This window comes from Nisaea denitrificans DSM 18348, from assembly GCF_000426505.1.
In the GTDB taxonomy this organism is placed as follows: Bacteria; Pseudomonadota; Alphaproteobacteria; order Thalassobaculales; family Thalassobaculaceae; genus Nisaea; species Nisaea denitrificans.
The window spans coordinates 346029-574570 of record NZ_AUFM01000011.1 but is presented as its reverse complement, the minus strand read 5'-3'; the positions used below and the strand labels follow the sequence as shown (position 1 = coordinate 574570).

At 59.5% G+C, this 228542-nt stretch carries 227 protein-coding genes and 1 riboswitch (2 of these 228 cut by a window edge); of the genes, 103 read left to right on the top strand and 124 right to left on the bottom strand.

Annotated features, from left to right (window positions below; all coding sequences use genetic code 11):
• The 8 genes from ccoO to K328_RS0103460 form a co-directional block, all read left to right on the top strand.
• Positions 1-236, top strand: the final stretch of a protein-coding gene (ccoO, locus tag K328_RS0103495; RefSeq protein WP_028464783.1) for a cytochrome-c oxidase, cbb3-type subunit II. It extends 499 nt beyond the left edge of the window; 236 of the gene's 735 nt are visible here — the last part of the coding sequence; its start codon lies off the left edge, out of view; its stop codon occupies positions 234-236.
• A 12-nt stretch (positions 237-248) separates the two neighbouring features.
• Positions 249-398, top strand: a complete 150-nt coding sequence (locus K328_RS0103490) for a cbb3-type cytochrome c oxidase subunit 3 (RefSeq protein ID WP_028464782.1) — start codon at positions 249-251, stop codon at positions 396-398.
• Positions 399-400: 2 nt separating this feature from the next.
• Positions 401-1270 (top strand): cytochrome-c oxidase, cbb3-type subunit III, encoded by an 870-nt coding sequence (ccoP, locus tag K328_RS0103485; RefSeq protein ID WP_036553105.1) that lies wholly within the window; start codon positions 401-403, stop codon positions 1268-1270.
• Positions 1271-1373: 103 nt separating this feature from the next.
• A complete protein-coding gene (gene ccoG / locus K328_RS0103480) occupies positions 1374-2864 on the top strand; it encodes a cytochrome c oxidase accessory protein CcoG (protein ID WP_051284410.1) in 1491 nt (496 codons plus the stop codon).
• A complete protein-coding gene (locus tag K328_RS25560; RefSeq protein WP_084608070.1) occupies positions 2861-3376 on the top strand; it encodes a FixH family protein in 516 nt (171 codons plus the stop codon). Before ccoG ends, K328_RS25560 begins: the two co-directional genes overlap by 4 nt.
• A gap of 8 nt (positions 3377-3384) precedes the next feature.
• Positions 3385-5688, top strand: a complete 2304-nt coding sequence (locus K328_RS22405) for a heavy metal translocating P-type ATPase (RefSeq protein WP_084608069.1) — start codon at positions 3385-3387, stop codon at positions 5686-5688.
• On the top strand, positions 5675-5812 hold the full coding sequence (gene ccoS, locus K328_RS26265) for a cbb3-type cytochrome oxidase assembly protein CcoS (protein ID WP_084608068.1): 138 nt from the start codon (positions 5675-5677) through the stop codon (positions 5810-5812). The genes K328_RS22405 and ccoS overlap by 14 nt, the downstream gene beginning before the upstream one ends.
• Before the next feature lie 73 nt (positions 5813-5885).
• Positions 5886-6740, top strand: a complete 855-nt coding sequence (locus K328_RS0103460; RefSeq protein ID WP_156901164.1) for a CE1 family esterase — start codon at positions 5886-5888, stop codon at positions 6738-6740.
• Here the strand turns inward: K328_RS0103460 and K328_RS0103455 are convergent.
• Positions 6737-7519 carry a DUF2189 domain-containing protein gene (locus K328_RS0103455; protein ID WP_156901163.1) on the bottom strand — a complete coding sequence of 261 codons (783 nt, stop codon included), beginning with the start codon at positions 7517-7519 and terminating at the stop codon, positions 6737-6739. The two genes, K328_RS0103460 and K328_RS0103455, sit on opposite strands and share 4 nt — an antisense overlap.
• 203 nt (positions 7520-7722) lie before the next feature.
• On the opposite strand from K328_RS0103455, the gene K328_RS25555 reads away from it, so the two are divergent.
• From K328_RS25555 to K328_RS22395, 5 genes are all read left to right on the top strand, one after another.
• Complete coding sequence (locus K328_RS25555) at positions 7723-8028, top strand: hypothetical protein (RefSeq protein ID WP_051284405.1); 306 nt, start codon at positions 7723-7725, stop codon at positions 8026-8028.
• Between the two features lie 117 nt (positions 8029-8145).
• Positions 8146-9621 (top strand): ABC transporter substrate-binding protein, encoded by a 1476-nt coding sequence (locus tag K328_RS0103445; protein ID WP_028464777.1) that lies wholly within the window; start codon positions 8146-8148, stop codon positions 9619-9621.
• 24 nt (positions 9622-9645) lie between these two features.
• Complete coding sequence (locus tag K328_RS0103440; RefSeq protein ID WP_028464776.1) at positions 9646-10602, top strand: ABC transporter permease; 957 nt, start codon at positions 9646-9648, stop codon at positions 10600-10602.
• Positions 10595-11482, top strand: coding sequence for an ABC transporter permease (locus tag K328_RS0103435; RefSeq protein WP_028464775.1), 888 nt, complete (start codon positions 10595-10597; stop codon positions 11480-11482). Before K328_RS0103440 ends, K328_RS0103435 begins: the two co-directional genes overlap by 8 nt.
• Before the next feature lie 125 nt (positions 11483-11607).
• Positions 11608-12237 (top strand): class I SAM-dependent methyltransferase, encoded by a 630-nt coding sequence (locus K328_RS22395; protein ID WP_156901162.1) that lies wholly within the window; start codon positions 11608-11610, stop codon positions 12235-12237.
• 71 nt (positions 12238-12308) lie between these two features.
• Here the strand turns inward: K328_RS22395 and hspQ are convergent, their stop codons facing one another.
• A complete protein-coding gene (gene hspQ / locus K328_RS0103425; RefSeq protein WP_028464773.1) occupies positions 12309-12638 on the bottom strand; it encodes a heat shock protein HspQ in 330 nt (109 codons plus the stop codon).
• 214 nt (positions 12639-12852) lie between these two features.
• On the opposite strand from hspQ, the gene K328_RS0103415 reads away from it, so the two are divergent.
• Positions 12853-14145 carry an MFS transporter gene (locus K328_RS0103415; protein ID WP_156901161.1) on the top strand — a complete coding sequence of 431 codons (1293 nt, stop codon included), beginning with the start codon at positions 12853-12855 and terminating at the stop codon, positions 14143-14145.
• 20 nt (positions 14146-14165) lie between these two features.
• Here the strand turns inward: K328_RS0103415 and K328_RS25550 are convergent, their stop codons facing one another.
• A complete protein-coding gene (locus K328_RS25550; RefSeq protein WP_051284400.1) occupies positions 14166-15734 on the bottom strand; it encodes an ATP-binding protein in 1569 nt (522 codons plus the stop codon).
• 169 nt (positions 15735-15903) lie between these two features.
• On the bottom strand, positions 15904-16668 hold the full coding sequence (locus tag K328_RS22385; protein WP_051284398.1) for an ATP-binding response regulator: 765 nt from the start codon (positions 16666-16668) through the stop codon (positions 15904-15906).
• A 215-nt stretch (positions 16669-16883) separates the two neighbouring features.
• Between K328_RS22385 and K328_RS0103400 the strand changes: the two genes are divergently transcribed.
• Positions 16884-17264 (top strand): response regulator, encoded by a 381-nt coding sequence (locus tag K328_RS0103400; RefSeq protein WP_028464770.1) that lies wholly within the window; start codon positions 16884-16886, stop codon positions 17262-17264.
• A gap of 20 nt (positions 17265-17284) precedes the next feature.
• On the opposite strand, the gene K328_RS0103395 is transcribed toward K328_RS0103400, so the two are convergent.
• Entirely contained in the window at positions 17285-17662 is a 378-nt protein-coding gene (locus K328_RS0103395) for an Hpt domain-containing protein (protein WP_028464769.1), read from the bottom strand.
• A gap of 337 nt (positions 17663-17999) precedes the next feature.
• On the opposite strand from K328_RS0103395, the gene K328_RS0103390 reads away from it, so the two are divergent.
• The gene (locus K328_RS0103390) at positions 18000-20273 is read left to right on the top strand and encodes a PAS domain S-box protein (RefSeq protein ID WP_028464768.1); all 2274 of its coding nucleotides are present in this window, start codon (positions 18000-18002) and stop codon (positions 20271-20273) included.
• Between the two features lie 46 nt (positions 20274-20319).
• Here K328_RS0103390 and spbR read toward each other — a convergent pair whose 3' ends face one another.
• Positions 20320-21486, bottom strand: coding sequence for a SpbR family protein (gene spbR, locus K328_RS22380; RefSeq protein WP_036553104.1), 1167 nt, complete (start codon positions 21484-21486; stop codon positions 20320-20322).
• A 194-nt stretch (positions 21487-21680) separates the two neighbouring features.
• Positions 21681-22667: an MBL fold metallo-hydrolase gene (locus K328_RS0103380; protein WP_028464767.1), complete on the bottom strand. Its 987-nt coding sequence runs from the start codon at positions 22665-22667 to the stop codon at positions 21681-21683.
• A gap of 226 nt (positions 22668-22893) precedes the next feature.
• On the opposite strand from K328_RS0103380, the gene pcaD reads away from it, so the two are divergent.
• Positions 22894-23688: a 3-oxoadipate enol-lactonase gene (gene pcaD, locus K328_RS0103375; protein ID WP_028464766.1), complete on the top strand. Its 795-nt coding sequence runs from the start codon at positions 22894-22896 to the stop codon at positions 23686-23688.
• Between the two features lie 14 nt (positions 23689-23702).
• Here the strand turns inward: pcaD and K328_RS25545 are convergent, their stop codons facing one another.
• Complete coding sequence (locus K328_RS25545) at positions 23703-24719, bottom strand: FG-GAP repeat domain-containing protein (protein WP_051284396.1); 1017 nt, start codon at positions 24717-24719, stop codon at positions 23703-23705.
• A gap of 161 nt (positions 24720-24880) precedes the next feature.
• On the opposite strand from K328_RS25545, the gene K328_RS0103365 reads away from it, so the two are divergent.
• The gene (locus tag K328_RS0103365; protein ID WP_028464765.1) at positions 24881-25567 is read left to right on the top strand and encodes a fumarylacetoacetate hydrolase family protein; all 687 of its coding nucleotides are present in this window, start codon (positions 24881-24883) and stop codon (positions 25565-25567) included.
• Positions 25568-25647: 80 nt separating this feature from the next.
• Here K328_RS0103365 and K328_RS0103360 read toward each other — a convergent pair whose 3' ends face one another.
• The 3 genes from K328_RS0103360 to K328_RS22370 all read right to left on the bottom strand — a co-directional run bounded on the left by K328_RS0103360 (position 25648) and on the right by K328_RS22370 (position 28769).
• Positions 25648-27165 carry a tripartite tricarboxylate transporter permease gene (locus tag K328_RS0103360; RefSeq protein ID WP_028464764.1) on the bottom strand — a complete coding sequence of 506 codons (1518 nt, stop codon included), beginning with the start codon at positions 27163-27165 and terminating at the stop codon, positions 25648-25650.
• A gap of 25 nt (positions 27166-27190) precedes the next feature.
• A complete protein-coding gene (locus K328_RS0103355) occupies positions 27191-27688 on the bottom strand; it encodes a tripartite tricarboxylate transporter TctB family protein (RefSeq protein ID WP_028464763.1) in 498 nt (165 codons plus the stop codon).
• Between the two features lie 109 nt (positions 27689-27797).
• Positions 27798-28769: a Bug family tripartite tricarboxylate transporter substrate binding protein gene (locus K328_RS22370; RefSeq protein ID WP_036553102.1), complete on the bottom strand. Its 972-nt coding sequence runs from the start codon at positions 28767-28769 to the stop codon at positions 27798-27800.
• A gap of 608 nt (positions 28770-29377) precedes the next feature.
• On the opposite strand from K328_RS22370, the gene K328_RS0103345 reads away from it, so the two are divergent.
• From K328_RS0103345 to ppdK, 4 genes are all read left to right on the top strand, one after another.
• Positions 29378-31075 carry an NAD(P)H-dependent oxidoreductase subunit E gene (locus K328_RS0103345; protein WP_036553101.1) on the top strand — a complete coding sequence of 566 codons (1698 nt, stop codon included), beginning with the start codon at positions 29378-29380 and terminating at the stop codon, positions 31073-31075.
• A complete protein-coding gene (gene fdhF / locus K328_RS0103340; protein ID WP_028464761.1) occupies positions 31072-33852 on the top strand; it encodes a formate dehydrogenase subunit alpha in 2781 nt (926 codons plus the stop codon). The genes K328_RS0103345 and fdhF overlap by 4 nt, the downstream gene beginning before the upstream one ends.
• Before the next feature lie 19 nt (positions 33853-33871).
• On the top strand, positions 33872-34693 hold the full coding sequence (locus tag K328_RS0103335) for a universal stress protein (RefSeq protein WP_028464760.1): 822 nt from the start codon (positions 33872-33874) through the stop codon (positions 34691-34693).
• 197 nt (positions 34694-34890) lie between these two features.
• Positions 34891-37575 carry a pyruvate, phosphate dikinase gene (gene ppdK, locus K328_RS0103330; RefSeq protein WP_028464759.1) on the top strand — a complete coding sequence of 895 codons (2685 nt, stop codon included), beginning with the start codon at positions 34891-34893 and terminating at the stop codon, positions 37573-37575.
• A 60-nt stretch (positions 37576-37635) separates the two neighbouring features.
• On the opposite strand, the gene K328_RS26910 is transcribed toward ppdK, so the two are convergent.
• A complete protein-coding gene (locus K328_RS26910) occupies positions 37636-37998 on the bottom strand; it encodes a hypothetical protein (protein WP_156901160.1) in 363 nt (120 codons plus the stop codon).
• 483 nt (positions 37999-38481) lie between these two features.
• Between K328_RS26910 and K328_RS0103325 the strand changes: the two genes are divergently transcribed.
• On the top strand, positions 38482-40086 hold the full coding sequence (locus K328_RS0103325; RefSeq protein WP_036553099.1) for a gamma-glutamyltransferase family protein: 1605 nt from the start codon (positions 38482-38484) through the stop codon (positions 40084-40086).
• A 75-nt stretch (positions 40087-40161) separates the two neighbouring features.
• Here K328_RS0103325 and K328_RS0103320 read toward each other — a convergent pair whose 3' ends face one another.
• Positions 40162-40611 carry a GNAT family N-acetyltransferase gene (locus K328_RS0103320; RefSeq protein WP_028464757.1) on the bottom strand — a complete coding sequence of 150 codons (450 nt, stop codon included), beginning with the start codon at positions 40609-40611 and terminating at the stop codon, positions 40162-40164.
• A gap of 21 nt (positions 40612-40632) precedes the next feature.
• Positions 40633-41715, bottom strand: a complete 1083-nt coding sequence (locus tag K328_RS25540) for a divergent polysaccharide deacetylase family protein (protein WP_051284394.1) — start codon at positions 41713-41715, stop codon at positions 40633-40635.
• Positions 41716-41845: 130 nt separating this feature from the next.
• On the opposite strand from K328_RS25540, the gene K328_RS0103310 reads away from it, so the two are divergent.
• From K328_RS0103310 to lexA, 6 genes are all read left to right on the top strand, one after another.
• The gene (locus tag K328_RS0103310) at positions 41846-42478 is read left to right on the top strand and encodes an anthranilate synthase component II (RefSeq protein WP_028464756.1); all 633 of its coding nucleotides are present in this window, start codon (positions 41846-41848) and stop codon (positions 42476-42478) included.
• The gene (gene trpD, locus K328_RS0103305) at positions 42475-43524 is read left to right on the top strand and encodes an anthranilate phosphoribosyltransferase (protein ID WP_028464755.1); all 1050 of its coding nucleotides are present in this window, start codon (positions 42475-42477) and stop codon (positions 43522-43524) included. Before K328_RS0103310 ends, trpD begins: the two co-directional genes overlap by 4 nt.
• The gene (gene trpC, locus K328_RS0103300) at positions 43517-44323 is read left to right on the top strand and encodes an indole-3-glycerol phosphate synthase TrpC (protein ID WP_028464754.1); all 807 of its coding nucleotides are present in this window, start codon (positions 43517-43519) and stop codon (positions 44321-44323) included. The genes trpD and trpC overlap by 8 nt, the downstream gene beginning before the upstream one ends.
• Before the next feature lie 34 nt (positions 44324-44357).
• On the top strand, positions 44358-44834 hold the full coding sequence (moaC, locus tag K328_RS0103295; protein WP_028464753.1) for a cyclic pyranopterin monophosphate synthase MoaC: 477 nt from the start codon (positions 44358-44360) through the stop codon (positions 44832-44834).
• Positions 44824-46077 carry a molybdopterin molybdotransferase MoeA gene (locus tag K328_RS0103290; RefSeq protein WP_028464752.1) on the top strand — a complete coding sequence of 418 codons (1254 nt, stop codon included), beginning with the start codon at positions 44824-44826 and terminating at the stop codon, positions 46075-46077. The genes moaC and K328_RS0103290 overlap by 11 nt, the downstream gene beginning before the upstream one ends.
• Positions 46078-46177: 100 nt before the next feature.
• Positions 46178-46945 carry a transcriptional repressor LexA gene (gene lexA, locus K328_RS0103285; protein ID WP_028464751.1) on the top strand — a complete coding sequence of 256 codons (768 nt, stop codon included), beginning with the start codon at positions 46178-46180 and terminating at the stop codon, positions 46943-46945.
• A gap of 9 nt (positions 46946-46954) precedes the next feature.
• Here lexA and K328_RS0103280 read toward each other — a convergent pair whose 3' ends face one another.
• A complete protein-coding gene (locus K328_RS0103280; RefSeq protein WP_028464750.1) occupies positions 46955-47269 on the bottom strand; it encodes a hypothetical protein in 315 nt (104 codons plus the stop codon).
• A gap of 85 nt (positions 47270-47354) precedes the next feature.
• On the bottom strand, positions 47355-49442 hold the full coding sequence (locus tag K328_RS22360; protein WP_051284392.1) for a ComEC/Rec2 family competence protein: 2088 nt from the start codon (positions 49440-49442) through the stop codon (positions 47355-47357).
• 122 nt (positions 49443-49564) lie between these two features.
• Here K328_RS22360 and gltX point away from each other — a divergent pair, with 122 nt between their 5' ends.
• Both gltX and K328_RS0103265 read left to right on the top strand, forming a co-directional pair.
• Positions 49565-50959 (top strand): glutamate--tRNA ligase, encoded by a 1395-nt coding sequence (gene gltX, locus K328_RS0103270; RefSeq protein WP_028464749.1) that lies wholly within the window; start codon positions 49565-49567, stop codon positions 50957-50959.
• Between the two features lie 97 nt (positions 50960-51056).
• The gene (locus tag K328_RS0103265) at positions 51057-52358 is read left to right on the top strand and encodes a citrate synthase (RefSeq protein ID WP_028464748.1); all 1302 of its coding nucleotides are present in this window, start codon (positions 51057-51059) and stop codon (positions 52356-52358) included.
• Positions 52359-52464: 106 nt separating this feature from the next.
• Here the strand turns inward: K328_RS0103265 and lpxB are convergent, their stop codons facing one another.
• The 29 genes from lpxB to K328_RS0103120 form a co-directional block, all read right to left on the bottom strand.
• A complete protein-coding gene (gene lpxB / locus K328_RS22355; RefSeq protein WP_036553097.1) occupies positions 52465-53673 on the bottom strand; it encodes a lipid-A-disaccharide synthase in 1209 nt (402 codons plus the stop codon).
• Positions 53670-54503, bottom strand: coding sequence for an LpxI family protein (locus K328_RS0103255; RefSeq protein ID WP_036553095.1), 834 nt, complete (start codon positions 54501-54503; stop codon positions 53670-53672). Before K328_RS0103255 ends, lpxB begins: the two co-directional genes overlap by 4 nt.
• An 8-nt stretch (positions 54504-54511) precedes the next feature.
• Positions 54512-55318 carry an acyl-ACP--UDP-N-acetylglucosamine O-acyltransferase gene (gene lpxA, locus K328_RS0103250; RefSeq protein WP_028464746.1) on the bottom strand — a complete coding sequence of 269 codons (807 nt, stop codon included), beginning with the start codon at positions 55316-55318 and terminating at the stop codon, positions 54512-54514.
• A 3-nt stretch (positions 55319-55321) separates the two neighbouring features.
• Entirely contained in the window at positions 55322-55798 is a 477-nt protein-coding gene (gene fabZ / locus K328_RS0103245; RefSeq protein ID WP_036553093.1) for a 3-hydroxyacyl-ACP dehydratase FabZ, read from the bottom strand.
• A complete protein-coding gene (gene lpxD, locus K328_RS0103240) occupies positions 55798-56829 on the bottom strand; it encodes a UDP-3-O-(3-hydroxymyristoyl)glucosamine N-acyltransferase (protein WP_028464744.1) in 1032 nt (343 codons plus the stop codon). Before lpxD ends, fabZ begins: the two co-directional genes overlap by 1 nt.
• 18 nt (positions 56830-56847) lie before the next feature.
• On the bottom strand, positions 56848-57450 hold the full coding sequence (locus K328_RS22350) for an OmpH/Skp family outer membrane protein (RefSeq protein ID WP_169721164.1): 603 nt from the start codon (positions 57448-57450) through the stop codon (positions 56848-56850).
• Positions 57407-59710 carry an outer membrane protein assembly factor BamA gene (bamA, locus tag K328_RS0103230; protein ID WP_245577388.1) on the bottom strand — a complete coding sequence of 768 codons (2304 nt, stop codon included), beginning with the start codon at positions 59708-59710 and terminating at the stop codon, positions 57407-57409. Before bamA ends, K328_RS22350 begins: the two co-directional genes overlap by 44 nt.
• A gap of 140 nt (positions 59711-59850) precedes the next feature.
• On the bottom strand, positions 59851-60984 hold the full coding sequence (rseP, locus tag K328_RS0103225) for an RIP metalloprotease RseP (protein WP_028464742.1): 1134 nt from the start codon (positions 60982-60984) through the stop codon (positions 59851-59853).
• Between the two features lie 43 nt (positions 60985-61027).
• Positions 61028-62278, bottom strand: a complete 1251-nt coding sequence (locus K328_RS22345) for a 1-deoxy-D-xylulose-5-phosphate reductoisomerase (protein WP_245577385.1) — start codon at positions 62276-62278, stop codon at positions 61028-61030.
• Positions 62279-62284: 6 nt separating this feature from the next.
• A complete protein-coding gene (locus K328_RS0103215; protein ID WP_051284388.1) occupies positions 62285-63172 on the bottom strand; it encodes a phosphatidate cytidylyltransferase in 888 nt (295 codons plus the stop codon).
• A 7-nt stretch (positions 63173-63179) separates the two neighbouring features.
• Positions 63180-63911 (bottom strand): isoprenyl transferase, encoded by a 732-nt coding sequence (locus K328_RS0103210; RefSeq protein ID WP_028464740.1) that lies wholly within the window; start codon positions 63909-63911, stop codon positions 63180-63182.
• Between the two features lie 3 nt (positions 63912-63914).
• Positions 63915-64475 carry a ribosome recycling factor gene (frr, locus tag K328_RS0103205; protein WP_028464739.1) on the bottom strand — a complete coding sequence of 187 codons (561 nt, stop codon included), beginning with the start codon at positions 64473-64475 and terminating at the stop codon, positions 63915-63917.
• A 3-nt stretch (positions 64476-64478) separates the two neighbouring features.
• The gene (pyrH, locus tag K328_RS0103200) at positions 64479-65222 is read right to left on the bottom strand and encodes a UMP kinase (protein WP_028464738.1); all 744 of its coding nucleotides are present in this window, start codon (positions 65220-65222) and stop codon (positions 64479-64481) included.
• Positions 65223-65271: 49 nt separating this feature from the next.
• Positions 65272-66219 (bottom strand): translation elongation factor Ts, encoded by a 948-nt coding sequence (gene tsf, locus K328_RS0103195; protein ID WP_425411507.1) that lies wholly within the window; start codon positions 66217-66219, stop codon positions 65272-65274.
• A gap of 131 nt (positions 66220-66350) precedes the next feature.
• Positions 66351-67214, bottom strand: coding sequence for a 30S ribosomal protein S2 (gene rpsB, locus K328_RS0103190; protein ID WP_028464736.1), 864 nt, complete (start codon positions 67212-67214; stop codon positions 66351-66353).
• 170 nt (positions 67215-67384) lie between these two features.
• The gene (nthA, locus tag K328_RS0103185; protein ID WP_028464735.1) at positions 67385-68077 is read right to left on the bottom strand and encodes a nitrile hydratase subunit alpha; all 693 of its coding nucleotides are present in this window, start codon (positions 68075-68077) and stop codon (positions 67385-67387) included.
• Complete coding sequence (locus tag K328_RS27070) at positions 68074-68388, bottom strand: SH3-like domain-containing protein (protein ID WP_028464734.1); 315 nt, start codon at positions 68386-68388, stop codon at positions 68074-68076. Before K328_RS27070 ends, nthA begins: the two co-directional genes overlap by 4 nt.
• The gene (locus tag K328_RS27065; RefSeq protein WP_028464733.1) at positions 68388-68747 is read right to left on the bottom strand and encodes an SH3-like domain-containing protein; all 360 of its coding nucleotides are present in this window, start codon (positions 68745-68747) and stop codon (positions 68388-68390) included. Before K328_RS27065 ends, K328_RS27070 begins: the two co-directional genes overlap by 1 nt.
• Positions 68748-68818: 71 nt before the next feature.
• Positions 68819-69487: an O-methyltransferase gene (locus K328_RS0103170; RefSeq protein WP_028464732.1), complete on the bottom strand. Its 669-nt coding sequence runs from the start codon at positions 69485-69487 to the stop codon at positions 68819-68821.
• The gene (locus K328_RS0103165; protein ID WP_028464731.1) at positions 69484-71025 is read right to left on the bottom strand and encodes a M81 family metallopeptidase; all 1542 of its coding nucleotides are present in this window, start codon (positions 71023-71025) and stop codon (positions 69484-69486) included. Before K328_RS0103165 ends, K328_RS0103170 begins: the two co-directional genes overlap by 4 nt.
• 70 nt (positions 71026-71095) lie before the next feature.
• Positions 71096-71404 (bottom strand): hypothetical protein, encoded by a 309-nt coding sequence (locus K328_RS0103160; RefSeq protein WP_028464730.1) that lies wholly within the window; start codon positions 71402-71404, stop codon positions 71096-71098.
• A gap of 14 nt (positions 71405-71418) precedes the next feature.
• Positions 71419-74916, bottom strand: coding sequence for a DNA polymerase III subunit alpha (gene dnaE, locus K328_RS0103155; RefSeq protein ID WP_028464729.1), 3498 nt, complete (start codon positions 74914-74916; stop codon positions 71419-71421).
• Positions 74917-75022: 106 nt separating this feature from the next.
• Positions 75023-75772 carry an ABC transporter ATP-binding protein gene (locus tag K328_RS0103150; protein ID WP_084608064.1) on the bottom strand — a complete coding sequence of 250 codons (750 nt, stop codon included), beginning with the start codon at positions 75770-75772 and terminating at the stop codon, positions 75023-75025.
• Positions 75765-77009, bottom strand: a complete 1245-nt coding sequence (locus K328_RS0103145) for a lipoprotein-releasing ABC transporter permease subunit (protein ID WP_028464727.1) — start codon at positions 77007-77009, stop codon at positions 75765-75767. Before K328_RS0103145 ends, K328_RS0103150 begins: the two co-directional genes overlap by 8 nt.
• A 26-nt stretch (positions 77010-77035) precedes the next feature.
• A complete protein-coding gene (proS, locus tag K328_RS0103140; protein WP_028464726.1) occupies positions 77036-78355 on the bottom strand; it encodes a proline--tRNA ligase in 1320 nt (439 codons plus the stop codon).
• A gap of 182 nt (positions 78356-78537) precedes the next feature.
• The gene (locus K328_RS0103135) at positions 78538-79059 is read right to left on the bottom strand and encodes a MarR family winged helix-turn-helix transcriptional regulator (protein WP_323795849.1); all 522 of its coding nucleotides are present in this window, start codon (positions 79057-79059) and stop codon (positions 78538-78540) included.
• Between the two features lie 82 nt (positions 79060-79141).
• Positions 79142-80023 carry a 3-hydroxyisobutyrate dehydrogenase gene (gene mmsB, locus K328_RS0103130; protein WP_028464724.1) on the bottom strand — a complete coding sequence of 294 codons (882 nt, stop codon included), beginning with the start codon at positions 80021-80023 and terminating at the stop codon, positions 79142-79144.
• A 35-nt stretch (positions 80024-80058) separates the two neighbouring features.
• The gene (locus tag K328_RS0103125) at positions 80059-81126 is read right to left on the bottom strand and encodes an enoyl-CoA hydratase/isomerase family protein (RefSeq protein WP_036553088.1); all 1068 of its coding nucleotides are present in this window, start codon (positions 81124-81126) and stop codon (positions 80059-80061) included.
• Positions 81123-82274 carry an acyl-CoA dehydrogenase family protein gene (locus tag K328_RS0103120; RefSeq protein ID WP_028464722.1) on the bottom strand — a complete coding sequence of 384 codons (1152 nt, stop codon included), beginning with the start codon at positions 82272-82274 and terminating at the stop codon, positions 81123-81125. Before K328_RS0103120 ends, K328_RS0103125 begins: the two co-directional genes overlap by 4 nt.
• Positions 82275-82498: 224 nt before the next feature.
• On the opposite strand from K328_RS0103120, the gene hemB reads away from it, so the two are divergent.
• A complete protein-coding gene (gene hemB, locus K328_RS0103115) occupies positions 82499-83548 on the top strand; it encodes a porphobilinogen synthase (RefSeq protein WP_245577381.1) in 1050 nt (349 codons plus the stop codon).
• A gap of 5 nt (positions 83549-83553) precedes the next feature.
• Here the strand turns inward: hemB and K328_RS0103110 are convergent, their stop codons facing one another.
• From K328_RS0103110 to K328_RS0103100, 3 genes are all read right to left on the bottom strand, one after another.
• Positions 83554-84567 (bottom strand): hypothetical protein, encoded by a 1014-nt coding sequence (locus K328_RS0103110; RefSeq protein WP_156901159.1) that lies wholly within the window; start codon positions 84565-84567, stop codon positions 83554-83556.
• Positions 84564-85406: a YheT family hydrolase gene (locus K328_RS0103105; protein ID WP_051284386.1), complete on the bottom strand. Its 843-nt coding sequence runs from the start codon at positions 85404-85406 to the stop codon at positions 84564-84566. Before K328_RS0103105 ends, K328_RS0103110 begins: the two co-directional genes overlap by 4 nt.
• 130 nt (positions 85407-85536) lie before the next feature.
• Complete coding sequence (locus tag K328_RS0103100) at positions 85537-86469, bottom strand: alpha/beta fold hydrolase (protein WP_028464718.1); 933 nt, start codon at positions 86467-86469, stop codon at positions 85537-85539.
• A 148-nt stretch (positions 86470-86617) separates the two neighbouring features.
• Between K328_RS0103100 and K328_RS0103095 the strand changes: the two genes are divergently transcribed.
• The 5 genes from K328_RS0103095 (at position 86618) to K328_RS22340 (ending at position 92810) form a co-directional block, all read left to right on the top strand.
• Positions 86618-87076: a GNAT family N-acetyltransferase gene (locus K328_RS0103095; RefSeq protein ID WP_156901158.1), complete on the top strand. Its 459-nt coding sequence runs from the start codon at positions 86618-86620 to the stop codon at positions 87074-87076.
• A gap of 36 nt (positions 87077-87112) precedes the next feature.
• The gene (locus K328_RS0103090) at positions 87113-87583 is read left to right on the top strand and encodes a CopD family protein (protein ID WP_205620575.1); all 471 of its coding nucleotides are present in this window, start codon (positions 87113-87115) and stop codon (positions 87581-87583) included.
• Positions 87584-87675: 92 nt separating this feature from the next.
• Positions 87676-88830: a CaiB/BaiF CoA transferase family protein gene (locus tag K328_RS0103085; RefSeq protein ID WP_028464715.1), complete on the top strand. Its 1155-nt coding sequence runs from the start codon at positions 87676-87678 to the stop codon at positions 88828-88830.
• Positions 88827-90356, top strand: a complete 1530-nt coding sequence (locus K328_RS0103080; protein ID WP_028464714.1) for an aldehyde dehydrogenase family protein — start codon at positions 88827-88829, stop codon at positions 90354-90356. The genes K328_RS0103085 and K328_RS0103080 overlap by 4 nt, the downstream gene beginning before the upstream one ends.
• A 36-nt stretch (positions 90357-90392) precedes the next feature.
• Positions 90393-92810: a penicillin acylase family protein gene (locus K328_RS22340; RefSeq protein ID WP_051284384.1), complete on the top strand. Its 2418-nt coding sequence runs from the start codon at positions 90393-90395 to the stop codon at positions 92808-92810.
• Positions 92811-92816: 6 nt separating this feature from the next.
• Here K328_RS22340 and K328_RS0103070 read toward each other — a convergent pair whose 3' ends face one another.
• Positions 92817-93353 (bottom strand): outer membrane protein, encoded by a 537-nt coding sequence (locus tag K328_RS0103070; protein ID WP_028464713.1) that lies wholly within the window; start codon positions 93351-93353, stop codon positions 92817-92819.
• A gap of 265 nt (positions 93354-93618) precedes the next feature.
• On the opposite strand from K328_RS0103070, the gene K328_RS0103065 reads away from it, so the two are divergent.
• A complete protein-coding gene (locus tag K328_RS0103065; protein ID WP_028464712.1) occupies positions 93619-94866 on the top strand; it encodes a threonine ammonia-lyase in 1248 nt (415 codons plus the stop codon).
• A gap of 57 nt (positions 94867-94923) precedes the next feature.
• Here the strand turns inward: K328_RS0103065 and K328_RS0103060 are convergent, their stop codons facing one another.
• Positions 94924-95400 (bottom strand): flavin reductase family protein, encoded by a 477-nt coding sequence (locus K328_RS0103060; RefSeq protein ID WP_028464711.1) that lies wholly within the window; start codon positions 95398-95400, stop codon positions 94924-94926.
• Between the two features lie 207 nt (positions 95401-95607).
• Here K328_RS0103060 and motA point away from each other — a divergent pair, with 207 nt between their 5' ends.
• From motA to K328_RS0103045, 3 genes are all read left to right on the top strand, one after another.
• Positions 95608-96468, top strand: coding sequence for a flagellar motor stator protein MotA (gene motA / locus K328_RS0103055; protein ID WP_028464710.1), 861 nt, complete (start codon positions 95608-95610; stop codon positions 96466-96468).
• Positions 96469-96549: 81 nt separating this feature from the next.
• Entirely contained in the window at positions 96550-97605 is a 1056-nt protein-coding gene (locus K328_RS0103050; protein WP_028464709.1) for a flagellar motor protein MotB, read from the top strand.
• Between the two features lie 9 nt (positions 97606-97614).
• Positions 97615-98343 carry an arginyltransferase gene (locus K328_RS0103045; protein WP_028464708.1) on the top strand — a complete coding sequence of 243 codons (729 nt, stop codon included), beginning with the start codon at positions 97615-97617 and terminating at the stop codon, positions 98341-98343.
• Here the strand turns inward: K328_RS0103045 and K328_RS0103040 are convergent.
• From K328_RS0103040 to folK, 13 genes are all read right to left on the bottom strand, one after another.
• The gene (locus K328_RS0103040; protein WP_051284382.1) at positions 98340-98789 is read right to left on the bottom strand and encodes a GNAT family N-acetyltransferase; all 450 of its coding nucleotides are present in this window, start codon (positions 98787-98789) and stop codon (positions 98340-98342) included. The genes K328_RS0103045 and K328_RS0103040 overlap by 4 nt on opposite strands.
• Positions 98790-98816: 27 nt before the next feature.
• Positions 98817-101027, bottom strand: coding sequence for a DNA topoisomerase IV subunit A (gene parC / locus K328_RS0103035; protein ID WP_028464706.1), 2211 nt, complete (start codon positions 101025-101027; stop codon positions 98817-98819).
• Between the two features lie 102 nt (positions 101028-101129).
• Positions 101130-101879: a DNA repair protein RecO gene (gene recO, locus K328_RS0103030; protein ID WP_028464705.1), complete on the bottom strand. Its 750-nt coding sequence runs from the start codon at positions 101877-101879 to the stop codon at positions 101130-101132.
• Positions 101866-102639: an ion transporter gene (locus tag K328_RS22335; protein ID WP_051284380.1), complete on the bottom strand. Its 774-nt coding sequence runs from the start codon at positions 102637-102639 to the stop codon at positions 101866-101868. The genes recO and K328_RS22335 overlap by 14 nt, the downstream gene beginning before the upstream one ends.
• A gap of 136 nt (positions 102640-102775) precedes the next feature.
• Positions 102776-103702, bottom strand: coding sequence for a GTPase Era (gene era / locus K328_RS0103020; RefSeq protein WP_028464704.1), 927 nt, complete (start codon positions 103700-103702; stop codon positions 102776-102778).
• Positions 103695-104369: a ribonuclease III gene (gene rnc, locus K328_RS0103015; protein WP_028464703.1), complete on the bottom strand. Its 675-nt coding sequence runs from the start codon at positions 104367-104369 to the stop codon at positions 103695-103697. The genes era and rnc overlap by 8 nt, the downstream gene beginning before the upstream one ends.
• Before the next feature lie 7 nt (positions 104370-104376).
• Positions 104377-105093 (bottom strand): signal peptidase I, encoded by a 717-nt coding sequence (gene lepB, locus K328_RS0103010; protein WP_028464702.1) that lies wholly within the window; start codon positions 105091-105093, stop codon positions 104377-104379.
• A gap of 131 nt (positions 105094-105224) precedes the next feature.
• Positions 105225-105647: a holo-ACP synthase gene (acpS, locus tag K328_RS0103005; protein WP_028464701.1), complete on the bottom strand. Its 423-nt coding sequence runs from the start codon at positions 105645-105647 to the stop codon at positions 105225-105227.
• A 9-nt stretch (positions 105648-105656) separates the two neighbouring features.
• A complete protein-coding gene (locus tag K328_RS0103000) occupies positions 105657-106412 on the bottom strand; it encodes a pyridoxine 5'-phosphate synthase (protein ID WP_028464700.1) in 756 nt (251 codons plus the stop codon).
• Positions 106409-106966, bottom strand: coding sequence for a DUF2062 domain-containing protein (locus K328_RS22330; RefSeq protein WP_051284378.1), 558 nt, complete (start codon positions 106964-106966; stop codon positions 106409-106411). Before K328_RS22330 ends, K328_RS0103000 begins: the two co-directional genes overlap by 4 nt.
• A gap of 150 nt (positions 106967-107116) precedes the next feature.
• Positions 107117-109264 carry a RelA/SpoT family protein gene (locus K328_RS0102990; RefSeq protein ID WP_028464699.1) on the bottom strand — a complete coding sequence of 716 codons (2148 nt, stop codon included), beginning with the start codon at positions 109262-109264 and terminating at the stop codon, positions 107117-107119.
• Between the two features lie 108 nt (positions 109265-109372).
• Positions 109373-109765 (bottom strand): DNA-directed RNA polymerase subunit omega, encoded by a 393-nt coding sequence (gene rpoZ, locus K328_RS27120; protein ID WP_028464698.1) that lies wholly within the window; start codon positions 109763-109765, stop codon positions 109373-109375.
• A 93-nt stretch (positions 109766-109858) separates the two neighbouring features.
• The gene (gene folK, locus K328_RS0102980; protein ID WP_028464697.1) at positions 109859-110362 is read right to left on the bottom strand and encodes a 2-amino-4-hydroxy-6-hydroxymethyldihydropteridine diphosphokinase; all 504 of its coding nucleotides are present in this window, start codon (positions 110360-110362) and stop codon (positions 109859-109861) included.
• 202 nt (positions 110363-110564) lie between these two features.
• Between folK and K328_RS0102975 the strand changes: the two genes are divergently transcribed.
• Positions 110565-111221 carry a LabA-like NYN domain-containing protein gene (locus K328_RS0102975; RefSeq protein ID WP_028464696.1) on the top strand — a complete coding sequence of 219 codons (657 nt, stop codon included), beginning with the start codon at positions 110565-110567 and terminating at the stop codon, positions 111219-111221.
• A gap of 20 nt (positions 111222-111241) precedes the next feature.
• The gene (locus K328_RS0102970; RefSeq protein WP_028464695.1) at positions 111242-111892 is read left to right on the top strand and encodes a uracil-DNA glycosylase; all 651 of its coding nucleotides are present in this window, start codon (positions 111242-111244) and stop codon (positions 111890-111892) included.
• 4 nt (positions 111893-111896) lie between these two features.
• On the opposite strand, the gene smpB is transcribed toward K328_RS0102970, so the two are convergent.
• Both smpB and dapA read right to left on the bottom strand, forming a co-directional pair.
• A complete protein-coding gene (gene smpB / locus K328_RS0102965) occupies positions 111897-112367 on the bottom strand; it encodes an SsrA-binding protein SmpB (RefSeq protein ID WP_028464694.1) in 471 nt (156 codons plus the stop codon).
• A gap of 41 nt (positions 112368-112408) precedes the next feature.
• Positions 112409-113284: a 4-hydroxy-tetrahydrodipicolinate synthase gene (dapA, locus tag K328_RS0102960; RefSeq protein WP_028464693.1), complete on the bottom strand. Its 876-nt coding sequence runs from the start codon at positions 113282-113284 to the stop codon at positions 112409-112411.
• Between the two features lie 295 nt (positions 113285-113579).
• Between dapA and K328_RS22325 the strand changes: the two genes are divergently transcribed.
• From K328_RS22325 to K328_RS0102945, 3 genes are all read left to right on the top strand, one after another.
• A complete protein-coding gene (locus tag K328_RS22325; protein WP_051284376.1) occupies positions 113580-115700 on the top strand; it encodes a lytic transglycosylase domain-containing protein in 2121 nt (706 codons plus the stop codon).
• Between the two features lie 6 nt (positions 115701-115706).
• Positions 115707-116405 (top strand): haloacid dehalogenase type II, encoded by a 699-nt coding sequence (locus K328_RS0102950; RefSeq protein ID WP_028464692.1) that lies wholly within the window; start codon positions 115707-115709, stop codon positions 116403-116405.
• A gap of 150 nt (positions 116406-116555) precedes the next feature.
• Positions 116556-117557, top strand: coding sequence for a threonine ammonia-lyase (locus K328_RS0102945; RefSeq protein WP_028464691.1), 1002 nt, complete (start codon positions 116556-116558; stop codon positions 117555-117557).
• A 48-nt stretch (positions 117558-117605) separates the two neighbouring features.
• On the opposite strand, the gene K328_RS22320 is transcribed toward K328_RS0102945, so the two are convergent.
• Positions 117606-118112 carry a bactofilin family protein gene (locus K328_RS22320; RefSeq protein ID WP_051284374.1) on the bottom strand — a complete coding sequence of 169 codons (507 nt, stop codon included), beginning with the start codon at positions 118110-118112 and terminating at the stop codon, positions 117606-117608.
• Entirely contained in the window at positions 118093-119559 is a 1467-nt protein-coding gene (locus K328_RS26970) for a M23 family metallopeptidase (protein ID WP_028464690.1), read from the bottom strand. Before K328_RS26970 ends, K328_RS22320 begins: the two co-directional genes overlap by 20 nt.
• 186 nt (positions 119560-119745) lie before the next feature.
• On the opposite strand from K328_RS26970, the gene K328_RS0102930 reads away from it, so the two are divergent.
• The 18 genes from K328_RS0102930 to K328_RS22300 all read left to right on the top strand — a co-directional run bounded on the left by K328_RS0102930 (position 119746) and on the right by K328_RS22300 (position 136204).
• Positions 119746-120375 (top strand): hypothetical protein, encoded by a 630-nt coding sequence (locus K328_RS0102930; protein ID WP_028464689.1) that lies wholly within the window; start codon positions 119746-119748, stop codon positions 120373-120375.
• A 118-nt stretch (positions 120376-120493) separates the two neighbouring features.
• The gene (locus K328_RS0102925; protein ID WP_028464688.1) at positions 120494-121750 is read left to right on the top strand and encodes a sarcosine oxidase subunit beta family protein; all 1257 of its coding nucleotides are present in this window, start codon (positions 120494-120496) and stop codon (positions 121748-121750) included.
• Positions 121751-121762: 12 nt separating this feature from the next.
• Complete coding sequence (locus tag K328_RS0102920) at positions 121763-122053, top strand: sarcosine oxidase subunit delta (RefSeq protein WP_028464687.1); 291 nt, start codon at positions 121763-121765, stop codon at positions 122051-122053.
• Positions 122050-125082: a sarcosine oxidase subunit alpha family protein gene (locus K328_RS0102915; protein WP_028464686.1), complete on the top strand. Its 3033-nt coding sequence runs from the start codon at positions 122050-122052 to the stop codon at positions 125080-125082. The genes K328_RS0102920 and K328_RS0102915 overlap by 4 nt, the downstream gene beginning before the upstream one ends.
• Positions 125075-125683, top strand: a complete 609-nt coding sequence (locus tag K328_RS25530) for a sarcosine oxidase subunit gamma (RefSeq protein ID WP_051284372.1) — start codon at positions 125075-125077, stop codon at positions 125681-125683. Before K328_RS0102915 ends, K328_RS25530 begins: the two co-directional genes overlap by 8 nt.
• Positions 125684-125737: 54 nt before the next feature.
• A riboswitch (cobalamin riboswitch) is annotated at positions 125738-125960 on the top strand.
• A 145-nt stretch (positions 125961-126105) separates the two neighbouring features.
• Positions 126106-126285: a CbtB domain-containing protein gene (locus K328_RS0102905; RefSeq protein WP_028464685.1), complete on the top strand. Its 180-nt coding sequence runs from the start codon at positions 126106-126108 to the stop codon at positions 126283-126285.
• Positions 126286-126315: 30 nt separating this feature from the next.
• Complete coding sequence (locus tag K328_RS0102900; protein ID WP_205620574.1) at positions 126316-127056, top strand: CbtA family protein; 741 nt, start codon at positions 126316-126318, stop codon at positions 127054-127056.
• On the top strand, positions 127053-127487 hold the full coding sequence (locus tag K328_RS22305; protein WP_156901157.1) for a DUF1636 domain-containing protein: 435 nt from the start codon (positions 127053-127055) through the stop codon (positions 127485-127487). The genes K328_RS0102900 and K328_RS22305 overlap by 4 nt, the downstream gene beginning before the upstream one ends.
• A 36-nt stretch (positions 127488-127523) precedes the next feature.
• A complete protein-coding gene (locus K328_RS0102890; RefSeq protein ID WP_028464683.1) occupies positions 127524-128225 on the top strand; it encodes a hypothetical protein in 702 nt (233 codons plus the stop codon).
• A 105-nt stretch (positions 128226-128330) separates the two neighbouring features.
• Positions 128331-128951 carry a LysE family translocator gene (locus K328_RS0102885; RefSeq protein ID WP_028464682.1) on the top strand — a complete coding sequence of 207 codons (621 nt, stop codon included), beginning with the start codon at positions 128331-128333 and terminating at the stop codon, positions 128949-128951.
• Between the two features lie 5 nt (positions 128952-128956).
• Positions 128957-129451: an acyl-CoA thioesterase gene (locus K328_RS0102880; RefSeq protein ID WP_028464681.1), complete on the top strand. Its 495-nt coding sequence runs from the start codon at positions 128957-128959 to the stop codon at positions 129449-129451.
• Between the two features lie 8 nt (positions 129452-129459).
• Entirely contained in the window at positions 129460-130218 is a 759-nt protein-coding gene (locus tag K328_RS0102875; RefSeq protein WP_028464680.1) for an SDR family NAD(P)-dependent oxidoreductase, read from the top strand.
• 139 nt (positions 130219-130357) lie between these two features.
• Entirely contained in the window at positions 130358-131965 is a 1608-nt protein-coding gene (locus K328_RS0102870; protein WP_028464679.1) for an ABC transporter substrate-binding protein, read from the top strand.
• Positions 131966-132026: 61 nt separating this feature from the next.
• Positions 132027-133049: an ABC transporter permease gene (locus K328_RS0102865; RefSeq protein ID WP_205620573.1), complete on the top strand. Its 1023-nt coding sequence runs from the start codon at positions 132027-132029 to the stop codon at positions 133047-133049.
• A gap of 15 nt (positions 133050-133064) precedes the next feature.
• Complete coding sequence (gene nikC, locus K328_RS0102860; RefSeq protein ID WP_028464677.1) at positions 133065-133994, top strand: nickel transporter permease; 930 nt, start codon at positions 133065-133067, stop codon at positions 133992-133994.
• A complete protein-coding gene (locus K328_RS0102855; RefSeq protein WP_028464676.1) occupies positions 133991-134875 on the top strand; it encodes an ABC transporter ATP-binding protein in 885 nt (294 codons plus the stop codon). Before nikC ends, K328_RS0102855 begins: the two co-directional genes overlap by 4 nt.
• A complete protein-coding gene (locus K328_RS0102850) occupies positions 134859-135668 on the top strand; it encodes an ABC transporter ATP-binding protein (protein WP_245577378.1) in 810 nt (269 codons plus the stop codon). The genes K328_RS0102855 and K328_RS0102850 overlap by 17 nt, the downstream gene beginning before the upstream one ends.
• A 47-nt stretch (positions 135669-135715) precedes the next feature.
• On the top strand, positions 135716-136204 hold the full coding sequence (locus tag K328_RS22300) for a phosphatase domain-containing protein (protein ID WP_051284368.1): 489 nt from the start codon (positions 135716-135718) through the stop codon (positions 136202-136204).
• Between the two features lies 1 nt (position 136205).
• Here K328_RS22300 and K328_RS0102840 read toward each other — a convergent pair whose 3' ends face one another.
• The gene (locus K328_RS0102840) at positions 136206-136559 is read right to left on the bottom strand and encodes a RidA family protein (protein ID WP_028464674.1); all 354 of its coding nucleotides are present in this window, start codon (positions 136557-136559) and stop codon (positions 136206-136208) included.
• A gap of 230 nt (positions 136560-136789) precedes the next feature.
• Here K328_RS0102840 and K328_RS0102835 point away from each other — a divergent pair, with 230 nt between their 5' ends.
• Together K328_RS0102835 and K328_RS0102830 are read left to right on the top strand one after the other, a co-directional pair.
• Complete coding sequence (locus tag K328_RS0102835; RefSeq protein ID WP_205620572.1) at positions 136790-137812, top strand: phosphotransferase family protein; 1023 nt, start codon at positions 136790-136792, stop codon at positions 137810-137812.
• Positions 137805-138224 carry a DUF6285 domain-containing protein gene (locus K328_RS0102830; RefSeq protein ID WP_028464672.1) on the top strand — a complete coding sequence of 140 codons (420 nt, stop codon included), beginning with the start codon at positions 137805-137807 and terminating at the stop codon, positions 138222-138224. The genes K328_RS0102835 and K328_RS0102830 overlap by 8 nt, the downstream gene beginning before the upstream one ends.
• A gap of 188 nt (positions 138225-138412) precedes the next feature.
• Here the strand turns inward: K328_RS0102830 and K328_RS0102825 are convergent, their stop codons facing one another.
• Positions 138413-138850 carry a methylglyoxal synthase gene (locus K328_RS0102825; RefSeq protein WP_028464671.1) on the bottom strand — a complete coding sequence of 146 codons (438 nt, stop codon included), beginning with the start codon at positions 138848-138850 and terminating at the stop codon, positions 138413-138415.
• A 118-nt stretch (positions 138851-138968) separates the two neighbouring features.
• Between K328_RS0102825 and K328_RS0102820 the strand changes: the two genes are divergently transcribed.
• The 5 genes from K328_RS0102820 to K328_RS22295 all read left to right on the top strand — a co-directional run bounded on the left by K328_RS0102820 (position 138969) and on the right by K328_RS22295 (position 145021).
• Positions 138969-139661: an RraA family protein gene (locus K328_RS0102820; RefSeq protein ID WP_051284366.1), complete on the top strand. Its 693-nt coding sequence runs from the start codon at positions 138969-138971 to the stop codon at positions 139659-139661.
• Between the two features lie 24 nt (positions 139662-139685).
• Complete coding sequence (locus tag K328_RS0102815; RefSeq protein WP_036553081.1) at positions 139686-140654, top strand: hydroxyacid dehydrogenase; 969 nt, start codon at positions 139686-139688, stop codon at positions 140652-140654.
• A 13-nt stretch (positions 140655-140667) separates the two neighbouring features.
• Complete coding sequence (locus K328_RS0102810; RefSeq protein WP_028464668.1) at positions 140668-141423, top strand: HpcH/HpaI aldolase family protein; 756 nt, start codon at positions 140668-140670, stop codon at positions 141421-141423.
• Positions 141423-142541 carry a malate/lactate/ureidoglycolate dehydrogenase gene (locus K328_RS0102805; RefSeq protein ID WP_051284364.1) on the top strand — a complete coding sequence of 373 codons (1119 nt, stop codon included), beginning with the start codon at positions 141423-141425 and terminating at the stop codon, positions 142539-142541. The genes K328_RS0102810 and K328_RS0102805 overlap by 1 nt, the downstream gene beginning before the upstream one ends.
• 143 nt (positions 142542-142684) lie before the next feature.
• Positions 142685-145021, top strand: coding sequence for a molybdopterin-containing oxidoreductase family protein (locus K328_RS22295; RefSeq protein ID WP_051284362.1), 2337 nt, complete (start codon positions 142685-142687; stop codon positions 145019-145021).
• A gap of 1 nt (position 145022) precedes the next feature.
• On the opposite strand, the gene K328_RS0102795 is transcribed toward K328_RS22295, so the two are convergent.
• The 6 genes from K328_RS0102795 to K328_RS0102770 all read right to left on the bottom strand — a co-directional run bounded on the left by K328_RS0102795 (position 145023) and on the right by K328_RS0102770 (position 150723).
• Positions 145023-145901: an isocitrate lyase/PEP mutase family protein gene (locus tag K328_RS0102795; RefSeq protein ID WP_028464666.1), complete on the bottom strand. Its 879-nt coding sequence runs from the start codon at positions 145899-145901 to the stop codon at positions 145023-145025.
• A 106-nt stretch (positions 145902-146007) separates the two neighbouring features.
• Positions 146008-146193 carry a 50S ribosomal protein L32 gene (gene rpmF / locus K328_RS0102790; protein WP_028464665.1) on the bottom strand — a complete coding sequence of 62 codons (186 nt, stop codon included), beginning with the start codon at positions 146191-146193 and terminating at the stop codon, positions 146008-146010.
• Positions 146194-146319: 126 nt separating this feature from the next.
• Positions 146320-148308, bottom strand: a complete 1989-nt coding sequence (locus K328_RS0102785; protein WP_028464664.1) for an acetyl-CoA carboxylase biotin carboxylase subunit — start codon at positions 148306-148308, stop codon at positions 146320-146322.
• Between the two features lie 50 nt (positions 148309-148358).
• On the bottom strand, positions 148359-149159 hold the full coding sequence (locus K328_RS22290) for a carbon-nitrogen hydrolase family protein (protein WP_036553078.1): 801 nt from the start codon (positions 149157-149159) through the stop codon (positions 148359-148361).
• A 27-nt stretch (positions 149160-149186) separates the two neighbouring features.
• Positions 149187-149471, bottom strand: a complete 285-nt coding sequence (locus K328_RS0102775) for a hypothetical protein (protein WP_156901156.1) — start codon at positions 149469-149471, stop codon at positions 149187-149189.
• A 64-nt stretch (positions 149472-149535) separates the two neighbouring features.
• Positions 149536-150723, bottom strand: coding sequence for a pyridoxal phosphate-dependent aminotransferase (locus K328_RS0102770; RefSeq protein WP_205620571.1), 1188 nt, complete (start codon positions 150721-150723; stop codon positions 149536-149538).
• 152 nt (positions 150724-150875) lie between these two features.
• Between K328_RS0102770 and K328_RS0102765 the strand changes: the two genes are divergently transcribed.
• A complete protein-coding gene (locus K328_RS0102765) occupies positions 150876-151487 on the top strand; it encodes a histidine phosphatase family protein (RefSeq protein ID WP_028464661.1) in 612 nt (203 codons plus the stop codon).
• Positions 151488-151629: 142 nt separating this feature from the next.
• Positions 151630-152007, top strand: coding sequence for a glyoxalase superfamily protein (locus K328_RS0102760; RefSeq protein WP_028464660.1), 378 nt, complete (start codon positions 151630-151632; stop codon positions 152005-152007).
• A gap of 42 nt (positions 152008-152049) precedes the next feature.
• Here the strand turns inward: K328_RS0102760 and K328_RS0102755 are convergent, their stop codons facing one another.
• The 4 genes from K328_RS0102755 to K328_RS0102740 are packed head-to-tail and all read right to left on the bottom strand — an operon-like array spanning position 152050 to position 155617.
• Positions 152050-152931, bottom strand: coding sequence for a C40 family peptidase (locus K328_RS0102755; RefSeq protein WP_028464659.1), 882 nt, complete (start codon positions 152929-152931; stop codon positions 152050-152052).
• Positions 152928-154106 (bottom strand): vWA domain-containing protein, encoded by a 1179-nt coding sequence (locus tag K328_RS0102750; RefSeq protein ID WP_028464658.1) that lies wholly within the window; start codon positions 154104-154106, stop codon positions 152928-152930. Before K328_RS0102750 ends, K328_RS0102755 begins: the two co-directional genes overlap by 4 nt.
• 57 nt (positions 154107-154163) lie before the next feature.
• Positions 154164-154766 carry a metallophosphoesterase family protein gene (locus K328_RS0102745; protein ID WP_028464657.1) on the bottom strand — a complete coding sequence of 201 codons (603 nt, stop codon included), beginning with the start codon at positions 154764-154766 and terminating at the stop codon, positions 154164-154166.
• A 2-nt stretch (positions 154767-154768) separates the two neighbouring features.
• Entirely contained in the window at positions 154769-155617 is an 849-nt protein-coding gene (locus K328_RS0102740) for a DMT family transporter (protein WP_028464656.1), read from the bottom strand.
• Positions 155618-155962: 345 nt separating this feature from the next.
• Here K328_RS0102740 and K328_RS0102735 point away from each other — a divergent pair, with 345 nt between their 5' ends.
• Positions 155963-156391 carry a GNAT family N-acetyltransferase gene (locus K328_RS0102735; RefSeq protein ID WP_036553373.1) on the top strand — a complete coding sequence of 143 codons (429 nt, stop codon included), beginning with the start codon at positions 155963-155965 and terminating at the stop codon, positions 156389-156391.
• A gap of 68 nt (positions 156392-156459) precedes the next feature.
• Here K328_RS0102735 and K328_RS0102730 read toward each other — a convergent pair whose 3' ends face one another.
• From K328_RS0102730 to flgB, 11 genes are all read right to left on the bottom strand, one after another.
• A complete protein-coding gene (locus K328_RS0102730) occupies positions 156460-156828 on the bottom strand; it encodes a hypothetical protein (protein WP_028464654.1) in 369 nt (122 codons plus the stop codon).
• Positions 156828-157688 (bottom strand): AAA family ATPase, encoded by an 861-nt coding sequence (locus tag K328_RS0102725; RefSeq protein ID WP_028464653.1) that lies wholly within the window; start codon positions 157686-157688, stop codon positions 156828-156830. The genes K328_RS0102730 and K328_RS0102725 overlap by 1 nt, the downstream gene beginning before the upstream one ends.
• Positions 157689-157826: 138 nt before the next feature.
• A complete protein-coding gene (gene alaS / locus K328_RS0102720; protein WP_028464652.1) occupies positions 157827-160487 on the bottom strand; it encodes an alanine--tRNA ligase in 2661 nt (886 codons plus the stop codon).
• A 312-nt stretch (positions 160488-160799) separates the two neighbouring features.
• A complete protein-coding gene (gene recA, locus K328_RS0102715; protein ID WP_028464651.1) occupies positions 160800-161876 on the bottom strand; it encodes a recombinase RecA in 1077 nt (358 codons plus the stop codon).
• A 272-nt stretch (positions 161877-162148) separates the two neighbouring features.
• The gene (locus K328_RS25525) at positions 162149-164176 is read right to left on the bottom strand and encodes a hybrid sensor histidine kinase/response regulator (RefSeq protein ID WP_051284360.1); all 2028 of its coding nucleotides are present in this window, start codon (positions 164174-164176) and stop codon (positions 162149-162151) included.
• Positions 164177-164248: 72 nt separating this feature from the next.
• On the bottom strand, positions 164249-165328 hold the full coding sequence (gene flhB / locus K328_RS0102705; protein ID WP_028464650.1) for a flagellar biosynthesis protein FlhB: 1080 nt from the start codon (positions 165326-165328) through the stop codon (positions 164249-164251).
• A gap of 57 nt (positions 165329-165385) precedes the next feature.
• Entirely contained in the window at positions 165386-166150 is a 765-nt protein-coding gene (gene fliR / locus K328_RS0102700) for a flagellar biosynthetic protein FliR (protein WP_028464649.1), read from the bottom strand.
• Positions 166151-166165: 15 nt separating this feature from the next.
• Positions 166166-166432 (bottom strand): flagellar biosynthesis protein FliQ, encoded by a 267-nt coding sequence (fliQ, locus tag K328_RS0102695; protein WP_028464648.1) that lies wholly within the window; start codon positions 166430-166432, stop codon positions 166166-166168.
• A gap of 110 nt (positions 166433-166542) precedes the next feature.
• A complete protein-coding gene (fliE, locus tag K328_RS0102690; protein ID WP_028464647.1) occupies positions 166543-166848 on the bottom strand; it encodes a flagellar hook-basal body complex protein FliE in 306 nt (101 codons plus the stop codon).
• Between the two features lie 68 nt (positions 166849-166916).
• Entirely contained in the window at positions 166917-167327 is a 411-nt protein-coding gene (flgC, locus tag K328_RS0102685; protein ID WP_028464646.1) for a flagellar basal body rod protein FlgC, read from the bottom strand.
• Positions 167328-167373: 46 nt separating this feature from the next.
• Positions 167374-167787 (bottom strand): flagellar basal body rod protein FlgB, encoded by a 414-nt coding sequence (gene flgB / locus K328_RS0102680; RefSeq protein WP_028464645.1) that lies wholly within the window; start codon positions 167785-167787, stop codon positions 167374-167376.
• A 128-nt stretch (positions 167788-167915) separates the two neighbouring features.
• On the opposite strand from flgB, the gene K328_RS0102670 reads away from it, so the two are divergent.
• The 4 genes from K328_RS0102670 to fliP all read left to right on the top strand — a co-directional run bounded on the left by K328_RS0102670 (position 167916) and on the right by fliP (position 169882).
• Entirely contained in the window at positions 167916-168320 is a 405-nt protein-coding gene (locus K328_RS0102670; protein ID WP_084608060.1) for an EscU/YscU/HrcU family type III secretion system export apparatus switch protein, read from the top strand.
• Positions 168317-168649, top strand: a complete 333-nt coding sequence (locus K328_RS0102665) for a hypothetical protein (protein ID WP_028464643.1) — start codon at positions 168317-168319, stop codon at positions 168647-168649. Before K328_RS0102670 ends, K328_RS0102665 begins: the two co-directional genes overlap by 4 nt.
• Before the next feature lie 127 nt (positions 168650-168776).
• Positions 168777-169109, top strand: a complete 333-nt coding sequence (locus K328_RS0102660) for a FliO/MopB family protein (RefSeq protein ID WP_028464642.1) — start codon at positions 168777-168779, stop codon at positions 169107-169109.
• On the top strand, positions 169106-169882 hold the full coding sequence (gene fliP, locus K328_RS0102655) for a flagellar type III secretion system pore protein FliP (protein ID WP_028464641.1): 777 nt from the start codon (positions 169106-169108) through the stop codon (positions 169880-169882). The genes K328_RS0102660 and fliP overlap by 4 nt, the downstream gene beginning before the upstream one ends.
• Before the next feature lie 41 nt (positions 169883-169923).
• On the opposite strand, the gene K328_RS0102650 is transcribed toward fliP, so the two are convergent.
• The gene (locus K328_RS0102650; protein WP_156901155.1) at positions 169924-173124 is read right to left on the bottom strand and encodes a hypothetical protein; all 3201 of its coding nucleotides are present in this window, start codon (positions 173122-173124) and stop codon (positions 169924-169926) included.
• 5 nt (positions 173125-173129) lie between these two features.
• Here K328_RS0102650 and K328_RS26570 point away from each other — a divergent pair, with 5 nt between their 5' ends.
• Positions 173130-173348: a hypothetical protein gene (locus K328_RS26570; RefSeq protein ID WP_036553075.1), complete on the top strand. Its 219-nt coding sequence runs from the start codon at positions 173130-173132 to the stop codon at positions 173346-173348.
• Between the two features lie 348 nt (positions 173349-173696).
• On the opposite strand, the gene K328_RS0102640 is transcribed toward K328_RS26570, so the two are convergent.
• The 8 genes from K328_RS0102640 to K328_RS0102605 all read right to left on the bottom strand — a co-directional run bounded on the left by K328_RS0102640 (position 173697) and on the right by K328_RS0102605 (position 179172).
• A complete protein-coding gene (locus K328_RS0102640; protein WP_169721162.1) occupies positions 173697-174407 on the bottom strand; it encodes an OmpA/MotB family protein in 711 nt (236 codons plus the stop codon).
• An 8-nt stretch (positions 174408-174415) separates the two neighbouring features.
• Complete coding sequence (locus K328_RS0102635) at positions 174416-175060, bottom strand: hypothetical protein (protein WP_028464637.1); 645 nt, start codon at positions 175058-175060, stop codon at positions 174416-174418.
• 3 nt (positions 175061-175063) lie between these two features.
• Complete coding sequence (locus K328_RS22280; RefSeq protein ID WP_051284356.1) at positions 175064-175534, bottom strand: protein phosphatase CheZ; 471 nt, start codon at positions 175532-175534, stop codon at positions 175064-175066.
• A 45-nt stretch (positions 175535-175579) separates the two neighbouring features.
• On the bottom strand, positions 175580-175969 hold the full coding sequence (locus tag K328_RS0102625) for a response regulator (RefSeq protein WP_028464636.1): 390 nt from the start codon (positions 175967-175969) through the stop codon (positions 175580-175582).
• A gap of 189 nt (positions 175970-176158) precedes the next feature.
• On the bottom strand, positions 176159-177022 hold the full coding sequence (locus K328_RS0102620; protein WP_051284355.1) for a MotE family protein: 864 nt from the start codon (positions 177020-177022) through the stop codon (positions 176159-176161).
• On the bottom strand, positions 177022-177573 hold the full coding sequence (locus K328_RS25520; RefSeq protein WP_051284353.1) for a DUF6468 domain-containing protein: 552 nt from the start codon (positions 177571-177573) through the stop codon (positions 177022-177024). Before K328_RS25520 ends, K328_RS0102620 begins: the two co-directional genes overlap by 1 nt.
• A gap of 9 nt (positions 177574-177582) precedes the next feature.
• Positions 177583-178623, bottom strand: coding sequence for a flagellar motor switch protein FliM (gene fliM, locus K328_RS0102610; RefSeq protein WP_028464634.1), 1041 nt, complete (start codon positions 178621-178623; stop codon positions 177583-177585).
• A 9-nt stretch (positions 178624-178632) separates the two neighbouring features.
• Positions 178633-179172, bottom strand: coding sequence for a flagellar basal body-associated FliL family protein (locus tag K328_RS0102605; protein WP_028464633.1), 540 nt, complete (start codon positions 179170-179172; stop codon positions 178633-178635).
• 449 nt (positions 179173-179621) lie between these two features.
• Between K328_RS0102605 and flgF the strand changes: the two genes are divergently transcribed.
• Genes flgF through flgH form a run of 4 tightly spaced genes read left to right on the top strand, consistent with a single transcriptional unit; the run spans position 179622 to position 182968 of the window.
• Positions 179622-180347, top strand: coding sequence for a flagellar basal-body rod protein FlgF (gene flgF, locus K328_RS0102600; protein WP_028464632.1), 726 nt, complete (start codon positions 179622-179624; stop codon positions 180345-180347).
• A gap of 24 nt (positions 180348-180371) precedes the next feature.
• Positions 180372-181157, top strand: a complete 786-nt coding sequence (gene flgG, locus K328_RS0102595) for a flagellar basal-body rod protein FlgG (RefSeq protein ID WP_028464631.1) — start codon at positions 180372-180374, stop codon at positions 181155-181157.
• 34 nt (positions 181158-181191) lie between these two features.
• Positions 181192-182178, top strand: a complete 987-nt coding sequence (flgA, locus tag K328_RS0102590; protein ID WP_028464630.1) for a flagellar basal body P-ring formation chaperone FlgA — start codon at positions 181192-181194, stop codon at positions 182176-182178.
• A gap of 25 nt (positions 182179-182203) precedes the next feature.
• Entirely contained in the window at positions 182204-182968 is a 765-nt protein-coding gene (flgH, locus tag K328_RS0102585) for a flagellar basal body L-ring protein FlgH (RefSeq protein ID WP_036553073.1), read from the top strand.
• A 152-nt stretch (positions 182969-183120) separates the two neighbouring features.
• Here flgH and dksA read toward each other — a convergent pair whose 3' ends face one another.
• Entirely contained in the window at positions 183121-183537 is a 417-nt protein-coding gene (dksA, locus tag K328_RS0102580) for an RNA polymerase-binding protein DksA (RefSeq protein ID WP_028464628.1), read from the bottom strand.
• 176 nt (positions 183538-183713) lie between these two features.
• Entirely contained in the window at positions 183714-184136 is a 423-nt protein-coding gene (locus K328_RS0102575) for a flagellar assembly protein FliX (RefSeq protein WP_028464627.1), read from the bottom strand.
• Positions 184137-184359: 223 nt separating this feature from the next.
• On the opposite strand from K328_RS0102575, the gene K328_RS0102570 reads away from it, so the two are divergent.
• From K328_RS0102570 to K328_RS0102560, 3 genes are read left to right on the top strand one after another with little or no spacing between them, the layout of a single operon-like run.
• On the top strand, positions 184360-185517 hold the full coding sequence (locus tag K328_RS0102570; RefSeq protein ID WP_028464626.1) for a flagellar basal body P-ring protein FlgI: 1158 nt from the start codon (positions 184360-184362) through the stop codon (positions 185515-185517).
• Between the two features lie 9 nt (positions 185518-185526).
• On the top strand, positions 185527-185865 hold the full coding sequence (locus K328_RS0102565) for a rod-binding protein (protein WP_028464625.1): 339 nt from the start codon (positions 185527-185529) through the stop codon (positions 185863-185865).
• A 1-nt stretch (position 185866) separates the two neighbouring features.
• A complete protein-coding gene (locus tag K328_RS0102560) occupies positions 185867-186313 on the top strand; it encodes a flagellar protein FlgN (RefSeq protein ID WP_028464624.1) in 447 nt (148 codons plus the stop codon).
• A gap of 55 nt (positions 186314-186368) precedes the next feature.
• Here K328_RS0102560 and K328_RS0102555 read toward each other — a convergent pair whose 3' ends face one another.
• The 4 genes from K328_RS0102555 to flgK all read right to left on the bottom strand — a co-directional run bounded on the left by K328_RS0102555 (position 186369) and on the right by flgK (position 190595).
• Positions 186369-187298, bottom strand: coding sequence for a tetratricopeptide repeat protein (locus K328_RS0102555; protein WP_169721161.1), 930 nt, complete (start codon positions 187296-187298; stop codon positions 186369-186371).
• A gap of 239 nt (positions 187299-187537) precedes the next feature.
• Positions 187538-187927, bottom strand: a complete 390-nt coding sequence (locus K328_RS0102550) for a hypothetical protein (RefSeq protein ID WP_028464622.1) — start codon at positions 187925-187927, stop codon at positions 187538-187540.
• A gap of 176 nt (positions 187928-188103) precedes the next feature.
• Complete coding sequence (locus K328_RS0102545; protein ID WP_028464621.1) at positions 188104-189108, bottom strand: flagellin N-terminal helical domain-containing protein; 1005 nt, start codon at positions 189106-189108, stop codon at positions 188104-188106.
• A gap of 14 nt (positions 189109-189122) precedes the next feature.
• A complete protein-coding gene (flgK, locus tag K328_RS0102540; protein ID WP_028464620.1) occupies positions 189123-190595 on the bottom strand; it encodes a flagellar hook-associated protein FlgK in 1473 nt (490 codons plus the stop codon).
• A gap of 132 nt (positions 190596-190727) precedes the next feature.
• Between flgK and K328_RS0102530 the strand changes: the two genes are divergently transcribed.
• Positions 190728-192467 (top strand): tetratricopeptide repeat protein, encoded by a 1740-nt coding sequence (locus K328_RS0102530; RefSeq protein ID WP_084608056.1) that lies wholly within the window; start codon positions 190728-190730, stop codon positions 192465-192467.
• A 29-nt stretch (positions 192468-192496) separates the two neighbouring features.
• Here K328_RS0102530 and flaF (K328_RS0102525) read toward each other — a convergent pair whose 3' ends face one another.
• From flaF (K328_RS0102525) to K328_RS0102500, 7 genes are all read right to left on the bottom strand, one after another.
• A complete protein-coding gene (gene flaF / locus K328_RS0102525; RefSeq protein ID WP_036553071.1) occupies positions 192497-192871 on the bottom strand; it encodes a flagellar biosynthesis regulator FlaF in 375 nt (124 codons plus the stop codon).
• Between the two features lie 33 nt (positions 192872-192904).
• Entirely contained in the window at positions 192905-193837 is a 933-nt protein-coding gene (locus tag K328_RS0102520) for a flagellin (RefSeq protein WP_205620569.1), read from the bottom strand.
• Between the two features lie 233 nt (positions 193838-194070).
• Positions 194071-194346, bottom strand: coding sequence for a glycosyltransferase family protein (locus K328_RS26565; protein ID WP_156901153.1), 276 nt, complete (start codon positions 194344-194346; stop codon positions 194071-194073).
• Between the two features lie 302 nt (positions 194347-194648).
• Positions 194649-195086: a flagellar biosynthesis regulator FlaF gene (flaF, locus tag K328_RS22270; RefSeq protein ID WP_051284347.1), complete on the bottom strand. Its 438-nt coding sequence runs from the start codon at positions 195084-195086 to the stop codon at positions 194649-194651.
• The gene (locus K328_RS0102510) at positions 195086-195502 is read right to left on the bottom strand and encodes a flagellar biosynthesis repressor FlbT (RefSeq protein WP_028464615.1); all 417 of its coding nucleotides are present in this window, start codon (positions 195500-195502) and stop codon (positions 195086-195088) included. The genes flaF (K328_RS22270) and K328_RS0102510 overlap by 1 nt, the downstream gene beginning before the upstream one ends.
• A 217-nt stretch (positions 195503-195719) precedes the next feature.
• Complete coding sequence (locus tag K328_RS0102505) at positions 195720-196547, bottom strand: flagellin (RefSeq protein WP_028464614.1); 828 nt, start codon at positions 196545-196547, stop codon at positions 195720-195722.
• A 345-nt stretch (positions 196548-196892) separates the two neighbouring features.
• Complete coding sequence (locus tag K328_RS0102500; RefSeq protein ID WP_028464613.1) at positions 196893-197720, bottom strand: flagellin; 828 nt, start codon at positions 197718-197720, stop codon at positions 196893-196895.
• A gap of 420 nt (positions 197721-198140) precedes the next feature.
• On the opposite strand from K328_RS0102500, the gene K328_RS26255 reads away from it, so the two are divergent.
• The 4 genes from K328_RS26255 to sciP all read left to right on the top strand — a co-directional run bounded on the left by K328_RS26255 (position 198141) and on the right by sciP (position 202859).
• Positions 198141-200279: a flagellar hook-length control protein FliK gene (locus K328_RS26255; protein WP_084608055.1), complete on the top strand. Its 2139-nt coding sequence runs from the start codon at positions 198141-198143 to the stop codon at positions 200277-200279.
• Between the two features lie 12 nt (positions 200280-200291).
• Positions 200292-200957, top strand: a complete 666-nt coding sequence (locus tag K328_RS22265; RefSeq protein WP_051284345.1) for a flagellar hook assembly protein FlgD — start codon at positions 200292-200294, stop codon at positions 200955-200957.
• 111 nt (positions 200958-201068) lie between these two features.
• A complete protein-coding gene (locus tag K328_RS0102485) occupies positions 201069-202379 on the top strand; it encodes a flagellar hook protein FlgE (RefSeq protein ID WP_028464611.1) in 1311 nt (436 codons plus the stop codon).
• Positions 202380-202544: 165 nt separating this feature from the next.
• A complete protein-coding gene (sciP, locus tag K328_RS0102480) occupies positions 202545-202859 on the top strand; it encodes a CtrA inhibitor SciP (RefSeq protein ID WP_028464610.1) in 315 nt (104 codons plus the stop codon).
• Here the strand turns inward: sciP and K328_RS25515 are convergent.
• Entirely contained in the window at positions 202848-204422 is a 1575-nt protein-coding gene (locus tag K328_RS25515; protein WP_051284343.1) for a tetratricopeptide repeat protein, read from the bottom strand. The genes sciP and K328_RS25515 overlap by 12 nt on opposite strands.
• Before the next feature lie 264 nt (positions 204423-204686).
• Between K328_RS25515 and fliF the strand changes: the two genes are divergently transcribed.
• The 8 genes from fliF (at position 204687) to K328_RS0102435 (ending at position 214239) form a co-directional block, all read left to right on the top strand.
• Complete coding sequence (gene fliF, locus K328_RS0102470) at positions 204687-206378, top strand: flagellar basal-body MS-ring/collar protein FliF (RefSeq protein ID WP_028464609.1); 1692 nt, start codon at positions 204687-204689, stop codon at positions 206376-206378.
• Between the two features lie 49 nt (positions 206379-206427).
• Positions 206428-207354 (top strand): FliH/SctL family protein, encoded by a 927-nt coding sequence (locus tag K328_RS0102465; RefSeq protein ID WP_028464608.1) that lies wholly within the window; start codon positions 206428-206430, stop codon positions 207352-207354.
• Between the two features lie 28 nt (positions 207355-207382).
• Complete coding sequence (gene fliN / locus K328_RS0102460; RefSeq protein WP_028464607.1) at positions 207383-207757, top strand: flagellar motor switch protein FliN; 375 nt, start codon at positions 207383-207385, stop codon at positions 207755-207757.
• Between the two features lie 22 nt (positions 207758-207779).
• A complete protein-coding gene (locus K328_RS0102455) occupies positions 207780-208637 on the top strand; it encodes a motility protein A (protein ID WP_028464606.1) in 858 nt (285 codons plus the stop codon).
• 48 nt (positions 208638-208685) lie between these two features.
• The gene (locus K328_RS0102450; protein WP_028464605.1) at positions 208686-210164 is read left to right on the top strand and encodes a sigma-54 interaction domain-containing protein; all 1479 of its coding nucleotides are present in this window, start codon (positions 208686-208688) and stop codon (positions 210162-210164) included.
• A 68-nt stretch (positions 210165-210232) separates the two neighbouring features.
• Positions 210233-212368 (top strand): flagellar biosynthesis protein FlhA, encoded by a 2136-nt coding sequence (gene flhA / locus K328_RS0102445; RefSeq protein WP_028464604.1) that lies wholly within the window; start codon positions 210233-210235, stop codon positions 212366-212368.
• Between the two features lie 47 nt (positions 212369-212415).
• A complete protein-coding gene (locus K328_RS22255) occupies positions 212416-213411 on the top strand; it encodes a flagellar biosynthesis protein FlhF (protein ID WP_051284341.1) in 996 nt (331 codons plus the stop codon).
• A gap of 36 nt (positions 213412-213447) precedes the next feature.
• On the top strand, positions 213448-214239 hold the full coding sequence (locus tag K328_RS0102435; RefSeq protein WP_156901152.1) for a MinD/ParA family protein: 792 nt from the start codon (positions 213448-213450) through the stop codon (positions 214237-214239).
• A 1195-nt stretch (positions 214240-215434) separates the two neighbouring features.
• Here the strand turns inward: K328_RS0102435 and K328_RS26560 are convergent.
• Positions 215435-215656, bottom strand: coding sequence for a hypothetical protein (locus K328_RS26560; protein WP_156901151.1), 222 nt, complete (start codon positions 215654-215656; stop codon positions 215435-215437).
• A gap of 184 nt (positions 215657-215840) precedes the next feature.
• Between K328_RS26560 and K328_RS0102420 the strand changes: the two genes are divergently transcribed.
• Positions 215841-216797 (top strand): hypothetical protein, encoded by a 957-nt coding sequence (locus K328_RS0102420; RefSeq protein ID WP_028464600.1) that lies wholly within the window; start codon positions 215841-215843, stop codon positions 216795-216797.
• Between the two features lie 12 nt (positions 216798-216809).
• On the opposite strand, the gene K328_RS0102415 is transcribed toward K328_RS0102420, so the two are convergent.
• Entirely contained in the window at positions 216810-217226 is a 417-nt protein-coding gene (locus K328_RS0102415; protein WP_028464599.1) for a flagellar FliJ family protein, read from the bottom strand.
• Positions 217223-218587: a flagellar protein export ATPase FliI gene (gene fliI, locus K328_RS22250; RefSeq protein WP_036553069.1), complete on the bottom strand. Its 1365-nt coding sequence runs from the start codon at positions 218585-218587 to the stop codon at positions 217223-217225. The genes K328_RS0102415 and fliI overlap by 4 nt, the downstream gene beginning before the upstream one ends.
• A gap of 176 nt (positions 218588-218763) precedes the next feature.
• Here fliI and ctrA point away from each other — a divergent pair, with 176 nt between their 5' ends.
• Positions 218764-219492, top strand: coding sequence for a response regulator transcription factor CtrA (gene ctrA / locus K328_RS0102405; RefSeq protein WP_028464598.1), 729 nt, complete (start codon positions 218764-218766; stop codon positions 219490-219492).
• Between the two features lie 115 nt (positions 219493-219607).
• Here the strand turns inward: ctrA and K328_RS0102400 are convergent, their stop codons facing one another.
• The 6 genes from K328_RS0102400 to K328_RS25510 all read right to left on the bottom strand — a co-directional run bounded on the left by K328_RS0102400 (position 219608) and on the right by K328_RS25510 (position 226105).
• On the bottom strand, positions 219608-220444 hold the full coding sequence (locus tag K328_RS0102400) for a CheR family methyltransferase (protein WP_028464597.1): 837 nt from the start codon (positions 220442-220444) through the stop codon (positions 219608-219610).
• A 6-nt stretch (positions 220445-220450) separates the two neighbouring features.
• A complete protein-coding gene (locus tag K328_RS0102395; protein WP_028464596.1) occupies positions 220451-221644 on the bottom strand; it encodes a protein-glutamate methylesterase/protein-glutamine glutaminase in 1194 nt (397 codons plus the stop codon).
• Entirely contained in the window at positions 221645-222010 is a 366-nt protein-coding gene (locus K328_RS0102390; RefSeq protein ID WP_028464595.1) for a response regulator, read from the bottom strand.
• A gap of 57 nt (positions 222011-222067) precedes the next feature.
• The gene (locus tag K328_RS0102385) at positions 222068-222559 is read right to left on the bottom strand and encodes a chemotaxis protein CheW (RefSeq protein ID WP_028464594.1); all 492 of its coding nucleotides are present in this window, start codon (positions 222557-222559) and stop codon (positions 222068-222070) included.
• Between the two features lie 7 nt (positions 222560-222566).
• A complete protein-coding gene (locus tag K328_RS0102380) occupies positions 222567-225281 on the bottom strand; it encodes a hybrid sensor histidine kinase/response regulator (RefSeq protein WP_028464593.1) in 2715 nt (904 codons plus the stop codon).
• Positions 225282-225463: 182 nt separating this feature from the next.
• Positions 225464-226105: a histidine phosphotransferase family protein gene (locus K328_RS25510; protein ID WP_028464592.1), complete on the bottom strand. Its 642-nt coding sequence runs from the start codon at positions 226103-226105 to the stop codon at positions 225464-225466.
• A 192-nt stretch (positions 226106-226297) separates the two neighbouring features.
• On the opposite strand from K328_RS25510, the gene K328_RS0102370 reads away from it, so the two are divergent.
• Together K328_RS0102370 and K328_RS25505 are read left to right on the top strand one after the other, a co-directional pair.
• Complete coding sequence (locus K328_RS0102370) at positions 226298-226501, top strand: DUF3553 domain-containing protein (RefSeq protein WP_028464591.1); 204 nt, start codon at positions 226298-226300, stop codon at positions 226499-226501.
• 392 nt (positions 226502-226893) lie between these two features.
• Positions 226894-227598: a Rossmann-like domain-containing protein gene (locus K328_RS25505; RefSeq protein ID WP_169721160.1), complete on the top strand. Its 705-nt coding sequence runs from the start codon at positions 226894-226896 to the stop codon at positions 227596-227598.
• A 34-nt stretch (positions 227599-227632) separates the two neighbouring features.
• Here the strand turns inward: K328_RS25505 and K328_RS0102360 are convergent, their stop codons facing one another.
• The gene (locus K328_RS0102360; RefSeq protein WP_156901150.1) at positions 227633-227950 is read right to left on the bottom strand and encodes a hypothetical protein; all 318 of its coding nucleotides are present in this window, start codon (positions 227948-227950) and stop codon (positions 227633-227635) included.
• 124 nt (positions 227951-228074) lie between these two features.
• Positions 228075-228542 carry the 3' portion of a molybdenum cofactor guanylyltransferase MobA gene (mobA, locus tag K328_RS0102355; RefSeq protein WP_245577375.1) on the bottom strand. It continues 204 nt past the right edge of the window, so 468 of the gene's 672 nt are visible here — the last part of the coding sequence; the start codon falls outside the window, past its right edge — the gene reads right to left on this strand; it ends in the stop codon at positions 228075-228077.

Sequence of the window (228542 nt, the reverse complement as noted above, 5' to 3'; positions counted from 1 at the left end):
GCGTCCCCTATTCCGACGAAATGATCGAGAAGGCCGTCGAGGACGCTCGCACCCAGGTCAACCCGGATGCGGACGATTTCGATGCCTTCATGGAGCGCTATCCGAAGGCTCAGGTCCGGGACTTCGACGGCAATCCGGAAAAACTGTCCGAGCTTGATGCTCTGATCGCCTATCTCCAGATGCTCGGCACCCTGGTCGATTTCGACCTCTACGCCAAAGACCCGGCGCTCAGGTAGGAGGAGGAACCCATGACATATCAGACTGTTTCCGCCTTCGCGCAATCCTGGGGCCTGGTGTTCCTGGTCGTGATGTTCAGCACTGCCGTCGTCTACGCGCTTTGGCCCGGCAACAAGAACAAGTTCAAGAAAGCCGCGCATTTGCCGCTTGAGGAGGATTGACCGTGGCTCACAATGTTGAAAAAGACGATGTGACCGGCATCGAGACAACCGGTCATGAGTGGGACGGGATCAAGGAGCTCAACAATCCGCTCCCACGCTGGTGGCTCTGGACTTTCTATGCCTGCATTATCTGGGCTGTGGGGTATTGGGTTGTCTATCCGACCTGGCCTCTGATCAGCAGCCATACAAAGGGCATGATCGGCTATTCCTCCCGTCAGGACGTGGTGGACAAGATTGCCGAAGCAAAGGCAGCCCAGGCACAGTATCTCGATCGGATCGAGGTCGCATCGCTGGCAGATATCCGTGCGGATACCGAGTTGCTGAACTTCTCCCTCGCCGGCGGCAAGTCGGCCTTCGCGGTTAATTGCTCCCAGTGCCACGGTCAGGGTGCCCAGGGCTTCGTTGGCTACCCGAACCTGAACGACGATGACTGGATCTGGGGCGGCACGCCGGAAGAGATTTCGGCAACGATCCATTACGGTATCCGCTCCGCTCATGACGACACCCGCTACAGCGTGATGCCTGCCTTCGGCAAGGACGGGCTGCTTGAGCGGCAGCAGATCAATCAGGTGGTTGAATATGTCCTGAAGATCTCGGGGCAGGAGCATGACGAGGCGACCGCATCTGAAGGCCAAACCGTCTTCGCCGAGCAGTGTTCATCCTGCCATGGTGACACAGGTCAGGGTCTGCACGACTTGGGTGCTCCCCGGCTCTCCGATGCGATCTGGCTCTATGGCGGTGATCGCCAGGCCCTGCGCGAGACGGTTACCAATGCCCGCTTCGGCGTGATGCCGGACTGGACCAACCGCCTCGACGAGGCGACCATCAAGCAGCTCGCCATCTATGTCCACTCGCTCGGCGGCGGCGAATAAACCTCGGTTCTCCCGCCGGTTTGCCGGCGGGAGAACATCTCGTACGTGATCCGGGTCCGGCCTTTCCGGTCCCCGTCAGTCAACCGACATACAGGTCACCCCAATGGACCAGGCCAGCCAAGCAGCCAGCCAAGCCAACGTGTCATCGGCAAATGTCGAGACGATCGATGTCGATGCCGTCAACAAGAAAGAGGAACGCTCCCTCTACAAGGCGCGCGTCAAGATCTACCCGAAGCGCGCCAAGGGTGTATTCCGAAAGCTGAAATGGTTGGTCATGGCCGCGACACTGGCGGTCTATTACCTCGCCCCGTGGATCCGCTGGGATCGCGGCCCGAACGCACCCGACCAAGCCATCCTGATCGATTTCCCGGCCCGGCGATTCTATTTCTTCTTCATCGAGATCTGGCCTGAAGAGGTGTATTATCTGACCGGCTTGCTGATCATAGCCGCTCTCGGCCTGTTTCTTGTCACCAGCCTCGCTGGCAGAGTCTGGTGTGGTTATACCTGCCCGCAGACGGTCTGGACCGACCTCTTTATCTGGGTTGAGCGTCTGGTCGAGGGCGACCGCAGTGCCCGCATCCGGCTCGACAAAGCCCCCCTATCCGTTAACAAGATCGCGCGTAAAACCACGAAGCACGTGCTGTGGATCCTGATTGGCATGGCGACCGGTGGCGCCTGGATCTTCTATTTCGCCGACGCGCCGACGCTGCTTGTCGATCTCTTCACCTTTCAGGCCCCGATCGTCGCCTACAGCACCGTCGCGATCCTCGCCGGCTGCACTTATGTTTTCGGCGGCATGATGCGCGAACAGGTTTGCACATACATGTGTCCGTGGCCCCGCATTCAGGGTGCGCTGGTCGACGAGGAATCACTGATCGTCTCCTACAAAGACGACCGTGGCGAGCAGCGCGCGCCATTCCGGAAGAACATGGATTGGGATACACGGGGCGACTGCATCGACTGCAACCAGTGCGTCGCGGTCTGTCCGATGGGCATTGATATCCGTGACGGCCAGCAACTGGAATGCATCCATTGTGCGCTCTGCATCGATGCCTGCGATGAGGTGATGACCCGGATCAACCGGCCACTAAACCTGATTTCCTACGATACCTACGTCAATCACGAGCGGCGCGCGGCGGGGCAGCCGGAGCAGAAACCACGCATCTTCCGCGCCCGGACCGTCATCTATGCGGCCCTGATCGCGATCGTCGGGTTGATCATGCTGGCGGCCCTGATCACCCGGTCTACACTCGACATCAATATCCTGCATGATCGGAACCCGCTGTTTGTGAAACTGTCCGATGGCGGCATCCGGAATGGCTATACGATCAAGATCCTGAACAAGCAGCACGAGATACGACGCTTCGAGATCGCGATTGAGGGACTGGAGAATGCTCTGATCAGCGTTGTCGGTCAGGAAGGTACCAGCGGCCTCACGGTTCCGGCCGATCGTCTCGCCCAGTTCCGGGTTTTCGTTTCCGTCCCGGCGGCCAATGCACCGGACGGCCGGGAAGACTTCAACTTCGTCGTCACCGACCTCGCAGACGGCAACCGCGCCATCAACGACACGGTATTCAGAGGCCCAGAACAATGAGTGACACCCATATGAGCACGCCCATGAAGATCAAAGGCAAACATGTCCTGCTGATGCTGCTCGGCTTCTTCGGCATCGTGATCGCGGTGAACGTCACCTTCGTCATCGTCGCCCTCGATACATGGACTGGGCTGACCAGCCACAAATCCTACCAGGAGGGCCTGACCTACAACGCAGCGATCCGCGGCGCGGAAGCACAGCGGGCGCGTGGCTGGCAGGTGGAGATCGCCTTCGAGCGGGACCAGACGCCCCCCGGGATCATCACCATGTCCGTGTCGGCACGCCTTGCGGACAGCGCGGGCAAGGTGTTGATGCCCACCAGTATCACGCTCGCCTTCCGCCACCCGATCAATGAGAGTTATGACCAACTCGTCACACTCTCCGTGATGGCCGACGGACTTTATGTCGGACAGGCCACCCTTCCCGTTGTGGGCAACTGGGACACACGACTGACCGCCCACATGGCTGACGGAACACCGTTCCGCCAGGACGGAACGCTCTGGATCGAATAGGCACGAGCATGAACGCCACCTCCGACAGCCCAAACGGCACGCAAAGCATCAAGACAGCCCCGCTTGCGAGTTGCTGCGAGATCGCGGCAGCAATGGATCTGGCGGATGACGTCATCCGGCCAGCGGATGTCGGCTCTTATGTCGTTGCCGGTGAAGACGGTATCTCGGACCTGCATCTGATTGTTCGGAACATGCATTGCCCGTCCTGCGTCCGTCAGATCGAGGGCGGCCTCAACGGAAAGCCCGGCGTCCTGGCAGCCAGGCTCAACGCAACGACACGCCGCCTGCATTTGCGTTGGAACGAAGCACAGACAGATGCAGCCTCTCTAGTCGAGGTGCTGGCCGACCTTGGCTATGAAGTAAGCCCCTATGATCCGGTGAAACTCGCCGCCTCGGCCAACACGGACGACAAGGACCTCTTGAAGGCCATGTCGGTCTCCGGATTCGCCGCCGCCAATGTGATGCTGATTTCCGTCGCCGTGTGGGCCGGTCTCGCGCAGGACATGGGCGAAGCGACGCGGGCCCTGATGCACTGGCTGTCCGCACTGATTGCCCTGCCCGCAGTCGCCTATGCCGGACGCCCGTTCTTCCGCTCGGCCCTGTCAGCTGTCTCGCACGGCCGCACCAACATGGATGTGCCGATCTCGCTCGCCGTTCTGCTCGCGTGCGGCATGAGCCTGTTCGAGACCACGCGCGGCGGCGAGCATGTCTATTTCGACGCCGCAGTCAGCCTGCTTTTCTTCCTGCTGATTGGCCGGTTTCTTGATCGCTCACTGCGGCGCAAAGTCGAGTCTGCCGCCCAGAACCTTCTGGCCCTGAGAGCAGTCTCTGCGACCGTCATCAACGCAGACGGCAGCTATATCTCAATGCCGATAGACAGCATCCGCCCCGGGATGAGCGTTGCCGTTGCCGCCGGTGAGCGACTCCCTGTCGACGGCGTGCTGGCCAGCGGTCAGACAGAAATCGACACCTCAATGGTGACAGGCGAAAGCCTGCCGCGACCGACACGGATCGGCGATAAGGTCTTCGCCGGGACAGTCAATGTCGGAGCGCCGGTCACCGTGACCGTGACGGCCACTGACGAAGGCACGCTGCTTTCCGAGATCGTCGGCCTGATGGAAGCCGCCGAGCAGGGCCGAGCCCGCTATGTGCGTCTGGCCGACCGGATGGCGCGCTGGTATGCCCCGGTCGTGCACGGTGTCTCCCTGGCCACCTTCCTCGGCTGGTTCCTGATCGGTGGGATGAGCTGGCAGGGCGCTCTGATGATAGCCATCACAGTTCTCATTGTTACCTGCCCTTGCGCCCTTGGGCTCGCCGTTCCGGCGGTCCAGGCCGGAGCGGTCGGCCGCCTGCTGAAGGCCGGAATCCTGGCGAAGTCCGGGGACGGTCTCGAACGGCTCGCAACCGTCGACACCATAGTTTTCGACAAGACCGGCACCCTCACCCTCGGTCAGCCCGAACTGGTTGACCGGCACGACATCGCGCTCGCTGATCTGAAACGTGCCGCCGCACTGGCCGCCGCCAGCCGCCACCCGCTCTCCCTCGCCCTGCGCCGGGTCGCCGGTCCGGTCGCCGCGCTCCAGTCAGTCGAGGAAATCCCGGGACAGGGCCTCAAGGCCATGGACGGTCAAAGCGAGATCCGTCTTGGCAGGAGGGAATTCGCCGGCATCTCAGGCAATGAGGGCCTCGCCCATGATGGCCCCGAGCTTTGGCTTTCCGAGAATGGACGCCACGTCCAGTTCCGGTTCAACGACACGGTCCGTTCCGACGCGTCAGCCGTGGTTTCCACCCTGCAGCAGGACGGCTATGCAGTGGAACTCCTGTCCGGAGACCGGCAAGACGCGGTGGCCCGGATTGCGAAGGAACTCGGGATTACAACCTGGCGCCATGGCTGCACACCGCAGGACAAGATCGCCCGGCTGGACACTCTCACCGCTCAGGGGCGCCGGGTCTGCATGGTCGGCGACGGACTGAACGATGCTCCCGCGCTCGCCGCCGCCTTTGCCTCGATCTCGCCCGGCACCGCTGCCGACGCAAGCCAGACAGCGGCGGATTTCATCTTTCAGGGCCATCACCTCGCACCGGTTATGGAAAGCCTGAAGACCGCCCGGATCTCCAGAGCGCTGGTGATACAGAATTTCACCCTCGCCCTCGCCTACAATCTGATCGCGGTTCCGGTTGCCGCCGCCGGCTTCGCCACGCCGCTGGTCGCCGCCATCGCCATGTCCTCCTCGTCACTGGTGGTGACGCTGAATGCCCTGCGCATTAAACTCGGCCAGGTCCTGCCGGAGTGTCACAATGACCGCCCTTAGCTTCCTCATCCCTGCCGCCCTGTTTCTCGGACTTATCGGTCTGATTGCCTTTCTCTGGGCCCTCAAGAGCGGCCAGTTCGAGGATCTCGACGGCGCCGCGCACCGCATGCTGGACGACGACTGAGCTATCGTCACAACGTCGTTATTGCGGGATTTCCCGAGTTACAATCTCCTGCAGCCGGGTGACTCTTCCATCCATGAGATGGTCTCAAACCTTTGCTGCATTGATTGCCGCGCTGTTCGTCTTCGCTGGCGTCCCGACCACAATGGCCAACGGTGCTGAGCAGGCGTGCGGACCCGAGGACGCCTGCATTCTTGACGGCGGCAGTTACCACGCGAGGGCGCCTGTCGGCTGGGACGGAGAAAGTCCCCTTCCCGTCCTGATCTATTTCCACGGATACAGACAGACCGGCCGCTTCATCATGGGGATGAAAGCGCTGGCAAAGGCGGCGGATGATGCAGGAGCACTGGTCGTGGCACCGAACGGTATTGACGGGGGCTGGTCCGTGAGGGGCGCTCCCTCCAACAATCGGGATGAAATCGCGTTCGCTGCAGCCATGATCGATGATGTAGCCAGACGCTGGCCCATCGACCGGTCACGTCTCTGGGTTTCCGGCTTCTCTCTCGGCGCATCCATGGCATGGGATATCGCCTGCCTGGCCGGGGATCGCTATGCCGGTTTCTTCCCCGTTTCCGGGGCGTTCTGGCGCCCGCATCCCGTGACCTGCCCGGCAGGGCCGGTCACGATGATCCATGTCCACGGACGCGGGGACAAGATCATGCCGCTAGAGGGCCGAACCATTCGCGGACAATGGCGTCAGGGTGACGTGTTTCAGAGCTTCGAGGTCTTGCGTGCGCATAACCACTGCAAGCTGCCGGACGTCGAACGCACCGGACCGAAGGGCCTGCTTTGCAAGGAATGGAACCACTGCGACGGCGGATCGCGCCTCGCGCTCTGCCTCTATGATGGCGGACACGCCGCTCCGAAGGACTGGTATCCGCGCGCATTTGAATGGCTCAACGGCGCGGCCAAGGCAAAGTCAGCCGGTTAGTCAGGCCTGATCCCGTCAAAAGCACGCCTGTAAGCATGCCATGTCGCATGTCCAATCAGCGGGAAGGTAATCGCCAGTCCGACGAAACAGGTCACAATCCCGACCGCTGTCAGCATCACGATGAGCCAGGCCCATACCAGCATCGGCCAGAGATTCTCCCGTATCATCTTCACGCTTTCCAGAATGGCCGTCACGGCATCCACGTCGCGCACCATTAGAATCGGCACGGAGAACGCCGTAAGCGCAAAGACAGCAGCCGCCAGCACGCCGCCGAAAGCGGTGCCGACAACAAGCAGACCAAGGCCGTCGAACGTGAAGAACAGCATGCTGATGGACTCTTCCAGCCCCGGAAAAGGCTGGGTGCCGAAGAATAGCGCGTAAAGCAGCGTGGCAATGCGAATCCAGATCAAATGCGCCGCCATCAGGATCACCCCCAACGAGGCAAGCTGCGTCGGATTGCGCACCGGCACGAATAGCGCCGTTCTGAGTGATACAGGCTCTCCCGCCTGACGCCGCCGGCTGGTCTCGTAGAGTCCGACTGCCAGCATCGGGCCCATCAACATGAAACCGGCCGAAAGCGGCAGTAGAAGGTGCGGGATATCGAAATAGAAAAGCGCGCCGGCGAGCCCCAGGCTGATGATGGAGAATGCGATCCCGTAGGTCAGGCTGATCGCCGGGCCGGCCAGGATGTCACGCCATCCTGCCGCCAGCCATTCCCAAGGTTCGTCAGGCTCCATCCGGCTGCCATGCGCCTGGATGGTATCCATCGGCACCATCATAATCCTCCGATTTTTCGTGCCCGCTCTCTTTGCATCCCGGCAAAACCGGGTCGTCGTCGCGGCTATATATTCAGCTTCAGTGTCACTCTCAACAATATCGTGAAACAAGACAAAAACATTGATTTGGATCAATGTTTTCTCGTCGCGAACCACGCAAATACATAACCGGCGCCTGTTCCCGGGCCAATGGATTGGCGTTGTTCATGCGCAAACCGATAACAGATGCGGCCGAGGTCTCCATCGAGTTTCCCGACAAGGCGTATCTCGGCTATTTCCATCGAGACGGTACATATGAAGTTGAACGTGAACGCGATGCCATTGCCGTGAAGCTTGTGCATCCGGGGGACGACAAGCGTGTCGCCTCCTTCCATCTTCACGACTACCTCCTGGCGGATGTCCTGTCCGCGACCGCCGACTGCCTCGATAATGCCGAGATAGCGGCGCCGCAGCGGGCCGCACTCGCCGAAGCAGCGGCAAAACTTTCAGCCATTTTGCGAGACCATAGCTAGCCTGACTGGCAGTCCGCCAAAGCATTCCGCATTCCTATTCCTGCTATTGCAGCGCAACAGAGGGCATGTAAGGCTTGCCCCCTTTCGAGCGGTCCGCTTTGAGCAGGGAGACAAACAATGAAAACCAAGCTGTTCGCAGCAGCGTTTCTGGCTGCCGGTCTCGGTATGTCCGGACAGGTCGCCGCCAAGGATAGTCTTACACTCGGCATTGGACTTGAGCCGCCGCATCTGGACCCGACCGCCGGCGCCGCCGCCGCGATTGACGAGGTCGTCTATCAGAACGTGTTCGAGGGCCTGACCCGGATTGGTCCGGATGGCGCTGTACTGCCCGGACTGGCGAAAGAGTGGACCGTCTCCAATGACGGCCTGACCTACAGCTTCGCGCTCCGCGACGGTGTGAAATTCCACGATGGCACGGCATTCGATTCCGCCGACGTTCTGTTCTCGATCAACCGCGCCATGGCGGAAGACAGCACCAACGCCCAGAAAGGCCTTTTTGAGCCGATCGCCAAGGTCGAGGCTCCGAATGCCCAGACCGTGACCATCACCCTGAAGCGTCCGACTGGACATTTCCTGTTCAACCTCGGTTGGGGTGACGTGGTCATGGTCGCGTCCGAGAGCGCGGATACGAACAAGACCAAGCCGGTCGGTACCGGCCCATTCACTTTTGATCGCTGGTCCAAGGGCTCCGAGATCCGCCTGAAGCGGAACGATGCCTATTGGGGCAATGCCGCGAAACTGGTCAAAGTCAGCTTCAAGGTCATGCCGGATGCCGCTTCATCCGCCGCCGCGCTGATGTCCGGCGACATCGACGTCTTCCCGAATTTCGGCGCGCCGGAGCTGCTGGAGCAGTTCCGCGCCGATCCGCGCTTCGAGGTCGTCGTCGGCACCACGGAAGGGGAAACCATCCTTTCCATGAATAATACGAACAAGGCCCTGAGCGACATTCGTGTCCGCCGCGCCATCGCCCATGCCATTAACCGGCAGGCGATCATCGACGGCGCCATGTTCGGCTCCGGCACGCCCATCGGCAGTCATTTCGCCCCGCATCACCCGGCATATGTCGATCTGACCAGTATGTATCCGCACGATCAGGCGAAAGCGAAGGCCCTGCTGGCGGAAGCCGGTTACGCCTCCGGCCTGAAACTGCGCCTGACCCTACCGCCGCCAAGCTATGCCCGCCGTGGCGGTGAAGTGATCGCCGCCCAGCTCGCTGCCGTCGGTATCGAAACGGAGATCATCCCGGTTGAGTGGGCGCAATGGCTGAAGCAGGTGTTCAAGACGACGGATTATGATCTCACCATCGTCTCCCACACCGAGCCGTTCGATATCGGCATCTATGCGCGTGACAGCTACTACTTCAATTACAAGAGCGACCGCTTCAACAAGGTCTATGCAGACCTGACGGAAGCTGTCGATCCGGCCAAGCGGAAAGCGCTGATAGGCGAGGCCCAGAAAGTTCTGGCGGAAGACAGCGTCAACGGCTTCCTGTTCGAGCTGGCCCAGAATGGCGTCTGGAAAAAAGGCATCAAGGGGCTCTGGGCGAACCGTCCAATCCAGGCCAACGACGTGACCGCCGCTTACTGGGAATAACCTGAACCCGCCGGACTTCGTTCCATGCTCGAATTTACCGTGCGGCGCCTGACGGCACTGGCGGCGACCCTCGTGGTCGCCGCCATGATTGTATTCCTCGTCATGGAAGTGCTTCCGGGCGATCCGGCGGAGGTCATGCTTGGCCTGAATGCGCAGCCGGATACGCTCGCAGCCTTGCGGGCACAGATGGGGCTGGACCGCCCGGCTCCCGAACGGTTCGTCTCCTGGATCCTCGCCTTCCTCTCCGGCGATCTGGGCATCAGTTACACCTATGACGTTCCGGTATCCGAGCTCATTGGCGAGCGCATGGTTGTCACCTTGCCGTTGGCCCTGATGGCCATCCTGATCTCGACGCTCATCGCGCTTCCAAGCGGTGTGCTGTCCGCCATGTTCCGGGGCCGTCCGGCCGACACCATCATCATGGGGATCGCCCAGCTTGGCGTCGCGGTGCCGAATTTCTGGTTTGCCATCCTGCTGATCCTGCTTTTCGCCGTTACCCTCGGCTGGACCAGCGCGGGTGGCTTTCCCGGCTTCGAGGACGGCATCCTGCCCGCCCTAGGCTCCCTCCTCCTGCCGGCCATTGCCCTGGCGCTGCCGCAGGCCGCCATTCTGGCCCGCGTCACGCGCTCGTCTGTCATCGACGTACTCGGCGAGGACTACATCCGGACGGCCCGCGCAAAGGGTTTGCCTGGAGGGACTGTTATCTGGCGGCACGCCGTGCGCAACGCGCTCGCCGCCCCGCTGACCATCATGGGCCTGCAATTCAGCTTCCTGCTCGCCGGGACCGTGATCATCGAGAATGTTTTCTACCTGCCAGGTTTGGGCCGCCTGATGTTCCAGGCTATCGCCCAGCGGGACCTGATCGTGGTGAAGGATATCGTCGTTCTCCTTGTCGCCATCGTCATCACTGTGAATTTCATCGTCGACATCCTCTACGCTTGGGCGGATCCGCGTCTCCGGCAGGGTGGCGGCAATGTCTGATATCGCCACCATCGGCTCTATACGCCAACGGACCGGTTTCTGGCGCCGGGCGATTCGTCACCCCGGTTTCCTGATCGGCGGTGCGATCTCCCTGTCAGTCCTACTGATAGCGGCCCTGGCGCTAATCTGGACGCCGTACCCTGTCACCGTGCTGAATATTGCTGAAAAGCTCAGCGCTGCATCGATCGCTCACCCGCTCGGCACGGACCATTTCGGCCGGGACATCCTCTCCATGCTGATGGTCGGCGCAGGTAATTCCGTGGCAGTCGGCCTGGTCGCGGTCGGCCTTGGCATCGGTCTCGGCGGCCCACTCGGCCTCCTCTCGGCAATGCGGCCCGGATTGATCAGCGAAGCCGTGATGCGGGCAAGCGACCTTGCCTTCGCCTTTCCCGCCCTGCTGACAGCCGTGATGATCACAGCGATCTACGGGCCCGGAACCATGAACTCGATCATTGCCATCGGTATCTTCAATGTCCCGGTCTTCGCCCGCCTTACCCGCGGCGTCTCGCTCTCGGTCTGGGAGATGGAATATGTCACAGCCGCGCGCGCTGTTGGCGTGCCTCCCCTGCAGATCGCCCTGCGCCACATGCTGCCCAACATCGCCAGCCCGCTGATCGTGCAAGCGACGATCCAGTTCGCCCTCGCCATCCTGGCCGAGGCCGGTCTCAGCTATCTCGGCCTCGGTACCCAGCCGCCGCAGCCAAGCTGGGGCAAAATGCTGCACGAAGCGCAAACCATGCTCTATTTCGCGCCCATGCTGGCGATTCTCCCCGGAATCTGCATCGCAGTTACCGTGCTGGGCCTGAACCTGCTTGGCGACGGGCTTCGCGATCTGCTCGATCCGAAACTTCGGCGTGCAGCAAAACTGCCAAAGACTTAGAATATCGGGAGGTGTACGGGGGATCAGTCACCGGACGCCGATTTTTCTGCTTTTGGTGCAAGATCGTTGCGCCTATCTATGAATGCTCAAGGTCGATATTCTGGCCTGATTTCAGGGAGTGCTTCATGGGTCTTCGAACAGCCAGAGAGGAAATCTTCTTCCTCTCAAGATGGCTTCGTGCCCCACTCAAGACAGGGTCTGTCCGTCCCAGTGGACGGGACCTGACTCGATTGATCGCCGGCACGGTCGCCGACCTGGCACCTGACGAATGGATCGTCGAGCTCGGCGGCGGAACAGGAGCGGTAACCCGTGCCCTGATTGAGAACGGTATCGCTCCAGACCGCATGGTCGTTCTGGAACGGGATCGGGCTTTGTCCGACTGGCTGCGAAGCGCTTTCCCGGAAGTAACGGTCGTGACCGGGGATGCAGAGCATCTTCGGCGTCATCTTGCATCGAACAATGCGGGCCCAGTTCGGCGGATCGTTTCCAGCCTGCCACTGCTGTCGCTCCCTCGCAGCCAACGCAATGTCATCCTCGCCGAAGCGTTCGCGGTATTGGGGGAAAACGGCTCCCTCATCCAATACAGCTATGGCCCGAGCTGCCCGGTGTCACGGACATTGCGGGATGGCCTCGGGATCAATGCAAAGCATGTCGGCACGGCCTGGCGCAATCTACCGCCTGCCCGGGTGTGGGAATTCAAAAAGCAGGACTCGGAACAAGCAGCCCGCCCGGGGCAACGTCAAAGCGCCGCCTGAACGCCCGCGAGGAAATCCCGCCAATCGCACAAGGATCGGCGGGACCGCCATCAACAAAGTGTGAGATAGATTCAGGCTTCGTGGTGACGAACGAGATAACGGCCGTCATCGAAACCCGTGAATTGCTCTGAAATAGAAGGATGGTTCACCGGACCATTGTCGCTGTCGTCGACCAGATTTTGCTCCGAGACATACGCGACGTAGTAGGTTTCCGGATTCTCGGCAAACAGGTGATAAAACGGCTGATCGCGCCTCGGGCGGCGATCTTCCGGAATGGCGAGATACCAATCTTCGGTGTTGGCAAATTCGGGATCGACATCAAACACAACGCCCCGGAAATCGAACATCTTGTGCCGAACAACCGCGCCGATTCCAAACCTGGCTTCGACTATTTTTACCACGGGCTACCCATTCCATTGTTTTTATTCGCTCTTACGGAACTTGTCCGGAATGTCGAGCAGCGTCAACCGTTGCCGCACGGCAATTGCCCGTTCGGCAGGATAGAGCAATTCCACCAGGAGACGAATATCTGTCTTGTTCTGTGATGTTTTTACCGACAATCTTTGGATAATCGAGCAGATCAGTTCGAAAATAAGAATCATCAGGGAGGTGGAGATGTCCGTCGCGGCAATTCGCGATCAGCTATTCGGCTACCTGAACGATCGCATCTTTTACGGATGGGTCATTCTCTCCGTCGCCGGGCTCGGCATTTTTGTCAGCGGTCCAGGTCAGTCCCACACCTTCAGCGTGTTCATTGACCCGATCAGTAAAGATCTAGGCATCTCAAGTACCGAGATCGCTTCGGCCTACGGGACAGCCACTCTGCTCGCCGCATTCTGCCTGCCATTTACCGGGCGTCTCGTCGACCGTTTCGGTCCCCGCATAATGGCCAGCGTAATCGTCATCCTGCTCGGCTTTGCCTGCCTGTTCTTCGGGGCAGCAGCCAATATGCTGTGGCTCGGGATCGGCTTCGCTTTGTTGCGTTTTTTCGGCCAGGGCTCGCTCATGCTGAGCTGTGCCAACATGACCTCCCAATGGTTCAGCAAGAAACGCGGCTATGCCATGGGCCTCATGGCACTTGGCTTCGCCGCCTCGATGGCGATCCACCCGCGGCTCGGGCAATACCTGATTGACACTGTTGGCTGGCGCCAGGCCTGGACTGTGCTCGGGCTCACGACCTGGATACTGATGCTTCCGGTCATCTGGCTGCTTGTGCACGACAAGCCGGAGCAGAAGGGCCTTTATCCTGACGGCATAGCTCCGGAAAAACAGGCTGGCGATGCAACAGCGCAGACTGAAGCCATACCGGGCCTGTCCCTCAGCGAAGCGCTACGGACACCGACTTTTCACCTGCTGTGGGTCGGAATGGTATCCATCGCCATGCTGGTCACCAGCCTGCATTTCTATCAGGTGAAGATCTTCAGCGCGCAAGGACTGGAAGAACAGGTCGCCGCCTGGATGTTCCCGATCTCTGCCTGCACAATGGTCGCGATGATGCCCTTGGTAGGACGCACGCTCGACAGGATCAAGTCTCGCTACGCTTTCTCCATTGCCTTGATGATCCAGGCCGCAGCCCTGCTCATGGTGACGCAGGTGACCAATGTTCCGACAGCTGTCGCCTATGCCGCCCTGTTCGGCCTTCTGAATGCCTGCAGCATGACGCTCTTCGGCTACGTCTGGCCGCGCTTCTTCGGCCGGGCACATCTCGGGAGCATTCAGGGTGTCGGACAGATGATCGGGGTCGTCGGTGCGTCTATCGGACCGCTACCGATCGGCTATGCGTTCGATCATTTCGGCTCGCCCACCCTGATGATCCAGGGTCTCGCCCTATACCCCGCGGCCTGCGCCGTGCTCGCACTCTTTATCCGCACGCCGGCCGGCGTTCCGGTCGAACCGCATCTGGAGTAGCGGAACAGGAACGGACCGTATCAGGTGAGCGGCTCGATCCGGCTGGCTGGCAGGGTTACGGTAACAGTCGTCCCGACGCCCAGCTGGCTGCTGATCTTCAAGTCGCCACCATGGGATTGGGCAATCGCCTGGGTGAGGTAAAGACCTAGCCCGGCCCCCTCTATCGAACGGCTGTAGGTTTCGTCCGTCGCCTGCTCAAACGGGTTCAGAACACGATCAAGATCACTCTCGCGAATGCCCATTCCGTTGTCTTTCACCTGAAGCACCGCGCCTGCTTCCGGATCAACAGTGAGCCGCAGGGTGATCATGCCGTCCGTATCCGTGAACTTCACGGCGTTGGTCAGCAAATTCATCAGAACCTGACGGATCTGCCGCTCGTCACCGGTAAATCCGACCGACCTCTCCGGAAGCTCCGCCGTAAAGTTTTGCGACTTCTCAGCAAGTTTCGGGCGGATCATGGCGATAGTGGCGGAGACCGAACGGCCAAGGTCAAATAGATCTTCCTTCAGCCCCATCTCTCCCAGCTCTATCCGGGAAACATCGAGAATGTCGTTGATCAATTCAAGGAGATGGGCTCCAGCTGAATGAATATGCTGGACGAACTCGGTATAGCGCTCACTGCCGATCGGCCCGAACATCTCCTTTTGCAGAAGATCTGAAAATCCGATGATGCTGTTTAGCGGAGTCCGCAATTCGTGGCTCATATTGGCAAGAAACTGTGTCTTTGCCAGGCTGGCCAGATCGGCGCGATGCAAAGCCTCTTCAAGCTGCTGCGTTTTATCCGCGACCTTGGTCTGCAGATCACGCGCCTGACGCCGCCGGACAGAAATATCGCGGAACCAGATAATCCGCGCCGCGCACCCTTCAAACTCCAGGGGCCTTCCGGACAATAGTACCCAATGCGTCTCGCCATCGGCCGCCGTGCACTGAACCTCATGATCCGCCAGCCGGGCGCTGAATTCCGGGTCTGTCAGCACAGCTTCAAGATTTTCCGTATTCTCACCAACCGGTTGCGGGCCGGTCTGGGTAAGAGTCTTGATGAAGTCTTCGCCGAGCCAAGTCACAAGGGCCGCGTTAGCGATCAGGCGCCGGTTGTCGTCACAACTCAGGACCAATGCCCCAATAGGACAATCCTCGATCGTCTTACGCAAAACTGCGGCCTTTTCTTCAGCCGCGTCCCGGTTAAATTTTTCAGAGACGTCTGCAACAACTGTTGCCAGCCCTCCTTGCCTCAGCGGTCGGGTGTCGATACGAACAACCCGGCCGGACCGGAGAACTGCCTGCCAATGATCGCTTCCGGAACCAACGGTCATGGAACCGGTCAGTTGTTCGGGGCTAAAACCATTGAGAAATCGCACATCGCCATGGGACGCCTGCAGGGTGTGAACGTCACGCTCTCCCATGCCAAGTGACAACGCATCATCCGGCAAATCGAGCAAAGTGACGATCGAGCGATTGTAAGCACTCAAACGGCCGTCGGAGTTCCATACGACAATACCGTCCCGCGAGGGGTCAGGCGTCACATCGAAGGTGCCATCGATAACCTCTTCAACGGCAACGGCAAGGCTGCTGGTCCAAGTTTGCGTCATTGTCACTCGTTATCGAGAGAAACCTAATTACAGGCGATAGTTTAAAATTTTCGCACTTTCATTAAAACAAGATTGGCAAATATTCCAGCAAAGATGAATCCACCATCCATTAAGTTTTCTTAACTTTTTTTATTTAATTTTTACAATCCGATCGTCCCCTAAGAGGACGTTAGATTAATCCAAGTTTTTGCAAAGCTTCAGCCAGATCATCCCCAAACTCTTTACCTTTACGGACGATAGGAACCGATTCCGGGAGTGCTTGCAGCAATGGGTTGTCTCTGGTGAAGGATGTCAGCAGAGCGCAGGGAATATCTTTCGTCGCCTTCATTGCTTTCAGGGCGCAGATAAGATCCACACCATCCATACCAGGCATGTTGGCCGAAACAAAAACGCAGTCCGGGCGGGTCTGATAAACGTACCCGATACCCTGGATCGACGATTGCACGCCTGTAACGCGATACCCGCAGGCCTCAAGCTCTTTCGTCACAAGCCGTGCTTGCGCGCCGGGCTCCATGATCAGACCAACTTCGACTTCCGTGGCCGTGACATCCGAGACATTGAACCTGGACCGCATCGGAAGGGAGCGGACAACGGTATCGATGGGGCCATCGTTGGAGATCCGGCCATCAATTACATCACCAAGCCGGTCAACGAAAATCCGAACATCAGCAATATTGAGCGGCGCTCCGGAATCCGATGCGGAAATATAATCTTCACAGCGGTGCGCAAGGATTGTCAGGTTCGTGAACCCGAAGGTACCGCCCGATCCTTTCAGCGAATGCACGATACGGGCGAGGTCGACCATTTCGGACGGTTCCAGCTCGCCACGTTCGGCAGCACCATCAAGCATCTTATCGAGCTGGCCTATGCTGTCATTTGCATAGTCCAAAAACTCCTGATGCAACCGCGCCAGATGCTTCTCAAAATCTTCCATCAGCTATCGAGCCTTCCTTTTGCCGTCAAACTGCAGCCTTCCGGGCCGCTCAAATTCATATGGCATGCTTTGCCACTCGTTGGCGAGATGCCAATGCGCTAGAGATTGATCTATAATTTCTAGCCGAATCAATGGCGCCATTGACGCTACGAACTTCACCGCACACAGTCCTTCTGCTCTCCCACGGGCCATGGGAAAAATGGAAAGTAGCGCGCATGATAAAAATTCTGCATGTGGACGATGAAGCCGACATCCGGTCGATCGCCAAATTGACTCTGGAATCCATCGGAGGATTTGACGTTATCTCCTGCGCATCGGGCAAGGACGCCATAGCTGCCGTCGCGGATACCGCGCCAGATCTGATTGTAATGGATGTCATGATGCCTGAGATGGATGGTCCGACTACATTTCTCGCGATTCAGAAAATCCCGGCCGCAAGCCATATACCGGTCATCTTCATGACTGCGAAGACTCAGAAAGACGAGATTGAAGGCCTGATGGAAATTGGGGCTATCGGCGTTATAGCCAAGCCATTCGACCCCATGCAACTGAGCAAAGAGGTCGAGCGTATCTGGAATAGCCGCCCCACCGGATGATTGATTGACGCTCACCATCATCAGAACGGAACAGTACCGATTTCCGGGTCTGCGAACATACGAGTGCTTTCCTCGAAGACAAGAGTCACTGCCGCCGCGAGCTCCTCTTGTCGTGTCGTATCCATATCGTTCACACCTTCGTCCATCAACTGAGCGCAAAGAACTTCGAGCTCTCTCGCTGATTTCGAGACATCGGCATATCCATACGTACCCGAAGAACCTGCGATCGTATGAGCTTCACGCTTGATGAACTCCAGTGCCTCGATAATGTTTTTATCTTCTGACCCGGAGCTGATTTCCGACCAGTTCCGCTCGATCACACCGACACGGCCGCGACAGATTTCGAGAAATTCTTCACGCAGAGACAAGAACGCCTCTCGAAGGTCGCTATCCGTCATTTCCGGTGCGCCATTTTCGTCATTGCAGCCTCTCCATCCGGCGATTCATCGGGTTAGCGTCTTCACCCTTGCCCAACAAACCGCGCGCTGCCTGTATTGTCTTCTTGGGCAACATATTTGACAGCGGTTTAAATCAGGTTAAGGCCGCGCAAAAACACGAGACCATATCGATATCCCGCAGAGTGCCCAACCAAAACGATAACAACGAAGTATTAACTCTCCTATGTCACCGTTCCTCGCTGGCAATTTCCCGGACCATCAGATTTCAAGCGGGATTGAGTACCAAGGCCAGCGATGAAAGCGACGCTTTGTCGCTTGTGCCTGAGATGAGGGCCAGATGGCAGAGTCAGAAACCACCAGCGATGCCCCCTGCAGCGATAGCGACAACATGCTGAAAACGCTCCAGAAACTCGCGAAAGTGCTTTATTGGGAGTGGGATTCAGAGCGGAAAAAGTTCCGGCTTCATGGTGCTGAAACGCTGTCCATTTGGAAGCCCGAAGTACTGCCTGGCGGTGAAATCAACGTATCACTGGTAGCATTGTCCGATCAGGCACTGCTGCGCCGTACGTTCGAGACGATCTTCAATAACGCCGTTCCGGATCCGATTACCTTTGAGGCGCGGGCCGACCAAGAAGCTTCAAGCGTGACCTACATGCTGCGGGCCGAACCGGTGCATGGGAAAACGCGAGCGATTATCCGCGGCATCATCAAGGACGCTTCAGACAACAGGCTTCTGGTAGAACGCGCCCGGTCAGCAGAAGAAAAACTGTTCGACGCGGTCGAAGCTTTGCGAGACGGTTTTGTCATTTTCGATTCAGACGACCGCCTTGTCGTCTGCAACCAGAGATACCGTGATCTTTACAGCAAGTCCGCTCACGTCATCAAACCCGGCGTCACATTTACCGAGATTGTCCGGACAGGACTTGAGGCTGGTGAATATGCCGAGGCCATCGGCCGCGAAGAGGAGTGGTTCGAGGAGCGCCTGGCGATACATCGGGCGTCCGACAAGGACGTCGAACAACAACTGGCGGACGGTCGTTGGCTCCGTATTGCCGAGCGCAAAACTGCGGACGGCGTGCGCATCGGTCTCAGGATCGATATTACCCGACTGAAGGAAAACGAAACCCAACTCAAAGCCACGCTGGCGCGATTACAGAAAAGCGAGCTTGAAGCCCGCCGGTTATCGGTTGTCGTGGACAGAACCAGATCCATGGTCATGATTCTCGATAAGGACGGTCGCCTGGAATGGGTGAATCCCGCTTTCACGGAAATCACCGGGTACAGAATTGAAGAAATTGCCGGCAAAGACCCCCGATCCATCTTGCGCGGGGCTGACACTGACCAAGCGATCATGCAATCCGTCGACACCGAGATTGAGCAGGGAAAGTCGGTCAGCGGCACGATACAGCTTTACAAGAAGAACGGCGTTCCGATCTGGGTGGAATTCGAGCGCCAGCCTATCCGGGACACCGATGGCACAGTCATTCAACAAATGGTCGTCGCGCATGATGTGAGTGAACACGTCACGACCGCCGAAGTCCTCGCCGAACGCGCGGAGTCCATCCGCGCGATCCTCGATACAGTGGTGGATGCCATCATCACGATCGACAGCGATGGCGTTATCCTCACCTTCAACCCGGCAGCCGAACGCATGTTCGGCATCAGGCGCAAAGATGCTCTTGGGAAAAACGTCAGTATCCTCATGTCCGGGCAGCACCACACAAATCACCCGCGCTATATCGCTAGCTATTTGACCGGCCATACAAAGAACGTGATTGGAAAGAACAGGGAGTTCACCGCGATAAAATCGGACGGAACCGTTTTTCCGATCGAACTCGCGGTCGGTGAAATGTTCGTCGGCACCAGCCTCCGGTTTGTCGGCATTATTCGAGACATTTCGGAGCGCAAAGAGCTTGAACGCATCAAGCGAGAGTTCATTTCCACCGTCAGTCACGAATTGAAAACACCGCTGACCTCGATCACAGGCGCCCTCGGGCTTACACGCAGCGGCGTTATAGGCCCGCTGACCGAGAAGATGCAGGAAGTCATCGATATCGCGTACCGTAATAGTGAGCGTCTCGGCGTGCTGGTGACTGATATTCTGGACGTCGAGAAAATTGATGCCGGCCAGATGTCTTACGATATACAGCAGACCAATATCGAGCAGTTGATTTCTGACTGCGTTGTCAGCATGCAGGCCTACTCCATAAAGTTCGGCGTCAGTCTCAAGATCTGTAAAACAGCCGAAGATCCGCTTTTCAAAGGTGACGCAAACCGCATCACTCAGGTCATTACAAACCTGATATCAAACGGGATCAAATTCTCCAAATCCGGCCAACAGGTCGAAATCAGATCCGAAAGCACGGCAGACACCCTAACCTTTTCGGTCACGGATCACGGGGAAGGTATTCCCGAGGAATTGCAGGAACGGATATTCACACGATTTTTCCGGGTGGACAGTGCCGATGACAGGCACAGCAGCGGCACCGGCCTGGGGCTGAGCATCTGCCAGCCAATTATAGAGGCTCATGGCGGCACGATATCTGTCGAAAGCAGCCCCGGTGCAGGATCGACCTTCACAGTCCGCATTTCACGAAACGCGGATACCTGAGAAAGCTAATTTCCAGAGGTGGCTACTGACGCCACATCAACCGGCTTCAGTGCAGGTGCTCGCGTGCCTCGGCCGTGCTTGAGGTCAAGGCAGTCAGCCGCTTCAGCAGATAATCGACATCTTCCTCAGTAAGACCGAAATCATCCGTCTCGAACGCGGTCAGCAGACGTTCCAGCACCTTGAGGCTGAACCGCTCCCTGTCGCTCTCCAGTCCGTCATAATCGGTATCGCGCATCACATCGATTGCCTTGCGCAGCACCGGGAAAGAGCGTTTCGGCAGCCCGGATCGCTCGAACAGCGCCTTCAATCCGCGATTACCTTCATCGTCGAACAGCTTCTGTGCATTTAACAACGGCACAGATGCCAGTTCAGCTAGTGCTGCCTGGGCAAAGGAAAGGTCACCGAGGCAAGCAGCGCGGACAACAATTGACTCCGTAAGGCGGCCATTGCGATGCAATTCGGCGACGAGGTCTTCGACCTTCTGCGCGCCTGCCCCGTTTGAAACAAGACTCAGCGTCGCGTTCTCACGCGCTTCCAGAAGCAAGTCGGTCGCAATGTTTGCCGGCAGATCGTGATGCTTCACGAGATGCTCACGCAAGCGATCCGATACGATAGATACCAAGCGCTCCGAAATTCCCACCGGCAGTGTCGAACGGTTCACCAACCCGTCCTGGATATTCTCATCGTCACCGAACCGGTCGATCGCCTTCTTGAAACCACTTTCGGAAATCGTAGCCCCTTCATTGCGCACGAGTGTTTCAACGACCGTCTGGTTTCCTTTGTCGATCAAGGTCTCGGCAACAGCCTCCGGAACGTTCTCACGCCGGGCAATTGCCGATTGCTTCATTTCATCCGTCGCGGATGCGATCTCGATCAGATCTTCCTCGCGCAGCACCTCGGAAAATTCGAGGACCGGCATTGCGACCGATTCCACGTCTTTTGCCAGAAGCAGCGCTACATCATGCGGCAGGTCTTTCGCAGACTTGGCCTCACGGGCAAGTGCTTCACGAACCCTTCGTTCCGCATCGCGCGCCATGACCCGGAGAATCTCCTGGGCCATCGGCAATTCCGTGGCGGAAAAGCTGGATGCAGAAAGTTGCCCCGCGACCTTGGCTACCGTCGCAGCGCGATTATCGGCCGAAGGATCTTTCAGCAGAGATTGCACATCAGCCGCTGAGAGTGCCCCACCGCCATTGTCACCAGAGCTCACCATGCGCTTCCTCACATCTCGCTGCATTTATAGCGGATGAGTGTTCCGCAACAATGGTTAACGTTTCATTATCAAACGGAAACTTGATGCGTCACTCTTGTTGAAGTGTAGCAGATTTCATGACGGGTCGCGCAAGTATAAGAAGCGGCGCCCCTAAAGAACGCGCCGCTCCTTACCACCCACAGCCTTTGGAGTGCCTATAGATTGAGCTGGTAGCTTGCCGGCACCCAGCGATAAGCAACTCCGTGCCTTTCCACATACCCCACCGCCGGGAACGGCATGTGATATCCCGTGGCAGGAATTTTCTCGGCCGCCGCCATATCCAGCAAGCGCTTCCGGGTCGCCGCAGCAGCTTCCTTGTCCATGTCAAACCGCACATGCCAGTCCGGCCGCTGCAATGATGCAACGTAATGGTTCGTTGTATCGGCCCAGGCGAGCAATCTACGGCCCTCGCTTTCGAAGTGATACGCCATATGTCCCGGCGTGTGCCCTGCTGCACCGACCGCCTGAATTCCGGACACGACGTCCTCGCCGGGCTTCAGGAACGTCATCTTCTCCGCGAACGGGACAACGTTGCTCTGCACCAGCTTGCCTACCCGGGCGAGCTGGCCCTCGGCCATTTCCGGTGGAGACCAGAAGTCGTATTCCGCCGCGCCCGTCACGTAACGCGCGTTGGGGAACAACGCGCCGCCGCCTTCCATGAGACCGCCGATATGGTCCGGATGGAAATGCGTCAGGACGACAATGTCGATCTGGTCTGCGGTAAATCCGGCCCGGCCAAGAGCCTCTGCGAGGTGTCCGGCATTCGGCCGACGGCCATTGCCGTTTCCGGAGTCGAACATGATCACTTCAGTGCCGGTATTCACGATAACCGGCGTGAAGGAGATCTCCATACGGTTTCCCGGCAGATGATTTTCCTCCGCGAGCCGGACCACGTCTTCCTGCGTCTGATTTTGCCCGAAAATCGGGTGTGGACCATCAAGTTGAATGGCCCCATCCGAGATCGTGGTCACCTCGAACTTGCCGAGCTTGAAGCGATAGTGGGACGGGTGTGACGCCCCTTGCATTGGAGCCGCTGCCTCAACGACAGACGGCAGGCTGGAAAGCACGGCCGGAGCGGCCAACGTTCCAGCGGCAGCGAATATTGCTTCCCGCCTGGTCAGTGCTTTAAATCGGTTCGTCATCTGGATCCTCCCTCGACCGAACGAAATCTAATGCCTTGGAAGTAGCGCAGCAGGGGATGCAGAAAAGATGGGCATTGTCAGAAAAACAGACCGCTCACCTAGCTTCTCCTCGCCCGTCCCACGCCAATTGCAGGACGGCTTGCCGCGCAGAACTTAATTAGGATGGAATTTCCGCAAGTTAAGGGTACAAAACCCGTGCAGAAGAGAACCTGGGCGAGGACATAAAATGGCATTCTTCAAAGCTGGATCACGAACATTTCACTATTCCGACCGGACAATCGGGACCGGCCCAACACTGGTTCTCGCCAATTCTCTCGGTACAGATTTCCGGATCTGGGACCCGCTGCTGCCAAAGCTGGAAGGGATCGGACGGATTGTCCGGTACGACAAGCGCGGTCATGGTCTGACGGACATGTCCGAGCCGCCCTATTCCATTCAGGATCTGAGCTCCGACCTGAAAGCCATCGTGGATCATGTAGGGCTTGATCATTTTCTGCTCGGTGGCGTCTCCATCGGCGGCATGATCGCCCAAGACTTCGCGGCCCGTTATCCTAAGCAGGTCGATGTCCTCGTTTGCATGGATACCGCTCCGAAAATCGGCGAAGCCGCTCTTTGGCAGGAGCGCATCGATGCGATCACGACAAACGGCCTCGAGAGTATTGCCGATGGCGTCATGGAGCGCTGGTTCTCGGCCGATTTCCGGAAAAACAATCCGGCCGCTACGGCAGGATGGCGCAATTTGCTCGCCCGAACCACACAGGCTGGCTATCTCGGCTGCTGCGCGGCAATCCGTGACGCGGACCTGACCGAAGCCACTCTCTCGTTGACCGTTCCGACTTTGGTGCTCTGCGGTGCGGAAGACGGTGCGACGCCGCCTGCACTCGTCAAGGCTATGGCCGATGCCATGAAAAACGCGTCCTACGTCGAAGTTCCCGACGCGGGCCACATCCCAAGCCTTGAGCAACCGGATTTTCTGGCCGATGCCATGAACCGTTTCTTCAAGGAGAACGGGTTTACCTGACCCGGCAGGCTTAATTAGGGCGCCCAGCGCATTTCGTGAAGCGTGCCGTCTCTGTCGAGATAGACTGCGCTCTGCGTACTCGTCGCGATGATGCGGGACCGGGGTGCTGATGGAAGCACCACCTCGGCGATCCTGCGCACCCCATCTGGCGTGAGCGCTACGGCGGCAATCGCGCCATATCCTCGCACGGGCAGGATAAGATCGGGAGTGCCGTCACCGTCTACATCGGCGACTTCCGAAAGGTCCTGAACCGTCGAGCCGCCATGATGGTTGGCATAACCGCCTTCCCGCGCCTGCTCTCTGAGGCGGCCAACGCGCCATTCCGAAAAAACCAGCTCGCCGCGGATATGCGGGCGGTCGACATAGGCGATCTCGGTAAAACCGTCGCCATCGAAATCCGCAATGCCCGCGATATTCAGCCAGCGATACGGCGCACCAATCCTTGCGGAGTTGGCCAGCCGCAGCAGTGCGGGATCGCCGTCGCTGTTCCTGCCAAGACCGAACACCGCAATCCCGGCGCCACCGGTCGATGATGCCGTGATGGCCACGATTTCCGGCCTCCCGGACAGTGCGCGATCGAGATCGACAATCCGGGGCTCAAGATCCTCGAACACTTCGTCCTCTATCACCGTAAAAATCGCGGGCTTGCCGCCCTTCTCCTGCACCACCAGGCTCAGCGCTTCCACCGGATCGCCTAGAGCGCCATGGCCATAACTTTCCGTTTCACCTGTGTACCAGGCCCTGATCAGGCCATCCGGACTGATCGCAACCCGGCCGTCCTTCACGAGGGGATACGGCAGCGGCTCGGGCTCTGGCAGCCGCACCGGACCAGATCTCTCGATAACCTGCCCGTCACCGGTCACTTCAAACATCGCTCCATTCTCGGCCAGCGCGAGAACGCGACCAGCCACATTCATGAGCCTGCCGCCGGGCGCTGTCAGATCCAGTTTGCGGAACGACAGTTCCGCTGCCGATACGGACATCGCCGCCATTGCCATGACAGACGTAATCAGAATAGTTGCAAGCCGCATGCACTTAACCTCTCCGGAGACCCCGTCGAAATGACGAAGAAAGCTGGTCGAATATAGGACTGGACGCGCCCATTTCCCTGTCCGATATGTATCGCTGTTGTTCACAGGCACGCGAGCGCGGACGACGCGACGTGCCCCAACCTCCCATCAAGGAGTCCGACATGAGCTATGTTTTCACGCCGCCCCCGGCAGTCTCCCTGCCCGTCCGCGGCCAGGACGATCGCTTCCCCGTGCATCGGGTTTATTGCGTCGGGCGCAATTATGCCGAACATGCCATCGAAATGGGCCACGATCCGGACAAGGAGCCGCCGTTCTTCTTCCAGAAGAATCCAGACAACCTGATCGTCCCGGACCTGAAGTTCCCCTATCCGCCCCAGTCCAACGACGTGCACCATGAAATCGAAATGGTCGTCGCGCTGAAGAAGGGCGGAACCGACATTCCGGTCGAAGACGCACTTGAGTGTGTCTATGGCTACGCAGTGTCTCTCGACATGACCCGGCGCGATCTGCAGGGCCAGATGAAGAAGCTCGGTCGGCCGTGGGAAATCGGCAAGGCGTTCGAGATGTCCGCCCCGTGCGGCGAGATTGTCCCCGCCTCCGACATCGGTCACCCGGAAAACGGTGCCGTCTGGCTCAAGGTCAATGGCGAGTTGCGCCAGGAAGGCGATCTGAACCAGATGCTCTGGAAAGTCCCGGAAATGATCTCCTACCTTTCCGGCCTTTTCACACTTGTCCCGGGTGACATCATCATGTCCGGCACGCCCGCCGGCGTTGGCCCCGTCGTGCGCGGCGATGTCATGCATGGCCATGTCGAAGGCGTTGGTGATCTGGTCGTGAACGTGGTCTGAGACAGACCTCTCTGCTGAATGAAAAAGGGCGGCCTCAACGGCCGCCCTTTCTTGTTTCGACGATGAGCGTTTTCGCGAAGTCAGACCTCGGCGTTTTTCGCCTGCTTGCGTTTTTTCCGGTAAACCTGCACCAGCGGCAACAGCAACAGAACAATCGCGATCATCGTGATCGGCCCTGCAATCGGCCGGGTGAAGAACACCGTCGCATCTCCGCCGGAAATGATCAGGCTCTGGCGAAGGGCCGGCTCGGCGATCGGGCCAAGCACGATGGCAAGCACTGCCGGCGCCAGCGGATAATCCAGCTTGCGGAGCGCATAGGCTCCGAAACCGAAGATTACCATGAGCCAGACATCGTGCATGTCCTCGGTCGGCGCGTAGCCGCCAACAAGGCAGAGCACGAAAATGATCGGCGCCAGCACGGTGAACGGCATCTTCAGTACATAGAGGAAGACCGGGATGAAGAGAATGTTGATGATCACCGCGAAGAAATTCGCGGCATAGAGACTTGCGGTCAGGCCCCAGACGAAATCCGACTGTTCAATGAACATCATCGGGCCGGGCACAAGCCCCCAGATCACCATCCCGCCGAGCAGGATCGCAGTGGTTGGAGAGCCCGGAATTCCAAGCGTCAGCATGGGCAGCATCGCGCCTGTCGAAGCGGCATTGTTCGCCGCCTCCGGCGCAATCACGCCGCCAACATCCCCCTTGCCGTAATTCTCCGGGGTCTTCGAGGTCATCTTCGAGATGCCATAGGCCATCAGCGCGCCCGGTGTCGCGCCCGCTGCCGGCAGGATGCCGACAAAGAAACCGAGTAGCGAGCCGATCCAGGCCGGCTTCCACTCCTTCAAGACATCTTTCAGGTGAGAAACCGTTCGGGAAGCCGAAACCTCCACCTTGGACATCATCGGGTTCCCGCGCGTGGAATCGATGGTCCAGAGCATCTCGCCAATACCGTAGACGCCAATCGCCAGCACCAGGAAGTTGATGCCGTGCAGGAAGCCGATAATGTCGAAGAAAACCAGTCGCGGCGTCCCGCTGATGATGTCCATGCCAACCGCACTGAACACCAGGCCGATACAGATAGAGAAGACGGTCTTGGCGATATCATCACCACCAAGTCCGACAAAGGTCGCGAATGCCAGCAACATAAGCGCGAAGATTTCCTGATCACCGAAATCAAGCGCCACACTGGCCAGCGCCGGCGCAAAACCGGTGAACAGAATGATGGAGATGGTGCCGCCGAAGAAGGATGCCACCGCCGCCGCGATCAGGGCCTTGTCGGCAAGCCCCTTCAGAGCAAGCGGTCGCCCGTCGAAGGTTGTCGCAACCGCTGTCGATGCCCCCGGAATTCCGAGCATGATCGAACTGATAGCCCCGCCGTACATGGCGCCGTAATAGATCGCGGCCAAAAAGATGATGGCTGAGGTCGGCGGCACAAGAAAGGTCAGCGGCAAGAGGATCGCTACGCCGTTGACCGATCCCAGGCCCGGCATCGCACCGATAAACAGTCCGACAGTCACACCGACGACGACCAGCCCGAGATTAAGCGGCTCGAAGGCGATCAGAAAGCCGCCCAGAAGATGCTGAATGATATCCATAACCTAATTTCCCCAGGCCGGTCGTCTAAAGGAAGATGTCGTAGAGCGGATAAAACAGCGGCTCCAAGTATCCCTTGGGCAGCACGATCCGCATGGCGACGTCGAAGAAAAAGAAAATCACAACCGGCGCAGTCCCGGAGATCACCAGCGTCGGCACCCAGCCATGTCGTCCGAGGACTCTCAGATAGAACAGCATGAATATGGGCACGGCCCCGTAGACACCGATTACATGAACCATTGCCACCAGAGCGACCACACTGCCTCCAACCAGCAGCAACATCCGGATCGCGTGAGCATCCATGAATTGATCCTGGGAACGGGACTGAGGAGTCGCCCGGCGAACCCAGTTCACGATTGTCCAGATGTTACAGATCAACATGATGGCGGCCAGCCAGAACGGCCAAGCACCGCCTCCGGGACCCTCATGTTTCACCCAGCCGATATTCAGCTCGGCACTCTTCCACATCAGGTAGATGGAAAATGCTGCCAACAAGACAGCCGTGACCAGTTCCGCGCGGCGCATGTGCGGCGACCTTCCTCATTCGATCATGAATAGAAAAAGAGACGGGATTCAAAACCCCTCAAATCACACCCCCGGAGCGCTCAGGCTCCGGGAGTGCTGAGATTTGCAATCAGGAAGCGCCGGCCTTGGCCAGCATCTTGCGATGCGTCTCGTTGTTGACCTTCCAGTAAGCCTGAAGCTCGGCTCCAGACAGGAAGTCGCCATAGAGGCTCTTGCTCGCGCGATAATCCTGCCATTCCTTGCTGTCGAAGACCTTCTTGAACAGCGAGGTATAGTAGGCCTGTGCGTCCGCGGACATGCCCGGCGCACCGACGACGCTCCGCTGCATGTAGTAGGCAAAGTCCTGGCCTTTTTCGATCATGGTCGGGGCGTTCGGGAACTTATCCAGACGCTCCTTGGTGAAGGCCACCAGCGGGATAGCAACGCCGGCATTGTAGAAGCCTTCGATTTCCGACGGGTTGTTCACCGAGGAATTGATGTGCTTGCCGGCAACCTGCTTGGCCACCGTGCCGCCGCCCTTGTAAGGCACGTACTTCATCTTGAGGTCGAAATTGGAGTTCAGGAAATCCGTGATGAGCTGGTCTTCCTGCAACTTGCCGGTACCGCCCATGACCCACTGATCGCCGACGCTCTTCACATGGTCGACCCACTGTTCAAAGCTGGTGAGGCCTGAATCCTTGTGGACCCAGAGAAGGAAGGTGTCTTCCGCCATCCGCGCAACCGGTGCGAATTTCATGGAGTCGACGCCAAGACCCGGCTGACGCATCGGAGTCGTGTAGAAGCTGTTCAGGGTCACCATGATGGTGTGGTCCTGATCCTTGGCATTCTGTACATGCACAAGGGCTTCAGCGCCCGAGCCACCCGGCTTATTAATCGGAATCAATGGCTTGGAGGCCATTTTATGCTTTTCAACAATGGTCTGCATCAGACGGGCCATCTTATCGGCGCCACCGCCCTTACCAGCCATGATAATGAAATCGACCGGTTTTACCGGTTCGAATGCCTGTGCCGACGCATTTACGGCGAGTCCCAGACCGGCAAAAACAGCCAAGCCCATAAGACAGCGTCTTGAGATTTTCATTGAATTCCTCCCTTGTTGTTTCCGGACAAATTAATTTTTTTATTTTTGTCCGTCGCCAAAGCGTAGTCCGGCTTTTCAGCAAGGACCAACAACTTTTCATGGCATGAAAATGGTATACCAAGCCCAAGTATCTTGTATACCAGTTTCTCTTGCGCCCGGAGTCAGCCGGGCACGCTATGCGGTAAAGCACTTGTAAAACGCCGCAGATTTATTGAATGTTTTCGGCGACATGCCACTCTCTGGCACTCGACAGCCAGACGCCACGGGACTATGGTATACAAGATGCCAATACATAATGAGCTGCCTGTACGAGCGAAACGAAAGCACACTAAAGGGTAAGGTTATTCGATTGTTTGGCGATTTCCGGCTCAAGACCGGATCGACGAGAATGAAAATACCGCCTCTGGGGCGGCCCAAGGCGAACAAGACGTGCGAAAAGCACGCAACGAATAAAAGGCGACGCACAGAAGCGAAATGATGACGCGCACGGGCGAAGCAGAACAAGAACTGGCCGATAGCGTTCAACAGGACGCGATTGGGAGAGACTCAGGATTCTGTCAAAAGGGTCCGGGATATGCCGAGGAAGCAACAAGAAGGCCGCAAAGACCATGAATCAGATGAAAGTCGGGAAAAAGATCCATCCCGGTTCGGGCCGACGTAAAGCCCCGTCACTGCCTAAAGGGCGGTTCCTCGAAGAAGACGACCGGGACCGTGTCCGGGCAATCCTCGGCGACCTTCCACGCCGTCGTGATCTGCTGATCGAGCATCTGCATCTGATACAAGACAGTGAGGGATGCCTGCCCGCCGGCCTGCTGCACGCACTGGCCGCAGAGATGCGCATTCCCATGTCGGAGATCTACGAAGTCGCGTCCTTCTATGCGCATTTCGATATCGTCCGCGACGGCGAGGAGCGCCCTGCCCCTGTTACCATCCGGGTCTGTGAGTCCCTGAGCTGTGCCCTTGCAGGCGCTGAGCAACTCATCTCAGAACTTGAAGCTAACGCTGATGCCGACATTCGCGTGCTGCGCGCGCCCTGCATGGGCCGCTGCGATCTCGCACCGGTTGCCGAAGTCGGGCACCGGCATGTCGATAACTGCACGACCGAAAAAGCATTTGAAGTCGCCAAAAGCGGTGACCTGCACCCGCACATCCCGGAATTCAAGGCTTTCGACGCCTATCGCCAGGATGGCGGTTATGCCGCGCTGGAGACCTGCACATCCGGCAGGCGAACTGTCGAAGATGTGATCGGGACTCTTTCCGACGGTGGGCTGCGTGGCCTGGGCGGCGCCGGTTTCCCGACCGGGCGGAAATGGAGTTTCGTGCGCGCCGAAGAAGGTCCTCGCCTGATGGCCGTCAACGGTGACGAGGGCGAGCCCGGCACCTTCAAGGACAGGATGTTTCTTGAAAGCAACCCGCATCAGTTCCTCGAAGGCATGCTGATCGGCGCCTGGGTGGTCGAGGCTGAAGAGGTCTTTATATATCTTCGCGACGAGTATCCGGCTGCCCGCGAAATCCTTCTGAAGGAGATCGCCGCGGTCGAGGCGGCGGGCCTCGCCAAACACACCAAGATCACTCTGCGACGCGGCGCAGGCGCCTATATCTGCGGCGAAGAGTCCGCAATGATCGAATCCATCGAGGGCAAACGCGGCTTGCCACGCCACCGCCCGCCTTATGTCTCGGTCAACGGCATTTTCGGCCGACCGACGCTGGTAAATAATATCGAGACGCTCTACTGGGTGCCCGAGATCCTGAAGAACGGCGCCAAGTGGTTCGCGGACCAGGGAAAGAACGACTGCAAGGGGCTACGCAGCTATTCCGTTTCCGGCCGGGTGAAGAACCCGGGCGTGAAGCTGGTTCCGGCCGGCACCACCGCACGCGAGCTGATCGAGGACCATTCCGGCGGCATGGCCGACGGACACAGCTTCAAGGGCTACCTGCCCGGCGGCCCGTCCGGCGGCATCCTGCCGAAAGATATGGCCGACATCCCGCTAGATTTCGGCCAACTGGAGAAACACGGTTCCTTCGTCGGCTCCCATGCAGTCGTCATCCTTTCCGACAAGGACGACATGAAGGACGTGGCGCTCAACCTCCTGAAATTCTTCGAGGATGAAAGCTGCGGCCAGTGCACGCCCTGCCGCAACGGCACCGAGAAGGCCGTCCAGCTGATGCAACAGCCGAGCTGGGACACGGACCTCCTTGAAGAACTCAGCGCGGTCATGGCGGACGCCTCCATTTGCGGCCTCGGCCAGGCAGCACCCAATCCGATCCGATCAGTGATGAAATTTTTCCCGGGAGACCTGAAATGAGCGATCGCATCTCTTTCGAGTTGAACGGCGAAACTGTCGAAGCGCTGTCCGGTGAAACCATCTGGCAGGTCGCGGACCGTCTCGGCACCGAGATCCCGCACCTGTGCTGGCAGCCCGAGAAAGACTACCGGGCCGATGGCAACTGCCGGGCCTGCATGGTCGAGGTAGAGGGCGAACGTACCCTCACCGCCTCCTGCGTCCGCACACCGACGCCGGGCATGAAAGTGCAGACGGCAAGCGAGCGAGCGAAGAAATCCCGCGACATGGTCTTCGAGCTGCTGATCGCCGATCAGCCGGAACGCGAAACCAGTCATGACCCGGATTCCAAATTCTGGAACTGGGTCGACCAGATGGAAATAGGAGACTCCAGCCGGTTTCCCGGAATCGACAGACCGAAAGCGGATCTCAGCCACTCCGCGATCACGGTCAATCTGGACGCCTGCATCAACTGCAATCTCTGCGTCCGGGCCTGTCGCGAAGTCCAGGTGAATGACGTCATCGGCATGGCCTATCGCGGGCACGGCTCCAAGGTCGTCTTCGATTTCGACGAGGGCATGGGCGAGTCTACCTGCGTTGCCTGCGGCGAATGCGTTCAGGCCTGCCCGACCGGCGCGCTGATGGAAGCCAACCTGCTCGACAAAGCAGGAACCCGGACAGAGTACGCCGACCGCGTGGTCGACACGCTCTGCCCCTATTGCGGTGTCGGCTGCCAGACCCGCGTGCATGTGAAGGACGACAAGATCCTTCAGATCGACGGCCGCGATGGCCCCGCCAACAACAACCGGCTTTGCGTAAAGGGCCGCTTCGGGTTCGATTACATCCACCACCCGGACCGGCTGACCGTGCCGCTGATCCGGCGCGACGATGCGCCGAAGGCCGGCGACGTGGAAATCGATCGCGGCGATGTCTCCAAATATTTCCGCGAGGCGACCTGGGAAGAAGCCCTGGAACGCGCTGCCTCCGGCCTGAAAAAGGTGATCGACCGCGATGGCGGCGATGCGCTTGCCGGTTTTGGCTCGGCGAAATGCTCGAATGAGGAAGCCTATGTCTTCCAGAAGCTGATCCGTCAGGGTTTCGGCACCAACAATGTCGATCACTGCACCCGGCTCTGCCACGCCTCCTCGGTCGCCGCCCTGATGGAAGGACTGAATTCCGGTGCCGTGACGGCTCCCTTCACCGCCGCCGAGGACAGCGACTGCATTATCGTCATCGGTGCGCGCCCGGCAGAAAATCATCCAGTCGCCGCGACGTTCCTGAAGGCTGCTGCCAAGAAGGGCGCGGAGCTGATCATCATGGACCCGCGCGGCCAGAATAACGGTCTCGCCCGCCATGCAACCAAGGTTCTGCAGTTCAAGCCCGGCTCCGACGTCGCCCTGCTGAACGGCATGCTGCACACCATCGTCGAGGAAAACCTCTACGACGTTCAATATGTAGCCGCGAACACCGAGGGCTTCGAGGCTTTGAAATCCAGCATCAAGGATTTTGCACCGGAGAAGATGGAAGAGATCTGCGGTATTCCCGCCGAGACCATCCGCTCCGTCGCCCGGCTCTACGCCACATCAACGGCGTCGCTGATCTTCTGGGGCATGGGTGTCTCCCAGCATATCCACGGCACGGACAATGCCCGTTGCCTGATCGCGCTGGCCCTGACCACCGGCCAGATCGGCCGCCCCGGCAGCGGCCTACATCCGCTGCGCGGCCAGAACAATGTGCAGGGCGCCTCCGATGCCGGCATGATCCCGATGGTCTTCCCGGACTACAAGTCCGTCGAGGATCCCAGCATCCGCTCTGCCTATGAGGAGTTCTGGAAAACGGACCTGCCGCCGGTCAAGGGGCTCACTGTGGTCGAGATCATCGACGCCATCCTGCGCGACGAGATCAAGTCGATGTATATCCTCGGTGAAAACCCGGCCATGTCGGACCCCGACCAGAGCCACGCCCGCGCAGCCCTCGCCCGGCTAGAGCATCTCGTGGTTCAGGATATCTTCCTGACCGAGACCGCCTGGCATGCCGACGTGGTGCTGCCCGCATCCGCCCATGCGGAGAAGTGGGGCACCTTCACCAATACCAACCGTCAGGTGCAAATCGCCCGTCCCGTGGTTCCAGCACCGGGTCAGGCCCGGCAGGACTGGGAGTTGGTGCAGGAACTGGCGCAGCGCATCGGGCTGGACTGGGACTACAAGCACCCCTCCGACATTTTCGCCGAGATGACGGAGATCATGCCATCCCTGAAGAACATCACCTGGGAACGGCTGGAACGCGAGGAAGCGGTTACTTATCCCTGTGACGCGCCGGACAAGCCCGGAAACGCGATCATCTTCGGCGACCGGTTCCCGACGGCATCCGGACGCGCGAAGATCGTCCCGGCCCAGGTCACGGCACCGGCGGAGTTGCCGGATGCGGAATATCCGATGATCCTCACCACTGGGCGCCTATTGGAGCACTGGCACACCGGGAGCATGACCCGGCGTTCAGCGACACTCGATGCTCTGGAGCCTGAAGCCATTGCCGGCCTCAATCGCTGGGACATGAAGCGGATGAACGTACAGGCCGGCGATTATGTTCGGGTCACCACCCGGCGCGGCACGGTTGCCCTGAAAGCCCGGCAAGATGTGGACGTTCCCGAAGGGATGATCTTCATCCCGTTCTGCTTCGCGGAGGCGGCCGCCAACCTGCTGACCAATCCGCAGCTCGATCCGATGGGCAAGATTCCGGAGTTCAAATTCTGCGCCGCCAAGATCGAGGCCGTGCAGGAAAGTGTGGAAGCCGCGGAATAAGCGGCCATGGGAGGAACGAATGGCAATCAAGGATCTGGCCGTTGCCTACAACGGCACGGCCAACAGTAATGCTGCGCTCCGGCTGGCGGTGCGTATGGCCGCCAAATACGGTGCGTCCATCACCGGGCTGCATGTAAACCCGCCGCTCCATCTGGATAACCAGACGCGCCAGTGGATACCGGACAGCATCCTGGAAACCCTGCAAAAGGCGGAACAGGACAGCGTCTCCGGCATCGAGGCGCAATTCCGGAAAGAACTGGTAGACCTCGGCTATACCAGCAAAGGGGACTGGATCGCGGAACAGGGTGAGCCGAACCGGGTTCTGGCGAAAGGCTCCCGATATTTCGATATCCTGCTTGTCGGTCAATTCACCGCGTCAAACGGGGTGAAGGCGGAAATCCGGCCCGAGGATATCGTGCTGCTCTCCGGCAAACCCGTGATCGTCGTACCGAAAAAGTATGAAGACCGGCCCTTCAACGAATTCGCCGTGGTCGCCTGGGACGGCAGCCGCCCGGCCGCCCGCGCCCTTACGGATGCGATGCAGATCCTGGAAACGAAGAGCCGGATCGATATCGTTACTGTTGTTCCGAAAGACACACCGCCCGATGGCGGCCATGACATTCTCCGCCATCTCCGGCGGCACGGAATCGACGCCCGGCAGGTCGTTCTTCCCGATAATGGCGGCATCGCGAATACGATCCTGACCCATTGCGCCAGCACAAATCCCGACATTCTGGTTATGGGTGCCTATAGCCGGACCCGTATCCGCGAGGATATTTTCGGGGGAACCACCCGCGATGTTCTGGAAAATCTGACCGTTCCGGTCCTGATGGCACACTGATTCACAGAATCAGCGTCACGAAAGAGTCAAATTCCGCTCCGGACTGCGACTCTTTCCTTCCAACGACGCATTTCTTTGAGTAAACACCATCCGACCCCGTTGGACCTTTCGCAGGTGCAACAATCAAACGGTGCCTATATCCCCGGGTGCGAGTGCCCGGGCGCTAGGCACTGGAACCATGACTCGGAGAGCGGATCTTGGCTAAGTGGGTGTACAATTTCGGAGCAGGCAAGGCCGACGGGTCGGCCAAATTGCGGGAGCTTCTGGGTGGCAAGGGCGCCAATCTGGCGGAGATGGCCAATCTCGACCTGCCTGTCCCCCCAGGCTTTACGATCTCAACCGAGGTCTGCACGTACTATTATGCCAATGGCCGGACCTACCCAAGCGATCTTGCCGACCAGGTTGAAGCCGGCCTGAAAGCGGTTGAAACGGCCCTCGGACGAGGCTTCGGCTCCGATCAGAAGCCGCTTCTGGTTTCCGTCCGCTCCGGTGCCCGCGCCTCCATGCCAGGCATGATGGACACGGTGCTCAATCTCGGCCTGAACGATACCACCGTTACTGCCCTAGCCCGCGAGACCAACGACGAGCGTTTCGCCTATGACAGTTTCCGCCGCTTCATCCAGATGTACAGCGACGTCGTGCTCGAGGTGGAGCACTACAATTTCGAGGAAATCCTCGAAGAGTACAAAGAGCTGAAAGACTACAGCCTCGACACGGAAATGTCGGCGGACGACTGGAAGACCATCGTCTCTGAGTACAAGGCGCGGGTGAAGGAGGTTCTGGGCCGGGACTTCCCGGAAGATCCGAAGGAACAGCTCTGGGGCGCGATCAGCGCCGTGTTCGGCTCCTGGAAGAACCAGCGCGCGAATACATACCGCCGCCTGCATGACATTCCGGAATCCTGGGGCACCGCCGTTTCCGTGCAGAGCATGGTGTTCGGCAATATGGGTGAGGATTGCTCGACCGGCGTCTGCTTCTCCCGCAATCCCTCGACCGGCGACAACCGCTTCTATGGCGAGTTTCTGGTCAACGCTCAGGGCGAGGACGTGGTCGCCGGTATTCGCACGCCGCAGCCGCTCACCATCGCAGAGCGCGAGGAAGGCGGCGGGGATCTTGCTTCCATGGAAGAGGTCCAGCCGGACGTCTACAAGGAACTGGTGGCGATCCGCGACAAGCTTGAATCCCATTATCTTGACATGCAGGACATGGAGTTCACGGTTCAACAGAACCGACTCTGGATCCTGCAGACCCGGAACGGCAAACGGACTGCAGCGGCGGCCCTGAAAATCGCCTGTGATTTGGTGCGTGAAGGCCTTATCGACAAGCGCGAAGCCGTGCGCCGTATCGACCCGGCCCAGCTCGACCAGATGCTGCACCCGACCCTCGACCCCAATGCCACGCGCGATGTTGTCGGCCGCGGCCTGCCCGCCTCTCCCGGTGCCGCCAGTGGCCAGATCGTGTTCACCGCCGAAGAGGCAGAAGAATGGGTCAAGGCCGGTAAGAAGGTCGTCCTGGTCCGCAACGAGACCAGCCCCGAGGATATCGGTGGCATGCACGTGGCCGAAGGTATCCTGACCACGCGTGGCGGCATGACATCCCACGCGGCCGTCGTGGCACGCGGCATGGGCACACCCTGCGTCTCCGGCGCGGGCGAGATCAAGGTCGATGGCAAGAACAAGGTGATGCTGGCAGGCGGGCGCGAGTTCGTCGAAGGTGACATCATCACCCTGGACGGCACCACCGGTGAAGTGATGAAGGGCGAAGTCGCCACCATCAAGCCGGAGTTGACTGGCGATTTCGGTGAGCTGATGGGCTGGGTGGACGAGTTCCGCACCCTCGGAGTCCGGGCCAATGCGGAAACCCCGCTGGATGCCCAGACCGCCGTCGATTTCGGCGCCGAAGGTATCGGCCTGTCACGGACAGAGCACATGTTCTTCGATCCGGAGCGGATCGTGCACATGCGCGAGATGATCCTGGCCCGCGATCCCGAAGCGCGCCGTGCGGCCATCACGAAGCTGCTGCCGTACCAGCGCGAGGACTTCACAGCCCTCTTCCGCATCATGAACGGCCTGCCGGCAACCATTCGCCTGCTGGACCCGCCACTGAACGAATTCCTGCCGCACACGGACGAGGAAATGCAGGCTGTGGCCGATGCCGCCGGTGTCTCGCTACGTGCCCTGCAGATCAGAAAAGCGGAACTCGACGAAGCCAATCCGATGCTGGGTCATCGCGGCTGCCGCCTCGGCGTGACCTATCCGGAACTCTGTGAAATGCAGGCCCGGGCCATTTTCGAAGCCGTCGTTGCGGTTAAGAAGGAAGGCATCAAGGCCATTCCGGAAGTGATGATCCCGCTGGTCGGCACCAAGGCTGAAATGGACGATCAGGCCGTGATCGTCCGCCGCATCGCGGACGCTGTAAAAAAGGAAACCGGCGAAGACTTCGAATACATGGTCGGCACCATGATCGAGTTGCCGCGCGCCTGTCTGGTGGCTGACGAGATCGCCGAGACGGCCGAATTCTTCAGCTTCGGAACAAACGATCTGACCCAGACCACATTCGGCTTCTCCCGTGACGATGCTGGCTCCTTCATCGAGGAATACCTGCATCGCGGTCTGCTGCCGGCCGATCCGTTCATTACCATTGACCGGGACGGCGTCGGCGCCCTCGTGCGCATGGGCGCCGAAAAAGGCAAGAAGACCCGCCCGGACCTGAAGATGGGGATCTGCGGCGAACATGGCGGTGACCCGGCGTCGGTCCGGTTCTGCCACGAAGTCGGCCTGACTTACGTCTCCTGCTCTCCCTACCGGGTCCCGATCGCCCGCCTCGCGGCGGCGCAGGCGGCGATCGACGAGTCTGATGACGTGCGTAAACAGGACGCTTGATCAACGCTTTCCCGGAAACAGAAACGCCGCCCTATTGGGCGGCGTTTTGTTTGGTGAACTCTAATAGGTAGAACACTGACGGGTTACACCATTCGCGTCTTGCATTGTGTAATTGAACACATGGTAAGTGCGTTTGTAATTATTGCCAGACGTATAGGTCTTTACCGTGATGTGGTTTGTTCCGGAGTTGGTTCCGCATCCGTCTCCGCCGGTATGCAAATCGAGAGTTATTTCACAGCGATCTTCTGCATAAGCGTTTCTGAGCGCTTCGTGATAGGCATTTCCCGGCCACGCCTTCTGAGTATTTGTAACGTTTTGACCGGCTGCGACTGTACAAGCAGCCTTCGCATCAGCCGTAGCGACGAAACTAGCGACAAGCGCTAGAGCGAGCCCTCCAGCATAGTTTTTCAATTCGAACATCATGTTTCCAATCTTCGAGTGATATCGCGCATTAATCCGGATTACAGAATCAATAATTTCTATTATTGATTGCATTTGAGTATCAAATTACTCACCTCGAGACAAATAAAAATTAGGTCATGTGGATTTTTTTGATCCTGCGCCGTGCCCCAAAGATGCGCTCCATTCCCGTGCACTTAAGGAATATGCCCGTCTTAATTGTAAACCGAGATATCGCTTAAAACTGTCTCTCACCGCTCATGAAGCTCTTAAAGGACCAATAAGAAACGGAGCAAACCATCGCCGTCCTTCAGCTCTCACAATGCATGATATTGTCCCCATCAAAGGGTCCACAAAACGCTATTACCGGCCTCCTTCACTCGCAGAACCGCATTTTGGATTGATCCACGCTTTCCTCACCTGCATCCTCACTCCAGTCGTGTTCTGCGGCTCACGCAAGATGCGGGTGTCCTGCTCGCCTCTCTTCAATTCAATGGGGGAATTTCGATGGGTGTCGCCGCCTATTCACACGGCCGACCGACAGTGCGTGCGGTTGGCGGAATGGTCTCTTCCGCCCACCCGCTGGCCTCGGCGGCAGGTGCCAAGATGCTGGAGGCCGGCGGCAATGCATTCGATGCCATCGTCGCCACCGCCGCAGTACTCAACGTTGCCGAACCTTTCATGTCCGGCCTTGCCGGACTCGGTTGCGCAACCGTGTTCTCGGCCAAGGAACGGAAAGTCCGCGTTCTCGATTTCCACCCGCCGGTGCCGTCCGCATTCGATGCCGGTAAACTGGACAGCCTCGACATCCGGGACGGGGCAAATGCAAGTGGAACACCGGGCAATCTCGCCGGCTGGTGCACGTTGGCCTCGGAACTCGGCACACTTCCGTTGAGCACCCTCCTGGCGCCGGCGATCAGGCATGCGCGGCAGGGCATCCCGGTCTCGCCATTCTTCGTCGAAATGGTGCGCGTCAGCCGTCCGAGAGCGATGCAGCCGGAATGGCTCTCGACCTATATCGATCCTACCGACAACGCCACCCTCAATGCCGTCCTGAAGCAACCGGACCTCGCGGAAACGCTGGAAGCCATCGCCTCAGAGGGACCTTCCTATCTCTATGACGGCCCCCTAGGCCGAAAGATGATCGCGCATCTTAAATCGCTCGGCGGCTGCATGTCGGAGGGTGACCTCGCCGCCGTCGCGCCGGTCTGGGAAGAGCCGGTGGTCACGAATTATCGGGGGCTCGACGTTCACGTGCCGCCGCCGCCTGCCGAATCCTTTCAATTCCTGCTGACCCTGAAATTGCTCGACGGCTTCGATATCGGTGCCAAGGAGCATCTTTCGGCGGACCATCTGGATATGGTTTTCCGGGCCGTCCGTTTGGCGGCAGAAACCCGTATCCGCAACAATAAATGCACGCCGGAGCGTGTCGCGGAACTGCTGAGCGAGCGCTATATCGCCGCTCTGCGCGAGCGCCTCCTCGACCCAGCACCGATCATCGGACGCACGGAACAATTCGCCGACGGCGCTCTGCCCGGGGGCGTGGAGCTGCGCGAACACACGACATCCTTTTCCGCCATGGACCGCGACGGAAACGCGGTATGCCTGACCCAAAGCCTTGGATCCATGTTCGGCTCTGGTGTCGTCATTCCGGGGACGGGCGTGACCATGAACAACTTCATGAACTGGGGCGACCTTCACCCGGACTCACCGAACCGCCTTGTCGGTGGGCAGCGTTTCGGGATGTGCCTCGCTCCCTCCATCTCGCTCAAGGATGGCGACGCCGTCCTCGCGCTCGGCACTCCCGGAAGCTACGGCATCCTGCAAACCCAGGCGCAGGCCATGGTCCATCATCTCGATTTCGGCCTCGACCTTCAGGCCGCCATTGATGCCCCTCGCGCCCGGCTTTGGGACGGTGCCAAGGTCGCCCTCGAAGCACGCGTGGAGGAGCCGGTAATCGAGGAGTTGAAACGGCGCGGTCATGAGATTGAGATGACGACACCCTTCTCGATGCAGTGCGGCGGCATGCATGCGATCCGCCGCGATCCGAAAAGCGGCGCCCTCTCAGGTGCCGCGGATTCCCGCCGGGACGGAGCGGCCATTGCAATCTGAAGATCTGTCTCGACAAGACTGTCCGGCTGCGCCGTTGCCGTGCCAGCAAAATCGGAATCTATTCCCGAAAAACTCTCAGGCCGCTTTCAGCATCTCGTAATGCGGGATGCCGTCCTCGTCATAGGGACCGCGGATGATTTCGTATCCGACGCTCAGGTAAAAATCCTTGAGGTATGCCTGCGCGTTGAGCCGGATCGGGACATCGCCGTATAGCGCCTGGGCGCGGGCGTGGCCCTCGTCCATCAGTTTGCGCGCCAAGCCCCTGCCGCGAGCCTCTGGCGTTACCAGGACACGGCCCAGCGCCGGCTCATCATAATAGTCCCCCGGGCCGAGAATGCGCAGATAGGCGAGGAAGGTTCCGTCCTCGGCGCGCCCGATCAGGTGCCGGGCCAGATGGTCCTTGCCGTCGATATCCGGATAGAAGCATCTCTGCTCAAGGACGAAAATATCCTGGCGCTGCCTCAAAATGTCATAGAGATCGGCGCATGAAAGGCTTTCAAAGCCCTCGAATGTCCAATCGACCATGATCGGCCCCTTTTCAATGGGTCAAGAACGTCCCGCCTGTTCCCATAGCGCCGGATAGCGCCTGCGGACAAGAGCGGAAACCGGAACGATTGCAAAACCGCGGGTGATTGCATCCGGAATCCAGTCCCGGAGTACGGTGATCGTCGCATCGTGCGGATGCCCGATAGCGATAGCGGTACCGGTCCGAAGCGCAATTTTCTCTACCTGCTCCAGACGATACCGGACTTCCTCTGGCGTGTCCTCGTTATCCAGGAAGACGTCGCGGGTCAGCACCGGCACTCCGGCCGCGCGCGCCGTGCTTACCCCGGCACTATCCGGTGCGGTCACCGAATCGAGAAAGAACAGACCTCGGCTACCCAGGGCCGCCATCACGGCCTGCATACCGGCCCGGTCCGAGGTGAAACGGCTGCCCATGTGGTTATTGACGCCGACATATCCGTTGAATCTCGCAAGCCCCCATTCGAGCTTTTCGGCGAGTTGCAGCTGTGTGTCCCGCACCCGGAGCACTTTCGGGCCGGGATCTGCGTCCGCGCTCTTCGGCTGCATCGGCACATGCACCATGAGCTCGTGCCCCCGGGCCCGGGCCGATGAGGTTTGACTGTCCAGATCCTGGCCATAGGTCAGGAAGGACAGCGTCAACGGCGCCGGCAGGGCGACCACAGCATCCGAGCGCCGCCGGTCGATCCCGACATCGTCGATCACCAGCGCGATCATCGGCTTACCGGCCTCTGCCTTGTAAGCAACCGCGTTCCGGACCCAGGCGGGTGTCTTTGCGGGCATCAGGTCCGGAACTGGCAAGTCCACTTCGGGAGGGATAATCGCGGGCGCGGGTTTCGCAGCCTCTTCCGGCACTGGTTCCGCGACTTTGGCAATCAGCCGGTCGAGCGCGGCCTGTTCCAGCGGTTTGGGTCCGGCAGGCGCCGGGAGTGCCACCATCTTACGTGCCGGCGCCGCACCGTCAGACGGCATTTGAATGGCCGGCTCGGCACCGAACTGCATGCCAGCCCAGAGACCGACGCCGAACACGGCCAGCACGAAGGCCCCTCCGCCAGCCGCGAGAACCAGTCTGTTGATCCTGATTTTGTCTTTGCGTTTCCGCGCCATAAACCGGTCCCAAAAGGGTTTGCCAAGCCACGCCTGCCGGGGCAGTCTCTATTCGCTCGTGCGGAGGCTTGCTATAAACACTAGAAGAGCCTCCGATCTTACTTCAACACAATTCGATAAAAGTCTGAAAATGTTCATACTTATCGACAATTACGACAGCTTTACCTACAACCTCTGGCACTTCCTCGGGTCGCTGGGCGTGGAGGTAGTTGTACACCGTAACGACCAGATCAGCACCGACGAGGTGATGGCACTGAACCCGCAAGGCATTGTGCTGTCGCCGGGCCCGCGCGATCCGGACAGTGCAGGCATCTGCCTGGAGCTGATCGAGCGCGCCGCCGGAAAGGTTCCCGTGTTCGGTGTTTGCCTCGGGCTACAGTCTATCGGACAGGCCTTTGGCGGCAAGATCACCCGCGGTCCGGTACCGATGCACGGCAAGATCAGCGCTGTCACCCATACGAATAAAGGCGTTTTCCAGGACCTGCCAAGTCCGTTCGATGCGACCCGCTATCACTCGCTGGTCGTCGACCGGGCGACCTTGCCGGACTGTCTCGAAATTACCGCCGAGACCGAGGACGGCATGATCATGGGGCTGCAGCATCGCGAGTTGCCGATCCATGGCGTCCAGTTCCATCCGGAAAGCATCGCCTCTGAGCATGGACACAAACTCCTGCAGAACTTCTTGCGGATCTCCGGCGTCAATGTCGAGCCGCTGAAGCCGCTGGAACAGCTTGAATCAGAATTGCGGAAAACCGGGACATGACCGGCGACATCCAGGACATGAAGTCGCTCATCGGGCACGTGGCGACTGGCGCTTCGCTGTCGGAAGCACAGGCACAGGCAGCCTTCGATATCATCATGTCGGGCAACGCCACACCGGCTCAAATGGGTGGCTTTCTGATGGCGCTCCGTGTCCGGGGCGAAACCGTCGAGGAAATCACCGGCGCCGCGAAGGCGATGCGAGCGAAGGCACTTCGCATCAGCGCGCCTGCCAACGCCATGGATACGGTCGGCACCGGCGGCGACGGCGCGAAGACCTACAACATCTCCTCCGCCAGTGCCTTCGTGCTGGCCGGTACGGGTCAGCCAGTCGCGAAGCACGGCAACCGCGCCCTTTCCTCCCGCACCGGAGCTGCCGACGTGCTGAGCGCGCTCGGGATCAACAACGAGTGCGACATGAGCCTGGTGCAGAAGGCCATCAACGAAACAGGTATCTGCTTCCTGATGGCTCCCCGTCATCATTCCTCCATGCGCCATGTCGGCGGCACCCGCGTCGAACTGGGCACGCGGACGATCTTCAACCTGCTCGGCCCGCTCTCCAATCCGGCCTTCGTGAAGCGCCAGCTTGTCGGTGTCTTTGCCCGCGAATGGGTGGAGCCGGTGGCGCAAGTGCTCGGCAAACTTGGCTCCGAACGGGCCTGGGTCGTGCACGGCTCCGACGGTCTCGATGAGATCACCACGACCGGCCCGACTTATGTCTCTGCGCTGGAAGACGGCGAGGTCCGCTCCTTCGAGATCTCGCCCGAAGATGCCGGCCTGCCGCTGGCCAAGCCGGAAGATCTCAAGGGCGGTGCCCCGGAAGAAAACGCGAAGGCTCTGCGCGCCCTTCTGGAAGGTCAGCCCGGCGCCTATCGCGACGTTGTGCTGTTCAATACCGCAGCCGCTCTGATGGTATCCGAGAGGGTCTCCAATCTGAAAGACGGTGTCGCCCTGGCTGCCGAGTCCATCGACAGCGGCAAGGCACTGGCCAAACTCGAGGCACTCATCAAAGTCACAAATTCCCTCAACGAGGCGGTAGCCCATGACTGACATCCTCGCAAAGATCTGCGCGGACAAGCGCGCGTACGTCGCGACCTGCAAGGCCGGGAGACCGGTAGGAAAGCTGAAGGCACGCGTCGACGAGGCTTCGGCGCCCCGCGGTTTCGGCTCTGCCCTGAAGAGGGCTTCCCGGGTCGGCTACGGACTGATCGCGGAGGTCAAGAAAGCCTCTCCCAGCAAAGGACTGATCCGCGCCGATTTCGATCCCCCGCGCCTCGCGGAAGCCTATGCAGGTGGCGGCGCCACCTGTCTCTCCGTGCTGACCGATATGCCCTATTTCCAGGGCCATGACGACTATCTGATCGCTGCCCGGAACACGGTCACACTTCCGGTCCTGCGCAAGGACTTCATGCTCGACCCTTACCAGATCTGGGAGTCCCGCGCGCTGGGTGCCGATTGCATCCTGCTGATCATGGCTGCGCTGGAAGACGCGCAGGCGGCGGACCTTGAGGCGCTGGCAATGGAGCTCGGCATGGACGTGCTGATCGAGGTGCATGACGGCGCCGAGCTCGACCGGGCGCTGGCGCTGAAGTCACCGCTGATCGGAATCAACAACCGGAACCTGAAGACCATGGTGACGGACATCGCGACGACCGAAGAACTGGCCGCGCGGGTACCCTCGGACCGGCTTTTGATATCAGAAAGCGGTCTCAATGAGCCGGCCGACCTAGCCCGCATGGCTGCAGTTGGCGCCCGCTGCTTTCTGGTCGGCGAAAGCCTGATGCGGCAGGAGGATGTTCGGCGCGCCACTGCAATCCTGCTGAACGATCCAGTGCCGGCAGTTGCCTGAGCGCCCGGCCCCCTAAAGGCATACGGAACAGAAGATGAGCGAATTGACCCATTTCGACGAGCGCGGCAATGCCGCCATGGTCGATGTCGGCGACAAGGAAATCACGGAGCGCACCGCCACGGCGGCCGGTACGGTGACCATGGATCCGGCGACGATGAAACTGATCGTCGATGGCGGCGTGAAAAAGGGCGACGTGCTCTCCGTCGCCCGCCTTGCCGGGATCATGGGCGCCAAGAAGACCCCGGACCTGATCCCGCTCTGCCATCCACTCGCCCTCACTTCGGTCAAGGTCGAGCTGTCCTGCGATACGGACCGCAATGCGGTCGATATCAGCGCGACCTGCAAGCTGAAGGGCCGCACCGGTGTCGAGATGGAGGCACTCACCGCCGTCAGCATTGCCGCCCTCACCGTCTATGACATGTGCAAGGCTGTGGACCGGGGCATGAAGCTCGAAAACATCCGGCTCATTCACAAGGCCGGCGGCAAATCCGGAGACTGGCATGGCAAGTGACCTGTTGCCGGTCGAGGAGGCGCTGAGCCGCATCCTCTCCGCGATGCCGCTCATGCCGGCCGAGGAAGTCCCTCTGACGGACGCACACGGGCGTACCGCTGCTGCCAATATCGCCGCGCGCCGCACCCAGCCGCCGGAAGCGGTCTCCGCTATGGACGGCTACGCCGTGCGCGGTGCGGATGTCGCCGAAGCGGGCGCCAAATTGAAACGGATCGGGACGGCCCCCGCCGGTCATATCTTCGACGGCACTGTCGGCCCTGGCGAGGCGGTCCGCATCTTCACCGGCGGCGCGATACCTGACGGTGCCGATACCATCGTCATCCAGGAAGACGTGAAGGCCAGCGCGGAAGAAGACGGCGCCACTCTCGAGATCACCGAAGCGACGAAAACCGGCGCCTATGTGCGCCCGGCCGGTCTCGACTTCCGCGAGGGCGATGTCCGGATCAAGACCGGACGCGTGCTGACCGCGCGGGATATCGGCATGGCCGCCGCAATGAACGTACCCTGGATCGAAGTGCGCCGGAAACCGCGCGTTGCCATCCTGCCAACCGGCGACGAGATCATCCGGCCGGGGGATCCGACAGGGCCGAACAAGATCGTCAGCTCGAACAGCTATGCGCTCGCCGCACTGGTCCGGGCCTGCGGCGGCGAGCCAACCATCCTCGGTATTGCGCCCGACACGGTGGAAGGCATTCAAGCCATGGTGCGCGGCGCCAAAGGCGCCGACATTCTGATCACGACCGGCGGCGCCTCCGTCGGCGAGCACGATCTCGTCCGACATGCACTGGGCAGCGACAGTTTCGGACCCGGCGGGCTCGAGCTTGATTTCTGGAAGATCGCCATGCGGCCCGGCAAACCGCTGATCTTCGGCCATATCGGCGATACACCGATGCTGGGCCTGCCGGGCAACCCGGTTTCCACAATCGTCTGCGGCACGGTATTCCTGCGACCAGCTATCTCCGCCATGCTTGGCAGGACCGAACAGGACAACCGCACCCTGAAGGCACGTCTTGCCATGCCGCTCAAGGAAAACGACCGGCGTCAGGACTATCTGCGCGCGACGTATCATCTGGACGAAAACGGCGAGGCCGTGGTCGAGATCTTCGAGCGCCAGGACAGCTCCATGCTGGCCCTGCTGGCCGATGCGAACTGTCTGCTGATCCGCCCGCCGCACGGCGCAGCGCTTCCAGCCGGCACCAAAGTCGACGTTCTCCCCCTCGGCATCGGTACCGTTTCAATCTGATCTCCCCGCTTGATCAGAGGCTTGACGCCAGACAAGAACCAAAGTAGAACATTTAAATGTTTATCTTTTGTTCTTTACGGAACCAGTGCGGGAGTCCCTGATGCTCACGAAAAAGCAGCACCAACTGTTGCTCTTCATCCAGAAACGGCTGGAAGAGGACGGTGTCTCCCCCTCCTTCGATGAAATGAAGGATGCACTCGACCTGAAATCAAAGTCCGGCATCCATCGGCTGATCACAGCGCTGGAGGAACGCGGTTTCATCCGCCGCCTGCCGCATCGGGCCCGGGCGCTTGAAATACTGCGCACGCCCGATTCAAGCGCGACGGTTCTGGCTCAGCCGAGCGTAACGCATCCGGCCGCACTGGACCGTCCTGCCAGCCGCGGGTTTACCCCGAATGTCATTCCGGGGAATTTTACTCGGGCCTCGCGCGATGATGAGGAAACGGCCCCCCCTGCTCCGGAGGAGGCCACTCATTCGGATGAGGAAATGATCGACCTTCCCATGCTGGGACGGATCGCCGCCGGCACACCGATAGAAGCGCTGCGGGACAATAGTGCCCGCGTTGGCATTCCGGGTTCCATGATCAGGGCGGGAGATCATTACGCTCTTGAAGTGTCGGGCGATTCCATGGTCGATGCCGGCATTCTCGACGGCGATACCGTGATCATCAAGCGTGGCGATACCGCCGATAATGGCAGTATCGTTGTCGCCCTTGTCGATGAGCACGAAGTGACACTGAAACGTCTGCGTCGACGCGGACATGCAATCGCTCTGGAGCCTGCCAACCCGAATTACGAGACGCGCATATTCGGCCCGGACCAGGTACGGATCCAGGGCAGTCTTGTCGGCTTGATGCGGAAATATTAAGTCCGGCGACTAGCCGGCGTTCGCGCCCCAGATCACACCGAGATCGGCAATTTTCACTTCTGCCTTCGGCTTGTTGCGTGCCCGGACGGAAAGAACGTGACGACGTTCTTCCTGTGCCTTGTTGATCGCTACGCTCTTGATCTCGCGACGATTGGTCAGCGGAATCTGATCGAATACTGACGTTGCCCATTCCTGACGGGCATCGTTGCCTTCTTCGTCGGAAGCTTTCTTGATTGCGATATAGGCAAGGTTCTTGGTGCCAACAACATCAGATACCGAATCAGCCAGAATGTTCAGGGCTCGTTTTTTCAAAGTATCCGACACCAGCGCTTCACCCTTCTGTAAATCGCAGTCTACGAAACAGGCTCATTGAATTTATGTAAAGTTATCGCTTTTTTCGCACTAAAATTCAATTTGTTTTATTGCGGCTACGCGCCATCCCGCGCGACCAGGGCCTGTTTCCCTGTATGTGCCTTGAGTATACAACTTTTGGCACCGGTTTATCCAGCCAGATCGCAATAGAGCCACCAGCCCTGATTTGCTTTGGCCCAAGGATCAGGCGCGGCATCGGGCAGATATCCGGCACTCTGACCCGGGTCACAAGAATGTCCGCCCGCCGGCAATCCTCCGCAAGAGATTGCGCATCGGAAGACCAGGCAACAGAACCGATCCGTGGCGCGTCCACCGCGCAGCCCAGGCTGTCGCAATGGAACCGGAATGGCCCGGCCGGCTCATCTCCCTGCGCGTCCAGTACTCCCGCACGACGACGCCAGACGCCGACAGCAAACCCCGAATGCCTCGACGTCGAGACTATCCCCGCCCCGGAAAACACACCGACCATCTTGGCCCGGTCCGCTATGACCAATGTCGGCGGAACCCAGGGAGACGCCACAAGAACGCCCAGGCAAACAACAAGAACCGGAACGGCACCAAACCGTATACGGCCACGCAACAGGCACAACCAAAGCCCCGAGAAGGCCGTGAGGCCGATGACCCACCCTGGAGCCGCCGCAACAGCGTGTGTCGCATACGGCCAGCCCTGCACGATCCTGGCGAGATGCAGCACGCTGTCTATCCCCCAGCCCATCGGCACCAGCGCCAGCCCCTCCAGTCCGAATGGCATCAGGATCAGCGCCGCCGCACCGAACGGCATAATCCAGAGGCTGGCGGCCGGAACAGCAAGCAAGTTGGTCACAACGCCGTAAAGAGCGGCTTTCTGAAAGTGATAGAGCGCCAGCGGCAATGTGGCGCTTGAGGCAACAAAGGAACTCAGGGCAAGCAACCCGACATGCCGGGTAAAACCGCCAAACAGATGGCCACGCGCCGGATACCTGCTCCACGTTCCGGTCTCGTAGATGGCAACGAGGCAAATTACTGCGGCGAACGACAACTGGAAGCTGGCGCCCAGGACATATTCGGGACGCGCCGCCATGATGATCGCGGCGGCGGAGGCAATCAGGCGCATGGAAATTGCCCGCCGGCCGATCACAACCCCGATCAGCACGACCACTGTCATGACATAGGCGCGCTGCGTCGGCACGGACGCGCCGGACAACAACAGATAGACCGTCGCGAACAGGATCGCGCCCGTCGCTGCCATTCGTCTTGTTGGCCAGCGCAGCGCTATCGCTGGGTGGAGGCTCAACAGCAGGCGGATGAAGAAGAACACGCACCCTGCAACCAGCCCCATATGCAACCCGGAGATGGCGAGCAGATGGGCGATCCCCGCATCGCGCATGGCCTCTGTCGCATTCTCGGAGATCCAGTCCCGGTCCCCAACAAGAAGCGCGGCGGCAAGCGCACCGGTATCTCCCGGAAGCCGGGATCTGATTCGCTCCGAAAGATTACTGCGAAGAGCCGATAGCCGGCCAGACAGGGGTACCTCCCCCGCCGCCTCCACGGTCACCGGCCCAAGGGCAAAGCCGACAGCGCCGATTCCTCCAAAATAGAGTGCCCTCTGAAAATCGTAGGCATGGGGAGCGACCGGCGGAGGCGGCGGTCTGAAACGCCCAAAGACCGTGATCCGCGAGCCAGCCGGCGGCGCGCTGTCCCGTTTCAGCAAAAGCAGCCTCACCCGGCCAGGCCGGTCTTCCAGCCCGATCCGGCCAAACTGCTCCACACGGACGATCAACCGCTCCCCCCGTGAGGTGACCCGGACTTCCTCCACCATCCCGGTGAGAGAAACCGCGGTTTCCCGCTTCAGTACCGGGGCGGCGACCTGCCATGTCCTTAATTGCGCTGCCGAAAATCCGGCGACAGCAGCCAGCAAGGGTATCAGACAAAAGACGAAAACCATGGAGCGCCTTGTGATCGCCAGCAGCAGCACAAGGAAACCAAACAGCGCCGGGCCCACATAGAGAGGCGGCTCAGTGAGCAGCTCGAAATAGCTGAAAATACCGGCGCCGAACGCAACGGGCAGCCATAGCCCGGCACGCGGCCGGTTTTCCGCCACGACGCCTGCCAGCCAGTCCTGCGCGCCCCGAAGCCCCCGACGCAAGACAGCTCCCGTCGCTGTCCAATCTCGCACTGCACCGGTCAATGTGCTACATAGCCCCGCGCCCACAGGCCGAGATGGCGGGGGCTCACCCTTTGCCCAACAAAATCACGAGAAACAGCTCCATGTCCGTCGTAACGCGTTTTGCCCCGTCGCCAACCGGTTTCCTGCATATCGGTGGCGCAAGGACCGCGCTCTATAACTGGCTCTATGCGCGGCACACGGGCGGAAAATATCTGGTCCGGATCGAGGATACAGACAAGGCACGCTCCACACCCGAAGCGGTGCAGGCGATCTTCGACGGTCTCGCGTGGCTAGGCCTGCTTGGCGACGAGGAGCCGGTCTATCAGTCAGCCCAACTGGAGCGTCATGCGGAAGTGGCCAAGGAATTGGTCGCCAAGGGCCGGGCCTATTACTGCTACTGCACCCCGGAAGAACTCCAGACCATGCGCGAAGAGGCGAAGGCGGCCGGAAAACCGATGCGGTACAACGGCATGTGGCGCGACCGCGATCCGTCTGAAGCCCCCAAGGGCGTCGATCCGGTCGTACGCCTGAAGGCGCCGCTCGAGGGCGAAACCACGCTGGCCGACCATATCCAGGGCGAAGTCACAGTTCAGAACCAGCAACTTGACGATTTCGTGCTGCTGCGCGGCGACGGCACCCCGACCTATATGCTTTCAGTCGTCGTCGACGATCACGATATGGGAATCACCCACGTGCTGCGAGGCGACGATCACCTGAACAACGCGTTCCGCCAGGCCGCGCTTTACCGCGCGATGGATTGGGACGTGCCTGAATTCGGCCATATCCCGCTGATTCACGGTGCTGACGGCGGCAAGCTGTCAAAGCGTCACGGCGCGCTCGGCGTGGATGCCTACCGGGAGATGGGCTATCTGCCGGAAACCGTGAACAATTATCTGCTTCGCCTTGGCTGGGGTCACGGCGACGATGAGATCATCTCCTCCGCGCAGGCCATTGAATGGTTCACGCTGGAAGCCGTCGGCCGCTCTCCATCCCGTTTCGATCTTGCCAAACTGGAAAATCTGAATGGCCATTATATCCGCGAAGCCGATGACAAACGGCTGACCGGACTCGTCATCGCCGGTCTCGGCGACGTCGACGAGGTAGGCCGCAGCCGGATTCTCAAAGGCATGAACGGCCTTAAACAACGCGCTAAAACCACGGTTGAGCTGACCGAGAATGCCGCGTTCTATACTGCGGCCGTGCCATTGACTTTCACGGGAAAGGCCAGAAATCTTCTAACGGAAGAAGCTCTTAGCCACCTTGCAGCTCTCACCGCCGATCTCGAAGCGATTCCGGAGTGGAACGAGGAAGCCATTGAGCAAGCCGTCCGCACCGTCGCCGAAAAAGCCGATATCAAACTCGGAAAACTTGCCCAACCGCTGCGCGCTGCGCTAACGGGATCAACTGTTTCGCCGGGCATCTTCGAGGTTGCCGCCGTTCTGGAACGCGCAGAAACCTTGGCCCGGCTCAAGGCGGTTTGCGGCACTGCACAATAGAGACTAATATCCGCCGCGATTAAGCGGCACGTTGCCCCAAATGTGCCCCAGGGGGAATGCGGGGCAGCCGCCCAACAAGAACTAAGGGAAGCTCAGGATGACTAAATCAAACACCGGCAGCTTTACACTCACCGATAATCAGACCGGCAAGAGCTACGACCTTCCAGTCCTGCACGCATCGGTCGGCCCGAACGTGGTCGATGTCCGTAAATTCTACGCCCAGACGGATCACTTCACCTATGATCCCGGTTTCACCTCGACCGGCTCTTGTGAGTCCGGCCTGACCTATATCGATGGTGACAAGGGCATTCTGCTGCATCGCGGCTATCGGATCGAAGATCTGGCTGCCAACTGCTCCTTTCTCGAGGTTGCCCATCTGCTGCTGAACGGCGATCTGCCGAACAAGGAACAGAAGGCCAAGTTCGATCACGACGTGACCTATCATACGATGGTGCACGAGCAGCTCAGCAACTTCTATCGCGGCTTCCGCCGGGATGCGCACCCGATGGCCATCCTTTGCGGTGTGGTCGGCGCACTGTCCGCCTTCTATCACGATTCCACGGACATCAATGACGAGCACGCCCGCATGGTGGCGTCCTTCCGTCTGATCGCGAAGATGCCGACCCTGGCTGCCATGGCGTACAAATACTCCATCGGCCAACCGTTCAATTATCCGAAAAACAACCTCGGCTACGCCGAGAACTTCCTGCACATGATGTTCTCGGTCCCGGCCGAGGAATACGAGATGAACCCGGTCCTGGCCAAGGCAATGGACCGCCTGTTCATCCTGCATGCCGATCATGAGCAGAACGCGTCGACCTCGACCGTCCGTCTGGCCGGTTCCTCCGGCGCCAACCCGTTTGCCTGCATCGCAGCCGGTATCGCCTCTCTCTGGGGCCCGGCACATGGCGGCGCGAACGAAGCCGTGCTGACGATGCTCAACGAGATTGGCCACAAGGACAATATCAAGGAGTACATCGCAAAGGCGAAGGACAAGGACGATCCGTTCCGTCTGATGGGCTTCGGTCACCGGGTCTACAAGAACTACGACCCGCGCGCCAAGGTCATGCAGGAGAGCTGTCACGAGGTGCTGGAAATCCTCGGCGTCGACGATCCCCTGCTGGAACTGGCGATGGAGCTCGAGAAAATCGCGCTGGAAGACCCGTATTTCGTGGACCGCAAGCTGTTCCCGAACGTCGACTTCTATTCCGGCATCGTGCTGAAAGCGATGGGCTTCCCGACTTCCATGTTCACCGTGCTGTTCGCCGTTGCCCGGACCACGGGCTGGGTCGCGCAGTGGAAGGAAAGCATCGAGGATCCGCAGGCAAAAATCGGCCGCCCGCGCCAGCTTTATACTGGCCCGACCGAGCGTCCGTTTGTCCCGCTCGACAAACGCTGATTAAAATCCAGGTTTTCGGATCTGAAGCGGCGGCGCGAAAGCGCCGCCGTTCTCTTTTAGCGGTCGCGAGGCGTAACGCCCCGCTTATCAATTCAACTGAAGTAACTCAGGCCGGCTGAGGAAACTCAGGAACCGCAATGCCAGCCGCTTTCGCCACAGCCAGGGCCGCCCTGTCAGACGGCGCAATGTCACCTGTCCCGAGAACCTCGCGCAGCGCCTGTCCGGCGGCGATGCTGTCCCCCCGCGCCTTGCTGTCATCGAACAGCCGAGCGACGGCGACGGTCAGCGCCTCCGGCGTGCAGTTATTCTGCATGAAAAACGGCTGGACCGGCCGCTTCAAAATCCAGTTCGCCAGTACCACCGCGTCCATGTTGACAAGCATCCGTCCAATCGGCACGGAGAGCGGATTGACCTTGTAGCCGACAACAGTCGGAACGCCCGCAAGCGCCAACTCAAGAGTGACCGTTCCGGAGGCTGCCAACGCCGCATTCATGGCAGAGAACGCGTCATATTTATCTTCGGGATCTTCCAGAATGACCGGCTGCAAGGGCCAGGATTTCACCCCTTCCCGAACCATGTCCGCGACGCCGGGAACGGTTGGAATCACGACACGCAGATTAGGATAACGCGGAGCCAGGCGCCTTACGGTCTCGCCGAAACTGGGGAGCAACCGGCGCACTTCACCCGCGCGGCTGCCCGGCAGAACACCAAGAACCGGCACCTTCGGCGGGATTCTGGTTCGTGCGCGCAGGCGGGCACCGTCGCCATCCGGTTGCACCGATGCCGGATGCCCGACGAATGTGGTCTTGAGCCCATGCTCCTCAAAATATGGCGGCTCGAATGGAAACAGGACGAGCAGCTCATCGAGGAACGTCGAGATCGTCTTCGCCCGACCCGGCCGCCAGGCCCAGACAGTCGGAGCCACCATATGCAGCAACGGAAAGGGAACGTTCTGACCCGCGGCACGACGCTTGAAGAGTCGCTTCTGCACACGCAGGTTGAAACCCTTGGAATCGACCGTCAGCAGCACATCCGGCTGCAGCTTCAGGATATCGTCGACGGTCTGACTGATGCGCCGAAGCAGATTCGGGGCATGCGGAAGGACCTCGAAGACCCCTAGCACCGCCATTTCCGAATTGGGGAAAAGGCTGGTCAGACCTTCAGCCGCCATCCGATCTCCGCCAACACCGGCGAAACGCACCCGGCCGCCCGTCATTTTTTTAAGCGATTTCATCAGGCCGGCCGCAAGCACGTCGCCTGACGCTTCACCGGCGACGATATAAACCAGCGGCGTGCGCTCCGCAGTCTCCGTCACAGTTCCAATTCCCGAAGACCTTCGATTCCCGCGAGGAACAAACCTGCTTGATTCGCGATGTCAATTGCCAGCTCGCGGTCGACAAGAATGGTCGCCCCGGCCTCAACCGCAATTCCGCGAAATCCGGCGGCAGCAGCGCCACGCACCGTATCTGGGCCGATTGTCGGCAGATCCGCACGGCGTTCCTGGCCGCGCTTGCGCATTTTGACCAGAACCGGCCCTTCGGCACTGTCTCGCTTCAGCTCCGCGGTCCGGGCAATCATCGCGTCAGTCCCTTCGACAGCTTCCACGGCCAGCACCAGACCTTCCTGGACAACGACCGCCTGCCCGACGTCAGCCGGGCTCAGGGCTTCCAGAACGGCCTTGCCGCGTGCGATATCAAACTCGGCGGCTTCGTCGGGAACATGTTGAGTAATCGCACCTGCCGGCATCAGGTAGCCGCCGAGCACATCATCGATCCCAACCACTCGGAAACCATCGCTTTCGAGTTCTTCGATAATGACGGAGAGCAAACCATCGTCGCCAAATGCCTTGCGCCCGGCGCGGGCCAGCATCTTGGCCGACCGCATATCGAGAGACATGTCCGAGAATGCCGGCCTGCGCATCGGGCCGGCCAGCACGACTTCCTCGACGGACGCCTGCTTCAGTTGCTGCAGAGTGGTACTCGTGGCCCCCAGACGCACCCAGGCATGATCGAGGCCTTCAACGGTCGCCTGATCCGTTTGCCCTTCGAAGGCGATTACGAAGACACCGTCACCGTCGCTGAGCCGACGTTCAGCAATACGGCGAGGCAGCACCCCGCCGCCAGCGAGAATTCCAAGCTTCGGCATATCCGGTCTCAGGTCCTGCCAGGCTGGCAGATTGCACCGCGACTGCTGGTAGCGCGGATGAAATCGATGATATCCGCCACGGCTTCGTGATCGCCGAATTCACGTGCAACGGAGTCCACACGTTCCTGGAACGTCCCTTCGTCCGCGAACAGCAACCTGTAGGCCTTGCGCAACTCGGCGATCTGCTCCTGAGTAAAGCCCCGACGCTTCAGGCCAATCAGGTTAAGTCCGGACAGCCGCGCACGGTCGCCCATCACGGTCCCGAACGGGATCACATCGTTCTCGACGCCAGTGAGGCCGCCGATCATGGCGTGCTTGCCAATGCGCACGAATTGCCGCGCGGCGCTGAGCCCGCCGAGGATGGCGAACTCGCCGACAGTCACATGCCCTGCCAGCGTCGCATTGTTTGCCAGGATGACATTGTCACCGACGATGCAGTCGTGGGCCACGTGAGAAGCGGCCATGAACAGGCAGCCGTCTCCCACCCTGGTCATCATTCCGCCGCCTTCGGTGCCGATATTCATGGTGACATGCTCGCGGATCACATTTCGCGCACCGATCACCAGCTCGGACGGCTCTCCGCCATACTTCAGGTCCTGGGGAACCTGCCCGATGGAAGCAAACGGAAAGATCTCGGTCTCCGCCCCGATGCGGGTCCGGCCATCAAGGACTACATGAGCATGCAGGCGGCAGCTGTCTCCCAGAACGACGTTCGGGCCGATGACGCAATACGGGCCGATCTCGACTCCGGAGCCGATCTCTGCAGCTTTATCAACAATCGCGGTCGGGTGGATGCTGCGCTCTTGCGATGTCATCCTCTATTGATCCACGATCATTGCAGAGAATGTCGCCTCGGCGACCAGTACATCGTCGACTTTTGCCGCACCTGTGAATTTCCAGACCGGTCCCCGATTTCTGGCTTTCTCCACGTGGATCTTGATCTGGTCGCCAGGCACCACGGGCTTGCGGAAACGGGCATCGTCGATGGTCATGAAATAGACCAGCTTTCCTTCCGCTTCCTTGCCCAGAGTGGCCACGACAAGGCAACCGGCGGTTTGCGCCATCGCTTCGATGATCAGGACACCCGGAAAAACCGGACGGGTTGGGAAATGACCCTGGAAAAAATTCTCGTTGATCGAGACATTCTTGACCCCGACCGCTTTCACGCCGAGTTCGATTTCCTCGATCTTGTCCACCATCAGAAACGGATACCGGTGCGGAATAAGCTCCATCACCCGGTTCACGTCGATATCGGTTTCGACAGCCGTTCCGACTTCAATATCTGCGGCGCCCATCATTTCTCCAGATCTTTGTTACGTCGCCCCAGGGACTTGATAGCAGCCACCTGGCGGCGGAATTCTCTTATCGGCACGGCTGGCGATCCGCCGATTTTCTCCCCCGGCGCGGTCGTGTTCGTGACTCCGGATTGCGCTGCGACCTGTACACCATCGCCGAGTTCGATATGACCGGCCAAGCCGACCTGTCCCGCGAGAACCACGTAGTTCCCGATTTTCGTGCTTCCGGCAATACCGGCCTGACCGCAAATAATACAGCCTTTGCCAACCTGAACGTTGTGGCCGATCTGGACGAGATTATCAATCATGGTCCCGCGACCAATGACCGTATCAGGCCCGCTCCCACGATCGACACAGCTATTTGCACCGATTTCGACATCATCCTCGATGATCGCCCGGCCAAGCTGGGGCATCTTGATAACGCCGGCTTCGTCTACTTCGAATCCGAAACCACAGGTACCGATCCGGGCGCCCGGATAGATCACCGCCCGTGCCCCGATCAGACAATGGGAGAGTGACGCGCTTTCGCCGATAACGGTCCCCGCTCCCACCTCGACATTCTCACCAACTGTTGCGTTGGCCCCGACCGATACGCCGTCGCCGAGCGTTGCACCGGCTGAGATCACAGCTCCCGGACCAATGGAACAGCCTTCTCCGATCGTCGCGGCCCCGTCGATTGACGCGGTTGGTGCAACGCCGGTGATCGGGCGCTCTTCCGGATAGAACAGGGTGGCGATTTTGGCGAAGGCGCGACGCGGCCTGTCGCTCACGATCAGGGCAAGCCCGTCTGGAGCACGATCCGCAATATTACGCGGAAGAATGCAGACTGCCGCTGCAGAAGACGCCAAGGCACCGACATAGCGACGATTCTCAACGAAACAGATATCGCTGGCCGTCGCCTCCTCAACGGAAGCGATATCCGCGATCACCATGTCCGGATCAGGACAGTTAAGCAGCTCCCCGCCAACACGCTCGGCCAGCTCGGTCGCCGAATATGTTCCTGATTTTCTGAAAAATCTCTTGTCAGGCATCGGGCGGCATCAATCGTTCTAGTCCTGCGTTTCCGCGAAAGTCACCTCGACCTTCGGCAGCTTCACGTTAAGCCGCTTCATGATCTCGTCGGTGATATCGATCTTGCGGTCGCCGAGGAAAATCTGGTTCTTGAACATGACCAGCCCGACACCGACCTCGCCAGCCACTTCGGCAACGATCTCGATCATGACCTGCCGGACATTGCCATTGGCCCGGGCATAGGCCTGGTCCAACTGGCGCTTCATCCCCTGTCCGTCACGCTGCAGGGCCGCGATATTCTGCTGATGCTCCCGGACACGCGCCTGGAAAACTTCATTGGCGAGAATCGCCTGTTGCTGCGCCAGGGCTTTTTCCGCCTCCCGCACAGCTGTTTCACGCTGCTGGAAATCTTTCTCGTAGGCTTTCCGGCGTGTTTCCACCTGCTCGCGGATGTCCTTTGCCGCATCGGACTGGCGCATGATGAGCTGCACATCGACAACCGCGACGCCGACCGGCTCTATCTTGTCGAGCGCGCCTGCCGGCGAGACGGCGACTGCGGCTGTCAGTGAAACCGCGAGAACAACCCCCGCGAGGGCTCTAGAAGCGCGTTCCGAAACTGAACCTAAAGATTTCAGTATCATCAGCATCGTCCTTCAATATTGCTTGCGCCACGTCGACGCGGATCAATCCAAAAGCCGTGGCCCAGGACAGCCCCGTTCCAACGGACGCACGCAAACTCGTGCTGTCGATAATTTCCGACCCGCTCTCATCGATTCCGAAAAGCGACCCTACATCGGTGAAAACAAATCCTTTGATCCCGAGATCACCGGGCAGCCCAAGAGGGAAGCCGACTTCGGCGGTACCGACATAATACGTATTACCACCCAGCGCATCATCGCTGGTGCTGTCGCGCGGGCCAATACCGTTCCGGGCAAAGCCACGGAAGTTGTTACCGCCGACAAAGAACCTCTCTGCAATCCCGACATCGTCATCCAACCCGACGATATGCCCGCCCTCGCCGATCAGGCCAAGAACATAATCGTCGATCAGAGGAACGTAATAGGACCCTTTGAGCGTGGTCCGGAAATGCGCGACTGTGCCGCCCAAACCGGCGAGATCGTTAGAAAGACTCGCGAAATAACCATCCGTAGGGTCGCTCCGGCTATCCCGGGTATCGAGGGATAGGGTATGGCCGACCTGGGAGACTGTTTGAGAGCCTTCCTGGTCTTTGACAAAACGCGACGCGTCGTCTTCGACATCCCGGATCTCGGTGGCCTTAAACAGATAGTTCACGGAGTGGCGGATATCTTCGCCAAGATCGTAACCCGCGCGCAAGCGGAACCCACTGCTCTCTTCCTTGAAGGAACTGTCGTCTGTTTCATCCCGAACAATCCTGAACAGATCGAAGCCCGCGGCGACGTCCCGATCCAGAAAATACGGCTCGGTGAAACCAATGTCGAATTGCTGGCGGGTGAGTGAGCCTGAGAATTTAAGGCGAAGGTCCTGCCCCCGGCCGAGCAGATTGCGCTCCCGTATCCCGATATCGCCGATCACGCTATCCACAGTCGAGAAGCCAATACCGAAGGAAATTTCTCCAGTCGACTGTTCCTCGACAGTAGCGGTAATGACGGTCCGATCCGGCTGCGAGCCTTCACGGTTCTTGACGTCCACGGACTTGAAGAAGCCGAGATTGCGAATTCTTCGGTTGGAACGCCGCATCTTCGATGTGTTGAAGGCATCGCCCTCGGCGAGTTGGAATTCCCGTCGAACAACCCGGTCAAGCGTCCGCACATTGCCTTCAATATCGATCCGCTCGACGAAAACCTTCGGCCCCTCACCAATGAAGAAGGTAATGCCGACAGTTTTACCTTCGACATCCTGATGCGGCTGCGGGCGGATATCTACAAAGGCGAAACCGAGGGTTCCGAGATAATCGACGATTCTATCGACGGCATCATCGACTTCATCAGCGTTGTAGGTTTCGCCGGGCACCAGCTGGACCAGCGGACGCAGCGCCTCTTCCTCGACATTTTTCAGGCGGATGTCGAAGTCCATCTTGCCAAAGCTGTATTGGTTGCCTTCCTCCATCGTGAAGGTGACAACGAAATCCTTCTTGTCCGGCGTCAGTTCGGCAACGGCATTGACGACCTTGAAGTCCGCGTAGCCTTCGCTCAGATAATGCCGGCGGAGCAACTCGCGATCGAAGCTGAGACGGTCAGGATCATAGGTGTCCGTGGTCGTCAGAATACGCCAGAAGGCATATTCCTTTGTCATAATGACATCGCGCAGCTTGGAGTCGCTGAATGCCTTGTTGCCGATAAAGGAGATCGACCGGATCCGGGTCAGCGGCCCCTCATCGACTTCAAACACCAGATCGACACGATTTTGCTCTAGCTGAATGACTTTCGGTTCGACCGTGGCGGCAAAGCGACCACTCAAACGATAGACATCCAGAATACGCTGAACATCCTGCTGGACGCGGGTCCGAGTGAAAACGCGGCGCGGCTGCAGCTCAACCTCGCGCCCCAGCTCTTCGTCCTTGATCCGCTTGTTACCCTCGAAGGAAATCCGGTTGATCACCGGATTCTCGACCACCGTCACGGTGATACGCCGGCCAGCCGGGCGGAGACTGACATCAGCGAACAGGCCGGTTCCGAAAAGCGCTTTCAGGGACCGGTCGAGCGTGGCGGCATCGACGGTGTCGCCAACCTTGACGGTCATGTAAGAGCGTACCGTTTCCGGGTCCACGCGCTGGGTTCCGACAACCTCGATCTCATCGACCTGCATGGTCTGCGCCGCCGCGGGCGAGATGCCGCCCGGCAGATACGGAGCCCCAAAGATTCCGACCGAGAGGACGGCTACGGCCGCAAAGAAACGGGCAAGCGTCAGTCGTGCCGACACATCAAACTCCGCAAACACTTATCAAACCCTGTGAAGGTCATTCCGGTGGCGGACTATAGACTGGTTGGAACACGCATTAAACCTGTGATTCCGTTGATAATTCGAAAACTTACGGAGTGCTGCGTCCGGCATGCCCGGAGTCAGCCGAAAATCTCACCGATTTTCTGTACGAATGAATTGCTGACGATGTCATTCCAGGTGACGAACACCATGAGCGCTATGACCAGAGACAGACCCGCCACGGATGCATATTCCCTGAACCGCTCATTCAGGGGCCGGCCTCGAATCGCTTCTGCCGTGTAGAATACGAGATGACCGCCGTCGAGCACCGGGATCGGGAAAAGATTGATCAGGCCGAGATTGACGGAAAGCACTGCCATGAACCAGAAGGTCGTGTCCCACCCCTGCTTTGCCACTTCACCCGACATCTGAGCGATCTTGATCGGCCCGCCAAGTTCTTCCGTCCCACGGGAGCCTGTGATCATCTGGCCGACGGCGCGCAGCGTCTGCGCCGTCATGCTGTACGTCTCGACGGTCGCACTCCAGAGCGCGTCCAGCGGGCCATGCTTGATCATGGCGACATTGTTGCTGCGCACCCCAAGCTGACCGAACCTGAGCGCATTACCGAAGCGGTCCTCGGTGACGATCTCTTTCGGTGTGATGGTCAGGTTGAGTTCCGTCTCGCCACGCTGCACGATCATTGGCAGCGCCGTGCCGGGATTCTCTCGCACGACAAGCTGCAGATCTCCGAAACGGGTGACCTCGGTCCCGGCGATCTCCAGCACACGGTCTCCAGCCTCAAGCCCGGCAGCAGCGGCCGCACTGTCCGGCATGACCTCGTCGATCGTCGCCGGCGCATAGCGCTGGCCTACAACCATGAACAGACCCGCCAGAACGACAATTGCGAAAATAAAGTTCGCGGCCGGGCCGGCTGCAACGATGGCAATGCGCTGCGCGACGCTCTTGTAGTGGAAGGACACCGCCTTTTGGTCCGGCGTCATCTCTTCAAGGCCTTCGGAGGTGGCGCTGGCGGGATCCGCGTCGCCATACATCTTCACATAACCACCCAGCGGAATGGCCGAGACCTTCCAGCGGGTATCGTGCTTGTCGTTCCAGCCGAACAGCTCCGGCCCGAACCCGACAGAGAACACCTCAACCCGCACACCGTTGCGGCGCGCGACCCAGTAGTGCCCCATTTCATGGACGAAAACCAGAACCGTGAGGATCAGCAAAAATGGGATCAGGCTTCCAGCGAAACCGGTCAGAAATTCCATAGCGACGGCGATCCTCAGAACGAGTTGTTACGATTGGTTCTATTTAGAGACGCTTAGCGTCAATCTCAATGGCGCTCTTGGATATGAGCCCGTTTGTCGATGTTGGTCGGCCGCGCGAAATCAGCGCCCGGGCTTGAGCCCGGACGTCCAGATCAAGGGCGATCACATCATCGATTGTCCGCGGAATGCCGACGTTTACGGCCTGCAATGCCTCGCCGACAAGTTCCGCAATTCCCGTGAAAGTCAGACGCTTTTCCAGGAAGGCCTCAACGGCAATTTCGTTGGACGCATTCAGAATAGCGGGTTGCGCCCCGCCGACTCGCAAAGCGTCCCGCGCCAGAGCCAGAGCCGGGAAACGCTCCATGTCCGGCGCAAAGAAAGTCAGTTTGGCGATCTCGGTAAGGTCGAGCTTCTGGACAGTCGTCTCCATCCGCTCGGGCCAAGCCAGCGCGTAGGAAATCGGCGTTCGCATGTCCGGCATGCCGAGCTGCGCCAGCACCGAGCCGTCCGCGTAGGCCACCATGCTGTGTATGATCGACTGGGGGTGAACCAGAACATCGATCCGGTCCACGTCCAGATCAAACAGATGCGCGGCCTCGATGACCTCAAGACCCTTGTTCATCATGGTCGCGGAATCGACCGAGATCTTGGCACCCATGCTCCATTGCGGGTGCGCCACTGCTTCCTCGGGCGTCTTCAGGCCCATCTCCGCCAGGGACGCATTGCGGAACGGGCCGCCGGAGGCTGTCAGCACAATCTTGTCGATAGACTTGCGCCGGTGCTGCTCGAACACCTGAAAGATCGCGTTATGCTCGGAATCGACCGGCAGCAACGTGGCGCCCGAGGCCTCAACCTCGCGCATCATGATATCTCCGGCGGAAACCAGGCATTCCTTGTTTGCCAGAGCGACCGTCGCGCCCCGCCGGACCGCCGTCAGTGTCGGCAACAGGCCGGCGCATCCAACAATGGCAGCCATGACCCAATCGGACGGACGGGCAGCAGCCTCACAGACCGCCGCATCCCCGGCAGCAACCTCGATCCCGGTTCCGGACAAGGCAATCTTCAGGTCTGCATATGCATCCGGATCGGCAATCGCGACAAATCCGGGCTTCAGCATGCGCGCGAGTTCCGCCAAACGCTTGACGTTACGGCCACCAGTAAGGGCCGCGACGGAGAAACAATCCGGATTTGCCAGCAGCAAGTCCGCCGTACTGCCTCCGACGGAGCCTGTGGCACCGAGGATGGAGACAGACTTGCGTTGCTGATCCTGCATTTTGTCAGTCGTTTTCAGCATGTCGCCTTAGGGCCATGTCCAGAGCAGTATGCTCTTCCCGGAGAGAAGCATCAGGGCCGCCGCCAACGGCAGAACGGTGACCTGACCATCGACCCGGTCAAGTATGCCACCATGCCCCGGTATTAGGCGCCCGGAGTCCTTAACATTGAAATACCGCTTCAGGGCTGATTCGGCGAAGTCACCGGCTTGCGCGACGATGGCGATCACCGCCCCTGCGAGAGCCACAAGACCAGGCGCCTGCTCAAGGCTCAGCGCCAACAGTGCGCCGAAGCCCGCGCTTCCCGCCATTCCGCCGATAAGTCCCGCCCAGGTCTTGTTCGGGCTGACACGCGGCCAGATTTTCGGACCGCCAATGGTTCTACCGGCAGCGTAGGCTGCAACATCTGTGACAACCACCGAGAGCGCCAGCCAAAGGGCGGTTTCAAGCCCGAGATCAGGCATTTCCCTGACCCAGTAGATGGCGAATGCGGGGCAGAACGCGATGAGCAGGCCCGGCAGCAGCTTCAGTATCCAGGTTCCGGTCACCAAGCGAACCGCAGCTGCATAGATCAGCGGCAACGCGCCAAGCAGAAACAAGGACTCCGGTTGCTGGAGGCTACTAGCGGCCGCTCCAACGAGCACGGCAGCAGAAACCCCCGAAAGACGGCGCATCGTCGATGAGCTGTCCGGCGAGACCAGACTGCACCATTCCCACGCCATCGCGGCAGCCAGAAGCGCCACGAGAGCCAGAAAATAAAGCTCTCCAAGCCAGAACAGCAGGATGATAGGCGGCAGGATGACGAGCGATGAGACGACCCTCAGGACAAGTTCCCGCGAGCGTCCGGATAGAGCCGCGGGCTGCTTGGTTCCGGAGCCAACACCATCAGGCGCCGGGTCGTTAACTGGGCCCGGCATCCCCGGGTCAGCCGACGGCCGCGCCGAAGCGCCGGTCCCGCTGACAGAATTCGTCTATGGCTTCACTCAGTTGGTCCTTGCCGAAATCAGGCCACAGCGTCGGCAGGAACACGTACTCAGAATAGGCGCACTGCCAGAGCATGAAATTGGAGATACGCTTCTCTCCACTGGTACGGATCAGCAGATCCGGGTCGGGAATACCAACCGTCTCCAGCGTTTCACCAAACATCTGCTCGTTGATCTGATCAGGTTTCAGCGTCCCGTCGGCGACCAGTTGCGCCAGCCGGCGCGCCGTACCGGCGATCTCGTCACGACCGCCATAGCTCAGGGCGATCGTCAGTACCAGACGGTCGTTCGCCTTGGTCAGACCTTCAGCCTGATCGATCAATTTGACGATATCGCTATCCAGCCGCGCCCTGTCACCAATCACGCGGAACCTGACGCCCTTTTCATGCAGCTCAGCGATCTCACTCTTCAGATAGCGACGCAGCAGCCCCATAAGGTCGAGAACTTCCACCTTCGGCCGTTTCCAGTTCTCCGATGAGAACCCGAACAGCGTTAGATAGCCGATCCCGAGATCGATCGAGGCCTCGACGGTGCGTCGCACCGCTTCCGCGCCACGCTGATGGCCTACCGTACGTGGCAGCCCTCGCGCGTTCGCCCAACGGCCATTGCCATCCATAATGATGGCGATATGACGCGGGTGTTTTGGTTGATGTTGTGCGTCAGATTCAGCCATCGGTCAGACCTGCATGATCTCCTTTTCCTTGGACCCGAGCGCATCGTCGATACGGGAGACGAACTTGTCGGTCATCTCCTGCACCTCTTCTTCGTAGAGATGCTTTTCGTCCTGGGAAAGATCGCCGTCTTTTTCGGCTTTTTTAAGGCTGTCCATACCGTCGCGGCGCACGTTGCGCACGGCGATACGCGCAGACTCGGCATATTTCGCGGCAACCTTGGCAAGTTCCGCACGGCGCTCTTCGGAAAGATCCGGCAGCGGGATACGCAGCAACTGGCCGTCGACTTGCGGGTTAAGACCGAGATCGGACTCGCGAATGGCCTTCTCAACCGCTTTGGTCATGCTTTTGTCCCAGACCTGGACGGTCAGCATGCGCGGCTCCGGCACACCGACAGTGCCGACCTGATTGATCGGCATCTTGGAGCCATAGGCTTCGACCATGATCGGCTCCAGCAGATTAACTGATGCCCGGCCGGTTCGGAGCCCCTGGAATTCCTTGTCCAGAGCGGAAATTGCGCCATCCATGCGGCGCTTCAGATCGTCGAGATCGGGTCCTTCAGACATTTTCTATTCAGCCTTCTCGCTTATGATTGTGAAGGTACCGCGTCCGCGGATGACATCCGCAAAAGCTCCCACATTCTCTATCGAGAAGACAAGGATCGGAATACCATTCTCGCGAGCGAGCGAGATCGCCGATGCATCCATGACCCTGAGGTCCTTCGACAGAACATCCATATAGGTCAGATGATCATAGCGCACCGCATCCTTGGCGATAGCGGGATCGGCATCGTAGACGCCATCGACCTTGGTAGCCTTCAGCATCGCATCGCAGCCCATCTCGGAGGCCCGCAGCGCGGCAGCGGTATCGGTGGTGAAGAACGGGTTGCCGGTACCGGCGGCGAAAATCACCACACGGCGTTTTTCCATGTGGCGAACAGCCCGGCGGCGAATATATGGCTCCGCCACGGCGGAAATTGGCAGTGCGGACAACACCCGGCACTGAACACCGATGCCTTCGAGCGCACTCTGCATGGCAAGCGCGTTCATCACCGTCGCCAGCATGCCCATATAATCGGCGGTGGCCCGCTCCATCCCCTTGGCGGCAGCGGAGACGCCGCGGAAGATGTTCCCGCCGCCTATGACGACGCAGACTTCGCCGCCCAGGTCCCAAACGGATTTAATCTCGTTCGCGACCTGGGAGACCATTTCGGGATCAAGGCCGTAGGCCCGTTCGCCCATCAGGGCTTCACCCGATATTTTCATCAGAACCCGTTTATACTTGGGAGCCGGCGGCTCCTGACCTTGTTCGATCGCCGTCACGCTGCTCTCCCCTGTATAATTTCAGGTCCCATCCTGCCGATTAGCTGCCCAGTGTGGCTGCCACTTCGGCCGCAAAGTCTTCTTCTTCCTTTTCGATGCCTTCGCCAAGCACGAAATGACGGAAGCCGACCAGCTTCACCTCGGTACCGAGTTCCTTCGCGGCATTCTCAATGACTTTGGAGACCTTGTTCTCGTTGTCGATCACGAAGGTCTGCTCAAGCAGAACGACTTCCTGATAATACTTGCGGATCCGGCCCTCGACCATCTTCTGGGCGATCTCTTCCGTCTTACCAGAGGCTTTCGCCTGATCCACGAGAACGGCACGCTCACGTTCGACCAGCTCCGGATCGAGATCGTCGACGGAGAGGCTCTGCGGGGACGTCGCGGCGACATGCATGGCGAGCTGCTTGCCAAGCTCGGAGAGCTTGCCGGCGTCAGCAGATGATTCCAACGCGATCAGCACTCCGATCTTGCCGAGGCCCGGCACGACCGCGTTATGGACGTAGGGAACGACAACACCGTTGGAGACAGAGATCGTCGCGGCGCGGCGGATGCTCATGTTCTCGCCGATGGTGGCGATGTTGTGGGTCAACTGCTCTTCGACGGTGCGGCCGGTTTCCGGATAGGCAATGCCTTTCAGTGCGTCGACATCGTCGCCATTGGCAAGAACGAGGCCAGCAAGCGTTGATGCGAAACCCTGGAAATCAGCGTTGCGGGCAACGAAATCAGTTTCAGCATTGACCTCAATCAGAGCACCCTTGGTGCCTTCGGTCGCAACAGCGACCAGACCTTCGGCAGCCACGCGGCCGGACTTCTTGGCGGCAGCGGCAAGACCTTTGGTCCGCAGCCAGTCGATCGCGGCTTCGATATTGCCGTCGGTTTCGCCCAGCGCCTTCTTGCAATCCATCATGCCCGCGCCGGACTTTTCGCGCAGTTCCTTAACCATCGCAGCGGTGACAGCCATCGTCTTCCTCTTTTCGTTGCTCATGCCGTCCGTACCCCTGTCGAGGCCGGCGGGCCTGTCAAACAATCGTAACTTTTCGAACCTATCTCGTAACGGCGGCGGCCCCGCCCTCGCGTGCCGCCGCCATCACTATCAATCTAGCAAACCGGAGCGGTTTAGGCGCTTGCGGTTTCCGTCGGCGCCGCGTCAGCAGCCTTTTCGGCCGGTTCAGCAGCGACTTCCGCCGGGGCTTCAACAGCCGGCTCAGCAGCCGGAGCTTCAGCAACGGCTGCAACCACCGGCTCGACCGGAGCTTCTTCCGACTCGCCGACATCAACGCCGGAAGCCATCATTTCTTCCTGCAGGCCAGCGAGGACCGTGTTGCCAACCAGCTCGCAATAGAGCGAAACGGCGCGCATCGCATCGTCGTTACCCGGGATCGGATAGCTGATGCCCTTCGGGTCGCTGTTGCTGTCCAGAATGGCCACGACCGGAATACCCAGCGTGTTGGCTTCCTGAATGGCAAGCTGTTCCTTGTTGGTGTCGATCACGAACATGATGTCCGGAAGGCCACCCATTTCCTTGATGCCACCAAGGGAGCGATCAAGCTTCTCGCGCTCGCGGGACAGGTTGAGCTGCTCTTTCTTGGTCAGGCCCTGCATGCCTTCACCGAAGCGCTCTTCCAGCTCTTTCAAGCGGCGGATCGAGTTGGAAATGGTTTTCCAGTTGGTCAGCATGCCGCCGAGCCAACGGTGATTGACGTAATACTGACCGGTCTTGGACGCGGTCTCGGCAATCACGTCAGCAGCCTGGCGCTTGGTGCCGACCATGAGCACGCGGCCACCGGATGCGGTGACGTCGCGGATCGCGGACAGAGCGCGATACAGAAGCGGAACCGTCTGCTGCAGGTCGAGAATGTGAACATTGTTGCGAACGCCAAAGATGTACTCTTCCATCTTCGGGTTCCAGCGGCGCGTGTGGTGGCCGAAATGGACACCAGCTTCAAGCAGCTGGCGCATTGTAAACGTAGGAACGCTCATCTTTCCGTCTTTCTCCGGTTATGCCTCCACGGGTTTTGCCCAGGCACCTGCCCGGACACCGGAGCGCTGCGCCGGGATGTCTCCCCGACACCGCGCACACCCGTGTGCGTGATGAATGCGCGGTTTCTAATGCGTGCGCGAGATAATTGCAAGGGGGCAGACGCAGGGGATCAGACAGTTACTTCCGTCACCCCGATCATCGAATCCCGATGCACAAGGGCGGCAAGCGCTTCCTCGCTCATGCCGTCCGTCCCAGCGGGACGCATCGGGAGCACGAAATAACGCATGTCCGCCGTGCTGTCGTGGACCCGAACCTCGCGGTTATCCGCGATCTCCGTGCCGAATTCACGGAGCACGGCACGCGGTTCACGCACAACGCGGGAGCGGTACGAGCGGCTCTTGTACCAGTCCGGCGGGATACCGAGGATCCAGCGCGGATAACAGGAGCACAGTGTGCAAACGACGACATTGTGCACCTCCGGCGTATTCTCCAGCACGATCAACTTCATCGGGCCTATATCGTGCCCGACCTCGGCGATCGCCTCTTTCGGGCTCGCGATCAGCCGCTTCTTGAATTCCGGGTCCGTCCAGGCCCGGGCGACAACAAGCGCCCCGTTGGCCGGACTGCGGGCATCCATCGCCTCGATCTCGGCGCGGATATCGTCCGCCGTCACCAGGCCCTTGTCGATCATCAGCTCTCGCACCGCCTCTTCCATCAGGCGGTAATAGGTCATGCTGTCGTCCTGATCGGCCCTGTGCGGATGATGATGTTCCGGATCGTAGGGATGCAGGTGGTCGTGGTCATGATCGTGGTGATGATGATGTCCGTGATCGTGGCCCTGATCGTCATGCCCGGTGCTCATGCCGTTTCTCCTTCAGATCCCTCGGCCTGGTCGAGCCAGAACTCGAAGATCTCGATGTCGATTTTATCGTCCTCATGGCCTTCGTAATCCGACCAGAGGTCCTTCTGACGGAAGCGCACCCGGTAGAGCGGTATTTCAGGCGCGCCATCACGTCCGAAAGCCAGTTCCTCAGGATTGCGGAAAGCGCCGCAGATCCGCTCCACAACACCGGCATGCCCGCGCACATAATACGGCGTGCGGATATGGCTCGGCGGGGTCGGCGGGAACTGCTTGTGGACCCGGACCCGGTCGCCGACCGCGAAGCGTGCCATCAGCAGCCTCCTCCGGCACTGCCTTCCGGCATGACGCCATCCGGATAGCGCGCCCGCACTTCTTCCATCTTGGCGCCAAGCTCGTCCGCGGTGAACACGCCCCGCTCCAGCAGGGTGTTGGTCACGGAAGAGATCCAGCGCTCGTAATAGGTCATGTCGTCATAGGCACTTGGCGGCAAGGCCTCGATGCCTTTGCGCAACTGATCCACCGTCATCAGCTTCAGCCGGTTCGTGCAGATCATCATCAAGGCATCGACGCGCTTTTCCCAAAGCGCGTAATCATGTTCGTCCCGGTTGATCTCGCCAGCCGGAAGGCCGCCCATGTCATGATGGCCGCGCGCGGTAAAATCCCGTTCCATCGCAGCTCCTCCCTCTCAGTATGCAGAGGTCATGCTGGCCAATGTAAGCATGGATCGCAAGCCCATCCGGATCACGGTTTCACAAGGCAAATCGCCAGCCCGTCATAGCCTTTCGAGCCGACGATCTGCAGCGCCGTCGCATCCACCCGGGGATCGGCCTTGATCATCGCGATCACCTTGCGCACGCCCTGGACATCCAGGTCGCTTGTCGCAGCTTCCAGCACCTGCCCGCCCCGGACCACATTATCGACCAGGATCACGCCACCCGGACGGACCAGTTTCAGGGCCCATTCGAAATAACCGGGATTGTTCTTCTTGTCGGCATCGATGAAGACGAGATCGAACGGCCCGACGCCATCCGCCTCGACACCCGGCAGACTATCGAGCGCCGCGCCGACGCGCACCTCGATCATGTCCTGATACCCGGCATCCCGAAAGTTGGCGCGCGCCACTTCGGCATGCAAGGGCTCGAATTCCAGCGTCACCACCTTGCCATCGACCGGAAGCGCGCTGGCGAACCAGAGCGTGCTGTAGCCGCCGAGCGTGCCCACTTCGAGCACCTTCTTCGCCCCGATCATCCGGGCAATCAGGTGCAGGAACTTGCCCTGATTGGCCGAGACGCTGATGGCTGGCAGATTTGAGGCATCGCTCGCATCCAGCGCTTTCTGGAAGCCCGCCTGCTCGGGCACCAGTTCCGCCGTAAAATAATCGTCGACGGCGTTCCAGGTCTCTCTACTCATGCTTGGCTCCGGTCCCAGGTGGCGGCATCCCCATCGACGGGGAAGAAAGGCCGCTGAACATATTTCCAGTCGAAATTGGCGAGGTTCGGCGAGGTCAGCCCAGGCACGTCCACTTCCACGACCCGCTCCGGTGGGAACATGTGGGCGTAACCGGCGCGGAAATGCCCGCGCGACTTGACCACAATGCAGCGCTCAGCGGCGGCATCAATTCCGAACGCGGTGAGATAATCCGGTGACAGGCACTGGGTCCGCTTCGTGATGCAGACGATCTTTATCCCGCCGACCTGCAACACTGCGGTGTCCCCGAGGTCCGTCGTCTTGCCCTCGACCATGCCGTAATTGCCTACAAAAACTCCGTCGGAGAGATGCAGCACCTCGGCGGTCACGTCGAGCTTGTCGGAGAAGCTGTTGTCTTCCTCGCTGTTCAGCGTGACGTCGATCGTCGCCCCTATACCGGCAGCCTTGGCAGCCCGGACCGCCGCCGGGTCGAAGAACACCGCGAAGGTGCAGCCGGTCACCCCGGCATTGAGGAATGACTTCAGAATGTAAGTCGTGTTTCCGCGCCCGCCGCCGCCGGGATTGTCCGCCGGGTCCGCGAACAGGATCGGCTCGCGGGAGGCATCCGCGCTGACCGCTTTCCCCAATGCAGTCGCGTCTTCCAGCGACATCATCTTCGGCACGTAGCGCCCCTTGTCCTTCCAGGCTGCGTCGGCCAGATCGGTCGCCACGCGCTTGGCGTCCGTAGCGTCTCCCCGGGTGGTGACGATCACCGTCATGCCGTTCTTCGGCGTGTCGCAGAAGGCGAAGCCGGAAAGGCAGGTCACGTTCATCACACTGGCATCGAGCTTGGTCTGCCCAAGCCGAATCAGATCACCATAAGGGTGCCCTTCTGCCGTCAGTTGGGTGACGGACGGCGCCACCAGCGGCAGCCGGACGCGATAGGAAGCCGTCTCGACCCCGTCGAACATCTCCAGCATGGCTTTTGCCGCCTCGCAGCCCCGCTCATAGAGATCGACATGCGGGTTGGTGATGTAGCCGATCATCAGATCGGTCGCTTCCATCATCTCCTCGGAGACGTTGGCATGCAGGTCCAGCGTCGCGATCACCGGCACGTCCGGCCCGACGACATCACGCACCAGTTTAAACACCTCTCCGTCCGGATCATGGGTGTGGGTCGCGCAGGCGCCGCCATGCTCGCAGATATAAACGCCATCCACCTTGCCACCAGCTTCCAATTCCGCTTTCAGCTCGGCCAGAAATTCGTTGAAGAACGCTTCCTCGACCGGCCCAGCCGGACATGAGCCGATCACCAGGGCCGGCACCGGCTCCCATCCGGCGGGACCACCGAATTTATCGTCCATGATGTCGTAAAACCCGCAGATCCCGAGATGGATCGAGGGATGCTCGGCCCGCGCCTGGCGGTCGATATCCGCTCCCTTGAACCACATGTTTTCTTCGAAATCGGGGCGGGAACAGGTCGGGGCGAAGCGATTGGATTCAAGATTGAAACCGCAAATCGCGATACGTTTCTTGCTCATGAAATACCGGTCCGGAGGCGGTGGGTGTCAGAGACGGGAAAAGCAGCCTAGGACTCTCGACCTCCGATGCCTACCCCCCGGACGTCATTTGTGAATTGCAGAAATCCTGCAAATCACGCGCATATCCCGGATAACAGGCACCGTCCTCAACGAAACACAGCTCGACCGTCCGTTTCCTGTTGGCCTGCTGGTCCGCGAGGTTCATCAGATTCTGCAGGTCGATGCCGAACCTGTGCTGCTCAATCCTGCGTTCCGCCGAGAAACAGCGACCAGACATAGTGTTCTCTTCCCATAGAGAATAGAGCCCGTACCCGGCGCAAAAAGTCACCACGGCCCCACCAACCAGAAACAGCACCTTCTGAACAAGCGCATCAAACATGGTGTCGCTCCGGATCAGATATCCCGGGCGTCAACGATGCCCGGCAGTGACTTGATCGCCGCCCGGAAATTGGGAGAAATCGTATAAGTCCTGGCAAGTGCCACTTCGACCTCCTCGTTATCCGTGTCGACCACCAGCTTGACCTTACCCCGCCCCGGCTTTTCCTTGGAGATCATCTCGCAGATATGCGGGATCGGGTCCTTGTCCCGCAGATAGATCTTGAGGCCCGCCGCCGTCCCGGAGACCGCCTTGTCCAGCGCCTCGATACGGGAGACGGTAAGGCGGATGCCCTCGTCCTCGATCTTCGCATCGGCTTTGACCAGCAATGACTGACCCGCTTCCAGCAAGTCACGATTGACCGCAAGAACCTCGGAAAAGACCGTGACTTCGGTGACGCCCGCCTGATCGGTGAGCTGGACGAAGGCATACCGGTTGCCCCGGCTCGACGTGCGCACGCGGGAGCCGACAACGATCCCGGCGAGAATGATCCGGGCCGAATTGCCCTTCGCTTTCACAGTCGCGACAATCTGGTCTGAACGGACAACGCCAAGCCGCTCCAGCGATGCACCGTAAGCATCGAGCGGATGCGCCGAGAGGTAGAAGCCGATGGCGTCGAACTCTTCCTTCAGACGCTCCATCGCCGGCCAGTCGAGCCGGTCCGCCAGCGCGATATCCGGCTCGGACTCTCCCCCGGAACCGCCGAACATACTGACCTGGTCCGAGCTGCGTTCCGCCGCCGCCGCATTGGCATGGCGCATGATTTTCTCAACGCTTTCAAACAGCTGCCCCCGGTTCATTGTCAGACAATCGAAACCGCCTGCCCGAACCAGGTTTTCCATCAGCCGTTTGTTCACCACCGAGCCGTCGATCCGGCTTGCGAACTCGTTGATCGACTTGTAGGGGCCGTTTTCCGTGCGCTCCTTGATCAGCGCCTCCATGGCGCCCTCGCCGACATTCTTGATGGCCGTCAGCGCATAGCGGATCGCAAGCTCGCCGTTCGGGCCGATTTCCGGCACGAAATCGACGAAGGATTTGTTGATGTCCGGGCCGAGCAGATCGATACCGAGGCGCTGAATTTCCTGCCGGAAGACATTCAGCTTGTCCGTATTGTTCATGTCGTAGGTCATGGACGCAGCCAGGAACTCGACCGGGTAATTCGCCTTGAGATAGGCCGTGTGATAGGCGACCAGCGCATAGGCTGCTGCGTGACTCTTGTTGAAGCCGTAACCGGCGAAAGCGGCGATCTGGTCGAAAATTTCCGACGCCTTCTCGGCCTTCACCTTCTGCTCGACGGCCCCCTTCACGAAAGTCTCGCGCTGGGCGTCCATCTCTTCCTTGATCTTCTTACCCATGGCGCGACGCAGAAGGTCGGCGCCGCCGAGCGTGTATCCTGAAAGCCTCTGGGCCGCCTGCTGCACCTGCTCCTGGTAGATCATGATGCCGAAGGTTTCCTTCAGCACCGGCTCCAGCACCGGGTGCATGTAATCCGGCTGCTCTTCTCCGTGCTTGCAGGCGATATATTTCGGAATGTTCGCCATCGGGCCCGGACGGTATAGGGCGACGAGCGCGATGATATCCTCGAAACGGTCAGGTTTCATCCGGCGCAGCACGTCCCGCATGCCGGTACTTTCAAGCTGGAACACGCCGGTCGACTCCGCCCGCCCCAGCATCTCGTATGTCGGCCTGTCATCCAGCGGAACCTGCGAGAGGTCGATATTGATATCCCGACGCTTCAGCAAATCGACCGCATTCTGCAAGACCGAGAGCGTTTTCAGGCCAAGAAAATCGAATTTCACCAGGCCTGCTTGTTCCACCCATTTCATGTTGAACTGGGTCGCCGGCATGTCCGAGTTCGGGTCCTGATAGAGCGCAACCAGCTCATGCAGCGGCCGGTCGCCGATCACCACACCTGCAGCGTGAGTCGAGGCGTTCCGATACAATCCTTCAAGCTGCAGGCTGATCCGGATCAGCTCGCCAACCTCTTCGTCCTCTTTTTGCTGACGGCGGAGCTCCGGCTCGACATCCAGCGCCTCGGCAAGCGTAACCGGGTTGGCTGGGTTGTTCGGGACCAGTTTGCAGATCCGGTCGACCTGACCGTACGGCATTTCCAGCACCCGGCCGACATCGCGCAAGGCAGCGCGGGCCTGCAGTTTACCGAAGGTTATGATCTGGGCGACTTTGTCCCGGCCATAACGCTGCTGCACATACTCGATCACCTCGCCACGACGGTCCTGACAAAAATCGATATCAAAGTCAGGCATCGAGACACGTTCCGGATTGAGGAAACGTTCGAACAGCAATCCCCAGCGCAACGGATCAAGGTCAGTAATATCCAGCGAATACGCCACCAGAGAGCCAGCACCGGAACCACGGCCCGGCCCGACCGGAATGGTTCGGTCCTTGGCCCACCGGATGAAGTCGGCAACGATCAGGAAGTAGCCGGGAAATCCCATCTGCTCGATGATGCCGAGCTCGAACTCAAGCCGCTCATGATAGGGTTTTGCCGCTTCGGCCCGAGCGGCCTCGTCCATGCCTTCGGTAAAGACATGGGCTTCCAGACGCTTTTTCAGGCCCTCTTCGGACTGTGCTTTCAGCTCCTCCGCCTCGTTACGGCCCCCGACCGTATCGAAAGGCGGCAGGATCGGCGCCAGCTTCTCTGGCATGAAGCTGCACCGCCGGGCGATCACCAGCGTGTTGTCGGCGGCCTCCGGCAGATCGGAGAACAGCTCCCGCATCTCCTCGGCACTTTTGAACCGATGGTGCGGCGTAACGCGGCGGCGGTTCGGATTGCCGATCACCGTGCGCCCGGCAATGCACAGCAGCGCGTCATGCGCCTCATACATGGCTTCGGTCGCAAACATGCATTCGTTGGTAGCGACAAGCGGGATGTCGTGCTTGTAGGCGAGGTCGAGGAAAGGCGCTTCGGTGCGTCTTTCAGGATCGGTGAAATGACGCTGGATTTCGACATACAGCCGATCACCGAACAGCGCTTTCAGATCCAGCAGCGCGGTTTCCGCCTCTTCCGCGCGGTTATCCAGCAAAAGCCGTCCGACCTTCCCTTCCGGCCCGCCGGTCAGTGCGATCAAACCGTCACTCCGTCCTTCCAGATCCTCGAACGGTATCTGTGGGGACTCGCCCGGGTCGGTCTTGGTGAAGGACCGGCTGATCAAATCCATCAGATTGCGATAGCCAGAATCGGTTTGGGCAATCAGCACGATCTGATCGGTCTGGTTCGGAGTGTGGGCCGTGCCGCCGACAACCTTGAGACCGCTGCGCGGCTCCGTATCTGGTCGACGGATGGCGATCTGCGCACCAACAATGGGCTGCACACCCGCGCCGGAAGCTGTCACCGCGAATTCGAGCGCGCCGAACAGATTCCCGCTGTCGGTCATCGCCACCGCCGGCATCGCGTTCTTGGTGGCGAGCGAAACCAGCTCCTTGCCCTTGATCGCACCTTCGGCGAGCGAATAGGCGGAATGGACGCGGAGATGGACAAAATCAGCGTGAGACATGCGGCCCTCTTAACAGCAGGTCTGCGATTGTTTCACAGCGCTGCGGGAGCGTCAGCATGAACAACAGACGAACACCTGATTTTCACTCATAAAAAACTGATATTACTTACTTAATTGATTTTAGAGTACCGTCCCGCAATTCCACGATCCGGTCCATGGAGCGGGCGATCTCAAGGTTGTGTGTGGCGATCAGAGCTGCGATTCCCGTCGCCGAAATGATCCGGCGGAGCTGCTTGAAAACCTCTTCTGCGGTATGCGGATCGAGGTTACCCGTAGGCTCGTCGGCCAAGAGTACAGCCGGTACATTCGCAATGGAGCGGACGATGGCGACCCGCTGCTGCTCACCACCCGACAGTTTCGCCGGACGGTGGGTTTCGCGATTTTCCAGACCGACCAGCTCAAGCAATTGCCGGGCACGGTCCCGCGCCTCACTTTTCGACAGGCCAGAGATCAGTTGCGGCATCATCACATTCTCAAGCGCCGAGAATTCCGGCAGCAAGTGATGGAACTGATAGACGAAGCCGATACCGTCGCGACGGATCCGTGTGCGCTCGGCTTCGCTTGCCTGGCTGCAATACTCACCCTGGAAGATGACTTCCCCGGTGCTCGGCGGCTCCAGCAGGCCTGCGATATGCAGCAGCGTCGATTTGCCCGCACCCGACGGACCGACCAGCGCCGTCACCTCGCCTGCCTTGAGACTGAGATCGATATCGCGCAGAACCGTGAGGGTTCCTCCTGCCTCCTTGAAGCTGCGGGAAACGCCGCGCAGCTCGAGTACGGCATCGCTTGTCGCACCGCCGCGCGCAATGCGCTCGATCTCCGACATCTTTTGCCCGTCCGGCCCCGCATCACTCATAGCGAAGCGCCTCCACCGGATCGAGCCGAGACGCGCGCCAGGCCGGATAGATTGTCGCGGCGAAGGACAGGAACAGCGCCATGGAAACCACGGTAATCACTTCGAGGGCGTCGACTTCGGCCGGAAGCTTCGACAGAAAATAGATCTCCGCCGAGAACAGTTCGGTTCCTGTCAGACTCTGCAGGGCTTGCCGGATGGTTTCGATATTGTCGCAGAAAACCAGCCCGAGGATGGTTCCGCCAATCGTTCCGATCACACCGATGCTGGCCCCGGACATGAAGAAAATCCGCATCACCATGCCCTTGGATGCCCCCATGGTGCGCAGGATAGCGATATCCCGCCCCTTGTCCTTCACCAGCATGATCATCGAGGAGATGATGTTGAAAGCGGCGACCAAAATTATCAGCGTCAGGATCAGGAACATGACGTTCCGTTCGACTTCCAGCGCATTGAAAAAGCTGGAATTTTGCTGTTTCCAGTCGAGTGAGTAATTTTCTGCACCAATCACCTTGCGGAGTGGCAGCCGGACAGCGTCAACCTGTTGTGGATCGCTTACCATCACCTCAACCGCGTTCACGGCATCGCCACTCTTGAAGAAGGTCTGCGCGGCCTTCAGCGGCATATAGATGAAGGTGTTGTCGTATTCATACATGCCGACATTGAACAGGGCCGCGACCGTGAAGGCGCGCATCCGCGGCACGCTGCCGATCACCGTTGTCGTCGTGCTGGGCGATATCAGCGTGATCTTGTCACCCACCCCAACCCGGAGACGACGCGCCAGCCGGGCGCCCATGATCACGCCGCTCTTGCCACTGAATTCCTCCAGCGATCCGGCAATGATATTGTCGGGAACGATCTGCCGGCTGAGCAGTGCACTGGCCCGGAGACCGCGCACCAGAGCGCCAGAGGCGATGCCGTTCGCCATCGCCATGACTTGGCCCTCGAGCTGCGGTGTGACCGTCAGCACGCCCGGTATTTCGCCGATCCTGACCGCGAGATCGTCGAACCCCTGGATCGGTGCGCCCTTGCTGTAGACCGACATATGGCCGTTGAGACCGAGAATCCGACCGACCAGCTCTGCCCGGAAGCCGTTCATCACCGACATGACGATGATCAGGGTCGCCACCCCAAGGCCGATACCGAGCAGGGAAAAACCCGCGATGACGGAGATAAAGCCTTCCTGGCGGCGGGAGCGCAGATACCGCATGGCGACCATGCGCTCAAAAATGCCGAACATTAAGAACCCCTTAGAACCGGACCCATTCAGGAAGCAAATCTGTTCAGGACAGCTTCCGGTGTCATTTCCTCGACCTCGCCGCTCTTGCGGTTCTTCACCTCGACCACACCGGACTTCAGCCCGCGCGGTCCGACAAGGATCTGCCACGGCACGCCGATAAGATCGAGATTGGCCATCTTCGCGCCAGGACGCTCGTCCCGATCATCGATCAACGTCTCGATACCAGCCGCCGCGAGCTTGGCATATAGGTCCTCGCAGACCGTTGTGCATCCCTCGTCATCGGTTTTCAGATTGGCTATGCCAACCGTGAAGGGAGCGACCTGCTCCGGCCAGATGATGCCCTTGTCGTCGTGGCTCGCTTCGATGATCGCACCGACCAGCCGGGATACCCCGACTCCATAGGAGCCCATATGCACCGGCACGTCCCCGCCTTCCGGCGCCGAGACCGTAGCCCCCAGCGGTTCCGAGTACTTGGTGCCGAAATAGAAGATCTGGCCGACCTCGATACCCCGGCGTTCCTTCAGGTTTTCCTCGGGCACCGGTGCCTCGCCCGGAACGTGCTTCTCGTCAGTCGCGGCATAGAGTGACGTATAGCGCTCGACGATACCGGTCACTGCGTCCATGTCCGCGTAATCCACGGTCATGTTGGCGAAATCCTGCTTCTCCCAAGCTTGATCGTAGAACACACCGCTTTCGCCCGTATCGGCAAGGACGATGAATTCATGCGAGAGATCACCACCGATCGGGCCGGTATCGGCTTTCATCGGAATCGCGCTAAGTCCCATGCGGGCATAGGTCTTCAGGTAGGCGACGAACATCTTGTTGTAGGAATCGACTGCGCCTTCATAGGTCGTGTCAAAGGAGTAATTATCCTTCATCAGGAATTCACGTCCGCGCATCACGCCAAACCGGGGGCGCACCTCGTCCCGGAACTTCCACTGGATGTGATAGAGCATCAGCGGCAGCGCCTTGTAGCTGCGCACATGGGTCCGGAAGATGTCGGTGATCAGTTCCTCGTTGGTCGGCCCGTAGAGCATGTCGCGCCCGTGCCGGTCCTCGATCCGCAGCATTTCCTTGCCGTAATCGTCGTACCGGCCGCTTTCGCGCCAGAGATCCGCAGACTGGATGGTCGGCATCAGGACTTCCTGAGCACCGGCCGCGTCCTGTTCCTCGCGAACGATCTGCTCGATCTTGCGCAAGACCTTGTGGCCGAGCGGAAGCCAGGAATAAATCCCGGCACTGGCCTGCTGAATCATCCCCGCGCGCAGCATCAGGCGGTGGGAGACGATCTGCGCCTCCTTAGGATTTTCGCGCAGCGTGGGCAGAAAATAAGCGGAAAGACGCATGGAATCCTCTGTGGTCTGGAAGTCTTATCCCTGACCGCACGTGGCGGCACAACAGGGCGGCAAAGCGCCGCGACACTCTATGGAAAGGCTTTTCGGCTGTCCAAACGAAAACGCGGCCGGAAAGCCGGCCGCGTGTTCGTTTGTTTTGTCGACATTCCGGGGATGCCTGAACTGCCCTGGCATCAACCTGGCGGCATACCGCCTCGGATGCCGAAATTGAGAAGCCCCATCCAGAAGCGCTCGAGCTCACGGTAAACCGTGCTCGACTCAGTCAACCGTTCGGGACTTCCGCCGGTTTCTCCGAGAGCTGCAGCATGACGATCAAACATTTCGGTAACAAAGCCGCAGAGTTCCAGCCCCTTATCGGAGAGTTTCACCCTGATCGAGCGTCGGTCATGCGCGGATCGCTCCTGCGCGAGATAACCGTTCTCAACCATTTTGCGGACGTTGTAGGAAACGTTCGAGCCGAGATAATAACCCCGGTTCGTAAGCTCCCCGACCGTCAGTTCCTCGTCCCCGATATTGAACAATATCAAGGCTTGGATGTTGTTGATGTCTTCGATCCCCTTCCGGTCGAGCTCCATCTTCACAACTTCAAGAAATTGCCTGTGAAGACGCTCGATCAGTTTGATCGCTTCCAAGTACTCGTTTTTGATCGCGGAAGGGTCCGCCGTATTCCGGTCCGGTGTCGTCACGCCCGACATAAGCCTCCGAACTCCAATATTAGGTATGAATTCGATACAATAGTGCTCGTTCTTGTAGCGTCAAAAAGACGTAACACGCAACCTAATTGCCGCGAAGTTTCTTGAAGACAGCAGAGAAATCGAGTGCGCCATTACCCTCTGAGACGAAGTTTCCGTAGAATTCCGCCGCCTTTTTCCCCATAGGGGTTGTGGCTTTGGCAGATTCCGCGGCCTGTTGCGCCAGGTCGAGATCCTTCAACATCATGGCTGCGCTGAAGCCAGCCTGGTACTCCCGATTCGCCGGAGACGTCGGAACCGGACCCGGAACAGGGCAATAACTGGTCATCGCCCAGCACTGTCCGGAAGACTTCGAGCTGATATCGAAGAGCTTCTGACGATCAAGGCCGAGCTTGTCCGCAAGGGCGAAAGCTTCGGATACGGCAATCATGGAAATGCCGAGCACCATGTTGTTACAAATCTTTGCGGCCTGACCGCTTCCGCTGCCGCCAGCATGGACAATCGTCGCGCCCATAACTTTGAGGAATGGGCTGGCACGCTCGAACGCCGCATCGTCGCCGCCGACCATGAAAGTCAGCGTGCCGGCTTCAGCCCCGCCCGTCCCGCCGGAAACCGGCGCATCCAGCATCGGAAAGCCTTTGGCCGCCGCGTCTGCCGCGACAGCACGCGAGGTATCGACGTCGATGGTCGAACAATCGATGAAGAACGTCCCCGGAGCCGCGTTCGGGAACACACTTTCCTCATAAACCGCCCGGACATGTTTGCCCGCCGGCAACATGGTGACCACCACTTCGGCGCCGCTCACCGCTTCGGCGGCGCTTGCTGCAGCGGTTCCGCCAGCAGCTGTCAGCTTTTCCAGACTCTCTGAAGAGAGGTCAAAACCGCGCACTGCATGGCCCGCGCCGAGCAGATTCTTGGCCATCGGCAGGCCCATATTGCCAAGCCCGATAAATGCGATGGTGGTCATGTGTTAGCTCCCTCGTCCCTATTGTTTTCTTGAAATCAGAGCCCGATCTTGCCGTCAGGCGCGAAATAGGCCGCAACCGCCTCCGGCGTAACCGCCTCCAGTGTTGACGGCGACCATTTTGGCGCCCGGTCCTTGTCGACCAGAAGCGCCCGCACACCCTCAAAGAAATCCTCGGCGACCAAGAAGCTCTGAACCATGGTGAACTCCATCTCCAGATCCTCGGCAAGGCTGGCACATCGGGCGCCCCGGCGCAGCATCTCGAGCGTCACCTTGAGGCTGGTCGGAGAGCGATGCTCAAGCAAGGCTGCGGTCTCTTCACCAAAGTCGCCACCAACCGCCTTCAAAGCCGCTATGATGTCCTCTACCCGGTCATGGGCGAACGCCTTGTCAATCAGCGCACGGCGCTCCGCCAGCGGCGCATCGCCGCCGGAAGCCGCATGTTCGGACAACAGAACCGAGATCCGGCCCGCCGCGTCCCCCTTGAGGTCGAGCGCCAACAGTTCCGCCCGCAACGCCGGCAGCCTGTCGCTGGGCACAAAATGCGTGGCCGCCTTGATGTAAAGGCAATCCGCCGCCTTCACTGGCGCACCGGTAAGCGCCAGATAAGTCCCGAGCTCGCCCGGGCAACGCGGCAGGAACCAGCCGCCGCCAACATCCGGGAACAGGCCAATGCCGGTTTCCGGCATGGCGAAGAGCGTGCGTTCAGTCGCGATCTGGAAAGTGCCGTGCACCGAGATGCCGACACCGCCGCCCATGGTCACGCCATCAAGCAGCGCGATATATGGTTTGGGGTAGTCGGAGATCGAGCGATTCAGACGATATTCCTCACCGAAAAAGTCCAGCATCAGCTGGGTCGGCTTGCCTGTCTCGCCCTCTTCCAGCCGAGAGCGTCGCACGGCGACGACGTCTCCACCGGCGCAGAAGGACTTTTCTCCGGCGCCCTCGATCAGGACAGCCCCGACATTCGGGTCTTCGGCCCAGGCATCAAGCTGGACCTGCATGGCCCGGATCATTTCCAGCGTCAGTGAATTCAGGGCACGCTGGCGATCCAGGGTAATGCAGCCGATGGAGCCCTGGATTTCAAAACGAACGTCGTCAGTCATTGATTCCATTCCGTGAGGAGTTTGCGCGCAATGATCACGCGCATGATTTCGTTGGTGCCTTCGAGGATCTGGTGGACACGCAGGTCGCGGACCAGCCGTTCGAGCGGGAAGTCACCAAGATAACCGTATCCGCCGTGAATCTGCAGCGCCTCGTTACAGATCCGCGAGCAGAGATCCGTCGCCAAGCGTTTCGCCATGGCGCAGTGCTTGGTCGCATCCGGGGTCTTCCGGTCCAGACTGTCCGCCGCCCGGTGCACCAGCAGCCGGGCCGCATCCAGTTCCGTCGCCATGTCCGCAAGCTTGAACTGAATGGCCTGGAATTCATTGAGCTTCTTGCCGAACTGGGCCCGGTCAGCGGCGTAAGACAGCGCCGCTTCCAACGCCGCGCGGGCACCGCCGAGGGAGCAGGCGGCGATATTGATGCGGCCACCGTCAAGCCCGGCCATGGCGATCTTGAAGCCATCGCCCTCGTTACCGACGAGATTGTCCCGCGGCACCGGGCAGTCTTCGAAATTCACCATGGAGGTGTGCTGGCTGTGCCAGCCCATCTTGCGTTCCTTCTTGCCGTAGGACAGCCCGTCCGTACCGCGCTCGACCAGCAGGCAGGACACACCGCCGGCCCCCTCGCCGCCGGTGCGGGCCATGACGGCGTAGAGATCGCTGGTCGGACCGCCCGAAATGAAGGCCTTGGCGCCGGTCATCCGGAAGGTGCTGTTGCCTTCCGGCGTGGCCCGGGTTTTCAGCGACGCCGCGTCCGACCCTGCCCCGGGCTCGGTCAGACAGTAGCTCGCCATCTGTTCCATAGAGGTCAGCTTCGGCAGGAACCGCGCCCGGACCTCGTCCGAGCCGAATCGGTCGATCATCCAGGAGACCATGTTGTGGATGGAGATATAGGCCGCAGTCGAAGGGCACCCGGCGGAAAGTTCTTCAAAAATGATCGCCGCATCGAGCCTACTCAGGCCGGAGCCGCCATGCTCCTCGCCAACATAGATCCCGGCCAGCCCAAGTTCCGCCGCCTTGCGAATCTCCTCGACCGGAAAGATCTCTTCCTCGTCCCAGCGCGCGGCGTTCGGGGTAAAATGCTCTGCCGTGAAAGCGCGGGCCATATCCTGAATGGCGCGCTGTTCCTCGTTCAGCTGGAAATCCATCTACAATTCCTCCATGGCCGGCCGTGTTCTAGACAGCACGCGTTCGGGCGGCGGATCATAGGCGGCACCCTGCCGGTGTTCAATGCTTGCGCCAGTTCCACTTTTGGCATCCCGGTCACCTGCAACGGCCCGTGCGACAACCGGTGCCTTTTCACCGGCCTCTCTCCGCTTTACCATCCGTTGCGAGAGAAACGCCTGCTGGTTAACGAACAAGGCTCAAGAAAATGCCCCTGAACGGATCCGCCCCGCACCTGTCCGCGACCGACAATACGCTGAACACCGGTTCAGGATTCCCGTCGATCCGCATGCGTCGTAACCGGCAGACCGACTGGTCGCGTCGGCTTGTGGCGGAAAACCGACTGTCCGTCGACGATCTGATCTGGCCGGTTTTCGTCCGTGTTGGCCATGGCCTGGAAGAGCCGGTCGAATCGATGCCCGGTGTGTTTCGCTATTCCGTCGACCGGCTGCCGGAGATTGTCGGCAAGGCGCGGGATCTCGGCATTCCGGCGGTCGCGCTCTTTCCGTTCACTGAACCGGAGCTTAAGGACGAAACCGGCAGTTATTCCGAACGGGACGACAATCTCGTGTGTGAGGCCGTACGTGCGATCAAGGCGTCCGAGCCCGATATCGGCGTGATGTGCGACGTGGCGCTCGACCCCTATACCAGCCACGGTCATGACGGCGTGCTTGAAGGCGACCGTATTCTGAATGACGAGAGCGTCGAAATCCTGTGCCGCCAGGCCCTGGCTCAGGCTCGCGCAGGCTGCGACATCGTCGCGCCGTCAGACATGATGGACGGCCGTATCGGCGTGATCCGCAAAGCTCTTGATGCGCACGGCTTCGACAATGTGCAGATCATGGCCTATTCGGCCAAATACGCGTCCGCCTTCTATGGCCCGTTCCGGGATGCTGTCGGCTCGTCCGGCACCCTCGGCAAGGCCAGCAAGTCGACCTATCAGATGGATTCGGCAAATACGGATGAGGCCTTGCGCGAAGTCGCCCTCGACATTGCAGAAGGCGCGGACATGGTCATGGTCAAGCCGGGCATGCCCTATCTCGACATCGTGCGCCGGGTGAAGGACACCTTCTCCATGCCGACCTACGCCTATCAGGTGAGCGGCGAATACGCGATGATCTCGGCCGCCGGCCTGAACGGCTGGATCGACCGGGAACGGGCCATGGTGGAAAGCCTGCTTGGCTTCAAACGCGCGGGCGCGGATGGGGTGCTGACCTATTTCGCGGTCGAGGTGGCGCAGCGTTTGAAAGCCGGGTGATAGGCTTAGCCTGGCTGCCGAGGCGCCATTTTTTGACGCCACATTTCAGTGGCGGCACGACAGAGCCCAACTGTTTCCACTAGGTCGGAAACGATGCTTTCCAGAACAGAAAGCGGAGGGTGGTTGACGGCACGAGCAACGCGCGCCCTTGCGAACTCACGCTGATCTGATAGCAACAAGACACAATGAGAGCCCGAAGCGTGCCAGACGCGCTTCCCTCGGCCGTTTCCTCTATGTGAGGGTGGCCGTCCCCAAGACGTCCGAGCGACAGCCCGCTCAAGAAACTGAACACGCTCGTCAAGGTGAACCCGCTCGGCGACACGTAAGACTAGGACCGACCCGCTAAAAGTCCGCACACTGCGCCGGTTCGAATAATCATATTTTTCAAATCGCACGGGCAAAATATGAGCAAGGTATTCCGGCTCAAGAACTGTAAGGCCGTGCCGTTCATCTGCGTATGCCGTCTCTCCAGTTAGCGTGAACCCGGATCGCTCGATTAAGGCTAAAAGGTCGCCCTCGGCATCCTGCCGCAACGAACGCACATCGAGGCGTGAAAGCCCGTCAATCGAATGCAGGAGCGGGAAAACAACTATTTTTGCAAAGTGCAACGCGTATGCACGCGACTTCATAGTAGTGAAGCCGACAATCCCCCCGAATAGGCCACTTATGATCGTTCCCGAGACAGCCTTGTGTTTGAGTATCGGCAACAACTTCACAAAGTGAAAAGTGAACCAAGATTTGAATTTTGTGACGAATCCGAAAACTGAGATTTTCAGCGCGATCTTCGGGCCCAGTACAATCACCAGCGTCCCGACGAAGAACATGACTGGTAACAGAAGAGCCAGAAGCGTCGCTCGTGAAACCACGCTCCGCTGAGCCTGTTTTCGACGCGCTTCCAGTGCACACCAATTGATGTGTTCAACCGCTTGCCGCCAACGACCGGAAACAAGGTCGTCAACGATGAGCTTACCATCCCCGGTCACTGGAACCGCTTTTTGTGTCCGCCGACCGACGCTCACATAATACCCTTCTCTTCGAGAAACCGCTCCGCCATCCGGAGATGCCAGCTTCCGGCGCCGTCATGGAAACCGACATGTCCGCCATCGAGCGGCAGGAGCGGCGTCAGGCGCGGTGATCCCGCCCAGTCGAAATCGAGATAGCTTGCACCCGGTATCCAGGGGTCGTTGAGGGCGTGGATGATCAGGGTCGGGGTCGTGATGCCCTTCAGGTACTGCCTGGCGGAACTCTGCGTGTAATAGTTCCGCGCACCGTCAAACCCGTTCCGGGCCGCAACATGACGCTCATCGAATTCGAAGATGGTGCGCACATTCGCGACAGCATTGCTTTCGGTGACTGATAGGCCCGGGGTCGCCAGCGCCTCGCGCTTCATGCTTTTCAGGAGCCAGCGATGGTAGAGCCGGTTACGTGGCTGGATGATGCGTTCGGACGAGCGGGCGAGATCGATCGGCGCGGAAACGGAGACGGCGCCCACCACATGCGGGCGCTCTTCTTCGCCGAGATATTTCAGCATCATGTTGGCGCCGAGTGAGGCGCCGTAGAGCACGAAACGGTCAGCCGTGCCGCTTTCGCGCAACTGTGACAGCACGGCATCCAGATCTCCGGTCCGGCCGGCATGATAGGATTGCGTGCAATCGCCTCGAGTAGGTCCCGCTCCGCGCAGATTGAGCCGCAGGACAGACAACCCCGCCGCGACAAAATACCGGGCCGCGTCGCGCACCAGATAGCTGTCCTCGCAGCCGGTGAGCCCATGGATAATGACAATAAGCGGCGCTCCCGGCAACGGTTTGGCCGGATGCTGCAGCATTCCTGACAAGCGATCCCCTGTGCCGTCCTCCATCGGAAACACGATCCTCTCCGACCGCGCAGACGGGATAGTGGGCCGTCCGCCGAACAGAAAACTCCGAAGCGTTTGCGGATGTCCGCCAACCCATGGGAAGCGCGGTTGAAACGGCGGGTAGGACGGAATGTCAGGAAGCGTCACTCTGCTTCCCGTCGGCGTCGTTAACAGGCGCGTTGGCAGCCATATCCTCGTCTTCCTCTTCCTCGACCGGCTCGAACTGCATGAGCCATTCATGCACGGCGCCGATCTGGGCCTCGTTCATCAGCGCCGGCGCGTGGCCGCAGCCCTCGAACTCGATCAGATCCGCCTTTGGGCCCCGCTCCGTCATTTCCTCGGCGACGTCCCGAGGCAACAAGTCGGAATTGGCACCCCGAAGCACAAGGGTCGGGCATTTGATCATGTCGTAGACCGCCCAGAGATCGACATCGTCTATCGGTCCCTCGAACGCATCCCCGATCGCCGGGTCGTAATGCATCCTGTACGTCCCGTCGGGCTCCCTGATAACGCTGTGCTGGGTCATTTCCGACCAGTCGGCATCGCTGAGATCGCCGAAATCGGCCAGCGTCTCGCGCAGATAAGCCCCGGCCTCGTTCAGATTGGCGAATGCAGGCGGATCGGCAACATAGGAGCCAATCCGCTCCAGTGCCGCCTTCGGGATGAACGGTCCCACATCATTCAGAATCAGCCGCTTGATCGGCGTCCCCTCACGAGAGGCCAGCAGCATTCCGATGATGCCGCCCATCGAGGTCCCGAGCCACTCGACCTCCTGCAAACCGCGATAGTCCAGCAATGCGTCCGCATGGCGCAGATAAGTCTCGAAATTGTAGCCGTCCTTATTGTTCAGCCAGCCACTGCGCCCGCGCCCGGCGACATCCGTCTCGATGCAACGGATATCCTTGCCAACCACCCGGGCAAGAGCGTCGAAATCCCGGCCCTGGCGGGTCAGCCCGTGAGCGCAGATCATGGTCCGCTGCAGCGACCGGTTGCCCCAGTCTGTAAAAGCAAGCCAGACGGTGCCGTGGTCGTCGGTGAAGGGAAAACTGCCCTGATCTGGTCTCATGCTCCGTCCTGTCCCCGTATCGCTACGATGCCGTTCTGTCCCTGCCGACATATTCCCTCCGGGCAGTGATGCGTCAAGTACGCAGCCCACTTGCCCGTGCCGGCGATACTGATAAGGTCCGCAAATCATTGTATTGGGAGACCTGACAGTGGAACGCGACACACCCCGCGTGGTTCCCGTGGCGGAACGGCACAAGACGGACTGGCGCCGGCTCTATGACGGCTATGCGGCTTTCTACAAGGTGCCGATGACAGATGAAATCGCGGACACGGTCTGGGGCTGGCTTAACGATCCGGCCCATGTGCTGACCTGCCTGATCGCCGAGGACGCAAACGGCAAGGCGATTGGCCTCGCCCATATCCGCGCCATGCCGCGCCCGCTTTCCGGCGCCGAATGCGGTTTCCTCGACGATCTGTTCGTCGATCCGGACGCGCGCGGCCAAGGCGTGTTCGAGGCTTTGTTCAAGGCAATGGACGCGATGGCCCTGGACAAGGGCTGGTCGATGGTCCGATGGCTGACCCAGGAATTCAACTATCGCGGCCGCTCAGCCTATGATCGGATCGCCACCAAGACGCCTTTCATCCTCTATCAGCGCGAAACACCCTGACCCAAGGCTCTCCACGAGAGAGAGCAGGAGAGAGATATGCCCTTCACAATGATTATCGCCCTCGCCATCCACATCGTCTCGGCGGTGATCTGGGTCGGCGGCATGTTCTTCGCCTATTCGGTCCTGCGCCCATCCATGGGGACGCTGGAGGCGGCACCGGACCGGCTCCGCCTGTGGCGCGCCGTCTTCGCCCGCTTCTTCCGTTACGTCATCATTGAGATCGTGTTGCTGCTCGGTAGCGGCTACTGGATGATCTTCATGGAGTTCGGCGGCTTTGCGGGTGCCGGGATGCATATCCACATCATGAACCTGACCGGCTTCCTGATGATGGGCCTGTTCGGCCATCTCTATTTCGCCGAATGGCTCAAGTTCCGCCGTGCGGTGGATGCCGAGGATTTCCCGACAGCCGGAGCACGGCTCAACCGGATCCGGCTGATTGTTGGTACTAATCTCGGCCTGGGATGGGTCACGATAATCGTCGGCGCGACCGGTCGCTATTGGGGATAGCATTCTTGCCGGAGCCCGGCTTGCCGTGACCTTTTCAATCCCTTACTAATTCGCCTCCAGATCTCTGAGTTAATTCATAAAGGACACAGCGCATGGCAGCGTCAGGAGGCCCCCTTTCCGGGGTGACGGTAGTGGATCTCTCGCGGATTCTCGCGGGGCCCTATTGCACCATGATGATGGCGGAACTCGGCGCCCGGGTGATCAAGGTGGAAACGCCTGAAACCGGCGACGACGCGCGGCATTACGGGCCGTTCATCAACGGCAAGTCGGCCTATTTCCAGTCCGTCAACCGGGGCAAGGAAAGCATTGCGCTGAACCTGAAGGACGAAGGCGACAAGGCGATCCTCGACAAGCTGCTGGAGAAGGCCGACATCATCGTCGAGAACTTCCGGCCCGGCACCATGGAGAAGCTCGGCTTCGGCTGGGAGCGGCTGCACGAGAAGTTCCCGAAGCTGATCTATGTCTCCGCCTCCGGCTTCGGCCATTCCGGCCCGGACATGTACCGACCGGCCTATGACATGGTCGTGCAGGGTATGGGCGGCATCATGAGCATCACCGGCCATGAGGGTGCGCCGCCGACCCGGATCGGCACCTCTATCGGCGATATCGGCTCCGGCCTCTATGCCGCGATCGGCGCCATGTCCGCCCTCGTCCACCGGTCCAGCACCGGCGAGGCAACCAAGGTCGACATCTCCATGTTCGACTGCCAGCTCGCCCTGCTGGAAAACGCCATCATGCGGTATTTCGTCACCGGCTCCGCGCCAGGTCCGCTCGGCGCCCGCCATCCCTCGATCACACCCTTCGAAGCGTTCGAGACCCTGGACGGCTACATCATCATCGCCGCCGGCAACGATTCCCTGTTCCACAAGATGGCAGACGGTCTCGGCAAGCCCGGCTGGAAGACAGACGACCGCTATCTGACGAACGATCTCCGGGCCCAGCATCAGGCCTATCTGAAGGTCGAAATCGAGGCGATTCTGAAAACAAACACGACTGCCCATTGGGGCGGCATTCTGGATGAAGCCGGCGTGCCGAACGGGCCAATCAACGATGTCGGCCAGGCGGCGGAGCATCCGCAGGCCGCTGCCCGCAACATGATCGTGGATGTCGACGATCCGGTCACTGGCGCGATGAAAGTCGTCGGCAACCCGATCAAACTGACTGCTTTCGACGACCCCAAGACACGCGTTCCGTCACCGAACCTCGACCAGGACCGCGACCGTATTCTCAAGGAGCTTGGACTATGAATCTGATGCGCACGGAACTCGACTTCTCGAGCGAGCCGGCCCTCACCCCGAACACCGATCCCTACGCGCTGGCGAAGGCTCTGTCCGGCCGTCACCTGATCGGCGGCAAACTGGTCCCGGCCTCCTCCGGCAACAGCTTCGAGGTCATTGATCCGGCCACCGGCACCGTCATCGGCTATGGCGCCGAGGGCGACGAGGCCGACGTGAACGCGGCGGTGGAAGATGCAGCCGCCGCACAGAAGGAATGGGGCAAGATGCGGGCCCGCGACCGGGGCGCGCTGATCCATAAATGCGGCGAAGTCCTGATGGACCATGTCGAGGAGCTTGGCCGCCTGATCGCGCTCGAGACCGGCAAGGCGCTGCGCACAGAAAGCCGGGTCGAGGCCTCGATCCTCGCCGATGCCTTCCTGTTCCATGCCGGCCTCGCGTCTGAGCTGAAGGGCGAGACCGTTCCGCACCATCCGGACATGCTGACCATCACCGTGCGCGAGCCCGTCGGTGTCGTCGGCGCGATCATTCCGTGGAACGTCCCGCTGCTGCTGATGGCACTGAAGATCGCCCCGGCACTGGTCGCCGGCAACACCGTGGTGGTGAAATCCGCCGAGGAAGCGCCGCTGACTGTCCTGCGCGTCTGCCAGATCCTGGCCTCCGTGCTGCCTGCCGGCTGCTTCAACATGCTGTCCGGTTACGGCCCGGAATGCGGCGCCCCGCTGGTTGCCCATCCGAAGGTCGGCAAGATCACCTTCACCGGTTCCGTCGAGACCGGCAAGATCGTCTACAAGACGGCTGCCGACAAGCTGATCCCGGTAACCCTGGAGCTCGGCGGCAAGAGCCCGATGATCGTCATGAAGGACGCCGACATCGACAAGGCTATCGGTGGTGCCGTCACCGGCATGCGCTTCACTCGTCAGGGCCAGAGCTGCACTGCCGCCAGCCGCATGTTCGTCCATGCCGACGTACATGACGAATTCGTTGCCAAGCTGCGCGAGCAGGTCGACGCCATGGTGATGGGCGACCCGCTGGACGAGAAAACCGATATCGGCACCATCATCTCGCCGGAGCAGTTCGCCAAGGTGAAGTCCTATATCGATCATGGTAAGGGCGAGGCCAGAGCGGAAGCCATCGAATGCTCCGCCATGCCAACGGACGAGAAATTCAAGGACGGCCTGTTCGTCCAGCCTGTCGTATTCCTCGGCATGACGAACGACAGCAAGCTGGCCCGCGAGGAAATCTTCGGCCCGGTGACCTGCGTCATCAAATGGACCGACGAGGAAGAAGTGCTCGCTGCCGCCAATGACAGCGATTATGGCCTCGCCGCCACGGTCTGGACCAACGACCTGAAAGCCGCGCTCAACTTCACCGAGAAGCTGCAAGCCGGCTTCGTGCAGGTGAACCAGAACCTGGTGGTGCAGCCGGGTCTTTCCTATGGCGGCGTCAAGCAGTCCGGCATCGGCAAGGAGGCCACGCTGGAAGCCATGCTGGAACACTTCACGAAAAAGAAGACCATCATCTTCAACAAGACCTGATACCGCGTCATAGCGTAATCGATAGGGAGAAGGCCGATGCTAAGATGGGGTAAACGTCTTGCGCTCGGCCTTCTCTTTGTCTTTGTGGGCTTCAATTTCGGCTGTGCAGCCTTGCTCGTCTGGCTGAGCGGCTCAGTGCCCCAGATCGAGGGAGACGTCACCCTGGCAGGGCTAACCGCCCCCGTGACAGTTGCCCGGGACGACGCCGGTGTGCCGCTGATCAAGGCAGGCTCGGATGGCGACGCTTATTTCGCCCTTGGTTATGTCCATGCCCAGGACCGGCTCTGGCAAATGGAATCCATGCGCCGGATCGGTGCCGGACGGGTCGCGGAAATCGTCGGGAACCTCTCCGCTTCGGCGGGCGACAACGTCCTCTCATTCGACCGGCTGACCCGCGGCCTCGGGCTTTATCGCCGTGCGGAGGAAACCTACCGCAGGGCATCGCCTGAATTGAGACTGGCGCTCGAGCGTTATGCGGACGGCGTTAATGCTTACCTGAAGACCCGTGACGGAGCACTGCCGCCGGAATTCATCGTACTGTTTCACGAACCGGAGCCTTGGAAGCCGGCCGATAGCCTGGTCTGGCAACAGCTCATGGCATTCCAGCTCGGCAGCAACTGGTCCTCCGAACTGGACCGCCTCCGGATGATCGGGGCCGGACTCAGCCCCGACCAGATTGCCTTCCTGTTCCACGGGCCGGACGGACGGAAGCCGGACATGGCGCCCCTGCAACAAGGCCTCCTCTCTCCGGGAGAGCTCAACGCGGCAACCCAACTCGCGGCCGCTCTGCCTGCCCAGTTGGCCCCGGACGGCGCGTCGAATGCGTGGGCTCTTTCGGGCAGCAGAACCAAAAGCGGCAAGCCCCTGCTCGCCAGCGACCCTCACCTAAGGCTCACCAATCCCAATTTGTGGTATCTCACCCGGATCGAAACTCCTGATAGTACGCTCGCGGGCGTGACGGTTCCCGGCGTCCCCTTTCTGATCCTCGGACACAACGACCACATCGCCTGGGGGTTTACGACACCGCTTGCAGACACCCAGGACCTCTTCATCGAACAGGTCGATCCGGGCGATCCGGCGCGATACCTGACACCGGACGGCAGTCAGGCATTCGAGATCAGGGAAGAGCGGTTCCGCATCGGTGACCGGGAAGTCAGCGAAACTTTCCGGACGACGCGGCACGGCCCTGTTCTCTCCGATATCTGGAGCCGCGCCAGACAACCCGGCCAAAAGACGGTCCTCGCTCTCGGTGCCACCTCTCTCAAGCCGGGCGACAATAGCGTCGAGAGTTTTCTCCTCCTGAACCGGGCCCGCTCGGTCGATGAGGCGATAGAAGCATTGAGCGATTTTTCCAGCCCACCACAAAATGTCACCCTGGCGGACAGGAACGGCTCTATCGCCCTGCTGCTCGCCGGACGGATGCCGGTGAGAAAAGCGGGGGACGGCTTCGTGCCCGCCGACGGCGCAACCGGCTCCGGGGACTGGATTGGATGGGTCGACAGGGACCGGCTGCCCCTCATCCGCAACCCCGACAGCAATATGGTCGTTCAGGCAAACGACCATTTGCCGCGCCGTGACCCCAGGCTTTCCCTCAGCCGGGAATTCGTGGCGCCATTCCGGACGGAGCGAATCCGGGAACGGCTGCTGGAGACAAGCACCGGCGCCACGGCACAAGCGCAGGCCGATTTGCAGATGGATATCTTTTCGCCCGACGTGCCGCACACGCGGGCTCTGCTGCTGCAACATCTCAAGCTAGGGGCATTGTCTGACCTGGAGCGGGACATGGTCGAGAAGCTCCGGCAATGGAACGGGGAGATGCGCAGAGACCGCGTAGAGCCGCTGGTCTACACCCTCTGGACCGCGCTTTTGCACCGTAAGATCTTCGGCGATGAGCTCGGATATCTGATCAGCGACTACCGGCGCACCTATCCGCATATGTTCAACGCCGTACTGACCAATGCCCCGGAATGGTGCGACGATATCCGTTCCACCATCGTCGAGCCATGCACCGTGTCTGTGCGGGACAGCCTGCAGGAAGCCATTGCCCGCCTGACAGCCAAATTCGGGCCTAATCCGGAAGACTGGCGCTGGGGCAAGGCTCACGAATCCCGGTTCAGGCATCAACTCTGGTCACGGGTGCCCTTCCTCGACAAGATTCTGGACAGCCAGATCGCAACCGACGGCGGCGACTTCACCGTGAACCGCGGTAGCCCGAGCGTGCGGATTTCTGAGACGGATTTCAGTTTCTATAATGTCCACGGAGCCGGTATCCGCGCGGTCTACGATCTCTCGGATCTCGACGCCTCGCTGTTCAGCCTGTCCCTCGGCCAGTCCGGTAATCCGTTCTCGGAGTTCTATCACGATCAGGCAGAAGCCTGGGCGAATGGCCGCTACCGCCGGCTCGGTGCGGCGGAAACCTCCGCCGACCGGACTCTCACACTTCGGCCGCAATAGCGCAGATCAGAAGCGCAGCCGGGCGCCGAGCATGAAATTCTGGGCGAAGCCGGAATCGTCTTCTTCGGCTCTGAGGTTGGGCTGTGCCGTCCGGGTATAGAAAGCCCGATACTCCGTGAAGAAGTCCCAGCTATCCGATAGCTCGTAGGTCGCGCCGAAGCCAAGCTCAAGGGCTGGCGACATCTCGTCCTGACGGTCGAGACCGGTGCCATAGGCCAGTCCCAAGCCAGCGACCACGTGTGGACGAAGCAACCACTCATCGCCAAGATCGAAGGAATGGTTGAGAGAGATCGACAAAACATCCCCCGATCCGTAAGGGTCAGGCCCGCGCCCAAGCCCGACCTGGCCGGTCGGCTCGCCCAAATCTGTGTAGCGGAGGGAAAACTGATAGCGCTCGCCACTCCGGAAATCGTCCAGACTGCGGCGCTCCGGCTCGTTAGCGAAGCCCGGCTGGTCTTGCTCTTTATTGCCGAAACGATCGGTCGATGCGCCGAGAAAATACCATGCGTTCTGCTGCTTATCGAGTTCGTCTGCAGCACACACCGAAGGTATCCCCGCAATAGCGAGGCAAAAAACGGCAGGCATAACAATACGGCCAAGGCAGGACATTTGATGTCCCTCCAACAACACTGCGTTCCCGGTGAGTCCCTTAATTCTCTCCAAGAACGGCGTATACTCGCCCTTCCCCGTATGACTGGACTCCTATCACGCTCCGGCGGAGGCTGGGAGTCAAATCAGCGTTAATTGAACACCCTCCGGTGACCGGGCCGGCACGCAATAATCCGGCCGTCCCTACTGGAGCATTGAGATGACCCTGCCTGTTACATTCGAAGATATTGAAAAGGCTCAGGAAAAGCTGAGCGGCAAAATCCTTCGAACGCCGACCATTCCGGCGCCGGCGCTTGGACAGGCGCTCGGGATTGACTTGACCCTGAAACTCGAAAACCTGCAACTCACCGGGTCGTTCAAGTCGCGCGGCGCCTATGTGAAGCTCTCCAGCCTGAACGCGGAAGAGCGCGCCCGCGGCGTCATCGCCATGTCGGCGGGCAATCATGCGCAGGGCGTGGCCTATCACGCGACCGCTCTCGGTATTCACTCAACCATCGTCATGCCGGCGGCGACACCGTTCACCAAAGTCGAAAAGACCCGAAATTACGGCGCTCAGGTCGTTCAGTTCGGCGCGACGCTCGCCGAAAGCCGGGACAAGGTTGAGGAGCTGATAGCCAAGCACGGATATGTGCTGATCCACCCTTATGACGATCCGATGATCATCGCCGGTCAGGGAACCGCCGGGCTGGAACTGATGCAGGATGCCGGTGCCGCCGGCGCTATCGAAACACTGGTGGTGCCAATCGGCGGTGGCGGCTTGATTTCAGGTATGGCGATAGCCGCCAAGAAGTTCAATCCGGCCATCGAGATTATCGGCGTTCAGTCGGAACAGTTTCCGTCCATGTACGCTGCCTTGCGCGGCCAGCCCCCACGTTTCGGCGGTGAGACCCTGGCCGAAGGCATCGCGGTGAAAATTCCCGGCGCCATGACCACGGAAATCTGCCGCACGCTCGTCGATGACATCATCCTGGTCGACGAGATCGAGATCGAGCGCGCCGTCAATGGCTGTGCCGAGCACCAAAATCTGGTCGCCGAAGGCGCCGGTGCCGCTGGCATCGCGGCGATGATCAAGGCGCCGGAGCGATTTGCCGGAAAGCGCGTCGCCAGCGTGATCTGCGGCGGCAATATCGACCAGCGCATGCTGGCAACAGTCCTGCTGCGCGGCCTCACGCGCCACGGACGCCTCGCCCGCCTGCGGATCGACATCACCGACCAGCCGGGCACGCTTGCGCGCGTGGCCGGGCTTATCGGCCGGTCAGGCGCCAATATCGTCGAGGTGCATCACCAGCGCATGTTCCAGGATGTGCCGATCAAGCAAGCCGAACTCGAAGTGCTGATCGAGACCCGCAACCCTGATCACGTGCTGGAAATCGTCGCCGCGCTTGACTCTGAAGGACTGAAGACCAGCGTTCTGAGCAACATGGCTATGGAGGGGCGGCCTCTCTGAGGCCCTGGGGATGTCCTGCCTCTCTGAGGGCCTGGGGACGGCAAAGCTCTCTTCCGCTCAGGAAACCGAGCAATAGGCACCGCGATAGTAAATCAGCGGCTTGGCTTCTCCGCGAATGGGGCCGAGGCGTTCAACCCGTCCGACAAGAATTGAGTGATCGCCGGCTTCATGTACCGCATGCAATGTGCAATCGATGACCGCGAGAGCACCATCGAGAACGGGAGCCCCTGTCACCCAGGGCTCGTGCTTCACACCATCGAAACGGTCGCCGACGTCGGAGCTGAAGCGGACGGAAAGGTTCGCCTGATCCGCGGACAGAATATTGATCGCGAAGCAGCCGCTTGCGGAAAACGCATCATGGCAGGTCGCATCCTTGCCAATGCAGACCAGCACTAGAGGTGGATCGAGTGACACGGACGAAAACGAGCTGGCCGTAAACCCGTCGAGGCGCCCTTGATTGACGGTTGTGACCACCGTCACCCCCGTGGCGAAGCGCCCCATCACATCGCGGAACTGATCCGAATTCACTGACATTGCGAGCGCCGCTCCTTATTTTTGCCGGAAATCCGCCAATTGCAGGCCGTTACCGGCTAAAACCTCAACGGCTGACATGGCCCAAAGCCGCCGATAAATCAATTGTTTACCCCTTGTTGTTTACAAATAACCGAAATTTGAGGGATATTAGCGTTTGAATGTCTCCCGAAATACGTTCTGGGACCATTACCCGGTGGAGAGCGTTACATGCTGGTGATCATTGGTTGGATCGTCGTTATTGTCTGCGTGATCGGCGGATACATGGCCATGGGCGGAAAACTTGGACCGCTTTGGCAGCCGTTTGAACTCGTCATCATCGGCGGCGCTGGCGTCGGCGCATTTATTTGCGCAAACCCCAAACACGTTCTAGGCCAGGCCGGACGAGGTTTTGGCGCGGCTCTGAAAGGCCCGAAATACTCTAAAGACGATTATCTCGAACTGCTTAGCCTGATGTACGCGATCTTCAAGCTCGCAAAGACGAAGGGCATGTTGGCGATTGAATCACATATCGAGAGGCCGGAGGACAGTTCGCTCTTTCAGGCTTTCCCCAAGTTTTCGTCCGATCACCACGCACTCGATTTCCTCTGCGATTATCTCCGGATGATGACGCTCGGCACCGATAACCCGCACGAGTTGGCTGACCTCCTCGACGAGGAGCTTGAGACACACCATGCCGAGGACGCGTCGGTTGCCGCCGCTTACCAGACAATGGGAGACGGCTTCCCGGCTCTGGGTATCGTCGCGGCCGTGCTTGGCATCATCAAGACCATGGGGTCGATTACCGAACCGCCGGAAGTGCTCGGCAAGCTTATCGGTGGCGCTCTGGTGGGAACCTTCCTCGGCATTCTGCTCGCCTATGGCTTCGTGAGCCCCTTGGCGGCGACCATGGGGACGACCCTTAATGCTGATGCCAAATACCTTGGCTGCATCAAGGCCGGGCTGCTCGCCCACGTCTCGGGCTATGCCCCGGCCGTCTCGGTAGAATTCGCTCGCAAGACGCTTATGTCCAAGGACCGCCCCTCCTTCTTCGAGGTTGAGGAAGCTGTCGCGGCCTTGCCTCCGGTCTAGCACGGACCGATATCTGGCACGCAGAATGCAACAGGCGGCCAAGAGTCATTCTAGCCGCGCGCCGAACGGGAACGAGAAAGCTTGGACAACCACGCCAGCATAATTATCAAGAAGGTCAAAAAGGGTGGCCATGGCGGTCACCATGGCGGTGCCTGGAAGGTTGCCTATGCCGACTTCGTGACCGCAATGATGGCCTTCTTCCTGCTCCTCTGGTTGCTGAACGCGACCACCGAGGAACAGAAGATGGGTATCTCCAACTATTTCGATCCAACAGCTATCTCACGCTCCACCCGAAGCGGTTCCGGCGGCGTCCTCGGGGGCACATCGATCACCGTGCCGGGCGCGCTGAAATCCGCCTCCTCCCCGCCAATGATAAGCACACCGCAAGTGGCACGCCCGCAGGCGGAAAACACGGAATCTCTTGATGCTGATTCGGACGATCCGGAAAACATCGAATCCCGCCTTGGCAGTGACGACGATGCCGAAGGCCTGATCAGCGCGGAGAAGCTGGAAAAGCTGCTGGAGGAACGGGAAGCCGCCCAGTTCGCCTCGGCTGAAAAGATGCTCCGCAAGGCGATCGAAGATTCAAACGATCCTGAATTGAAAGAGATCGCTGACAGCCTGCAAATCGATAATGCGCCTGAAGGTCTGCGCATCCAGTTGCTTGACCAGGAGAAGGTCGCCCTGTTCCCGCTCGGCAGCGCCGACATGTTCGAGCAGACCCGCAAGCTTCTGGCAAAAGTGTCCGAAATCATCAGCAAGCTGCCTAACAAGATCAAAATCTCCGGCCACACGGACTCCCGTCCTTTCCCCGAAGGCGCGACCTATACGAACTGGGAGCTGTCCGCCGACCGCGCCCTCTCCAGCCGGCGCGCGCTCATCGCCAATGGCATTCCGGGAGGCCGCGTCGCCCAGGTCGTCGGTATGGCCGATACCGATCCGATCGAGCCAAACGACCCGACCTCACCCAGTAACCGGCGGATCAGTATCGTTCTGCTGAAGCAGGATTTCAGCGATCAGGCCGCCGATGCGGTCGCGTCCGGACAGCCCGCGGTTCAGCCGCTCGAGACCACGCTTCCGCCGATCATCGCGCCCGACAATGGCTCGGCCCTGCCGCCAGTGCGATCCGGAGGCTAACCCCGACGCATGTTTGACAATCTTCGCGCCCGCCCTCTCGCGTTCTTCCATACGCTGCCCATGCCATGCCCCTATCTTCCGGGCAAGACCGAGCGGCGCCTGATCGCGGACATCTCGAGCCGCCGTGGCCAGCTTGCGCACGATGCCCTGGCGAAGGCCGGATTTCGCCGCACTCAACACCTGACCTACCGGCCAGCCTGCCCCGGCTGCAACGCCTGCCATCCGGTCCGGGTCCGCTGTGCCGATTTCCGCTGGTCCAGGACCTTTCGGAAGCTGCTGAAACGTAATGCTGACCTGACCGCGCGCCCGGTCCAGTCCATCGCCACACGTGAGCAGTACCGATTGTTCCAGGCCTACCAGCAAGGCCGGCACGGTGACGGTGAGATGGCGATGATGGATTTCGCGGACTATGCGGAAATGGTCGAGCGCTCGCCTATCGAGACCTACCTGATCGAGTATCGCGATGCCGCCCAGGAGCTGGTGGCAATCATGCTGGTGGACGAACAGGAAGACGGCCTGTCCGCCGTCTACAGTTATTTCGATACAGCGGACGCCACGCGTGGCTTCGGCACCTATATGGTGCTTGACCTGATCGAGCGGACGAAAGCGCGCGGACGCAACTATGTCTATCTCGGCTACTGGATCCCGGACTGTCGGAAGATGGCCTACAAGACCAAGTACCGGCCTTATGAGCTGCTGACACCGGAAGGCTGGATTGAAGCCAGCCCGGAAGGCTAGTCCGCGAGCTTCTTTGCCATGTCGACGATAAAATCTCCAGGGCGCCTTGATGTCGTCCGCTCTCCCGTGACGATATAGCCGAGACGGCGATACAACTCGATATTCCGCGTCATTTTCCGGTTGGTATAGAGCCGGATCTCCCGATGACCTCGCTCAGCCCCCATACGTTCGGCGAATGCCAGCATTTTTGCGCCCAGTCCATGTCCCTGGAACACCGGACCTACCGCGACATTGAAAACCGTCCAGTCCGCCGCATCGGGTTCCATCTCGACAACCGCACAGACAGAGCCGTCTTCCGCCATCGCGACCCAGGCCAACCCGGCCCTGATGAAACGCCCGTGATCAGCGTTGACGGGCATAGGCGTCCCGCCGATCACCGCAATCCATGAAAGATAAGCGTCGCGCGTAAGTGCCTCGATCGCCACTTCATCCGTAGGGACGGCCATCCGAATTGGATACTCCGCCCCCATGGTTCAGGTGAACCGCGCAGGCCTCGGAAAACCGTTCGGCGGCATCTTGCCGGCACCGGCCCGCTTGCCACGCCAGGTGGTCAGGTCGGTCTCGGTACGAGTCCGGCCGCCGGTCTGCTCCCAGCTCAACCCCTCTTCCGCCTTCAGGAAAGTCACGTCGCCGAGCTTTCCGTCCTTGTAGCGCTGCAGAATCACGCCCTTGCCGCGGGCCATTTCCGGCACTTCCGAGGCCTCGAAGACCAGCAGTTTTCGGTTGGTACCGACAATGGCGATCAGCTCTCCCTCGACCGGCAGACAAATCTGCGCCTTGGCGCCTGTGCCCGGATTGAGCACCTGCTTACCTGCCTTCTTCTGAGCAAGAAGATCGTCGGAGTTCACGATAAAGCCACGACCGTCACTGGAGGCGAGCAGCAGGCGCTGCCCCTTGCGATGCGGCAGGATATCGACGATCTCCTCGTCGTTATCGAGGTCGATCATCAGACGCAATGGCTCACCGTGACCACGGCCACGGGGCAGCTTGTCCGCCGTGATCGTGAAGAAGCGGCCGTCGCTGGCAAAAATCAGAATCCGGTCCGTGGTTTCCGCCCGTATCAGGAACTTGCCCTCGTCGCCTTCCTTGAACTTCAGATCGGCATCGTCCGCGATATGGCCCTTCATGGCGCGGATCCAGCCTTTTTCGGAGCAGATGATGGTAATCGGCTCGCGCTCGACCATCGCTTCCATCGGAACTTCGACATCGGACGGCGCGGCACCGATTTCGGTCCGGCGGCGGCCAAGCTCGGTCTGCTTGCTGAAGGTACGGCGGATCTCGCTGATCTCTCCCGCTACCGTCTTCCAGCGTTTGCCTTCATCTTCCAGCAGGGCCTCGATTTCCAGCTTCTCCGCCGTCAGTTCCTCAAACTCCTTGCGGAGTTCGATTTCTTCCAGCTTGCGCAGGCTCCGCAACCGCATATTGAGAATGGCTTCGGCCTGACGCTCGGTCAGCTCGAAACGGCGGATCATCTCTTCTTTCGGATGATCCTCCTCGCGGATGATGCGGATCACCTCATCGATATTAAGAAAGGCGACCAGATAGCCGGCGAGCACTTCCAGCCGGTCTTCGATCTTGCCGAGACGGAATTTAGAGCGCCGGATCAACACTTCATGGCGATGATCCAGATAAGCCCGCAGCGTTTCCGGCAAGGACATGACGCGCGGTGTCTGGTCCGCATCAAGGACGTTGAGATTCAGGCTGAACTTGATTTCAAGGTCGGTGAATCTGTAGAGACTCTCCATCAGGACAGCCGGGTCGACATTGCGGTTCTTCGGCTCCAGTACAACCCGGACGTCCGCCGCCGACTCGTCGAGAATATCCCCGAGCAATGCCAGTTTTCGGGCTTGCATCAGCTCCGCCATCCGCTCGATCAGGCGTGACTTCTGAACCTGATACGGGATCTCGGTAATGACGATCTGATAGGTGCCGTTCTTGAGCTTCTCGACCTCGTATTTGGCTCGGAGCCGGAAGCTGCCGCGACCTGTGCGGTAGGCCTCGATCACAGCCGCGCGGTCTTCCACCAGCATGCCGCCGGTCGGGAAGTCAGGGCCCGGGATCATATCAACCAGCGTCTCGATGCGAGCTTCCGGATACTTGATCAAATGCAGCAGCGCGTCGCAGAGTTCTTCCACATTGTGCGGTGGAATGTTGGTCGCCATACCGACCGCAATACCCTGCGACCCATTCGCCAGCAGGTTCGGGAAAGCGGCCGGAAGCACCAGCGGCTCGCTGCCTTCTCCGTCATAGGTCTGGCGAAAATCAACCGCGTCCTCGTCGATACCGCGCAACAACAGCTCCGCAACTGCGGTCATGCGCGCTTCCGTGTAGCGCATGGCCGCAGCGTTATCGCCGTCGATATTGCCGAAATTCCCTTGCCCGTCGACCAGCGGATAACGAACGGCGAAGTCCTGCGCCAGGCGGACCATTGCATCGTAGATCGCCGAGTCGCCGTGCGGGTGGAACTTACCCATCACGTCGCCGACCACGCGGGCGGATTTCTTGAAGGCGTCGTCCGGAGAGAGCCGAAGCTGGCGCATGGCGAACAGCAGACGCCTGTGCACAGGCTTCAGTCCGTCGCGCACATCCGGCAGCGAGCGGGACATGATCGTCGACATGGCATAGGCGAGGTAACGTTCGCTCAGCGCCTCGGCAAGGCCGGTATCCCGAATGTCAGGTAGCATGGATCTTGTGGACCTTCATGAGTCTGGACGCCAGATATTGTATGCGAGCCCGCTTCCCGTTCCAAGTCCGCAGACACGGTCTAAGCACAAAGCCGGGTATTTTCAACCAATCGGTTCGGCCCCCGCGGACGACTCGATCCGGTCCCGGAAGCGGGTCCGCGATGCCGGGCTCTGCTCACCCTGGGTATTGAACAGATGCTTCTCCAGAAAGTGGCCGGTCAGGTCCAGCCCCTTCAGAAGATCCGTCATCGCTCCGTCACCCCGTCCGATCAGGAAATCCGGCATGGCCAGAAGCTTTTCCCGATAGGGTTCGCCCGCCGAGAGGGAAACAGCACGTCCGGTTCGCGGGCTGACATAGGCAAGTTCGTCATTGGTGCCGGTTGCCGCACAGCTCGCAAGGTCGAGCCCGTAGCCGAGCTCCGCCAGCACGCCAAGCTCCCAGCGGACATAGACAGCAACCCAGAGATCGCCGAGCGCTTCGTTGCGCATGGCATGGATCAGGGCCTGAAGCCCGGCATGGACCGCTGGATGCGGCTCTCGCTCCGGCAGGGCCCGGTCGGCAACGGCGCAGGCAGCAGCAAGGCCGGATAATTTCAGCGGATCGTCGAACAGATCGGCGGCATGGCTTTCATCCAGCTCCAGGGAATAGCTCCCGAGCTGCTCCGCCAAACGGGCCTGCCAAACCGCACGCACCGAATTGCCAGGCTGCAGCATTCCCTTGTGCCGGGCCGACGCACCACCGCGCATCAGGCCGGCATGGCGCCCATGCGCCACGGTCATCAGTGTGACAATAGCCGCGCTTTCGCCATGCGGCCTGACCGACAGAACAATTCCTTCGTCAGTCCAATCCACTCTGATGCCTTTCGCTTTCCGGCCCAGGACCGGCAGCAGCCTCATCCCGGCCCCGGCGCGCCTTGCGCTCCTGGTAGGCGGTCGAAAGCGCGGAAGCGAGAATACCAGCTGGCATGGCAACGAGCCCAATGCCGGAAAGAGCAACGAGGCCAGCCAATATCTTGCCAATTGTCGTGGCCGGGTAGACATCGCCATAGCCGACAGTTGTCAGTGTCGCGATGGCCCACCACATCGCACGCGGAATACTGCCGAATGCCTCGGGTTGCACGTCCCTCTCCGCAACGTAAAGCAAGGTCGCCGCAACAATCATCATCGCCAATGCAATAAGGCTACTGAAGGCCAATTCGTACCGCCGATCGACAATGCCGTGCCAGATCTGACGTGCCGCAGTGGTAAACGGCCCCGTCCGCGCCAGTGTAAGCACGCGGAACAGGCGCATCAGGCGCAATACGTAGAATGCCGTTCCATCAACAGAGTCGACGAAAGGAGCGAGCAAGAACGGTGTGACAGCTACCAGATCGATCAAGGCAACCGGTGTCAGAGCATATCTGCAACGCCCAATGAGCCCCGCATACTCCTTGCGCTCCCCAGCAGACCAGAGTCGCGCCAGATACTCCGTTACGAACAGCCATCCGAAGAACTGCTCCAGAGTGATGAAGAGCATCGGTGCTCCGGAACGAATTGTCGGTTCCGTTTCCAACACCACCGCAGCAACGGACACCAGGATCGCGACGATCAGGGCCCTGTTCGCAAACGACATCGTGTGCCCCGGTCGGGCTTCAATGTCGAGCTGCCGCCAAATCTGGTAACGAAGGCTATCCACAGGGCCTACCTAAGCGCATTGAGAAAATCGTCCCTAAGAACGCCCACAAACACCCATTCGCCGCAATAAAGTTTCAGGCGTTCGGATCCAGGCCCCAGTCACGATAGCGTTCCGGATCATCGATCCAGTTCTCGCGCACCTTCACGAAGAGAAAGAGATGAATGCGCTTGTCGAATATTTCCTGCATCTGGCGGCGGGCGGCTGCACCGATGGCCTTCACCATTGATCCGCTTTTGCCAAGCACGATCTTTTTCTGCCCGTCGCGCTGCACGTAAATCACCTGATTGACGACCGCACTGCCGTCATCCTTCTCGACCCAGCTCTCGGTTTCAACCGTCGACGAATAGGGCAGCTCCTGATGCAGCCGGTTGAACACTTCCTCGCGGGTGATCTCGGCTGCCAGCAGACGCAGCGGCAGATCCGTCACCTCGTCCGGCGGATAGAGATAAGGGCCCGCCGGCATCCGGTCCGCGAGATATTTCAGCAGGTCATCACAGCCGTCGCCATTCTCGGCCGAGATCATGAAGGTTTCTTCTGCAATACCGGTTTCAGCGAGCTCCGCTGCGAAGGGCAGCAGGGTTTCGCGAGCCGTGTCATCGATCTTGTTAAGAACCAGAATGATCTTGCGTTGAGACTTTTTAAGCCCCTCGATGATGCGCTGCGTGTCCTCGTCGACTTTTTTACGGGAGGCATCGACCATGAGGACGACAAGATCCGCGTCGCCCGCGCCTTCCCAGGCAGCGTGCACCATGGCCCGGTCGAGCCGGTGCTTCGGCTCGAAAATGCCCGGCGTGTCGACAAATACGATCTGGGTCTCGCCATGCATGCAGACACCGCGGATACGCGTGCGTGTGGTCTGTACCTTGCGGGTGACGATGGAGACCTTGTAACCAACCAACCGGTTAACCAAAGTAGATTTTCCGGCATTCGGCGCGCCCACAACGGCGACAAATCCCGCCCGTGTTCCGATGTCAGTGCCGTTTGCCTGTGTATCAGCCATTCAGTTTCGCAATCATCTTGCCTGCTGCATCCTGTTCGGCGATGCGCTTCGATTTACCGGACCCAGTCGTCTCGCCGTGCCCCTGGACAGAGACTCTGATCGTGAATTCCGGGGCGTGAGCCGGGCCGTCCCGGTTAACGGTATCATATGTCGGGAGCGGAATTTTCCGCGCCTGCACCCATTCCTGCAGCGTTGTCTTGGCATCCTGCGGCGGTCGCAACTCCGCTTCAACGAGCGGGTTCCAGCCCTGCAGAATAAACCGTCTGGCCGCTTCCAGGCCGCCATCTAGATAGAGCGCCCCGATGACCGCTTCCATGGCATCGGAAAGGATCGTCTCGCTTTCCCGCACGCCCGCTTCGGTCTCGCCACGGGAGACAATCAGAAATCGCCCAAGGCCGATCTGCCGCGCGATCTCGGACAGAGCTTCGCGCCTGACAAGGCCGACATGTCGTTTTGCGATCGCCCCTTCCCGCTCATGCGGGAAGCGGTCCAGCAGATGCTCGGCCATGATCAGGGCCAGCACGCGGTCGCCAAGGAATTCCAACCGCTCGTAAGCATTCCAAGCCCGCGGCTCTGCGCTCGCGTGCGTTACTGCCCGGCGGAGAACGTCGGTGTGGCCGAAAGTGTGGCCAAGAATTTCCTCGAGTTCTGCGAGATCGGCTTCCATATGTTGGTTACTCAATGACTTTGAACAACCTGCTAAATCTGGTGGCAAACGGCCAGTTCCACACCTCGTACCATCGCGTGCTTCCGTCAGTCGAGAAGAACAGGATCTCAGCACGTCCGACAAATTTATCAACCGGAACCATACCAACAGAGCTGTCGCGGCTGTCGAGCGAATTGTCCCGGTTATCGCCCATCATGAAGTAAAAGTCTTCGGGGATCTGGAACTCTTCGGTGTTATCGAGCTGCGCCCGGTTGCCCATGGCTTCCAATATCCGATGCTCGACACCGTTCGGCAGGGTCTCGATAAACTGCGGAATGGACGCCATTCGGCCATATGGATCGGTCATTACATAGTCTTCGACCCGCCGCCGTTCGACCATCTCGCCGTTGATATAGAGACGGCCCTGCTTCATCTGCACCCGGTCGCCCGGCAGGCCAATCACACGCTTGATATAGTCCGTAGCCTCATCCGTCGGCTTCTTGAAGACAGCGACGTCGCCGCGCTCGGGCGCGGTAAACAGGACGCGACCTTCGAACAACGGCGGAGAGAACGGAAGAGAGTGCCGGCTGAATCCGTAGGACGGCTTGGAGACGAACAGATAATCACCAACGAGCAAGGTCGGGAACATCGACCCGGACGGTATATTGAATGGCTCGTAAGCAACGGTTCGGAAGCCAACGGCAATCAGGATTGCGTAGACGAGCGTCTTGATGAATTCCCGCATGATACTCCAGGGGGCGCGGTGAAGATATTATCAGAACAAGTCTGGACGACGGGGTACATCGTCAGCTGTCCGCGGTTGCGGGCGGCAAGGCGCCATGTATGCCGGATTCCCGAGAATACGGCAAGCGACGCCTAACCTCCCAAATTCTCCCTCAAACCCGGCGCTTCGGCGGAAATGACGACAAAAGCCTGCGCCATCGGCGGCTCGTCCGTCAGCGACAGATCGACGCGTGCGACGAGACCGCCCGGCGTGATCTGCTGCAAACGAGCCGCAGCGGTACCGCTAAGCTCAAAAGACGGCTTTCCCGAGGTATCGTTGACGACTTCGAGCTCACGCCACTGGATACCCGGGCGATCCGTTTCTCCAAGAGCTTTCCAGATAGCTTCCTTGGCCGCAAAGCGCTTCGCGTAAACTGCGGCCCGGTTGGCCTTTCTATCGGCACGGGCGCGCTCGCCGTCAGTAAAAATACGGGCCAGAAAGCGGTCTCCAAAGCGGTCGATTGACCGTTCGATACGGGTGATGTCGACCAGGTCGCTACCGATGCCAAGGATCATGTGTCGACCTCAGGCCCCAACCCGGCCTGTCGCGCCGGCCCGGGCGTTATCCATCAGGGACCGCATGCGCCGGATGGCACTGTCGAGGCCGCTGAAAATCGCCTCCCCGATCAGGAAATGCCCGATATTCAGTTCATGGAACTCCGGGATCTCGGCAACTGGTGCGACCGTGTCAAAGGAAAGACCGTGTCCGGCATGCATTTCCAGGCCGCGCTCGGCGCCGTAACGGGCGGCTTCCCGAAGACGTTCCAGATGGGCCGCTCGCGCAGCCTCGCCTTCCGCCTCGCAATAGGCGCCGGTATGAAGCTCCACGACCGGCGCACCAAGCGCCACCGCCGCATCGATCTGCCGCTTGTCCGCTTCGATGAAAAGCGAGACCCTGATGCCCGCCTCTTTCAGCGCATCGCAGTAGCGGGTCAGATGATTATGCAGACCAGCCGCGTCCAGACCGCCTTCAGTGGTCACTTCCTCGCGCTTCTCCGGAACGATACAGGCCGCGTGCGGCTTGTGGCGGAGCGCGATGTCGAGCATCTCGTCGGTCGCCGCCATCTCGAAGTTCAACGGGAGGTCGATCTCGCGCGTCAACCGCTCGATATCGGCATCGGAAATGTGCCGGCGGTCTTCGCGCAGGTGCGCCGTAATACCATCCGCGCCGGCTTCAGCCGCAAGACGGGCCGCACGCACCGGGTCTGGATGGGCACCGCCCCTGGCGTTCCTGATCGTCGCCACGTGATCGATATTAACGCCAAGCCGCAAATAACTCATTGGCTTCCCGCTCCCTGCTCAGAAACCCTGCCATCAACAGGTAGTCTCTCTGCGTCCGCACTCTTCCGGGCCACCGCATCGTCCCGCCGTTCCGTCCGTCGCCTCCGATAACCCTCGATCAGGCCAAGCAGTGGCAAATAGAGGAGGAACCAGACAGCAATCGCTGTCGGCACGCTACCGACAACCATTGTGAACAGTAGATCTACACTTTGCCCCAACGACTCTCCGGAAATGATCCCAAGGAAAAAGTCCAAGGTCAATTTCGGCGGCTCCACGCCTTCGGGAGTGCCGACGATCCAGCTGCCCACCTTGAAGATCCAGAGCCAGATGAAAGGAAACGTCCAGGGATTGCCGATCGCCGTGCCGATCGCCGAGGCCAGGATATTGGCCCGGATGCTCCAGGCGAAAAGTCCCGCGAGAATGAAATGCAGCCCGATCAACGGCGTGAAGGACGCAGCGGCGCCGCACGCAAAGCCCGCGGCGATGCTGTAAGGCGTCCCCGGCATGCGTCCCAGCCGGTGGCCCATATAGCGCCACAGCCGGCCGAACCCCATCCGCGGCCAGATAAATTGACGAATCCTGGAGGCAGTACTCACTGCCTGCCGGCGTTTAAACATGTACGCCGAACCTTTCCTCTGTTCACGCTCATCGTACCGTTGGAAACCCCGTGCCACCGGGATATCGGCACTTCTAACTTATGTGGGTCAGCCGCGCGCCCGATCCACCGAATTTATCACCGGTGTCGCACGCAAGGCTGCGATTATTTCCGTCAGGTGCCGAACATCGGCCACCTCGACATCGATATAGAGTTCGAAGAAGTCGGTCGAGCGATTGACGAGCTTCAAGTTGATTATGTTGCCACGGCTCTTGCCGATCACGGTCGAAAGGGCGCCGAGGCTGCCGGGCTCGTTCGCCAGAACGATATCCAGCCGGCCGACATGCATGTCGGTTTCACTGTCCAGATCCCAGGAAACATCGAGCCAGCGTTCCGGCGTTGAATGGAAGTTCTCCAGCGTATCACAGTCGATTGTATGGATCGTGACCCCCTTGCCCGTGGTCACGATACCGACGATACGCTCTCCGGGAAGCGGGTGGCAGCAACGTGCATAATGCACGGCCATTCCAGGGATCAGGCCTTTGAGAGGCACCGCGTCGGGACTGCCCTTGCGGGCTTTTGCCCGCGCCCGGGTAATCGGCACGACATTCTGTTTGTCCGGCGCCGGCAGGGTTTCCGGAACTGCTGCGTGCAGCACCTCACGGTCGCTCAGTACGCCCTCGCCAACACCAGCGAGCAGATCCTCGACAGTTTCCACGTGGAACTTGCCGACAACGCCTTCCAGTGTTTTTTCGGAGTACTTCTGAGCTTCCTGACGAAATGCCTTCTGCATGATGGCACGGCCAAGGTCGGCGAACTGTTGGCGCCTCTGCAAGCGGACGAAGCGGCGTATCCGGGCCTTCGCCTTGCCGGTGACGACGAACTGCTCCCAGGTCGGAGACGGCGTTGAGTTTTTCGACGTCGAAACCGCGACCTGGTCGCCATTCTTCAGCGCCGTGGTCAGCGGCATCAGACGATCGTTGATCCGTGCACCGACACACCTGTCGCCGACTTCGGAATGCACCGCGTAAGCGAAATCGACCGGCGTAGCACCGCGTGGCAGGGAGATCAGATCTCCCTTCGGCGTGAAGCAGAAGACCTGATCCTGATACATTTCGAGCTTGGTGTGCTCAAGGAACTCCTCCGGTCCGGAAGCATGCTCCAGGATCTCCAGAAGCTCCCGTATCCAGCGATATTTCTTGCCTTCCCGGCTATACGCCGGATCTTCCTTGTAGACCCAGTGCGCGGCAACGCCGAGCTCGGCGACCTCGTGCATATCCCGGGTCCGGATCTGGATCTCGATCCGCTTTTTGAGCGGACCGATAATCCCGGTATGGAGCGATTGATAGCCGTTCGGCTTGGGCGTGCTGATATAGTCTTTGAAGCGCCCCGGGATCACTGGGTACTTGCCGTGCAGAGCTCCAAGCAATTGGTAGCACTCGCCGGCATTCTCGACCACGAGCCGAAAGGCCATGATGTCGGAGAGCTGCTCGAAACCAACGTCCTTGCGCTGCATCTTCAGCCAGACCGAATAGGGCGATTTCCGCCTCCCGGAAATCTCCGGCTCGATCTCTACGCTCGCAGCGGTTTCCCGCAAGCCTTCCATCACTCGCTCTACGGTGTCGCTGCCTTCATCATAGAGGTAGTCGAGACGGGTCAGGATCGATGTCCGCGCATCCGGATTAAGCTCGGCAAAGGCGAGATCTTCCAGCTCGTCCCGCATGGACTGGATACCGATGCGCTCGGCCAGCGGCGCGTAGATATCCATGGTCTCGGCAGCGATCCGACGGCGCTTGTCCTCGGATTCTATGAAATGCAGTGTCCGCATATTGTGGACCCGGTCCGCCAGCTTTACCAGCAGGACACGGATATCCTCGCTCATGGCGAGGACGAGCTTGCGGAAATTCTCCGCCTGCTTGGTTCGGTCGGATTGCAGTTCGATCCGCGTCAGTTTGGTGACGCCATCGACCAGCCGCAAAATATCCTCGCCGAAGAGGCGCTTGATATCCTCGGGCGTTGCATCCGTATCTTCGATGGTGTCGTGCAGCAGCGCGGTGATGATGGTGCTGGTATCGAGCCGCATGTCGGTCAGGATGCCGGCGACTTCGAGCGGATGGGAAAAGTAAGGGTCGCCCGACGCCCGCTTCTGCGAGCCATGCATCTTCATGGCATAGACGTAGGCGCGGTTCAGCGCGTCCTCGTCCATGCCCGGGTCATAGCTTTTAACCCGTTCGACCAGCTCGTATTGCCGGATCATGAGTGCCCCCGCGCGCGATACGCGACCGCGCTCACGGCGTCGTCAGGTAGGAATAAAGGCCCCGGTCCGAGCCTCCGGTTCAGGCAAGAGAAAAGCCTATTCGGCTTTTCAGTCGCGTCCGAGGGCCTCTTCATCGATGTCCTCGAAACCGGCGCTTGCGCCCTCTTCCTTGGCAGACTGGATCTGCATGCCCAACGCGTCTGCGGCTTCCTCGACGGCAGCTCCGCCATCGGCTTCGAGCGCGCTCATATCGTCTTCTTCCGGACCGTCATCCTCGACAACACGCTGCAGGCCGCGCACCAGCGCTTCCTGAAGATTGCCGAGATCAACGGTCTTGTCTGCGATTTCACGCAGCGCAACAACCGGGTTCTTGTCATTGTCGCGGTCGACGGTCAGCTGTCCGCCAGCGGAAATATCCCGCGCGCGCTGGCCGGCGATCATTACAAGATCAAACCGGTTAGGAATTTCCAAAATGCAGTCTTCAACCGTGACCCGTGCCATGGGTGTCCGTCCCGTTCAAAAAGATACCGGAAAGAGGAATATATATTGGCTTGCACCCTCCGGAGCAAGTCAAATAGGTCAGGAAATGCACCCTTACCCGTCAGAGCCGAGCAACCGGACCGTCTGGTCGGGATCAAGGGCCGCAACCAGACTGTCTATCGTAGCGCCACTGACGGGATGTCGCCAGTCCGGCGCGAGGTCGCGCAAGGGGTAAAGAACGAAAGCCCGCTCATGCAATCGCGGATGCGGCAGGTTGGGTCCGTCACTGCGGTCACGGACCTCCCCGCGAAAATCCAGAAGATCCAGATCTATGACCCGTGCGGCATTGACCACGCCGCGAACCCTTCCATATTCGTCTTCCATGGAATGCAGTTTTGCCAGCAACGTTGCCGCATTATGATCGGTCTCCACACGATAGACGGCATTCACGTACCAGGGCTGGTCAGAAAGAGGCACCGGCGCACTCTCATACCAACGGGATACGCCGACCGATACGACACCCAGCTTGCCAAGGTCTGCCATGGCGGCCTCCAGCGTCTCCCGCGGCGACAAAAACTTCGCGCTCGGGAGATTGGCCCCAACCCCCAAATAAATCATGGACATCATTCCATTGATGCTTTAACGACACCGAGATTAATGTGACTTTGAACTTTTCGCTTATCCAGCTAGATTTGAAAACAATATACAATTGATTGACAGTCAAGACATCAATTCTACAACCGCAAATTACTTGTACAATTGATGGCTTGTTGTTCTATTGAACGCGCTGGAAAAAAAATAAAAACAAAGGGATTATTTGATGCATTTCTATCCTCAAGAAAAAACCGGCCTCTTCATTGACGGCGCAAACTTGTATTCCGCAGCACGTTCGCTCGGGTTTGACATCGATTACCGAAAATTGCTGACCGTTTTTGCTGACGAATGCCGACTTGTCCGTGCTTTCTACTATACCGCACTGATCGAGGACCAAGAGTATTCGCCGATCCGGCCGCTCGTCGACTGGCTGGACTATAACGGCTACACGATGGTCACCAAACCGACCAAGGAATTCACCGACGCCTCCGGGCGCCGGAAAATCAAAGGCAACATGGATATCGAGCTTGCCATCGATGTCCTCGAAATGGCCGAACATCTCGACCACGTCGTGCTGTTCTCCGGCGATGGTGATTTCCGCCGTCTGGTTGAGGCCGTGCAACGCCGGGGCGTGCGGGTCACCGTCGTCTCGACCGTGAAGTCACAACCGCCGATGATCGCCGACGAATTGCGCCGGCAGGCCGACCATTTCCTTGAGCTGAAGGATTTCCAGGAAAAGATCGCCCGTGCCCATCAGGGCCCTCGCCCGGTGCGCCCGCAGCAGGATGAATTCGAAAACGGTGTCGAGGATGACCTCGATGACGATGATTACGAGGACGATCTCGACGAAGCGGAAGTGACGCCGCGGCGCCCGAACTACTGAGCCCAGCCGGGGCGGCCCCCATGACCCTATCGATATCCAGTCTAGAAGAGCCGGGCCGTGAGTGCCCGCTGTGCCCGAGGCTTGTGGAATTCCGCCAAGGCAACCGCGAGAAATTTCCGGACTGGCATAACGGTCCGGTTGTCTCGTTCGGGCCGAAGGATGCATCCTTCCTGATCGTCGGACTGGCGCCAGGGCTGCGCGGAGCGAACCGGACAGCCCGTCCGTTTACCGGCGATTATGCCGGCGACCTGCTGTACCAGACACTGGAACGGTTCGGCTTCTCCGAAGGGACATATCAGAGCGAGGGCGGCGATGATCTGAAACTCGTCGATTGCCGTATCACCAATGCCGTACGCTGCGTGCCGCCGGAGAACAAGCCGATCGGCGCCGAAGTGAAAGCCTGCGCACCGTTTCTTCAAATGGAACTTGCCGGCCCCCGGCGGGTCGTTCTTGCGCTCGGCGGCCTCGCCCATGGGGCCGTGCTGTCAGGGCTCGGCATTCCGAAGAGCCGCTTCAAGTTCGGGCATAATGCCGTACATGAGCCGGGAGCAAATTTTGCCCTTGTGAATTCCTACCACTGCTCACGCTACAACACGAACACGGGCAAGCTGACTGAAGCCATGTTCGAAGATGTGTTCAATACAATCAGGGGCCTACTGGACACACGTTGATGCGTCAGTTCTTTTCGCGCATCAGGCGGGCCTTGTCGCGCTGCCAGTCCCGCTTCTTTTCCGTTTCGCGCTTATCCATCTTCTTTTTGCCCGTCGCGATCCCGATGGATATCTTGGCAATGCCGCGATCATTGAAATAAAGCCGCAGCGGGATGAGCGTTGCCCCCTCTCGCTGAATCAAACCAAGCAGGCGGTCCCGCTCCTTGCGGTGCACGAGCAAGCGCCGCGGTCGGCGCGGTTCATGATTGAACGGCTCCGCGGCCGGATATTCCGGAATATGCACATTGAAGAGGGTCAGCTCGCCGCCGTCCTGGCCAGCATAGGATTCACCGATGCTGGCCTTGCCGTCGCGCAGGCTTTTCACTTCGGAGCCGGTCAGAACGATCCCGGCTTCGATTGTGTCCTCAATAAAGTAGTCGTGCCGCGCACGACGGTTCTGGGCGATCAATCCGTCGCCTGAATTCTTGCCCGCCATGGGAGTTTTCCTTCAACCGCCGGGCAGGCCCGGCCCGCTGATCAGTTCAGCAGACCGGCATGCCGCAGAGCGGATTCCACTTTTTGTTTGCTGCTGTCAGCGATCTCGCAGATCGGCAGACGCGCGGTCGGCTCGCAGATCCCGAGCAGGCTCGCCGCATATTTCACCGGTCCCGGGCTGCTTTCGCAGAACAGGGCCTGATGCAGCGGGGACAGCCGGTCATTGATAGTCATGACCGTATCGAGATCGCCCTTGCCCCACGCCCGGTGCAGTTCCGACAACGGTCCCGGCGCGACATTCGCCGTCACCGAGATGCAGCCGTGACCGCCCTGGGAGAGAAACGGCACAACGGTCCCGTCCTCTCCGGTCAGCTGGGAGAAATCCGGTCCGATCGCGAGCCTGGTTTCCATCGGACGCGTGCCATTGGCCGTCGCATCCTTCACGCCGACGATGTTCGGCAATTCAGCAAGCAGCTTCATGGTCTCGACCGTCATGTCGACGATGCTGCGCCCGGGGATATTGTAGATCACGATCGGCAAATCAACCGCATCGGCGATTGCCTTGAAGTGCAAGTAAAGGCCTTGCTGGGTCGGCTTGTTGTAGTAAGGCGTAACAATCAGCGCCGCATCCGCACCGGCTTCCTTGGCGTGCCGGGTCAGCTCGATGGCTTCCTCGGTCGAGTTCGAACCGGTACCGGCAATCACCGGGATCCGGCCAGCCACCTGATCGACACAGATTTCAACAACCTGCTTGTGCTCGGCATGGCTGAGAGTCGGGGACTCGCCGGTGGTTCCCGTGGGGATCACACCGTCCGTACCCTGCTCGATCTGCCAGTCGACAAGTTTTCGGAACGCGGCCTCGTCGACCGCGCCGTCTTTGAACGGCGTGATCAATGCTACCAGGGATCCCTTGAACATTGGATTTCCAGCATTGTAGGCCACGTCTCGTCTCCTGCCGTTTTTGGCTGTTTCCTCGAAAGACGGGGACCATACGCTCACCTTCGCGGAGGAACAAGAACTTGCGTTCCATACGGGGGTATTTGCGTCGGCCTGTTGGAAATAAGACGCAGCCCCACTTTGTCCATAGCGAGTGGTGACTTAGCGTAAGGCAGGTTTCCTGCTATCATACTTTCTGGCACGCAGACTCCACACTGGACACCCCGGTCGGACGGTCCGCGTGCAACCTGTAGCGGCGGGGGAATAGACACTGCGAATGCTGTTCCGATTTGGATCGATCTCATGTGCGGTCCTGGCCGGTGTTGGCGTCCTGATGGGCGCTCTTTGGGCCATGGCCGGAAGTCAAAGCCACGCCGCCGCACCCGTTCCTGAAATCCGCCCCGTACTATCCGTCCCGCCGCTCCCTCTTGTCAGGCCACGGAACCTGCTGGTTCCAAAGAACAGCACGGCCGCCTATCGGCGTGCCTTCGCGCTCGCCTCGAAAGGGAAGTGGAGTGCCGTCGCGGAAATCGCCCGCGAGCCGACCCGGCCCGAGCTTGAAACGGCTCTGACATGGCTGCGGCTCCGTGATCCGGAAAGCGGCGCCAGCTTCGAGGAGATTGCCAGCTTCCTCAAGGCGCACCCGGGCTGGCCCGACCGCTGGAAGATGATTTCACGCGCCGAGTATCTGATGCCGGATGATCTGCCGGTCACTACGCAGAAAAGCTGGTTCACTGAGATCACGCCGCAAACCGCTGCCGGCCGCCTGAAATATCTGAAGACACTGGAAAACGACGCGGATCGCGCTGATCTGATCGAGAAAGCGCGCTCCTACTGGCACGAAACGCCATTCGGTGTGTCGGACCACCGGGCCTTCCTGAAGCGGTACAGGTCTTTGCTCAGCGCGGAGGACCATTGGATCCGCCTTGATCGGATGCTGTGGCGCGGATTCACTTCCTCCGCCCGCCGGGTCCTCCCACTGGTCGCCAAAGGCCAAAGAAATCTCGCTCTCGCGCGTATTCAGTTGCGCACACAGTCTCCTGGCGTCGATGGGGCTATCAATCGTGTTCCCGACAATCTGCAATCGGATCCGGGCCTGCAATACGAGCGGCTGCGTTGGCGTCACCGCAAGGGCCGCAAGGACGACGCCCTGGAACTCCTCTGGTCTGTACCATCGGAACAGCAGTTCCCCGCCCTCTGGTGGCGGGAGCGCTCACGACAAATTCGCTACGCGCTGGACGACAATCGCGAGGAAGACGCCTACCTGCTCTCCGCCGCGCACATCCAGCATAGCGGCCTGAGTTTCGCCGAGGCCGAGTGGCATGCCGGCTGGATCGCGCTTCGGTTCGCCGCCAAACCCGCCGAAGCTCTGCAAGCCTTCGAAAAACTCTATAAAGGCGTCAGCACCTCCATCAGCCTTGCCCGAGCCGGCTATTGGGCCGGACGGGCAGCAGAGACAGCCGGGCAAAAGACGCAGGCTCGCAACTGGTATCGCCGTGCAGCGGAAAACCCCGCGACCTTCTATGGCCAGCTTGCTCAGGCTCGCCTTAGCACAGATGAATTCCGGCTTCCCCGCGAACCGCAACCGGCACCGGAAGAGCGAACGGCCTTTCGCCAAACGACCCTGGCGCAAGTTGCCGCCGCGCTCGGACGTATCGGTCAGGACGATCTGGCGCGCGACTTCGTCACTCATCTCTCACGCCTCGCCGACAGCGGGACACAGGCGGTCCTTGTGGCGCAGCTTGCCCGCGAGCTTGGCTATCTGGATATCACGGTAAAGGCCGCCCGGACTGCCGCCCGTAAGGGCATTGTTCTGACACAGACAGGGTATCCGACCCGCTATGCAACAGAGCACGGCCCTCTGGAGCCCGCCCTGATGCTGGCCATAATCCGTCAGGAAAGCGGGTTCGACACGAAAGCTCAAAGCCGTGCCGGAGCGCGCGGTTTGATGCAATTGATGCCGGCGACAGCCCGGCAGGTTTCGAAAACCGTCAAGCAGCGCTATTCGGCGAAGCGGCTGACAGCCGACCCCTATTTCAACATCCGGCTCGGCAGTGCCTATCTCTCCGGCCTGATCGACCGTTTCGGCGGCAACTACATACTCGCGATCGCCGCCTACAATGCGGGTCCCGGCAATGTGAACAAATGGATGCGGGAGCGCGGAGATCCGCGCAGCGACGAGGTCGACGTCATCGACTGGATCGAGCGTATTCCGTTTGGGGAAACCCGGAACTATGTCCAGCGCGTGCTTGAAGGACTGGTGGTCTACCGGGCCCGGCTCGGGCGTCACAGTCCCGTGATCTCCTGGGATAAAGTCTCCCCGCGCGATGTGTGGTGCGTTACGGCTTGCGGCGTTCTGCTGGATGCCCATCAGGCTTCTGCGCTCACAAGGGAGTAAAACTCAATGTCGGGAAATCCGTCCTTCGCAGGCATAAAGGCCTGCGTCTTCGATGCCTATGGCACCCTGTTCGATGTTCATTCCGCCGTCGCGCAATGCCGCAGCCAGTTTCCGGATCCGGATAAACAGGCCGACAGGACATCGGAGATCTGGCGCACAAAGCAGCTTCAATACACATGGCTCCGGGCTCTGCAGAACCGCCATGTCGATTTCTGGCAGGTGACCGGCGACGCACTCGATTTCTCGCTCGAATCCGTTCTCGGGAACCTCGGCCCCGCCGGTCTGCGCGACGCTCTCCTGAACAGCTACCTCACCCTCGACGCCTATCCTGAAGTGCTTGGCGTTTTGAAGGACCTCAGGGACCGGGGTCTGAAGACGGCGATCCTATCGAACGGCTCGCCGGAGATGCTGGAGCGGGTATGTGAAAAGTCCGGTGTCGGCGCCTTGATGGACGCCGTCCTGTCGGTAGAGGAGGTTGGTATCTACAAGCCGCATCCGTCGGTCTACCAGCTCGCCGTCGACCGGCTCGGTATTCATGCGGATCACATCTCTTTCCAGAGCTCGAACGCCTGGGACGCGACCGCCGCCTCGGCCTTCGGCTTCAAGGTCGCCTGGATCAACCGGTTCTCCCAGGCCCCGGAGCGGCTACCCGGGACACCGGATGCGGAACTCCGGACTCTGGATGAGCTGCCGCCCTTGCTTTGAGACACCCGTCCGACTGCCCCCGGCCGACTGATTGAAACGGTGACAATCACAGCGTTGCACCGACGACCGGGCACTCCTATCGTCAGCATGAACCGGTCCGCATATTCATAGCGCCTCGCGGACCGGTCTTTAAGACAGGAGAGAGACCAGATGAACGAGCTTGCTTCAACGCACCTCGCAGCCCCCGTTTTCGCCGATATCGAAGCCGCTGCCACACGCCTGAAGGGCGAAGTGGTACGCACGCCCATGCTGGAAGCGCCCCTGCTGAACGAGAAGCTCGGTGGCCGCCTGCTGGTCAAACCTGAATGCCTGCAACGCACGGGCTCCTTCAAGTATCGCGGCGCCTTCAACCGGCTCTCCCTGATCCCGGAGGCAGACCGGGCGCGGGGTGTGCTCGCCTATTCCTCCGGTAACCACGCCCAGGGCGTCGCCCATGCGGCAAGTCGGCTTGGTATCAAGGCAAGCATCATCATGCCGGAAGATGCGCCGGCGATGAAAATCCAGAACACCAAGGACTACGGCGCCGAAGTCATTCTCTATGACCGCTATAGCGAGAACCGGGAAGAGATCGGACAGCGGATCGCCGCCAAGACCGGTGCGACGCTGGTGCGTCCCTATGACGACCCGGGCGTGATCGCCGGACAGGGCACCATCGGTTTGGAAATCGCGGAACAGGCGGCAGAAGCCGGTGCGGCGCTGGATGCGGTGATCGTCTGCTGCGGCGGCGGCGGCCTTGTATCGGGGACCGCACTTGCGCTCCACAATGTCGCGCCGGGCGTCGCGGTCTATTCAGCCGAGCCGGAGAATTTTGACGACATGGCCCGCTCTCTCGCGAGCGGGAAACACGAGAGCAATGATCCCGCAGCGCGTTCCATATGCGACGCCATCGTGACGCCGACACCGGGAGAGATCACCTTCAGCCTCTGCAAGCCGCTGTTGGCTGGCGGTCTCGCTGTCAGCGACGAGGAAGCGCTCGACGCGATGGCGGCGGCATTCCGTTATCTGAAGATCGTGGTAGAGCCCGGAGGGGCAGTTGCGCTTGCTGCTGCTCTCAGCGGCAAGATCGACATGCAGGGCAAGAATGTCGCAGTCGTCTGTTCAGGCGGGAACTGTGATTCCGAAATGTTCGCGCGGGCACTGGCGCGCTCATAAGCCGTATTCTGAAGGATCGGGCAGCGAGAGCGCCGCCCGATCTAAACGTCACACAAGAGCGTGGGATTCTTTGTCCTTGGCGTCGGAAACCGTTGCCGTAGCGGTTGCCGGTTTTGCCCCGCCAACAACACTTGGGGAAGCCAGTTCCGGCTTCGCGCCAATCCGCTCCAGCGCTTTTTTCTCCACCGGCTTTTCGTCCGGGAAATGCCGGCAATTGCCTTCGAAGAAGGCGCCTGGTTCGATAGTCAATCGTTCCTGAACAACGTCGGCAATAACGCGTGCCGTCTTGCTCAGCGTTACATGACGGGCCTTGACCTGCCCCGTCACGGCACCTGCGATGACGATGGCATCGGCCTCGATCGATCCGCGAACAACAGCCGTTGAACTGATCGTCAGCTTCTTGCTGGTGATGTCGCCCTCGACCGTACCGTCGACCTGCATGTCGCCGTCACTCACGAGATTGCCATTGACCACAAGATCCGCGCTCAGGATCGAAGGCGCGGCCTGCTTCTGCGGTGCCTGCTGCTGACCGCGACTATCCTTTTTTTGAAACATATCGTCCCGCCTTGAGAAAGTTACGCGGATTCATCGGCTTGTTCTTGAAGCGAACTTCATAATGCAAATGCGGCGCCGTGCTTCGACCGGAAGAGCCCATCCGGCCAACCACTTCGCCCAGGCCGACCGTCTGGCCGACTTTCACTGCGATACTACTTAAATGCGCGTATCGGGTCGTAATATTATTTCCGTGGTCGATTTCGACGATCCGTCCGTAGAAAGCCTCACGGTGCGCACGGATAACCTTTCCGGGCGCCGCCGCCATCACTTCCTGTTTGCGCGGTCCGGACAGATCCAGGCCCGCATGCAATGCCCAACGCTTGTTGATCGGATCTTTTCGCCGGCCAAATCCGCTGGTGAAGTAATAGTCCTTCATCGGCACGATCAACGGAACGGACAAATAGACATCCCGGAGTTGCTCCCACCGGGAAAGCCTCAATTCCAGCTGCGATTCCAGCGTATCCGATTCCGAACGTTCCACCTGAAGTTCCGGATGGTAAGGAATGAAGGGACCGCCCTGGCCCATGATCATGCCTTCAGGCATTGGCGCGATGCGCTCCAGATCGAGTCCCGTCTTCTGCAAGACGGCTTCAACAGCATGGATATTACTGAGCGCCCGTTCCGAAATCGCTTCCAGCCGGTTCCTATGCTCATCGTCAACATCGGTGAGCCGCGCTTCCAGAGAGGAAATCCGGGTCCGCAATGAGTCGTTTTCGGACGTTACCGAACTCCGCTCAAGCATGACCGTTCTGAGATCCGAGCGGAGGTGCGAGATTGTTTCGGCGAGATGATCTCTCTGTGCCACGGATTCAGCGAGTTCATTGTTCAGGCGCCAGAGGCGTCCGTCCAGTTTCTCGCGCTCCGCCGCGATCTCGTTCTTCTCGGCTTCAAGCGTTTCGAGATGAGTGCGCAGATTGCTGATATGCGTTTCAAGACCGTTATTCTTGCCCGTCATGCGGCGCAACTCACGACCAAGAAGGCTGAACTGGTCGTTGAGTGCCTTGCGTCCGGCATTGATCCGGTCGCGCTCCACCTGGGTATACCGCAGCCGGGACTCGGTCGTGGTCAGGTTGGTCCGCAAGCCTTCATTCTGGTCGAATAGCCGCTGCAACTGGCCCTGTGTCTCTTTCAGATCGCGGGTAATGGCGACCACGGAGAGCTGATAATCCGACACCTGATCAAGTAGCTGACGGTAGGAATCCTGACTGCGCTGGATGGCAACGTCTTTGCCCCGAAGCAGATCGTCCTGCATGTAAACGCCGACCGACGCGAAGCCGACCCAGCCTGCCGCCATCATCCACACAATAACGATGCCGACCTGCAATCGGGTACTGAGCGAGAAATAGCGGATCCGCGAATCGGACCGCAGGATTACCTCGCGCTCGCGGAAAAAATGGTTGATCCAGGCCGTTATGCTGCTTGCAAGCGAAGAGCTTTGCGTTTCCATACGCTTGTAGCCTTGAATATTGCGTCTGACATACGGCGGTAAGATTACCTGTCGGGCTGCCCCAAAGCAAGACAGGCAACACATTCAGACGGCATTGGCGGCAACCTGCGGAGCAATGGGCATAATAACCTTAAGTATGTTAAGAATTTATGCCGAAAGTGACCGCTAACAGGGTAGAATCGGGTTATGGATCGGGCGCAATGGGAAGCTGACCAGATTCGTGGCGTAGCACTCGCTCTGCGGCACTGGTTCGAGATCGCGGATACGGAAACGCGGATGCGGGAGCTTGGCATTCGCCCGGGCCCTGCACGCAAACCCGCAGCCGCCTCGGACAAGCGCTTGCAGGCATTTGCACTCACGGCCTTGCCGCCACAGATCGTCCGGCTCAAACCGGAAGCACCGGTTACCACGTTGCATTTACTGCAGATCGTCTATGACGACGGGATGATGCGGGCCGATCCATGGCGCTGGTGGTTCGCCTGGATCAGTATTGAAATGATCTCCCGTCTCGGCCCGGATCCGAGTGGCCGTCAGGTCAAAACCTTCATTCGCACAGACGAAAGCCTGCAATCCGTCCGTCATACCGCGGCGCGCTGGCTTGCCAGCAGTGAAGCCAGGGTCGATTACGTCAATCGGGAGTTCAAGGCACTTCTACGGCAGGCGCTCACCGATCAGGACGTTTCAGCCGATCAGGACTCGCTGATCGACCGGCTCGGTCAGCCCCTCGTGGTCTTCATCGAAGCGATGGCCGGTGAGGCCGGGCGGATCTCCGCCGGTATCACCGCACAACTGGCCGAACGGGTCGAACGGATGTAGCGGAATGCCTGCATGACGCAATTGCGCGACAGCAGGTCGTAATCTGGCTTTTCGTATTGCCGTGGCCGGTGCTAGGCATATCGGGTCATTTTCTAACGATCCGGCAGGCAATCCGCTCATGGCCGAATATTCCGTCTTCAGTCTGATCAAGAACGCGCTCAACGGGCATAAGAGCTGGCAGCGTGCCTGGCGCGACCCTGAGCCGAAGCCAAGCTACGACGTCGTCATCGTCGGTGGTGGCGGGCACGGGTTGGCCACCGCATTCTATCTCGCCAAAGTGCATGGCATCCGAAATGTCGCCGTACTCGAAAAAGGCTGGCTCGGCGGCGGCAATACCGGACGCAACACCACCATCGTCCGCTCCAACTACATGCTCGACGACAACGCCCACTTCTACGAGAAGTCTATGAAGTTGTGGGAAAATCTGAGCCATGAGCTGAATTTCAACGTCATGTTCAGCCAGCGCGGCGTTCTCAACCTTGCCCACTCAGACGGACAGATGGACCGCTTCGCCCGGCGCGGCAATTCCATGCGACTGAACGGCATCGACGCCGAATTGCTCGACCGGAAAGAGGTCAAGCGCATGGTGCCGTATCTCAACTACTCGGACGAGGCGCGCTTTCCGATCTATGGCGGATTGCTGCAGCCGCGCGGCGGCACTGCCCGACACGATGCCGTGGCCTGGGGCCTTGCCCGCGGGGCCGACCGGCTCGGCGTCGATATCATCCAGAATTGTGAGGTCACGGGCTTCAAGCGCACCGGCAACCGGATCGAGGCTGTCGAGACATCGCGCGGCACCATCGGCTGCGGCAAGATCGGTTTCGCCGTCGCCGGAAACACCGGCTACCTCGCCTCCAAGCTCGGCATGAAACTGCCGATCGAGAGCCATGTGCTGCAGGCCTTCGTCTCCGAGCCGCTGAAACCGCTGATCGACCATGTGGTGACCTATGGCGCCGGGCACTTCTATCTCAGCCAGTCGGACAAGGGCGGCCTGGTCTTCGGCGGCGATCTCGACATGTACAATTCCTACGCCCAGCGCGGAAACATGGAGACCATCGACCATGTCATGCGCGGCGGCATCGCCATGGTGCCCTCGCTCTCCCGTCTCCGGTTGCTGCGGCACTGGGGCGGCGTCATGGACATGTCGATGGATGGCAGCCCGATCATCGGCAAATCGCCGATCGACAATCTGTATCTGAATTGCGGCTGGTGCTATGGCGGCTTCAAGGCCACGCCGGGCTCCGGCTGGGTCTTTGCCCACACCATTGCCGAGGATGAGCCGCATCCGCTGAATGCCGGTCTCCGGCTCGACCGTTTCGAGCGCGGTCATATTCTCGACGAAGAAGCGACCGGCCCCGTGCCGGGGCACCATTAGGAGGCGCCGGACATGCTTTATATCGACTGCCCCTATTGCGGCAAACGCGCCCACGAGGAATTCACCTATATCGGTGACGCCACCAAAAAACGTCCGGACGGCGCCGAGAAGAATGACCCGGCCTGGGTCGATTATGTTTATACGCGCGATAATCCGCGCGGCCCGCATCTGGAACTCTGGCATCACGGCCTTGGCTGCCGGGAAGTGGTGAAGGTGCTGCGAAATATCCTGACGCACGAGATCCTCGGGGCCGGACGGCCGGCGGACGATATTCCCCTGCCGGAGACGGAGACCAAGCCATGATTCGCGGCAAGGAACAGCAGCCCTTCCGGATTTCCGAAGGCGGCGAGATCGAACGTACCCGCCCCCTCGCCTTCAGCTTCGACGGTAAATCCTATACCGGATATGAAGGCGACACGCTGGCCTCCGCCCTGCTCGCCAACGGCGTCAAACTGGTCGGCCGCAGCTTCAAATACCACCGCCCGCGAGGCATCTATTCAGCCGGACCGGAAGAGCCTAACGCGCTGGTGAACCTGCGCTCAGGCGGGCGGCAGGAGCCGAACACGCGCGCCACCCAGATCGAACTGTTCGCCGGACTGGAAGCCAAGAGCCAGAACCGTTGGCCGTCCCTCGCCCTCGACGTCATGGGCGTGAACGACCTCGCCTCGCGCTTCCTGTTCGCCGGGTTCTATTACAAGACCTTCATGGGCATACCCGGTTGGCACTTCTATGAGCATTTCATCCGCAAGGCTGCCGGAATGGGCACGGCGGAGCATGTCAGCGATCCCGATCTTTACGACAAGATGCACGGCCATGCCGACATCGTGGTGGTCGGTGCCGGTCCGGCCGGACTTGCCGCAGCCCTGACCGCTGGCCGGAGCGGCGCCCGTGTATTCCTGATCGACGAAAACGACAAGCCGGGCGGCCGATTGCGCAGTGAGCGCGAGACCATCGACGGCAAACCCGCCATGGACTGGGCCGCAAGCACTCTCGCTGAGCTAGAGGAGATGGAGAACGTCACCCTCCTCCGCCGCGCGACGGCTTTCGGTTACTACGATGGCGACACCATCGCCGTGCTGGAGCGGGTATCCGATCATCTGCCCGTCCCCGCTCCCTTCCAGGTACGCCAGCGCCGCTGGCTGATCCACGCCAAAAAGGTGCTGCTGGCCACCGGTTCGACCGAGCGACCGCTGGTGTTCGACGGCAATGACCGCCCCGGCGTGATGCTGGCCGGAGCCGCCCGCACATACGCAAACCGTTTCGCCGTGCGGCCCGGCAAGCACGCCGTGGTATTTGCCAACAACGATGACGGATACCGCACCGCTCTCGACCTTGCCGAAGCGGGCATCGAAGTGCGCGGCGTGATCGACCCACGCACCGGCGGACAGGGTCCGCTGAAGGAAGACGTCATCGCCCAGGGCATTGATGTCGTCAGCGGGGCCATCGTGGTTCGCACGCATGGCTATCTCGGCCTTGCCGGCGTCGACATCGCCGATCTCGCCACGCTGCAGTCCGGCGCCATGCCGGAAACCCGCTACATTCCATGCGACCTGCTGGCGACCGGTGGCGGCTGGAGTCCGAACGTCCATCTCTACAGTCACCAGAGCGGCAAGCCGGTCTACGATCCGGCCATCGCCGCCTTCGTGCCGGGCGAATCCCGCATGAACGATCGCTCCATCGGCGCGGCGCGCGGACGGTTCAGCCTCGGGGACTGCCTTGCCGACGGGTATACGGCAGGTCAGGAGTCCGCCGAGGCACTTGGTTTCACTACTGGAGCTGTGGCTGATATCCCGTCCACCGACGAGCAGGCAACCGGCCCGCTCAAGATCCTCTGGCAGGTTCCGGCATTGCCGGGCCGCAAGGGACGGCGCTTTGTCGATCTGCAGGACGATGTCACCGCGGATGACGTCAAGCTGGCCCAGAGCGAAGGCTATGTCTCGGTCGAGCATCTGAAACGCTACACCACGCTCGGCATGGGTACGGATCAGGGCAAGACCTCGAACATCAACGGCCACGGTGTTCTCGCCGAAGCCCGCGGTCTCGACGTGTCCGAAGTCGGCACCACCACATTCCGGCCTCCCTACACGCCCGTCGCAATCGGCGCTTTTGCCGGTCGCGAAGTCGGCCGCCACCAGAATCCTGTCCGGCGTACGCCGATGCACGACTGGCATCTCGCGCACGGCGCACAGATGATGGAAGCTGGGCTCTGGATGCGGCCGCAATATTATCTCGGCAAGGATGAGCCCAATTCCCGCGAAGCGATGTTCAAGGCCATCGAGCGGGAAACGCTGGCAGTTCGGAACGCTGGCGGGATTTCCGATGTTTCCACTCTGGGCAAGATCGATATTCAGGGACCGGACGCGGCGGAACTGCTGAACCGGGTCTATATCAACGGATGGAAGACCCTGGCCGTCGGCAAGGCGCGGTACGGTGTCATGCTGCGCGAGGACGGCGTCGCCCTTGATGACGGCACCACCTCCCGGATCGGCGAGAACCACTATTACATGACGACGACCACGGCAGAGGCCGGGCCGGTGATGGAGCATCTGGAGCTGCATCTTCAGGTCCATTGGCCCGACCTCGACGTCAAGGTTGCCTCCGTCTCCGACGAATGGGCCGCCATGGCCATCGCCGGACCGAACAGCCGCGCCATCCTGCAGGACCTGTTCCCACAACTGGATCTCTCCAACGAGGGATTCCCCTTCATGGGTGTACGCGAGGCGAAACTCGGCACCTTCCCGGCACGGATCTTCCGCATCAGCTTCTCGGGTGAACTTGCTTACGAGATTGCCGTGCCCGCCGGGTATGGCGAAGCCGCGTGGGAACGCTGCCTTGCCGTCGGAGAGTCACACGGTCTCGTTCCCTACGGTCTTGAAGCGCTGAATATTCTGCGCATCGAAAAAGGCCATGTAACCGTCGCCGAGATCGACGGCCGAGTCTCCGCAGCCGATCTTGGCTTCGGCAAGATGATGAGCTCGAAGAAACGCTTCGTCGGCGACGCCCTTTCGACCCGCGAAGGCATGGACGATCCAGGCCGCCCGACGCTGGTCGGCCTGACACCGGTCGATGGCACGACCAGGATTCGCGCTGGGTCTATTCTGGTTGAGGACCCGAAAGCACCGCCACCGGTGCCAAAGCTCGGCCATGTCTCCTCCACCGCCCCGATCAGCCCGAATGTTGGACATCCGATTTCGATCGGCCTGTTGAAAGACGGTCCAAACAGGATCGGCGACACGGTCTGGGCGGTCTTCCCGCTGAAAGGCGAAGCGGTCCAGGTGAAGGTGACCAGCCCGAATGTCTTTGACGTGGAAGGAGCACGCCTCCATGGCTGACGCTGTGATTCTCGCCCGCCGCTCGGCCCTCGCCGGAATTCTGCAACCGGGCGACCATGGGGCCAACCGCTTCGACGGCCCCGGCATTCATCTGACCGAGCGCACCCCGTTTTCCGTGGTGCAAATCGAAGCCCGTGCCGATACGGCCCCGGCACTGGCCGACGCACTGGAAGCGGCCACCGGCACAGCCCCGTCCCTTACCCCGAACCAGAGCGCTGGAACCGGCCGGCCGCGTATCCTCGGCACCGGAACCGGCAGATGGCTTGTCGTGGAGCCGGAACATCGCGACCTCGCCGCGTATCTTCGTGGCGCGCTGCCGGACACTGTTGCGATCACCGATCTCAGCCATGCACGCACGGTGCTCCGGCTGTCAGGACGGGATACGCGGACACTGTTGGCGAAAGGCTGCGCTATCGATATGCATGCGTCGGCATTTTTGGCCGATACAAGCCGGATGACCGGGTTGTTCCACGCGGCATGCCTGATCGATTGCCGCAGTGCAGAGCCCGTGTTCGACATCTATGTGCACCGCTCCTACGCCGTACATCTGTTTGAAGCATTGCTCGACGGGGCGCTTGAATATGGCTGCCGCATTGCGTGAGCCGTCTATTTACAAACCCGGACACGCATCATGCTTGTCCGAATTGACCGGGAAGGATAGTTTGTGAGTGTTGGTTCCGCCGCTGTAAACATGGCGACGGATTAAAAGGGAACACGGCGAGGCGTACCCATCAGGGACCGAATCCGTGGCTGCCCCCGCAACTGTGAGCGACGAGCGACATCCGGACTGTGCCACTGGCCCCGCATGAGCGGACTGGGAAGGCAGGATGAAGCAATGACCCGCGAGCCAGGAGACCTGCCGACACCGATGCCGGCGCCCATGCGGCGGCATCAACGACAACGTCGGGGTGAGCGTCTTGCCATTTCGTCGGCCCAGGCCGCCGCATGGTTCTCTCGCCTCTGAACAAGCCCGGACACCGGCCCGGTGGGTGCTGTCCGGATCGTTTTTGATCGGAGGAACACATGACTTCTGCAGTTCAGCAATCCACAACTCTCAGCGCCAGCCAATCCGCCAAGATGATCGCCGTCTTTGCGCTTCTGGCCGGCCTCGGCATCGTCTATCTGACCGGCTTTGCCAATGCCACTGCCCTGCATAATGCAGCGCACGACACCCGTCACAGCATGGCCTTCCCCTGCCACTAAGGCCCTTGGCACGAAGGAACTGCGATGCTTATGAAATTCATAAAGTCGGCGCTCGCCGCCGGCTTTGCAGCAGGGATTCTGGTCGCGGCGCTTCAGGCAGTGACAACGACGCCTCTGATTCTTGAGGCCGAACGCTACGAAGGCGACATGGCCAGTGCCGGCGAGATTCTCGTCGCGCATTACGCCCGGAACCAGGCGGACGCCTTTGTCCATCTTGCGCACGGAACGGAAACCCACGGCACGGAACAGTCCTGGGCTCCGGAAGACGGCTTTGAGCGGACCTTGTCGACCTCGCTTGCCACGATTGGAACCACATTCGGGTTTGCCATGATCCTGCTGGCCGCGATGGTTCTCAGCAATGCGAGGATCACGGCCCGGACGGGCCTGATCTGGGGGGCTGCCGCCTTTGCCGCCACCGGTCTCGCTCCGGCCCTCGGTCTCAGCCCGGAACTTCCGGGCTCTGCCGCCGCCGTCCTGGAAGACCGGCAGATCTGGTGGATCGGCACGGCCCTGGCCACCGCCGCGGGTCTGTTTCTTGCGCTACGCGTCTCCACGCCGCTTGCGATCATCGCCGGTCTGGCCCTGATTGCGATCCCGCATGCGATCGGCGCACCGCACGCGGACGGCTATATCAGCGGCGTGCCGTCGGAGCTGTCCGGCCACTTCGCCGCTGCCTCGCTGGTGGTGCACGCCGTAACCTGGGCGGCAACCGGCTGCATCGCCGGTTTTGTCTGGGAACGCTCCGGCACCCCCGACGCAGCGGCCGCGTGAGCGATACATCAATGGCGGACGACGATCCTCGTCGTCCGCTTCATTCCGTTACCATTGATATCTGCACCGCCTGCCGCCGTTCCGATGATCCGGCGGGCGACGGACGCGTTCTGCTCGAGCGGGTCGGGGCACTCTGCACAGCGGAAGACGGCATCACCGTCCGCCCGATCGAATGCATGGCCGTATGCGACCGTCAGGTCACCGTTGCGCTCCGGGGCCCCGGTCTCTGGAGCTATGTGCTGGGCGACGTCGATGCGGAGAATGACGGCGCGGAACTGGTCGCCGCGGCCCGCGCTGTCGCCGCCTCTCCGCACGGGGTTCCCAAACTGCGCGACAGACCGCCGGTTTTCCGCAAGGGTGTGATCTGCCGGCTCCTGCCGCCGCCGGATCATGACGAAATCAAGACACAAGATAGCAGCGCCCCGGACTAGGCTCCGGCGCTAAACCAGTTGAGTTAAGAGGATCGAATGACCGGAATTCTGCTGCTTGGCTTCCTGATCGGGATGCAGCACGCCTTTGAAGCGGACCATGTCGCGGCCGTTTCCAGCATGGTCACCTCGGGGACTTCGGTTCGCCGTGCCGTCAATCACGGCCTCGCCTGGGGATTGGGCCATTCATTGATCCTCGGGGCCGTCACAGGCTTGATGATCGGATTCGGCCTCAGTGTCGGCGAAAAATGGAGCGCGCTCTTCGAATTCGGTGTGGGCATCATGCTTGTCGTGCTTGGTGGCCGGGTACTGCTGCGCCTGCTGCGCGAAGGCGGCGCCTGGCGCTTGCACCGGCATTCGGACGGCGCCGCCCATATTCACTTCGTCACCGCCGAGAGCGAACAGACGACGCATGGCCCAGCTGAACATGCGCACCGGCGCGGTCTTCCTCTCGGCACCATTTCCATCGGAATGGTACACGGTCTGGCCGGCTCCGGATCGATCCTGATGATGACGGCAATCGGCCTCGATACACCCTCCGATGCCATTCTCTATGTCCTGCTGTTCGGCATTGGCAGCATGATCGGTATGGGCGTGCTGTCCGCCATCATCGCCCTGCCCCTGCACTGGACGCAGAAGAGCCTGAAAACAGGCAATCTTGCCATCCAGGGCGTCATCGGGTTGGTCGCCGTGGTGATCGGGATCACCATTGCGGCGGAGAATGCAAGCGCGCTGATGTAAACCGCCAAAGCGGTTGAACCGGCTTCACATCATTTCCGGATTTGCGGCTGGATCAGGCCGCACCGCCGCGGCTAATCTCTTTCATCAACGTGGGAGACTGCTGCCATGATCGACCAGATCCTCGTCATTCTCGGTATCACGCTGCTCGTCATGATCAGTCCGGGCCCGGACATGGTGATCGTGATGCGCAACACCTTTGTCGGCGGACGTACGGGCGGGCTGCAATCCTCGCTCGGCGTGCTGGCCGGCAACATGGTCCACATCACCTATTGCGCCATCGGGATCGGCTGGCTGATCTCCGAAAGCATCCTGGCCTTCAACATCCTGAAATATGCCGGCGCCGCCTATCTGATCTATATCGGCATCATGAGCTTCCGCGCCAAAGACATGGCCCTCTCCGCGGAGACAAAGGCCGGATTGCAAAAGAACGCCGCCAAGAGCTGGTTCCTGCAAGGGTTCCTGAACAACATCCTCAACCCGAAGGGCACGCTCTTCTATCTCGGTGTCTTCACCATGGTGATCACCCCCGAAACCTCGGCCGCCACCACGCTGCTACTGGTCCTGATCATGATGTTGGTCAGCGCCCTGTTCTGGCTGTTTTTCGTTTACACGCTCGACAGTAATATCGTCCGGAACATGCTGGAGCGCGGCCAGAAAATCGTCAACCGGGTGTTCGGCGGGCTGCTGATCTTCCTTGGCATCCGCGTCGCCCTGATGGAGCGTTAACCAGAATGAGCTCAGTGCTTGACCAATATGGCGATCTCGCACGCTTTGCCGTCACCGACGATTTGAAGCAGCGGTTTCACATTTCCGACGACTGGCATTTCGCCATTCCGAAACTTGTGGAGTGGCGGGACTGCGATGCATTCGCGCATGTGAACCACACCGCCTACCTGACCTGGTACGAGAGCCTGCGGAACCTCTATTTCGAGGCGCTGGGCCATCCCCGGCATGCGATGGACGTGCCAGGCCCCGTGATGAAGCACCTGGAAACGGACTATCTGCGCGGCATCGCCTACCACACGCCGATTTGCGTGACTGGCCGCGTGGTCTCCATGCGCAATACCAGCATGGTGATGACCTATGCCACATGGGATGCCGAGGGCTGCTGCAACAGCTCGACCCAGCTCTTCGTCATGGTGGTGAACGAGACAGGCGAGAAAGCGCCGATCCCCGAGGCCCTGCGAGCCGCGATCATTGCGCTCGACGATCCCGAAACGGCATGAGGCGAGCCATGTCCGCCAAAACGGTATCCTATAATTTCACCGGACGAACCCTGTTCCTGACCGGGGCCGGCGGCGGAATACCGGCGGCTATTGCCAAGTTGTTCGCCGCGTCTGGTGCAAACTTGTTCCTGACCGACCTGCATCCGGAAAGCTTCACAGCACTTGCGGGTGAACTCGGTGACAACCCTTCCCTCGCGACCCACCCGCTGGATGTTTCCGACCCGGAAGCGGTCGCTGCCGCCGTCGCGGCCTGCCGGGACCGGTTCGGGCAGGTCGATTATGTCGTCACCGGAGCCGGGCTCTATGAGCAGGGCACCGTGGACGGCATGACAGACGAGCTCTGGCGGCGCGGCATTGCGGTCAATCTCGACGGCGTCTTCCACACCGTACGCGCTGCCCTGCCCCATATGCCGGACGGCGGCGCCATCGTGAACATCGCCTCGATGGCGGGGCACCGGGGTAGCTTCGGTCATGCGCCCTACTCCGCCGCGAAAGGCGCGGTTCTCTCCCTCACCCGCTCTCTCGCCCAGGAAGTGGCCAGCCGGAACATTCGCTGCAATGCCATCTCGCCAGGCCTGATCGACACGCCGATGGTGCGCGGGCTCATGCAGGAGCGCGGCGGCGACATGCTGAAAATGACTCCTCTGGGACGGTTAGGGACGCCAGAAGAGGTCGCCGGGGTCGCCGCTTTCCTGTGCAGTGACAGCGCCGCATTCCTGACCGCAGAGACCATTCATGTAAATGGCGGGCTCTACATCGCGTCATAGCCGCGGCACGCCTCAATTTGTTGCGCTGCATTGAACAAGTGTTTGAGATCACTGTCGCCAGCGTCTAGGCTGACGGCCTACGATTCATTCTGGATCGTGAAAAGATACCAACAAAAAACATAACTTCATGAGGCTTCACATGAACGCACTGGCAAAGAGCTTCGCGGTCGCGGCTTTGGCCGCATCCGTGGCGCTGCCCGCATCAATCGGGCAATCGTTCGCGGCCACCCCGGCGGACACCCTCGTCGTCGCCAACCGTATCGACGATATCGTCTCGCTCGATCCGGCTGAAATCTTCGAGTTCGCCGGCGGCGACCTCGCCAACAACGTGTACGACACGCTGGTTACCTTCGATCCGGCCAAGCTGACCGACGGCTACAAGCCCGGCCTAGCGGAGAGCTGGACCGTAAGCGAAGACGGCAAGACCTACACCTTCAAGATGCGCCCGGGTGTCAAGTTCCACTCCGGTAATCCGGTGACGGCGAACGACGCGGCCTTCTCGCTGCAGCGCGCAGTCATCCTGAACAAGACGCCGTCCTTTATCCTGACCCAGTTCGGCTTCACCGCCGACAATGTGAAGGAGAAGATCAAGGCGACCGACGACATGACCCTGGTCATGGAGACGGATAAAAAATATGCGACGTCCTTCGTCCTGAACTGCCTCAGCGCCACAATCGGCAGCATTGTCGACATGAAAACGGCAATGGAACATGAGGCCGATGGTGACATGGGGTACGAGTGGCTGAAGACCCATTCCGCCGGCTCCGGCGCCTATTCCCTGCGCGGCTGGAAGCCGAACGAGAACTACGTCCTCGAGGTCAACGAAAACTACTGGCGCGGCGCGGCCGACATGAAGCGCGTCTTCATGCGTCACATTCCGGAATCCGCCACCCAGCGCCTGCTGCTGGAAAAAGGTGACATCGACGTTGCCCGTAACCTCTCCCCGGACGACATCGCCGGTATCGCCGGCAGTGATGGCGTCAAGGTCGAGGAAGATCTCCGCGGCCGCATCATGTACTTCTCTCTGAATCAGGACATTCCGACCCTGGCGAAGCCGAAGGTGCAGGAAGCGTTCAAATACCTCGTCGATTATGAAGGCATGGCCAACACCTTCCTGCGCGGCCAGTACACCGTGCATCAGGCCTTCCTGCCTCTGACCTATCTCGGCGAGTTGAAAGACAAGCCCTACAGCCAGAACATCGAGAAGGCGAAGGCCTTGCTCGCGGAAGCGGGTGAAGCGGACGGCTTCGAGGTCAAGATCTTCGTGCGTAACGCTCAGGAACGTCTGGAAATCGCCCAGTCCCTGCAGAACATCTTCGCCAAGGTCGGTATCAAGGCAACCCTTGAAGTCGGAACCGGCAAACAGATCCTCGGCGCCTATCGTGCCCGTAAACACGAGATCTATCTCGGTGCCTGGGGCCCGGACTATCCGGATCCGCACACCAACGCCGATACCTTCGCGCATAACCCGGACAACGCGTTCGAAGCGAAGAACACCGGCAAGCTGGCATGGCGGAATGCCTGGGACATCCCCGCGATGACCAAGGAAACCGAAGCCGCCGTTCAGGAAAGCGACCGCGACACCCGGGCCGAGATGTACCGCAAGATCCAGGCGGACCATCAGAAGACCAGCCCGTTCGTCGTCATGCTGCAGAAAATCGAGCAGACCGGCTTGCGCAAGAATGTCACCGGCTTCTATACCGGCAGCGCCGTGTCCAGCGTCTACTATTGGACTGTGAAGAAGTAACCTTCCGGGATAAAGCTGCCGTATGGCACTGAACACATCACATGCGACAGGGAGAGGAGCGATGCTCCTCTCCCCGCGTTTTTTGCGGTCCGTTCTGAAGACAGTGGCAACCATCGCCGTCACCTTTATCGGGCTGCTGTTTATCACCTTCATCATCGGTCGCGTCATGCCGATCGATCCGGCGCTTTCGGTCGTCGGTGACAAGGCGAGCGAAGAAATCTATCAGGCCGCCCGCAAGGCGATGGGTCTGGATCAACCGCTCTATGTCCAGTTTTTCTACTACATCAGCGATGTTTTCCGGGGCGATCTCGGCACCTCCCTGCTGACCGCAAGACCGGTCGCGGAGGATATCATCCGGGTGTTTCCGGCAACCCTGGAGCTGGCGACAATCGCCACCATATTCGGCATCATTTTCGGTGTCCCCATGGGTGTCGTCGCCGCTGTCAACAAGGGCCGCTGGCCGGATCAGGTCGTCCGCGTGCTGGGCCTCTTCGGGTATTCCATGCCGGTCTTCTGGCTCGGCCTGATCGGCCTGCTGGTGTTCTACGGCGTGCTTGGCTGGGTCGGCGGGCCGGGACGGCTCGATATCTTCTTTGAGGATGTGGTGCCGAACATAACCGGCGTGATCCTGATCGACAGCCTGATCGCAGGGGACTTCGAGATTTTCGGCAATGCGCTGTCGCACATCATCCTGCCGGCGGCCGTCCTCGGCTACTACTCCATCGCCTATATCAGCCGCATGACCCGTAGTTTCATGCTGGAGCAGCTTAGCCAGGAATACATCACCACCGCCCGGGTGAAAGGTATCTCCGAATTCCAGGTGATCTGGCGCCATGCCCTCGGCAACGTGATGGTGCCGCTGATCACCGTGATCGCCCTCTCTTATGCCCAGTTGCTTGAGGGATCGGTGCTGACGGAAACGGTCTTCGCTTGGCCCGGTCTCGGCTTCTACATCACCGCCGGGCTGCTCTCCGCCGACATGAACGCCGTGCTCGGCGGAACCCTTGTCGTCGGCGGCGTCTTTGTTGGCCTCAACCTGCTCTCCGACCTGCTGTACCGGCTCGTCGATCCACGCGCCCGATAGCCGGACAAAGAAATCATGACAGCAGACACACTCAATCCCGCAAAAGCCGGCCTCCGGGCCTGGCTGACCACGGATACGCCCGCGTCGCGCGGCCATGCCCGCATGGTCCAGGCCTATCTCGGCTGGCTCTCGCTCACTCGAAACCCTCTGGCCCTGCTCGGTCTAGCCATTCTGGTGGTGCTGATCGCGGTCTCCGCTCTGGCGCCCTGGATCGCGCCGCACGATCCTCTGGCACAAGAACTGACCAACCGTCTACAACCGCCAGGCTCGCCAGGCCATCTGTTCGGTACGGACGAGCTTGGACGCGATATCCTGAGCCGGATCATCCACGGCGCAAGCATCACCCTCTACATCGTGACCCTTGTGGCTGTTACCGCGCCCGTGGTCGGTCTCGTGATCGGCACATTGGCCGGTTATATCGGCGGCTGGACAGACACCGTCCTGATGCGGCTGACGGACATCTTCCTCGCCTTCCCCCGCCTCGTTCTTGCACTGGCCTTCGTCGCCGCGCTCGGCCCGGGGATCGAGAACGCCGTGCTGGCCATCGCCATCACCTCCTGGCCGCCCTACGCGCGCCTCGCAAGGGCGGAAACCCTGACGGTGCGCCATCAGGATTACATCAGCGCCATCCGTCTACAGGGTGCCTCCGCCACCCGCATTATCGCGGGACACGTGATGCCGCTCTGCCTCTCCTCGGTGATCGTTCGCGTGACCCTCGACATGGCCGGCATCATCCTGACCGCCGCCGGTCTCGGCTTCCTCGGCCTCGGCGCCCAACCGCCGATCCCGGAATGGGGCGCGATGATCTCCTCAGGTCGCAAGTTCCTGCTGGATCAGTGGTGGGTCGCCACCATGCCAGGCCTCGCCATCTTCATTGTCAGCTTGGGCTTCAACCTGCTTGGTGACGGCCTGCGCGATATTCTCGATCCCCGGAGCGGCCAATGAGTGGCGCGAACGGCGGCAAGGACGGCGCCCTACTGACCGTCGAGGATCTTTCGGTCCGCTTCCACACCCGCACAGGCATCGTTGATGCAGTGCGCAATATCAGCTTCTCAGTCGGCCGGGAAAAAGTCGGCATCGTCGGCGAGTCCGGCTCCGGCAAGACCATGACCGGCCGCTCCGTCCTGAGGCTGATTCGGCCACCGGGGGAAATCACCGCCAAGCGGATGGAGTTCGACGGCCAGGATCTGCTGAAACTCAGCGAAAAGCAGATGCGCGATATCCGGGGTGACCGGATTTCCATGGTCATGCAGGACCCGAAATATTCTCTTAACCCGGTGATGACCATCGGCGAGCAGATCGCCGAGGCCTACCGGGTGCATACCGGCGCCTCCTCCCGGGACGCCAAGACACGCGCGGTCGAGATGCTGGCCGCAGTGAAGATCCGCGATCCGGAGCGGGTTTTGTCGCTTTATCCGCATGAAGTATCAGGCGGTATGGGCCAGCGCATCATGATCGCCATGATGCTGATCCCCGACCCGGACCTGATGATCGCGGACGAGCCGACCTCCGCGCTCGATGTCACCGTGCAGATGCAGGTGTTGGCGATCATCGACGATCTCGTTACCAAGCGCGGTATGGGGCTGATGTTCGTCTCGCACGACCTCAACCTTGTCGCTTCCTTCTGCGACCGCGTGATCATCATGTATGCCGGCCAGATCGTGGAAACCTGCAAGGCGAGCGAGCTGGACCAGGCGCAACATCCCTATACGCGCGGGCTGCTCAATTCATTGCCGCGCCTTGACCGTGAGCCCGGCCCGCTACCGGTGCTGGAACGTCAGGAAAGCTGGAAGACGGAGCCCGGTGTCGATGCCTATTTCAAGTGACGCTGGCCCCATGCCGCTGATTTCCGTAACAGATCTCGATGTCCGCTTCGGCTCCGACGACGAGATCGTGCATGCCGTGCGCGGCGTATCCTTCAACGTCGCGGAAGGAGAGACCTTTGGCTTGGTCGGCGAGTCCGGCTCCGGAAAATCCACCGTGCTGCGCGCCATGAGCGGCCTCAATGCAGACTGGACCGGTACCATCGAGATCGGCGGCACGCGCCTCGGCCGGGTTCGCGGCAAACCGTTCTACAAGCGCGTCCAGATGGTGTTTCAGGATCCCTACGGATCGCTGCATCCCCGCCATACCGTCGACCGCATTCTGAGCGAGCCCTGCCAGATCCACGGCATGAGCGATATCGACAACCGTGTTCGGGAGGTTCTGATCGCCGTCGGTCTCGGCCCGACGTTCCGGTTCCGCTATCCGCACCAGCTTTCGGGCGGACAGCGGCAGCGCGTCGCCATCGCCCGGGCTCTGATCCTGGAGCCGGAAATCCTTCTGCTGGACGAGCCGACCTCCGCACTCGACGTGTCGGTACAGGCGGAGATCCTGAACCTGCTGCAACGCCTGAAACAGGAACGCGGCCTGACCTTTGTTCTGGTCAGCCACGATCTCGCCGTGGTCGCCCATATGTGCGACCGGCTCGCGGTGATGAACGCGGGTCGAATTGTCGAGGAACTGACCATCGCCCAGCTCCGCGCATCCGAGCCGGCCGAGGCCTATACCCGCCAGCTCCTCAAGGCCAGCCTTGGGTATGACCGCTCAGCGGCAGCTGGCATGGAATCGTTCGATTGAACGTGCTGTTCATCTCTTGTTCATATTTGGGCGGATAGCATCCCGCCATGGAACATTATGGTGCGACAGAAATTCCGGTTCCCGGCACGCCGGGAACCCTCTTCCTCGGGCCTGTACCGAAGGATGAGGAGGCGGTTGGCGGCATAGCCAAGTCCGGTGTTGATGCCGTCCTCTCGCTGGCAACCGCGGAGGAGCTCTCCGAGCACGGCGTGCCGAACATGCAGGATGTATTCCTGCAGCATGCGTTGAGCTGGACACATTTCCCGATCAGGGATTTCGATATTCCATCGGAAACCGACACGAGGGCCTGGTCCGCGCTGGAGACCATTCTGGCTGAACGCCTGAAAACCGGTGGCCGTGTCCTGATCCACTGCCGGGCCGGCTTCGGCCGTAGCGGCATGATCGCCGCGCGTCTGCTCATGGCCTGTGGCTCAACGCCGGACGACGCGGTCGAGACGGTGCGTAATGCCCGCCCCGGAACCATCGAAACGCCGGCGCAGCTGGACTGGGCCAGAAACGCCGGCGCCTCAAGTTAGGTCAGAGCGCCGCGATAGCCATGATCTCGACGGTGTATTTCGGGCTGGCGAGCTTCGGCGATTCGACGCAAGCACGGCACGGGGTCGAACCCGCCACCACCCAGCCGTCCCAGACACCATTCATCTCGGCGAAATCATCCATGGAGTTCAACCAGATCGTCGCGGTCAGCAGCTTCGATTTGTCGGTGCCGGCCTCAGCAAGCAGAGCATCCAGGTTCGCCAGGATATCCTTGGTCTGATCGGCGACACTGGCACCCGGTGCGTTCTGGGCGACCTGGCCTGCCGTATAGACCGTGTTGCCGTGGACCACGACCTGACTCATCCGCTCGCCCGTGCGATAACGCTTGATATCCATAACCTGCTCGCTCCAATAGCGTTGAAAGAAGCGGCAGCATAAGCGGGCGCGGCTGCTTACGCATAGCCTCTTCCGCCGATCTCACCTGTGCCGAAGCGGGAACAGCCAGTAAGCTGCCATTCTCACATTCAGGCATTGCAAAGCGGAGCCGCGCTCGGCTTAATCGGCCCCGACAAATGGGCTGAAACGCTCGCATTAAGTTGGGGTAACGCTTGAGCATGGATGCAGGAATGCGCGCCGCAATAGCTGAATGGCTGCTGTCTGAAACGGGCGCTGAAAAAACCACCATTACCGGCGCCAAACTACTGTCCGGCGGCGCCATCCAGGAAAACTGGCTGCTGGATCTGGTTGTCCGAGGAGGACGGCTCGACGGACTGGAACAGGCCGTTCTGCGGACCGATGCGGCCTCAGGCGTGGATGAAAGTCATGGAAGGGTGGAAGAATTTCGCCTGCTGTCCGTGGGATTCGAGGCGGGAATGACTGTCCCCGAACCACTCGCCCTTGAGCCGACAGGCTCGATCACCGGCAAACCTTTTTATGTCATGCACAAGGCGGACGGCACGGCCAATCCCCGCATGCTCACACGCGATGCCGCCCTCGACCCGCACCGAACCGACCTTGCCCGACAGATCGGCCGGGAAATGGCCCGGCTACACCGTATCCAGCCGCCTCGTCCGGACCTGAATTTCCTTGGGGACGCTCCGGCCAATCCGGCCGCTCAGCGGATTTCCGAGCTCTACGGCTTCCTCGACAGCCTGCCGAAGGCCTATCCGGCTCTGGAGTGGGGGCTGCGCTGGCTGGAGTTGAACCGCCCGGCACCAAGCCCGGCCGTGCTCTGCCACCGGGATTTCCGCACCGGGAACTACATGGTCGCTGACGGCAAGCTGACCGGAGTTCTGGATTGGGAGTTCGCCGGGTGGAGCGATCCGCTGGAGGATGTCGGCTGGTTCTGCGCCCGGTGCTGGCGCTTTGGCTCCGACGCGCGCGAGGCCGGCGGCATCGGCAGCCGAGACGACCTTTATGCCGGGTATGAGGCAGAGGCAGGCTCGGCGCCGGACTGGTCTCTTGTTCCCTACTGGGAAGTACTTGCCACAGTGCGCTGGAGCGCTATCGCGCTGCTTCAGGGCGAACGACACAATTCAGGCGCCGAACGATCCATCGAACTCGCGCTCACCGGACGGAAAGCAGCCGAGATGGAGCTCGATATCCTGCAGCAGATCGGCGACATCGAAAGGACCCGTGCCAATGTTTGAAGCTCCCGGCAGAAAGGCCCTGGTCGAGACCGCACTCGCCGCTTTCCAGGACGACATTCTGCCCGCCCTCGACGGTGACAGGAAATATCTCGGCCTGATGATTGCGAGCGCGCTTGCCACTGCGGCCCGTGAGCTGGACACGGATGCGGACCCCGGTTCCATCCAGCGCATTCTAGACGGGTTTGCCAGCCTTTACGGCGAGGACAATGTTGCGCGGGCAGGACACGAACCTGAAATGAAGCTCGACATGCTGTCGCGGGACCTTGCCCGGGAGCTCCGCGAAGGCCTCTATGACAACGCCCTCACCGGCCCGGTTCATGCACTTCTGACAGTCCTGACTGAAGAGAAACTCAAGCTTTCCAACCCAAAATTTCTGGCTGCTCGCGAATATTCGCAGCCGACACCCAACTGATGCAGAATTTCCAGATAATCCGATATAAATTGATGCTTCAATAAACCGACCTACGAACCTGTTTTACTTTGCAGTTCTGCAGATGATCATAAAATCTCTGCTGCCCGCCGCAAAGAAACTGATGCAGCTCAGACACACTAAAAAACGCTGGAAAGGCAAATCCGTGCTGAAATGGCACAGCCTTTCAATCAGGGAAGCACCCGGTTGAGATAGCCTTCATTATCGGGTTCAGCCGCTTCATAGTCAGTGTCGAAGAAAGGGCTGCCGAGCACAAAATCGGCACTCGCCTGATTGCAGGCAAGCACAACGTTGTAGAGCGTACAGAGCCGGAGCAACGCCTTCACATCCACATCATGCGGCATGGACGTCATCGGGTCTGTGAAGAAAAGCAGGATATCGAGCCCACCTTCCGCGATCCGCGCGCCCATTTGCTGGTCACCGCCGAGCGGACCGCTTTTCAGGCAGTGAATTGCAAGACCGGTATCTTCGGCGATGACCTTCCCCGTTGTCCCGGTTGCGTAGAGATCGTGCCCGGCGAACCGATCCCTGTGCGCGTGCACGAAAGCCCTGAGCGCCGGTTTGCGGGCATCGTGGGCGATCAGTCCGATGCGCTTGCGTTCCTTCATGAGATACGGTCCCCGCTTTCAGGCGATAGTTTCCAAAAGGGCGCTACACTGTCCTGTGAGCGATCGTTAAGCTGCAAGAAAATATCAATCAAAAACAACTTATATAGGACGGGAGGACATGTCCGAAATCACCTTAGCCGATCTGCGCAAGCTGACGGAGTGGGATACCCCCACGATCTGCAACGGCCTCGAGGTCGTCACACCAGAGCGCCGGACCATCGGCTTCACCACCATGCCGCTGGTCGCGCTCGATCCGTCCCTGCCCCCGATCTGCGGCTATGCCCGCACCGCCACGATGCGCGCCGTCACACCGCCTCAGGGCGACGCCAAGGCAACCCGCGCCGCCTATTACACCTATGTCGCGGACGGCGCTCTCCCCCGCATCGTGGTGTTGCAGGATCTCGACCCTGAGCCCGGTTTCGGTGCCTTCTGGGGTGAGGTGAACACCAATATCCACAAGGGTCTCGGCTGCCTCGGCTGCGTTACCAACGGATCCTTCCGCGATGTCGATGCCTCGGCACCCGGCTTCCAGATCCTCGGCGGCAAGGTCGGCCCGAGCCATGGCTGGGTTCATCCCGTCGATTTCGGCGTGCCGGTGAATGTCGGCGGCATGGCGGTCAATCACGACGATATCATCCATGCAGACCGGCATGGTGCCGTGGTGGTGCCTGCCGACGCTGTTAAGAAGCTGCCGGATGCCATCGCCCTGCTGGAGCGGCGCGAGAAAGTCATTCTCGATGCCGCCAAGTCACCGGATTTCGACATCGACAAACTGAAGGCCGCAATGGCCGGTTCCGCTGAAATCCACTGATCCGCCAGCCTGAGGGACCCAAATATGAACAAGTTTCATGTGCTGGTCGTCGACAAGCTCAACGACGCCGGTCAATCCCAGTTCGACGCCCGCGATGACGTCAAAACCACAGTCCTGCAATTTGCCACCGAAGAAGAGCTGATCGCTCATGCTGGTGATATCGATGCCATTGCGGTCCAGACTACAAAGATCCCGCGCGCGGTGATCGAGGCGGCTCCCAACCTCAAGGTCGTCTCCCGTCACGGCGTCGGATACGATTCCGTCGATGTCGCAGCCCTTACCGAACGCGGTATTCCACTCTGCGTTGCCGCTACGTCGAACGCCGTCTCGGTGGCCGAGCACACGATGTACTTCATTCTTGCGCTGGCCAAGAAAAGCGTCGAGTTCGACCACGCCACACGGAACGACAATTTCTGGATCAAGCGCCAGATGGGCGCCCAGGACATTGCCGACAAGTCCGTGCTGCTGGTCGGTTTCGGCCGGATCGGCACGCGCGTCGCCAAGCGGGCGCTGGCCTTTGACATGAGGGTTTCGGTCATCGATCCCTTTGTCGATGACGACGTCATCAAGGCGGCAGGCTGCACGCCGGTCAAACATCTGGATGCGGTTCTGCCGCAGATGGACTTCGTCTCCCTGCACTGCCCGAAAAGCGCGGAGACTGTGAACCTGCTGGGCAAAGCCCAATTCGCCGCGATGAAACCGACCGCACATGTGATTAACACCGCACGCGGCGGCATGGTGGACGAGGAAGCGCTTTACGATGCGCTGACCTCCGGCGCCATCGCCGGGGCCGGCATCGATGTTTTCGCCAGCGAGCCGCCGAAGCCGGAACACCCGCTGTTCCAGCTCGACAACATCATCGTCAGCCCGCACAGCGCCGGCGTGACCGAACAATCGATTCTGCGGATGGCGAGCCAGACGGCGGAGAACGTTCTCAACGTGCTCGACGGCAAGCCGAATCCGGACACCGTTATCAACAAAGAAGTGCTCTAGGGAGGGCCCGGCCATGAAAACACGACTGAAGGACTGCCTGAAAGACGGCCGCGGCGCGATTAACGGCTGGCTTTCAATTCCAAACACCTTCACCGCGGAAATCTTCGCGGCGCAGGATTTCGATTCCATCACCATCGATCTGCAGCACGGTCTGGTCGATTACCAGGCCGCGCTCACCATGCTTCAGGCCATGAGCGCATCGGACGCGACGCCGATGGTCCGCCCCCCGTGGCTTGAGCCCGGCATCATCATGAAGCTGCTGGATGCCGGAGCCCTTGGCGTCATCTGCCCGATGGTGAACAACCGGGCGGATGCGGAAGCCTTCGTCGGCGCCTGTAATTACGTGCCCGACGGCTACCGCTCTTCCGGCCCGACCCGCGCCGGGATGATCTATGGCGGCGACTATCACAACCAGTCCAACACGACGATCGTCACCCTGGCGATGATCGAGACCCAGGAAGCGCTGGCGAATGTCGCCGAGATTGCGGCCACGCCGGGTCTGACAGGCCTCTATATCGGCCCGAGCGATCTTTCCATCTCGCTCGGCCACAAGCCCGGCCTGGACCGTGCCGAGCCGGAAATGCTGGAAGCCATCGACAAGATCCTCACCGCCGCCAAGGCAGCGGGCATCAAGGCGGGTATCCACTGCCTGGAGAACAGCTACGCCAAGAACATGCTGGCCAAAGGTTTCGATCTGGTGACCCTGTCCAACGACGTGCGGCTCCTCTCCTCTTCGGTCAATGCGGCCGTGAGCGGCATGCGGGCCTGATGGGCGCGCAAAATGAGGTCCGGGTTGCTCCCGATGTGATGATCCGGCTGGTGCGCGCGATGTTCGAGCGCGCCGGCTGTTCCGGAACGGAGGCCGCCTGCATCGCGGAGCGGCTAACCGGGGCCAATCTCCGGGGACATGACAGTCACGGCGTGATCCGGGTGCCGCGCTACCTCGAATGGGCCGAGAGCGGGCGGCAGAAGATTGGCCAGACTATCGAGATCGTCATGGAAAACGACGTCATGGCGATCCTCGACGGCAATTACGGCTTTGGCCAGAGCATCGGCGAACAGACCATCGATCTCGGTCTGAAGAAGGTGAAGCAGCATGGCCTCGCCCTGACGGCTCTCCGAAACTCCGGCCATCTCGGCCGGATCGGCGACTGGGCGGAGCGGGCAGCGGAGGCCGGTGTGGCCTCGCTGCACATGGTCAATGTCCGTGGCTCCCTGCTCGTCGCCCCGTTCGGCTCCCGGGAGCGGCGCATGGGCACCTCGCCCTTCTGCATCGGCATTCCCGTCGCGGGGCAGGATCCGGTCGTTCACGACTTCGCCACATCCACCGTGGCCGAAGGCAAGGCCCTGGTCGCCCTCAGGGGCGGCAAACCATTGCCCGAAGGCTCCCTGATCGACGCGGACGGCTCCCTGACGAGCGATCCCCGACCGCTTTATGGCGACGTCCCCGAAGGCAAGGCACCGATGCCCTATGAAGGTCCCGGCGCGCTCACCGCATTCGGGGGCCACAAGGGGTCAGGTCTGAACTTCATGATGGAGATGATGGCCGGCGCCCTCACCGGCTCCGGCTGTGCCGGAGGCCCTGACGAGCCGGATCGGCGGCGGTTCTGCAATGGCATGCTCTCGATCTTTATCGATACCGAGAAGTTCGACGGTCAGGACAGCATGGCGGACGAGATCAAATCCTACATCGCCTTCGTGAAAAGCGCCCGCACGGCGGATGGTCACAGTGAAGTTCTGGTGCCCGGCGAGAACGAGCGCCGCGTCATGGCGGAACGCCAGGCAGCCGGCCTGCCACTGGCGGAAGCCGCCTGGTCGGACATCCTCGGCGCCGCCCGAAAGCTCGGCTTCACGGAAACGGAAATCGCAACACTTACCGCTGCATAATCTCTCCTCTAAAACCGTCATCCCTGCGGACGCAGGGACCCAGGGATGGCGGGTGTAGCTCTATGATCGGCTAGGTCCCGGCTCTCCGGCCGGGATGACGACCTTTTTATGCTTTCCCGCTATCCTTTGGGGAGTTCCCACTCATGACCGAACAGGCACGCATCCCCGCCTTCTGCACCCAGTGCCGCTCACGCTGCGGCTGTGTGGCCACTGTCGAGGATGGAAAGCTGCTCGGCATCGACCCGCTGCCGAACCATCCGAGCGGCGCCAAACTCTGCCCCAAGGGCAAGGCCGCACCCGAGCTGGTCTATCACCCGGACCGGCTGACCCGACCGCTGCGGCGAACCTCTCCCAAGGGCGCGAAGACGCCGACCTGGGAGCCGGTCACCTGGGGCGACGCGCTGGACGAGATCGCCGGCCATATGGGCCGTATCCGGGATGAGCACGGCCCCGAGCAGGTCGCCTTCTCCGTCACCACGCCGAGCGGCACGCACATCTCCGACAGCATCTCCTGGATAGAGCGGTTCATCCGCGCCTATGGCAGCCCGAACACCATCTACGGGACGGAGATCTGCAACTGGCATAAGGACATCGCCTCCCGTTTCACCTACGGCACCGATATAGGCACGCCTGACTTCGCCCATACGGATTGCGTGCTGCTCTGGGGGCACAATCCGGCCGCGACCTGGCTTGCCCGGTCGACCGAAATCCAGAAAGCCATCCGCAAAGGCGCGAAACTGGTCGTCATCGATCCGCGCCCGACGCTCTTTGCCCGCCGCGCCGATTGCTGGCTCCGCGTCCGCCCCGGAACGGACCAGGCCGTGGCGCTGGGATTGCTCCATCTGATGCTGGAAAGCGGCCGGTTCGATCAGGCTTTTGCCCGCACATGGACCAACGCCGCCTTTCTGGTGCATCCCGAAACGGGCCACCTCCTGCGGGAAAGCGATCAGGCGCCGGAGGGAAGTCCCGACATCCTGCTCGCAGCCTCTTCGGCGGGTGGCGCTCCCCTGCGATACGATGCGAAAGAAGGCCGCTGGCTGGATGCACCGGAAGACGCGGCACTGTTCGGCTCACATACTGTCGAAACCGGCGATGGCACATTGCAATGCCGGACCGGGCTGCAGGCCCTTGCGGACGAAGCCGCCAAATATCCACCGGAACGGGTCGTCGAAATTGCCGGTATCAGCGAAGACGATCTTCACAAGGCCGCCGACATCCTCTTTAAAAGCCCATCGCTCGCCTATTACGCCTGGAACGGCGTCGGACAAAGTCTGACCGCGACCCAGACGGACAGGGCGATCTCCACCCTCTACGGGCTGACCGGTCATTACGGCAGGAAAGGCGGCAATGTTCCGGGCGGTGCGGCCAAATTCAACGACATCGCCGGGCATGACCTTTTGAACGACAGCCAGAAGGCGAAGGCGCTTGGCCTCACCGAACGCCCCCTCGGCCCCGGCAGGCACGGTTGGGTGACGGCGCGGGACGTCTATCGCGCCATTACCGATGGCACGCCCTACCCCGTCCGCATGCTGTTCTCCTTCGGCGGCAACCCGCTTGCCTCCCAGCCGGACACAGCCCGGGCAAAAGACGCCTTCTGCAAGCTCGACTTCCACGTCCATACGGACTTCTTCCTGAACGAGAGCGCCAAGCATGCGGATATCGTGCTGCCGGTGGCAACGTCATGGGAGCGTGAAGGGTTGCGGAACGGCTTCGATGCCAGCCTTGAGGGCATGCGCAAGGTTCAGCTCCGGCCCGCCGTGATGGCACCTGTCGGCGAGACGAAAAGCGATACCGATATCGTGCTGGAGCTGTCCCGCAGGCTTGGCCTTTCGGACGTCATGTTCGATTGCGACGCGGACAAGGGACACGCCCACATCCTTGTACCCTCGGGGCTTGATCTGAACGCCCTCAGGGCGGCGCCAGAGGGTGTCACGCTGGATACAGAGGTCGCAACCGAAACACACCTTGCAAACGGCTTCCCAACCCCGTCCAAGCGGCTAGAGATCTATTCCGAACAGATGCTGGAACATGGCTACGCCCCGGTGCCGAGCCTTGATGCCGAAGAGCTTCCGAAAGAGGAAGACAGTCTCTTCCCGCTCCGCCTTGGATCGGCCAAGACCGTTGTCTATTGCCACAGCCAGCACCGCAATATCCTGTCACTCAGACGGCTGCAACCGGACCCGATCCTGGAGATGGCGCCCGCCACGGCGGAAGCACGCGGGATCGCCGATCATGACTGGGTGGAGATCAGCACGAAGGCCGGGAAGTTCATCGCCCGCGCCAAGCTCGGCAAGGACCTCGCGCCCGGCGCCGTTTTCGCGCAGCATGGCTGGGCCGTCAGCGACAGCACGGATACGCCGAACACAGAGGGTAATGCTCTCGCGGCCAACATGAACGCCGCCATCCCGACCGAAAAATGCGATCCGATCAGCGGCTCCATCCCGCTGCGCTGCTCCTGGTGCGAGGTGCGGAAGATTTGATTCACTCGCTCCGATAGCGCTCTTCCAGCCCGTAATACCAATCGAACCCTACCGTCTCGTATAACTCATCAAAACTCAGCAGCCGGTCTGGACCCGGATGGTTGCCATGCGCCATCAGGGCGAGCGCGTCGCGCATGGCCCGGATCGAGACATTCAGCAGGGTGACGCCGAATAACAGGCAGTCATAGCCGATCGCCTCCGCCTCCTTGGGACTGAGCAGCGGCCTGCCCTCCCGCTCAAGCTGGGCGAGCAGTTTCGGCACACTTACCCGACGGCAAAGCTCTTCCATCTCGCGACGGCTCTGTGGGCCTTCGAAATAGACGATATCCGCGCCCCGGTCGGCGAAAGCCTCGCACCGCCAGAGCGCTTCATCCAGCCCTTCGGCAACCCGGCTGTCCGTGCGGGCGAGAATCAGCACATCACCGCCGCCAGCCTGGATTTCGTCCCGCATGTCGAGCGCGGCCTGCAGCCGGGTCAGTGCCTCGCCCCGCGGCACCACCTCAACGCCCTTGGCGAATCCGCAACGTTTCGGGAAAACCTGATCTTCCAGCATGATGCAGGCGATTCCCGCATCGGCGAAACCCTTCACCGTGCGCCGGACATTGACCGGATTTCCAAATCCGGTGTCCGCATCGCCGATCAGCGGAATTGAGACGGCACCCGCGATGTCCCGGGCCTGATCGAGGATTTCCTTGTAGGAGAGCAATCCCGCGTCCGGCAAGCCGATCTGCGTCGCGCTGACCGCGTAGCCGCTGACATAGGCCACATCGAATCCGGCCCGCTCCACCAGTTTCGCGCTCATCGCGTCATAGCAACCCGGAATCGTCAGGATTCGCCCCGACGCAAGACGTGCCCTCAACGCCGCCGCATTTCCCGCCATCTTCGTCTCCCCCGCTTATTTGATTGCCGGAAGAACGATAGCCCTGACGCCAGAATGGAAAAAGGCCCCAAAAGGGGCCTTTTCACGTCACATATCCGTGCAGGTCTTAGAAGGCGTCTTTGACCTTCAGTACCTGGCGACCGCGATACATGCCGGTCTTCAGATCGATGTGGTGCGGACGGTGCAGCTCACCGGTATCCGGGCTTTCCACATACGCATCAGACTTTACCCGATCATGGGCACGACGCATGCCGCGCTTCGACGGGGTCGTTTTCCTTTTAGGAACTGCCATGTCACTTATCCTCAATTCGTCGGTACCGATTGCACCGACGGTGCGATCTCAGGGGCGCTGTATTAGTTGGTTTCTGGAGTGGTTGCAAGGGAAAAACCCCGCAAAACCCGTCCAGCAGGCATGCGTTTATTCGAACTCGATGATCTGCTGATCGACAGTGAGGCTACCGCCAGCGGCGGCATGGATTTTCGCCACCGTCCCGTCCTTCTCCGCCCGCAGCACGTTCTCCATCTTCATGGCCTCGACCACGGCCAGTTCCTGGCCTGCCTTGACCGCGTCTCCCTCACCCACGGCAAGCGAGACCAGCAGGCCCGGCATCGGCGACAGCAGGAACTTGCTGAGATCGGCCGCCTCTTTCTTCGGCATCCGGTCCAGCAGATCCGACGCCTTGCGGCTGATCACCTTGAACTGACGCTGCGCACCCGCAATGGACGTATGATAATCGATTCCCTTGCGCTCCATCTGCACCGGGAACGGCTTGCCGTTAACGGTGCCGCCGAACACCGCCTCGCCGGCCCTGAGCACGCCGCGCACGGCGTAGGTGGTGCCGCCGATGGTCACGTCGAACCCGCCGTCGACCGCAACGGCATCCGCGTCCTCGGCCTCGTCGTCGTGGCGAACCTTCCACGCGGTCTGTGGCGGATTGCGGTCACTGACAGGGGTCTGGCCAGAGATCATCCGGTTACGTTCCGCATAGGCGCATTCCGCCGCCACCGCGACGGCCCGCATGGCGTTCTCGCTCTCTTCGCTTACCGGCGCGCCGTGGAAGCCGTCCGGATATTCCTCGGCGATGAACCCGGTAGACAGCCGTCCCTCGCGGAACCGCTCATGAGCCATCACAGCGGAGAGGAAATCGACATTGTGTCCGATGCCGCGCACCAGAAACCGGTCGAGCGCCTCGGCCATCCGGTCCACCGCCTCGATCCTTGTGTCCCCGTAAGTACAGAGCTTGGCCACCATCGGATCGTAGAACATGGAAATCTCGGCGCCTTCATAGACGCCGGTATCGCAGCGAACCGTGTCGCTCTCCTGCGGCGGCTGATAGCGCACCAGACGGCCCGTGGAGGGCAGGAAGCCGCGATAGGGGTCCTCGGCATAGATCCGAGACTCAACGGCCCAACCGGTCATCTTGATGTCGTCCTGGGTGAAGGGCAGTTTCTCGCCCGCCGCCGAGCGGATCATGATCTCGACCAGATCGAGGCCGGTGACCAGTTCCGTCACCGGATGCTCCACCTGCAGCCGGGTATTCATCTCCAGGAAATAGAAATTCCGCTCCGCATCGACGATGAACTCGACGGTCCCGGCGGACGAGTAATCCACCGCCTGTGCCAATGCCACGGCCTCGGCCCCCATAGCGGCACGGGTCTTCTCGTCCAGGAAGGGGCTCGGCGCTTCCTCGATGACCTTCTGGTGGCGGCGCTGAATGGAGCATTCCCGCTCCCCCAGATGCACGACATTGCCGTGCTTGTCCGCGATCACCTGGATCTCGATATGGCGCGGCTCCTCGACGAATTTCTCGATGAAGACGCGCTCGTCGCCAAAGCTGGAGCGGGCCTCGTTCACCGCAGAGCGAAAACCTGTCACCACCTCGTCGTCGTTATAGGCAACCCGCATGCCCTTGCCGCCACCGCCGGCAGAGGCCTTGATCATCACCGGATAGCCGATATCGCGGGCGACCTTCGCCGCTTCGGTGTCGTCGGCCAGGATGCCGAGATAACCCGGCACCGTGCTGACCTTCGCCGCATGCGCCAGCTTCTTCGATTCGATCTTGTCGCCCATCGCCCCGATGGCCTTGATGCCCGGGCCGATGAAAGCAACGCCTTCCTTTTCGAGCGCTTCGGCGAAGGCCGCGTTCTCGGAAAGGAAGCCATAGCCTGGATGCACCGCCTCGGCGCCAGTCTGCCGGATCGCATCCATGATCTTGTCGATCACCAGATAGGATTCGGAAGAGGCCGCAGGGCCGATATGCACCGCTTCGTCGGCTGTCCGAACATGCAGGGCGTCGGCGTCCGCGTCGGAATAAACGGCGACGGTCTGGATGCCCATGCGCTTTGCGGTCCGCATCACGCGACAGGCGATTTCACCACGGTTGGCGATCAGGATTTTCTTGAACATGCATGGAAGTTAGCCGAGCCCCTTGAGAGCGGCAATAGGACAACGTGCCCTTATTCCTTCAACCTGTGTTCGCGATAGATTTCACCGGTGCGCGCCCTGCGCCGCCAAGGCCGCGCCTTGTTCACCGGAATGTCCCATTTCGCATCCGACGGATCGATCTCACCAAGCACCAGGCCTGATGCGGCGCGCCCGCATGAGGCCAAAATCTCTCCGTCGGGGCCTATGAAACAGGACGGTTGTTTATCGCTCTCATTTTCAGGAACGGAGTAACTCAACCAGAAGCAATTGCTGGCCGCATGGCCCTGACATTGAATCCGGAACATCTCCAGGCCAGGACCGGACGACAGGCAGAGGCAGTCCACGCCAAGCCGCTCATATTCCATGAAGAGCTCCGGGAACTGAACTTCGATACAGATCAGGAAGCCTAGCCGAATCCCCTTGATATCGACCGTGATCGGCTTGTTGCCCGCCGCATACCAGTCCGTGATCTCCGAATTGGAACAGTACTGCTTGTCGTACCGCGCGACGGCATGGCCCTGCCCGTCAATGATATGCAGGCTGTTCAGAGGGCGCGACAGGTCGGGGTGACAATGATTGCAACCGACAAAGGCCCAGACACCGGTCTCCGCACAGCATGCGCGGACCTCGTTCAGAGAAGAGTCCAGAGCTTCCCAGTCGACATCGGACCAGCTTTTGATCTGGGTTTTCACATAGCCGGACAGGGCCGCTTCGGGGAAATGAATGCAGTCCGCGCCGGAAGCCGCCGCCTCCCGAATCAGATCACAAATTGCCGCTGCATTCGTTTCCGGATCGGACGTGATCGGGGGCTGAGCTGTGGCAATCCGGAGCATGCCCTCTCCCCGCCCCGAGAATCCGCTTCAGATCAGGAAATTGATATAGGAGCCAGCAGGGGCATCCTGATCGATATTGTCATTCGCGAGGAGAGCCATCAGCCGGTTGATCTGACGCTCGATCTCGGCGTCCGTGGTGGCTGTGCGCAGCCGGAAGCCCGGGGTCGGCGCACTACTTGGGATCTGTAACGGCTGCTGCTGGGCAACACGTGTGGGGGCGGTGGCATCCGGACGTCGAACCACAGGGCGTCGGACACGCCCGTTCGGTGCGCCTACGCCGCCATTTCTTGGTCCACTCGGTGTCAGTGCCATATGCGGTGCCCTCGGCTCGCTGTCATTAAGCGACTATAGCGGAGCGGGAATCGGGCGCAAAGCCTTACGCTTTCGGCCCGCCCAGCATACCCTCCAGCGCATCCATCGCCGCCGTCAGACGTTCCGGCGCGGAAGCGTAGCAAAGCCGCAGATAACCTTCGCCCGACGGCCCGAAGGCGCTGCCCGGCGCGAGGCCGACATTACACTTGTCGATGATCTCCTTGCACGCCGCGACCGAGTCATCCATGCCGTCGACTGTGAAGAAGGCATAGAAGGCCGCTTTCGGCCGTGCGGAGCTAATCCGGGGCCAGGCGTCGAGCCGGTCGAACACGATGTCCCGGCCTTTAAGGCAACGGTCGCGCAGCTGCTTGATCACATGATCGCCATCGCGCATCGCCACGATGGCGCCGCGATGCAGGAATTGCGGGACGCCGGAGGTGACGATCTGCACCAGCTTGGCGACGGTCGGGCCGAGGGCTGCCGGGTGGGTCAGCCAGCCGAGCCGCCAGCCGGTCATCATCCAGGATTTGGAGAAGCTGTTGATGACGAACAGTCTGTCGTCATCCTCGGCGATTTGCAGAAAGGACGGTGCGACGTCCCGGTCGAAGACGAGCTGGTGATAGACCTCGTCCGCGATGATCCAGATGCCGCGCTCCCGGGCGAAGTCGAGGATTTGCTGCTGTTGCTCCTGCTCGATCATCCAGCCCGTCGGGTTGCCCGGCGAGTTGACGAAGATCGCCTTGGTCCTGTCGGTGACGGCCGCGAACAACTCGTCCATGTCGAGATGCCAGTCATCGTCCCGCAGGCTGAGCGAGACATGGGTGCTGACGCCGCCATTGATCTCCACCGTGGAATAGATGTTCGGCCAGATCGGGCCGATCACCAGCACCTCGTCGCCCGGTGCCAGAATCATCTGCATTGCCATGGCGAGCGACGACATGCCGCCGGTCGTCAGGCTGACCCGGTCCGTGTCGAGCGCGATGTCGAAGGTCCGGTTCATATAGGCGGCGATCTCCTTGCGAAGATCGAGGATGCCGCGCTGATCGGTATAGAAAGTCTCGCCCCGGCGCATCGCATCGGCGGCAGCCTCGGTGATGAAAGCAGGCGTCGGCAAATCACCTTCGCCGAACCAGAGCGGGATCAACCCCTGCCGATCCCAGCCATGCTGGGCGACCTCGACAATGCCGGTCTCTTCCAGATTCTCCACAAGGGGGTTCATCGGACCGAAATCGGGCGCGGCGGGCATCAGCATTATCTTCATCCTGCAATTGGAAGCGGGCCGGGCCGGAGCACGGTGTCGGAAAACTTTAGCTCTTTGCCCCATGCTCACAACCCCATAAAACCGATGGCACGGGTTAGCCCCGATTAACCGGACGACACTGAATACAGAACGCGAGGAAGAAGATGGGCAGGATCTTCCTGATCCGGCATGGGGAGACGGTATGGAACCGACTGGGACGGCTGCAGGGCCAGCTCGATTCCCCGCTCACGCTCACAGGCGTGCGCCAGGCGGAGGCTCATGGCCGCAAGCTCGGCGAGATGCTCGGCGCGACCGCCCTGCCCGTGATCGCCAGCCCGCTCGGCCGCACTCGGCAGACCACCGCCATCATCTGCGACACTGCGGACCTACCTTATGAAGCAGTACGGTTCGACGAGCGACTGATGGAGATCACCCTCGGCGAGCATGACGGCTATCACGGCTGGGACGCACTGGACCGGGATTTCCCGGAGCATGCCGTCGCCCGGCAGGCCGATCCCTGGCATTACCAGCACCCCGGTGGCGAAAGCACGGAGATGGTGCGCCACCGGCTGATCCCGGTCATGAACGAGCTGCGCTCCGCCGAGACACCGCACATCGTCATCGCCCACGGCGTGGTGAACAAGATCATGCGCGGGATCTATCTCGGGCTGAGCGAGGAAGACTGCTTCGCCCTCGACCGGCCGCAGCACGGCTTCCATGTGCTGGAGGATGGCGCGGAGAAGTTCGTGCTCAGCATCCCTCTCGAAGCCGGATAACACCGGATTAGGCGTTGCCGGTCTCCGCCTTGCATCCTAAAAAGAAGCGCGGGCACCGCCCCGGCCACTTTGTTCAGGAGATCGGGAACGTTCCGGCACCGCCCGTATCGTCGCCTGCCCCCTCCCAACCAGAGGTCATAGGATGAGCGAGCATGCCCCTCACGGCATACGGTTTGGCCGTATAGCCGCCACACTTCCCGTAAAACAAATCCAGAAAGCACACGACTTCTATGTCGGCGTCCTGGGATTCGAGAAGGTCTTCGAGAACGGCAGTCCCGTCGGCTTCATGATCCTGAAACAGGGTCAGGCCGAGTTGCATCTGACATTGCAGCCCGGTCACAAGGCTGCGCCGTTCAATGTCGCCCATATCATGGTCGACGATGTGGATGCGCTGTACGCACTCTGTCAGCAGGCGGGCATGCGCATCGTCAAAGGGTTACAGGATAAGGATTACGGTCTGCGGGCCTTCGTCTTCGAAGACCCGGACGGTAACCGCATCGACGTCGGCGCGGCACTCTGAGGCTAGGGCGTCTCCGGCACGGCTGGCCCGTTCCGGGGCGCTTTACTCCATGTCAGGAATAGACGGCAGCCGGCGGATGGTCCGGATCGGGATATCCATGTCCCGGGTCCGATACATGAAATCCGCCAGTCCCTCATAGGCTACAGCCATGTGGTGACCGTTGGCATGCAGCAGCATGCCCGGCTCGGCCAGGAACATGACATGGCCTTCCGTAAACAGCAGGTCGCCCGGCTGGGCCGCATCCAGCCCGCCGTCGACGATCTCGCCGACGGCTGCTTCCTGCATGTCGCTGTCCCTCGGCGCGGTGATCCCGGCCCGTGCCAGTGCCAGCTGCACCAGAGCCGAGCAATCCAGCCCAAAGCTGGAGCGGCCGCCCCAACCATAGGGGGCGCCCATGAAAAGCTCAGCAGTCGAGAGATAGTCCGGTTCTACCTCGGTCACGTCACACAGATGCGGCGTATAGATCCAGCCGCCCGTCTCATCGAAATCGACCCTGGAATAATTGCCGTCTGTCTCAGAAACCCGGACACGGGTGGAGAGATGCAGCATGTCGAGCGGGATGCTCTTCAGGTCCGGCTCCGGGAACACATAGCTCCGGAGCGCCTGAATTTCGTGACTGTAGGTCGCCTCATTATCAGGTCCGAGCCCGTCCTCACGGACATATCCGACATAGCCGTCGCTCTGGTTCTGGCCCCAGGCCCAGCCATCCGCGCGCTCATAGGCGATGAAGCGCTCGTTGAAGAGCAGCTCCGTCGATTGCCGCGCCGCCGCGTCCGGCGCCTCGCGCACCGACAGCCTGCCCGGCAGCACCCGGCATGCCTCGCCCGCTACATATTTCGGCGCATCGATATCGGCTTCGAGGAAATCGGCCGCGATATCCGCGCGGGCCGGGGTCAGGCGATGGTCGAACGGGTCAATCTTCACGCCATCAGGTCCTTCGTTGCCCGGTCGAGACCGTCCAGGGTGAGCGGGAACATGCGGTCCTCCATCAGGTCGCGGATCATGCTGATCGACTGGGTATAGTGCCAGTATTTTTCGGGCGTCGGGTTGAGCCAGGCCGTGCGCCGGAAATGGCCGGTCAGACGCTGCATCCAGGCGGCGCCCGCCTCCTGGTTCATATGCTCCACACTACCGCCAGGCATGGCGATCTCGTAAGGGCTCATCGAGGCATCACCGACGAAGATCGCCTTGTATTCCGGCCCGTAAGTGTGAAGCACGTCCCAGGTCGAGGTCGCCTCGGTGTGGCGACGCCAGTTGTCCTTCCACACCTTCTCGTACGGGCAGTTGTGGAAGTAGAAATATTCCAGATGCTTGAACTCTGACCTGGCGGCGGAGAACAGCTCCTCCGTCACCTTGATGAACGGGTCCATGGAGCCGCCTACATCGAGGAACAGCAGCACATTCACGTTGTTGTGCCGCTCCGGTACCATCTTCAGATCGAGATAACCGCCATTGCGCGCGGTGGAACGGATGGTGTCGCTCATATCCAGTTCGGTCGGTGTGCCGGAACGGGCGAAGCGGCGCAGCTTGCGGAGCGCCATCTTGATGTTCCGAGTGCCGATCTCGACAGAATCATCGAGATTGCGGAACTCCCGCTTGTCCCAGACTTTGACTGCCCTGTTGTGCCGGTTGCCGTCCTGGCCGATGCGCACGCCTTCAGGATTGTAGCCATAGGCGCCGAAAGGGCTGCGGCCGGCCGTGCCGATCCACTTGTTGCCACCCTGGTGACGCTTCTCCTGCTCTTCCATGCGCTGCTTCAGGGTCTCCATGAGCTTTTCCCAACCGCCCATGGCTTCGATCTCGGCCTTCTCTTCCTCGGTCAGGTTCAGCTCCGCCATCTTGCGCAACCATTCCTCGGGGATGTCCTTGCCGAACAGATCGGTGAGATATTCGAGCCCCTTGAAGACATGGCCGAAGACCTGGTCGAAGCGGTCGAGATAGCGCTCGTCCTTCACCAGCGCGGCGCGGGACAGATAGTAGAAATCCGTGACCGCGTAATTGGCGAGCCCCGCCTGCACGGCCTCGAGCAGCGTCAGGTACTCCTTAACGGAGACCGGCACTTCGGCGCGTTTCAGCTCGTAGAAAAAATTCGAGAACATGGGGATTTGTCACAGGAGCGGCGGGGCCGGTCAAGCATGCTTAGTACAACCCGCCCGTCATTTGATATCGAACCAGTTCACGGTCGGCCCGAGATTCTGCACCCGCGTTCTTCCGATCTGATCGGTCTCGCCCCAGGAATGGTGAATATGGCCGCAGAGACAGAGTTCAGGTTGGCTGGTTCGGATAAATTCCGCGATCGCGGAACAGCCGTGATGAGAGCCGTCTTTCTGCAGGTCCGCCGAACCGAACGGCGGTGCATGGGTGACGAGTACCGTCGCCGGTCCGGCCTGTTCCAGCAGTGCTGCGGCGCGTTCCTCGCTCTCGCTGACATTCCATCCGGCATCGTTCCGGTGCGGAATCTCGCCGCCAAGCCCCGTGAACGTGACCCCATCCAGGGTCACGGCCCCGCCATGCAGATAGTGACCGTCCACCCAGTCGGCACAGAGCGCCGCCACCTCCGCAGGCCGGTCATGATTACCGTGGACCAGAATGACTGGCTTTCCGCACTGTTTCAGAAAGGCGATTGTGTCCGATTCGCCCTCACCGCGAATTGCGAAATCACCGGCGGCGACGAAGACATCGGCCTTACTGCTCGCCTCGACTACCTTCCGTGTCGCGCTCACACTCCGGTGCAAGTCCGAGAATGCCAGGATACGCATCCTCAATACCTCGCGAAGCGCAGCAGGACCGCACCGATCAGGGTGGTCATGGTCGAGGCCACTTTCATCAGGTCCAGTCGCTCCTTCAGGAAAAAAACGCCCATCAGCAGCGCGAAGACGATGCTGGTCTCGCGGAGTGCCGTTACCAGTGCAATAGGCGCCTGCGTGAAGGCCCAGGTGACCGTCGCATAGGCGACGAAGGACGCACTACCACCAACAAAGAACAGCTTCTTCCCGTCGCTCCAAATTAGACCGAAGGTGCCGGTCGAGCGGATAGCCACGTATATCGACATCACGATACCGTTGCCGATGGCTTGCCAGGCATAGAAACCGAGGGAGGTGCCGGCCAAGCGCGCGCCCAGCCCGTCCACGAGGGAATAGGACGCGATGAAGCATCCCGTTGCCACGGCGAGCGCGGCCGCCTTTCCGTTTCGCTGTCCGTCGGCCCGCCTGACCAACGTCAGGCTGATGATGGCGGCACCGATCAGGAAGATGGCGGAAAGCTCCATGTTGTTCATTTCCACCCCGAGCACGGCGATTGAAACCGCTGCCACGATCAATGGAGCCACTCCACGGGCGATCGGATAGACCTGCGTCAAATCGCCAAAGGTGTAGGAGCCGAGAAGGAACAACTGATAGCCGACATGCAGCCCAATTCCGGCAAGAAGATACGGCAGCGCTTCGGCGTGTGGCAGCGGGACAAACGGCAGGGCTGCCAAGGCGAAAGGCAAATGCCCGAGCACGACGGCCGTCATGGCCATCAGCTTGTCAGCCCCGTTCTTGACCAAGGCGTTCCATGCGGCATGCAGGACAGCTGCCCCGATCACGGCGATGAAAACGGTTGTCGACATTACGAGCTTTCCTGTCTGCACGGGCTGGAATAGAAACGGCGACATAATTCATATAGACGTATAGATGAATATTAGGTCGCACCAGCGATTGCAGCAATCAAAATAGCGTGCGTTTCAATCACTGTTCCCGTTGCACCCTTACCGGTGCACCGATAAGAACGCGTCACGGAACTGGAGATTTTATGTCCCGATGAATGCGGGCGGCCATGTGGCCACCCATCCAAGCCAGTAACAGATCACGCTTGCGCCGGTACGGCGCGACGCCTGTTGGTTTGACTTCAGCATAATTCGGAACATTCGCTCCGGCAGTTTGCCGGCAGCGGAAACATGGAAATCATCCAGACAATGATCAGACAATACAAATCCAGCGATACCGACGCCCTCGTTTCGATCTGGCGGTCCGCAAGCGCGCTTGCCCATCCGTTTCTAAGTGACGGCTTCATCGCGCAGGAGGATGAAAACCTGCGCAATCTTTACCTTCCAAATGCCGAAACCTGGATACTGGAGCAGGAAGCAAAATCTGTCGGCTTCATTGCTCTGATCGGCGCAGAAATCGGCGGGCTGTTTCTTTGCCCCTCCTGCCATGGACAGGGACTGGGCAAAATGCTGGTGGATCACGCAGCAGGCCTCAAAGGTTCCTTAAGCGTTGAGGTTTTCGAGCGGAACCATATCGGCCGACATTTCTATGATCGATACGGATTCTCTGAAACCGGGCGATACAGGCATGATGCATCAGGAGAAATGACAATCAGGATGACGATGCCGTCAGTCTGAACCACAACACCAGAAGGCGCCCTTTACTGGGCGCCTTCTTTTTGAACTCATGCCACCGCAACGCGCCGCTAGTTGAGCGCAGCCTGCAGGGCCTTCTGCTTCTCAAGAAGATCGGTTGCCAAGGATCGGCCTCCGTCTTCGGTGCAATGATGATTCTCGATTTCAGCGGCAGCGCTGGACTTTTGCATCGCAATCGCGATTGCCGCCCATTCGAGCGGACCGGCGCCCGCTTTCTCGGCAAGCTGTTTCACTTGCGCGATAAAGTAGGCAAGTTCCTTGTCCGGGCCACCGCAGAACGGCACAGAGGCCGCAATCGTTCCGGCCGCGCTTCCATAGTCCTCAAGGGCTTGTTTCAAGGTCTCGTCGGCCGCGCCAGCCGGCGCTGAAAAAGCCGCGATGGTCAGCGCGGCGGATAGCATCAAACCAAGGCCCTTCATTACCCCCGTCCCTCCCGGCGGGCCATGAAAGCCAGCCGTTCAAACATGTGCACATCCTGCTCGTTCTTCAGCAGAGCGCCATAAAGCGGCGGAATAATGTCCTTCTTGTCCTTGGACCTCAGCGTCTCCGGCGGGATATCCTCGACCACCAGAAGCTTGATCCAGTCCAGTAGCTCGGATGTGGAGGGCTTTTTCTTCAATCCCGGCACCTCGCGCACCTCGTAGAAGGAGGTCAGCGCTTCTCGCAGCATGTTCTGCTTCAGCTTCGGGAAATGCACCTCGACGATTTCCGCCATCACCTCAGGCTCAGGGAAGCGGATATAGTGGAAGAAGCAGCGACGCAGGAAGGCGTCCGGCAACTCCTTCTCGTTGTTCGAGGTGATGATCACGATCGGCCGCTGTTTGGCTTTCACCACCTGCTGCGTCTCGTAGACGAAGAATTCCATCCGGTCGAGTTCGAGCAGCAGGTCGTTCGGAAATTCGATATCGGCCTTGTCGATCTCGTCGATCAGCAGGATCGACGGCTTTTCCGCCTCGAAGGCATCCCAGAGTTTTCCGCGCACGATGTAGTTGGAGATATCGTGCACCTTCTCGTCACCGAGCTGGCTGTCACGCAGACGGGAGACCGCGTCATATTCATAGAGGCCTTGTTGCGCCTTGGTGGTTGACTTGATGTGCCACTCTATCAGCGGCATGCCGAGAGCGCGGGCCACCTCGTGGGCAAGGACTGTTTTGCCGGTACCGGGCTCCCCCTTGATCAGGAGCGGACGCTGCAAGGTGATCGCCGCGTTCACGGCGACCTTGAGGTCTTCCGTCGCGATATACCCGTCCGTTCCTGAAAAGCGTGACGTCTCGGTCATGAAAACTCCCTCGGGCGCGTGATGCCGTCCGGCAGTAACCCACTGCGAACGGAAAGGAAAAAGCGCCCCCGAAGCGGGCGCCTCCTCGTTAAGGTAAGGCGATCAGTCACTGCCTGTCGATGGCAAAGCTATCGCCAATCAGGCGAGTTTTTCAGCCAGGGCGGCTTCGATGGCGGCAATCGCCGCCGGGCCTGCATCCGCGTCCGGGCCGCCGGCCTGTGCCATGTCCGGACGGCCGCCGCCGCCTTTTCCGCCGAGGGCTTCGGAGCCTACGCGCACCAAGTCCACCGCGCTGACCTTGTCCGTCAGATCCGCCGTCACACCAACCACCAGGGACGCCTTGCCCTCATCGGAGGACACAACGGCCACGACGCCAGTGCCGATCTGCTGCTTCAGGCCGTCCGCGACGCCTTTCAGCTCGCGCGCGGGCACGCCTTCAAGGGCACGACCGGTGAACGTGACACCCGCCACATCCTTGCTCTGCGCTTCGCCTGCTCCACCGCCCTCTGCAAGCTTGCGCCGCAGGTCCTGCACTTCGCGCTCCAGCTTGCGGCGATCCTCGATGAGGGTACCGATCCGGTCGGGCAACTGGTCGACGGAAACCTTCGCCACCGTCGCTGCGGCCGTCAGCAGGCCTTCTCGGCCATCGAGATATTCCAGCGCACCGGCGCCCGTGACAGCCTCGATCCGGCGGACTCCGGATGCGACCGCCCCTTCAGAAATGATATGCAGGACACCGATATCGCCGGTCCGGTTCACATGGATGCCGCCGCAAAGCTCGGTCGAGTAATGCTGCTTGCCGGGATCGTCCGTCGCCCCGCCCATGCTGACAACCCGGACCTCGTCTCCGTATTTTTCGCCAAACAAGGCCATGGCGCCGGCCTCGATGGCACTTTCCGGGTCCATAAGGGCCGTGCTGACGCCGCTATTACCGCGAATGCGTTCATTCACTTCCGTCTCGACAGCCTTCAGTTCCATATGGGACATGGCTTTCGGGTGGGCGAAATCGAAACGCAAACGCCCCGGCGCGACGAGCGAGCCTTTCTGCGTCACATGTTTGCCAAGGTGCCGCCGCAATGCCTCGTGCAGCAGGTGGGTGGCCGAATGGTTGGCCTGCGTGCGGCCCCGGCGCTCCCTGTCGACAGTGAGCTCGACCGCATCGCCGACTTCGACGACTCCTTCCGCCACTTTGGCGATATGAACCCAGAGATCACCGACTTTCTTCTGCGTATCTGAAACATCGATCTCCGTGCCGCCAAGAGTACGGGCAGCCCCCGCATCTCCGACCTGACCACCGGATTCGCCGTAGAAAGGAGTCTGGTTCACGATCATGGCAAACTCAGCCGGTCCCTCGATACGCTTTACCGGCTTGCCATCGAGCACCAGCGCCTCGATCTGGCCTTCCGCATGGTCGGTGCCGTAGCCGAGGAATTCAGTGGCGCCGCACTGCTCACGCAATTCGAACCAGACCGCATCGGTCGCCGCCTCGCCGGAGCCGGACCAGGCGGCACGAGCCGCCGCGCGCTGGCGTTCCATGGCGGTTTGAAATCCGTCCGTATCAACAAGACGGCCCTGACCACGCAGGATGTCCTGGGTCAGATCAAGCGGGAAACCGTAGGTGTCATAAAGCTTGAAGGCCACCTCACCGGCGAGAGTCTCGCCATCGCCAAGACGCGACGTCTCATCTTCCAGGTGCTTCAAACCTCGGTCGAGGGTTTCCTTGAAGCGGGTTTCTTCCAGCTTCAAGGTTTCCTTGATCAGGCTTTCCGCGCGGCCGAGTTCCGGGAACGCGTCACCCATCTGCTTGACCAGTGCCGGCACCAGTTTCCAGACCAGTGGGTCCTTGCAGCCCATGATATGAGCATGGCGCATGGCCCGGCGCATGATCCGTCGCAGAACGTAGCCTCGACCCTCATTGGACGGCAGAACACCGTCGGCGATCAGGAAACTGGAAGCGCGCAAGTGATCGGCGACCACCCGGTGGGAAATCTTGAATGGCCCGTCCGGGTCGACATTCGCTTCGTGGGCCGATGCCTCGATCAGGGCACGCATCAGATCGATGTCGTAATTGTCGTGCTGGCCCTGCAGAACGGCGGCGATACGCTCCAGCCCCATGCCCGTATCGATGGACGGGCGCGGCAGGTTCACCCGGTTACCTGGACCGATCTGCTCGTACTGCATGAAGACCAGATTCCAGATCTCGATGAACCGGTCGCCGTCTTCGTCCGGGCTGCCCGGAGGGCCACCCGGAATGTCCGGGCCATGATCGAAAAAGATCTCAGAGCACGGGCCGCACGGGCCGGTATCGCCCATCGCCCAGAAATTATCCGAGGTGGCGATACGGATGATGCGGTCGTCGGACAGGCCCGCAATCTTGCGCCAGAGCGCCGCCGCCTCCTCGTCCTCGTGATAGACCGTCACCAGCAGCTTGTCGGCCGGCAGGCCGTAGCGCTTGGTGATCAGGGTCCAGGCATGCTCGATGGCCTGTTCCTTGAAATAATCGCCAAAGGAAAAGTTCCCCAGCATCTCGAAGAATGTGTGGTGCCGGGCCGTATAGCCGACATTCTCAAGATCGTTGTGCTTGCCGCCAGCACGCACGCATTTCTGGGAAGTGGCAGCCCGGTTGTAGTCGCGATGCTCCTGCCCGGTGAAGACGTTCTTGAACTGCACCATCCCGGCATTGGTGAAAAGCAGGGTCGGGTCGTTCCGCGGCACCAGAGGACTGGAAGCGACTTCGGCGTGACCGTTCTCGACGAAGTAATCGAGGAATGTGCGTCGGATCTCGTTCGCGGTCTGCATATCGTCCCTCCGGACCGGCGGAGCGCGTCTCTTGCCGCCGGAATAACCGTGCCTGTCAGCCCGCCGCGCCATCGCAGCAGGCGGGGTCCGCTTTTACTGAAGAAGCCCTCTTCTGTCCAGCGCGGGGCCATTGGGAATCCGCCATTTTCCATTAGGCAAATAGCTCAGTCGATATTCCCGGGAGAGCCGGGTTGAAGCGATGACCTCCAAGCTTTTACAAAAGAAAACCCTGGACCGAGGCCGGTCCAGGGTTTTCTGCTTTTAATCTGCGGCGGAAAAGCCGGCCCTTGAGCCGGATTTCCTTATCCGGAGTCAGGCATCGGTTGCAGGTGCCGTATCGTCCGGCCCCTGCATCATTGCATCCGCGACCAGGCCCGCGTTCTGCCGGATCTGCTGTTCGATCTCACTGGCGATTTCCTTGTTCTCGGTCAGGAAGCGCTTGGCATTCTCACGGCCCTGACCGATGCGCTGACCGCTGTAGGAGAACCATGCGCCCGACTTCTCGACGATCCCGGCATTGACGCCGAGATCAAGGATCTCTCCGGTCTTGGAAATGCCTTCACCGTACATGATGTCGAATTCGATCACCCGGAAGGGCGGCGCCATCTTGTTCTTCACCACCTTGACCCGTGTCTGGTTACCGACCACTTCGTCCCGGTCCTTGATCGCGCCGATCCGCCGGATATCCAGCCGCACGGAGGCATAGAACTTGAGCGCGTTGCCGCCGGACGTGGTTTCCGGGTTACCGAACATCACGCCAATTTTCAGACGAATCTGGTTGATGAAGATGACTAGGCAGCGAGACTTTGAAATCGACGAGGTCAGCTTGCGCAGCGCCTGGCTCATCAGTCGGGCCTGCAGGCCGACATGACTGTCGCCCATCTCGCCTTCAAGTTCAGCCCGCGGCACCAGGGCTGCGACAGAGTCGACAACCAGCACATCGATCGCACCGGAGCGCACCAGCGTATCGGTAATTTCCAGCGCCTGCTCACCGGCGTCCGGCTGGGAAATCAGCAGCTCATCAAGATCAACGCCAAGCTTGCGGGCATAGATCGGATCAAGCGCGTGTTCCGCATCGACAAAGGCGCAAGTGCCGCCATTCTTCTGGGCTTCCGCGATGGCATGCAGTGCAAGAGTGGTCTTGCCGGAGCTTTCCGGGCCGTAGATCTCGACGATGCGGCCGCGTGGCAAACCGCCAATTCCCAGTCCGATATCCAGCCCGATAGAGCCGGTCGAGACGGCTTCGGCTTCAGCCACCTGCTCGTTCTGGCCGAGCTTCATAATCGAGCCCTTGCCAAATGCCTTCTCGATCTGGCCGAGGGCAGCTTCCAACGCCTTTGTCTTGTCCATGGGGTCCCGTTCGATGACTCTGAGTGCTAGTTCCGACATACCCGATCCTCCATATCCCACAAGGACGCCTGCGATGGCAATCAGCGCCGCCCCGTTTGTCCAATTAACCCTATGGACGGGACTGAACTGAAATTCGGACTTCAGTATGTACCATCTTTGTTCTCATTTACAAGAACATTTCCCCCTTTTGTTCACGTTCGAAATCTAGGATTCACTTTACGACTGCCTACGACATTTTGCGTCTGGGCGATGAGATCAGCATTATGTTCTCACCTTGTTCCAAATTCGTCGTCCGAATCACCATGGAGCACTCATAGCGGGTGGAGCACGTCTTTCACCGTTCCCGCAAGCTGCTTCAGGCTGAAGGGCTTCGGCAGGAAATGAATGTTGGTGTCTTCCTCGATGCGCTGGCGCAGGGCGTCCTCTGAATAGCCTGAAATACAGATAACCCGGAGATCCGGCCGGTCCTCCCGCACCTTGCGCACCAGGGTCGGACCATCCATCCCCGGCATCACCACATCGGTGATCAACAGGTCGATCTCCTCGCTCTTGTCCGACAGCAACTGCAGGGCCGCCTCTCCGTTACGAGCCTCGATTACCTTGTAGCCCTTGTTCCGCAGCGCACGCGCGCCGAACAGACGGACCGGATCCTCGTCCTCGACCAGCATGATGGTTTCCACCCCGGTCAGATCCTTGCGTGATTCGGTGCCATCCATCTGCCCGTCGCCATGCCGACTGAGCGCCTCCTTACCCTCGTAGGCGGGCAGGAATACGGAGAACGTCGTGCCCTCTCCGACTGTGCTTTCCACCGAAATGAAGCCGTTGATCTGCTTCACGATTCCATAGACGGTGGAGAGTCCGAGCCCGGTTCCCTGCCCGACCTCCTTGGTCGAGAAGAACGGCTCGAAAATCCGGCCAATGATCTTCTCTTCAATGCCGGTTCCGGTATCCACCACATCGAGCTGCACATAGCGCCCGGCGGGCATCATGTCATCACCGCGTCGAACCGGCATCTGAGTGACAAAGTCATGGGTTTTCATCGTGATCTTGCCACCGCCAGGACAGGCGTCACGAGCATTCACGACCAGATTGATCACCACCTGCTCAAGTTGCCCCTGATCGACCCGGATCGGCGCCAGCTCGCGGCCATGGGTGATTTTCAGAACGATGTTCTCACCGATCAGGCGGCGCAACAGGTGCGACAGGTCCGCAACGGTCTCGGTGACATCAAGCACCCGCGCGATCATCGTCTGCTGACGGGAAAACGCGAGCAACTGGCGCACCAGATTAGCCGCCCGGTTGGCGTTCTGCTTTACCTGCATGACATCCGAGAAGGACTGGTCTCCCGGCCGGTGACGGGCGAGTAGGAGATCGCAATACCCGTTCATCGCTGTCAGCAAGTTGTTGAAATCATGTGCGACACCGCCGGCGAGCTGGCCCACAGCCTGCATCTTCTGCGACTGCGCGACCTGCGCCTCCAACTGACGGCGGCGACCGATATCGATCAGATATACGACCAGCGTCGCGCCATCCGGACCTTCCCCGGCTTTAAGGGAACGGCAGAAAACAGCGACCTCGATGCCGTCCCCACCTTCACGGTCGACAAGCTGGACTTCGATATTCTCTCCATCTGCGGAGGCTCCCTCTAGGAACCGGGCCGCGGCCTCGCGGTCTTCCTGGTCGATAAGATCGACAAAGAGCGTGCCCCTGTCCGCCGCTCCCGGCCCGGTGCCTTCGACCAGCGCCCTATAAGCCGCATTCGCATGAATGGTTTTGAAATCGCCGCCGAGGAAAACAATGCCGGCCGGGGCGTAATCGAGAGCCGGAGCCGTCCAGCTATCCGTCTCGGGCAACAGCAATGCCAGAATGCTTCCGCCGTCCTCCGCGTCCCGATCAACGGCAAGCTGCACCTGCCAGGCTGACTGGCCCTCCGCCGACGGCACCGTTCCAGCCGTGACAAGCACTCCCGGCTCTGCAGCCCGGGCCTGCTCCATGTGCTTGCTGACCATGAGGCGCAATCGGAGAACAATCTTGTTTGAGGCGATATCGTCCCCGTCACCCGCAGCAAACAAATCGACGAAAGCCTGATTGGCGGATAGAAAACGGCCTTCTTCGGAAAACCTGCAGACCGGAAGCATTGGCGTGGCTTCCGCTTTCTCCGCCTGAGTTCGCTCAGAGAGTTCCGACGTCAAGGCCGCAACGTCTGCCTGTAATTGTTCACGCTCCGCCTCGAGTATTCTCAAGGCCGCACGGGAGCGCCTGAGTTTGACAGTCGCAGCGACACCAATGGCAGCGGCCACCAAAAAGCCGCTCGCCGCGGGCACAATCATCGGATCCATCCGGTCTCCCCAAGGGTCGGGACATTTGTGCGGAACGATTGCACGTGCCTTCCGCCCTGTCTTTTTTCTAATTTATAGAGAGATGTTCGCGGGCACGTTCGATTTGTTCAACTTGAAGACATAGCTGATCACCTCGGCAACGGCCTTGAAATATTCTTCCGGGATTTCCTCGTCTATCTCGGCATTCTCGAATAGCGCGCGCGCCAATGGCCGGTTTTCAACGATCGGAACATCGCTGTCCGTCGCGACTTCCCGGATTTTCAGGGCAACAGCGTCCACGCCCTTGGCAACGACCCGCGGGGCGGCCATAGCATCCATTTCGTATTTCAGCGCCACGGCAAAGTGGGTCGGGTTCGTGACCACAACTGTTGCATTGGGCACCTCTGCGATCATCCGCGTGCGCGCCCGCTCCGCACGAAGCTGGCGAAGCCGCGCCTTAACATGCGGATCGCCTTCGGTCTGCTTGTGCTCGTCCTTCACTTCCTGCTTGGACATGCGCTGCTGCTTCATGAACTCATAGCGCTGATAGAGGTAGTCTACGGTCGCCAGCACACCCATTATCGCCAGCACACCGACGAACAACTTGATCGCCACCCAATGGGTTTCATTGAGCAGTTCCGTGATGTCCATCTGCACCATCAACTCGACGCGCGAGAATTCCGGAGAGACGATCAGATAGGCAACGAAGCCGACCAGAACCATCTTGACGATGCCCTTGAGCAGCTCAACGACCGATTTCAAGCTGAACAGACGTTTTGCACCGGCGATTGGTGAGATTTTCTCAAGCTTCGGTTCGATCGCTGACGGAGCAATCAGCCAGCCTATCTGTGCGAGAATTCCTCCAGCCGCCAGAACGACAAGAAGGCCCAATGCAGGCGCGACAGCGATCCCCACATTGAGCAGCGTATCGTAAAGGACCGGTCCGACGGCGCTCATGTCGACACGGTCGGGACGCTCGATGAAAAACAGCAGTGCGCGGCTCATATCCGTCAGCAGGAAAGGCCCGATCAGTCCGACAATCAACGTCGCCCCCAAAAGGACGGCAAAATTGTTCACCTCCTTGGAACTGAGGGTTTGCCCTTTTTCCCGCGCTTGCGAGAGTTTTCGCGCAGACGGTTCTTCTGACTTATCTGCATCGTCCTGGTCGGCCATGCCACCGGCTCCGATCGCCCCGGCTGCCGCAACTCCATTGTCGCGGCGCCACACATTTTAGGTTGGGATCACGTAACTCCCGATACTCGCGCCATAATACTCCAAAAAGACCAGCATGGCCCCACTGAGAACCAGTGAAAGAACCATCAACCCCATCACCACCTGGATCGGCAGCGCGACGAAAAAGATCTGCAATTGCGGCATCAGCCGCGCCATGACCCCCATCACCAGATAGAAAAGCAGCCCCAGCACAATGAACGGCGAGGCAAGCTGGACCGCAAGCTGGAAGCTTTTCGAAATGACCGTCGAAATCGCATCGGCAAAACCTGCAATGGGAAGCGACTCCCCCGGAGGGAACAGGGAGTAGCTGTCAATCAAGGCGCGGATCAGCAAATGATGCAGGTCCGTGATCAGCAAAAGCAGGGTCGCGATATTCAGCAGGAAGAAGCCGGGCAGCGAGCCTTGCGTAGCGATGGCCGGGTTGAAGATCTGCGCATTCGAAAGCCCTGTATTCATGGCGATGATCTGACCTGCCGTATCCATCGTCAATAACAGGATCCGCGCAACGATCCCGAAATAGAGCCCGATCACCATTTCAAAAAATATCAGGCGCGCCAGCTCCGGTGCAGACGGCGCCAGCGGGATTGTGTCCGCGACCAGCGGTGCAACGACGAGGCTCAGCCCAAGCGTCAAGATCAGCCGGTACTGGACGGGAACAAAGGTCTCCCCGATACCCGGTATGAGCATCATGGTCCCACCCAGCCGGCTCAAGACCAGCAGAATGATGTAGACCTGAGTCGGGAGGAAATCCTCAAGAGGCATGAACCTGCGCCAGCCCTATCCGAGCGATATGATTTTGTCTGCTATGGACTGCATGAAGGCAGTTATTGTGTTCAGCATGAACGGCAGGAAGAAAATAAGCCCGCCGAACACGATGATGATCTTCGGCACGAACACCAGTGTCATTTCCTGCAACTGGGTCAGGGCCTGAAACAAGGAAATCATCAGGCCGATGGCAAGGCCAAGCAGCATGATCGGCGTCGACATTGTCAGCATTGTGATAACGGCCTCACGGCCGATCTCGATGGCATCAGCTTCATTCATAGTCTCATCCCGGCCACGATCTCATCCCGGCAAACATGTACAGCCCGGCAATTCCTGCCGGGCAATTCATGACCAATCGATTATGACCCGAAAAGGAGCCGCAAGCGCCATCAAACTGGCATGCGGATGACTTCCTGATAGGCCTGAACCATGCGATCCCGGAGGGTCACGATTGTCCTGAGCGTAATATCGGCGCTGTTCACCGCCTGCACCACGTCGGTCAGGTCCGCCTCGCCGGCAATCCCCTTCATGGACATCTGCTCGCCAGACTCCATCACACCGACTGCATCCTGAGCCGCCTGCTTCACGAAGCTGGAGAAATCGGTCCCGACCATGTCGGCAGATTTTGCTCCATCGGCACCTGGAACCTTACCGATTCCGGCAGCTCCTAGCGCATTTCCGATATTGCTTACCATGGAGAACTCCATTTCTATTCAACCCGATATTACTCGGGATCACGCTTTCTTTCCAGCCCGGCCCCTATTTAGCCGCGTAACAGATCTACCGTCCGCTGCAGCATGCTACGCGCCATCTCGATCGAGGAAAGGTTGGCCTCGTAACTGCGCTGCGCTTCCCGCATGTCCATCATTTCAATCAGGCTGTTCACATTCGGGCGGCGTACATATCCCTCTTCATCGGCCAGAGGATGGAACGGCTCGTAGGCCAGCTGGAACTCCGAATCGTCCCGCCCGATCTTCGCGACACGGACCATTTCGGCATCCGCCTCCCGGTTCACATAATTCTCGAAGACGATGGTTTTGCGGCGATAAGGGTCTACTCCCTTCACCGAACCAAGCGAGTCCGCGTTGGCCACGTTTTCGGAAATGACCCGGAGCCGCGTGCCCTGGGTTCGCATACCGGATGCGGAAATCTTGATCGCAGAATTGAGATCCATGACTTGATCCTTTCCTGTCCACGCCTGTTATTACTGGGGGGCCTGCTTACCGTGCGCCACCACCGCCGAGTGCGGTGCGGAACATGCCGATCTGCTTGTTGTAGAGGTTCAGCGCGAGGTCGTACTGCAGCTTGGTGTCCTGCACGGCGATCATTTGTTCTTCCAGAACGACGCCGTTGCCGTTCGGGCTCGCCTCGTAAACGTCCTTGTAGCCCGTTTTATCGATACGGAAATCGTTGCGCGGCGTGGTTCCGGTCATGTGGCTGCCTTCCGTCACTGCGACGGGAAGCTTGATCACCTGCTCAACCTCTCGCTTGAAGTTGATCGGTGTAAGGTCCTGCGACCGGTAGCTCGGAGAGTCGGCATTCGCGATGTTCTGCGCCAACACGGACTGGCGTTCGGAAAGCCAGTTCAGCTTGTGCTGTGCCATGTTCATCAGTGTCAGATTGGTGATCGACATATCGACTCTCGCTCGCGCACTTTTCGTTCATCTCAGAGAACCTTCATGGCTCCCGCAACAGTAAAAGCAAACATCATGCCAAGATTGGCTTGTTTGGCTTGGGCGCGTGCGCGCATATACTTCTCCCGATGACAGACCGTTCGAGAGACCTGACAGGAATTTCGGTATCCGACGCAGAAGCCCTCGCTGATCGGGAGGGGCAGCGCGCGGCAATGGAGCGACGTGCCGCCAAAGCCCGGCGTGAAGCCAATGCGGCGAAAGACCGCCAGATTGCAATCGCACTCGACCATGATGACAGCACCGAAGACGCCCCGCGGGTGATCGCCAAAGGTTATGGCGAGGTCGCGGAAAAGATTCTGCGCCTTGCTTTTGAAAACGATGTGAAAGTGCGGAAAGATCCGGACCTGGTGCAGATCCTCGCTGCCGTCGAAGTAGATTGCGAAATCCCGGTTGAAGCCTTCGCGGCCGTCGCAGAGATCCTTACCTATGTATATCGCGCCAACGAACGGGTCCGTGTCGAGGAGCAGAAATGACAGCCGCAAATCCAGAAAATCCGGCAGAACGGCTGGCATCGGTGCGTGCACGCCTTGAGGCTGCCCTGAAGGAGCCGTCGTCAATCATCTCCGGCGCACTTATCGGCCTTGAAACGGATGTAGCGTCCGTCTGTACAGCGATCCCGAACCTGCCGCCGAAAGAAGCCCACGCCCTCGCTCCGGAAATGAAACACGTCATCGGGCTGCTTGAATTGCTGTCGGAGGTAATGGCCAAAAAGGCGGCTGAGGAAGCGCCCCCTGCCGATTCCGCGAACTTGCGCAGGAAGGCCGCAGCAGCCTATGGCGGCAAAGGGCACGGCAACGGCTGACCGCATCCGAACGTGTCGCCTTGATTTCCGGCCCTGCCCGGCTTCTCCCCACAGATCACCGTTACTTCGCATCACGGACATCGGCTTGCCGGTTCCCATCCGCGACACCTTGTGAAATGCTTTCATCATGGGTTTTGATATTTATGTTCGGTTTTTCCTCGGCTTCGCCTTCACGATCGGCCTGATCGGCGTAGTCTATTGGGTTGCCCGCCGCTATGCGGGGAGGCTTGGTATTGTACGCGCCCACAATTCCGGGCGTCTCTCAGTGACCGGTCAGATATCTCTCGACCCGCGGCGTCGCGTGATGCTTGTGCGCTGCGATGACCGCGAGCATTTACTGCTGCTTGGCCCGAATAACGATCTGGTTATCGACTCAGGCATGGGCACGAGCAGCTTTCAGTCCGCCCTGAAAGCTGCCGGAACCAGCGACAAGCCGGCTGAAAAGGGAGAGCAGGCATGAGACAGGCCCTTTTCACACTCCGCTGGCCGCACTGGGCCGGCCTCGCGGGAGTTGTCTGCACTGCCCTGATCTACCTGATTGTGACGCCGGATGCAGTGGCGCAGACCCTGACTCTGGATATCGGTGAGCCCGGCGGCTCGACAACGGCGCGCCTGATCCAGCTCGTTGGCGTCGTTACACTGCTCTCCATTGCGCCGGGCATTCTGGTGACCGTCACATCTTTTACCCGGCTGGTGATCGTCTTCTCTCTGCTGCGTACCGCTCTCGGCACCCAGCAATCGCCGCCAAATATCGTGATGATCAGCCTCGCACTGTTCCTGACCGGCTTCATCATGGCTCCAACACTTGAAAAAGCGTGGCAGGACGGCATCTCTCCGTTGATCGAGGAAAGGATAGACGAATTTGAAGCCTTCGAGCGCGCCGCCGAACCATTCCGTGTCTTCATGCTCAGCCAGGTCCGCGACAAGGATCTTCAGCTGTTTGAGGATATTGGCCGGGTCGGCCCGGACGAAATCGGCGCCAACGCGCCCCTGAAGGTTCTCGTCCCCGCCTTCATGATCAGCGAACTCAGACGCGCCTTCGAGATCGGCTTCCTGATTTATCTACCGTTCGTCATCATCGACATGGTGGTCGCCTCGATCCTGATGTCCATGGGTATGATGATGGTACCGCCGGTCATCGTCTCCCTGCCCTTCAAGCTGATCTTCTTCGTTCTGGTGGATGGCTGGTATCTGATCGCCGGAAGTCTCGTCCGAAGTTTCGGCGCTTCTTAGCTAGGCCCAAGGACACTCGCAACACCAAGTACGGACACAACCTAGTTTGTTGCACTCAGCGGCTTGTCCTTGAGACGGTCCCTATAGGACGTCAGGAAAGCCTGAAACCGGCCAATCTCACCGAACCGGTCCGCCAGCGTCCGGAAATCGTCGAGATCTCCCTCGGTCTTGTTGGTAATCAGGCGGAAAGCTTCGCGGAACGGCGTGTTGTCCATCTGCTGGGTGAAAATCTGCCGAACCCGGCTCAACTGCTCGATATTGTTGCTAAGCGACAAGGATACAGCCCAGTTCAGGATCAAAGTCGCTGCGCGATCGTCGATCCGCCGCCCGTCCTGACCCGACCGTCCAACCAGACGCTGGAAAACCTCGGCAGCCTGAGCCCAGCGCTGGGTCCGCCAGAAAACATCCGCGCGCAACAAATCCGCATCCCGGCTCTGATCACCGGACAGCAGCCTCAATGCACCGTCCGCATCCCCCAATTCAAACTCAGCGCGGGCGCGGAGGCGCTTACGTTCCAGCGCCAGATCTGCCCCCATACCGGGAGCGACACTTTCATCCAGCGCGGCCAGTGCTTCTTCAGGTCTGCGGTCCAACAAACGGATCAGAGCGAGCCTGGCGCCGACACGCGCCTTGTCTCCGCCCTGCAGACGGAACTTCACCTGCCGTTCCAGCAAAATGGATGCACGATCAAGCAGATCGACCTGGACCAGACGATCCGCCAGCCTCTGGATGATCTCGTCTCCGCGGGCGCCGACAGGGGTAAGCTCACGGAACTGATCGTAAAGCGACAACGCCTGGATCGGCGTCATCTTGTCAGCGTCGCCCTCGGTGAAGATCCGGCTGAAGGAATCCGTCATCTCCTCGGCGACCTGCTCGGCATATAGATTTTCCGGGAAGAAGGTCACCGCTTCACGCAGCGCATTCAGTCCGTCGATATATTCGTTTTCTTCCAGGTAAAGCTTGCCCAATTCGCGCAACAGGTCGAACTCAACCTGGTCCCCGCGCCACGTGTAGCGCAGGCTCTCAAGCCCGGCAATAGCATCGGTAGGACTGATCTGGCCAGCCCTCAGACCATGTTCGATCAGAGCCCGCTCGGCACGGACCCGTGACCAGCGGTCCAGCCCCTGGGATAGACGCCGCCAGTAATCCAGCGCCGTGTCGATGTCACCAGATGCATACAGCACCCGCCCCCGAAGATAATTAAGGCGGGATTGCTCGCCGGGTGTCGGCTGGCCTTCAGCGACAACATCGATGAAGGCACCAGCGCCACGATAGTCGCCGGCGCGGATCGCCGCTTCTGCCGCCAGCAGCGCCATTTGTGTTGCGACGTTTCTCGGATATCCACCTGGTATTTCACCGGCACGGGCGAAATGCTCGACCGCTTCCGGCCACCGTCCCTGAGACGCCTTCGTCGCACCACGCCACAGCTCTGCCTCCGATAGACCGCTGAGATTGCGGTCCATCAGATCTTCCTCGGCTTCCTTGTAACGCCCCAGCATGAAATGAGCCGCGCCGCGCAGCGCTTTGACGTCCGGCCTGCGGGAAAGATCCTCGTCCTCGGCCTCGATCGTCCGAAGCAGCCCCATCGCTTCCGCGGAAAGGCCGTGCGCGAAGTAAAAATGTGCCAGTTCCAGTCGGGGACCGCTGCGCGCGATACTGGTCGCTTCCGAAATCCGCCTCTGTATCGCCTGCTTTTCTTGCAGGAACTTTTCCGTGCCCCCTTTCCGCCAATTGCTGAAATCAAATATCCGGCCAGGCGCCAATCCCGGCGGCAATCCGTCTATCCGCTGTGCAACCTGATCGTCCGTCGATTGCTGCACATTTCGAGAAATCGTCAGCCCCCCGAGCTTGGTGATGGCAACACCATCCGGCAAGGACCGGATGGTGACATCATCAGCCAAAGGCTGAACAACCACGCCCTGCGCCGAATTCAGAAGATTGAACTCGGTGAATTGCCGCAAACCGTCGACACCGCGGCTGAGCGAGGCGACCGGCACGACAAACAGCTGATCGCCGATCTCGGGGTCCCTGATAATGACGGTCGCGCCGTGGTCCTCCAGCGGGATGAAAACGCGGGGGCCCTGTGCGCTGACGAGCTGTGTTTCAACCCGCACCGGCACATCCGGCCGGCTGTTCTGGGGCCGGAAATCAACGATCCAGACGGCATTGTCACGCCAGACTCTGGGGTTAACGCCTTCGACGGTGGGGAACCGGACAGCCGATCCTCCATTTACCGGAACCTGAATTTTTTCGCCGAACAACTGATAGTCGGCACTATTAAGGCCCTTAAGATCAAAGCGGGCGGGCGCTCCGAAGACCACCCACACATATCCGGCCCGCGCGAACACCGCAGCCGCAACAGGCTGGGTCCACTCGAAACGAACCGAGACGATGTTGTTGTCCTGCGCGGCGGTGACCGGAATGACCGGTCCTTCGATCACCCCCTGATTTCCGGCACTGAGGCTGGAAACTAGAGACTCGCCGTTCTTCATCAGCGTCTTCAGATCGATGTCCTGAAGACGTGTCGCAGTTCCAAAAGCCTCCGGTTCTATCTCGGGTGACTTGCCCGGCGCCGTCGCTTGCGAAACTGTTTCCGATTGAGGGAGACCGGCTTGAGCAGGACCGGCAGCGGCTTGCTGCTCTGCCCCAGCTCCGACGGCAGGAGGTATGGGGGCTGGGTTTTCTGTCGCTTCGGCCTGCGGCGCATTAGCAGGTGCTGATCCCGATGCTGGCGCCACCGAGGCCGGAGGCACGGCCACTCCGGCAGCCCCCTCGGCTTGCGGCTGCAGCCCGAACTGCGCGGCGACCTGTTTCGCGGAATCGGTCGCCTGATTTTCCGGTACTGCTGCCGTCACCGGCTCTACCGGTGCGGCTCGAGGCGCGGGCACTGCAGGCTCTGTAGATGCGGATGCGGATGCGGATACTCCCGTTCTGCTCGGCTCACCGCCTTCCACCACATCCAGAACAACCCGCGTTCCGCTGGTGAAATGCCGAACACCTTCACGCGCCTGCAGCGGGATCGTTACATCGATCGCATTACCGCCAGGAACCGAACTGAAATTCTTTAAACGCTCCGGAATGAACCGCCGGACCTCTTCGTCATTGATCCAGGCCGGGTTTTCGAACCGGATAACCGCGCGGTCCGGTTGCTCCGAAACGCTATAGGGCGTTTGCTTCGTCCAGTCGAAAACGAAACGATAAAACTTGTCGTGCGCGCCTGTCCGTACGGACAATTCAGGCACATTCGGTGGCCTCGGACCCGCCGCTGGCGGAGCACTCTTTGCCGGGGCTGGAGCCGCTGCGGGCGCGGGTGTCCGAGCAGGCGAAGCAGGAGCGGCAGCAGCTCTCGCAGCCGGAGCCGGAGCTGGCGCCGCGGCAGCAGCCGGTGCCGGAGCATTACGATCAAAAAACTCCAGGACAACCGATGTCCCGACTCGACTTGAGCGGAACCGCGGATTGCCTGTGAGATCGATCAGCACCGTTCGGTTATCGCTATCGAGGCTGACCCCGGAGATGAAATTCCCGACACCGTTTGCCACCGGGCCGAAATCGGCTACGACCGGGCGATTGAACACGATCGCCAGAGTGTTGCCGAACTTTTGAGCCTCGTAACCGACCCGAGCTGGCCAGTCGAATCGCAGGCTATCGACGCCGTTCGCACTTCCGCTTGAAATACCAACGGTCTGCGCCCCGGCCGAAGCCAATGTGACGAGCACCAAGCATAGCACGGCTATGGTCCGGATCGCGGCAGACCGCACCGCGGCTCCAGCCGATGTGATTCGCCCTCGCTCCTCGCATGTGAGCTGCCGCATGCTCATCGTCGGTCCCTCTCGTGATAAATCACGAGATCTACGCGCCGAGCCCTGCGATATCGATCTTCGAGCGGCAATGATCTGTCGATTTCTCCGAATTTCCCGTCAGCAGCACCTCTGACTTCAACCGGCTTACGATAACCGAAGCGCTGAAGCGTGTCGGCAACAGAGAGTGCCCGGGCAAGCGACAGGTCCCAGTTCGAGCGGAAAGATCCGGACGCCGATGTGAACGGCCGGGGATCCGTATGCCCCACAATGTCGATCCGGTTGTCGATCTGGGTCAAGGCAACGGCAAGATCGAAAAGCGCTTCCTCGCCGGAAGCCCGCATGGTTGCTGCCCCTGGCTGGAAAAACACGTCGCTTGCCATGGACAGGACGAGCCGCCCGTTCTGCGCCGTAATCGTCGCGTTCTGCAGAATGGCATTGCGGGACATGGTCACTTCAAGAAGCCGTCGCAGATAGCCGAGATCGAAACCCCGCCCCGGATCCTCGGCCTCAACGCTTTCCGGCATCAGTGCTTCGCGTGATCGTTTTACCGACTCGGACGAGAACGTGGACCGAAGGGACGCGGTGAAGGATTCCCATTGCGGTGCATCCGGAGAGGTCATCGAGAACAGCAGCACGAAAAACGCGAGCAAAAGTGATACCAGATCGACAAAGGTCACCATCCAGGTGCCACCCTGATTCCGTTCGCGACTCCCGCGCCGTGCCACCCTCCCTCTCATCGAGCCCCCTGCCCTTCAGCACCGAGATGGACGGCAATACGGACGGTATCGGGCCGCGGCAACTCACGGAATCCGATGGATACGTTTGCGCGGGGGGTCCCCGATGCGATCATGATCTCAGCCAGCCGGGCCGCTCTCTGTCGCGCCAGCAGCATTTCGTTCCCGGGTGCGGGAACGTTGAACCAGAACCGGATTTCAGCTCCATCGCGTGCAGTTTTTGACGCGAGAACAGCGGAGACGCGTTTTGAGAAATCGCGGAAATCAAAGATTGGATCGACCCGGTCACCCTCGAACAGGCGTCCGGATTGGAAATCTATGTAAAACGGGTTACCCGGCCGCTCCAGACGGATCTGGGTCTCGCTGAGCAGCGGATCGAACGCTTCGAGAAAATCGTCCCGCAGTCCTTTTTCGTCGGCTTTACCGGGTTCGCCTTCGAATACGCCCGCGCCAGTTCCGCCCCGCAGCACAGATGCAAAGCTCGAACGCACACTGTCGATGACGTGTTCGCTCTTGCCCGACTGACGGGTGGAGATTGAGTTGAGAAAAATGAAGAACGCGAGAAGGAGCAAAAACAGACTCAGAAACAGCGGCAAGCTGCCGAGCTGGCTTGCACCACGCGCCTTGTCTTCGCCTTGGGCCATAGACTACTTGTTGAGTTGGTCCATCAGCGCATCAATTTCTTCCTGGGTCTTCGCATCGGAAGGCAGCTGAGGACCGTTCAACAAACCCTCTTCTGAGAACGGTTCACTACCTGATTCTTCTACATTTTCCGGGTGTTTGTCACGATTTCTTTTCGCCCCGGATGAAGCGCCGCCGTGACCGTGCCCCGTATGGGCCATTACAGCTTCGACCCGATCCGCAACACCGTTCAGGGTCTTGTGGATCCGGCCCACTCTCTGGCCTGTTAAATCCTGGAAACCGCAAGCCTCGAAAATCTCGATAATTGCTTCGCCAACGGCCTCGGAAACCGCTTCCGGCATGCCTTCCCGCAACTCGTCGATCTTCTCGACGGCCGTCAGGATTCGCTCGGCTGCCTCTTCGGCAACCGAGGCCATTGCGTCAAGTTCCCGCGCTGCTTCCGGTAACAGATCCTCGCGGATTCCGTTCTCAGTCATAGACAACTACCCCGCGCTGTAACCGGCCCAAGAGAGCAACAGCTATCAAAAAGCTCCGATAACCGCGGTCATCTTCGTCTTCAGCGTCTCTGCGTTGAACGGCTTCACAATGTAATTGTTCACACCGGCCTGCTTTGCAGCCACAACGTTCTCAGTCTTGCTCTCGGCAGTAACCATGATGAACGGCGTGCTTTTCAGTTTGGAGTCTGCCCGTACTTCCTTGAGCAGCTGGAGCCCTGTCATCGGCTCCATATTCCAGTCGGAAATCACAAGACCGTATTCGTCGCCGCGACGCAGCATCTGCAAGGCAGCACTGCCATCGCTCGCTTCGTCTACATTGTTGAAACCAAGCTGCTTAAGAAGGTTCCGAATAATACGCAACATTGTCTTGTAATCATCGACAATGAGAACCCTCATGCCCTTGTCGACAGCCATCGGCACCTCTCCATTTTCATTCAGGGCCGGATCCAGTCCGGCTTTCAATTAACCAACGCCCAGACACTAACAGCGATCCTATTAAAAGGTCGTTAATGCCTGATATACCGATGGAATACTGCGAATAGCAGGTCCCCGGCAAGCAAAGTCTAGCTATGCGTTCTCGAGCGCACAATCCGCGGGATAAAATCAGTTGGTATTGGGGATGGTCCGCCGCTCGGCGATTCGCGAAGTCACTTCCTTCGCTTTTTGCGGGCGCATATTAGCGAGTACGGACGCGGACTTTGATGCCTTCATCCGGTCGAAAACCCGCAGCAGAATGCTCATGTCCAGCTCATCGAAGATCCGCGCGGCATCCTTTGGCTTCATTTTCTCGTAAATCTGCACGAGGCTCTTGATCTCTTTTTCTTCCTGCTCGTCGTAGGTCTTGATCAGCCCTTCGATTTCCGTCCGGACCTTCTGAAGCTCGACAATCTTCTTGTCGATTCTGTCTTCAGCGGCCGTCAGCAAACCCTCTTTCTGGATAACGGTCTGCTCCCGGGCGTCCAGCTCCTTGCGCCGCTTCGACAGATCCTGCAGCAGCTCAATTTCGGAGCGCGTGAAGAGCACGGGATCGAGCGGTTTGTCTCCATCGCTGCTTTTCGCAGGCTCGGTTGCCTGCGCCAGCTGCTCTGGCTCAGCGGCACTTCCCGCTTGTCGTGACGTCGGAGCCGGGCTGTCCGCCTCGGCGAAGGCGGCAACGCTGACCGGCGACTTCCCGTTCTCCAAAACATCCCAGATGCCGACAACCTTGACCCCCATGAGGAACATGGAAACGACAACCACGACAGGAAGAACGCGGATAAAAGCGCCTGAGCGCTTGGTCTGCTTGCGCGGAATACCCGCCTGACGATGATCCCCGGCAGTTGGCGATTTCTTCCCCGCCGCACGCCGCGCGGGTGCTTTGCCTTTAACGGCTTGTCCGCCCTGAACACGCGCGGCATTCGGCGTCGCCGTCTGCCCGGCATCTTCCGGCTTTACCGTGGCTTTCCGTCCCTGCCTGTCATATGCCATCAGCGTGCGTTCCTCAGTGCTTTCAGCAACTCTTCCTCAGCTTCCGAACGAGGGGCCCCGGCGTCATCGGCTGACGTCGCCCGCCCGGACCTTGCCTGCTCCTGCGATCGTCCGGCTTCCTGCGCACGGCGGGCCGCCGGAGCAGGACGCTTCGATCCCGGCTTTCTGACCGGGTCGGGCTTTGCCGCAGCAACCTGACCCTGAGCTTCCTTCGAAACGATTTTGGTGCCTTCACTCGCAGTTGCAAGGCGCCCAGCCACGATATCGGCACGCTCGACCAGGAAAGCAAGCTCATCGCGCAGCGCTTCAGCCTTGGACGCCGCTTCCCTGAAGACCGCCTTGCCGTTCTCCCCTGCATTGCGCAGGCCCGCAGTTGCCGATTCCGCCCGCGCGCATGCGACGTTCAGTTTATCGACAAAGACTTCCATCTCATCGTGATTGCCGCGCAGACGATTGAGCTTACGGTTCAGGATCATCGCGTAGACGATGGTCGCCAGCAAAAGTACGACCAGAAGGCCATCAAGGATCAGGGGCAGCATCGTTTCTGACATGCGGTCCGCCTACATCTTTCGCAGCTTCTGCTTGATCTTCACCGCGATGTTGCCGTTGCGCTGCCCCATCCCGCCGATAAAGAGCGGGACCTCGCCGCATCGCATGTCGATCGTCGATTTCGGGCTGGCGTTCAGCTGCAGCTTCGTGCCCGGCTTCCAGTTCAAGACATCGTTCAGCGACAGGACAACTTGGTCCAGTACCGCTTCAAGCTCGATATCCGTTGCCCAAAGCTCATTCGCCAGGTGAGTTTCCCAGATAGAGTCACGGCCGAATTTCTCGCCCATGAACATCTGCAGCAGCAGCTCACGGACCGGCTCCAGTGTGGCGTAGGGAAGCATCAGTTCGAGACGCCCGCCGCGATCTTCCATGTCTATACGGAGCCGCGCCAACACCGCTGCGTTCGCAGGCCGCGCAATGGTGGCGAATCGCGGGTTCGTTTCCAGACGATCGAAGCGGAATGTCACCGGGCTCAACGGGTCGAAAGCAGCGGACAGATCGCTCAGTACGACCGTGACCATGCGTTCCACCAGATTACGTTCGATCGTGGTGTATGGACGGCCTTCAATACGCATTGCTGCCGTACCCCTGCGACCACCAAGAAGAACGTCAACGATGGAATAGATCAACGCCGAATCGACGACGAGCAGGCCGTAGTTATCCCATTCCTCCGCCTTGAACACGCTCAACATCGCCGGTAGCGGGATCGAGTTCAGATAATCACCGAAACGGATAGAGGTGATGTTGTCGAGTGAGACCTCGACGTTGTCGGACGTAAAGTTACGCAGGCTTGTCGACATCATCCGGACGAGGCGGTCAAACACGACCTCAAGCATCGGAAGACGTTCGTATGAGACGAGAGCCGAATTGACGATGGCCTGGATACCCGAGGTATCGCCATCACCGCCGGCACCCTCGTCAAAACCAAGCAGAGAATCGATTTCGTCCTGGTTTAGAACCCGGGCGCCAGTACCACTGCCGCCACCAACATCATCGTCCTCGTCGTCTTCACCCATCGCCTCCCATTCGGCGGCGAGATCATCATCGGCCATGCGAATTCCTCACTGAACCAGCATTTCCTTAAATAGTACATCTTTCACCCGCGCCGGGCGAACAGCCAGGTTCACACGGCGGAGCAGTTCCTCACGCAGACGATACATGCCAGCAGACCCTTGCAGGTCGTCCACGCGGAGTTCACGTAAATATACCTGAAAGTTGTCAACGATACGCGGCAAGTTCTGATTAACGACATCCACATCGGCTGGATCGCTGACTTCCAACGCGATTTTAATCTTCAGGAATGCCGTTTTGCGGCTGTTCGTATTCAAATTGACGATGAGGTCGGGAACTTCGAAGAAGATTGCCTGGGCAGAGGTTTTTTCTTCCACCACCTCCTGAGGCTCCGCTCCTGCCGCGACTTCGGGAGGAGGCTCCTCGCCGCCCAGCATACCAAGCATGATCGCCGCGCCCGCGCCCGCTCCAACCAGGAGCAGCAGCGGCAGCAAGACGAACAGGATGATTTTTTTGGGGCTTAGCTTTCGACTGGCTTCTTCCTCACCCGCTTCACCGCTGTCCTCAACGACTTCGCCTTCCTCGGCCATGCGTTCCGTCCTGTTCCAAGCCCATTAAAACAGCCAGCACCTGGCTGAATATAGCAAAGCGTAACCAGCCTGACCCGATCGGGGCGCGATCCAAACAGTGCATGCAGCCCCAAGCATCGGGAAACCCAGACACACCTAAAGAGTAAAGCATATAATGCGCCAATTCTCCATATTTATCATAAACTTCGCGAAATGAGCGCACCCAGTCTCTAAAGACGCGCATATCGGAGACTTGAGGTCCATTCAAGCAAGGCCCAGATCAGCTCTGGAACACCGCCCGGCAAAAGCTTCCATCCCGGCGCGACTTGCCGAGCGACGCGATCCAGAGCCGCTGGCCCGATATTTAACCTGTTGATTTTCCCTGACTTAATAACTGGCACGAAACCTGCTTATTCCTCGGCAACGGCCGTAGAACGCGGCGATTTGGACACTGGTTGGGAATTATCGTCATGGAAAATGCGATCTATATCGGGCTCTCCCGGCAATCCGCCCTCCGGCGCGAACTGTCTTTGGTCGCCAACAACATCGCGAACTCAAGCACAACCGCCTTCAAGCGGGAAATCGCTCTCTACTCGCCTTATGAAACCGACACCAAGATGGACGAGAAGCTGGACTTCGTGATCGACCACGGAACCATCGTCATCCATCAGCCCGGCACACTTCAGCCGACGCAGAACACGTTCGATGTCGCCATAGAAGGCCCTGGGTTCTTCACGGTCGATAACGGCCGGGAGCAAATGTACACCCGGAACGGCAACTTCAAGCTCAGTCCGGACAACCAGCTGATCACCGGTAACGGTGAGCTGGTCATGGATACGGACGACAACCCGATTTTTATCCCGCAGGACGGTCGCAAGATCGAGATTTCGCCGGATGGTACCATCAGCGCCGGGCCGGAAGTGCTCGGAATCCTGAAAGTCGTCGAATTCGACGACCTGCCGCGCATGCAGAAGCGCGGCGGCAGTACCTTCGAGACGACCGAACAACCCCGCCCCCCCGAGCGCTCCAAGATGCTCCAGGGTCACCTCGAGACTTCTAACGTCTCCGCCATCTCCGAACTGACCAGACTGATCGACATTCAGCGCAGCTATGAAGCCGTGAAGAACATGCTGGATCAGGAAGCCGAAAGACTTCGCACCTCGGTCCGTAAACTCGGCACCGCCACAGCCGCCTAATTTGCCGGAAGAAGGAAGAAAACCATGCAGTCACTAAACATCGCCTCCACCGGCATGCTGGCTCAGCAGACCAACGTCGAGGTTATTTCGAACAACATCGCCAACATGAACACCACCGCCTTCAAGAGACACCGGGCCCAGTTCCAGGATCTGCTGTATCAAGATCTGCGGCGGGTTGGCTCCAACTCCTCGGATGCGGGCACGATTGTTCCCTCGGGCATCCAGCTCGGTGTCGGTGTCCGCACGGCAGCGACCTATCGTGTGAACGAGCAGGGATCGCTGATCCTCACCGACAACCAGTTCGATCTGGCGATCCGCGGCAACGGCTACTTTCAGGTCCAGCTTCCGGACGGCGAAACGGCTTATACCCGTGACGGCTCCTTCCAGGTGAGCCAGACGGGTGAGCTGGTGACCGCGGATGGCTACACCGTCCAGCCGGGCATCACAGTTCCGGCCGGCGCAGTCGGCGTGACCATCAACCAGTCCGGCCAGGTTCTGGTGAAGCTGGACGGCCAGACGGCAGAATCAAATGTCGGCCAAATCCAGCTGGCGACCTTCCAGAACGATGCCGGTCTCGAACATGCCGGTAACAACCTGCTTCTCGAAACCGAAGCTTCCGGCGCGCCGAGCACGGCCAACCCGGAAACGGACGGCTTCGGCGGCCTTTTCCAGGGCTACATCGAATCCTCGAACGTGGATCCGGTGCAGGAAATCACCGACCTGATCACGGCCCAGCGCGCCTACGAGTTGAATTCGAAGGTCATCGAGACCTCGGATCAGATGATGGCCACGGTCAATCAGGTTCGCTAACGCGGCCTGACCCCGGAAACCAGGGAGTAACGACATGACACGCAAAATGCTGAAGCCACTGAAGCTCATCACGGCCGCCGCGCTCTTCGGGATTGCCCTCGGCATCCCGCAGACGGCGACAGCGAGCGAGACCAAGGGCGTGCCGCTCTTTGCAAATGAGACCGTCATGCTCGACCGGGACACGCTGATGCTGAGCGATCTTTTCTTAGGCCTGCCGGCCGGAAAGGACGCCCGCGTCGGCGATGCCCCGCCCCCTGGCGAAAACATGGTGGTCCGCCTGCGCACGCTGCAGAAACTGGCTTCCATCCACGACCTGGACTGGACACCTCCGCACAATCGGATACGTGTCGCCGTCCAGCGCGAAGGACGCGCGGTACCGCTGCAGTTGATCCGGGAGGCCATCGCAGAACGGCTGCAACGGGACTATGTCGCCGACAACATCGATGTCGAACTGACCAACCGTCGACTGACAATGATGATCCCGGCAGATATGCCGCCGGAAATCTCGGTCGATACCATCGACTACAACAGCCAGAACCGACGCTTCGCAGCCTCGGTCTCCGTGCCGATCGGTAACGGCAAGAGTGTCCGCGCTCAGGCACAGGGTGAAGTTTATCCGGTTATCGAGGTTCCGGTGCTGAGCCGGCATGCCGCGCCCGGCGAGACGATCCATGCCAGCGACATCGTCTGGACGGAAATGCGTGCCCGACGCAGCAGCTACAACACGGTAACTTCTGCCGACCAGCTTGTCGGCATGAGCGCCCGCCGGCCGATTACCGCCGGCCGCGTGATCCGGCGAACCGATGTGAAGCCGATTGAGCTGATCCACAAGGGTGATCTGGTGACCCTGATCTTCAGAACCTCTTTCATGACGCTGACATTGCGCGGTCAGGCCCTTGAGAGCGGCGCGCGCAAGGACACGATCCGCGTGAAGAACCTTTCCAGCGGCAAGACAGTTGTCGGTTCGGTCACCCAATCCGGCATCGTCTCCGTCGCCGGCCCGCGTCTTGCGATGAACTAGGCACTCCTTTCAAGGAACCGGAACAATGAAAAACAAGTCCCTCCCCGCTCTGCTCTCCCGCATCACCGCTGTTGCCCTGATCGGAATGTCCGTCAGCGCCTGCAACCTCTTCCAACGCCTTGCCGACATCGGCAAAACGCCGGAGCTCTCGGAGATCCAGAACCCGACCCAGGCGGAAAACTACCGCCCGGTCTCGATGCCGATGCCGGCACCGGTCACCGCAACTCGGCAGGCCAATTCTCTCTGGGTGGAAGGCTCCCGCGCCTTTTTCGAGGATCAGCGCGCCAGCCAGGTCGGGGACATCATCACCGTTGTCGTTGAAATCGCAGACGACGCCGCAATCGACAACCGCACCCGGCACGACCGCACCCATACCGACGGCCTCAATGTAAATGGCCTGTTCGGAGCGCAATCCCTGCTGAGCGATGTCTTCGCCGAGGGAACGACGGGCGCCGGCCTTGTGGATCTGAATTCATCCCTGGCCAATGACGGCCGCGGCCGGATCGACCGGAACGAGACCATCAACCTGCGTGTCGCCGCCGTGGTGACGCAGCAGCTGCCAAACGGCAATATGGTTCTCTTCGGGCGCCAGGAAGTTCGGGTGAATATGGAAGTTCGCGAGATCGTCGTCGGTGGCGTGATCCGCGCGGCGGACATCACTTCCGAGAATACCGTCAGCTATGACGAGATGGCGGAAGCCCGCATTGCCTATGGAGGCCGCGGCCAGATCTCCGACCTGCAGCAGCAGCGCTACGGTGCTCAAGCGCTCGAAATCCTGATGCCCTTCTGATCCCCTCATGATCCAACAACTCCGGGCGGTAAGATTTACCGCCCGGAGTTGTTCTGGCCGCATGCGGCCCTCATCGCGATGATTTCATCCAGACTCAAAAAGGCCGCTCCCTGAGGAACGGCCTTTTCTTTATTCATTTAGATATATCGGGGTCAGTCGTCGCGGTGTGTCCGCTCAAGGCGCTCATGCCGCTCCTGGGCTTCGAGGCTCAAGGTCGCGATCGGCCGAGCTTGAAGACGACGCAAGCCGATCGGCTCATCCGTCTCCTCACAATACCCGTAACTGCCGTCCTCGATCCGATGCAGCGCCGCATCGATTTTGCTGATCAGCTTGCGCTCACGATCACGGGTCCGCAGTTCGATCTGTTGGTCAGTTTCCAGAGAGGCGCGATCAGCCATATCCGGTTTCTGCAGATTTTCCTGGGTCAAGTGGCTCAGCGTCTCGTTCGCTTCATGCAGAAGCTCAGCACGCCACTTAAGCAGCTTCTGGCGGAAATATTCCTGCTGCTTTGAATTCATAAAATCTTCGTCTTCCGACGGCGAATAGTCGGGCGGCAAAGTGACGCTCATCCCGGTCCTCCAAGACAAAGGCCAATGAAAGGCAAGATTTCTGCCCTTTTCGAGCGGCCGGAGTATATGTCCGGGGCCCACTCGGTTTCAACCCTCTGATTGCAGATGGATCGCATCACTTTTCATGCGCACAAATAATTGAAATTAAATAACAATTTTGAAAGCAAACCTGAAACTCACAAAAAAGCGCCAAGTTTTGCGAGTTCGACCCGTGCCCGAAGCTCGATTTCATCCAGTATCTCACCTAGGCGGGGATCGGTAAATTTCCGCTCACGCGTTGTCGTGATACTGGTCGCGAGAGCCCGCAATTCGGATTCTGGGATGGCTCCCATAAGAAGGCCGTCGCGAATCCGTTCCAGCCGGACCAACAGATCTTCTCCGCGCTCAGCCCCCTGCTTTCCCCGGCCGCGTCCATCCGGATTTGTTTCCTGAACGGCCAGCAGCCCGTCGACCGACATAGCGGGACCGGACCCCTGCGCGGACGTACTTTCCTGAGCTCCGTCGAGAAGACCGGAAAATTGTGTCCCCCCTGCGCTGCCCGACTTTGAGGTTTTTCGGGTGGCGGGGGTACTGACACGGCGTGATGGATCTATTTTCATAGTGCAAGTCCTACCTATTCCGGAGTCATACACTATCGGCAAGACACCTTCATAGCGAATAAAGCCTTACGATTTTCAGCCTATTCAACGTCTGGAAAGCTCAGGAACGGAGGTGACTGAAGCCACTGATCATACTGACGGAATAACTGGCATGGTATTCGCATAACCTTCGTCGACTGGGGTCCGAGAGACGACTCCAAGAGAACACGAGGAACCGATAGAGATGCGGCCGCAAGAAAACAAACAGACCCGCTCATCGCTTTTTACAAGCTCGCTCCTAGGCCTTCTGGCCATGGCGGCGCTGATGATCGCCGCGCCGACGCAGCACGCGTATGGCCAGACTCGCATCAAAGACATCGTCGATTTCGAAGGCGTCCGGGAAAACATCCTCGTCGGCTATGGCCTCGTGGTTGGCCTGAACGGCACCGGCGATGCACTCGATAGCGCGATCTTCACCCGGGAAAGTCTGGTCGGCATGCTGGAGCGTCTCGGCGTCAATGCCCGCGACGACAACCTCGACACCGACAATGTCGCCGCCGTTATGGTGACCGCGACCCTCCCCCCGTTCTCCAAGCAGGGCAGCCGCATTGACGTCTCCATTTCCGCCATCGGCGATGCCGAGGACCTGTTGGGCGGCACTTTGCTGGTGACCCCACTGGTCGGCGCAGATGGAGAGGTCTATGCCGTGGCCCAAGGTCCCGTGGCAACCGGGGCAATTTCTGCCGCTGGTGACGGACAGAGCGTTGTCCAGGGCGTACCGACCAATGGCCGGATCGCCAACGGTGCAATCATCGAACGGGAAATCGCTTTCTCCATGGCGTCCATGGAAACCGTCACCATCGCGCTCAAAAACCCGGATTTCACAACGGCACGGCGGATCTCGCAGGCCATCAACGCCTTTATCGGCTTGCCGATCTCCCAGGCGAACGATCTCGCCTCGGTCCGTATGATCGTTCCTGAGAATTACCGCGGCAACGCCGTCGCCCTCATCACGGACGTGGAGCAGCTGCGCGTAACCCCGGACATTGCCGCCAAGGTGGTGATCAACGAGACGACGGGCATCATCGTGATGGGCGAGAATGTCCGGATCAGCACGGTCGCTATCGCCCAGGGCAACCTGACGATCCGGATCACGGAAACGCCGCAGGTATCGCAACCCCAGCCGTTCGCGCAGACCGGTGAAACCGTCACCGTCCCGCGGACCCAGATCGAGATCGATCAGGATGAGGACAAGCAGCTCTCCGTACTCGCCCAGAGCGTGACGCTCCAGGAATTGGTAGACGGGCTGAATGCACTTGGTATTGGGCCACGCGATCTGATCTCTATCCTGCAAGCCATCAAGGCCGCAGGCGCCCTGCAAGCCGAAATTGAAGTTCTTTAAGGGAGCCGAATGATGCAGACCACATCCCTCACCGACTCCGCCGCCGCCAGCGCCCAAGCGCAGAGCGCCCGCACAACCGCAGCAGTGCAGAAACTTCAGGCAGCTGGCAGTGACAAGACGGAAATCCGACAGGCGGCCGAGGAGTTCGAAGGCATCTTCATCAGCCAGATGCTCGGCCACATGTTCAAGGGAATGGAAAGCAACCCGATGTTCGGCGGTGGCCAGGCCGAGAACATCTACCGCGATCTGCTGGTCGATGAGTATGGCAAGCAAATGGCCGGCACTGGCGGCATCGGACTTGCCGATAACATCGAACGCCAGTTGATCTCGTTGCAGGAGGTACGTTGAGATGCCTGATTATTCCATCGTCGAGGCATTCCGCGAGAGCATGATTGGGCTGATGAAGCTCTTGAATGAAGAAACCGCGCTGTTGAAAAAACGCGAATTCAAGACGCTGGACAAGCTCCAGGCCCGAAAACGCCAGCTGTCCCTCGCCTTCGACAAACACCAGACAGAGGTGCGTGCGCACCCGGAAGTGCTGGATGATGTGCCCGATGACGACCGGACAGAGTTGCGGGAACTTTATCAGCGCTTCCGCTGTACTCTATCGGACAACATGCTGGCGCTTCGCTCCAGCCACGATGCTGCAGAACGGGTTGTGTCACTGATCATGGAATCGGTACGCAAGCAGCGCGGTATCGATGCCGAAGCGCCAACTTTTGGGAAGACCCGCACGGGCTACGCAGCCTACGCGCCCCTAGCCCAACCGATGGTAGCCGTCAGCAAAAGCCTGTAATTGAAGAGCGCTCGCAGGCCGCGCTCAATGAGCTTCCTGTAAACCGGGCGAGCCGTCAGGAAAGGGCAGACGCCCGGTCCTCGGCATCTTTTGCCGCTTCCTCGTTTCCAGCCTTACCGTGAAGGCGCGCGAGCAGTTCAAAACTTGCCGCATTGCCGGCATCGAGCGCAACCGCCCGTTCAGCTGCAACGATGGCGTCATCGTCGTTTCCGAGAGATTCAAACAACAATGCCATTTCAGTGAAGCTGTCGCTTTCCGCAGGTGCCTGGGCGAACGCCGCCTCCAGTTCAGTGACTGCTTCGTCGCGCTTCCCCAAACGTTTAAGCAGAACGGATAAACGGCAACGTGTCCCTAGATCTTGCGGTACACGCTCCTTAACCGAAACGTAGCAGCGCTCCGCGATGTCAAGTTCATCAAGCTCCATCATGACGTTGCCGAGCGTAACCATCGCTTCGATATTCTCATTGTCAGCATTGATCGCTTGATGCAGGAACTCGCCGGCACTCGGAAGGTCATCCCGATCAATCTCGAGAACACCGCGCCAGGTCAAAAGCCGACTGTTGTCCGGGTCATGGGAAAGACCGTTTTCGATCACGGCAATCGCATCGCCGATTTTTTGCTCGGCTCGATAAACCAGAGCAAGAGACAAAAACGCCTCACTGATTTCAGGATCCTTGGCAATCGCCTTCTTCAACAGCTCGGTTGCCGTCTCTAAATGACCCCGATGCAATTCAAGAGTGCCTGCGTGGCAAAGATAGCGGCCCGATTCAGGGTCAAGCTCTATGGCAGAGCTGAAGAAATCCGCGGCAGCATCAAGCTCATCGCACTGCATGCAGAGCAAACCGGCAAGATCCAGAGCCTTATGATTCTGCGGATCCCGTTCGAGGATCTCGATATAGATGTTGCGCGCCTCAACGACTTCGTCGGCTTCATGATGGCTGATACCGCGCTTCAGCAGCTCATTGATCGCGTCTTCATCACTCACGCTGGAACCCTCCATCGAAATACTCAAATCCATTCTATAAATTCGTATCTATCAATTCGTAACATAGTTGGATCTATAGGGGAATTTTAGGAACCTCCCCTTACGTCAATTACTCAGCATCTATCCAGAAAATTGCGGCCCTGACATAAAACAAGGGCGCCGGACCTATGTCCCTCGCCCTTTAATTCCTAACCCGCACAAGATTCATAGCAGCGCTCAATCAATGCCGCTGCCCCGACTCAGATCAGAACGTCAACTTCCTGATCCGCTCCAGCATTTGCAGACGACTCGCTATTCTCCACAGCGCTCGCCTCTGATTCCCCGCCGGCGCCGGGTGTCTTCTCCGAAGCCTCAACAGGTTCCTGCACGAGACCCGCGCTTTTCTGAAGTTCACGCACGACACGCTCTGGCGGAAACTGTTTCGTCACCTCGCCTGAGCGGCTATCACGAAGCTCAAAAATCACAGCCAGAGCTTCCGGATCAAACCTGATGACCGGACTCAGGTAGAAATCGGAGGATGATTTTTTGGGGGCGCTGGCAGAATCGGAAACCGGCGCCTGCAGCGACGGCGACGGGACGGTTTTCGCAACAGATTGCGTGGTGGTCGCCCCGGAGAGGATTTCGACCATGACCATCTCCATTCTGGAGTAAAGTAACCTGCCTTTTATCGGCAACTTGGAATGTATATAACACCCTACAAAAAGAATGTCGAGTCATTCACGTTTAATTATTCATTTTAGGGAAATGCACCAGGCAAAAATAACTCCATATATTACAACTAGTTCACAGAGAATTCCCACTCAATCTAAATGTAATTAGCGAGCGAGAGCTGCCGCAGCGATGCGGTTGTCTGATAGGCTGCCTGGAGCTGCCCCTGAAGCAGCTGAAACTCCGCTGCAGCTTCAAAAGGATCAACATTTTCAACGCCATCAAGCTGGTTCGACAGCAGTGTATTATCGTCCTTATGCTGCGCCTCAATGTCCGTTATTCTTGCCTGGGTCGTTCCAACCGACGCAACCATCAGGCCGATCGCATCGGCCGCTGCCTCAACCCGCGTCAAACCGTCATCAACCAGGGCGCGAAAATCGTTGTCAAGACCGGCAGCGAAATCAACATCCGCGAAGATAGAGAATACTTCAAAGAGCTCCTCGAAGGTTGAGTTGTCATTAGCGAGCTCGCCAAATTCCAGGCGCACACCTTCCGCCGCATCAAATGCAAACGGCTTTGTCTGGCCTGGTACAATACCGGCAACATTATTCCAGTTAGCATCGGTTCCGAAATGAGTGGCCGACGCCGCGATCACTGCCGCAGAGTTGCCAACGGCGAGCGCAGGAATAGCGGCATAAGCGGCCGTTTTAAGAGTTGCTGCATCATCCACAGGCGCCGTCGAAACATCCGTTCCGTTGAAGAGATATCGCCCCTCGGATTGGGTGTTCAGAAGGCTTACAAGCTGGTCAATGGCGGAATCCGCAAACTGCTTCAACACCGGAGCCGTATCGTCGAACTTGCCCTCCTGCTGGTTGATAAGTTCAACCCGCATTTGCTCTGCAAGATCCTGTATACCGTTCAGTGCCGCTTCCATGATCTTGGTCCGCGTTCGCACCTGCTCGATGGTGTTAACGTAAGCCTCTTTAGTTTGAATTTCCTCACGCAATTGAATTGAGACACGCGCATCGTCGCCTCTCAGACCGCTGTAAATCTGTGAGATCTTCCCGGTCGAGACCTGCTCTTGCGCACGTGAAAACTGGTTCTGAAGGTTCAGAACGGTATTCTGCGCCCGTAGTGACATTGTCAGGGTGGCGACACGCATCGTCTCACTCCTTCCTAACGTATAATGTTAACGAGTTCGTCAAGCGACTGCTGGACAGTCTGCAAGACACGCGCAGAGGCCGCAAAAGCGGCCTCAAGCTCGATAAGTTTGGCGAGCTCTTCATCCGTATTGACCCCGCTCTCGTCCCGATAAGTCTGTATCAGAGTGTCGCGAAAGTTGGTTTCGAATGTCAGCTGGCTTTCAAAGGTCGCATGCTGGTTAGCTTGAAAGCCAACCATCTCAGCGGCAAAACCTTCAATGCTGTTATTGGCAGTCAGACCGAAGCCAGCAACGAAAGTCTGCGTATTCTGGAACACATCGAGCATGGCATTTGCGACACGATGGTCACCGGAGCCGATGGCAACATATGTGTTCGCTCCGTTTCCGGTATCGCCGGTAACAAGGAATGAAGGCGTGCCGGTCACCAGGGCATTAACCTGGATAACTTCCGCGAAGCCCTGCTCGTTACCCAGAGCGTCAGCCGGAACCGCGCCACCGCCATCAACGAACAAGTTAACCACCGCAACCGTGCCGTTGATCGTGAAGGTATCCAGATCGTTCGCCAGCTCGTGCGCCAGTGTGTCCAGCTGATCCTGGGCTTCGACCAGCAGTGTATCGCGCACCCGAAGAAGTCCGGCGAGTTCGCCATCCTTACCGGAAATCTCGGAAGAGATGTCCGGGTTCGTAGCAATGCCAGGGAGGCCGTCCTCCAGCCGCAAGGGCTGGCCAACCGTAGTCGCCGTGAAAATAGACGTTTCCACGAAAGTCAGCGGGAACTTTGTATCATCGAGCATCAGCCGGCTGTCGCCGGTCAGAATGGTCAACTCGCCGTTCGAACGCTCGATCACGTTGATGTTCATATATTGCGATAATTCTTCAACAAACTGATCGCGGCTATCCTCAAGATCGGCTGTGGTCAGACCCTGTACTTTGCGCGTTGCAATAGAATCGTTGAGCGTTTCGATATTCGTCAGTGCCGTGTTCACCAGATCCACTGTGTCCGCGATCTGCCGATCTGCTTCTTTCCGAAGGTTGCTGATGGTCTGCGAGAGCTGCTGGAACTCGGCCGCTACGCTTTCCGCGGCACGCAGGACTTCAGCCTGGTTCGCTCCAAGCTCCGGAGCAATCGACAGGGCCTGAAGTTTTTCCTTCAGATCAGTAATCTTGGAGGAGATAGAGTCGTCGTCGCCTGGACGGCCGAAAGACTCGACCATACGCTCAAGAAAACTATCCAGAACAGTTAGCTCGGAAACGGTTGCTTGCTGGGAACGAATATCTTTCTGCAAGCCTTCATTTACCGTACGCACTACCACGCCGAGATCAACACCCTGCGCCTGACCACCGATGATCCGGGTCTGGAGCTCCTGCGATTTCCGCGTATATGTCTCGTTCGCAGCATTCGCCACGTTTTGGGACACCACATCGATTCGAGCCTGAGCTGCCGACAGACCGGATGTTGCCGCAATAAGAGCGCTGTTAATTGACATGGTGGCTATCACCTCCGAAGTCTCATAGGCAAAGTGCCTCGAAAGTATGAAAGCAAGAACCGGGCCAGCTTGAATTTCAGGACGCTAACAGAAAGACTTTCCGATATACCGCCGTTAGTGCAGCATCGGCGAATGTTGTCTCTTTCCCGAGCTGCTGCGATCCAGACCCTCCAGAACGCCCTCGCGATACATAACGCGGGCCGGATCGGAGAGGCCGTGCCCCTCTATGAAACCGCAGCCCCTCAACTGCAGGATCTGAGCCACTTCTGGCATTTTTATGGGCTGGCTCTTTTTCAGTCCGGCGCTACTGCAAAGGCTATCGATTGCTTTCGCCGTTCCCTCTTGCTTGCCCCAGGCGACGCCAACTGCATCAATCGGTTTGCTTGCGTCTTCCTGTCTGGCGACGATCCAGACGACGCGTGGGCACAGTTGCGACACGCATTGGTCGTCGCGCCCGATCATCCGGAAGCCTGGCGGAATATCGCCGAAGCCGAGCGGCTCCGCGGCGATCCTTCCAACGCACGTACATCCCTCGAAAAAGCAATGGCTCTGCGTTCGGAGGAAGCAAGTTGGAAGATGTCTTATGCTGCAGTGCTCAATGATCTGGAGCTGCCGGAGGAAGCGTTGTCAGCCTTGCAGTCCTTCAGCAAATCTTCGACGCCAACTCCGGAATATTATTTTCAGGAAGCCCGGGCTTTCTTCGATGCCTTCAAGGCAAGCACGGCAATTATGTCCTACCGTAAATCCTTGCTCATGACCCCGGGAGCGCCGCAGGCGCTGAACAACCTGCAACTGCTTGAACGAAGAGTCGGCCGCATGCGGGACGGCGTCAAAAGCGCCACGCGCGCGTGCGTGCTGGAGCCAGGGAATACGGGCTTACAACACGGGTTGACAGACGCCTTGCTGAGCGCCGGCGAAATCGAACGTGGGCAGGCCCGAAATTTCTGGCGCCATCTGAAGCCGGAAATTCTGATCATCCGCCAAGGGTTACCTGAAGAATGGGACGGTGAGCCATGCAGGGACGGGCAAGTCTTATTGATCTGCCACGAGCAGGGCATCGGAGACGAGATCCGCTTTGCCTCCTGCATCCCGGACATACAAAAACGCTTCCGCGGCCCTGTCATTCTGGAATCTGACAAACGCCTGACAGCGCTCTTCGCGCGCTCTTTTCCAGGCCTGACGGTCGTCGAGAAAGTCCAGCGCTCGGACACCGACCCGCCAACGGCCCAATACCGACCGCTTGTCCAAGAACATGGCATTGGTCGGTACATGATGCTCGCCGACTTGCAATCCGTTGTCCGCCCATCTGTCGAAGCTTTTCCCGATCAAGCCGGATATCTCGAACCGGACGCCACTGAAACGGCGCATTGGAAAGACCGTTTTCGCGCAACCGGAAGCAGGCCTGCTGTCGGCATAAGCTGGCGCAGCGGTATGCGCAGGGCCGGAGCCCGGCACAATTACCCAGAGCTGAAAGATATCGTTCCGTTACTGGAAGCGGCTGAGTTCCTGCCCGTCTGCCTTCAGTATGACGCTTCAGACTCTGAAACAGAGGCCATCCAGGCTACTTCCGGCCGGCAATTGTATATCCCGTCGGGGATTGACCAGAGAGAGGAACTGGACAGGGTGGCGGCAATGATTGCCGCCCTCGATCTGGTTATATCGCCAAACACATCCGTACTGATGATAGCGGGTGCGGTGGGTACACCGTCGATCGGACTTCATTCCCAGTGCGGTGCCATTTTCTTCGGTGCCGAGAGGGACCCTTGGTTTCCTGGGGAATGCAGCCTCGTAAAAACAGGCGACCGCTCTTGGCCAGCTCTGATAGATGAGGCAGTCCCTCATCTGATCCGGATGCTGTCAAGCAGCGGCTAGTGGAGTTTTATTGGCACGAGAATGGTCCGTTAACTGGCCTCAGCAAGCCGGAACTGGTCCTGAAGCCCTTCCATGATCTGACGGTTCACGTTGATCATCGCGTTCAATTCGGCCTTACCCTCGATAACAAGATCGGTTTCCTGGGCAACCCAGCGGGCAAGCTGTATCAAGCTGTTCTTGAGCTGATCCGGCAATGTGTTCCCCGGTTCGGACAGATCGCAGAGAAAAGCGTCCCAGACCTTCCCGTTCCACAGAGCCGCATTCAACTTGTCCTGTAGCGTGGCCGTATCTTCCTGCGCCTTGCGCAAGGCGCTAGTCACCTGCCCGAGCAAGCGATACTCGATCTGCTGAGGGCTCTCTGTCTTGGTTTGAACTTTCGAATATGCGGCATAACCCCGACGCATTTTACGATCCTCCAAGAACTACAGATCCGTTGCTTACTGGAACAGACCCAAAAGGACCTGCGGCGCGTTGTTGGCCACACTAAGAACCTGGATGCCGAGCTGCTGTCGCACCTGCAAAGCGGTAAGTTGCGCAGACTCACGGGCAAGATCGGCATCAACGATGTTTCCGAGCCCCTCTTCCGTCGCATCGCTGACCTCGGTCAGAAACTCTGTCTGGAAATTCAATGCCCTTGTATCGGCACCAAGCTGACCGAGCGCGATGTTGATCGTCGATTCCAGATTGGAATACTGAAACGTCAAAACGCTCTGCGCATTGGTCGCTGACGCCAGAGTAGCGCCGCCAAGCGAGTTGATTTCAGTCAGCAGGTCTCGGGCCCGCAGGGTAATAGTGTCATTGTTCAGGTTCGACAGCGTATTCACCGCTGTGGATGTATTGAGAACATTCACCCCATTGAACACTGCGTTAGCGACAAAGTTGCGTGCCTGGGAAACCAACTCGTTGAAATCGTCCTGCAGAATGCTGCGCTGCTGCGTCGTAATACCTTCGTTCGAAAGTTCCGTCAGCTTCTGCCGGACATCCGCGAGCAGATCCGAAATAGAGGTTGTACCAGCGAGAGCGACCTGGGCGATGCCCTTGGTATTGTTCAACCCCTGCTGAATTGCACTTAAGGCTCGCAAGTCTCCCCGGATCCCCTGCGCAATGGCAAAGTTCGAGGCGTCATCCTCGGCACCAGTCACCTTCAGACCGGTCGAGACCCGGTCCTGTGTCTGCGCCAAGAGGGAGTTGGTGCGCTCGAGATTACGAAGCGCGACCAAAGCCTCCGGGTTCGTCAGAATTGAATTGCTAACCATTACCAGTGTTCCTTCTCTCTTCGCGTCGCCTCCGCCCTTCAGCTCCCAGTCCATTTCTTGGACGTGGTCTTTTTTGCCGGGCTGTAACAGCGACGAACCACTGTCTTGGCCCATATGTCGCAATAGTCGGGCCAACCAGAGATGGAACTCTAATTATCTGATATTTAATGATTTTTTATTAAATAAGGTAACTTACAGCCTATACTCAGCCGCATAGTAGGCGTCGGATCGGCATTTTTTGCAGCTGCATCCGGACACTATTTACCGTGACTGAAAACCTTGAGGGTCTTCGGCAATGCTTTTGCCGCTCTGGACAAAGATACATTCATGTCGAAACGTTCAATATTTCAGGCCATCGGATGACAGGAGCCAAGTATGGCATCATAAGCGTCACTTAAAAGGAGATGGCTCCACCCAAGCTGGATAGTCGGTGTGCCGATTGAGGCCGCTAACGGGGAGATGGCGGTATCCACGGAAACGCCTGCACCCAAGGCAGAAAGTATTACTGCAACACGATCCAGCTCGTTTTTCTGATCAATATCTTCAGGATCATAAATGACACAGTCAGGGAGTTCCCGCACTGCATCCAATTCACCAGGCTGAAGATTGTAGATAAGGCTCACCTAGTTCGCCGTGCGGGTGCCGAGCGCCATTACCATATCCTCCACACATCAATAAAGCTGATTGCGGAAGCCTCCCAATCCGGGCCCGGTTGGGAAGGCAAAGGTTAAAGAAATCAAGTTTTGTGAGGGATCCGGAAATAGAGAGCACAGTTCACGAAGCTCGGATTCCATCTCGGAAAAAACGTCTGTTCAATGAGCACTGAAAGGCTTTTCAAGCAGCTTTGAAAGAAATGGTGCTCGTTGTCCGGCCCTATGGCCGTTCCAAGTCTATCGTTTACGACGGTAGTCCGTAACGGCTTGGTTTAGGCTTGGTCCAGAATAGAACCCACAGCACCGGACGGCTTGAGATTCGTCTGATTTTCAGTCGACTGGGACGGCTTGAGGCCCTTCATAATGTCTCTATTCACGGCAACAAGAGAATCTAGATCCCCCTCACCTTCCAGAGCTATTGCGGTCTCTTTTGTTACCCATATACCGAGACTGACAATTGCGGCGCGCAGATCCCGGGGCAACTGGTTACCAGCCGTGCCGCAGTCTTCGACGAATACGTCCCATACCTGCTTGTTCCAGTTCAGCGCGGTAGCAACCTGGGCCATCTTGGTTGGATCATTGGCCGCCCCTTTTTTATTCTCAACGGCTTTGATCAATTCAGCTGTAACTTGCGCCAGAAGGCGATACTCGGTATCGCGCGACGTCGCAGTTTGCGTGATTGTTTTTTTATAGGCGTCAATGCCGGACATTAATTACTCCCAGCCACTTCTGGCGCGCCAATCTTGAAAATTTCAGCCTCATAAGCAATGAGGGCTTTACAGGTTTTCAAAGCTCTGTAGAAGCGCTTTTCGTTCACATCCTGAACCAGATTCAAAAGCGTCATCCGCACTTCTTTGAACGTTGTCGCTTCTAGAAAGCTCTCAACCAACTCAAGGAACATGCCACGATATTGATCGGGGTCATCGTGATCCAGATACATTAACAAAATGGTAAAGTAGATCCGTTTTGCCGGCGAGGTTGCATCCTCCTCCTGCATGATGTCTTTGCCGAGAAGGATAGTCGCCTCGTTCTGGAGCACCAGAGACGCGCCTTTTTTGCCGGCCACCATAACAGCGCCGTTAACGACAAACTTTTCACCCGGCTTCACATTGATTTTTAAAGGCATTCTACAGAACCTGCGCAACCGACTTGATTACATATCCATAACACTAAATCAGCAATTCGGAAAATGCGCTTCCTCACACCGTTAAGGATATCGATGAGGATCAACGAGATGTCTTGGATGAAATGAGTAAATAAATGGCTGTGGATATAAAGGAATTCCGGACAAAAAAAATCGGGGGAATTTCTTCCCCCGATTTCCAAGTAGGTTTGGTCCGCGATTAACGGAACAGGCCAAGCAAAGACTGCGGGCGCTGGTTTGCGATCCCGAGAGTCTGCGTGGACAGCTGCTGCTGCACCTGCAAAGAGGTGAGTCGGGCAGATTCGCGTGCCAGATCGGCATCGACCAAGTTGCCGAGACCTTCGTCGGTTGCGTCACGAATTTCCTCAAGGAACTGCGTCTGCAGATTGAGGGCACGAACTTCGGCACCAAGAGAGCCAAGCGCCGTGTTCACGACGGATTCCAGGTTTGCATACTGGTTCGCGATAACACTCTGGGCGTTGGTAGCTGAAGCCAGCGTGGCGCCGGCAAGGCTATCGACCTGGGTATTAACCGCACTCTGCGACGTCAGTGACAGTGTACCGCCAGCCAAGTTCGAGAGCGTATTGATGTTGCCCGCACCGGACTCGATCAGATTCACACCATTGAAGGATGCATTGGCGATGAAGTTACCAGCCTGCGAAACCAACTCGTTAAAATCGGCAGACAGAATATTACGCTGCGCAGTGGTGATACCTTCGTTAGCCAACTCCGTCAGCTTGCCGCGAATATCGGTAAGGAGATTGGAAATACCAGTTACACCGGCAATCGCAACGTTACCGATACCCTTGGCACTATTCAAACCCTGGGTAACCGCATCAATGCCGCTCAACTCAGCCCGGATACCCTGCGCGATAGCAAAGGTAGAGGCGTTGTCGAGAGCACCCGCGACCTTCAGGCCCGTGGAAACACGGTTCTGCGTGGTATCGAGATTACGGTTGATGGAATTCAGGGTACGAAGCGCCGTAAATGCGGACGGATTCGTGAGGATAGAGTTTTGAACAGCCATTTTGGCCTCCTCTTTCTAAGGACAGCGGAATTTTTTCCGCAGTAATTAGGGGCAAGCCCCAGAGCAAAACCCGCTTCTTTGAGCGGATACTTCATATTAACACACTAAGAAGTTGCTAAAAGATTAATCTCAGTAAGGGATTTGGAAAAGCCAGAGAGAATTTCTAGCTGCATGAATTTAGAACATTGAAATATTGAGAAATTCACGCCGAATTCTGTGAATTTCAAACTGTGAGATTTCTCTCATTTGGCAGCAAAAAAATAGAGCTGACCTTGCGATTGGAAATGCGGACACAAAAAAGGGCGGCCAAAGCCGCCCTTTCGCAGAAAAGTGTTTGAACCAATCTTAACCGAAGAGGCCGAGAAGGGTCTGGGGACGCTGGTTCGCAATACCCAGGGTCTGTGTAGACAGCTGCTGCTGCACCTGCAGCGACGTCAGCCTAGCGGACTCACGAGCCAGATCGGCATCAACGATGTTGCCGAGACCTTCGTCGGTTGCATCCCGAATTTCCTCAAGGAAAGCGGTCTGCAGGTTGAGTGCGCGAACTTCAGCACCGAGAGAACCAAGCGCCGTGTTCACAACGGATTCCAGATTGGAAAAGTTGTTCGCAATAACGCTCTGCGCGTTGGTAGCCGTACCCAGGGTTACACCAGCGAGGCTGCCGACCTGTGTATTGACGGCACTCTGTGACGTCAGCGTGAGCAGGCCACCGGCCAGGTTGGAGAGGGTATTGACCGTGGCTGCACCGGACTCGATCAGGTTCACACCATTGAAAGCTGAATTGGCGATGAAGTTGGCTGCCTGAGAAACCAACTCGTTAAAGTCAGCCTGAAGAATATTCCGCTGCGTGGTTGTGATACCTTCGTTGGCAAGCTCGGTCAGTTTGCCGCGAATGTCAGCAAGCAAGTTGGAAATACCGGTCACACCGGCGATTGCAACGTTACCGATACCCTTAGCGTTATTAAGGCCTTGGGTAACCGCATCGATGGCTTTAAGTTCAGCCCGGATTCCCTGCGAGATAGCAAAGTTGGACGCGTCGTCCAGAGCACCCGCAACCTTCAGACCTGTGGATACACGGTTCTGGGTGGTGTCGAGACTACGGTTGATGCCATTCAGGGTGCGAAGGGCAACAAAGGAAGATGGATTGGTCAAAACAGAGTTTTGGATAGCCATTTTTTCAAGTCCTCTTTCTAAGGGCTCAGGTTAAGTCAGCTTTTTGCTGACAGCGGGTATTACCCACGAACCTATAATCCACATTTGCCTAAATGTTGTCAATAAAGAAATTAAAATTGTAATTAAATTGTTTTTATATTTATTATCAATACATTAAGCGGAAAACTCATTCAATCCGGCCAAAGACAGATTCCTAAAATAGGGTATCGAAACCCGCGCCATGCCCCCACTAGGGGGCCTGCTCACCCATAAACCAAAAGATACGAAAACGCCCCCCCCATACCCGGAAAATTCTTCCCCCTCTACCCGCTCGCAATCCCCATTTCACACCGAAAGAAGCCATAACCCGGCAATTTCTGCCTGAAATCTCTGGCCCGCTCCTTGCTTCTATCCCCGCAGAACAACACGCGAGGGCTAAACATGTCTCCCGTATCAACGACAAACGATCCGTCGATCGGTTACACAGGCAAGATAGGTAATGGATTAGGCTTTGATCCGATCGCTGCCCGTAACCCTGATCGCCCGAAATTCCGGCTCGACAATTATAATGAGGCTAACGAGCCGCAGGAAACAAAGCCCTCCCGCACATCAAATGATCGATCTGAGCGGGATCCCCAAACCGTAGACACGCGGGATCAGCGCCAATCGTATAATGTCGCCAAAAAACAAACCGATGCAGCGGGCGCTGCAACCGCAGCTAGTGCACAAGACAAGCCTGAGACTAAACAAACCCAGGCTAACGTCCAGACCAGCACTGCTGATGTCAGCACTGCTGATGCCAACGCAGCTAATGCCGAAACAACTGATACCAAGAACGGGGACTCCAGCGGCACAACGGCAGGCAATGCCGACTCTGTAAAAAAGCCCGCTAAAGATCAGTCAACGGAAACATCAGCGCCATATGTCGAAAAAGCAGAAGGCGCGACTGATGAAGACGCAGAGGGCACGACCGACGTTTCTCTCTCGGCAGAAGTCGCAGCAGCAGCCAGCGCGCAAAATGAAATTTCCGCATCCGAAGTAGCCGCAACATCCGTTCCGGAGCAAGAAGTCGTGCCGGAATCCTCCACGACAGCAACTGTTGTCGTGAGCAAGCCCGCTGATGCTGTCGCGAGCACGGGCGATACACCGGAACAGCCCACAGCGGCCGCAGCCCAGAAGACCGTTCCCCAGGAAGCGGCGGTAATACCCGCGTCCACATCCAGGGATCCAAAACTCGCTGCACTTGAGAAACTGACCCAAACCAGGCCGAGCACAGCGACGACAACGCCGAGCGCTGTATCTGGCGATGATGCAACGACCTTTAAACTACCCGTCCCGTGGCCCCCACAGACGCAATCTGAGGCAACTCCGGGCAAAAGAAGCGCCCCCGGCCAGACAACAGCAACGACACAGACAGCTGTTACTCAACCTCAGGCCACATCTCCGACACCAGTCAATCAGGCAACTATGCCTAAGGTGCAGCCGGCAATCGTACCCGCTGATGCTGAAGCTGGCCGGTCGGCGGAAGGCAGTAAGCAGGCGACTATGGCCTCCGCCACCCAGACCGCCGGAGAGACCAAGCCGAAGATTGAGATCGTATCTCAGACACCAGCCAAACCTGCCACCACAGCGGATACGGCTCTCGTCGCCAACAATCGCTCGGCCCAGGCAGATGGACCGGTCAAGCAGACTGCCCTTCCCAGCCCCAGCGAGACGATTGCGGCTGCAACGGCCCTGAATAGCAGGCCCGTGCGGTCAAACGCGCTCGGCAGCTCCGATGCGAAACGCAGCAATGCCGTGACGGCTTCAAACGAGAACAACAGCAATGGTGCGAAGGCTGGGGCCAACCAGGGCCAGCCGAACCCGGCTATCGTGAGCCAAACCAATCAGAACAACCCGGCCGCGGCGGCGGTCACGACCGCCACGCAGGGGCAACCTACTGTCACGACGCCGGAACAACTGGCAGCCGTCCGGCAGCAGTCGTCATCCGCCCAGCGAGGACAAGCCGACCCGACCGGCACAACGTCAAACACATCACGTGCGGCCGATCTTCCGGCCCAAGGCACGAACAATGGTTTTGCCGACACACTGAGATCAGCATCTGCCGACCGCACGGCGGCCACCCAGGATCGGCAGACTTTGCCCACTCCGGCGACCGAACAGGTCAAGGTAAAGCTGATCAAAGCCGCCCTGGGTGGGCTGGACAAGATCAAAATCCAGCTCAATCCGTCAGAGCTTGGCAAGGTAGAGATTCGCCTCGAAATTGGCTCTGACGGCGCGATTCGGGGAACTGTGATCGCCGACAAACCGGAAACCATGGAACTTTTGCAGCGTGATGCGAAGCAATTGGAACGGGCCTTGCATGACGCAGGACTCAAGACCGGTGGCGATAGCCTCGACTTTCAGATGAGAGGCGGCGGCACCAACGAGAGGCAACAACAGCAAGCCGGCTCCGGAAACGGGCCCCTCTCGCAAGATGGCGGTGACCTTGATGGCAGCGACGAGCAGCCGGTAACGGACACCACCGGTTCTGAACACGACGGTATCGGCGACGACGGGTCGCTGAACCTGGTAGCCTAGGAGGCTGATGACATGGTGGACGCAGTTTCAAGCACAAGCAGCTCCAGCATCTTTGCGACACAGCAGACAACCGAGGAGCGGCTCGACGATGAGCGCGCGCAGTTCCTCACGCTGTTCCTGACCCAGCTGCAGAACCAGGATCCGACCAGCCCGATGGATACGAACGAGATGACCAACCAGTTGGTCCAGTTCACCGCCGTCGAACAGCAGATCGAGACCAACAAGTCTCTGGCTTCCCTGGTTTCCGCACAGGCCGCAAACACGAACGCGGCGGCGGTCAACTATATCGGCGAGCATGTGATCTTCAACGGCAACAATACCAACCTCACCGATGCCGGTGCGAGCTGGGGTTATCTGCTTGAAGGCGAGGCGACCTCAACCACGGTCAACGTCTTCAACGCGGCCGGTGATCTGGTTTATTCGGAAGAAGGCTCAACCGGCTCGGGCAAGCGCTTTGAATTCAACTGGGACGGTACCGATGCAGACGGCCAAAAACTGCCGAACGGCCCCTATTCAGTTCAGATCAATGCGCTCGACGCCGACAACGAAGGCATAACGGCCGAGGTTGAGGCTGTCGGTCTGGTAACCGGTGTTGTCACCGGCGAGGACGGGCCGAGCCTGATGGTCGGAAAGATCATCGTCGAAATGAATGAAATTACACGCGTTTCCGCCATTTAAGGTGGAAGGACCGGGCGGCCATAGAGAAGCCCCCGGCCACGATGCCAGACCGGCATCATCGGTAGAACCGGCCAGCGGGTCATACCCTGGTCATGTGAATGGAGATTTAACATGAGTGTTACCGGTGGACTTTTTGCGGGTGTTGCGGCGATCGCGTCGCAAGCAACCGCATTCGGGATTATCTCCGACAACATCGCGAACTCGCAGACTGTCGGCTACAAAGAGACGCAAGCGCGTTTCCAGACCCTGGTCACCCGCAGCCCAACCGCGACGGCCTTCACACCAGGCGGTGTGCAGAGCAAGCCGCTCACGGACCCGGGCAGGCAAGGCCTCCTGCAGGGCACGACCAGCACCACGGACATCGCCGTCGACGGTAATGGTTTCTTCGTGGTCAACGGCGCGGCAGAGCCGGGTTCCGACGACGAATATCTGCTGACCCGCGCCGGCGCATTCAACACAGACGAAAACGGCCGCCTAGTTAACACGGCTGGCTACTACCTGCAGGGCTGGCGCACCGACGCCTCGGGAAACATTGTCAATCAGGACACACGCGACCTGTTGAGCAGCCTTGAGACAGTCGATCTGTCCCAGTTCGGTCAGATTGCAAACCAGACCGACGATGTGACGATCAACGCAAACCTGCCGGCCGACACAGCCACCGCCGCGACGGTCGTAACCAACATCACGATCTACGATTCCCAGGGCTTCGACTATCTGCTGCGGACCACCTGGACAAAATCGGCGGCTGCGAACACATGGACCTATGACTACACCCTGATCCGCAACCCAGGCACGATCAACGCAAGCTCCATGTCCCTTGGCGGTGCGGCGCGAACCATGGTGTTCAACCCAGACGGCAGCCTGAACGCGATCAATACCGGCGTAGCAGGCACAACCAACGCCACCGCCACCGAGACATTGACAGTCAGCTCAGGCGAGTTCAGCAGATCTGTTGCGCTCAACACGATCACTCTTAACTGGGGGACATTCGGGCAGCCGACCGGCATGTCGCAATTCAACGGAAACTTCGAAACTTCGCTGCTTAACCAGGACGGTTCCGGCCCCTCGGCCCTGACAGGGGTTTCAATCTCGGAAGAAGGATTGGTCGCGGCCAACTTTGCTAACGGACAGTCTCGAAACATCTATCGATTACCACTCGGCACTGTCCCGGCCGCAACGCAATTGAGCGCGGCGAACGGCAACGCCTACAGCACGACGTCCACGTCGGGTGACATCGTCCTTAGCATCCCGACAAACGGCGGCACCGGCCGGGTTCAGTCCGGCGCACTGGAAAACTCAACGACGGATATCGCAACCGAGTTCACCGATCTGATCATCACGCAGCGGGCTTATTCCGCCGCAACACGGATCATCACAACCGGTGACGAGTTGCTCGACGAAATCATCCGTATCAAGCGGTAAGCGCTGTCCTCGTTCACTTTCTACCGATTTTCTTTTTGCCCCGGCATTTTTGCCGGGGCTTTTTTTTTCAATCGAAGTCATTTCGGAAAGCGCGGGGTCTTAAGGATTCTTTAGGGAGCGGCCTCTATTTTCAAACAACCGGCATTTTTATGATGCGTTGAAAAGATGACCGCAGACAAACATCAGGATAAAAAATTGAACGCTAACTCAGCAGAGCCCGTTCAGACCTCGGACGACCCGTTTGCTCAATTGCCACCGGCAAGCACCAAGCGTTGGGTCGTCAGCCGGAAAGCGCAGGTCGTGCGCGCTGTTGAGGAGGATCTGATAACGCTTGAACAAGCTTGCGAGCGATACAGCCTCAGCCATGAGGAATTCGCGAGTTGGCGGCAATTGATCAAGGCTCACGGAACACGAGCCCTGCGCGCCACGCGCGTTCAGGACTATCGTCGTGCGTCTAGGCGGCTCCGGTCAGGAAGCTGAACCAGTTTTCAGAGCCTCAATTTCGGCGGCGATCTTTCGAAACATCTTGTTCCATTTTTCCGATTGCCGTTTCGCGAAAAACCGGACACTCGGAAACCATGGGCATCGGCCGTCTTTGAAATAACTGTCCGGTATCGGGAATGGCCGAAACTCAACTGTTTCGACGCCGAGCGCACCAGCCATGACCGCAACCGATGTCCCCGGACTCACAACAAGATCCATGCAGCTTGTGAGGGCCGCTGCTTTCTCAAGCTCCATCTTGAGGTCGACGTCGTCCCAATCGACCAGATCGACACCAAACTCCGACTTCACAATGTCGAATTCCTCAGGTTTGGCGTCATATTGCAAATTCACATAGGTCACGCCGTCCACTTTCATAACCGGCCTCATGTCTTCAATCGTCGAGTAATGTTCAGCCCGGTACGCTCCCGCCAATCCACTACGCCAGCATATTCCGACATAAGGTCCCGGCCCTGCCTCATTCAGTCGCTCCCGAAACATTGAGACCAACCTCGGATCCGGCTTGATGTAGCCGGAATGCATCGGAAAGCTCTCCTTGCTGTTCCGGAACAATCGCCCAAGCGTTCCGAGCGGGCAGGCAATATCAAACGGCTCAACACCTTCTTCCGCTGGCCAGTATTTGGCCGGAACGACCCTTGCTTGCGGGAAAGAGCGCTGAAACAGCGATACGAGGCGCGGCGCGCATTCGACCACGACCTCCCCTCCACGGGCGATCGCTTCTGGGATCATGCTCGCATGTCTGAGCTCGTCACCAATCCCCTGCTCGGCGTAGAGAATCAGGCGCGCGCCCTGAAAAGGGTTTCCGTTCCAGAGTGGCTGCGAAAACTTTCGCCATGGAACACCATTGTTTGTCGCAACCATGCGCCATTCGCAGTGCTCCCAAGCTTCGCCCCATTCACCTTGCCGCAGCAGAATAACACCGAGATTGTGGTGCGCATGCGCGTTCTCCGGATCAATCTCCAACGCTCGACGGAAATAATAGCCAGCTTGTTTGTAATCGCCGAGATCGCCTAGCATCGTCGCCATATTCGTCATGGCTTCAGGAAATTCGACCCCGTACTTGAACGCTTTTCGAAACTCAATCAAAGCCTCTGTACGGCGCCCCAGCTTGGAGAGAACACTGCCTATGTTGTTGTGGATGATACCATCGCGAGCGCCCCATTTAACCGAGTTCTTGTAACAGGCCAGCGCCTCCTCATAGTTCTTCATGGCCTCATAGATCGTCCCCAGATTGCTGGCGATCATCGGGTTCCGGGGATCGAGCGAAAGCGCCTTCTTCATCAGCTCAACGGCAACCGGCAAACGCTTCATTTCCCGCGCGACAAGAGCGATGCCGTGAAGAGCAAAGACGTCATCCTCGTTCTCGTTCAGGATATCCATGTATATCTTGCGTGCAGATTCAAGCTGCCCTGCGCTCAGGAAGCGCGTCGCCTTGTTTGCCAGGGTGACATGGCGCGATCGCGAGATATCCATTGCACCGCTGTAAGACAATCCGGTCTGCGAAGCTGCTGGCATCCGTTTCGGAGATTCAGTTTTCGCCATTCTATCGCTCCACTGCGCTATCGACAGACCAATCAGATAGGGAGATGAACATTCTCACTCAATATTTCCTTAACCAATACCACAAGTTTCGCCGCTAATTAATTGTTCTCTTTCGATTCATTGTCGGATATATTCACTAGGCAGTTTTTGCCCAGAAGGTTCTTTCAATTTTCGAAAGATACATATAAAATGCAATGTATTAGCAAGAACCTCCCGGACCGCTTTCGGGCACTTACCTGTACGCAATTACGGGGATTATAACCCATGAATCCTCTCGTAGACCTGATTCGTAATCTCGGCCCGATCCGCATTGCCGCCCTTGTCGGCACGGCAGTCGCAGTGCTCGGCTTCTTCATCTTCCTTGCCTCCCGCCTCTCAACCGGCGGGATGTCATTGCTTTATGGAGATCTCGATCCGGGTGACAGCGGCGCCATCGTCAAAGAGCTTGAAGCCCGTAATATCCAGTATGAGCTGAAGGCTGGCGGCCAGCAGGTTTACGTCCCCGGAGACGAGGTCCTGAAACTCCGCGTCACCCTTGCCGAACAAGGCGTGCCGGGCGGCGGAACCATGGGATACGAGATCTTCGACAAGTCCGACGGTCTCGGAACCACCAATTTCGTTCAGAACGTTAACCTCGTCCGCGCGCTTGAAGGCGAGCTCGGACGGACCATCGGGGCGATGAACAATGTCCGCGGCGCCCGTGTCCATCTGGTGCTGCCGCAGCGCGAACTTTTCAGCCGCGAACGCCGCAAGCCAAGCGCATCTGTTGTGCTGCAGGTTCAGGGTGCCGGTCGCCTCGGCCGCGAACAGGTCCTGGCAATCCAGCATCTCGTTGCCGCCGCCGTTCCGGATATGGAACCGCAGAACATTTCAATCCTCGACAGCCGCGGGCAACTGTTGGCTCGGGGCACCAATGACGAGGACGGCACCCTTCCCGGCCAAAGCTCCGAGGAAATGCGTCTGGCCTTTGAAAACCGTGTGCGCGGCGCCGTTGAAGAACTCGTCGAACGCATCGTCGGCCTCGGCCGCGTGCGGGCCGAGATCAGCGCCGATATCGACTATGACCGCTTCACGGAACAATCCGAGATCTACGACCCCGATAGTCAGGTCGCCCGTTCGACGCAGACCATCGAAGAGAGCGAAAGTACTCAGGAACGGAATAAGCAGGACACGGTTTCAGTCGAGAACAACCTGCCGGAATCCGAGGCCAATGCCGGTGCCGGTGATCTCTCCGCCCGATCCGAGTCAGCCCGTACCGAGGAAACAGTCAACTTTGAGATAAGCCGCACTGTCAGGAACCGCGTCAAGGAAGCAGGCCAGGTCCAGAATCTTTCCGTCGCAGTTCTGGTCGATGGGCGCTATGTCGAGAATGAGGACGGCGACAAGGTGTACCAACCCCGGACACCGGAAGAGTTGGAACAGATTGCCACACTCGTTCGTTCCGCCGTCGGCTATAACGGCAGCCGAGGCGATACAGTCGAAGTCATAAACATGCAGTTCGTCAAACTGGAACCGCTCGACCTCGGCGACGGCTCGCTCCTGTTCGGCATTTCCAAGGATGAATTCCTGCAACTCGCAGAGGTTCTGGTTCTGGCTGTTGTCGGACTCCTCGTCATCCTGCTGGTCGTACGGCCGGTGTTGACCCGCCTGTTTGAATCCATGCCCACCACGCTTGCCGCCAGTGGCGGTCCGGGCGGCATGATCGCCGGTGCCGATGCCATCGCGCAGTTGACCGGCCCCGGGGCCACTGCCGACATGGCCGAACTTCTGGAAGGCGAAGACGAAGAGGAAAGCCTGCTCGACCAGATGATCGACATCAACCAGGTCGAGGGTCGGGTTCGCGCATCTTCCCTGAAGAAAATTGGCGAGATCGTCGAGAAGCACCCGGAAGAAGCTGTCGCAATCATCCGCAACTGGATGTACCAGGAAGCAGGCAATGCCGGAGGCGGCAGTTGACGGTTATTAAAAACGTTTTTGCCGCCCCATGCCTGACGGGTCAGGCGGCATGACAACGCAAAAATCACCCTTCCTTTTCGACAACATCTTCGACGAGGAATATCAGCAGAAGATGCGCCGCGCGGCCGAGGCTGCGCGGATGGCGGAGCTTGAAGCCGAAGAACACGCACCGCCGACCTACACCCAGGAAGAAGTCGACGAAGCCAAGGAGGCCTCGTACCAGCTTGGCCGGCAGGAGGGCATGTCCTCCGCAATGGCCGGGATTGAACAGCAGGTCGCCATTTCGCTCGAAGGCGTGCTGAGCAAGGTCGGCGAGCTCAATCAGGTGCACCGCAAATGGACTGCGGAAATACAGCGCGACGCGGTACGCCTGTCCGCCACCATCATGCGCAAGATGGCACCGGAACTGACGCGCGGCACGGAACTGCCGCAGATCGAACATGTTATCAATCAGGCATTCCAGTTTCTGACGGAGCAGCCAAAGGTGATGATTCGTGTCGCTGCCGAGCTGGAAGCGCCGCTCCGCGACAAGGTCCAACTGATGGCCTCCCGCGTCGGCTACGAGGGCGAAGTCGTCCTGGTCGGCGACCCGGAACTCGTCGCAACCGATTGCCGCGTATCCTGGGCTGCGGGCGCCGTTGAACGGGCGCTCGATGAGACTTGGGGCGAGATTGACGAAATGGTGGAGCGGACCCTTTCCTCCCTGCCCGTCCGTTCAAGTATCTGCTCCGACATGCCGCCGGAAACGGAACAAGAAGCCGAAACCGCCGGCGAGGCGGAAGCCGCAACAGACGATCATGTAACTCCTGATGAACTGTCAGAACTCACGCCTGAGTCCGCGATAGATATGGCAACCGATAAGCTGTCAGCGGACGACGTGCCCGCGCCCGCCCAATCTTACGCAACCCCGGAGATGCCCAAAGAGGGTGTGGACGTGGACGGCGATCCCAGTAAAGCTGAATTGATCCAGAACTAGCGCCGCCTGGCCGCCAGAGGAGAACCACATGTCTGACGAAAGCGATGTCGAGTTCGAAGATCTCGAAGAATTGGATATGGCCGCTGCCATGGAGCAGCAGGCCGCAGAGGAGCCCCCGGAGGTCGTCCCGGAAGAATCCCGCCAGCAGATCAGTGCGCGGGAACTTGAAGCCGTGTACGACATTCCGGTGCAAGTCTCTGCCGTGCTTGGAAAATCCAGCATGCAGGTCAGCCAGCTTCTCAAACTAGGTCGCGGCGCAGTTGTCGAACTGGACCGTAAGGTTGGCGAGGCGATAGACATCTATGTGAACAACCGTCTCGTGGCCCGCGGCGAAGTCGTCATCGTCGACGAACGCCTTGGCGTCACCATGACGGAAATCATCAAATCCGACAGAACCGGCTAAGCGACGGGATCGGGAAAAGTCTATGGCAGATCGCGCGACCGTAGAGAATGGTGGAGTCCGTCCGCGTGCCGCCCGGACCAGAACGTTCGACGTTCCGGCGAGTGGACGTACCCTTGATATTGCCTTGATCCTGGGACTGTCCGTCGCTTTCGGGTTGGTCGTGACAGCACTGGTTATCGGCGGTTCGGTCAGTTCATTCTACAATCTTCCTGCCGTCCTGATCGTTCTCGTTGGCACGTTTGCGGTGACCCTTGTCTCCTACAGCATGTCCGAGTTGTTCGGTGCAATCGGCGCCGTCCTGGCAACGCTTTTGCCGCAACGTCATGATCTGCGGCTCGCCGGCGAACGGTCCCTCAATCTTGCAGCGATCGCGCGGGATAACGGGGTGCTTGCCCTTGACGCTGTAATTCCATCCGTCGACAGCGAGCCATTCCTGCAACGTGCTGTGGCAATGGCGGTGGACGGCGCCACGCCACACCAGATCGATCAGGTCCTCGCTCAGGAAATCGATGCCATACAGGACATCAGGCATCGTCATGCCGGAGTGCTCCGTCGGGCCGCCGAAGTCTCCCCGTCCATGGGGCTGATCGGCACCCTGATCGGCCTCATCCAGTTGCTTGGCAACCTGAACGATCCGGGGTCCATTGGGCCGGCCATGGCTGTCGCCCTGCTGACAACCTTCTACGGCGCCATCCTCGCTTACATGGTGTTGGCCCCGATTGCGGCGAAGCTGGAACGCAATGCAGAAGCCGAACTGCTCGAATGCGAGATCTACCATGCCTGTGCGATGTCAATTGCCCGGCAGGAGAACCCGCGGCTTCTTGAACGCATGCTGAATACCAAACTGCCGCCCTCGCAGCGGCTTGATTACTACGATTGAAGGATATGGGCGGCCCGGACACAACCGCCCAAACGGGAGAATTGACAGATGCGATTGCTGATCGTCGGCACACTCGGCGGACATATTAGCGCAGCCGGTCAGATCGCCCTGAACAAGGGCGCGAAGGTGAGCCACCTCGACAATGTCGAGGGTGCTATGCATGCCCTGCGCAGCGGCCAGGGCGCCGACCTCGTCATGATCGACGTGGCCCAACCGGTGGCGAAGCTGCTCCGCGCAATGAGCCAGGAGCGGATCAACACGCCGGTTGTCGCCTGTGGTCTCGAAAACGATTCCGATGCCGCCGTCGCTGCTATCAAGGCCGGCGCAAAGGAATATATCCCCCTGCCCCCGAACGCCGAGCTTATTGCCGCTGTGCTTGCGGCCGTTACCGAGGAACAAAGCTCGGTGATTTTCCAGGACCCGATCATGGGCGCGGTACTCAAGCTCGCCGACCAGATCGCGCCGTCCGATGCCAGCGTCCTAATCACCGGTGAATCCGGTACGGGTAAAGAAGTTCTCGCCCGGTACCTGCACGAGAAAAGCAAACGGTCGGATAAGCAGTTCGTTTCCGTGAACTGCGCGGCGATCCCTGACAATCTTCTGGAGTCCGAACTGTTCGGCCATGAAAAAGGCGCCTTTACCGGTGCCTTGGCCCGCCGCATCGGCAAGTTCGAGGAAGCAAACGGCGGCACCCTGCTGCTTGATGAAATCAGCGAGATGGATATCCGCTTGCAGGCCAAGCTGCTGCGGGCGGTCCAGGAACGCGAGATCGACAGGGTCGGCGGCAGCCAGCCGGTGAAAGTAGACATCCGGCTCCTCGCGACCTCCAACCGGGATCTTGAGCGTCACGTCCGGGAAGGCAATTTCCGCGAGGATCTCTATTTCCGACTCAACGTCTTCAATCTTCAACTTCCGCCGCTGCGCCAGCGTCCGGCAGACATCAAGCTGCTCGCCAATCATTTCGCGAAGAAATATGCCGAAGCCAACGGTGTTGCAGAAAGGCCGCTCAGCGATGAAGCAATTGCCCGCCTGCAGGGTCATCATTGGCGCGGTAACGTGCGGGAGCTGGAGAACACCCTGCACCGCGCTGTCCTGCTCGCTTCAGGTGACGAGATCGGGGTAGACGCGATCATCCTGACCGGCGAGCAGACAACGCCGGTCGCTCAGGAAGCTCCGCCGTTACGGGCAACACCGGCTCCGCAGCCGGCCGCACCGCCGACACCCGATACATTCCAACCGGCATCTTTTGATGAGCCGGAAACGGCACCGGCGGCACCGGCCACACCGCCAACAGCGGCAGCCCCGGCGCAGGAAAGCAAAGCTGGCGGAGATCTCGTTGGCCGCACCGTTGCCGATGTCGAGCAACAGCTCATTATCAATACGCTGAGCCATTGTCTCGGAAACCGAACCCATGCCGCCAATATCCTCGGCATCTCCATCCGGACCCTGCGTAACAAGCTTAAGGCTTATTCGGAGGATGGCGTTAGTGTACCGCCGCCAGGTGAAGCGGATCGGGCGACCGTCTGAAGCGCGGTCGGGATGATGTCAGGCAATCTGAAACTGGAGAAACGAGCAGGCATGATGAGAGGCATTGAATGACCGACGCCTCCAATCAGCCTCCGCCGCCGGAAGGCGGCGGTTCCGGTACGGCCTTGCCGTCCTTTAATCTTGCAAGCTTCAAAGCTGCGGCTCATCGGGGTGATATCTATCTCGCGCTCGGCGTGATCGGGATCCTTGCAGTTCTGATTCTACCGGTCCCGACAATGTTGCTCGATATCCTACTCGGGATCTCGATCGCCTTGTCCGTGATCGTTCTTATGACCGTCCTGTTCATCGAAAAACCTCTGGATTTCAACGCGTTCCCGACCATCCTTTTGATCGCGACCATGTTGAGGCTGTCGTTGAACCTGGCCTCGACGCGGCTGATCCTGGCCGACGGGCATACCGGCACGGACGCGGCCGGCGATGTCATTCAGGCTTTCGGCGGGTTCATGATGGGCGGCAACGCCGCTATCGGGATCATCGTCTTCTCGATCCTGGTGATCGTGAACTTCATCGTCATCACAAAAGGTTCTGGCCGTATCGCGGAAGTCGCAGCCCGGTTCAGCCTTGACGCCATGCCCGGCAAGCAGATGGCAATCGACGCCGACCTTTCCTCCGGCCTGATCAATGAGGATCAGGCCAGGAACCGGCGCGAGGAACTGAGCGCGGAGAGCACCTTCTTCGGTGCCATGGACGGTGCGTCCAAATTTGTCCGCGGGGACGCCGTTGCCGGCCTGCTTATCACCGTGATCAACGTGATCGGCGGAATGGTCATCGGCATCGCCCAGCAAGGGATCAGTTTCTCCGAGGCCTTTTCGACCTATACGCTGCTCACCGTTGGCGACGGTCTCGTCAGCCAGATCCCGGCCCTGATCGTCTCCACCGCCGCCGGTATGCTGGTCACCAAGGGCGGTACCACCGGCACCACCGAGAAAGCCGTGTTCGGACAACTCGGCGGATATCCCAAGGCGCTCGTTCTCTGTGCCGTTCTGCTCGTCATCCTGTCTCTGCTTCCGGGCTTTCCGACATTTATTTTCCTGTCGCTCGCGGCAGCTGTCGGTGGCCTCGCCTTCATGATCAATAGCGGACAGGAGAAGGCTGCGGCCGAGGTGGTTCAGCGTGAAGTGGACGAAGCGTCCGCGCCGCCACCAGAAGAGCCGATCTCAGCCGCCCTGCATATCGATCTCGTCCGACTGGAACTCGGCTATGGCCTGCTGCCGCTGGTCAACGAGACCACCGAGGGTCAGCGTCTTACTGACCAGATTCGTGCGCTGCGCCGGCAACTCGCCGTGGAGAGCGGCTTCATCATGCCGCAGGTCCGAATCCAGGATAATCTGCAGCTCCCCGCCAATACCTATGTCATCCGCGTCAAGGAGATCGAGGTCGGGCGCGGCGATATCCGGCCTAACCGCCTTCTGGTCATGGACCCGGGAGGCAATCCGATCGATCTAGCGGGTACCGACACACGGGAGCCTACCTTTGGTCTGCCGGCGATGTGGGTCGGCCCGGAGCAGCGCGAGGAAGCTCTCTTCAAGGGCTATACCGTGGTCGATCCCTCAACCGTGGTCACGACCCATCTGACGGAACTGATCCGCGACAACATGCGTGATCTGCTGTCCTATACCGAGACCCAGAAGCTGCTGGATGAGTTGCCTGATCAATATCAGAAGCTGGTCACTGACGTGGTGCCGTCGAACATTTCCGTCGGCGGCCTGCAGCGCGTCCTGCAGAACCTGCTGAGCGAGCGCGTCTCCATCCGTGATTTGCCGACCATCCTGGAAGGGGTGTCCGAAGCGTCCACCTTTACCCGCAACATCACCCTGATCACCGAGCATGTCCGAACCCGGCTCGCCCGGCAGATCAGCGAGCAGAACACTGCGGATGACGGCGTCATCCATCTGGTCACCCTGTCTCCGGACTGGGAGCAGGCATTCGCCAATTCGATCATTGGCCAAGGTGAAGACCAGCAGCTGTCAATGCCACCGAGCCAGCTGCAGGACTTCATTACGGCGCTCAGAAACGCGCTCGATCAGCTTGCAGAGGTCGGTGAATTCCCGGCGGTCCTCACCTCTCCCGGTATCCGGCCCTATGTGCGCTCCATCGTCGAGCGTTTCCGGCCGCAGACTGTGGTAATGTCTCAGAATGAAATTCACCCCAAGGCACGGATCAAGACTCTTGGCCAAGTATAGCTTTTGTCTAGGGCGCACAACGGGAGCGCGTTGCCGGTGAGAACTCCATGCGCCTGAAAACCTTTTCCGCCGACACGATGAACGAGGCCATGATGCTCGTGAAAGAGCATTTTGGCGAAGAAGCCATCATTGTTTCGACCCAGACCGGTGAAGACGGTGTGGGTGTTCGCATAACGGCCGCCATTGATCAGGTCGAAGACGAATTCGAGTACGAGGAAGACAGTTACGACGAAGCCTATGACGATCCGGTCGAAATCATCACGGACGCTCTCCTCAATAACGGCGTCCCGCCGCAAATATCCGACGAGTTGATCAGTGCCGCCGAAGAACTCTCGATGGATGACCCGATCCTCGCTCTGGCTGGCGCCCTTGACCGTTATTTCGCCTTCTCTCCGATGCCACTCGGAACAGCGGACAAGCCAATCGTGCTGGTTGGCATGCCCGGCGCCGGAAAGACAGTCACAATAGCCAAGCTGGCAACGCGGCTTGTGATGCAGAAACAAGCGGTGCGCGTCATTACCACGGACACTGTCCGCGCGGGCGGCTTCGCCCAACTTGAAGCTTTCACCAAGATCCTGAAGCTGAACCTGATCAGTGCGGGAACACCTGGTGAGCTGAGAGCCGCCGTCGCCGGCGCCGAAGGCCGCGGGCATATCCTGATCGACTGCCCTGGCGGGAACCCTTTCGACAACGACGACATCGACAGGCAGGCACGCCTGATCAAAGCGGTGGATGCGGATGTCGTTCTGGTCATGGCTGGCGGTATTGATCCGATGGAAGCCGCCGAAATCGCGGGCATCTACCGCGAACTCGGCGCCCGCCGCCTGCTTCTTACCAGGATCGACATGACCCGACGCTTCGGATCCTATCTGAGCGCCGCCGCGATGACCGGATTGCAGATGACCGAAGTGGGGGTCGGGCCAAGTGTGGCTGACGGCCTCCGGCCAATGAACCCCGTTACACTGGCACGATTGTTGCTCCCCAAATCAGTGGTGGAGAGTTTCGACGACGAACAGCAAACGGCACGAGGCGCCTATGGTTGAGGTCGCTATGATGGAACGGACCCGAGGATCAATCCAATGATGTCGCCCGCAGACAAGCCCCGCCCCACCACGGCCAGCGGTCCCGTCACCAAAGGTGCGAACATTCTTGCCATCGCTTCCGGCAAGGGCGGTGTGGGCAAGACATGGTTTTCGGTAACTCTGGCGCATGGACTTAGCAGAATGGGCCAGAAGGTTCTGCTGTTCGATGCCGATCTTGGCCTCGCCAATGTCGATATCCAGCTTGGCCTGATGCCTCAGCGTGACCTGGGCGGCGTCATTGCCGGCCGGCTGTCTCTTGCTCAAGCAAAGATCCATTATGATGCCGGTAATTTCGACATCATTGCCGGCCGCTCCGGCTCCGGCAGCCTCGCGACCTTGCCCTCCAACAGGCTGCAATCGCTTGGCACCGAGCTTGTTCAGCTCTCCGATTCCTATGACCGCGTGGTCATGGACCTCGGAGCCGGCCTTGACCGGACGGTCCGCATGCTGGCGGCAAGGGCCGGAAAAATCATTGTTGTCACGACTGCCGAGCCGACATCGCTGACCGATGCCTATGCATTCGTCAAAGTCGCGCATCAGAGCGATCCTAATTGCGAGGTTTCCATCGTCGTGAACAGCGCGGATTCGGTAAACGACGGCCGGAAGACCTACGATACGCTCCGCAAGGCGGCGATGAATTTCCTTAAGTTCGAGCCGAAATTGCTCGGAATCATTCGCCGTGACCGCAAGGTCATCGAATCAATCCGGAACCAGAGCCCGATCCTGAGCCGCTATCCGTCGGCCCCGGCGGCGACCGACGTGGAGGCCATCGTCGACACCCTGCTATAGCGGTCGAAGAGAGAAGATTGAGCACCGTACAACCCACCGCGCCTGCCCCGCAGGCGACAAGTCCCTCACAACCGGCCACCAACGCGCCGGTAGAGGGACGGGTGACCAGTGGCGCAGACGCGCTCCAGTCCGGCAATCAGGCGAAGCCGACAGCTCAAGGCTCAACTCCGCAAACACAACCACCAGCACCGCAACCCACTCAGGGACCGGGCGCCCAAAGTCAGACTCCGCAGGGACAGGCTCCGCAAACTCAGGGACAACCACCGCAAGGTCAGCCACCACAAAGTCAGCAAGCCCCTGTTTCTCAGGCAGCGCCCCAGTCGCAGCCGCAAACGCCACCTTCACAGTCATCGGCAACACCGCCAGCGCAAAACTCTGCGTCTCAAAGCCCCGCGTCTCAGGCCCCCGCGCCACCCCCGCCCGAAAGCACATCCGGGCAAGGCCGCGCGACACCGCCATCCGCGCCCGCACCCAAAGTTCCAACATCCCAGCCGCAGCAACCGGCGCCGCAGCAAGCTCAGACTCAGCAGCCAGCGGCCCAGGATATTACCATCACGCGGGTTCGGACTGACGGAACCGTCAGTGTCCGAGCGGCGACGGGCGACGCGACGATCCAGATCAACCCACGGCAAATCCCAGCCTTCGTGCGCCCGGGCACAATTGTCAGCCTTATCCTGCAGCGAACAGACAGTGGCCTGCAGGCGATCCTGCAGCCCCGCTCTTCAGCGCAAGCCGGAACAACAGCAGCGAAAGCGGTATCCAGCACCCAGCAAGCCCCGAGCGGCGCGACCGGCAGCGCTACTTCCGCAACGACACCCGCTCCAAGGACCTTGCCGCCGTTATCCGATGGGCAGATTGCCCGCGCCATCGTGTTGCGACCAACCTCGTTGCCCCAGGGCATCGCAAGCGGTCCGCTCCCCCCAACAGCAACCGGCATCAAACCGCAACAGGCTGCCCAAGCCGCCGCACGGTACTTGCTCGCGTCCAGCCCGCATCTGAAACCATCCAGTGCCTTGCCATCGGCCCCGCAAAGCGCGGCCCCAGTCGTAACGACTTCACCGCAAACAGCCGTTAGCAGCCAGCCTCTTCCCGGCACATCATCGCCGACACAACAAACGGCAGAGAGGCCAGGAGCCGCCCAGCAAAACGCGCCTGCCGCGACACCGACGCCAACATCTACATCGACACCTACACCTCAGACACCGACACCGGCCGGTGCAGCAGGTACAGCCACGCCGCCTGCATCGCAGCCTGCAACAGCGCCGTCGCCCGGCGGCGCTCCGGCGGCGGCGCAATCACCGCAGCCCCCCGCGGCAAGAACTGCACCGCTGACCACACCACGAGCCGTGACAAGCGGTCCGATAACGACCGGGCAGACCGCACCTGGGCTAACAACGACCGGACAAACCACCCCCACCCCTCAGTCTTCTCCGGCGGCCCCTCAAGGCACCACGGAAAGCCGGGCAACGGCGGCACCAGCCGGGGCCGCACCTGCCGGGACCGCACCTGCCGGGCAAGCGACAAGTACACCCGCCGCGACCGGGACCTCGGCCCCCAAGCCGGGAACAGCGCTTCCTCCCGGGACGGACTTTCCCGTCCGGGTGTTATCTGTCGGCGCGCAGACCAGCAACGCGCTACCGGCTCAGGCCGGCAGCGGCAGTACTGTGATATCCGGCACCATCGTTGCCACCGGCGGAAACGGCCAGGCCATTGTGAACTCGTCGGTCGGATTGCTCGATATTGCGGCGCGCGCAGAGGCCGGGCAGCTGCAATCGGCTATCCGCATGGAAATCCTCAACCGTTCGGAAAGCGACGTGCGCGGCCGGATCGAGGGCGGCAGCCAGACACCACTCTCCATTCTCTCCCGGGAATGGCCTGCGCTGGAAGAAAGCCTGCGCGCCCTTGAGATGTCGGCACCACAGAGCGCGGCGCAGTTTGCCGCAACGATCGCACGGCCGGGCCCGCAACTGACCGCTTCCATGCTGTTTTTCCTGGCTGCGGTGCGCGGTGGCTCCCTTGGTGGCTGGCTCGGAAAAGACGCTGGGCAGGCCCTGGAAAAATCACACGGTCGCCTGCTTTCAACTCTCTCCGGCGATTTCCAGTCCATGTCTAGAGCAAGCGAAGGCGGGCCGGAAACTGCCGGGTGGCGAGCATTCTTCATGCCGATACAGACTCAGGATGCTCTCGAGCAGATGCGGCTTTTCATCCTGCCGCCATCTTTCGAACGCTCTGGCGATGAAGGTGATGCGGAAAACGAAGAGAGCGATGACAGCGGTGGCGACGGGGAAACAAGATTCGTCGTCGACCTGATGCTCAGCGGTCTCGGCGCCTTTCAGATCGATGGATCCGTCGCGAAGCAATCAATGTCACTTCTGATCCGGACGCAACGCGCCCTGCCCCCGGAGATGCGGGCGGAGATCATCGATATCTTCGAAAATGCGGCCGGACGCACCGGTATGTCCGGCGCGGTGAGCTTCAAGGTACAAAAGGAATTCCCGCCCCTGCCGATCGCCGACCTTATGCCGGACGGGCGCCAAAACCCGGATGTCTATGCCTGATCGCTGATCAGCCTAACCGCGACGCTGCTTCATCATGTTGAGGGCGATCTCGTCGATCTCCATCTGTTCAAGCCGTCCGACCCGCTCGTCTTCACGGGTCTTTTGCTCCTTCTCAACAGCCTCTGCCTTGCAAAGCTCCTGATAGGATTCCAGCACTTCTTCGTTGGCGGCCTCGATCTCGCGGCGTTTCGCCTCGATCCGCTCTTCCAGAGCCCGCAGCCGGGACTTGAAGTGATGCATATAGGGTTCGAGCGTCCGGCGGGCTTCAAGCGACCCCGCCGCGGCCTGCTTCTCCCGTTCGAACTCGCGCTGCATGGCATCGGATTCAGCAAGCAACCCCGCCTCTTCCTGAAGCAACATACCCATAGCCCGGCGCTTTTCGTCGAGCTCCCAAGTTCGGAGCCGGATCAGTTGCTCAAACTGGCTCACGGCTCACCCGGGTCTTCCTCAGTCTCCGCGCGCTCTCCGACCATGGAAAGGATGGCATCGAGCTGGGCGTAACCAGATTCAAGAGAGGCCGGCTCGTTCTTGTCCTGAGACAGGAAATGCTCCAGCGAGGCATGATACATGATCGCTTCGTCGACTTCCGGATCGCTGCCTTTGCGGTAAGCCCCAAGGCGGATCATGTCGGCCATGTTGTCGTAAGTAGCCATCAACGCACGCGCACGGCGGACCAGCGCATTCTCCTCGGCCGAATTACAGTCGGGCATGGTCCGGGACACACTGCGCAGCACATTGATGGCGGGATACCGGCCACGGTCAGCGATCCCCCGCTCCAGGACGATATGACCGTCAATAATCCCACGCACCGCGTCGGAGATCGGCTCGTTGTGATCGTCGCCCTCAACCAGAACTGTGAAAAGGCCAGTGATGGTGCCTTCTCCCGCGCCCGGCCCCGCGCGTTCCAATAGTTTCGGCAGCTCGGCAAACACTGTCGGCGTATAGCCCTTGGAGGCCGGCGGCTCCCCGGTAGCGAGACCAATCTCACGTTGCGCCATGGCAAACCGGGTCACGCTGTCCATCATGCACATGACGGTTTTGCCCTCGTCGCGGAAGTATTCAGCGACGGCCAGTGTCATATGAGCCGCCTGACGACGCATCAGCGGGGACTCATCAGAGGTCGCAACAACAACCACGCTGCGGGCCAAGCCTTCTTCACCGAGGTAATCCTGGATAAACTCCTGGACCTCGCGGCCACGCTCCCCGATCAGGCCGATGACGTTGACCTCGCTCTGGGTGAAACGCGCAATCATCGACATCAACATGGATTTACCCACGCCCGATCCGGCGAAAATCCCCATACGCTGGCCCTTGCAGACCGACATGAAGGTATTGATGGTGCGCACACCGAGATCGAGCTTCTCGCCGACCCGTCGCCGCGTGTGAGCCGCTGGCGGTTGCGTCTTAATCGGGCATCCGAGGGGGCCGTCCCCGAGTGGCCCCTTGCCGTCCACTGGCTCGCCCATCGCATTCACGACTCGCCCAAGCCAGCCCTCATGCGGAAAGATGACCGGCGCCGCGTCCGATATCTCAGCCCGGCTTCCGATACCGATCCCGTCGAGGGCGCCAAACGGCATGGCCAACGCCCGGCCGTCCTTGAAGCCGACAATCTCGCAACTGACCCGCTTCCCGCCACGGGCCTGAAGGTGCAAGCGATCGCCAATAGACAGCGCCCGGTCCACGCCACCAACCTCGACCATCATGCCGAGAACAGCGGTCACGCGACCGTAAAGCCGAAATTCAGCAATCTTATCAACTTCCGATGCAAGATTTCCGAGGGCAGTGGCCACCCGTACATACTCCTTAACGCGGCCAACGCTTCCAGCGCGTCGTTAACTGTTCTACACTGGGAGTTTAGCACCAATGAGAACGCCTGGCACGCTTTCGACCGGGCGCAGCTACAGGTTAACGGTTTGTTTATCTTACCCCGTTAACTTTTGCTCAAGGGTCATAGAGGGAGAGTCCAATGCGTGTACTCTTGGTAGAAGACGATTTCGCCACAGCTCAAAGCATCGAACTCATGCTGAAGGCCGAAGGCTTCGTGGTTGATGTAACGGAGCACGGAGAGGACGGCCTCGAGATCGGCCGGCTATACGACTACGACATCATTCTTCTCGACCTCATGCTCCCGGATCTTGATGGCTATGAAGTTCTGCGCCGTCTACGGAGCTCGAAAGTAGAGACACCGATCCTGATCCTCTCCGGCCTTTCCGAGCTGGACAACAAGATCAAGGGCTTGGGCTTCGGCGCGGACGATTACCTGACAAAACCGTTCGACCGCCGTGAGCTGATTGCTCGGATGCAGGCCATTATCCGGCGATCCAAGGGGCATTCGGATTCAGTGATCGAGACCGGCCCAATTGCCGTGAACCTTTCCACCCGCAGCGCGGAAGTCGACAACAAGCCGGTACATCTGACCGGAAAAGAGTTCGCCATCCTCGAATTGCTTTCCCTGCGCAAGGGTACGACCCTGACCAAGGAAATGTTCCTCAACCATCTTTATGGCGGGATCGACGAGCCGGAACTCAAGATTATCGACGTGTTTGTCTGCAAGCTCCGCAAGAAGCTCTCGAAGGCGACCGGAGGCAACAATCACATCGAGACAGTCTGGGGCCGCGGCTACGTCCTGCGCGACGGGGACGAAGACACAGCGACCGGCAAAGAAGCCGAAAAGGTCAAGGAACCGGCGGAATAAGGTTTCCTGACATCTAGGCCTTCAAGGCTCCGATTAAAAAGGGCTGAACCAGTAGATGGTTCAGCCCTTTTTCTATTACCGCCCGGTTCCGGGTACGGCCTTGATGCGTCGTGCGTCAGATCGCGGCTTTCTGGCCTTCTTTGGCAGTTGGCTGATACATGCCGCGCTGCCCTTTCACAGGCTGGAACTTGTCCGTAATGCTGATCACCGTCTCGGCGCCGCCGAGATAGAGATATCCATCCGGCGCAATCTGCCTGGAAACCCCTTCCAGTACTTTCCGCTTCGTATCCTGATCGAAGTAGATCAGGACGTTCCGGCAGAAGACGATATCAAAATTGCCCAGCGGGCGCGGATCCTGCAGCAGGTTGAACTCACGGAAAGTGACCATGCGGCGGATCTTCTCGCTGAGCTGCCAGCGATCTCCATCCTGCTGGAAATACTTCACCAAAAGCTGAACTGGAAGGCCACGCTGCACTTCGAACTGGGAGTAGATACCGGACCGGGCCCGGGCAACCATCTCCGTCGAAATATCCGTGGCGACGATCTCCACCTTCCAGCCAACAAGCTTGGATGCCAACTCGTCCAAGACCATGCTCAGAGAATAAGGCTCCTGTCCCGAAGAGCATGCGGCGCTCCAGATCCGGATCGATTTCTTCGCTGCCCGGGATTGCAACAGGCTCGGCAGAACAACTGTTTTGAACTGATCAAACGGCGTCCGGTCCCGGAAGAACAACGACTCATTCGTCGTCATTGCATCTGTGATCGAGGCAATAAGCTTCTCGTCCCGTCGCGCTTTGAGCGTCGAAACAATCTGCTCAATGGACGTAAGACCGTGGCTACGCGCCACTGGCTGCAACCTCGTCTCAAGCAGATAGCCTTTGTCCGGCGTCAGTACCAAGCCTGATTGCTTGTACAGCAGGCTGGACAGGAATTCGAAATCAGAGCTGTTCATACCTGTCTACCCCCTCGCCAGCCGACTAACGCTGGCGCCAATCTCCGAAACCGGGAGAACTTCGCAACACAACCCGGCCTGAGCAACCGCGCCGGGCATACCCCAGACCACGCTGCTCTGCTCATCCTGTGCAACCACATCGCCCCCCGATTCCACAACAGCACGACACCCCTCGCGCCCGTCATGCCCCATACCGGTGAGGATCACCGCGAGGACACGCCCATACGCCTTGATCAAACTACGCATCATAGGATCAACCGCAGGCCGACAAAAATTCTCGGGTGGATCCTGATTCAAAGCGATTACTTTCTCAACGCCTTCGGTTTTCACCGTCATATGATAGCCGCCCGGAGCAAGATAGATCCGCCCAGGTGATACGACATCGCCGGTTTTCGCTTCGGAACAAACCCATCCCGACGTTTTAGTGATGTGCTCTGCCAGGATTGTCGTAAAGGTCGGCGGCATATGCTGCGTCACAAGAATGGGCTGCTTGATGGACTTCGTAAGATCCGTAAGCACACGAAACAGAGCCTGCGGCCCACCAGTCGAACTTCCAATACCAATCACGTCGGCCCGCCGGCCACTGGGCTTGCGCAATGTATAATCAGTGCGTGCAGCTGCGGATGAACGCGCTGCCGAGGACGGCTTCGCAGCCGAACGGGCTGCTGCAGCAGCCAGGGCACTCTTCGGCTCCGGGGTGCGCGCCGCACCGGACGCAGCCGTAGGCGCCGCCGCGCCTGATTTCCGTCTACTCTGGGCCCCGAAGGCCTTGACCTTGCTTAGCAAGTCGCTCGGAAAGTCTGCCGCACCCGTCATTTCGGAAGTGGAACTTGGCTTTGTAAGATAATCCCGGGCACCAAGTGCGAGGGCTCGCAGGGAAATCTCGGCATTCCGGGCCGTAAGAGTTGAGGCCATGACGACCTGAACCCCCGGGTTCACCTTCAGCAATTCCGGCAGCGCGGTGATGCCATCCATACGCGGCATCTCGATATCGAGCACAATGATCTCTACATCGTTATTCTTCAGCGTATCGATAGCACGTTGACCGTCGCCCACAGAGGCCACGATCTTCACGTCCGGATCGGCCTCAAGAAATCGTGTGAAGAGCCCGCGGATCACCGCGGAATCATCAACAAGCATCACCCTGTATGGATCGGTCGACCGCGGTTTGGCATCCGCGGACGCACTTTGTCCACGCATCTACAGCAATCCGATTTGAGAAAACTTTGTTTCGATAATCTCGCTGTCAAAAGGCTTCATGATGTACTCATTCGCCCCAGCAGACAGCGCTTCCTGGATATGTGCCATGTCATTCTCGGTGGTGCAGAAAATCACCAGTGGCGTCTCGCCTTCCGGCAGCTTTCGCAGCTCTCGCAGAAATTCAATCCCGCTCATCACCGGCATGTTCCAGTCTAGAAGGACGGCATCGGGCAGCGCTGCCTTACAGGCATCAAGCGCGACTTGGCCGTCTTCCGCCTCCATGGTCTCGAATTTCAGTTCTTCCAGAATTTTCCGAGCCACCATTCGAACGACTTTAGAGTCATCCACGATCAAGCAGGTTTTCATATAAAACTCCGCGAATTTTCACGCGTCAATTGTCACACAGATTGCAGGCCATGCACACTATGCGGCTTCTTCGCCCTGAAAGCGAAGCAAAGAGCGAACATCAAATACAACCAAGAGGCTTTTATCGAGCCGGTAAATGCCCGTTGAAACCTCGCGGATGTTTCCGTCGAGCGTCGCGGGATGCTGTTCGAACATCGCCTCATCCAGCGACAGTACCTCACCAACAGAGTCGACCATCAGGCTGTAAAGCTCACCCTGATCCTCGACGACGACACTCATACCTTCGTGCTCGCCCTCATATGGCGGCATGTTGAGACGGCTGCGAATATTGATCGCCGTCACAATACGCCCGCGCAGATTGAGCGATCCCGCCACTTCCTTGGGCGACAGTGGAATGCGCGTTATCCGCTGAGAACCAAGCACGTCGTGAACCTGAAGTACCGGAATACCGAAGAGCTGCTTGCCGATCATGATCGAAACAAACTGTTTCAGCTCGCCAAGCGTAACCACACTCTGCCCGGTGGATTGAGTAGCTGGTAAATCTGACATCATTCCCTCACGCGTCAATGGTTTGCGCTAGCGTCTCGAGCAGCGCATCCCGGTCGAGTTTGGCGATATAATCCGTGAAACCGACTTCCCGGCCTCGATCCAGGTCACGCGGACCTGTGTGGGACGACAAGGCGATGATCGGCGTATCTTCCCAGCGTGCGATTTCGCGCAGACGGCGGGTCAACTCGAACCCGTCGATCCCTGGCATCTCGATGTCGCTGATGATGGCATCGAATTCGGCGCCGCCTTCACACAGCTCCAGCGCGGCCTCGGCATGGTCCACAGTGGTCACGTCGTAACCCGCCACTGACAGCAGCGGCTTGATGAGGTTGCGGAAGAAAGCACTATCATCAACCAGCAGAACGCGCCGCGGCTCAGTCGGCTCCTGGCTGTCGGCATCGGCAGAGCCGAACCAGTCGCCATAGGCCTGGGTCAGGTAGAAGCCGGCATCGATCACTTCGGTCGCCTTGCCGGCAATGACCGCACTGCCCATCAGCCACGGGGCATCCGGACGCACTTCGATGTTGATCCGGTCTTCGACGATGTCGACGATCTGGTCGACGATCAGGCCCATCGACCGCTCATTGTCGGTAAAGACGAGCACCGGCTGACGACCTTCGGTCTCAAGCTTGATGTCATCGTCCATCGCAACCAGAGGCATCAGCTGACCACGATACTGCACCAACGGACGTCCTTCTGAATACTCGACCGTAGCCAGATCGATTTCTTCCAGACGGGCGACCAGCGCGAGCGGCACAGCCTTGGGGCTTTGTCCACCGGCACGGAACAGCAACAGCGACGAAACATCGGAACGGTGCGTCAGGTGACGGGCCGTATCCTGGCCTTCCTCGTCCACCATCTTGAGCTCTCCGCTGGCGGCCGCGACCCCGTTCGGATCGAGGATCATGATCACGCTGCCATCGCCGAGAATGGTGTTGCCCGAGAAGAGCGTGATGTTGCGCAGGATCGGTGCGACCGGCTTCACCACGATTTCCTCAGTGTCGAACACCCGGTCGACCATGATGCCTACCGAATAGGTACCGATCTGCAAGACGACGATGAAGGCTTCCTGCGGTGTTTCCTCGTCGCCGTCGTCCAGACGCAGCAAGCGCTTGAGAGAAACGAGCGGAAGCAGACGGTTGCGCAGGCGCAGGACCGGCGTCCCGTGGACTTCTTCGATCTTGTGTTCGCTGTTGTTCGACGCCCGGACCAGTTCCACGACACTGAGCTGTGGAATGGCGAACCGTTCGCCGCCAGCTTCAACGATCAGCGCGGAGACAATCGCAAGCGTCAGCGGGATCTTGATGATGAAGGTCGAGCCTTTGCCATACACAGACTTCAGCTCGATCGTGCCACCGATCTTCTCGATGTTGGTCCGCACCACGTCCATGCCGACGCCACGTCCCGAAACGGAGGTGACCGCGGCTGCCGTCGAGAAGCCGGCCCGGAAAATGAACTGCTGGATCTGCTGCTCGGAAAGGTTATCCGCTTCGGATTCAGCAACCAGCCCGTTGGCAACGGCCTTCGCCTTGATCTTCTCCGGGTCGAGCCCCTTACCGTCATCCTTGATCTCGATGATGATATGGCCGCCTTCATGATAGGCGTTCAGGGTGACTGTACCTGTCTCGGACTTTCCGGCCGCCAGACGCGCCGGACCATCCTCGATACCGTGGTCGGCCGAGTTGCGGACCATGTGGGTCAGCGGATCCTTGATCAGCTCAAGAACCTGACGGTCGAGTTCGGTGTCGGCGCCGAGCATCTGCAGATCGATCTTCTTGCTCAGATCGATCGAGAGATCGCGAACCAGACGCGGCAGTTTCGACCAGGCGTTCCCGATCGGTTGCATACGCGTCTTCATGACACCTTCCTGCAGCTCCGAGGTGACCTGGCTCAGGCGCTGCAACGGCACCGTGAACTCGCTGTCTTTCTCGTTGCGGGAGATCTGCATCAGCTGGTTACGCGTCAGCACCAGTTCGCTGACCATCGTCATCAGGTTTTCGAGCAGATCAACGTTCACGCGAATGGTCTGGTTGGCGACCGCAGATTCACGAACCTGCTTGTCCTGATCCGGCTGCTTCGCCACGTCCTTGGGAGCGCTGACAGCGACTTCCTTTTTCGGCTCGGGCGGTGCGGGAGCGGGTTCAATAGCCTCTTCGGCCTGCGCCTCTTCAGCAGCCTCGACTTCCGGCTCGTCAGAAGGCATGTCGTCAGGACCCGGCGCTTCCATGAAGGCGCGCTCGAGCTCTTCCATGCTGACCTCACCCGGACGAAGAGCAACAGGCTCTTCTGCAGGCTCCGGTTCCGGCTCGGCGACGTCCGCAGGTGCGGCCCCGCCATCGAGCGTACCGCCCTCGGCAACAAGATTAAGCCGGTCAATCAGGTCCTGATCGTCTCCTTCGGGCTCAACCTCATTCTCCTCGAGCGAGGAAAGCAGCCACTTGATACGGTCGAAGGATTCAAGGATCAGCGTGATGGCATCGGCAGAGACTTCAAGGCTGCCGTCGCGGATCTTGCCGAGAACATTCTCCGACGCGTGCGCAACCGCCTCAAGCCGGGGAAGCCCGAGGAAGCCGCAAGTGCCCTTAATCGTGTGGACAAGGCGGAAAATATTGCCAAGCAGCGCCTGATCGTTTGGATTTTGCTCCAGCTGGACCAGTTCCACGTCAAGCTCTGAAACGTTTTCGGACGTCTCCGTCAGGAATTCGCTTAGTAGCTCATCCATGCGTCTTACCCCAATCTACCTCGTTCTTCGACGGCCACCCTGAAAGATGGCCCGCAGGTATCACTGCGCCGCGCGGTTATTGTCTTTTCAATCCTGTCGCAGCCTAGGCCAAACCATTAAAGAAAGCGTTAACCCATTTACGACGCGGGAACAATTCATGGCGAACCCATTTCCCGCCTCTTTCAAGTGAAATTCACATCGACGGTAACCCGGCCAGGTTCTTCTTCAACCACGAACCGGAATCCGAAGCGGTCGGCATTAACGGCCGCTACATGCGCAACAACCGATTTGCTGGTCAGCTCGCTCGTCTCTACATCCGGCTCGAGAGCCGCCCGAACATCGCCAGGTACGCTAGCTCCGTCGCCATCAGCACTCAGGATGAAGTTCTGCCCCAGTTCGCCAGGAGAATTCAGCGAGATGCTCCCACCGCGCGGCAGGCATTCGCACAAGAAAGAGATGAGACCGAGAATGACCTTTATCCCGCCAGGCGCCGGGCGCACCAGCTTGGGGTCGACCGGACAGTCGAGGCTGAAGTCGATTTTCCGCGCTTTCAGATAGGGAGCCACGAGCTTCGCTCCATCCGCAAGAGAATGATCACTGTTCGAACCGGCCCCGCCAAACGCGACTCGGAAGAAAGAAAGCCGCTCGGATGCCTGCCGGGCACTGGTTCCTATGAGTGCGAGTGCTTCCTGCTCAAGTTCCGATCCGCCGCCGCCAAGATCCGAAATCAGCTCTGCGCCATTGACAGTCGCGCTTACCGGACTGATCAGGTCATGGAAAAGGCGCGATAAAAGCATATCGATCAATGTCATATGTTCAGGCATTCACAATCTATCCCGGATCCGAGTGGCGGTGCATCAACCTAGCGTAAGTCAGATCACTTGTTTTTTCTCAGCTTTTGAAAAGCCTCGCATGAAAATCTGTTGAAGTTTGATTCCGCTTTCCTTCACAATTCATTAATCGAGTGATTTTATCTGGCTTGATGGCGCCGAAACGCAACCGAGACTGAGGATGCGATGTCCCATTTTCTGCTACCTGGAAGTTTCGTGTTGCTGGCCGATGAGCCGGAATGGGGGATTGGCCAGATACAATCCGTCGTCGGAGACCGAATAACGGTGAATTTCGAACATCGCGGCAAACAGTTGATCAACAGTGCCAAAGTCGATCTTATTGCTGCCGATGACATGATCGAAGAGCGCCGCGTCGCCCGCATCGGCTGACCGGGTCTATAACTCGAAATGATGGCCACAGGCCGATGATTTTCCCGCTCCCTCGCCTCCAGCCGGGCTGGCTTCTCTCGGAAACAATTGAATTCGCGGGTACATCGCTTGATGTTTTCCTTGCGCGCTTGTCCGACCGCCGCTGGAACGTGCTGCGCTTTTCGGACGCTTCAAAAGATCTCGGTGACACAGGCGATCTTCTGTTTATCGACCTTACAGCTTCCGGCATCCCCGCCGCTCTGGATAAAGCTCTCGAAAACGCCCTCAAGCATTCCGTCCCCATCCTGTTCCGCGGGCCAGCGAACCTTATTACCTGGATCAGCAACCAGCTTAGCTTGAACCCCATGCTCCTGACCCCCGGGGACTTGCCGTACTGGTGGGGACCAGAACGGATGGATGAAGAGCTTATCCGCAACACACCGCCGCTGCCGCTAACGTCGGTCACACTCGGTCGCGAATGGGCCATCGTCGAGACCAGCCAGAGCATGGGACTTGCCGCGATGGCGCATCCTTCAAGCGAGGTCTCGGATCAAGCGGAAATCGTCGATCCACAGCGCATGGTCGGAATGCCGCTCACAGACGTCGCTGCGGGGCTTCGCGAGCCAGCCGGAATTCGAAGAACCATTGCCTGTGCCGCTGTGAATGCGGGCATCGTTCCGCCATCGGGTGCTGCTTCTGGCGATGGACTGCTTTCCGACAATCACCGTCCGGACGGGAGGACGGTGATTGTCGGACGCTTCCCCGCGCTGCAAACCAAGAGGCCGAACGCTATTGTGCTGGAAATGTCGCCAGGACCGGAAGACCTGCCCGCCGACGCTGCACCCCACGTCATTCCCGGCGCCGGGGAACTTTTGGTTACTGCTTCGGCCTGGTGCAACGGAACCTTGTCCGGCCTGTTGCGGCTTGCAAAAAATGTCCCGGTAACACTGATCGGTCCCGGCACCCCGCTCACGCCGGCACTCCATGCCTACGGCATCAGAAAACTGGCAGGCTTCAAGGTTGTCGACCGTGATGGGGTCAGGTCGGCCATAGCTGGAGGTGGCGGTGTGAAAGCGTTCAAGGAATTTGGCGATCAGATTTTGCTGTCTGCCGAATAGCTTTTCCGCACGGGAGAAACCCGCCCGGTTCCGGCTATTCTACTTTGCAGCCGATCCGTTCGGTCGCGTCGAAAACCACAAGGGTCTCTCCGATCTGCATGGTGACCCAGCAGTCATCCCACTGCTTTCGGCTGCGCGCGTCAACCTGAACGGTCCGCGATCCGGCCTTGAATTCGATACGGTCGGAATCTCCCGCCTGCACGGCGAGGGCTTCCTTGGTCCAGAGCTTGATCCTGACGCTGACCTCTGTTGAGGAGTCATTTCTGATATTGATGAAGTCCATCTTCGGACCCGGCTTTTCTTCTTCTCCGAAACAGCCGGAAAGCACCACAAGCAAAGCTATGGTTAACACAGTTAAATTTATGCGCGTCACTTCAGTACCGCTCGCCATGGTGAAAGATGATACAGTTAAGCAGACCTTACGCCGAAGCACTCAAGAAGAGAAGCCGTTCTACTAAATTCCGAAAATGTACAAATTACATAAAATAATTTTTATACAATATTTCCGCCTCTTTTATATCATCGGGCCTGTTCACATTGAAAAACGGATCCACAGGCCGGTCTGGATAATCAACCACGGCGAGATGATATCCGGCCGTCCACCGATCCACCTTCCGGATACCATCTGTTTCAATCGCGCTCTTCAACGCACCGGCAAGGGCAACCGGCCACAGACCGATGACAGGATGATGGCGCCCACCGGATGATGCGCACCCGAGATCCGCTTTTTCCCGCTCGATAACCTCACCGAGCCGCGCTACCAAATCCGTCGGGACAAAGGGTGCGTCCGTCGCGACCGTCAGTATCCATTGAGCTTCCGGTGCATTTTCGAGGACCCAGGACATTCCGGTTAAAACACCGGCGAGCGGTCCCGGCTGCCCGTCGACAACATCCTCGGCAACCGGAAGGCCATACTGAGCGAAGCGCTCGGGATCACCATTGGC

Excerpts from the sequence above, each read along its gene's own strand:
- K328_RS0103490 (WP_028464782.1), top strand. The coding sequence starts at position 249 with ATGACATATCAGACTGTTTCCGCCTTCGCGCAATCCTGGGGCCTGGTG.
- ccoG (WP_051284410.1), top strand. The coding sequence starts at position 1,374 with ATGGACCAGGCCAGCCAAGCAGCCAGCCAAGCCAACGTGTCATCGGCA.
- K328_RS25560 (WP_084608070.1), top strand. The coding sequence starts at position 2,861 with ATGAGTGACACCCATATGAGCACGCCCATGAAGATCAAAGGCAAACAT.
- K328_RS22405 (WP_084608069.1), top strand. The coding sequence starts at position 3,385 with ATGAACGCCACCTCCGACAGCCCAAACGGCACGCAAAGCATCAAGACA.
- ccoS (WP_084608068.1), top strand. The coding sequence starts at position 5,675 with ATGACCGCCCTTAGCTTCCTCATCCCTGCCGCCCTGTTTCTCGGACTT.
- K328_RS0103460 (WP_156901164.1), top strand. The coding sequence starts at position 5,886 with ATGAGATGGTCTCAAACCTTTGCTGCATTGATTGCCGCGCTGTTCGTC.
- K328_RS0103455 (WP_156901163.1), bottom strand. The coding sequence starts at position 7,519 with ATGATGGTGCCGATGGATACCATCCAGGCGCATGGCAGCCGGATGGAG.
- K328_RS25555 (WP_051284405.1), top strand. The coding sequence starts at position 7,723 with ATGCGCAAACCGATAACAGATGCGGCCGAGGTCTCCATCGAGTTTCCC.
- K328_RS0103445 (WP_028464777.1), top strand. The coding sequence starts at position 8,146 with ATGAAAACCAAGCTGTTCGCAGCAGCGTTTCTGGCTGCCGGTCTCGGT.
- K328_RS0103440 (WP_028464776.1), top strand. The coding sequence starts at position 9,646 with ATGCTCGAATTTACCGTGCGGCGCCTGACGGCACTGGCGGCGACCCTC.
- K328_RS0103435 (WP_028464775.1), top strand. The coding sequence starts at position 10,595 with ATGTCTGATATCGCCACCATCGGCTCTATACGCCAACGGACCGGTTTC.
- K328_RS22395 (WP_156901162.1), top strand. The coding sequence starts at position 11,608 with ATGGGTCTTCGAACAGCCAGAGAGGAAATCTTCTTCCTCTCAAGATGG.
- K328_RS0103415 (WP_156901161.1), top strand. The coding sequence starts at position 12,853 with ATGTCCGTCGCGGCAATTCGCGATCAGCTATTCGGCTACCTGAACGAT.
- K328_RS25550 (WP_051284400.1), bottom strand. The coding sequence starts at position 15,734 with ATGACGCAAACTTGGACCAGCAGCCTTGCCGTTGCCGTTGAAGAGGTT.
- K328_RS22385 (WP_051284398.1), bottom strand. The coding sequence starts at position 16,668 with ATGGAAGATTTTGAGAAGCATCTGGCGCGGTTGCATCAGGAGTTTTTG.
- K328_RS0103400 (WP_028464770.1), top strand. The coding sequence starts at position 16,884 with ATGATAAAAATTCTGCATGTGGACGATGAAGCCGACATCCGGTCGATC.
- K328_RS0103395 (WP_028464769.1), bottom strand. The coding sequence starts at position 17,662 with ATGACGGATAGCGACCTTCGAGAGGCGTTCTTGTCTCTGCGTGAAGAA.
- K328_RS0103390 (WP_028464768.1), top strand. The coding sequence starts at position 18,000 with ATGGCAGAGTCAGAAACCACCAGCGATGCCCCCTGCAGCGATAGCGAC.
- spbR (WP_036553104.1), bottom strand. The coding sequence starts at position 21,486 with ATGGTGAGCTCTGGTGACAATGGCGGTGGGGCACTCTCAGCGGCTGAT.
- K328_RS0103380 (WP_028464767.1), bottom strand. The coding sequence starts at position 22,667 with ATGACGAACCGATTTAAAGCACTGACCAGGCGGGAAGCAATATTCGCT.
- pcaD (WP_028464766.1), top strand. The coding sequence starts at position 22,894 with ATGGCATTCTTCAAAGCTGGATCACGAACATTTCACTATTCCGACCGG.
- K328_RS25545 (WP_051284396.1), bottom strand. The coding sequence starts at position 24,719 with ATGCGGCTTGCAACTATTCTGATTACGTCTGTCATGGCAATGGCGGCG.
- K328_RS0103365 (WP_028464765.1), top strand. The coding sequence starts at position 24,881 with ATGAGCTATGTTTTCACGCCGCCCCCGGCAGTCTCCCTGCCCGTCCGC.
- K328_RS0103360 (WP_028464764.1), bottom strand. The coding sequence starts at position 27,165 with ATGGATATCATTCAGCATCTTCTGGGCGGCTTTCTGATCGCCTTCGAG.
- K328_RS0103355 (WP_028464763.1), bottom strand. The coding sequence starts at position 27,688 with ATGCGCCGCGCGGAACTGGTCACGGCTGTCTTGTTGGCAGCATTTTCC.
- K328_RS22370 (WP_036553102.1), bottom strand. The coding sequence starts at position 28,769 with ATGAAAATCTCAAGACGCTGTCTTATGGGCTTGGCTGTTTTTGCCGGT.
- K328_RS0103345 (WP_036553101.1), top strand. The coding sequence starts at position 29,378 with ATGAATCAGATGAAAGTCGGGAAAAAGATCCATCCCGGTTCGGGCCGA.
- fdhF (WP_028464761.1), top strand. The coding sequence starts at position 31,072 with ATGAGCGATCGCATCTCTTTCGAGTTGAACGGCGAAACTGTCGAAGCG.
- K328_RS0103335 (WP_028464760.1), top strand. The coding sequence starts at position 33,872 with ATGGCAATCAAGGATCTGGCCGTTGCCTACAACGGCACGGCCAACAGT.
- K328_RS26910 (WP_156901160.1), bottom strand. The coding sequence starts at position 37,998 with ATGATGTTCGAATTGAAAAACTATGCTGGAGGGCTCGCTCTAGCGCTT.
- K328_RS0103325 (WP_036553099.1), top strand. The coding sequence starts at position 38,482 with ATGGGTGTCGCCGCCTATTCACACGGCCGACCGACAGTGCGTGCGGTT.
- K328_RS0103320 (WP_028464757.1), bottom strand. The coding sequence starts at position 40,611 with ATGGTCGATTGGACATTCGAGGGCTTTGAAAGCCTTTCATGCGCCGAT.
- K328_RS25540 (WP_051284394.1), bottom strand. The coding sequence starts at position 41,715 with ATGGCGCGGAAACGCAAAGACAAAATCAGGATCAACAGACTGGTTCTC.
- K328_RS0103310 (WP_028464756.1), top strand. The coding sequence starts at position 41,846 with ATGTTCATACTTATCGACAATTACGACAGCTTTACCTACAACCTCTGG.
- trpD (WP_028464755.1), top strand. The coding sequence starts at position 42,475 with ATGACCGGCGACATCCAGGACATGAAGTCGCTCATCGGGCACGTGGCG.
- trpC (WP_028464754.1), top strand. The coding sequence starts at position 43,517 with ATGACTGACATCCTCGCAAAGATCTGCGCGGACAAGCGCGCGTACGTC.
- moaC (WP_028464753.1), top strand. The coding sequence starts at position 44,358 with ATGAGCGAATTGACCCATTTCGACGAGCGCGGCAATGCCGCCATGGTC.
- K328_RS0103290 (WP_028464752.1), top strand. The coding sequence starts at position 44,824 with ATGGCAAGTGACCTGTTGCCGGTCGAGGAGGCGCTGAGCCGCATCCTC.
- lexA (WP_028464751.1), top strand. The coding sequence starts at position 46,178 with ATGCTCACGAAAAAGCAGCACCAACTGTTGCTCTTCATCCAGAAACGG.
- gltX (WP_028464749.1), top strand. The coding sequence starts at position 49,565 with ATGTCCGTCGTAACGCGTTTTGCCCCGTCGCCAACCGGTTTCCTGCAT.
- K328_RS0103265 (WP_028464748.1), top strand. The coding sequence starts at position 51,057 with ATGACTAAATCAAACACCGGCAGCTTTACACTCACCGATAATCAGACC.
- K328_RS0103255 (WP_036553095.1), bottom strand. The coding sequence starts at position 54,503 with ATGCCGAAGCTTGGAATTCTCGCTGGCGGCGGGGTGCTGCCTCGCCGT.
- lpxA (WP_028464746.1), bottom strand. The coding sequence starts at position 55,318 with ATGACATCGCAAGAGCGCAGCATCCACCCGACCGCGATTGTTGATAAA.
- fabZ (WP_036553093.1), bottom strand. The coding sequence starts at position 55,798 with ATGGGCGCCGCAGATATTGAAGTCGGAACGGCTGTCGAAACCGATATC.
- lpxD (WP_028464744.1), bottom strand. The coding sequence starts at position 56,829 with ATGCCTGACAAGAGATTTTTCAGAAAATCAGGAACATATTCGGCGACC.
- K328_RS22350 (WP_169721164.1), bottom strand. The coding sequence starts at position 57,450 with ATGATACTGAAATCTTTAGGTTCAGTTTCGGAACGCGCTTCTAGAGCC.
- rseP (WP_028464742.1), bottom strand. The coding sequence starts at position 60,984 with ATGGAATTTCTGACCGGTTTCGCTGGAAGCCTGATCCCATTTTTGCTG.
- K328_RS22345 (WP_245577385.1), bottom strand. The coding sequence starts at position 62,278 with ATGCTGAAAACGACTGACAAAATGCAGGATCAGCAACGCAAGTCTGTC.
- K328_RS0103215 (WP_051284388.1), bottom strand. The coding sequence starts at position 63,172 with ATGCCGGGCCCAGTTAACGACCCGGCGCCTGATGGTGTTGGCTCCGGA.
- K328_RS0103210 (WP_028464740.1), bottom strand. The coding sequence starts at position 63,911 with ATGGCTGAATCTGACGCACAACATCAACCAAAACACCCGCGTCATATC.
- frr (WP_028464739.1), bottom strand. The coding sequence starts at position 64,475 with ATGTCTGAAGGACCCGATCTCGACGATCTGAAGCGCCGCATGGATGGC.
- tsf (WP_425411507.1), bottom strand. The coding sequence starts at position 66,219 with ATGAGCAACGAAAAGAGGAAGACGATGGCTGTCACCGCTGCGATGGTT.
- rpsB (WP_028464736.1), bottom strand. The coding sequence starts at position 67,214 with ATGAGCGTTCCTACGTTTACAATGCGCCAGCTGCTTGAAGCTGGTGTC.
- nthA (WP_028464735.1), bottom strand. The coding sequence starts at position 68,077 with ATGAGCACCGGGCATGACGATCAGGGCCACGATCACGGACATCATCAT.
- K328_RS27070 (WP_028464734.1), bottom strand. The coding sequence starts at position 68,388 with ATGGCACGCTTCGCGGTCGGCGACCGGGTCCGGGTCCACAAGCAGTTC.
- K328_RS27065 (WP_028464733.1), bottom strand. The coding sequence starts at position 68,747 with ATGGAACGGGATTTTACCGCGCGCGGCCATCATGACATGGGCGGCCTT.
- K328_RS0103170 (WP_028464732.1), bottom strand. The coding sequence starts at position 69,487 with ATGAGTAGAGAGACCTGGAACGCCGTCGACGATTATTTTACGGCGGAA.
- K328_RS0103165 (WP_028464731.1), bottom strand. The coding sequence starts at position 71,025 with ATGAGCAAGAAACGTATCGCGATTTGCGGTTTCAATCTTGAATCCAAT.
- K328_RS0103160 (WP_028464730.1), bottom strand. The coding sequence starts at position 71,404 with ATGTTTGATGCGCTTGTTCAGAAGGTGCTGTTTCTGGTTGGTGGGGCC.
- dnaE (WP_028464729.1), bottom strand. The coding sequence starts at position 74,916 with ATGTCTCACGCTGATTTTGTCCATCTCCGCGTCCATTCCGCCTATTCG.
- K328_RS0103150 (WP_084608064.1), bottom strand. The coding sequence starts at position 75,772 with ATGAGTGATGCGGGGCCGGACGGGCAAAAGATGTCGGAGATCGAGCGC.
- K328_RS0103145 (WP_028464727.1), bottom strand. The coding sequence starts at position 77,009 with ATGTTCGGCATTTTTGAGCGCATGGTCGCCATGCGGTATCTGCGCTCC.
- proS (WP_028464726.1), bottom strand. The coding sequence starts at position 78,355 with ATGCGTCTTTCCGCTTATTTTCTGCCCACGCTGCGCGAAAATCCTAAG.
- K328_RS0103135 (WP_323795849.1), bottom strand. The coding sequence starts at position 79,059 with ATGTCGGGCGTGACGACACCGGACCGGAATACGGCGGACCCTTCCGCG.
- mmsB (WP_028464724.1), bottom strand. The coding sequence starts at position 80,023 with ATGACCACCATCGCATTTATCGGGCTTGGCAATATGGGCCTGCCGATG.
- K328_RS0103125 (WP_036553088.1), bottom strand. The coding sequence starts at position 81,126 with ATGACTGACGACGTTCGTTTTGAAATCCAGGGCTCCATCGGCTGCATT.
- K328_RS0103120 (WP_028464722.1), bottom strand. The coding sequence starts at position 82,274 with ATGGATTTCCAGCTGAACGAGGAACAGCGCGCCATTCAGGATATGGCC.
- hemB (WP_245577381.1), top strand. The coding sequence starts at position 82,499 with ATGCCCCTGAACGGATCCGCCCCGCACCTGTCCGCGACCGACAATACG.
- K328_RS0103105 (WP_051284386.1), bottom strand. The coding sequence starts at position 85,406 with ATGGAGGACGGCACAGGGGATCGCTTGTCAGGAATGCTGCAGCATCCG.
- K328_RS0103100 (WP_028464718.1), bottom strand. The coding sequence starts at position 86,469 with ATGAGACCAGATCAGGGCAGTTTTCCCTTCACCGACGACCACGGCACC.
- K328_RS0103090 (WP_205620575.1), top strand. The coding sequence starts at position 87,113 with ATGCCCTTCACAATGATTATCGCCCTCGCCATCCACATCGTCTCGGCG.
- K328_RS0103085 (WP_028464715.1), top strand. The coding sequence starts at position 87,676 with ATGGCAGCGTCAGGAGGCCCCCTTTCCGGGGTGACGGTAGTGGATCTC.
- K328_RS0103080 (WP_028464714.1), top strand. The coding sequence starts at position 88,827 with ATGAATCTGATGCGCACGGAACTCGACTTCTCGAGCGAGCCGGCCCTC.
- K328_RS22340 (WP_051284384.1), top strand. The coding sequence starts at position 90,393 with ATGCTAAGATGGGGTAAACGTCTTGCGCTCGGCCTTCTCTTTGTCTTT.
- K328_RS0103065 (WP_028464712.1), top strand. The coding sequence starts at position 93,619 with ATGACCCTGCCTGTTACATTCGAAGATATTGAAAAGGCTCAGGAAAAG.
- K328_RS0103060 (WP_028464711.1), bottom strand. The coding sequence starts at position 95,400 with ATGTCAGTGAATTCGGATCAGTTCCGCGATGTGATGGGGCGCTTCGCC.
- motA (WP_028464710.1), top strand. The coding sequence starts at position 95,608 with ATGCTGGTGATCATTGGTTGGATCGTCGTTATTGTCTGCGTGATCGGC.
- K328_RS0103045 (WP_028464708.1), top strand. The coding sequence starts at position 97,615 with ATGTTTGACAATCTTCGCGCCCGCCCTCTCGCGTTCTTCCATACGCTG.
- K328_RS0103040 (WP_051284382.1), bottom strand. The coding sequence starts at position 98,789 with ATGGCCGTCCCTACGGATGAAGTGGCGATCGAGGCACTTACGCGCGAC.
- parC (WP_028464706.1), bottom strand. The coding sequence starts at position 101,027 with ATGCTACCTGACATTCGGGATACCGGCCTTGCCGAGGCGCTGAGCGAA.
- K328_RS22335 (WP_051284380.1), bottom strand. The coding sequence starts at position 102,639 with ATGTCGTTTGCGAACAGGGCCCTGATCGTCGCGATCCTGGTGTCCGTT.
- era (WP_028464704.1), bottom strand. The coding sequence starts at position 103,702 with ATGGCTGATACACAGGCAAACGGCACTGACATCGGAACACGGGCGGGA.
- rnc (WP_028464703.1), bottom strand. The coding sequence starts at position 104,369 with ATGGAAGCCGATCTCGCAGAACTCGAGGAAATTCTTGGCCACACTTTC.
- lepB (WP_028464702.1), bottom strand. The coding sequence starts at position 105,093 with ATGCGGGAATTCATCAAGACGCTCGTCTACGCAATCCTGATTGCCGTT.
- acpS (WP_028464701.1), bottom strand. The coding sequence starts at position 105,647 with ATGATCCTTGGCATCGGTAGCGACCTGGTCGACATCACCCGTATCGAA.
- K328_RS0103000 (WP_028464700.1), bottom strand. The coding sequence starts at position 106,412 with ATGAGTTATTTGCGGCTTGGCGTTAATATCGATCACGTGGCGACGATC.
- K328_RS22330 (WP_051284378.1), bottom strand. The coding sequence starts at position 106,966 with ATGGGGTTCGGCCGGCTGTGGCGCTATATGGGCCACCGGCTGGGACGC.
- K328_RS0102990 (WP_028464699.1), bottom strand. The coding sequence starts at position 109,264 with ATGATCCGGCAATACGAGCTGGTCGAACGGGTTAAAAGCTATGACCCG.
- rpoZ (WP_028464698.1), bottom strand. The coding sequence starts at position 109,765 with ATGGCACGGGTCACGGTTGAAGACTGCATTTTGGAAATTCCTAACCGG.
- folK (WP_028464697.1), bottom strand. The coding sequence starts at position 110,362 with ATGATTTATTTGGGGGTTGGGGCCAATCTCCCGAGCGCGAAGTTTTTG.
- K328_RS0102975 (WP_028464696.1), top strand. The coding sequence starts at position 110,565 with ATGCATTTCTATCCTCAAGAAAAAACCGGCCTCTTCATTGACGGCGCA.
- K328_RS0102970 (WP_028464695.1), top strand. The coding sequence starts at position 111,242 with ATGACCCTATCGATATCCAGTCTAGAAGAGCCGGGCCGTGAGTGCCCG.
- smpB (WP_028464694.1), bottom strand. The coding sequence starts at position 112,367 with ATGGCGGGCAAGAATTCAGGCGACGGATTGATCGCCCAGAACCGTCGT.
- dapA (WP_028464693.1), bottom strand. The coding sequence starts at position 113,284 with ATGTTCAAGGGATCCCTGGTAGCATTGATCACGCCGTTCAAAGACGGC.
- K328_RS22325 (WP_051284376.1), top strand. The coding sequence starts at position 113,580 with ATGCTGTTCCGATTTGGATCGATCTCATGTGCGGTCCTGGCCGGTGTT.
- K328_RS0102950 (WP_028464692.1), top strand. The coding sequence starts at position 115,707 with ATGTCGGGAAATCCGTCCTTCGCAGGCATAAAGGCCTGCGTCTTCGAT.
- K328_RS0102945 (WP_028464691.1), top strand. The coding sequence starts at position 116,556 with ATGAACGAGCTTGCTTCAACGCACCTCGCAGCCCCCGTTTTCGCCGAT.
- K328_RS22320 (WP_051284374.1), bottom strand. The coding sequence starts at position 118,112 with ATGTTTCAAAAAAAGGATAGTCGCGGTCAGCAGCAGGCACCGCAGAAG.
- K328_RS26970 (WP_028464690.1), bottom strand. The coding sequence starts at position 119,559 with ATGGAAACGCAAAGCTCTTCGCTTGCAAGCAGCATAACGGCCTGGATC.
- K328_RS0102930 (WP_028464689.1), top strand. The coding sequence starts at position 119,746 with ATGGATCGGGCGCAATGGGAAGCTGACCAGATTCGTGGCGTAGCACTC.
- K328_RS0102925 (WP_028464688.1), top strand. The coding sequence starts at position 120,494 with ATGGCCGAATATTCCGTCTTCAGTCTGATCAAGAACGCGCTCAACGGG.
- K328_RS0102920 (WP_028464687.1), top strand. The coding sequence starts at position 121,763 with ATGCTTTATATCGACTGCCCCTATTGCGGCAAACGCGCCCACGAGGAA.
- K328_RS0102915 (WP_028464686.1), top strand. The coding sequence starts at position 122,050 with ATGATTCGCGGCAAGGAACAGCAGCCCTTCCGGATTTCCGAAGGCGGC.
- K328_RS25530 (WP_051284372.1), top strand. The coding sequence starts at position 125,075 with ATGGCTGACGCTGTGATTCTCGCCCGCCGCTCGGCCCTCGCCGGAATT.
- K328_RS0102905 (WP_028464685.1), top strand. The coding sequence starts at position 126,106 with ATGACTTCTGCAGTTCAGCAATCCACAACTCTCAGCGCCAGCCAATCC.
- K328_RS0102900 (WP_205620574.1), top strand. The coding sequence starts at position 126,316 with ATGAAATTCATAAAGTCGGCGCTCGCCGCCGGCTTTGCAGCAGGGATT.
- K328_RS0102890 (WP_028464683.1), top strand. The coding sequence starts at position 127,524 with ATGACCGGAATTCTGCTGCTTGGCTTCCTGATCGGGATGCAGCACGCC.
- K328_RS0102885 (WP_028464682.1), top strand. The coding sequence starts at position 128,331 with ATGATCGACCAGATCCTCGTCATTCTCGGTATCACGCTGCTCGTCATG.
- K328_RS0102880 (WP_028464681.1), top strand. The coding sequence starts at position 128,957 with ATGAGCTCAGTGCTTGACCAATATGGCGATCTCGCACGCTTTGCCGTC.
- K328_RS0102875 (WP_028464680.1), top strand. The coding sequence starts at position 129,460 with ATGTCCGCCAAAACGGTATCCTATAATTTCACCGGACGAACCCTGTTC.
- K328_RS0102870 (WP_028464679.1), top strand. The coding sequence starts at position 130,358 with ATGAACGCACTGGCAAAGAGCTTCGCGGTCGCGGCTTTGGCCGCATCC.
- K328_RS0102865 (WP_205620573.1), top strand. The coding sequence starts at position 132,027 with ATGCTCCTCTCCCCGCGTTTTTTGCGGTCCGTTCTGAAGACAGTGGCA.
- nikC (WP_028464677.1), top strand. The coding sequence starts at position 133,065 with ATGACAGCAGACACACTCAATCCCGCAAAAGCCGGCCTCCGGGCCTGG.
- K328_RS0102855 (WP_028464676.1), top strand. The coding sequence starts at position 133,991 with ATGAGTGGCGCGAACGGCGGCAAGGACGGCGCCCTACTGACCGTCGAG.
- K328_RS0102850 (WP_245577378.1), top strand. The coding sequence starts at position 134,859 with ATGCCTATTTCAAGTGACGCTGGCCCCATGCCGCTGATTTCCGTAACA.
- K328_RS22300 (WP_051284368.1), top strand. The coding sequence starts at position 135,716 with ATGGAACATTATGGTGCGACAGAAATTCCGGTTCCCGGCACGCCGGGA.
- K328_RS0102840 (WP_028464674.1), bottom strand. The coding sequence starts at position 136,559 with ATGGATATCAAGCGTTATCGCACGGGCGAGCGGATGAGTCAGGTCGTG.
- K328_RS0102835 (WP_205620572.1), top strand. The coding sequence starts at position 136,790 with ATGCGCGCCGCAATAGCTGAATGGCTGCTGTCTGAAACGGGCGCTGAA.
- K328_RS0102830 (WP_028464672.1), top strand. The coding sequence starts at position 137,805 with ATGTTTGAAGCTCCCGGCAGAAAGGCCCTGGTCGAGACCGCACTCGCC.
- K328_RS0102825 (WP_028464671.1), bottom strand. The coding sequence starts at position 138,850 with ATGAAGGAACGCAAGCGCATCGGACTGATCGCCCACGATGCCCGCAAA.
- K328_RS0102820 (WP_051284366.1), top strand. The coding sequence starts at position 138,969 with ATGTCCGAAATCACCTTAGCCGATCTGCGCAAGCTGACGGAGTGGGAT.
- K328_RS0102815 (WP_036553081.1), top strand. The coding sequence starts at position 139,686 with ATGAACAAGTTTCATGTGCTGGTCGTCGACAAGCTCAACGACGCCGGT.
- K328_RS0102810 (WP_028464668.1), top strand. The coding sequence starts at position 140,668 with ATGAAAACACGACTGAAGGACTGCCTGAAAGACGGCCGCGGCGCGATT.
- K328_RS0102805 (WP_051284364.1), top strand. The coding sequence starts at position 141,423 with ATGGGCGCGCAAAATGAGGTCCGGGTTGCTCCCGATGTGATGATCCGG.
- K328_RS22295 (WP_051284362.1), top strand. The coding sequence starts at position 142,685 with ATGACCGAACAGGCACGCATCCCCGCCTTCTGCACCCAGTGCCGCTCA.
- K328_RS0102795 (WP_028464666.1), bottom strand. The coding sequence starts at position 145,901 with ATGGCGGGAAATGCGGCGGCGTTGAGGGCACGTCTTGCGTCGGGGCGA.
- rpmF (WP_028464665.1), bottom strand. The coding sequence starts at position 146,193 with ATGGCAGTTCCTAAAAGGAAAACGACCCCGTCGAAGCGCGGCATGCGT.
- K328_RS0102785 (WP_028464664.1), bottom strand. The coding sequence starts at position 148,308 with ATGTTCAAGAAAATCCTGATCGCCAACCGTGGTGAAATCGCCTGTCGC.
- K328_RS22290 (WP_036553078.1), bottom strand. The coding sequence starts at position 149,159 with ATGCTCCGGATTGCCACAGCTCAGCCCCCGATCACGTCCGATCCGGAA.
- K328_RS0102775 (WP_156901156.1), bottom strand. The coding sequence starts at position 149,471 with ATGGCACTGACACCGAGTGGACCAAGAAATGGCGGCGTAGGCGCACCG.
- K328_RS0102770 (WP_205620571.1), bottom strand. The coding sequence starts at position 150,723 with ATGCTGATGCCCGCCGCGCCCGATTTCGGTCCGATGAACCCCCTTGTG.
- K328_RS0102765 (WP_028464661.1), top strand. The coding sequence starts at position 150,876 with ATGGGCAGGATCTTCCTGATCCGGCATGGGGAGACGGTATGGAACCGA.
- K328_RS0102760 (WP_028464660.1), top strand. The coding sequence starts at position 151,630 with ATGAGCGAGCATGCCCCTCACGGCATACGGTTTGGCCGTATAGCCGCC.
- K328_RS0102750 (WP_028464658.1), bottom strand. The coding sequence starts at position 154,106 with ATGTTCTCGAATTTTTTCTACGAGCTGAAACGCGCCGAAGTGCCGGTC.
- K328_RS0102745 (WP_028464657.1), bottom strand. The coding sequence starts at position 154,766 with ATGCGTATCCTGGCATTCTCGGACTTGCACCGGAGTGTGAGCGCGACA.
- K328_RS0102740 (WP_028464656.1), bottom strand. The coding sequence starts at position 155,617 with ATGTCGACAACCGTTTTCATCGCCGTGATCGGGGCAGCTGTCCTGCAT.
- K328_RS0102735 (WP_036553373.1), top strand. The coding sequence starts at position 155,963 with ATGATCAGACAATACAAATCCAGCGATACCGACGCCCTCGTTTCGATC.
- K328_RS0102730 (WP_028464654.1), bottom strand. The coding sequence starts at position 156,828 with ATGAAGGGCCTTGGTTTGATGCTATCCGCCGCGCTGACCATCGCGGCT.
- K328_RS0102725 (WP_028464653.1), bottom strand. The coding sequence starts at position 157,688 with ATGACCGAGACGTCACGCTTTTCAGGAACGGACGGGTATATCGCGACG.
- alaS (WP_028464652.1), bottom strand. The coding sequence starts at position 160,487 with ATGCAGACCGCGAACGAGATCCGACGCACATTCCTCGATTACTTCGTC.
- recA (WP_028464651.1), bottom strand. The coding sequence starts at position 161,876 with ATGTCGGAACTAGCACTCAGAGTCATCGAACGGGACCCCATGGACAAG.
- K328_RS25525 (WP_051284360.1), bottom strand. The coding sequence starts at position 164,176 with ATGGATCCGATGATTGTGCCCGCGGCGAGCGGCTTTTTGGTGGCCGCT.
- flhB (WP_028464650.1), bottom strand. The coding sequence starts at position 165,328 with ATGGCCGACCAGGACGATGCAGATAAGTCAGAAGAACCGTCTGCGCGA.
- fliR (WP_028464649.1), bottom strand. The coding sequence starts at position 166,150 with ATGCCTCTTGAGGATTTCCTCCCGACTCAGGTCTACATCATTCTGCTG.
- fliQ (WP_028464648.1), bottom strand. The coding sequence starts at position 166,432 with ATGAATGAAGCTGATGCCATCGAGATCGGCCGTGAGGCCGTTATCACA.
- fliE (WP_028464647.1), bottom strand. The coding sequence starts at position 166,848 with ATGGTAAGCAATATCGGAAATGCGCTAGGAGCTGCCGGAATCGGTAAG.
- flgC (WP_028464646.1), bottom strand. The coding sequence starts at position 167,327 with ATGGATCTCAATTCTGCGATCAAGATTTCCGCATCCGGTATGCGAACC.
- flgB (WP_028464645.1), bottom strand. The coding sequence starts at position 167,787 with ATGTCGATCACCAATCTGACACTGATGAACATGGCACAGCACAAGCTG.
- K328_RS0102670 (WP_084608060.1), top strand. The coding sequence starts at position 167,916 with ATGACAGACCGTTCGAGAGACCTGACAGGAATTTCGGTATCCGACGCA.
- K328_RS0102665 (WP_028464643.1), top strand. The coding sequence starts at position 168,317 with ATGACAGCCGCAAATCCAGAAAATCCGGCAGAACGGCTGGCATCGGTG.
- K328_RS0102660 (WP_028464642.1), top strand. The coding sequence starts at position 168,777 with ATGGGTTTTGATATTTATGTTCGGTTTTTCCTCGGCTTCGCCTTCACG.
- fliP (WP_028464641.1), top strand. The coding sequence starts at position 169,106 with ATGAGACAGGCCCTTTTCACACTCCGCTGGCCGCACTGGGCCGGCCTC.
- K328_RS0102635 (WP_028464637.1), bottom strand. The coding sequence starts at position 175,060 with ATGGCCCAAGGCGAAGACAAGGCGCGTGGTGCAAGCCAGCTCGGCAGC.
- K328_RS22280 (WP_051284356.1), bottom strand. The coding sequence starts at position 175,534 with ATGACTGAGAACGGAATCCGCGAGGATCTGTTACCGGAAGCAGCGCGG.
- K328_RS0102625 (WP_028464636.1), bottom strand. The coding sequence starts at position 175,969 with ATGGCTGTCGACAAGGGCATGAGGGTTCTCATTGTCGATGATTACAAG.
- K328_RS0102620 (WP_051284355.1), bottom strand. The coding sequence starts at position 177,022 with ATGGCATATGACAGGCAGGGACGGAAAGCCACGGTAAAGCCGGAAGAT.
- K328_RS25520 (WP_051284353.1), bottom strand. The coding sequence starts at position 177,573 with ATGTCAGAAACGATGCTGCCCCTGATCCTTGATGGCCTTCTGGTCGTA.
- fliM (WP_028464634.1), bottom strand. The coding sequence starts at position 178,623 with ATGGCCGATGATGATCTCGCCGCCGAATGGGAGGCGATGGGTGAAGAC.
- K328_RS0102605 (WP_028464633.1), bottom strand. The coding sequence starts at position 179,172 with ATGGCCGAGGAAGGCGAAGTCGTTGAGGACAGCGGTGAAGCGGGTGAG.
- flgF (WP_028464632.1), top strand. The coding sequence starts at position 179,622 with ATGGAAAATGCGATCTATATCGGGCTCTCCCGGCAATCCGCCCTCCGG.
- flgG (WP_028464631.1), top strand. The coding sequence starts at position 180,372 with ATGCAGTCACTAAACATCGCCTCCACCGGCATGCTGGCTCAGCAGACC.
- flgA (WP_028464630.1), top strand. The coding sequence starts at position 181,192 with ATGACACGCAAAATGCTGAAGCCACTGAAGCTCATCACGGCCGCCGCG.
- flgH (WP_036553073.1), top strand. The coding sequence starts at position 182,204 with ATGAAAAACAAGTCCCTCCCCGCTCTGCTCTCCCGCATCACCGCTGTT.
- dksA (WP_028464628.1), bottom strand. The coding sequence starts at position 183,537 with ATGAGCGTCACTTTGCCGCCCGACTATTCGCCGTCGGAAGACGAAGAT.
- K328_RS0102575 (WP_028464627.1), bottom strand. The coding sequence starts at position 184,136 with ATGAAAATAGATCCATCACGCCGTGTCAGTACCCCCGCCACCCGAAAA.
- K328_RS0102570 (WP_028464626.1), top strand. The coding sequence starts at position 184,360 with ATGCGGCCGCAAGAAAACAAACAGACCCGCTCATCGCTTTTTACAAGC.
- K328_RS0102565 (WP_028464625.1), top strand. The coding sequence starts at position 185,527 with ATGATGCAGACCACATCCCTCACCGACTCCGCCGCCGCCAGCGCCCAA.
- K328_RS0102560 (WP_028464624.1), top strand. The coding sequence starts at position 185,867 with ATGCCTGATTATTCCATCGTCGAGGCATTCCGCGAGAGCATGATTGGG.
- K328_RS0102550 (WP_028464622.1), bottom strand. The coding sequence starts at position 187,927 with ATGGTCGAAATCCTCTCCGGGGCGACCACCACGCAATCTGTTGCGAAA.
- K328_RS0102545 (WP_028464621.1), bottom strand. The coding sequence starts at position 189,108 with ATGCGTGTCGCCACCCTGACAATGTCACTACGGGCGCAGAATACCGTT.
- flgK (WP_028464620.1), bottom strand. The coding sequence starts at position 190,595 with ATGTCAATTAACAGCGCTCTTATTGCGGCAACATCCGGTCTGTCGGCA.
- K328_RS0102530 (WP_084608056.1), top strand. The coding sequence starts at position 190,728 with ATGTTGTCTCTTTCCCGAGCTGCTGCGATCCAGACCCTCCAGAACGCC.
- flaF (WP_036553071.1), bottom strand. The coding sequence starts at position 192,871 with ATGCGTCGGGGTTATGCCGCATATTCGAAAGTTCAAACCAAGACAGAG.
- K328_RS0102520 (WP_205620569.1), bottom strand. The coding sequence starts at position 193,837 with ATGGGCCAAGACAGTGGTTCGTCGCTGTTACAGCCCGGCAAAAAAGAC.
- flaF (WP_051284347.1), bottom strand. The coding sequence starts at position 195,086 with ATGTCCGGCATTGACGCCTATAAAAAAACAATCACGCAAACTGCGACG.
- K328_RS0102510 (WP_028464615.1), bottom strand. The coding sequence starts at position 195,502 with ATGCCTTTAAAAATCAATGTGAAGCCGGGTGAAAAGTTTGTCGTTAAC.
- K328_RS0102505 (WP_028464614.1), bottom strand. The coding sequence starts at position 196,547 with ATGGCTGTTCAAAACTCTATCCTCACGAATCCGTCCGCATTTACGGCG.
- K328_RS0102500 (WP_028464613.1), bottom strand. The coding sequence starts at position 197,720 with ATGGCTATCCAAAACTCTGTTTTGACCAATCCATCTTCCTTTGTTGCC.
- K328_RS26255 (WP_084608055.1), top strand. The coding sequence starts at position 198,141 with ATGTCTCCCGTATCAACGACAAACGATCCGTCGATCGGTTACACAGGC.
- K328_RS22265 (WP_051284345.1), top strand. The coding sequence starts at position 200,292 with ATGGTGGACGCAGTTTCAAGCACAAGCAGCTCCAGCATCTTTGCGACA.
- K328_RS0102485 (WP_028464611.1), top strand. The coding sequence starts at position 201,069 with ATGAGTGTTACCGGTGGACTTTTTGCGGGTGTTGCGGCGATCGCGTCG.
- sciP (WP_028464610.1), top strand. The coding sequence starts at position 202,545 with ATGACCGCAGACAAACATCAGGATAAAAAATTGAACGCTAACTCAGCA.
- K328_RS25515 (WP_051284343.1), bottom strand. The coding sequence starts at position 204,422 with ATGGCGAAAACTGAATCTCCGAAACGGATGCCAGCAGCTTCGCAGACC.
- fliF (WP_028464609.1), top strand. The coding sequence starts at position 204,687 with ATGAATCCTCTCGTAGACCTGATTCGTAATCTCGGCCCGATCCGCATT.
- K328_RS0102465 (WP_028464608.1), top strand. The coding sequence starts at position 206,428 with ATGACAACGCAAAAATCACCCTTCCTTTTCGACAACATCTTCGACGAG.
- fliN (WP_028464607.1), top strand. The coding sequence starts at position 207,383 with ATGTCTGACGAAAGCGATGTCGAGTTCGAAGATCTCGAAGAATTGGAT.
- K328_RS0102455 (WP_028464606.1), top strand. The coding sequence starts at position 207,780 with ATGGCAGATCGCGCGACCGTAGAGAATGGTGGAGTCCGTCCGCGTGCC.
- K328_RS0102450 (WP_028464605.1), top strand. The coding sequence starts at position 208,686 with ATGCGATTGCTGATCGTCGGCACACTCGGCGGACATATTAGCGCAGCC.
- flhA (WP_028464604.1), top strand. The coding sequence starts at position 210,233 with ATGACCGACGCCTCCAATCAGCCTCCGCCGCCGGAAGGCGGCGGTTCC.
- K328_RS22255 (WP_051284341.1), top strand. The coding sequence starts at position 212,416 with ATGCGCCTGAAAACCTTTTCCGCCGACACGATGAACGAGGCCATGATG.
- K328_RS0102435 (WP_156901152.1), top strand. The coding sequence starts at position 213,448 with ATGATGTCGCCCGCAGACAAGCCCCGCCCCACCACGGCCAGCGGTCCC.
- ctrA (WP_028464598.1), top strand. The coding sequence starts at position 218,764 with ATGCGTGTACTCTTGGTAGAAGACGATTTCGCCACAGCTCAAAGCATC.
- K328_RS0102400 (WP_028464597.1), bottom strand. The coding sequence starts at position 220,444 with ATGAACAGCTCTGATTTCGAATTCCTGTCCAGCCTGCTGTACAAGCAA.
- K328_RS0102395 (WP_028464596.1), bottom strand. The coding sequence starts at position 221,644 with ATGCGTGGACAAAGTGCGTCCGCGGATGCCAAACCGCGGTCGACCGAT.
- K328_RS0102390 (WP_028464595.1), bottom strand. The coding sequence starts at position 222,010 with ATGAAAACCTGCTTGATCGTGGATGACTCTAAAGTCGTTCGAATGGTG.
- K328_RS0102385 (WP_028464594.1), bottom strand. The coding sequence starts at position 222,559 with ATGTCAGATTTACCAGCTACTCAATCCACCGGGCAGAGTGTGGTTACG.
- K328_RS0102380 (WP_028464593.1), bottom strand. The coding sequence starts at position 225,281 with ATGGATGAGCTACTAAGCGAATTCCTGACGGAGACGTCCGAAAACGTT.
- K328_RS25510 (WP_028464592.1), bottom strand. The coding sequence starts at position 226,105 with ATGCCTGAACATATGACATTGATCGATATGCTTTTATCGCGCCTTTTC.
- K328_RS0102370 (WP_028464591.1), top strand. The coding sequence starts at position 226,298 with ATGTCCCATTTTCTGCTACCTGGAAGTTTCGTGTTGCTGGCCGATGAG.
- K328_RS25505 (WP_169721160.1), top strand. The coding sequence starts at position 226,894 with ATGGATGAAGAGCTTATCCGCAACACACCGCCGCTGCCGCTAACGTCG.